Annotated in this window: 228 protein-coding genes and 4 tRNA genes (2 of these 232 only partly in view); 71 read left to right on the plus strand and 161 right to left on the minus strand. The window is 69.2% G+C overall.

Features of this window, described 5'->3' with window-relative positions; translation table 11 throughout:
• The 7 genes from AMYBE_RS0128120 to AMYBE_RS0128150 form a co-directional block, all read left to right on the plus strand.
• Positions 1-8 carry the 3' portion of a hypothetical protein gene (locus AMYBE_RS0128120; RefSeq protein WP_020662740.1) on the plus strand. The gene continues 505 nt to the left of window position 1, outside the view, so only the last 8 of its 513 coding nucleotides appear in the window; the start codon falls outside the window, past its left edge; its stop codon occupies positions 6-8.
• On the plus strand, positions 5-601 hold the full coding sequence (locus AMYBE_RS0128125) for a DUF3558 domain-containing protein (RefSeq protein ID WP_020662741.1): 597 nt from the start codon (positions 5-7) through the stop codon (positions 599-601). Before AMYBE_RS0128120 ends, AMYBE_RS0128125 begins: the two co-directional genes overlap by 4 nt.
• On the plus strand, positions 601-1902 hold the full coding sequence (locus AMYBE_RS0128130; RefSeq protein ID WP_020662742.1) for a hypothetical protein: 1302 nt from the start codon (positions 601-603) through the stop codon (positions 1900-1902). Before AMYBE_RS0128125 ends, AMYBE_RS0128130 begins: the two co-directional genes overlap by 1 nt.
• Positions 1903-1904: 2 nt before the next feature.
• A complete protein-coding gene (locus tag AMYBE_RS0128135; RefSeq protein WP_020662743.1) occupies positions 1905-2675 on the plus strand; it encodes an ESX secretion-associated protein EspG in 771 nt (256 codons plus the stop codon).
• Between the two features lie 62 nt (positions 2676-2737).
• Complete coding sequence (locus tag AMYBE_RS0128140; RefSeq protein WP_027928099.1) at positions 2738-4156, plus strand: acyl-CoA synthetase; 1419 nt, start codon at positions 2738-2740, stop codon at positions 4154-4156.
• Positions 4153-5469 carry a carboxyl transferase domain-containing protein gene (locus AMYBE_RS0128145; RefSeq protein ID WP_020662745.1) on the plus strand — a complete coding sequence of 439 codons (1317 nt, stop codon included), beginning with the start codon at positions 4153-4155 and terminating at the stop codon, positions 5467-5469. The genes AMYBE_RS0128140 and AMYBE_RS0128145 overlap by 4 nt, the downstream gene beginning before the upstream one ends.
• Before the next feature lie 284 nt (positions 5470-5753).
• Positions 5754-7154, plus strand: a complete 1401-nt coding sequence (locus AMYBE_RS0128150) for an MFS transporter (protein ID WP_020662746.1) — start codon at positions 5754-5756, stop codon at positions 7152-7154.
• A gap of 91 nt (positions 7155-7245) precedes the next feature.
• On the opposite strand, the gene tsaE is transcribed toward AMYBE_RS0128150, so the two are convergent.
• The 8 genes from tsaE to glmS all read right to left on the minus strand — a co-directional run bounded on the left by tsaE (position 7246) and on the right by glmS (position 16772).
• On the minus strand, positions 7246-7749 hold the full coding sequence (tsaE, locus tag AMYBE_RS0128155) for a tRNA (adenosine(37)-N6)-threonylcarbamoyltransferase complex ATPase subunit type 1 TsaE (RefSeq protein ID WP_020662747.1): 504 nt from the start codon (positions 7747-7749) through the stop codon (positions 7246-7248).
• Positions 7698-8786, minus strand: a complete 1089-nt coding sequence (locus tag AMYBE_RS0128160) for an alpha/beta fold hydrolase (RefSeq protein ID WP_020662748.1) — start codon at positions 8784-8786, stop codon at positions 7698-7700. Before AMYBE_RS0128160 ends, tsaE begins: the two co-directional genes overlap by 52 nt.
• Positions 8783-9901, minus strand: coding sequence for an alanine racemase (alr, locus tag AMYBE_RS0128165; protein ID WP_020662749.1), 1119 nt, complete (start codon positions 9899-9901; stop codon positions 8783-8785). The genes AMYBE_RS0128160 and alr overlap by 4 nt, the downstream gene beginning before the upstream one ends.
• 29 nt (positions 9902-9930) lie before the next feature.
• Positions 9931-11031, minus strand: coding sequence for an ABC transporter ATP-binding protein (locus AMYBE_RS0128170; RefSeq protein ID WP_020662750.1), 1101 nt, complete (start codon positions 11029-11031; stop codon positions 9931-9933).
• A gap of 3 nt (positions 11032-11034) precedes the next feature.
• Positions 11035-12465, minus strand: a complete 1431-nt coding sequence (gene xylB / locus AMYBE_RS0128175) for a xylulokinase (protein WP_020662751.1) — start codon at positions 12463-12465, stop codon at positions 11035-11037.
• On the minus strand, positions 12458-13279 hold the full coding sequence (locus AMYBE_RS0128180; RefSeq protein WP_020662752.1) for a DeoR/GlpR family DNA-binding transcription regulator: 822 nt from the start codon (positions 13277-13279) through the stop codon (positions 12458-12460). Before AMYBE_RS0128180 ends, xylB begins: the two co-directional genes overlap by 8 nt.
• A gap of 168 nt (positions 13280-13447) precedes the next feature.
• Complete coding sequence (locus tag AMYBE_RS0128185; RefSeq protein ID WP_020662753.1) at positions 13448-14893, minus strand: bifunctional ADP-dependent NAD(P)H-hydrate dehydratase/NAD(P)H-hydrate epimerase; 1446 nt, start codon at positions 14891-14893, stop codon at positions 13448-13450.
• A 16-nt stretch (positions 14894-14909) separates the two neighbouring features.
• Complete coding sequence (gene glmS, locus AMYBE_RS0128190) at positions 14910-16772, minus strand: glutamine--fructose-6-phosphate transaminase (isomerizing) (RefSeq protein ID WP_027928101.1); 1863 nt, start codon at positions 16770-16772, stop codon at positions 14910-14912.
• Between the two features lie 140 nt (positions 16773-16912).
• Here glmS and AMYBE_RS0128195 point away from each other — a divergent pair, with 140 nt between their 5' ends.
• Positions 16913-17749, plus strand: coding sequence for a poly(ethylene terephthalate) hydrolase family protein (locus tag AMYBE_RS0128195; RefSeq protein WP_020662755.1), 837 nt, complete (start codon positions 16913-16915; stop codon positions 17747-17749).
• 75 nt (positions 17750-17824) lie between these two features.
• Here the strand turns inward: AMYBE_RS0128195 and AMYBE_RS0128200 are convergent, their stop codons facing one another.
• From AMYBE_RS0128200 to rplM, 6 genes are all read right to left on the minus strand, one after another.
• Positions 17825-18277 carry a hypothetical protein gene (locus tag AMYBE_RS0128200; protein ID WP_027928102.1) on the minus strand — a complete coding sequence of 151 codons (453 nt, stop codon included), beginning with the start codon at positions 18275-18277 and terminating at the stop codon, positions 17825-17827.
• A 26-nt stretch (positions 18278-18303) separates the two neighbouring features.
• Entirely contained in the window at positions 18304-20994 is a 2691-nt protein-coding gene (locus AMYBE_RS0128205; protein ID WP_020662757.1) for a hypothetical protein, read from the minus strand.
• The gene (locus AMYBE_RS0128210; RefSeq protein ID WP_020662758.1) at positions 20991-21302 is read right to left on the minus strand and encodes a hypothetical protein; all 312 of its coding nucleotides are present in this window, start codon (positions 21300-21302) and stop codon (positions 20991-20993) included. Before AMYBE_RS0128210 ends, AMYBE_RS0128205 begins: the two co-directional genes overlap by 4 nt.
• A gap of 129 nt (positions 21303-21431) precedes the next feature.
• Positions 21432-22769, minus strand: coding sequence for a phosphoglucosamine mutase (gene glmM, locus AMYBE_RS0128215; protein WP_027928103.1), 1338 nt, complete (start codon positions 22767-22769; stop codon positions 21432-21434).
• 215 nt (positions 22770-22984) lie between these two features.
• The gene (rpsI, locus tag AMYBE_RS0128220; RefSeq protein ID WP_020662760.1) at positions 22985-23476 is read right to left on the minus strand and encodes a 30S ribosomal protein S9; all 492 of its coding nucleotides are present in this window, start codon (positions 23474-23476) and stop codon (positions 22985-22987) included.
• 11 nt (positions 23477-23487) lie between these two features.
• Entirely contained in the window at positions 23488-23940 is a 453-nt protein-coding gene (gene rplM / locus AMYBE_RS0128225; RefSeq protein WP_004560141.1) for a 50S ribosomal protein L13, read from the minus strand.
• A 309-nt stretch (positions 23941-24249) separates the two neighbouring features.
• Here rplM and AMYBE_RS0128230 point away from each other — a divergent pair, with 309 nt between their 5' ends.
• Positions 24250-25098, plus strand: a complete 849-nt coding sequence (locus tag AMYBE_RS0128230) for a hypothetical protein (RefSeq protein WP_020662761.1) — start codon at positions 24250-24252, stop codon at positions 25096-25098.
• A 52-nt stretch (positions 25099-25150) separates the two neighbouring features.
• Positions 25151-25954, plus strand: coding sequence for a DUF4333 domain-containing protein (locus AMYBE_RS0128235; protein ID WP_020662762.1), 804 nt, complete (start codon positions 25151-25153; stop codon positions 25952-25954).
• Positions 25955-26218: 264 nt separating this feature from the next.
• Here AMYBE_RS0128235 and AMYBE_RS0128240 read toward each other — a convergent pair whose 3' ends face one another.
• From AMYBE_RS0128240 to AMYBE_RS0128260, 5 genes are all read right to left on the minus strand, one after another.
• Positions 26219-26509 carry a WXG100 family type VII secretion target gene (locus tag AMYBE_RS0128240; protein ID WP_020662763.1) on the minus strand — a complete coding sequence of 97 codons (291 nt, stop codon included), beginning with the start codon at positions 26507-26509 and terminating at the stop codon, positions 26219-26221.
• Positions 26510-26569: 60 nt separating this feature from the next.
• Positions 26570-26896 carry a WXG100 family type VII secretion target gene (locus tag AMYBE_RS0128245; RefSeq protein WP_020662764.1) on the minus strand — a complete coding sequence of 109 codons (327 nt, stop codon included), beginning with the start codon at positions 26894-26896 and terminating at the stop codon, positions 26570-26572.
• 243 nt (positions 26897-27139) lie between these two features.
• Positions 27140-27499, minus strand: coding sequence for a hypothetical protein (locus AMYBE_RS0128250; protein WP_020662765.1), 360 nt, complete (start codon positions 27497-27499; stop codon positions 27140-27142).
• Positions 27500-27510: 11 nt separating this feature from the next.
• Entirely contained in the window at positions 27511-29526 is a 2016-nt protein-coding gene (locus AMYBE_RS0128255; protein WP_020662766.1) for a type VII secretion-associated protein, read from the minus strand.
• A 43-nt stretch (positions 29527-29569) separates the two neighbouring features.
• Entirely contained in the window at positions 29570-33589 is a 4020-nt protein-coding gene (locus AMYBE_RS0128260) for a type VII secretion protein EccC (protein ID WP_020662767.1), read from the minus strand.
• A 327-nt stretch (positions 33590-33916) separates the two neighbouring features.
• Here AMYBE_RS0128260 and eccD point away from each other — a divergent pair, with 327 nt between their 5' ends.
• Both eccD and AMYBE_RS0128270 read left to right on the plus strand, forming a co-directional pair.
• On the plus strand, positions 33917-35317 hold the full coding sequence (gene eccD / locus AMYBE_RS0128265) for a type VII secretion integral membrane protein EccD (protein WP_027928104.1): 1401 nt from the start codon (positions 33917-33919) through the stop codon (positions 35315-35317).
• Positions 35318-35325: 8 nt separating this feature from the next.
• Complete coding sequence (locus AMYBE_RS0128270) at positions 35326-36957, plus strand: type VII secretion-associated serine protease mycosin (protein ID WP_020662769.1); 1632 nt, start codon at positions 35326-35328, stop codon at positions 36955-36957.
• A gap of 118 nt (positions 36958-37075) precedes the next feature.
• Here AMYBE_RS0128270 and AMYBE_RS0128275 read toward each other — a convergent pair whose 3' ends face one another.
• The 3 genes from AMYBE_RS0128275 to eccB form a co-directional block, all read right to left on the minus strand.
• Positions 37076-38182 (minus strand): WXG100 family type VII secretion target, encoded by a 1107-nt coding sequence (locus AMYBE_RS0128275; RefSeq protein WP_020662770.1) that lies wholly within the window; start codon positions 38180-38182, stop codon positions 37076-37078.
• Complete coding sequence (locus AMYBE_RS0128280; RefSeq protein WP_020662771.1) at positions 38179-38481, minus strand: hypothetical protein; 303 nt, start codon at positions 38479-38481, stop codon at positions 38179-38181. The genes AMYBE_RS0128275 and AMYBE_RS0128280 overlap by 4 nt, the downstream gene beginning before the upstream one ends.
• A gap of 88 nt (positions 38482-38569) precedes the next feature.
• Positions 38570-40207 (minus strand): type VII secretion protein EccB, encoded by a 1638-nt coding sequence (eccB, locus tag AMYBE_RS0128285; protein ID WP_084470166.1) that lies wholly within the window; start codon positions 40205-40207, stop codon positions 38570-38572.
• 786 nt (positions 40208-40993) lie between these two features.
• Here eccB and eccE point away from each other — a divergent pair.
• Entirely contained in the window at positions 40994-42226 is a 1233-nt protein-coding gene (gene eccE / locus AMYBE_RS0128290; RefSeq protein ID WP_034289331.1) for a type VII secretion protein EccE, read from the plus strand.
• Positions 42223-42942 (plus strand): hypothetical protein, encoded by a 720-nt coding sequence (locus AMYBE_RS0128295; protein ID WP_020662774.1) that lies wholly within the window; start codon positions 42223-42225, stop codon positions 42940-42942. The genes eccE and AMYBE_RS0128295 overlap by 4 nt, the downstream gene beginning before the upstream one ends.
• A gap of 82 nt (positions 42943-43024) precedes the next feature.
• Here AMYBE_RS0128295 and AMYBE_RS0128300 read toward each other — a convergent pair whose 3' ends face one another.
• The 38 genes from AMYBE_RS0128300 to AMYBE_RS45500 form a co-directional block, all read right to left on the minus strand.
• Positions 43025-43861 (minus strand): tRNA pseudouridine synthase A, encoded by an 837-nt coding sequence (locus tag AMYBE_RS0128300; RefSeq protein ID WP_020662775.1) that lies wholly within the window; start codon positions 43859-43861, stop codon positions 43025-43027.
• Positions 43862-43933: 72 nt separating this feature from the next.
• Positions 43934-44485, minus strand: coding sequence for a 50S ribosomal protein L17 (gene rplQ, locus AMYBE_RS0128305; protein ID WP_020662776.1), 552 nt, complete (start codon positions 44483-44485; stop codon positions 43934-43936).
• Positions 44486-44527: 42 nt separating this feature from the next.
• Entirely contained in the window at positions 44528-45601 is a 1074-nt protein-coding gene (locus tag AMYBE_RS0128310) for a DNA-directed RNA polymerase subunit alpha (protein ID WP_020662777.1), read from the minus strand.
• Between the two features lie 99 nt (positions 45602-45700).
• Complete coding sequence (gene rpsD / locus AMYBE_RS0128315; RefSeq protein ID WP_020662778.1) at positions 45701-46306, minus strand: 30S ribosomal protein S4; 606 nt, start codon at positions 46304-46306, stop codon at positions 45701-45703.
• Between the two features lie 23 nt (positions 46307-46329).
• The gene (rpsK, locus tag AMYBE_RS0128320; protein ID WP_020662779.1) at positions 46330-46734 is read right to left on the minus strand and encodes a 30S ribosomal protein S11; all 405 of its coding nucleotides are present in this window, start codon (positions 46732-46734) and stop codon (positions 46330-46332) included.
• A gap of 18 nt (positions 46735-46752) precedes the next feature.
• Entirely contained in the window at positions 46753-46938 is a 186-nt protein-coding gene (locus AMYBE_RS0128325) for a hypothetical protein (protein WP_020662780.1), read from the minus strand.
• On the minus strand, positions 46935-47315 hold the full coding sequence (gene rpsM / locus AMYBE_RS0128330; RefSeq protein ID WP_009072337.1) for a 30S ribosomal protein S13: 381 nt from the start codon (positions 47313-47315) through the stop codon (positions 46935-46937). The genes AMYBE_RS0128325 and rpsM overlap by 4 nt, the downstream gene beginning before the upstream one ends.
• A 197-nt stretch (positions 47316-47512) precedes the next feature.
• A complete protein-coding gene (rpmJ, locus tag AMYBE_RS0128335) occupies positions 47513-47626 on the minus strand; it encodes a 50S ribosomal protein L36 (RefSeq protein ID WP_004558882.1) in 114 nt (37 codons plus the stop codon).
• A 37-nt stretch (positions 47627-47663) separates the two neighbouring features.
• Positions 47664-47885, minus strand: a complete 222-nt coding sequence (gene infA, locus AMYBE_RS0128340) for a translation initiation factor IF-1 (RefSeq protein WP_004558881.1) — start codon at positions 47883-47885, stop codon at positions 47664-47666.
• Positions 47886-48124: 239 nt separating this feature from the next.
• Positions 48125-48901 carry a type I methionyl aminopeptidase gene (gene map / locus AMYBE_RS0128345; RefSeq protein WP_020662781.1) on the minus strand — a complete coding sequence of 259 codons (777 nt, stop codon included), beginning with the start codon at positions 48899-48901 and terminating at the stop codon, positions 48125-48127.
• Positions 48902-48945: 44 nt separating this feature from the next.
• On the minus strand, positions 48946-49500 hold the full coding sequence (locus tag AMYBE_RS0128350) for an adenylate kinase (RefSeq protein ID WP_020662782.1): 555 nt from the start codon (positions 49498-49500) through the stop codon (positions 48946-48948).
• Positions 49497-50804: a preprotein translocase subunit SecY gene (secY, locus tag AMYBE_RS0128355; protein ID WP_020662783.1), complete on the minus strand. Its 1308-nt coding sequence runs from the start codon at positions 50802-50804 to the stop codon at positions 49497-49499. The genes AMYBE_RS0128350 and secY overlap by 4 nt, the downstream gene beginning before the upstream one ends.
• 603 nt (positions 50805-51407) lie before the next feature.
• The gene (gene rplO, locus AMYBE_RS0128360) at positions 51408-51854 is read right to left on the minus strand and encodes a 50S ribosomal protein L15 (protein WP_020662784.1); all 447 of its coding nucleotides are present in this window, start codon (positions 51852-51854) and stop codon (positions 51408-51410) included.
• The gene (gene rpmD / locus AMYBE_RS0128365; protein WP_020662785.1) at positions 51851-52036 is read right to left on the minus strand and encodes a 50S ribosomal protein L30; all 186 of its coding nucleotides are present in this window, start codon (positions 52034-52036) and stop codon (positions 51851-51853) included. The genes rplO and rpmD overlap by 4 nt, the downstream gene beginning before the upstream one ends.
• Position 52037: 1 nt before the next feature.
• A complete protein-coding gene (gene rpsE, locus AMYBE_RS0128370; RefSeq protein ID WP_020662786.1) occupies positions 52038-52679 on the minus strand; it encodes a 30S ribosomal protein S5 in 642 nt (213 codons plus the stop codon).
• A 31-nt stretch (positions 52680-52710) separates the two neighbouring features.
• A complete protein-coding gene (gene rplR / locus AMYBE_RS0128375; RefSeq protein WP_027928109.1) occupies positions 52711-53112 on the minus strand; it encodes a 50S ribosomal protein L18 in 402 nt (133 codons plus the stop codon).
• Positions 53112-53651 carry a 50S ribosomal protein L6 gene (gene rplF / locus AMYBE_RS0128380; protein WP_020662788.1) on the minus strand — a complete coding sequence of 180 codons (540 nt, stop codon included), beginning with the start codon at positions 53649-53651 and terminating at the stop codon, positions 53112-53114. The genes rplR and rplF overlap by 1 nt, the downstream gene beginning before the upstream one ends.
• A 16-nt stretch (positions 53652-53667) precedes the next feature.
• The gene (gene rpsH / locus AMYBE_RS0128385; protein WP_020662789.1) at positions 53668-54066 is read right to left on the minus strand and encodes a 30S ribosomal protein S8; all 399 of its coding nucleotides are present in this window, start codon (positions 54064-54066) and stop codon (positions 53668-53670) included.
• 106 nt (positions 54067-54172) lie between these two features.
• Positions 54173-54358 carry a type Z 30S ribosomal protein S14 gene (locus tag AMYBE_RS0128390; RefSeq protein WP_020662790.1) on the minus strand — a complete coding sequence of 62 codons (186 nt, stop codon included), beginning with the start codon at positions 54356-54358 and terminating at the stop codon, positions 54173-54175.
• Positions 54359-54362: 4 nt separating this feature from the next.
• Positions 54363-54926 (minus strand): 50S ribosomal protein L5, encoded by a 564-nt coding sequence (rplE, locus tag AMYBE_RS0128395; RefSeq protein ID WP_020662791.1) that lies wholly within the window; start codon positions 54924-54926, stop codon positions 54363-54365.
• Between the two features lies 1 nt (position 54927).
• Positions 54928-55242, minus strand: coding sequence for a 50S ribosomal protein L24 (gene rplX / locus AMYBE_RS0128400; protein WP_020662792.1), 315 nt, complete (start codon positions 55240-55242; stop codon positions 54928-54930).
• On the minus strand, positions 55242-55610 hold the full coding sequence (rplN, locus tag AMYBE_RS0128405; protein WP_004558867.1) for a 50S ribosomal protein L14: 369 nt from the start codon (positions 55608-55610) through the stop codon (positions 55242-55244). The genes rplX and rplN overlap by 1 nt, the downstream gene beginning before the upstream one ends.
• 75 nt (positions 55611-55685) lie before the next feature.
• Complete coding sequence (gene rpsQ / locus AMYBE_RS0128410) at positions 55686-55964, minus strand: 30S ribosomal protein S17 (protein ID WP_020662793.1); 279 nt, start codon at positions 55962-55964, stop codon at positions 55686-55688.
• Entirely contained in the window at positions 55961-56206 is a 246-nt protein-coding gene (rpmC, locus tag AMYBE_RS0128415; RefSeq protein ID WP_020662794.1) for a 50S ribosomal protein L29, read from the minus strand. Before rpmC ends, rpsQ begins: the two co-directional genes overlap by 4 nt.
• Positions 56206-56622, minus strand: a complete 417-nt coding sequence (rplP, locus tag AMYBE_RS0128420) for a 50S ribosomal protein L16 (RefSeq protein ID WP_020662795.1) — start codon at positions 56620-56622, stop codon at positions 56206-56208. Before rplP ends, rpmC begins: the two co-directional genes overlap by 1 nt.
• Before the next feature lie 3 nt (positions 56623-56625).
• Positions 56626-57477 (minus strand): 30S ribosomal protein S3, encoded by an 852-nt coding sequence (rpsC, locus tag AMYBE_RS0128425; protein WP_020662796.1) that lies wholly within the window; start codon positions 57475-57477, stop codon positions 56626-56628.
• Positions 57477-57890: a 50S ribosomal protein L22 gene (gene rplV, locus AMYBE_RS0128430; protein WP_020662797.1), complete on the minus strand. Its 414-nt coding sequence runs from the start codon at positions 57888-57890 to the stop codon at positions 57477-57479. The genes rpsC and rplV overlap by 1 nt, the downstream gene beginning before the upstream one ends.
• Positions 57891-57918: 28 nt before the next feature.
• Positions 57919-58200 (minus strand): 30S ribosomal protein S19, encoded by a 282-nt coding sequence (gene rpsS / locus AMYBE_RS0128435; RefSeq protein WP_003102083.1) that lies wholly within the window; start codon positions 58198-58200, stop codon positions 57919-57921.
• 18 nt (positions 58201-58218) lie between these two features.
• A complete protein-coding gene (gene rplB, locus AMYBE_RS0128440) occupies positions 58219-59052 on the minus strand; it encodes a 50S ribosomal protein L2 (protein ID WP_020662799.1) in 834 nt (277 codons plus the stop codon).
• A gap of 15 nt (positions 59053-59067) precedes the next feature.
• Positions 59068-59379 (minus strand): 50S ribosomal protein L23, encoded by a 312-nt coding sequence (rplW, locus tag AMYBE_RS0128445; protein ID WP_009072304.1) that lies wholly within the window; start codon positions 59377-59379, stop codon positions 59068-59070.
• Entirely contained in the window at positions 59376-60062 is a 687-nt protein-coding gene (gene rplD, locus AMYBE_RS0128450; protein WP_020662800.1) for a 50S ribosomal protein L4, read from the minus strand. The genes rplW and rplD overlap by 4 nt, the downstream gene beginning before the upstream one ends.
• Before the next feature lie 2 nt (positions 60063-60064).
• Entirely contained in the window at positions 60065-60715 is a 651-nt protein-coding gene (gene rplC / locus AMYBE_RS0128455; protein WP_020662801.1) for a 50S ribosomal protein L3, read from the minus strand.
• 30 nt (positions 60716-60745) lie between these two features.
• The gene (gene rpsJ / locus AMYBE_RS0128460) at positions 60746-61051 is read right to left on the minus strand and encodes a 30S ribosomal protein S10 (RefSeq protein ID WP_003102098.1); all 306 of its coding nucleotides are present in this window, start codon (positions 61049-61051) and stop codon (positions 60746-60748) included.
• Between the two features lie 393 nt (positions 61052-61444).
• On the minus strand, positions 61445-62638 hold the full coding sequence (gene tuf / locus AMYBE_RS0128465; protein ID WP_020662802.1) for an elongation factor Tu: 1194 nt from the start codon (positions 62636-62638) through the stop codon (positions 61445-61447).
• A gap of 126 nt (positions 62639-62764) precedes the next feature.
• Positions 62765-64864 carry an elongation factor G gene (gene fusA, locus AMYBE_RS0128470; protein ID WP_020662803.1) on the minus strand — a complete coding sequence of 700 codons (2100 nt, stop codon included), beginning with the start codon at positions 64862-64864 and terminating at the stop codon, positions 62765-62767.
• Between the two features lie 63 nt (positions 64865-64927).
• On the minus strand, positions 64928-65398 hold the full coding sequence (gene rpsG, locus AMYBE_RS0128475; protein WP_020662804.1) for a 30S ribosomal protein S7: 471 nt from the start codon (positions 65396-65398) through the stop codon (positions 64928-64930).
• A complete protein-coding gene (gene rpsL / locus AMYBE_RS0128480) occupies positions 65398-65772 on the minus strand; it encodes a 30S ribosomal protein S12 (RefSeq protein WP_003102113.1) in 375 nt (124 codons plus the stop codon). Before rpsL ends, rpsG begins: the two co-directional genes overlap by 1 nt.
• 1873 nt (positions 65773-67645) lie before the next feature.
• On the minus strand, positions 67646-67813 hold the full coding sequence (locus tag AMYBE_RS45500; protein ID WP_020662805.1) for a hypothetical protein: 168 nt from the start codon (positions 67811-67813) through the stop codon (positions 67646-67648).
• A gap of 82 nt (positions 67814-67895) precedes the next feature.
• On the opposite strand from AMYBE_RS45500, the gene AMYBE_RS0128490 reads away from it, so the two are divergent.
• The 5 genes from AMYBE_RS0128490 (at position 67896) to AMYBE_RS0128510 (ending at position 72084) form a co-directional block, all read left to right on the plus strand.
• Entirely contained in the window at positions 67896-68375 is a 480-nt protein-coding gene (locus AMYBE_RS0128490) for a GNAT family N-acetyltransferase (RefSeq protein ID WP_020662806.1), read from the plus strand.
• 196 nt (positions 68376-68571) lie between these two features.
• Complete coding sequence (locus AMYBE_RS0128495) at positions 68572-69141, plus strand: YbaB/EbfC family nucleoid-associated protein (RefSeq protein ID WP_020662807.1); 570 nt, start codon at positions 68572-68574, stop codon at positions 69139-69141.
• On the plus strand, positions 69138-69476 hold the full coding sequence (locus AMYBE_RS42460) for a type VII secretion target (protein WP_020662808.1): 339 nt from the start codon (positions 69138-69140) through the stop codon (positions 69474-69476). The genes AMYBE_RS0128495 and AMYBE_RS42460 overlap by 4 nt, the downstream gene beginning before the upstream one ends.
• The gene (locus tag AMYBE_RS0128505) at positions 69469-70629 is read left to right on the plus strand and encodes a hypothetical protein (RefSeq protein WP_020662809.1); all 1161 of its coding nucleotides are present in this window, start codon (positions 69469-69471) and stop codon (positions 70627-70629) included. Before AMYBE_RS42460 ends, AMYBE_RS0128505 begins: the two co-directional genes overlap by 8 nt.
• A gap of 3 nt (positions 70630-70632) precedes the next feature.
• Positions 70633-72084: a hypothetical protein gene (locus AMYBE_RS0128510; RefSeq protein ID WP_020662810.1), complete on the plus strand. Its 1452-nt coding sequence runs from the start codon at positions 70633-70635 to the stop codon at positions 72082-72084.
• Between the two features lie 32 nt (positions 72085-72116).
• Here the strand turns inward: AMYBE_RS0128510 and AMYBE_RS0128515 are convergent, their stop codons facing one another.
• Positions 72117-72755 carry a zinc ribbon domain-containing protein gene (locus AMYBE_RS0128515; protein WP_245573261.1) on the minus strand — a complete coding sequence of 213 codons (639 nt, stop codon included), beginning with the start codon at positions 72753-72755 and terminating at the stop codon, positions 72117-72119.
• Between the two features lie 154 nt (positions 72756-72909).
• Here AMYBE_RS0128515 and AMYBE_RS0128520 point away from each other — a divergent pair, with 154 nt between their 5' ends.
• Genes AMYBE_RS0128520 through AMYBE_RS0128535 form a run of 4 tightly spaced genes read left to right on the plus strand, consistent with a single transcriptional unit; the run spans position 72910 to position 75691 of the window.
• Positions 72910-73485 (plus strand): YbaB/EbfC family nucleoid-associated protein, encoded by a 576-nt coding sequence (locus AMYBE_RS0128520; protein ID WP_020662812.1) that lies wholly within the window; start codon positions 72910-72912, stop codon positions 73483-73485.
• On the plus strand, positions 73485-73835 hold the full coding sequence (locus tag AMYBE_RS0128525; protein WP_020662813.1) for a hypothetical protein: 351 nt from the start codon (positions 73485-73487) through the stop codon (positions 73833-73835). Before AMYBE_RS0128520 ends, AMYBE_RS0128525 begins: the two co-directional genes overlap by 1 nt.
• Positions 73832-74884: a hypothetical protein gene (locus AMYBE_RS0128530; RefSeq protein WP_020662814.1), complete on the plus strand. Its 1053-nt coding sequence runs from the start codon at positions 73832-73834 to the stop codon at positions 74882-74884. The genes AMYBE_RS0128525 and AMYBE_RS0128530 overlap by 4 nt, the downstream gene beginning before the upstream one ends.
• Positions 74885-74890: 6 nt before the next feature.
• Positions 74891-75691, plus strand: coding sequence for a hypothetical protein (locus AMYBE_RS0128535; RefSeq protein WP_020662815.1), 801 nt, complete (start codon positions 74891-74893; stop codon positions 75689-75691).
• Positions 75692-75762: 71 nt separating this feature from the next.
• Here the strand turns inward: AMYBE_RS0128535 and AMYBE_RS0128540 are convergent, their stop codons facing one another.
• The 3 genes from AMYBE_RS0128540 to AMYBE_RS0128550 all read right to left on the minus strand — a co-directional run bounded on the left by AMYBE_RS0128540 (position 75763) and on the right by AMYBE_RS0128550 (position 84884).
• Positions 75763-79674, minus strand: coding sequence for a DNA-directed RNA polymerase subunit beta' (locus tag AMYBE_RS0128540; protein ID WP_020662816.1), 3912 nt, complete (start codon positions 79672-79674; stop codon positions 75763-75765).
• Between the two features lie 89 nt (positions 79675-79763).
• Complete coding sequence (rpoB, locus tag AMYBE_RS0128545; RefSeq protein ID WP_020662817.1) at positions 79764-83267, minus strand: DNA-directed RNA polymerase subunit beta; 3504 nt, start codon at positions 83265-83267, stop codon at positions 79764-79766.
• A 747-nt stretch (positions 83268-84014) separates the two neighbouring features.
• The gene (locus AMYBE_RS0128550) at positions 84015-84884 is read right to left on the minus strand and encodes an ADP-ribosylglycohydrolase family protein (RefSeq protein WP_020662818.1); all 870 of its coding nucleotides are present in this window, start codon (positions 84882-84884) and stop codon (positions 84015-84017) included.
• A gap of 72 nt (positions 84885-84956) precedes the next feature.
• On the opposite strand from AMYBE_RS0128550, the gene aroQ reads away from it, so the two are divergent.
• Positions 84957-85346 (plus strand): gamma subclass chorismate mutase AroQ, encoded by a 390-nt coding sequence (gene aroQ, locus AMYBE_RS0128555; protein WP_020662819.1) that lies wholly within the window; start codon positions 84957-84959, stop codon positions 85344-85346.
• Between the two features lie 8 nt (positions 85347-85354).
• On the opposite strand, the gene AMYBE_RS0128560 is transcribed toward aroQ, so the two are convergent.
• From AMYBE_RS0128560 to rplJ, 13 genes are all read right to left on the minus strand, one after another.
• Complete coding sequence (locus AMYBE_RS0128560; protein ID WP_245573262.1) at positions 85355-86440, minus strand: hypothetical protein; 1086 nt, start codon at positions 86438-86440, stop codon at positions 85355-85357.
• Between the two features lie 25 nt (positions 86441-86465).
• Complete coding sequence (locus AMYBE_RS0128565) at positions 86466-87074, minus strand: hypothetical protein (protein WP_020662821.1); 609 nt, start codon at positions 87072-87074, stop codon at positions 86466-86468.
• Positions 87075-87110: 36 nt separating this feature from the next.
• On the minus strand, positions 87111-88376 hold the full coding sequence (locus AMYBE_RS0128570; RefSeq protein WP_020662822.1) for an MCE family protein: 1266 nt from the start codon (positions 88374-88376) through the stop codon (positions 87111-87113).
• Positions 88376-89590, minus strand: coding sequence for an MCE family protein (locus AMYBE_RS0128575; protein ID WP_020662823.1), 1215 nt, complete (start codon positions 89588-89590; stop codon positions 88376-88378). Before AMYBE_RS0128575 ends, AMYBE_RS0128570 begins: the two co-directional genes overlap by 1 nt.
• A 1-nt stretch (position 89591) precedes the next feature.
• The gene (locus AMYBE_RS0128580) at positions 89592-90773 is read right to left on the minus strand and encodes an MCE family protein (protein ID WP_020662824.1); all 1182 of its coding nucleotides are present in this window, start codon (positions 90771-90773) and stop codon (positions 89592-89594) included.
• Entirely contained in the window at positions 90770-91756 is a 987-nt protein-coding gene (locus AMYBE_RS0128585; protein WP_020662825.1) for an MCE family protein, read from the minus strand. The genes AMYBE_RS0128580 and AMYBE_RS0128585 overlap by 4 nt, the downstream gene beginning before the upstream one ends.
• The gene (locus AMYBE_RS0128590) at positions 91753-92781 is read right to left on the minus strand and encodes an MCE family protein (protein WP_020662826.1); all 1029 of its coding nucleotides are present in this window, start codon (positions 92779-92781) and stop codon (positions 91753-91755) included. The genes AMYBE_RS0128585 and AMYBE_RS0128590 overlap by 4 nt, the downstream gene beginning before the upstream one ends.
• Positions 92778-94109 (minus strand): MCE family protein, encoded by a 1332-nt coding sequence (locus AMYBE_RS0128595; RefSeq protein ID WP_020662827.1) that lies wholly within the window; start codon positions 94107-94109, stop codon positions 92778-92780. Before AMYBE_RS0128595 ends, AMYBE_RS0128590 begins: the two co-directional genes overlap by 4 nt.
• Positions 94106-94942, minus strand: a complete 837-nt coding sequence (locus AMYBE_RS0128600) for an MlaE family ABC transporter permease (protein ID WP_009072224.1) — start codon at positions 94940-94942, stop codon at positions 94106-94108. Before AMYBE_RS0128600 ends, AMYBE_RS0128595 begins: the two co-directional genes overlap by 4 nt.
• Positions 94943-94944: 2 nt before the next feature.
• Positions 94945-95697 (minus strand): MlaE family ABC transporter permease, encoded by a 753-nt coding sequence (locus AMYBE_RS0128605; protein WP_051125009.1) that lies wholly within the window; start codon positions 95695-95697, stop codon positions 94945-94947.
• 32 nt (positions 95698-95729) lie between these two features.
• Positions 95730-96908 (minus strand): ABC transporter ATP-binding protein, encoded by a 1179-nt coding sequence (locus tag AMYBE_RS0128610; protein WP_020662829.1) that lies wholly within the window; start codon positions 96906-96908, stop codon positions 95730-95732.
• Between the two features lie 482 nt (positions 96909-97390).
• On the minus strand, positions 97391-97777 hold the full coding sequence (gene rplL / locus AMYBE_RS0128615) for a 50S ribosomal protein L7/L12 (RefSeq protein ID WP_020662830.1): 387 nt from the start codon (positions 97775-97777) through the stop codon (positions 97391-97393).
• Positions 97778-97825: 48 nt separating this feature from the next.
• On the minus strand, positions 97826-98380 hold the full coding sequence (gene rplJ, locus AMYBE_RS0128620; protein WP_020662831.1) for a 50S ribosomal protein L10: 555 nt from the start codon (positions 98378-98380) through the stop codon (positions 97826-97828).
• Positions 98381-98697: 317 nt separating this feature from the next.
• On the opposite strand from rplJ, the gene AMYBE_RS0128625 reads away from it, so the two are divergent.
• Positions 98698-99729, plus strand: a complete 1032-nt coding sequence (locus AMYBE_RS0128625; protein WP_034287337.1) for a hypothetical protein — start codon at positions 98698-98700, stop codon at positions 99727-99729.
• Between the two features lie 2 nt (positions 99730-99731).
• Here the strand turns inward: AMYBE_RS0128625 and AMYBE_RS0128630 are convergent, their stop codons facing one another.
• The 6 genes from AMYBE_RS0128630 to AMYBE_RS0128655 form a co-directional block, all read right to left on the minus strand.
• Positions 99732-100541: an alpha/beta fold hydrolase gene (locus tag AMYBE_RS0128630; protein WP_020662834.1), complete on the minus strand. Its 810-nt coding sequence runs from the start codon at positions 100539-100541 to the stop codon at positions 99732-99734.
• A 75-nt stretch (positions 100542-100616) separates the two neighbouring features.
• Positions 100617-101336 (minus strand): 50S ribosomal protein L1, encoded by a 720-nt coding sequence (gene rplA / locus AMYBE_RS0128635; RefSeq protein ID WP_020662835.1) that lies wholly within the window; start codon positions 101334-101336, stop codon positions 100617-100619.
• 122 nt (positions 101337-101458) lie between these two features.
• Positions 101459-101890, minus strand: coding sequence for a 50S ribosomal protein L11 (gene rplK, locus AMYBE_RS0128640; protein WP_020662836.1), 432 nt, complete (start codon positions 101888-101890; stop codon positions 101459-101461).
• A gap of 81 nt (positions 101891-101971) precedes the next feature.
• Complete coding sequence (gene nusG / locus AMYBE_RS0128645) at positions 101972-102859, minus strand: transcription termination/antitermination protein NusG (RefSeq protein WP_020662837.1); 888 nt, start codon at positions 102857-102859, stop codon at positions 101972-101974.
• 74 nt (positions 102860-102933) lie between these two features.
• Positions 102934-103368: a preprotein translocase subunit SecE gene (gene secE / locus AMYBE_RS0128650; RefSeq protein ID WP_020662838.1), complete on the minus strand. Its 435-nt coding sequence runs from the start codon at positions 103366-103368 to the stop codon at positions 102934-102936.
• Between the two features lie 32 nt (positions 103369-103400).
• A tRNA-Trp gene (locus AMYBE_RS0128655) sits at positions 103401-103473 on the minus strand.
• A gap of 422 nt (positions 103474-103895) precedes the next feature.
• On the opposite strand from AMYBE_RS0128655, the gene AMYBE_RS0128660 reads away from it, so the two are divergent.
• Entirely contained in the window at positions 103896-104792 is an 897-nt protein-coding gene (locus tag AMYBE_RS0128660) for a TIGR03619 family F420-dependent LLM class oxidoreductase (RefSeq protein WP_020662839.1), read from the plus strand.
• A gap of 142 nt (positions 104793-104934) precedes the next feature.
• On the opposite strand, the gene AMYBE_RS0128665 is transcribed toward AMYBE_RS0128660, so the two are convergent.
• From AMYBE_RS0128665 to AMYBE_RS0128690, 6 genes are all read right to left on the minus strand, one after another.
• Positions 104935-105333, minus strand: a complete 399-nt coding sequence (locus AMYBE_RS0128665) for a MaoC family dehydratase (RefSeq protein WP_020662840.1) — start codon at positions 105331-105333, stop codon at positions 104935-104937.
• Entirely contained in the window at positions 105330-105779 is a 450-nt protein-coding gene (locus AMYBE_RS0128670) for a MaoC family dehydratase N-terminal domain-containing protein (RefSeq protein WP_027928116.1), read from the minus strand. Before AMYBE_RS0128670 ends, AMYBE_RS0128665 begins: the two co-directional genes overlap by 4 nt.
• A gap of 129 nt (positions 105780-105908) precedes the next feature.
• On the minus strand, positions 105909-106073 hold the full coding sequence (gene rpmG, locus AMYBE_RS0128675; protein ID WP_005152047.1) for a 50S ribosomal protein L33: 165 nt from the start codon (positions 106071-106073) through the stop codon (positions 105909-105911).
• Positions 106074-106122: 49 nt separating this feature from the next.
• Positions 106123-106195 (minus strand) — tRNA-Met (locus AMYBE_RS0128680).
• A gap of 153 nt (positions 106196-106348) precedes the next feature.
• Positions 106349-106421 (minus strand) — tRNA-Thr (locus AMYBE_RS0128685).
• An 80-nt stretch (positions 106422-106501) separates the two neighbouring features.
• Positions 106502-109123, minus strand: coding sequence for a putative bifunctional diguanylate cyclase/phosphodiesterase (locus AMYBE_RS0128690; protein WP_020662842.1), 2622 nt, complete (start codon positions 109121-109123; stop codon positions 106502-106504).
• A 238-nt stretch (positions 109124-109361) separates the two neighbouring features.
• Here AMYBE_RS0128690 and AMYBE_RS0128695 point away from each other — a divergent pair, with 238 nt between their 5' ends.
• The 4 genes from AMYBE_RS0128695 (at position 109362) to lon (ending at position 114544) form a co-directional block, all read left to right on the plus strand.
• Positions 109362-110303 carry a GNAT family N-acetyltransferase gene (locus AMYBE_RS0128695; protein WP_027928117.1) on the plus strand — a complete coding sequence of 314 codons (942 nt, stop codon included), beginning with the start codon at positions 109362-109364 and terminating at the stop codon, positions 110301-110303.
• 36 nt (positions 110304-110339) lie between these two features.
• Positions 110340-111188: an SAM-dependent methyltransferase gene (locus AMYBE_RS0128700; protein WP_020662844.1), complete on the plus strand. Its 849-nt coding sequence runs from the start codon at positions 110340-110342 to the stop codon at positions 111186-111188.
• Positions 111185-112012, plus strand: a complete 828-nt coding sequence (locus AMYBE_RS0128705) for an SAM-dependent methyltransferase (protein WP_027928118.1) — start codon at positions 111185-111187, stop codon at positions 112010-112012. Before AMYBE_RS0128700 ends, AMYBE_RS0128705 begins: the two co-directional genes overlap by 4 nt.
• A gap of 120 nt (positions 112013-112132) precedes the next feature.
• A complete protein-coding gene (gene lon, locus AMYBE_RS0128710) occupies positions 112133-114544 on the plus strand; it encodes an endopeptidase La (RefSeq protein ID WP_020662846.1) in 2412 nt (803 codons plus the stop codon).
• 68 nt (positions 114545-114612) lie between these two features.
• Here lon and rfbA read toward each other — a convergent pair whose 3' ends face one another.
• Positions 114613-115494, minus strand: a complete 882-nt coding sequence (gene rfbA, locus AMYBE_RS0128715; RefSeq protein ID WP_020662847.1) for a glucose-1-phosphate thymidylyltransferase RfbA — start codon at positions 115492-115494, stop codon at positions 114613-114615.
• Positions 115495-115568: 74 nt separating this feature from the next.
• Positions 115569-116717, minus strand: coding sequence for a sialidase family protein (locus AMYBE_RS0128720; RefSeq protein WP_027928119.1), 1149 nt, complete (start codon positions 116715-116717; stop codon positions 115569-115571).
• A 202-nt stretch (positions 116718-116919) separates the two neighbouring features.
• On the opposite strand from AMYBE_RS0128720, the gene AMYBE_RS0128725 reads away from it, so the two are divergent.
• The gene (locus AMYBE_RS0128725; protein WP_020662849.1) at positions 116920-117618 is read left to right on the plus strand and encodes a hypothetical protein; all 699 of its coding nucleotides are present in this window, start codon (positions 116920-116922) and stop codon (positions 117616-117618) included.
• Between the two features lie 66 nt (positions 117619-117684).
• Here AMYBE_RS0128725 and AMYBE_RS0128730 read toward each other — a convergent pair whose 3' ends face one another.
• A complete protein-coding gene (locus AMYBE_RS0128730) occupies positions 117685-118176 on the minus strand; it encodes a YajQ family cyclic di-GMP-binding protein (RefSeq protein ID WP_009072171.1) in 492 nt (163 codons plus the stop codon).
• A gap of 118 nt (positions 118177-118294) precedes the next feature.
• On the opposite strand from AMYBE_RS0128730, the gene AMYBE_RS0128735 reads away from it, so the two are divergent.
• From AMYBE_RS0128735 to AMYBE_RS0128745, 3 genes are all read left to right on the plus strand, one after another.
• A tRNA-Tyr gene (locus AMYBE_RS0128735) sits at positions 118295-118376 on the plus strand.
• A gap of 254 nt (positions 118377-118630) precedes the next feature.
• Entirely contained in the window at positions 118631-119161 is a 531-nt protein-coding gene (locus AMYBE_RS0128740; protein WP_020662850.1) for a hypothetical protein, read from the plus strand.
• A gap of 17 nt (positions 119162-119178) precedes the next feature.
• Complete coding sequence (locus AMYBE_RS0128745) at positions 119179-119970, plus strand: MerR family transcriptional regulator (protein WP_211226867.1); 792 nt, start codon at positions 119179-119181, stop codon at positions 119968-119970.
• An 80-nt stretch (positions 119971-120050) separates the two neighbouring features.
• On the opposite strand, the gene htpX is transcribed toward AMYBE_RS0128745, so the two are convergent.
• Entirely contained in the window at positions 120051-120902 is an 852-nt protein-coding gene (gene htpX / locus AMYBE_RS0128750) for a zinc metalloprotease HtpX (protein ID WP_020662852.1), read from the minus strand.
• A 228-nt stretch (positions 120903-121130) separates the two neighbouring features.
• Here htpX and AMYBE_RS0128755 point away from each other — a divergent pair, with 228 nt between their 5' ends.
• From AMYBE_RS0128755 to AMYBE_RS0128785, 7 genes are all read left to right on the plus strand, one after another.
• On the plus strand, positions 121131-121997 hold the full coding sequence (locus AMYBE_RS0128755) for a YncE family protein (protein WP_020662853.1): 867 nt from the start codon (positions 121131-121133) through the stop codon (positions 121995-121997).
• Between the two features lie 39 nt (positions 121998-122036).
• Positions 122037-122912 carry an LLM class F420-dependent oxidoreductase gene (locus AMYBE_RS0128760; RefSeq protein WP_020662854.1) on the plus strand — a complete coding sequence of 292 codons (876 nt, stop codon included), beginning with the start codon at positions 122037-122039 and terminating at the stop codon, positions 122910-122912.
• Positions 122909-123781, plus strand: a complete 873-nt coding sequence (locus AMYBE_RS0128765) for an LLM class F420-dependent oxidoreductase (RefSeq protein ID WP_020662855.1) — start codon at positions 122909-122911, stop codon at positions 123779-123781. The genes AMYBE_RS0128760 and AMYBE_RS0128765 overlap by 4 nt, the downstream gene beginning before the upstream one ends.
• Positions 123782-123972: 191 nt before the next feature.
• Positions 123973-125205 carry a class I SAM-dependent methyltransferase gene (locus AMYBE_RS0128770; protein WP_027928121.1) on the plus strand — a complete coding sequence of 411 codons (1233 nt, stop codon included), beginning with the start codon at positions 123973-123975 and terminating at the stop codon, positions 125203-125205.
• A gap of 1 nt (position 125206) precedes the next feature.
• Positions 125207-125995 (plus strand): glycosyltransferase family protein, encoded by a 789-nt coding sequence (locus AMYBE_RS0128775; protein ID WP_020662857.1) that lies wholly within the window; start codon positions 125207-125209, stop codon positions 125993-125995.
• Complete coding sequence (locus AMYBE_RS0128780; RefSeq protein ID WP_020662858.1) at positions 125995-126663, plus strand: PIG-L deacetylase family protein; 669 nt, start codon at positions 125995-125997, stop codon at positions 126661-126663. The genes AMYBE_RS0128775 and AMYBE_RS0128780 overlap by 1 nt, the downstream gene beginning before the upstream one ends.
• Before the next feature lie 9 nt (positions 126664-126672).
• Positions 126673-127701, plus strand: a complete 1029-nt coding sequence (locus AMYBE_RS0128785) for an NAD-dependent epimerase/dehydratase family protein (protein WP_020662859.1) — start codon at positions 126673-126675, stop codon at positions 127699-127701.
• A 2-nt stretch (positions 127702-127703) separates the two neighbouring features.
• Here the strand turns inward: AMYBE_RS0128785 and AMYBE_RS0128790 are convergent, their stop codons facing one another.
• Complete coding sequence (locus AMYBE_RS0128790; protein WP_020662860.1) at positions 127704-128252, minus strand: dTDP-4-dehydrorhamnose 3,5-epimerase family protein; 549 nt, start codon at positions 128250-128252, stop codon at positions 127704-127706.
• A gap of 32 nt (positions 128253-128284) precedes the next feature.
• Here AMYBE_RS0128790 and AMYBE_RS0128795 point away from each other — a divergent pair, with 32 nt between their 5' ends.
• Positions 128285-129379 (plus strand): class I SAM-dependent methyltransferase, encoded by a 1095-nt coding sequence (locus AMYBE_RS0128795; protein ID WP_020662861.1) that lies wholly within the window; start codon positions 128285-128287, stop codon positions 129377-129379.
• On the opposite strand, the gene AMYBE_RS0128800 is transcribed toward AMYBE_RS0128795, so the two are convergent.
• Positions 129376-130488, minus strand: a complete 1113-nt coding sequence (locus AMYBE_RS0128800) for a glycosyltransferase family 4 protein (RefSeq protein ID WP_211226868.1) — start codon at positions 130486-130488, stop codon at positions 129376-129378. The two genes, AMYBE_RS0128795 and AMYBE_RS0128800, sit on opposite strands and share 4 nt — an antisense overlap.
• A gap of 140 nt (positions 130489-130628) precedes the next feature.
• Here AMYBE_RS0128800 and AMYBE_RS0128805 point away from each other — a divergent pair, with 140 nt between their 5' ends.
• The 9 genes from AMYBE_RS0128805 (at position 130629) to AMYBE_RS0128845 (ending at position 139180) form a co-directional block, all read left to right on the plus strand.
• A complete protein-coding gene (locus AMYBE_RS0128805) occupies positions 130629-131468 on the plus strand; it encodes a YveK family protein (protein WP_020662863.1) in 840 nt (279 codons plus the stop codon).
• Positions 131465-132949: an O-antigen ligase family protein gene (locus tag AMYBE_RS0128810; RefSeq protein ID WP_020662864.1), complete on the plus strand. Its 1485-nt coding sequence runs from the start codon at positions 131465-131467 to the stop codon at positions 132947-132949. The genes AMYBE_RS0128805 and AMYBE_RS0128810 overlap by 4 nt, the downstream gene beginning before the upstream one ends.
• The gene (locus tag AMYBE_RS0128815) at positions 132946-133764 is read left to right on the plus strand and encodes a right-handed parallel beta-helix repeat-containing protein (protein ID WP_020662865.1); all 819 of its coding nucleotides are present in this window, start codon (positions 132946-132948) and stop codon (positions 133762-133764) included. Before AMYBE_RS0128810 ends, AMYBE_RS0128815 begins: the two co-directional genes overlap by 4 nt.
• Positions 133765-133801: 37 nt before the next feature.
• The gene (locus AMYBE_RS42465; RefSeq protein WP_051124779.1) at positions 133802-134701 is read left to right on the plus strand and encodes a glycosyltransferase family 2 protein; all 900 of its coding nucleotides are present in this window, start codon (positions 133802-133804) and stop codon (positions 134699-134701) included.
• Positions 134702-134713: 12 nt separating this feature from the next.
• Complete coding sequence (locus tag AMYBE_RS43485; protein WP_020662866.1) at positions 134714-135364, plus strand: phosphatase PAP2 family protein; 651 nt, start codon at positions 134714-134716, stop codon at positions 135362-135364.
• Positions 135365-135434: 70 nt separating this feature from the next.
• Positions 135435-136973 (plus strand): lipopolysaccharide biosynthesis protein, encoded by a 1539-nt coding sequence (locus AMYBE_RS0128830; protein WP_020662867.1) that lies wholly within the window; start codon positions 135435-135437, stop codon positions 136971-136973.
• A gap of 3 nt (positions 136974-136976) precedes the next feature.
• On the plus strand, positions 136977-137846 hold the full coding sequence (locus AMYBE_RS0128835) for a glycosyltransferase (protein ID WP_027928123.1): 870 nt from the start codon (positions 136977-136979) through the stop codon (positions 137844-137846).
• A gap of 39 nt (positions 137847-137885) precedes the next feature.
• The gene (locus tag AMYBE_RS42475; RefSeq protein WP_020662869.1) at positions 137886-138695 is read left to right on the plus strand and encodes a 2OG-Fe(II) oxygenase; all 810 of its coding nucleotides are present in this window, start codon (positions 137886-137888) and stop codon (positions 138693-138695) included.
• A 32-nt stretch (positions 138696-138727) separates the two neighbouring features.
• Positions 138728-139180, plus strand: coding sequence for a DUF2784 domain-containing protein (locus AMYBE_RS0128845; RefSeq protein WP_020662870.1), 453 nt, complete (start codon positions 138728-138730; stop codon positions 139178-139180).
• Between the two features lie 18 nt (positions 139181-139198).
• Here the strand turns inward: AMYBE_RS0128845 and AMYBE_RS0128850 are convergent, their stop codons facing one another.
• Positions 139199-140326: a hypothetical protein gene (locus AMYBE_RS0128850; RefSeq protein ID WP_154676317.1), complete on the minus strand. Its 1128-nt coding sequence runs from the start codon at positions 140324-140326 to the stop codon at positions 139199-139201.
• On the opposite strand from AMYBE_RS0128850, the gene AMYBE_RS0128855 reads away from it, so the two are divergent.
• Positions 140301-141509, plus strand: coding sequence for a glycosyltransferase family 4 protein (locus AMYBE_RS0128855; RefSeq protein ID WP_020662872.1), 1209 nt, complete (start codon positions 140301-140303; stop codon positions 141507-141509). The genes AMYBE_RS0128850 and AMYBE_RS0128855 overlap by 26 nt on opposite strands.
• A gap of 1 nt (position 141510) precedes the next feature.
• Complete coding sequence (locus AMYBE_RS0128860; RefSeq protein ID WP_020662873.1) at positions 141511-142821, plus strand: UDP-glucose dehydrogenase family protein; 1311 nt, start codon at positions 141511-141513, stop codon at positions 142819-142821.
• A gap of 16 nt (positions 142822-142837) precedes the next feature.
• Here the strand turns inward: AMYBE_RS0128860 and AMYBE_RS0128865 are convergent, their stop codons facing one another.
• From AMYBE_RS0128865 to ddaH, 6 genes are all read right to left on the minus strand, one after another.
• Positions 142838-143875, minus strand: a complete 1038-nt coding sequence (locus AMYBE_RS0128865; RefSeq protein WP_020662874.1) for a GNAT family N-acetyltransferase — start codon at positions 143873-143875, stop codon at positions 142838-142840.
• 6 nt (positions 143876-143881) lie between these two features.
• Positions 143882-144805: a glycosyltransferase family 2 protein gene (locus AMYBE_RS0128870; protein WP_027928125.1), complete on the minus strand. Its 924-nt coding sequence runs from the start codon at positions 144803-144805 to the stop codon at positions 143882-143884.
• Positions 144806-144874: 69 nt separating this feature from the next.
• Positions 144875-145543 carry a polysaccharide deacetylase family protein gene (locus AMYBE_RS0128875; protein WP_020662876.1) on the minus strand — a complete coding sequence of 223 codons (669 nt, stop codon included), beginning with the start codon at positions 145541-145543 and terminating at the stop codon, positions 144875-144877.
• A gap of 116 nt (positions 145544-145659) precedes the next feature.
• Positions 145660-146361: a glycoside hydrolase family 75 protein gene (locus tag AMYBE_RS0128880; RefSeq protein WP_020662877.1), complete on the minus strand. Its 702-nt coding sequence runs from the start codon at positions 146359-146361 to the stop codon at positions 145660-145662.
• 425 nt (positions 146362-146786) lie between these two features.
• Positions 146787-147425: a polysaccharide deacetylase family protein gene (locus AMYBE_RS0128885; protein WP_020662878.1), complete on the minus strand. Its 639-nt coding sequence runs from the start codon at positions 147423-147425 to the stop codon at positions 146787-146789.
• A gap of 700 nt (positions 147426-148125) precedes the next feature.
• Positions 148126-148968 carry a dimethylargininase gene (gene ddaH, locus AMYBE_RS0128890; protein WP_154676318.1) on the minus strand — a complete coding sequence of 281 codons (843 nt, stop codon included), beginning with the start codon at positions 148966-148968 and terminating at the stop codon, positions 148126-148128.
• A gap of 74 nt (positions 148969-149042) precedes the next feature.
• Between ddaH and AMYBE_RS0128895 the strand changes: the two genes are divergently transcribed.
• The 4 genes from AMYBE_RS0128895 (at position 149043) to AMYBE_RS0128910 (ending at position 153617) form a co-directional block, all read left to right on the plus strand.
• On the plus strand, positions 149043-149486 hold the full coding sequence (locus tag AMYBE_RS0128895; protein WP_020662880.1) for an Lrp/AsnC family transcriptional regulator: 444 nt from the start codon (positions 149043-149045) through the stop codon (positions 149484-149486).
• Between the two features lie 108 nt (positions 149487-149594).
• Positions 149595-150356 carry an enoyl-CoA hydratase gene (locus AMYBE_RS0128900; protein ID WP_027928126.1) on the plus strand — a complete coding sequence of 254 codons (762 nt, stop codon included), beginning with the start codon at positions 149595-149597 and terminating at the stop codon, positions 150354-150356.
• A gap of 277 nt (positions 150357-150633) precedes the next feature.
• A complete protein-coding gene (locus AMYBE_RS0128905) occupies positions 150634-152556 on the plus strand; it encodes a 2-oxoacid:acceptor oxidoreductase subunit alpha (RefSeq protein ID WP_020662882.1) in 1923 nt (640 codons plus the stop codon).
• The gene (locus AMYBE_RS0128910; RefSeq protein WP_020662883.1) at positions 152553-153617 is read left to right on the plus strand and encodes a 2-oxoacid:ferredoxin oxidoreductase subunit beta; all 1065 of its coding nucleotides are present in this window, start codon (positions 152553-152555) and stop codon (positions 153615-153617) included. The genes AMYBE_RS0128905 and AMYBE_RS0128910 overlap by 4 nt, the downstream gene beginning before the upstream one ends.
• Before the next feature lie 72 nt (positions 153618-153689).
• Here AMYBE_RS0128910 and AMYBE_RS0128915 read toward each other — a convergent pair whose 3' ends face one another.
• Entirely contained in the window at positions 153690-155300 is a 1611-nt protein-coding gene (locus AMYBE_RS0128915) for a sunset domain-containing protein (RefSeq protein WP_020662884.1), read from the minus strand.
• A 22-nt stretch (positions 155301-155322) separates the two neighbouring features.
• Positions 155323-156360 carry a polyprenyl synthetase family protein gene (locus AMYBE_RS0128920; RefSeq protein WP_020662885.1) on the minus strand — a complete coding sequence of 346 codons (1038 nt, stop codon included), beginning with the start codon at positions 156358-156360 and terminating at the stop codon, positions 155323-155325.
• Between the two features lie 251 nt (positions 156361-156611).
• On the opposite strand from AMYBE_RS0128920, the gene AMYBE_RS0128925 reads away from it, so the two are divergent.
• Positions 156612-157256, plus strand: coding sequence for a hypothetical protein (locus AMYBE_RS0128925; protein WP_020662886.1), 645 nt, complete (start codon positions 156612-156614; stop codon positions 157254-157256).
• A gap of 64 nt (positions 157257-157320) precedes the next feature.
• On the opposite strand, the gene nuoN is transcribed toward AMYBE_RS0128925, so the two are convergent.
• From nuoN to AMYBE_RS0129010, 17 genes are all read right to left on the minus strand, one after another.
• Complete coding sequence (gene nuoN, locus AMYBE_RS0128930) at positions 157321-158886, minus strand: NADH-quinone oxidoreductase subunit NuoN (protein WP_425386959.1); 1566 nt, start codon at positions 158884-158886, stop codon at positions 157321-157323.
• 12 nt (positions 158887-158898) lie between these two features.
• Positions 158899-160479 carry a complex I subunit 4 family protein gene (locus AMYBE_RS0128935; RefSeq protein WP_020662888.1) on the minus strand — a complete coding sequence of 527 codons (1581 nt, stop codon included), beginning with the start codon at positions 160477-160479 and terminating at the stop codon, positions 158899-158901.
• A 1-nt stretch (position 160480) separates the two neighbouring features.
• Positions 160481-162388 (minus strand): NADH-quinone oxidoreductase subunit L, encoded by a 1908-nt coding sequence (gene nuoL / locus AMYBE_RS0128940; RefSeq protein WP_020662889.1) that lies wholly within the window; start codon positions 162386-162388, stop codon positions 160481-160483.
• 13 nt (positions 162389-162401) lie between these two features.
• Positions 162402-162701 carry an NADH-quinone oxidoreductase subunit NuoK gene (gene nuoK, locus AMYBE_RS0128945; protein WP_020662890.1) on the minus strand — a complete coding sequence of 100 codons (300 nt, stop codon included), beginning with the start codon at positions 162699-162701 and terminating at the stop codon, positions 162402-162404.
• The gene (locus AMYBE_RS0128950; protein ID WP_020662891.1) at positions 162698-163576 is read right to left on the minus strand and encodes an NADH-quinone oxidoreductase subunit J; all 879 of its coding nucleotides are present in this window, start codon (positions 163574-163576) and stop codon (positions 162698-162700) included. Before AMYBE_RS0128950 ends, nuoK begins: the two co-directional genes overlap by 4 nt.
• Positions 163573-164109: an NADH-quinone oxidoreductase subunit NuoI gene (gene nuoI / locus AMYBE_RS0128955; RefSeq protein WP_020662892.1), complete on the minus strand. Its 537-nt coding sequence runs from the start codon at positions 164107-164109 to the stop codon at positions 163573-163575. The genes AMYBE_RS0128950 and nuoI overlap by 4 nt, the downstream gene beginning before the upstream one ends.
• Positions 164096-165442, minus strand: a complete 1347-nt coding sequence (gene nuoH / locus AMYBE_RS0128960) for an NADH-quinone oxidoreductase subunit NuoH (RefSeq protein WP_020662893.1) — start codon at positions 165440-165442, stop codon at positions 164096-164098. The genes nuoI and nuoH overlap by 14 nt, the downstream gene beginning before the upstream one ends.
• Entirely contained in the window at positions 165439-167943 is a 2505-nt protein-coding gene (locus AMYBE_RS0128965; protein WP_020662894.1) for an NADH-quinone oxidoreductase subunit G, read from the minus strand. Before AMYBE_RS0128965 ends, nuoH begins: the two co-directional genes overlap by 4 nt.
• Positions 167940-169220, minus strand: a complete 1281-nt coding sequence (gene nuoF, locus AMYBE_RS0128970) for an NADH-quinone oxidoreductase subunit NuoF (protein ID WP_020662895.1) — start codon at positions 169218-169220, stop codon at positions 167940-167942. Before nuoF ends, AMYBE_RS0128965 begins: the two co-directional genes overlap by 4 nt.
• A complete protein-coding gene (gene nuoE, locus AMYBE_RS0128975) occupies positions 169220-170098 on the minus strand; it encodes an NADH-quinone oxidoreductase subunit NuoE (RefSeq protein ID WP_020662896.1) in 879 nt (292 codons plus the stop codon). Before nuoE ends, nuoF begins: the two co-directional genes overlap by 1 nt.
• On the minus strand, positions 170095-171429 hold the full coding sequence (locus AMYBE_RS0128980; RefSeq protein WP_020662897.1) for an NADH-quinone oxidoreductase subunit D: 1335 nt from the start codon (positions 171427-171429) through the stop codon (positions 170095-170097). The genes nuoE and AMYBE_RS0128980 overlap by 4 nt, the downstream gene beginning before the upstream one ends.
• Positions 171426-172196, minus strand: a complete 771-nt coding sequence (locus AMYBE_RS0128985; protein ID WP_027928127.1) for an NADH-quinone oxidoreductase subunit C — start codon at positions 172194-172196, stop codon at positions 171426-171428. Before AMYBE_RS0128985 ends, AMYBE_RS0128980 begins: the two co-directional genes overlap by 4 nt.
• 5 nt (positions 172197-172201) lie before the next feature.
• Positions 172202-172750: a NuoB/complex I 20 kDa subunit family protein gene (locus AMYBE_RS0128990; protein WP_020662899.1), complete on the minus strand. Its 549-nt coding sequence runs from the start codon at positions 172748-172750 to the stop codon at positions 172202-172204.
• A gap of 4 nt (positions 172751-172754) precedes the next feature.
• On the minus strand, positions 172755-173165 hold the full coding sequence (locus AMYBE_RS0128995; protein ID WP_034289350.1) for an NADH-quinone oxidoreductase subunit A: 411 nt from the start codon (positions 173163-173165) through the stop codon (positions 172755-172757).
• A 635-nt stretch (positions 173166-173800) separates the two neighbouring features.
• Positions 173801-175093: a geranylgeranyl reductase family protein gene (locus AMYBE_RS0129000; RefSeq protein ID WP_020662901.1), complete on the minus strand. Its 1293-nt coding sequence runs from the start codon at positions 175091-175093 to the stop codon at positions 173801-173803.
• A 10-nt stretch (positions 175094-175103) separates the two neighbouring features.
• Entirely contained in the window at positions 175104-175793 is a 690-nt protein-coding gene (locus AMYBE_RS0129005; RefSeq protein WP_020662902.1) for a demethylmenaquinone methyltransferase, read from the minus strand.
• A 10-nt stretch (positions 175794-175803) separates the two neighbouring features.
• Positions 175804-176463 (minus strand): DUF4386 family protein, encoded by a 660-nt coding sequence (locus AMYBE_RS0129010; protein ID WP_020662903.1) that lies wholly within the window; start codon positions 176461-176463, stop codon positions 175804-175806.
• A gap of 81 nt (positions 176464-176544) precedes the next feature.
• Between AMYBE_RS0129010 and AMYBE_RS0129015 the strand changes: the two genes are divergently transcribed.
• Complete coding sequence (locus AMYBE_RS0129015) at positions 176545-177003, plus strand: MarR family winged helix-turn-helix transcriptional regulator (RefSeq protein ID WP_020662904.1); 459 nt, start codon at positions 176545-176547, stop codon at positions 177001-177003.
• A 51-nt stretch (positions 177004-177054) separates the two neighbouring features.
• Here the strand turns inward: AMYBE_RS0129015 and AMYBE_RS0129020 are convergent, their stop codons facing one another.
• Positions 177055-178158 (minus strand): glycosyltransferase family 4 protein, encoded by a 1104-nt coding sequence (locus tag AMYBE_RS0129020; RefSeq protein WP_020662905.1) that lies wholly within the window; start codon positions 178156-178158, stop codon positions 177055-177057.
• 3 nt (positions 178159-178161) lie between these two features.
• Positions 178162-179232 carry a glycosyltransferase family 4 protein gene (locus AMYBE_RS0129025; protein ID WP_281172113.1) on the minus strand — a complete coding sequence of 357 codons (1071 nt, stop codon included), beginning with the start codon at positions 179230-179232 and terminating at the stop codon, positions 178162-178164.
• 225 nt (positions 179233-179457) lie between these two features.
• On the opposite strand from AMYBE_RS0129025, the gene AMYBE_RS0129030 reads away from it, so the two are divergent.
• Complete coding sequence (locus tag AMYBE_RS0129030; protein WP_020662907.1) at positions 179458-180297, plus strand: inositol monophosphatase family protein; 840 nt, start codon at positions 179458-179460, stop codon at positions 180295-180297.
• A gap of 125 nt (positions 180298-180422) precedes the next feature.
• On the opposite strand, the gene AMYBE_RS0129035 is transcribed toward AMYBE_RS0129030, so the two are convergent.
• From AMYBE_RS0129035 to menD, 4 genes are all read right to left on the minus strand, one after another.
• The gene (locus tag AMYBE_RS0129035; protein WP_020662908.1) at positions 180423-180872 is read right to left on the minus strand and encodes a DUF3592 domain-containing protein; all 450 of its coding nucleotides are present in this window, start codon (positions 180870-180872) and stop codon (positions 180423-180425) included.
• 228 nt (positions 180873-181100) lie between these two features.
• Positions 181101-182615 carry a M1 family metallopeptidase gene (locus tag AMYBE_RS0129040; RefSeq protein ID WP_020662909.1) on the minus strand — a complete coding sequence of 505 codons (1515 nt, stop codon included), beginning with the start codon at positions 182613-182615 and terminating at the stop codon, positions 181101-181103.
• Positions 182616-182706: 91 nt separating this feature from the next.
• The gene (locus AMYBE_RS0129045; protein WP_020662910.1) at positions 182707-183051 is read right to left on the minus strand and encodes a hypothetical protein; all 345 of its coding nucleotides are present in this window, start codon (positions 183049-183051) and stop codon (positions 182707-182709) included.
• Between the two features lie 41 nt (positions 183052-183092).
• The gene (gene menD, locus AMYBE_RS0129050; RefSeq protein ID WP_020662911.1) at positions 183093-184769 is read right to left on the minus strand and encodes a 2-succinyl-5-enolpyruvyl-6-hydroxy-3-cyclohexene-1-carboxylic-acid synthase; all 1677 of its coding nucleotides are present in this window, start codon (positions 184767-184769) and stop codon (positions 183093-183095) included.
• Positions 184770-184853: 84 nt separating this feature from the next.
• Between menD and AMYBE_RS0129055 the strand changes: the two genes are divergently transcribed.
• The 4 genes from AMYBE_RS0129055 (at position 184854) to AMYBE_RS0129070 (ending at position 188251) form a co-directional block, all read left to right on the plus strand.
• Positions 184854-185777, plus strand: coding sequence for a 1,4-dihydroxy-2-naphthoyl-CoA synthase (locus AMYBE_RS0129055; protein WP_020662912.1), 924 nt, complete (start codon positions 184854-184856; stop codon positions 185775-185777).
• Positions 185778-185828: 51 nt separating this feature from the next.
• Positions 185829-186968, plus strand: a complete 1140-nt coding sequence (gene menE / locus AMYBE_RS0129060; RefSeq protein ID WP_020662913.1) for an o-succinylbenzoate--CoA ligase — start codon at positions 185829-185831, stop codon at positions 186966-186968.
• Between the two features lie 97 nt (positions 186969-187065).
• The gene (locus AMYBE_RS0129065) at positions 187066-187935 is read left to right on the plus strand and encodes a 1,4-dihydroxy-2-naphthoate polyprenyltransferase (RefSeq protein ID WP_020662914.1); all 870 of its coding nucleotides are present in this window, start codon (positions 187066-187068) and stop codon (positions 187933-187935) included.
• A 40-nt stretch (positions 187936-187975) separates the two neighbouring features.
• Positions 187976-188251 (plus strand): hypothetical protein, encoded by a 276-nt coding sequence (locus AMYBE_RS0129070; RefSeq protein WP_020662915.1) that lies wholly within the window; start codon positions 187976-187978, stop codon positions 188249-188251.
• On the opposite strand, the gene cds1 is transcribed toward AMYBE_RS0129070, so the two are convergent.
• From cds1 to AMYBE_RS0129085, 3 genes are read right to left on the minus strand one after another with little or no spacing between them, the layout of a single operon-like run.
• Positions 188229-189305, minus strand: a complete 1077-nt coding sequence (gene cds1 / locus AMYBE_RS0129075) for an L-cysteine desulfhydrase Cds1 (protein WP_020662916.1) — start codon at positions 189303-189305, stop codon at positions 188229-188231. The genes AMYBE_RS0129070 and cds1 overlap by 23 nt on opposite strands.
• Entirely contained in the window at positions 189302-189592 is a 291-nt protein-coding gene (locus tag AMYBE_RS0129080; protein ID WP_020662917.1) for a DUF4229 domain-containing protein, read from the minus strand. Before AMYBE_RS0129080 ends, cds1 begins: the two co-directional genes overlap by 4 nt.
• A gap of 11 nt (positions 189593-189603) precedes the next feature.
• Complete coding sequence (locus tag AMYBE_RS0129085) at positions 189604-190077, minus strand: Lrp/AsnC family transcriptional regulator (protein ID WP_020662918.1); 474 nt, start codon at positions 190075-190077, stop codon at positions 189604-189606.
• 362 nt (positions 190078-190439) lie between these two features.
• On the opposite strand from AMYBE_RS0129085, the gene AMYBE_RS0129090 reads away from it, so the two are divergent.
• Entirely contained in the window at positions 190440-190652 is a 213-nt protein-coding gene (locus AMYBE_RS0129090; protein ID WP_020662919.1) for a BldC family transcriptional regulator, read from the plus strand.
• Between the two features lie 183 nt (positions 190653-190835).
• The gene (locus AMYBE_RS0129095; RefSeq protein WP_020662920.1) at positions 190836-191021 is read left to right on the plus strand and encodes a hypothetical protein; all 186 of its coding nucleotides are present in this window, start codon (positions 190836-190838) and stop codon (positions 191019-191021) included.
• 89 nt (positions 191022-191110) lie between these two features.
• Here AMYBE_RS0129095 and AMYBE_RS0129100 read toward each other — a convergent pair whose 3' ends face one another.
• The 7 genes from AMYBE_RS0129100 to hemL all read right to left on the minus strand — a co-directional run bounded on the left by AMYBE_RS0129100 (position 191111) and on the right by hemL (position 198610).
• A complete protein-coding gene (locus tag AMYBE_RS0129100) occupies positions 191111-192427 on the minus strand; it encodes a MinD/ParA family ATP-binding protein (protein ID WP_027928131.1) in 1317 nt (438 codons plus the stop codon).
• Positions 192428-192511: 84 nt separating this feature from the next.
• A complete protein-coding gene (gene ccsB, locus AMYBE_RS0129105) occupies positions 192512-193504 on the minus strand; it encodes a c-type cytochrome biogenesis protein CcsB (protein ID WP_020662922.1) in 993 nt (330 codons plus the stop codon).
• A gap of 3 nt (positions 193505-193507) precedes the next feature.
• Positions 193508-195115 (minus strand): cytochrome c biogenesis protein ResB, encoded by a 1608-nt coding sequence (gene resB, locus AMYBE_RS0129110; RefSeq protein ID WP_020662923.1) that lies wholly within the window; start codon positions 195113-195115, stop codon positions 193508-193510.
• Positions 195112-195885 (minus strand): cytochrome c biogenesis CcdA family protein, encoded by a 774-nt coding sequence (locus AMYBE_RS0129115; protein ID WP_020662924.1) that lies wholly within the window; start codon positions 195883-195885, stop codon positions 195112-195114. Before AMYBE_RS0129115 ends, resB begins: the two co-directional genes overlap by 4 nt.
• A gap of 222 nt (positions 195886-196107) precedes the next feature.
• Positions 196108-196686 carry a TlpA family protein disulfide reductase gene (locus tag AMYBE_RS0129120; protein WP_020662925.1) on the minus strand — a complete coding sequence of 193 codons (579 nt, stop codon included), beginning with the start codon at positions 196684-196686 and terminating at the stop codon, positions 196108-196110.
• Positions 196683-197309, minus strand: coding sequence for a histidine phosphatase family protein (locus tag AMYBE_RS0129125; protein WP_020662926.1), 627 nt, complete (start codon positions 197307-197309; stop codon positions 196683-196685). Before AMYBE_RS0129125 ends, AMYBE_RS0129120 begins: the two co-directional genes overlap by 4 nt.
• Positions 197306-198610, minus strand: a complete 1305-nt coding sequence (gene hemL, locus AMYBE_RS0129130) for a glutamate-1-semialdehyde 2,1-aminomutase (protein WP_020662927.1) — start codon at positions 198608-198610, stop codon at positions 197306-197308. The genes AMYBE_RS0129125 and hemL overlap by 4 nt, the downstream gene beginning before the upstream one ends.
• Before the next feature lie 105 nt (positions 198611-198715).
• Here hemL and AMYBE_RS0129135 point away from each other — a divergent pair, with 105 nt between their 5' ends.
• On the plus strand, positions 198716-199201 hold the full coding sequence (locus AMYBE_RS0129135; protein ID WP_020662928.1) for a TspO/MBR family protein: 486 nt from the start codon (positions 198716-198718) through the stop codon (positions 199199-199201).
• A 46-nt stretch (positions 199202-199247) separates the two neighbouring features.
• Here the strand turns inward: AMYBE_RS0129135 and AMYBE_RS0129140 are convergent, their stop codons facing one another.
• The 12 genes from AMYBE_RS0129140 to AMYBE_RS0129195 all read right to left on the minus strand — a co-directional run bounded on the left by AMYBE_RS0129140 (position 199248) and on the right by AMYBE_RS0129195 (position 210263).
• Positions 199248-199820, minus strand: coding sequence for a DUF5666 domain-containing protein (locus AMYBE_RS0129140; RefSeq protein WP_020662929.1), 573 nt, complete (start codon positions 199818-199820; stop codon positions 199248-199250).
• A 7-nt stretch (positions 199821-199827) separates the two neighbouring features.
• Entirely contained in the window at positions 199828-201027 is a 1200-nt protein-coding gene (locus AMYBE_RS0129145) for an ABC transporter permease (RefSeq protein ID WP_020662930.1), read from the minus strand.
• Positions 201024-201728, minus strand: coding sequence for an ABC transporter ATP-binding protein (locus AMYBE_RS0129150; RefSeq protein WP_020662931.1), 705 nt, complete (start codon positions 201726-201728; stop codon positions 201024-201026). The genes AMYBE_RS0129145 and AMYBE_RS0129150 overlap by 4 nt, the downstream gene beginning before the upstream one ends.
• Positions 201725-202990 carry an efflux RND transporter periplasmic adaptor subunit gene (locus AMYBE_RS0129155; protein ID WP_027928132.1) on the minus strand — a complete coding sequence of 422 codons (1266 nt, stop codon included), beginning with the start codon at positions 202988-202990 and terminating at the stop codon, positions 201725-201727. The genes AMYBE_RS0129150 and AMYBE_RS0129155 overlap by 4 nt, the downstream gene beginning before the upstream one ends.
• A gap of 67 nt (positions 202991-203057) precedes the next feature.
• On the minus strand, positions 203058-203396 hold the full coding sequence (locus AMYBE_RS0129160; RefSeq protein WP_020662933.1) for a hypothetical protein: 339 nt from the start codon (positions 203394-203396) through the stop codon (positions 203058-203060).
• A 49-nt stretch (positions 203397-203445) separates the two neighbouring features.
• Positions 203446-203940: a hypothetical protein gene (locus tag AMYBE_RS0129165; protein WP_020662934.1), complete on the minus strand. Its 495-nt coding sequence runs from the start codon at positions 203938-203940 to the stop codon at positions 203446-203448.
• Positions 203940-204503, minus strand: coding sequence for a hypothetical protein (locus AMYBE_RS0129170; protein WP_020662935.1), 564 nt, complete (start codon positions 204501-204503; stop codon positions 203940-203942). The genes AMYBE_RS0129165 and AMYBE_RS0129170 overlap by 1 nt, the downstream gene beginning before the upstream one ends.
• 20 nt (positions 204504-204523) lie before the next feature.
• On the minus strand, positions 204524-205495 hold the full coding sequence (gene hemB, locus AMYBE_RS0129175) for a porphobilinogen synthase (protein WP_084470172.1): 972 nt from the start codon (positions 205493-205495) through the stop codon (positions 204524-204526).
• Between the two features lie 94 nt (positions 205496-205589).
• Positions 205590-207122, minus strand: a complete 1533-nt coding sequence (locus AMYBE_RS0129180) for a bifunctional uroporphyrinogen-III C-methyltransferase/uroporphyrinogen-III synthase (protein WP_020662937.1) — start codon at positions 207120-207122, stop codon at positions 205590-205592.
• Positions 207123-207204: 82 nt separating this feature from the next.
• Positions 207205-208152, minus strand: coding sequence for a hydroxymethylbilane synthase (hemC, locus tag AMYBE_RS0129185; protein WP_020662938.1), 948 nt, complete (start codon positions 208150-208152; stop codon positions 207205-207207).
• A complete protein-coding gene (locus tag AMYBE_RS0129190) occupies positions 208152-209465 on the minus strand; it encodes a glutamyl-tRNA reductase (protein ID WP_020662939.1) in 1314 nt (437 codons plus the stop codon). The genes hemC and AMYBE_RS0129190 overlap by 1 nt, the downstream gene beginning before the upstream one ends.
• A complete protein-coding gene (locus AMYBE_RS0129195) occupies positions 209466-210263 on the minus strand; it encodes a redox-sensing transcriptional repressor Rex (protein WP_154676642.1) in 798 nt (265 codons plus the stop codon).
• Positions 210264-211022: 759 nt separating this feature from the next.
• Between AMYBE_RS0129195 and AMYBE_RS0129200 the strand changes: the two genes are divergently transcribed.
• Positions 211023-211652, plus strand: a complete 630-nt coding sequence (locus tag AMYBE_RS0129200; protein WP_020662941.1) for a hypothetical protein — start codon at positions 211023-211025, stop codon at positions 211650-211652.
• Here AMYBE_RS0129200 and AMYBE_RS0129205 read toward each other — a convergent pair.
• From AMYBE_RS0129205 to AMYBE_RS0129215, 3 genes are read right to left on the minus strand one after another with little or no spacing between them, the layout of a single operon-like run.
• Complete coding sequence (locus tag AMYBE_RS0129205) at positions 211645-213201, minus strand: molybdopterin-dependent oxidoreductase (protein ID WP_020662942.1); 1557 nt, start codon at positions 213199-213201, stop codon at positions 211645-211647. The genes AMYBE_RS0129200 and AMYBE_RS0129205 overlap by 8 nt on opposite strands.
• Positions 213202-213258: 57 nt before the next feature.
• Positions 213259-213474, minus strand: coding sequence for a glutaredoxin family protein (locus AMYBE_RS0129210; RefSeq protein WP_034289354.1), 216 nt, complete (start codon positions 213472-213474; stop codon positions 213259-213261).
• A 22-nt stretch (positions 213475-213496) separates the two neighbouring features.
• The gene (locus AMYBE_RS0129215) at positions 213497-215002 is read right to left on the minus strand and encodes an AMP-binding protein (protein WP_020662944.1); all 1506 of its coding nucleotides are present in this window, start codon (positions 215000-215002) and stop codon (positions 213497-213499) included.
• Between the two features lie 290 nt (positions 215003-215292).
• Between AMYBE_RS0129215 and AMYBE_RS0129220 the strand changes: the two genes are divergently transcribed.
• The 3 genes from AMYBE_RS0129220 (at position 215293) to AMYBE_RS0129230 (ending at position 218258) form a co-directional block, all read left to right on the plus strand.
• On the plus strand, positions 215293-215979 hold the full coding sequence (locus AMYBE_RS0129220) for a sigma-70 family RNA polymerase sigma factor (RefSeq protein ID WP_020662945.1): 687 nt from the start codon (positions 215293-215295) through the stop codon (positions 215977-215979).
• Between the two features lie 102 nt (positions 215980-216081).
• Entirely contained in the window at positions 216082-217167 is a 1086-nt protein-coding gene (locus AMYBE_RS0129225) for a DUF5667 domain-containing protein (RefSeq protein WP_020662946.1), read from the plus strand.
• Between the two features lie 176 nt (positions 217168-217343).
• Positions 217344-218258 carry an HAD family hydrolase gene (locus AMYBE_RS0129230; RefSeq protein WP_051124784.1) on the plus strand — a complete coding sequence of 305 codons (915 nt, stop codon included), beginning with the start codon at positions 217344-217346 and terminating at the stop codon, positions 218256-218258.
• Between the two features lie 45 nt (positions 218259-218303).
• Here AMYBE_RS0129230 and AMYBE_RS42480 read toward each other — a convergent pair whose 3' ends face one another.
• The 9 genes from AMYBE_RS42480 to AMYBE_RS0129275 all read right to left on the minus strand — a co-directional run.
• Positions 218304-218477 carry an endoribonuclease L-PSP gene (locus tag AMYBE_RS42480; RefSeq protein ID WP_245573263.1) on the minus strand — a complete coding sequence of 58 codons (174 nt, stop codon included), beginning with the start codon at positions 218475-218477 and terminating at the stop codon, positions 218304-218306.
• Between the two features lie 181 nt (positions 218478-218658).
• On the minus strand, positions 218659-219675 hold the full coding sequence (locus AMYBE_RS0129240) for a lysophospholipid acyltransferase family protein (RefSeq protein ID WP_027928136.1): 1017 nt from the start codon (positions 219673-219675) through the stop codon (positions 218659-218661).
• A complete protein-coding gene (locus AMYBE_RS0129245) occupies positions 219672-220718 on the minus strand; it encodes an NAD-dependent epimerase/dehydratase family protein (protein ID WP_020662950.1) in 1047 nt (348 codons plus the stop codon). Before AMYBE_RS0129245 ends, AMYBE_RS0129240 begins: the two co-directional genes overlap by 4 nt.
• 253 nt (positions 220719-220971) lie before the next feature.
• Positions 220972-221073 (minus strand): 30S ribosomal protein bS22, encoded by a 102-nt coding sequence (locus tag AMYBE_RS44265; protein ID WP_007030867.1) that lies wholly within the window; start codon positions 221071-221073, stop codon positions 220972-220974.
• Positions 221074-221273: 200 nt separating this feature from the next.
• Positions 221274-221489: a helix-turn-helix domain-containing protein gene (locus tag AMYBE_RS0129255; RefSeq protein ID WP_020662951.1), complete on the minus strand. Its 216-nt coding sequence runs from the start codon at positions 221487-221489 to the stop codon at positions 221274-221276.
• A 344-nt stretch (positions 221490-221833) separates the two neighbouring features.
• The gene (gene proC, locus AMYBE_RS0129260) at positions 221834-222646 is read right to left on the minus strand and encodes a pyrroline-5-carboxylate reductase (protein WP_020662952.1); all 813 of its coding nucleotides are present in this window, start codon (positions 222644-222646) and stop codon (positions 221834-221836) included.
• A 23-nt stretch (positions 222647-222669) separates the two neighbouring features.
• Positions 222670-223500: a thioesterase family protein gene (locus tag AMYBE_RS0129265; RefSeq protein ID WP_020662953.1), complete on the minus strand. Its 831-nt coding sequence runs from the start codon at positions 223498-223500 to the stop codon at positions 222670-222672.
• A 358-nt stretch (positions 223501-223858) separates the two neighbouring features.
• Entirely contained in the window at positions 223859-225535 is a 1677-nt protein-coding gene (locus tag AMYBE_RS0129270; protein ID WP_027928137.1) for a DUF3558 family protein, read from the minus strand.
• A 160-nt stretch (positions 225536-225695) separates the two neighbouring features.
• Positions 225696-226219 carry the 3' portion of a sugar phosphate isomerase/epimerase family protein gene (locus tag AMYBE_RS0129275; protein WP_020662955.1) on the minus strand. It continues 280 nt past the right edge of the window, so the window shows 524 of its 804 coding nt (coding positions 281-804); the start codon falls outside the window, past its right edge; its stop codon occupies positions 225696-225698.

Raw genomic sequence — 226219 nt, forward strand, 5'->3', positions numbered from 1 at the left:
AGGGATGACCCGAGTGAAGACACGCATCGCGGCCGGCCCGGCCGTCGGCCTCCTGCTGCTTGCCACGGCTGCTTGTTCCTCGACGCCGGGCACCCCGGCACCGGCCGCGTCCGCCGCGCCGTCCAGCTCGTCGCCCAGCGTGCCGAAGGTGAACGCCCCGCTGGATGCCGCCAAGTACGAGCAGAACCCGTGCGCACTGCTCAGCTCGGCCCAGGCGACCGAGGTGATCAAGTCGGTCCGCAACCGGCAGGGCAAAGGCCTGGTCGGACCCATTTGCACCTGGAACGATGCCGACAGCAACAGCGTCGCCGTCGGGTTGGTCCCCGGACAGGGCGGACTCGCTAGTTCCTACGCGTACCGCGACAGTGCCGCCGGCTACTTCCAGGTCGCACCGGACGTGAACGGCTACCCCGCGGTGTACACCTCGCCGTCGGACGACCGGAAAAACGGCGGCTGCCAGGCCGTGGTCGGCATCAAAGACGACGAGACCCTCACCTCTTCGGTCTTGCTCGACAAAACGTCGCCGGATTACCGCGACCCGTGCTCGCTGGCCGCGAAGGCCGCCGCCGCGGCGGTCGCCACTATCAAGGCAGGTGCGTGATGGCCAACCTCAGTCCGCAGGAAATCGTTCGCCTGGTCAAGTCCGGCAAGGGCTCGGTCGGCCTGTACCAGGGCTCCGACCAGTCCGCCCAGCTGTCCGCGCAGCACGAGCAGATCGCCGGCGAGATGCGCCGGCTGCAGAGCTCGATGAGCGAGTTCTGGCAGGGCGACTCGGCCGGCCAGGCCTACGCCGGCGCCGGACCGCTGGTTCAGGCATCCCAGACAAGCGGGCAGCACCTCGCGCAGGCCCAGGACCTGTACCAGGGCCAGGGCGGTTCCTTCAACTCTCTGCAGAGCAAGATCCAGGGCGTTGGAGACCTCGGCGACAAGCCGGCCAACGACTGGGTCTCCGACACCCCGCTTTCCTTCATGTCCAATCGAGCCGACGAGATCGACGCATGGAACAAGAAGGCCCAGATCGTCACTGACAGTTACAGTACTTATCACTCCCAGTCCTCGGACAACTCGGCCCAATGGACGAACCCCTCGCAGTACGGCGAGCTCGCTCTGCCCTCGGCCGGCGGCGACTTCACCGTCACCCAGCCGAGCAGCACCGGCACCGGGCATCTGCCCACGCGTTACCTGCCGGGCGGCGGGTCGATGCCCAACGACGGTTACGCCGGCGGCGGCAACAGCACCACCAGCAGCACCGGCAGCACTAGCACCGGTTCCGCCACCGACCACACCAACGACCGCACCGGTCCGCCGGGAGCCCTGCCGCCGTCGGACACGCATCCGTGGGGCCCGAAGGACGTTCCGCCGGCTCACCCGCCGGTCGACCCGCCGGTCCGGCATTCGGGCGGGACGGAGGAGACCACCACGTCCGGCTACGTTCCGCCGGACGTCACCACGACCAACCCGGTCAACCCCTGGTCGCCGAACGGCACCGGGCCGAACCCGACCAGCGGGGGCGGCGGGAACAGCAACAGCCTCTACGCGCCCGGGGTCACCGGTCCGTTCGGCGGAGCCGGCGGCAGCGACTTCAGCGGCGGGCGCGGCGGCTCCACCGGCGGTCCGGGCGGCAGCGGCGGCGCGGGCAACAGCCTCGGCCGCGGCGCGGGTGCGGGCACCGGCGCCGGGTCGGTCGGCAATGCCGAGGCCGTCGGCGGCAAGGGCGGCGTGGCCGGTGCGGCCGGTCGTCCAGGGGCGTCGGGCATGGGCGGCGCGATGGGGCACGGCAAGAAGGGCGAAGGCGAGGACGACCTGGTCCACGAGACCGCCGACTACCTCGTCGAACAGGACCCGGACGCCGCGCTGATCGGCGAGCTGCCCAAGGCGGTCCCGCCGGTGATCGGTCTCTGACGATGCTCGTGCTTTCGCGCGAGGTGGTGCTTCCGGCCGACTCGTTGCCGCTCGCGGCAGAGCTGGCCGGGGTCTCGCTCCCCTCCTCGCTGTCTCCTGACGTGCTCTGGCGCGACCCGGAAGAGGACCGCGCGTACCGCGACGCGGCGGTCGACGCCATGGCCAGCCAAGGCGTGTGGGGTCGTGGCGGTCCGGACGAGGCATTCGTCCGGACCATGACCGTGCTGTGCCGCGGCACCACGGAGCTGTCCGCGACCGTCGAAAGCGGCCGCGACCGGCATTACCGGCTGCTCGTCGCCGCTTCCGGCAAGGACGCCGTGCTCGCCTGTCACATGCCCTCCACCAGCACCGTTGTGATCCGGCCCGCCCGGCCGGACGCGATCGCGGACAGCCTGGTCCGGGAACTGCCCCGGGTCCCGCCCGCGGACGGGCCGGCAGTGTCAGTTCCCGAATCCGCGGTGCAGCTCGCGATCGACGGCGGACCGGCCCGCCACGACGCGCGGCTCGTGCTCGACATCGCCGCGCTGCCCCGGCACGGCGGCGGCCAGATCACCGCCGCCACCCGGGACGGCCTCGGCGGGCGGCGGACCAGCGGGCCGGACGTCTGCACGTACTACGACACCGACCACGGCCGGTACCTGTTTTCCTTCTCCACCACCGACGGCGGCGAGCGCTACGTGAACGTGGCCCCGGCCCGGTACGAAACCATGGTCACCCGGATGCACGCGCTGCTCGACCACCTCACCGGACAAAGCCCAGCGCCGTTGCTGTGAATCGGGCCCGGGCACGAGGTACGGTGCGATTCCAGGTGCCGGCGACGCAGGAGGTCCGCGAAGTGCCCGATCCGCTTTTCCCCGCAGTCGCCGCCGGATCCGCGAAGGAAGCGCTGCGCTTCGGCGACCGGAAGCTGACCTACGCCGAACTGGGCTCGGTCGCCGGCGCGCTGGCCGCGGAGCTTCCCGCCGGGCGGGTGGCGGTGTGGGCGACGCCGACAGTGCACACCAGCGTCGCGGTGGTCGCCGCGCTGCTCGCGGGGGTCGCGGTCGTGCCGCTGAACCCGAAGATCGGCGAGCGCGAACTCGCGCACATCCTCGCCGACAGCAAGCCGGAGCTGGTCCTCGCCGAGCCAGGCGTCGAACTGCCCGCCGCGCTTACCCTGCCGAGGCGCGACATTCCGCTGACCGGCGAAGGCGCGCCGCCGAGTGAAGAACCGGACGCGGAAGCGCCCGCGTTCATCGTCTACACCTCTGGCACGACCGGCCCGCCCAAAGGCGTCGTACTGCCGCGCCGCGCGATCTCGACCACGCTCGACGCGCTCGAGGACGCCTGGCAGTGGACCGCGGACGACGTGCTCGTCCACGGGCTGCCGCTGTTCCACGTGCACGGCCTGATCCTCGGCATCCTCGGCCCGCTGCGCCGCGGTGGTTCGGTGCGCCACCTCGGCCGGTTCTCTCTCGAAGGCGTCACCCGGGAACTAGCGAACGGCGCGACCATGCTGTTCGGCGTTCCCACGATGTACCACCGGATCGCCGAGACGGTCGCCGACGACGAAGCGCTCGCCGGCGCGCTCAAGTCCGCCCGGCTGCTCGTGTCCGGCTCGGCCGCGTTGCCGGTGCACGACCACCAGCGGATCACCGCCGCGACCGGCCAGCAGGTCGTGGAGCGCTACGGGATGACCGAGACGCTGATGAACACCAGCGTCCGCGCGGACGGCGAGCGCAAACCGGGTTCGGTCGGCGTCCCGCTCGCCGGGGTCGAACTGCGGCTGATCGACGAGTCCGGAGCCGAAATCAGCGAGCCGGACACGGTCGGCGAGATCCAGGTCCGCGGGCCGAACCTGTTCACCGAATACCTCAACCGGCCGGACGCGACGGCCGCCGCGCTCGACGGCGGCTGGTTCCGCACCGGCGACATGGCCACCCGCGACCCGGACGGGTACGTGCGGATCGTCGGCCGCAAGGCCACTGACCTGATCAAGAGCGGCGGCTACAAGATCGGCGCCGGCGAGATCGAGAACGCGCTGCTGGAACACCCGGACGTCGCCGAGGTCGCGGTGACCGGCGAACCGGACGACGACCTCGGCGAGCGGATCGTCGCCTGGGTGGTGCCAGCCGGCGAGCGGCCGACCGTCGAGCAGCTCGCCGACCATGTCGCGAGACTTCTCGCCCCGCACAAGCGGCCGCGGGTCGTGCGGTACCTGGACGCGTTGCCGCGCAACGACATGGGCAAGGTCATGAAGCGAGCGCTGGGATGACCGGCTCCGCACGCGAGCTGCTGGGCGAGCTCGCCGCCGAGTTCACCGAGCTGTCGACGGTGCACCCGGTGGCCGACAATCCGATCGAATGGCCGGGCTACCCGGAAGCCCACGCCAAGGCGGCCGTGCGCACCGGCGAGACCGAATCGGCGATCGTCGGCGAGGCTCGGATCGACGGCCTGCCTGCCGTGCTGATCGCGTGGGAGTTCGGGTTCCTCGGCGGTTCGATCGGCCAGCAGACCGGCGACCGCATCGAAGCCGCCTTCGCGCACGCCAAGGAGCGCGGACTGCCCGTCGTGTCGCTGGTCGCGACCGGCGGCAGCCGGATGCAGCACGGGATGCGCGCCCTCTCTCAGCTGCAGCGGATCGCACGCGCCTCCGCCGAAGCCCGCGCGGCGGGCATCGCACAGCTCTCGGTGCTGCGCGACCCGTCGACCGGTGGCGGCTGGGCGACGCTCGGCGCGGGTTCCGACGTCGTGCTCGGTCTGCCGTACGCGCAGGTGGGCTTCGCGGGCTCTCGAGTACGGCCGGCATCGTCGCCTTCGGAGGCGTACAGCGTCGAAGCGAAGCTGGAGTGGGGTCAGGTCGACCGTCTCGTGGAGCCTGAGGAGCTTCGCGACGTACTCGTGCGATGGTTACAGCTGCTGTCCTCACGATCGACAGAGCCCGCTCCCCCGCCTGCGGCCCGTCGCGCCGTCGCGCTACCCGAGACCGGGTGGGACGCCGTACGGAGGGCGCGCGCTTCTTCGCGAGCGCGCGCCCCGGAGTACCTCGACACCTACTTCGACTGGCGAGAGAACATCCAAGGCGACCGTGTCGGCCATGTCGACGAAGGCGTGCAGTGCGGCTTCGGCTGGCGAGAAGGACGCGCAATCGCGTACGCAGCGCAGTGCGGCACTGCGACCCGTCCGGCGGGCTTCCGCACCGCTGCCAGGCTGGTCCGGCTGGCGTCGCGGCTAGGAATCCCGGTGTTGACGCTGGTGGACACACCCGGCGCAGCCAACGACGCCGACGCGGAAGGGAACGGCATCGGACCGGCGATCGCGGAGCTGTTCGAAGCGATCGCGACCGCCGCGGTGCCGGTCACCACGCTCGTGATCGGCGAAGGCGGATCCGGCGGCGCGCTGGCGTTCGCCGCCTCGGGCACGACCTGGATCGCGCCCGACGCGTACTTCTCGGTCACTTCCCCGGAGGCCGCGGCAGCGATCCTGAAACGGCCGATGACCGAGATCCCGGCCGTAGCCGACCAGCTGCGGTTGCGCCCGCAAGACCTGGTCGGCCTCGGCCTGGCCGTCGGGATCGTCGAGCCTTAGGCGCGGCTGCGCCAGTTGCGCTGCGCGTAGGACGCAAGGGAAGCCGCGACCGCGACTCCCGCCGTCGCACATGTTGCGATGGCCACGAATACTGCCGTCATTTCGGCTCCTCCTCACGGGTGATTTTCCAGGTTCTCCCTGTTCAAGCGCATGGTCCCGGACGCGTGTTACCGCCGCCAACCCCCTGCGAGGGTGAGACGCGTCACGTTAGGCTTCCTCTCGATCGCGGTACGTGCTGATCGGTGGGTTCCGGATCAAGGAGCCTGAGAAGCGAAGGGAGCGATGTGACAGAGGCAGCGGACGGGAGGGGGCCGTCGGGCGGCGTCACCGTCACAGACAGCGCCACGATGCGCCGGGCCGTCGGGGCGGCAGCGGTCGGCAACATCACCGAGTGGTTCGATTTCGGGGTCTACGGATACCTCTCCACCACCATCGAGGCGCAGTTCTTCCCGCCTGGCAATCCCGCGCTAGCCCAGCTCGCGACGTTCGCGACGTTCGCGGTGGCGTTCCTGGTGCGTCCGCTCGGCGGCCTGTTCTTCGGCCCGCTCGGCGACCGGATCGGCCGGACCAAGGTGCTCGCGGTGACGGTGATCCTGATGGCCACCGGCACCTTCCTGATCGGCCTGATCCCGTCGTACGCCTCGATCGGGCTGGCCGCGCCGATCCTGCTGGTCTGCGCACGGATCCTGCAGGGTTTCTCCACCGGCGGCGAGTACGCCGGCGCGATGACGTTCATCGCCGAGTACAGCCCGGACCGCAAACGCGGCTACTTCGGCAGTTTCCTGGAGTTCGGCACCTTCATCGGATACGCGCTGGGCGCGACCGTGTCCTCGGTGCTGCCGCTGGTCTCGACGCCTGCCTTCATGGACACCTGGGGCTGGCGGATCCCGTTCATGGTGGCGCTGCCGCTCGGCATCGTCGGGGTCTACCTGCGAACGAAGCTCGAAGAGACGCCGGCGTTCCAGCAACTGCTCGACGAGTCCGGCAAGCGCGAGGACGCCGAGGCCAAGCACGTAGTGCGGACGATCTTCGCGAAGTACTGGCCGACAATGGTGCTGGCCGGCGGCCTCGTGGTGACCTGGAACGTCACCAATTACATGCTCACCAGCTACCTGCCGACGTATCTCAAGGACGAACGCACCATGTCCGCGCACGGCGGCCAGGCGATCTCGGCCACCGCGGCGGAATGGCTGCAGATCTGCGTGCTGTGGCTGGGCGTGCTGCTGATCCCGTTGCTGGGCAAGCTCAGCGACAAGATCGGCCGCAAGCCGATCCTCTGGGTCGGCGCGGGCGGGCTGATCGTGCTCGGCCTCCCTATGGTGCTGCTGCTCAAGAGCGGTTCGCTGACCGCGGTGCTGCTCGGACTGGTCCTGATGGGACTGCTGCTGATCTGCTTCTCCTCGACCTGCCCGTCGACGCTGCCCGCGCTGTTCCCGACCGAGGTCCGCTACGGCGGGCTGTCGATCTCGTTCAACATCTTCGTGTCGGCGTTCGCCGGGACGGTGTCGCTGGTGATGAGCGCGCTGGTGCTGGCGACCGGCGACCTGAAATGGCCGGGGTACTACCTGATGATCGCCGGGGTCGTCGGCGTGCTGACGTTGACGAAGCTGAAGGAGACCTCGCGCAAGCCGTTGCCCGGCTCGGCACCCGCACTGTCCACAGAGGAACAGGCACAGTCGGTCTGATCTTTCCGTCAGCCGACCGGCCGTGAAGGATCCCTTCCGGGAATCCAAGTCTCAAAGGGGCCCTTCACGGCTTTTGGCGCGTGAGTGCCGCTCAGGCGGCCTGCAGCTCGTCCACCCGGTCCGTCCACGAACCGTGCGGTTCCAGCACGACGGTCCGGGTGTCGTCGTCGCGGCGGGTCAGCCGGACCACCAAGTGGTCCTCGGAGAGCCGTTCCGCGCTGCCCTCGCCCCACTCGACGACCACCGCCGACGATTCCAGGTCGGTGTCCAGGTCGAGGTCGTCCAGCTGGGTCAGGTCGCCGCCGAGCCGGTAAGCGTCCACGTGGATCAGCGGCACCCCGGCCGCGCCCGCGGCGTGCACCCGGGCCAGCACGAAGGTCGGCGAGCTGACCCGGCCGCCGACTCCGAGGCCGTCCGCGATGCCGCGGGTCAGTGTGGTCTTGCCTGCCCCGAGAGGACCGTCGAGCAGCACCAGGTCGCCCGCGCGCAGCACCGCGCCCAGCGCCCGCCCGAAAGCCATCGTGTCCTCGGGGGTTTCCAGAATCACCTTGTCCACCACCAGTTCCGCCGGTTCGGTGCGGCGCTGCCGCCGCACCGCTGCACCAAATCGATGAGATGGCTGTTCACCAGCTCGGGTTGTTCGAGCTGCACCATGTGCCCGGCCCCGCGCACGCGCACCAGCTCGGCGTCGGGCAGTTCCGCGGCGATCCGCTCCGCGTGCGCGAACGGGGTGAACCGGTCCGAGTCGCCGCCGATCACCAGCACGTGCGCGTGTTTGAGCCCGGCCAGCGCAGCGTAGCGGTTGTGGCTGCCGAGAGTGCCGACGAAGTTCGTCAACCCGCGGACCGGCGTGACCGCCAGCATTTCCAGCATGAAGTCGACCAGCCGCGGTGAAACGTCCCGACTGCCGAAGGCCAGCCGTCGCACGGCTTGCCGGGTGAGCTGACCGCCGGCCGCGCGGACGAATTCCACCAGCCCTGGTTGCCAGCCAGCAAGTCCGCCGACGCCGCGCGTCAGCGGGTTGTACTTGGACAGCAACGGTCGCGGCAACCCGCGCGCACCGACTTCGCCGGCCGCGGTCGCGATGAACGCGACACCGCATACGCGTTCTTCGAAAAGGTCCGGCCGTTGCGCAGCCAGTTCCATGATCACCATGCCGCCCATGGAATGTCCCATGAGGACAATCGGTCCTTCGGGCACCATCGCGCGCAACACGCTGTCGAGGTCGTGCGCGAGCTGCTCGATGGTCGACGTGTGTTCCGACGCTTCTCCGGAGAGACCGTGGCCGCGATGGTCGTAGTAGACCTGGCGTACGCGCGGCAACCGCAGCGAAGCGACGTCGCGCCGTTGGAAGTGCCACGAGCGCCGCGAAAGCGCGAAGCCGTGTACGCCGACGAGTGTCAGCTCAGCGGGTTCGCCGTCCTCCGGATCGATCTCCTCTACCGACAGCGGCGTACCGTCCTCTGCGGCGACCGTCGACATCCGGTCCGGCTTCAGCTCGCCTAACGGCTCGTCCGCGAGCGGGTCTTCAGCCGGCTTGCGTTGTTGCGTCGCGACCACCGCCGCGGCAGCGCCGGTCACCACCGCCCCGACGCCACCCGCGATCGCCCACAGCCGCGCCGACGGATTCACGCCCGCTCCCCCAGGTACCGGCGCACGACTCGCGGCCGGTACATCGAGGTGACGATCTCGTAGTCGATGGTGCCGAGCTTGTCAGCCCATTCGCGCGCGGTCGGCTCGCCGGAGCGGCCGGCGCCGAACAGGACGACCTCGTCGCCCGCCTTGGGCGCGTCGTCGCCGCAGTCCACCACCAGCTGGTCCATGCAGACCCGGCCGGCCACCGGACACCGCCGTCCGCCGAGCCAGACCTCCATCCGGCCGGACAGCGAACGCGGCACGCCGTCGGCGTACCCGGTGGGCACGAGCGCGAGCGTGGTGTCCTGCTGCGCGGTCCAGGTGTGCCCGTAGGACACCGAACTGCCGGCCGCCACCCGCTTCGTGAGCACGACCTCGGAGCGGAAGGTCATCGCCGGGCGCAGGTCGTCGTCGGTCGGCACCGGGTTGAGGCCGTACATCGCGATGCCCGGGCGGACCAGGTCGAAGTGCAGATCGGGCCGGGTGAGCACGGCCGCGGAGTTCGCCAGGTGCCGGATCGGGTCGAGCCCGGCGGCGCGGGCCGCGTCGTACGCCTCGGCGAACACCTTCGCCTGTGCGTCGATAGACGCGTGGCCGATGTCGTCGGCGCACGCCAAGTGCGACCACACGGCCACCACCTCGACGCCGCGCGCCTGCGCCGCCGCGTCCACCAGCGCGGGCCAGTCGGCGGGCGGGCAGCCGTTGCGCGACAGCCCGGTGTCGATCTTGAGGTGCACGCGAGCGCGCTTTCCGGTGCGCTCGGCCGCGGCAGCGACCCGGGCCAGCTCGCCGAGCGAGCTGACGCCGAGGTCGACATCCGCTTCGAGGCCGGGCGCGAAATCCGCCTCCGGCACGTCCAGCCAACTGAACAGCCGGGTGGACAGCCCGGCAGCGCGCAACGCGAGCGCTTCCTGCAGCGAGCAGGCACCGAGCCAGGTCGCCCCGGCCTCGACCGCGGCACGGGCCACCGGCACCGCGCCGTGCCCGTACGCGTCGGCCTTGACCACGGCCATCACAGCGGAACCGGCCGCGCGGGCGGCCAGCAGGGAAAGGTTGTGCCGCACTGCGCCGAGATCGATGACGGTCTCGGAATGCGGGAAACTGGCAGTCATAACGACTGCCAGTTTCCCACGTCATGGCTTCAGGAGAGCCGCTGCCCGGAGGTGCCGGAGAACACATGCAGCTCGTCCGGGCGGATCCGCAGGTGCAGGGTGTCGCCCATGGCCGGCGGGGTGCGCGGGTCGACGCGCGCGACTACGTTGCGCGACGAACCCTCGGCGGTCTCTTCGACCGCCGAGCCGAGCTTGCCGTAGACGTACGCGTCCGAGCCCAGTTCCTCGACCAGCTCGACCTTGATCGGCACACTGCCGGCGGTGTCGGTGGTGACCTCGAGCGACTCCGGGCGGAAGCCGAGGGTGACGGTGTCGCCGTCAGCCGCGGCGCGAACCGCGGGGGTGAGCGGCACCTGCACGCCAGCGACCTCGGCCCCGTCCGCAGTGAGCTTCGCGGCGACCAGGTTCATCGCCGGGGAACCGATGAAGCCCGCGACGAAAACGTTTGCCGGCCGGTCGTACAGAGCGCGCGGAGTGTCGCACTGCTGCAGCAGACCGTCCGACAGCACCGCGACGCGGTCGCCCATCGTCATGGCCTCGACCTGGTCGTGCGTGACGTACACGGTGGTGACGCCGAGGCGGCGCTGCAGCGCGGCGATCTGCGTACGGGTCGACACGCGCAGCTTCGCGTCGAGGTTCGACAGCGGCTCGTCCATGAGGAACACCTGCGGTTCCCGCACGATCGCGCGGCCCATCGCGACCCGCTGACGCTGGCCGCCGGACAGCGCCTTCGGCTTGCGGTCCAGGTACTGCTCGATGTCCAGCAGCTTCGCCGCGTCGAGCACCTTCTGCTTGATCTCCGAGGCCGGCCGGCCGGCGATCTTCAGCGCGAAGCCCATGTTCTGCGCGACCGTCATGTGCGGGTACAGCGCGTAGTTCTGGAACACCATCGCGATGTCGCGCGAACGCGGCGGCAGCTGGGTGACGTCGCGGTCGCCGATCCAGACCGCGCCCTCGTCGATGTCCTCCAGGCCGGCCAGCATCCGCAGCGCGGTGGACTTGCCCGAGCCAGACGGCCCGACGAGCACCAGGAACTCGCCGTCGGCGATTTCCAGGTCCAGCGCGTCGACGGCGGGACGCTCGGTCCCCGAGTAGCGCCGGGTCGCCTTGTCGTAGGTGATAGTGGCCATCGGTCAGTCCTCTCCGAATTTCGCGGGAACCCCGTGCACGGCTTCGCGCGCCTCGAGGTGGCGGTGCTGGATCTCGATGCCCGCAGCGCGCAGCGCCCCGGCCGGCTCGTCCAGCACGAGCCGGGTTTCAGTTCCTTGCCACAGCGGCGGTTCAGTGGTGCCGGCGAGCGCCCAGGCAGCCTGGCGGGCGGCCCCGAGCGCGACGTACTCGCCGACCTCGGGAATCACCACCGGGACGCCGAACACGACCGGGGCGATGGCACGTACCGCGGCGGACTGCGCGCCGCCGCCGATGAGCAGCACTCGCTTGACCGTCAGACCCTGGGCGCGCACCGCGTCCAGGCCGGCGGCGAGACCGCACAACATGCCTTCGACGGTGGCTCGCGCGAGGTTCTCCGGCGTCATGTTCGCCCTGGTCAGCCCATGCAGCGAACCGCTCGCGCCAGGCAGGTTGGGAGTGCGCTCGCCGTCGAGGTAGGGAAGCAGGGTGAGCCCGTCCGCACCCGGCTCGGCGGCCAGCGCGAGCCGATCGAACTCCGGCAGGTCGACGCCGAGCATCCCGGCGCCCGCGGTGAGCACGCGGGCCGCGTTGAGCGCGGCGGTGAGCGGGAGAAACCGGCCGGTCGCGTCGGCGAACCCGGCGACCAGCCCGCTGGCGTCCGCCGCGCCTGCCTCGGCGACGCCGAAGACGGTACCGCTGGTGCCGATCGAGATCACCGCATCGCCCGGCGCCAGTTCGAGCGCGAGCGCGGCGGCCATGTTGTCGCCGGTGCCCGCGGACACGAGCAGGCCGTCGCTGGTGTGCCCGGCGACGTCGGACGGCCCGAGCACGGTCGGCAGTTCCGGCGTACGGCCGCCGAACGCGTGCGCCAGGATCTCCGGACGGTAGGCGTTGTCCGTCGGCGAGAAGTAACCGGTGCCGGAGGCGTCGCCGCGGTCGGTCACCGCGGTTTCGGGCTGGCCGAGCAGCCGCCAGGTCAGCCAGTCGTGCGGCAACAGGACGCGCGCCACCCGGTCCGCGTTCTCCGGCTCGTGCTCGGCGAGCCAGCGGAGCTTCGTGACGGTGAAGCTGGCGACCGGAACGAGCCCGACCTGCTTGGCCCAGACGCCCGGGCCGCCGAGTTCCTCGGTGAGGTCTTTGGCCGCCTGCGCGGAGCGGGTGTCGTTCCACAGCAAAGCCGGGCGGACCACCTCGCCGGCTTCGTCCAGCGTGACCATGCCGTGCTGCTGACCGCCGATGCCGATCGCCCGCACGCCGTCGAGTACGTCGCGGGTGGCCTCCGCAAACGCTTGCGCCCAGGCTGCCGGGTCGACTTCAGTTCCGTCCGGATGAGGCGCGCGACCGGTGCGCACGACTTCCCCCGTGCGCGCGTCGCAGACGACGATCTTGGTCGACTGGGTCGACGAATCGACTCCTGCCACCAGCTCAGTCATAAAGCTGACCCTCCTCGACGTACTCCGCCGTCGCGACGGCCGTGCCGGCGTTCAGCGCGGCCTCGATCTCCTCGGTCGGAGTGGCTTCGCTAGTGATCAACAGGTCGTAGTCGCCGACCGTGCCGTGCGCATAGGTGGCGGTGCGGCCGAACTTGGAGTGGTCGAGCACCAGCACGTTGCGGTTCGCGGAGCGCAGCACGGCCTTCTTCAGCTCGGCGTAGTCGCGGACCGGGTGGAACAGCCGGCCCACCGCGACCGCGCTGACCGAGACGAAGGCGACGTCCGCGCGGGTGCGTTCGAGCAACGCGAGCACGTCCGGACCGGAGCAAGAGTCGTACTCAGGGTCGTAATGGCCGCCGGCGATCACTACGTCGACCCCGCTGCCCAACAGCCGCGCGGCTTGCAGCGAGTTGGTGATCACGGTGAGGCCCTCGACCCGCGCAAGCCGCTCGACCAGCGGGAACAGCGTGGTGGAGTCGTCCACGAAGACGGTCTGGCCGGGCTCGACCTGCTGGATCGCCAGCTCGGCCAATGCGTCCTTCTCGGCCGAGTGCAGCGTGAACCGGCTGGCGGACTCCATGGTGAGCGCCGGGTACGCCTCGACCTTGCCGCGCAGCTTCCGCAGCAGCCGCCGCTCGGCCAGCTCGTCGAGGTCGCGGTGCATCGTCATCAGGCTGACGCCGAACCGTGCGGTGAGGTCGTCGATCCGGACTTCGCCCTGGTCAATGACGTAGTCGAGGATCTCCTGCCGCCGCTGCCCGACGGCGGCGTCGGAGGGGCGCGTCTTCGGCCGCCCTGACGTGTCTCGACTCACACGCCTTTCTTACCAGATATCACCGCCAGAGTTAACACATAACTAGATAACTTCTCGCCCACCGCCCCGCCACACCGCACCCCAATGCCACATTCGGTGCATGCGACGCACCCAATGTGGCATTCGGTGCATCTGACGCACCCAATGCCACATTGGGGCGCGTTCTGGTCAGCGGGAAGCAGCGCGGACCAGCCGGAGCGCGGCAGGGATCGCCTCCACCAAGCCGGACGCCGAGGTCGGCGCGTCCTCGGCGGCGATCGCACCGGCCAGCGAATGCACCTGGGCGGCCGCCGCGGCGGCGAGCCATGGGTCGAGCCCCGCCGCGAGCAGCGAGCCGACCAACCCGGTCAGCACGTCCCCAGACCCAGCGGTCGCGAGCCACGACCCACGCGGAGTATTCACCGCGGCGCGGCCGTCCGGGGCCGCGACGACTGTGCAATGACCCTTCAACAGGACCACGGCGTCGTACTTTTTCGCCGCCTCGCGCGCCGCCGCCACCCGGTCCGCGCCCGGACGCCGCCCCATCAGCCGTTCGTACTCGCCGGCATGCGGAGTGAGGACGAGCGGCGTGTCCGGATCGCGGGCGTCCAGCACCTCCGGCGTGCGCGCGATGATCGTGGTGGCATCCGCGTCCGCGCACACCGGAACGCCCTGGCCGAGGATGTGCCGCAGCACCTCGCGCCCGTCCCCGCCGGTACCGATGCCGGGACCGACCACCCACGCCTGCACCTGTCCGGCATCGGCAACTGAGCCGGTCGCGACGATCTCCGGCCATCGCGCGCGGACCACATCCGCGGCGGGCCCGGCGTAGCGGACCATCCCGGCGGTGGCGCGCACCGCGGACCCGGACGCGAGCACCGCCGCCCCGGGGTACGTCGCCGACCCGGCCGCGATCCCGGCCACGCCTTGGCTGTACTTGTCGTCGAACGGCCCGGGAATCGGCCACGCCGCTGCGACGTCGGCCAACTCCAGCCGGTGCAGATCCGGCTCGCCCAGCCACGGCCGCAGTCCGATGTCCACCAGCACTACCTCGCCGCACTCCTGCGGAGCGAGAGCGTGCACCGGTTTCAGCGCGCCGAAGGTGACCGTGCGCGCGGCAGTGACATGCGGACCGTCGACCGCGCCGGTGTCCGGATCCACCCCGCTGGGCAGATCCACCGCCACCACCGGAGCCTCGACCCGCGCGACCACCTCAGCCGCGTCCGGCCGCAACGGACCCCGCGCCGAGATGCCGACGATCCCGTCCACCACCACGTCCGCTTGCGCGATCCACTGTGGACTGTCCACAATCGACACCACGCGGCCGCCATGGCGGCGCAACGCGGTCAACCCCGCCGCATGCGCCTTCTCCGGATTGAGCAGTACCGCGGTCACGAAGACGCCTCGCCGGCGCAGGAAAGCGCCCGCCCACAGCGCGTCGCCGCCGTTGTTGCCGGAACCGACCAGCAGCACCGCCCGCCGGCCGGACACTCCACCGGTGTCCTCGGCCAGCAGACCGGCTACCTGCGTCGCGAGCCCGAACGCCGCACGCCGCATCAGCTCGCCGTCCGCCGTGCGCGCGAGCAGCAGGTTCTCCGCCGCGCGAATCCGTTCGGTAGTCCAGATTCCCTGCACGGCGGCGGCCTCCCGATTACTCGACCGTGACGGACTTCGCCAGGTTACGCGGCTTGTCGATGTCGTAACCGCGCGAACTGGCGATCTCCGCGGCCAGCACCTGCAGCGGCACGGTGGACACCAGCGGCTGCAGCAGCGTCGGCACCGCGGGCACCTCGATCAGCTCGTCCGCGAACGGGCGCACGGTCTCGTCGCCCTCCTCGGCGATGACGATCGTGCGCGCACCGCGCGCCTGGATCTCGCTGATGTTCGACACCAGCTTCGAGTGCAGCACCGCGCGGCCCTTCGGCGACGGCATCACGACGACGACCGGCAGGCCCTCTTCGATCAGCGCGATCGGACCGTGCTTCAGCTCGCCGGCCGCGAAGCCCTCCGCGTGCATGTACGCGAGTTCCTTCAGCTTCAGCGCGCCTTCCAGCGCCACCGGGAACCCGACGTGCCGCCCGAGGAACAGCACCGCGCGCGAGTCGGCGATGCGCCGTGCGATCTCACGGGTCTGGCCGACCGTCGAGAGCACCTTCTGCACGGCGGCCGGCGCGGCTTCCAGTTCAGCGAACTCGCGGGCGACCTCGTCCGGGTACTTGGTGCCGCGCGCCTGCGCGAGCGCCAGGCCGACCATGTAGTTCGCGGCGATCTGGGCGAGGAACGCCTTCGTCGACGCGACGCCGATCTCCGGTCCGGCGTGCGTGTACAGCACCGCGTCGGACTCGCGCGGGATCTGCGCGCCGTTCGTGTTGCAGACCGCCAGCACCCGGGCCTTCTGCTCCCGCGCGTGCCGGACGGCTTCGAGGGTGTCCGCGGTCTCGCCGGACTGCGAAACGGCGACCACCAGGGTGTCCCGGTCCAGCACCGGGTCGCGGTAGCGGAACTCCGAGGCCAGCTCGACCTCGACCGGCAGGCGGCACCAGTGCTCGATGGCGTACTTGGCGACCAGGCCGGAGTGGTACGCGGAACCACAGGCGATCACGAAGACCTTGTCCACGTCGCGCAGGTCCTGGTCGGAGATGCGCTGCTCGTCGAGGATGATCCGGCCGGACTCGAAGTGCCCGCGCAGGGTGTTCGCCAGCGCTTCCGGCTGCTCCTCGATCTCCTTGAGCATGAAGTATTCGTGGCCGCCCTTTTCGGCGGCCGACAGGTCCCAGTCGACGGTGAACGGCTTGGCCTGCGCGGCGTCGCCGTGGAAGTCGGTGACCTGGTAGCCGTCGCGGGTGATGACGACCAGCTGGTCCTGGCCGAGTTCGACCGCCTCGCGGGTGTGCTCGATGAACGCCGCGACGTCCGAGGCGACGAAGTGCTCGCCCTCGCCGACCCCGACCACCAGCGGCGACGACCGGCGCGCCGCGACGATCGTGTCCGGCTCGTCGGCGTGCGTCACGACCAGCGTGAACGCGCCCTCCAGGCGGCGGCAGACGGCGGCGACGCTGGCCGGCAGGTCGCCCTTGGTCTCGCCACCGAAGTACGCGCGGGCGACCAGGTGGGCCGCGGTCTCGGTGTCGGTGTCGCTGGCCATCTCGATGCCCTCGGCCTCGAGCTCGGCGCGCAACGCGGCGAAGTTCTCGATGATGCCGTTGTGCACCACCGCGACCCGCCCGGACGTGTCCCGGTGCGGGTGCGAGTTGCGGTCCACCGGCGCGCCGTGCGTGGCCCACCGGGTGTGCCCCATGCCCGCGGTGCCGGCGAACGAGTCGCGACCGACCTCGTCGAGCCGGGCTTCCAGGTTGGCCAAGCGGCCGGCCTTCCGCTCGACGTTCAGGGCGCCGGCGCCGTCGAGCACCGCCACCCCCGCCGAGTCGTAGCCCCGGTATTCCATGCGGCGGAGCCCACCGAGCACGACGTCCAGGGCCGGGCGGTGTCCGACGTATCCCACGATTCCACACACGAGAACTAGCGTAACGAGGCAATACCAGTGCCCTGCCCCGGTCCCGTCCGAACCCGCTGAACAGCGGAAACAACGTTCTCCGCGATACCGGCGGTGCGGCGCGCGGGCCGGGCGCGGGCCTGGGCAGTAAGGTCACGCGCATGGCCAGCAAGCCCAAGCAGCTGCTCACGGAGCTGTCCCACCCGGGTCCGCACGAGGTTTTGCGCGGCAATCTCGCCCTGGTCGGCCTCCCCGGCGTCGTGTTCACCCCGCGTCAAGGCCTGGGCCTGCCCGCGATCGCCTTCGGCCACGGCTGGCTGCAGCCCGCGACGCGCTACCGCCAGCTGCTGCACCACCTCGCGAGCTGGGGCGTGGTCGCGGCAGCCCCGGCGACTCAGCTCAGCCCGCTCCCGTCGCACCGCCTGCTGGCCGGCGACCTGCTGACCACCCTCGATGTCATCACGACGGTCCGCCTTGGCCCGGACGGAATCAGCATCGACCCGGACAAACTGGGCTTGGCCGGCCACTCCACCGGCGGCGGAGCGGCAGTACTGGCCGCGGCGCAGTCGGCGAGTGCCGGCGACGACGCGCGGCCTCGCGTGCGCGCCGTGGCGACGGTGGCCGCCGCCCAGACGTTCCCATCAGCGACCGAAGCCGCGAAGCTGGTCAGCGTTCCTGGCATGCACCTGGCGGTGGACGGCGACCTGGTCGCACCAGCGGTCGGCCACGCCGAAGCCATCGCGCACGCCTGGGCCGGGCCGGTACAGCTGCGGACGCTGTCGAAGTCTTCCCACCTCGCGGTGACGGAGGGGCGGCACTGGAGCCAGCTGCTGCTGCAGGGGAAGCCGCAGCGGGCGACTCAGCAGCTGACGAAGGCGCTGTTCACGGCGTTTTTCCTGACCCAGTTGACCGGGACCGAGAAGTACCTGCCGCTGCTGGACGCGGACGTGAAGCACGCGGCGATCGAGGTGCTGGAGGACGAGGAAACGGCCGCCTGAGGCGACGCCCGCGAAGGCAAGCTTTGACGGAGCAAGGGCTAGGCACCTCGCGAGGCGCCTAGCCCTTGCTCCTGCTCAGGTAGCCAGCCAATCCGTGTTCGTGTAGTCCTCGTCCTCGTCGTGGTGCATCCCGCGACGATGCCTCCCAGACGGAGCAGCAGCAGGCGTCGGAGCGGTCGTCGGCGGAGTGTTGGACCGCGGCAGGATCGGCTCCTCGGCCGGGACGTAGCCAGCGCGGCGCTCGTTCTCCGCCTCGTCGTCCTCGAACCCGAAACTGACTTGGTCCGGGTCCTTCTCGCCGGTCGTGGCCTCGGTAGCCCACCCGCCCGCAGCTTTCGCCCGGCGGTTCCGTTCCTGCAGCCGGACGAAGACCTCGCCCTGGATGCGACCCTGCTTGTCGAGCTTTTCCTTGCTCTCGGCAACGGCCTCCGAACGATTGCGGTCGAGCAGCGCCGCGCGCGCCCCGTTCTCCGCCTCCAGCGAGTCGAGCTTGGCCCGCATCGCGGCGAGCGCATCCCCTGAACTCATCAGGAACCCCCTTTCGACCCGCTGGATTAGCGGCCGGTGGAATCGTCGTCCAAGGACCCGCTGATCCGCTGTCCCGACACGCTTTTCTCGAACAACCCGCCTGTGACCCGGTAGGCGCTGCTCCGTTCCTGATCCTGGCCGCCGGGTGCGCTGCCGAGGCTTCCGCCGCCCATCATTCCGCCGCCCATCATGCCCTGCTGCTGCGGCTGTTGGTCGCTGTGCGTCGGCGCCGTGCCCAGCTCGGCGGTCGAAGGCTGCGGGCCGTCGCTGCCGATCGACGCGTGCAGGACCTGGTTGTTCGGATCGTCGTGCCCTGTTCCGAGGCCGCCGGAGCTGTCCATCGGATTGGCGATCGACTGCGCCGTAGTCGAGTCGTCGACCTCTGGAACGCTCGCTCCGCCAGCTCCGGCGTCAGCCGCCAGCGGAGCTCCAGCGGTGGGATGCGCGGCCGAGGCGGCAGGGGCGTCGTGCTGGACCTCCTGCGCGACCGGTTGGCCCGAGTGGCCGCCTGGCGCGGATACCGGTTCCGACTGGCCGCTGTGCGCCGCGGGCGCGGCTCCGGCATCCGGCTGCCCATGTGTGCCGATCCCTGGGTGCTCGGCCGCCTGCTGAGCCGTAAGGCCATCGACCGGTCGCGCGCCGGCATTGGGCGGCGTACCACCGTCGCCCACAGCCTGCTGTGCACCGTCGTGGCCCGGAGAGACACCGTCCGGCTTCGTTTCCCCGCCAAGCGTGTACTTCACCGGCTCGCCGCTGCCGTCGTCCACCGTGACAACGGTGGGCCCGCCCGGGCCCTGCGGACGCTCGGCCGTGATCTTGAGGTTGCCGTCTTCGACGTGGATCTTGCCGTCGGCGCCCGGTTCGTACTTGTGCGCGGCAGCAGCGTCGCCAGGCTGGCCTGGCGCACCGGCCCCGCCGCCGGGATGTCCTGGGGTCCCTGGTCCCGGCGTAGTGCCCTGCTCTGGAGTCCCGTGGCCGCTCGCGGGCTGCCCCGCGCCGCCGTGGTCTCCAGAAGCATCGCCCGGGACTGGAGTGTGCGCGCCCGGCACACCAGGCTGGGTGAATCCTTGCCCCGGCGTGGCGGGCAGACCGTCCTTGTCGAAGTCGAGCTGATAGCTCTTCGGGTGGCCGGTGCCGTCGTCGACGGTGATTGCCATCTCGCCGGTCGCGGCCGGCTCGGTCATGGAGATCTTGTGCTTGCCCTGCTCGACCGTCATCGACTCGGGTTCGTGCGGCTTCACCGCTTGACCGGTCGTCGGATCGATCGGGAACGGCTTGCCAGTCGCGGGGTCGACTTCCAGCGGCTGGTGCGTGACCGGGTTCGTCTCTGCGCCGGACGGAGTGGCCGGCTGGGTTTCCGACGGCGTGGTCGGCACCTTCGGCATCTCGACGGAGGCGGGCGTGACCGATCCGCCCCCACCGCCGGTGCCCGGTCCGCTCCCACCCGTGCCGGGACCCGTTCCGCCAGTGCTGCCGGGGCCGGACTGCTTCCCTCCACCGCTGTCAGACTTGCCCGTCCCGCTGTCCGGCGCGGTCTGGTCCACGTTGCTGTACGGATCCTGCGGAAGCTGCCCGAAGAAATCAGTGAGCGCTTTCCATGCCCCGTCGACCGTGGTGTGCGTATTCGTGCACATCGCCTTGAAGTCGCGGATGTAGCCCTCGTAGAACTTGCCGAAGTTGTTGCGCAGGTATTCCGTGCACTGGTCGACGATGTGGTTGACCGTGTCGTCGTTCAGGTTGCAGTCATCGTCGTTGATCATCTTCTGAGACTCCGCGTCGAGGAACTTCGCGCAGTGCTTGAAGTCGTCCTGACTCGCATTGCTGCGCAGTTCGACGATCCGGATGATTCGGTCGAGGTCCTGCGCGGTGACCTGACCGATGGAATCGACGCGGTACTTGATGACCCAATCCGCTTTGTCTCGGCAGGCTTTGCCAATCGAGCCGCACGCAGCCTTCATCGCGTCGGAAGCATGCGTATTCGCGTCCGCGACGACCTTCGTGTCCGCGGTGTAGTTCTTCTCGAAGTTGTTCGCCTGGTCGGCGGCCGCACCGTGCCAATCGGCAAGATGGACGGACAACTGCCCGGCCACGTCGGTGGACGCATCGGTGACCGCACCGGCCAGCTTGGCAAATTCGTCCGCACCCGCCATGAACTTGGTGAACGGGATCTTCCGCTGCTCGTCGTAGAGCTTGTAGATGTCGTCCTTGTTCACCGGCTGGAACCCGACGGCCTGCGCCGCGCGGTTGTACAGCGGGATGAAGACGTCGAACGTGGACCGCATCCCTGGCAGGCCGAGATCGAGGATCTCGTCGGACGTGCCCGCTCCCGCGTCCGTTTTCGACGCCTTGGCTGCCTGCTCGTCAAGCTTGGCCTTAGCGTCCTCGGCGTCTTTCTTGCCCTTGGCGCGGCCGTCCGTCTGGCTCTTGTCGTAAATGTCTTTGGCTTGCGAATACGCCTTTTTGACGGCGCTCTCGCCGAGCGGAATATCCGTCGGCCTCTCGCCGCTCATCGCCATGTCGCGCTTGACGTTGTCGCGCCATTGTTCGAACTCGTGCTGATCCCGGAACCCGTACTGGGTGGGGTCATGGTCGTCGATGTACTCCAGATACTTCCACGCCAGATCCGTGCCGGCCTGTGTCTTCGCCAGGCTCGGGTCTGCAAGCATCTGTTCGATCTCTTGCTTCGTCGGGACGTCGTCCCTGGCGCTCGCGCTCACTTGCCCGCCCCCTTGATGTCGCTCGAGGACTGGCTCTCGTTCGCCTGATAGTGCCCGCCCGCGGCGTTCAGCTTCTGCGCGAACGCGTCCGAGGCTTTGAGGTAGGCGTCGACCATTCCGGCGATCTTCTGCACGCCGGTCTGATAAGGCTGGAAGTTCTGAGCGTGCGCCTCACCGAAATCGGCCGCGATGATCTGCACGTCCTTGACCGCGGCCAGCGGCTGCTGGACCGTGTTGCGCGGCATCTCGCTCAGCGCTCGCGCCGCCCGTGTCAGCGCATCCGTATCGACCTTGTGGCCGCCCGCCATCTCCGCCCCTCCCTTAACGCACCTGCGTTCGCCACCTTATGACGCACTGAACGCGCCGTTGGTGCCGAACACGCGCCTACGGAATGTACCCGGAGAGTGACGAGAGCCGCAGCGATTCGGGCAGATCGGTCAGCAGACCGCGGACACGACTCCGGCCAGCCGATCCGCCGCCGCCTGTGCCGTGGCGTGGGCCGGAGCCTCGACCATCACCCGCACCAGCTGCTCGGTTCCCGAAGGCCGCAGCAGAACCCGGCCTTCCTCGCCCAGCTCCGCTTCGACCTCGCCGACCGCGTCCCGGACCTCGGCGGAGCCGGCCACCGCGGCCTTGTCCACCACCGGGACGTTCACCAGGACCTGCGGCAGGCGCTGCATCACGCTCGACAGCTCCGCCAGCGGCTTCCCCGTCGCAGCCATCCGGGCCATCAGCCGCATGGCGGTCAGCAGGCCGTCACCGGTCGTTGCGTGAGCGGGAAGCACTACGTGGCCGGACTGTTCGCCGCCCAGGGCCAGGCCGGATGCGCGCAGTTCCTCGAGCACGTAGCGGTCTCCGACGGCGGTCGTCACGACCGTGATGCCGTGCGCCTTCATCGCCAGGTGCAGGCCCAGGTTGCTCATCACGGTCGCGACCAGGGTGTCCTTCACCAGCGCGCCCTCTTCGGCCAGCGCCAGCGCCAGGACCGCCATGATCTGGTCGCCGTCCACCAACTCGCCGGAGGCGTCGACGGCTACGCAGCGATCGGCGTCGCCGTCGTGGCCGATGCCCAGGTCGGCCCCGTGTTCGACCACGGCCGCGCGGAGCAGGTCCGGGTGGTTCGAGCCACAGTTCTCGTTGATGTTGATGCCATCGGGGTTCGCGTGCAGGGCCACGACCTCGGCGCCGGCCCGGCGGTACGCCTCCGGGGCGGCGACGGACGACGCGCCGTTCGCGCAGTCGACCACGACCTTCAGCCCGGCCAGCGGGTGCGGCGTGGCGGCGACCAGGTGCTCGAGGTACTGGTCGAGCGCCTCCGGGACCTCGGTCACCCGGCCGACGCCGGAACCGGTCGGGCGGGTGACTCCGGCGGCGTCCAGGCCGGCTTCGATCTCGTCCTCGATGCTGTCCGGCAGTTTGTGGCCGCCGGCGGCGAAGAGCTTGATGCCGTTGTCCGGCATGGGGTTGTGCGAGGCGGAGATCATCACGCCGAGGTCCGCGTCGAGCTTGCCCACGAGGTAGGCGACCGCGGGCGTGGGCAGCACGCCGAGCCGCAAGACGTCCGCGCCGGCCGAGGCGAGGCCGGCCACCACGGCCGCCTCCAGCATCTCGCCGCTCGCGCGGGGGTCTCGGCCCACGACGGCCACCGGACGGTGCGAACGGTCGTGCGCGGCCAGTACGCGCGCGGCGCTCGCCGCGACCGCCAGTGCCAGCTCAGGGGTCAGGTCGGCGTTGGCCAGACCGCGTACCCCGTCAGTGCCGAACAGTCGAGCCATCTCGACCTCCTTGTCCACCTAGTTCACCGAGCCTCGGGCGAAAGCGCCCGACCAACCTAGCTGTGGCCCGGACGAGCGTGCGCCCTACCCCTGGACAGTCGCGGCGACCGCCGCAAACGCATCAACTGGGCACGCATCAAGTCCGGAAAACGCCGGAAGCGCCCATCCGATGGACGGATGGGCGCTCCCGGGGTTGCGCCAGAAACGCTGAAAAATCAGCGCTTGCTGTACTGCGGAGCCTTGCGGGCCTTCTTGAGGCCGTACTTCTTCCGCTCCGTGGCGCGCGCGTCACGGGTCAGGAAGCCGGCCTTCTTGAGTGCCGGGCGGTCGTCGGCGTCGACCTCGACCAGCGCACGGGCGATGGCGAGACGCAGCGCGCCCGCCTGGCCCGAGATCCCGCCGCCCTTGAGGTTGGCGAAGATGTCGAAGGAGTCCGGCTTCTCGACGGTCACCAGCGGCTCCTTGATGAGCTGCTGGTGCACCTTGTTCGGGAAGTACTCCTCGAGCGTGCGGCCGTTGAGCTTGAACTCACCGGTACCCGGCACGACGCGAACGCGGACCACGGCCTCCTTGCGGCGGCCGACCGTCTGCGCCTTGCCACCGGCGGCGCGCGACGGGCGCGGGGCGGCGGGCGACTCGCTGGTCGCGACAGCCTCGGGGGTCTCGGTCGAGGCGACGACCTCGGCCTCGGTCTCGGTGCTGGTCAACTGTTCCTCACTCACTGCGCGACCTGCGCGATCTTGGTGATCTCGCGCGCCTGCGGCTGCTGCGCGGCGTGCGGGTGCTGCGGGCCGGCGTATACCTTCAGCTTCTTGGCCTGGGCGCGGCCGAGCTTGTTCTTCGGCAGCATGCCCTTGACGACCTTCTCCACAAGGTGCTCGGGCTTGGTGTCGAGCAACTCGCCGAAGGAGCGCTTCCGCAGACCGCCGGGGTAACCGCTGTGCCGGTACGCGAACTTCTGTTCGCGCTTGTTACCGGTCAGCGCAACCTTCTCGGCGTTGACGATGATGACGAAGTCACCGGTGTCCACGTGCGGGGCATAGGTCGGCTTGTGCTTGCCGCGCAGCAGCGTGGCGACCTCGGTCGCGAGCCGGCCGAGCACGACATCCTCGGCGTCGATCACGTGCCAGGCACGAGTGACGTCGCCGGGCTTGGGGCTGTACGTGGGCAAGGGTCTACCTCGTCGTCATTGCGTGTGGGTAATGTGCGGGCCGAGCGCTGACGCGCCGCATCGCACAACGACATATGAAGATACCCCTGTGGTCCCCGATGCTGTGCAGCGGGGGTGCGAAGACGCCTCACCGGCCGGTCGGAGCATACCGGGCAGCCCGCCGGACGCACCACGCCGCCGCGCGCGACACGCCAAGATGAGACGATTCCGGCGCGCACCCGCGCGAGCAGGACGAACACCTGGGGACGGCAGTTGAAAACACGAGCGAGGAAGACCCGAGCACTCCGCACCGCCTGCGCTGTCGGCGCCGTGCTGGCACTCGCGACCGCCTGCGGGCAGGCCCGCGCCGGCACCGCGCTGCCCGACGGGGACCAGGCGGCCGCGTACGTCGGCGCGAAGTTCGAAAAGGCCATGTCGAAGCTGGGCGACATCATCGTCGACCCGCGCAATGTGACCACTTCCACTGACCGGTACTTCCGGCTCGACGACAAGTACCTGCACAACATCGTCACCGCGGCGCGCACCGGCAGCCCGGAGAGCCGGATCGTGCACAACCGGTCGCAGAAGGACCCGAACGAGTTCCTCGACTCGTTCACCCCCGCCGACGGCGCGGTCGAGTACCTGCTGCTCGGACCGGCCTACAAGTCGCTCGAGCCGACGCCGTGGGTGTCGATGCCCAAGCCGGAGGCCGGGCTCGTGCAGGCGTGCTCCTGGGGCGGCGTGCAGATCGGCTGCCGGATGGGCGACGCGGTGGACTCCGCCTACCAGGCGGACAAGAAGGCGCTGCGCGGCGCGAAGAGCTCAGCGGACGGCAGCGAGCAGCTGACCGTCAACGTCCCGTTCTCGATCTTCCTCGACAAGCGGATCGAGATCCTGCCGGACAAGGTGCTCAACTCGATCGGGCCGGAGCTGCGCAAGCAGGTGGTGCCCGCGGTGATCACGCTCAAGCCGGACGGCTCGCTCGCCGAGTTCACGATGAACGCCAAGTTCGAGGGCGGCGGCCACAAGGTCGAGCTGCGCTACGACTTCAAGTTCACCGGCGTCGCCTCCGCCGCGGACCTGCCGACGGTGCCGGACCCGACGCAGGTCACCGCACTGCCGGACGCCGCAGCCAAGAGCGACTTCTACCGTCGGCTCGGCGAGCTGCAGGGGCAGTGATGCGCTTCCTTCCGCCGGTTCCCGCGCTGCCCGACTCCCGAGGTGACCTCCGATGACCCAGCCGCCCGACCAGTACCCACAAGGCCAGCCGCAGTGGTGGCAGCCGGGAGCGAACGCGCCGCAGCAGCCCGGCTATCCATCCGAAGTGGACGGTTCGGGACACCAGGGCCAGCCGTCCTCCGGCGGGCAGTGGGCGCAGCAGCCGCAGTATCCGGCGCAGCAGTACCCGCCGCAGGGCTATCCCGCCCAGCCGTACGGCCAACCCCAAGGGCAGCCCTACGCGCAGCCGCAGGGCCAGCCGGCTCCGGCGCAGCAGTACGGGCAGCCGCAAGGCCAGCCTGCTCCCGGGCAGCCCTACTCTCAGCCGCAGAGTCAGCCGATGCCTGGCCAGCAGTACGCGCAGCCCTACGGCGATCCGGCGCAGCCGCAGAGCCAGCCCACGCCGGCGCAGCCGCAAGACCAGCCCGGGGCCACGTACGGCGGCGGGTTCCAGCCGTCCGAGTACGGCGGCCTCGGCGCGTTCTCCGCGGCGGACAAGAAACCGCGATCGAAGAAGCCACTGCTGATCGCCGGCGCGGTCGTCGTGGTGCTGGCCGCGGCCGGCGGGATCTCCTGGGCGACCGGAGTGTTCTCCGGGGACACGCTCGAGCAGAAGTCTTTGCAGGACGGCGTTTCCCGGGTGCTCAACGAGAGCTACGGCGAGCCGGACGTGAAGAACGTCTCGTGCCCGTCCGGGCAGAAGGTGGGCAACGGCGTCACCTTCGACTGCACAGTGCAGGTCGGCGGGCAGCCGAAGAAGGTGACCGTGCGAGTGCTCAACGACAAACCGGAGTACTCGGTCGGCGCACCGCATTGATCCGCCCTAACCAGTAACGGGCCGTTGCTCGATTGCACGACAGCCCGTTCCGTGGCAGGCACAACCACGACGGCCTGTTACGCGTTTGGGCACAACCACGACGGCCCGTTGCGTGCCAAGGTGCGACTCAGTGCCGTGCCAGCGGTCCGCGCCCGCCGAAACCCGATCCGCGGTCCGCATCCCCGGCGAATTCCTTGCCAGCGCACGAAAACGGCGGGCCGGCACCCGAAGGTGCCTGGCCCGCCGTGGTTTTCCGAGCGTGGCTCAGAACAGGTTCTGCACCGAGCGGTCGGTCGCCTGGTAACCGTCGGCGATCTGCGGCAGGACGGCGGCGATCTGCGCCAGGAGCTGGGTCAGCTCCTCGAACTTCTGGTCCCACTCGCGCTGGGCGCCGTCGTACTGCTGCTTCGCTTCACCGGTCCAGCTGTTGGTCAGCGGGGCGAGGTCGCTCTTCAGGTTGTCGAAGAGGCCCTTCAGCTCGCCACCGGTGGAGGTGCAGTCCTCCGCGGCGCGGTGAATGGTGCCCGGATCAACAACAATGCGGCCGTCAGGCATGTCTAACTCCTGTCAGAAGAATGAAGAAAGAATGAGGAAGAACTGAACGGAAAAGCTGGGTCAGCCGAGGATGTCGCCGAAGCCCTTGTTGAGCGACTGGATGTGCTCGTGCTGCGCCGCTTCGCTCTTGGAGTAGGTCGAGCCCGCTTCCTGCAGCAGCTCGCCGATGCGGTGCAGCGCATCGTTCAGGCCGCGGCCGGCGTCGTCGAAGCGGCGCATGACGGCGTCGAAGGCACGCTGCGCGTCGCCTTCCCAGCCCGCGCGGGTCGCCTCGATGTTCGAGCGCAGGTCGCCCAGGTTCTTGTTCATCCGGCTGGTCGCGTCGGTAACGCGCCCCTCGGCCGCGGTGAATTCCTTCGGATCCCCAGTGAAACCGCCAGAAGCCATTGGGAGCTACCCCCTTCGTGAGTGGTTGTGCGCGCCAGCTGGTGTTCCCGGCACTGCACCTACGACGAAGACATTGCCAGTTCGGTTCTCGGTTGTCGCGACTTCTTCGCAAGTAGTTGCTTGCGGGAACGCCGGATCAGGGAACCGATTGACGAGCACCCGCTGACCGCACCACGGATGATCGCGGAAAAACCATGTCCACCAGCGTGGTTAGCACACGCACAGGGCAGTTCCGAGAACATTTCAGAGCGGTCGGCGCATGATTCGCAACTGCGAAAAGTCCTCGTCCTCATCACTCGTCCGTGTCGGTTCGGGCGAAACTTGCGGACGGACGGGAACCGGATCGGCATCCTGCGGCGCCGACGGCATCGGCAATCCGCGCGCGGCACGAAACCGGCGGGCGGCACCGCCCAGTGCGGACGGCGGCACCGGCGCCGCGCCGGAAAGCCGGCGGCGGCCGAACTCCTTCAGCAGTTCCCGGTTTTCCTTGCGCCTGCGTTCGCTGCGAGCCAGCGCGGTGCTCGCGACGCGCCGGGAAAACGTGACTGCGTCCTGCCCAGCGCGGGTGAAAGCCGCCGGCGCGGATTCCGGTTCGGACGGCAACGGGAACTCCTTCAGCTGAGGATCTTCAAGGTGCGCACCACTTGGTCACAGGCGGCGTCGATGCGCGGTTTCAGCTCGGGCTTCTGGTACTGGCAGCCGACCGCGACCCGGAACTGTCCCTGCACGATCACGTACCAGTTGACGATGATCTGCTCGTCCTTGGCTTCCTGATAGCTGATGACTGCCCGGCCACCATAGGTGCCATTCGGGTTGAACGCACTGATCCGGTTGCTGCTGTCGGCGACCGACTGCATGCTGTCGACGAGCTTCTTGCGATCCGCGGTCGCGTCGAAGCCGTTGAGGAATTCCTGCGCGAGCACGAGGTCGTTGCCGCCGAGCGCGTCCTGCGGGCGCAGGATCACCTGCCGCTCGGCGACCTGGTCGGTGGTCTGGACCCAGTTTTCCGGAGCGACCAGGCTGTAGTCGTACTGCGTGAGCGTGCGGCCCTGCGGGGTGCTGTCGCCGCGAGTGGCGAAGTAGACGGCCGCGCCGCCGCCGAGCGCGACTACGAGCACCGCCGCCACGATCAGCCACAGCCGACGACGGCTCTTCGCCTTGCCCGCGGAATCCCCCGAGCTGCCGGCTCCGGGCGCACCGAACGCCGCGTTGCCGGAACCGTTCGGCAATGGACTGTTCGCCAGCGGACCGTTTGCGCCCGGAACCGGAACGCTGAACGGACCGCTCTGCGGCCCGCGGACTGGGTCGCCCGGCGGGAACCCGCGCGGCGGCACGGCTGAGCCGCCGCGCATCGGCTGCGGTACCGGCGGACCCGGCACCGGCGGCATGCCGCGCCGGGTCGGCACTCCCCCGCGGACGACCTCAGTGCGTTGCTCGACCGACCCCGGAATCGCCGTTCCGGGCAGCGCACCTGTGCGGTCGGGCTCCAGCAGGACCGCGCGGAGCGCGCCGCGAGCGACGACCGTCTCCGGCTGGTCCAGGCTGGTCGGCACGACGCCGGTGCGCTCGTGCACCAGCCGGGAGATCATCGGGATCCGGCTGGACCCGCCGACCAGGAAGATCGCGGCGAGCTGTTTCGGGCGCAGCCCGGAATCGCCGATCGCACCGCTGGTGAGTTCGACCACCCGGCCGAGCGGAGCCGCGATCAGCCGTTCCAGGTCTTCCCGGGTGACGTGCGCGTCCGCGAACGGCGGCGGCAACGGCACGTCGGTGTACGCGTGCCGGGACAGCGTCTCCTTCGCACCGCGCACATCCTGGCGCAGCACCCGGCGGCGGCGCCGCTCGGAAAGATCGTGGCCCGACACCAGTTGCTGCCACGCTTCCGGATCGGTGCCGGACACCAGCGACCCGACGTGGTCCAGCAGCGCCTGGTCGATGTCCGCCCCGCCGAAACTCGGGTCACCGCGAGTGGCCAGCACCTGGAACCCGCCGCGCTGCGGTGCCCCGCCCGGCGCTCGCGCGGCCCGGGCGGCTTCCGGCGACCGCTGCACGACGCTGACGTCCACCGTGCCACCGCCGAGGTCGAGCACGGCCAGTGCTTCGCCGGGACGGCCGGAGAACTCGACCGTCCGCCCGCCCGGCGCGGCCGCCGGAGCGAATGTGGCCGCGTGGTACACCGCCGCGGCCACCGGTTCCGGCACCAGCGCGACCTCGCGCGCCAGCCGGCCGGCGGCTTGGCGCAGCAGCCGGGTGCGGATCGCGCCCCAATCCGCCGGATGCGTCAGCACCAGCAGATCGACCGGGGCGTCGCCGGCGACGCGCCGCGCTTCCGCGACGGCGCGCTCCAGCACCGCGTGCACGACGTCGGTGACCCGAAGCACCGAATCGCCGAGGAGCAGGTCGCCCTCGTCGATCCGGCGCTTCGGGTTCGGCTCGTAGCGCGACGGGTCGACCGCCGCCTGCCGTTCCGCCTCCTGCCCGACGAACAGCGTGCCATCGGACGCCGCGTACACCGCCGAGGACATCAGCGGCTGCCCGTCGATCACCACGACCTGCGGTTCGCGGCCGTTGACCGAAACGACGACGCAGGTGCTCGAGGTGCCGAAGTCGACCGCGACCCGCACCGTCACCGGGAACCCCTTCCTTCGCCCGCGCGGGCTCGTCCCCGGTCGATCAGTCCGGCTGGATCCACGACACCTGGATCAGCTGCTTGCCGTTCTTGCGGCTGAGCATGTTGCCCCGGCCAGGCGGCATGGCGCTGGGCCGGATGTTGCCGATCAGGACACCTTCGTCGCGGGAGCCGTTCATCACCATGCCGGTGGCCGCGAGTTCCTTCAGCTTGCCCAGGATCGGGTCGTAGGCCGCGCGCGACGCACCACCGGTGCGCCGGACCACGATCAGGTGCAGGCCGACGTCCTTGGCCTGGGCCAGGAACTCCGCCAGCGGCTTGAGCGGGTTGGTGGACTGGGTCGCGACCAGGTCGTAGTCGTCGACCAGCACGAACAGTTCCGGGCCGCTCCACCAGGACCGGCTCTTGAGCTGTTCCTGGGTGACGTCCGGGCCGGGCAGCCGCCGGGTCATCGACCCGTTGACGTCCGCGACCATGCCCTCCAGCTGCTGCGCCGACACCGCGTAGCCCAGCAGGGACGGCCCCTCCAGGAACCCGAGCATCGTGCGCCGGTAGTCGACCAGCAGGATCACCGCTTCCTGCGGCGTGTACCGCTCGGTGATGCCCCGCGCGATCTGCCGCAGCAGGTTCGTCTTGCCCGACTCGCCGTCGGCGAAGGCGAAGAAGTGCGAGTCCGACTCGAAGTCCAGGTAGATCGGCTGGAGGTCTTCCTCGTTGACGCCGATCGGGACCATCTTGTGGTCGCGGCGGGTCTCCAGCGCGAGGACCTCTTCGTAGGTGATCATCTCCGGCAGCAGGCGGACCTGCGGAGCGACCCGGCCGCGCCAGGCGCCGCGGATCTTGGCCACCGCGTCGGCCACGCCCGCCGCGATCGTCTCCGGGTCGCTCGACCCGTCGATCCGGGGCAGGCCGCCCAGCAGGTGCAGCTTCTCCCGGGTGAGCCCGCGTCCGGGCCGTCCGGCCGGGACGTTGACCGCGATCCGCCGGTCCATCTCCGACTCGGTCGGGTCGCCAAGGCGCAGCTCGAGCCGGGTGCCGATCATGTCCTTGATCGCCGGGCGCAGGTCCGCCCACCGGTTCGCGGAAATGATCACGTGCACGCCGTAGGCAAGGCCCTGGGTGGCCAGCCGGGTAATCGAGGTTTCCAGCTCCTCGAAGTCGTCTCGCAGCGCCCGCCAGTTGTCCACGATCAGGAAGGCGTCGCCGAACGGATCCTGCTCGGCGGAGATCTCGCCGCGGCGCTTGCGGTTGCGGAACTCCGTCATGGAGTCCACGCCCATCTCGCCGAACCGGCCTTCGCGCTCGGTCATCAGCGTGGTCAGCTCGGCCACGATCCGTCGCGCCTTGTCCGGCTCGCGCCGGGCCACCGCGACGCCGCCGACGTGCGGCAGGTCGGCGAGACCGGCGAGGGTACCGCCACCGAGGTCGAGGCAGTAGAACTGCGCTTCCTCGGGGGTGTGCGTCAACGCCATCGACATGATCAGCGTCCGCAGCATCGTCGACTTGCCCGACTGCGGACCGCCGGCGATCACGCCGTGGCCCTGCGCACCGGAGAAGTCCGCCCACAGCAGGTCGCGCCGCTGCTCATACGGCCGGTCCACGATGCCCATCGGCACCTGCAGCCGCCCGTTGCCAAAGAACCCGACCGGGGAGAGACCGCGGTCCTCGGTGGGGTTGAGGTTCGGCAGCATCGTGTCGAGCGAGTTCGGCTCGTTGAGCGGCGGCAGCCACACCTCGTGCGCCGGCGGCCCCTGCCCGACCAGCCTCCCGACGATCACGTCCAGCTCGCTGGGCTCGACCGCCTCTTCGGACTCCTGCTTCTTCGGGGCTTCTTGTTCCTCGGCGACCGGTTCCGGCTCGGGTTCCTTCGGCAGTTCCACGAAGTCCGGCACGAACAACTGCGGGCGCTTGTCCGCGCGCACCACGGTCGCGGCCGGGCCGGCCGCCTTGATCCCGGCGGGCCGGTACGGCCCGGACACATACGACGCCTTGAACCGCACCAGGGTCGAGGTGTCGTACTTCAGGTAACCGCCACCGGGGACCGACGGCAGCTCGAACGCGTCCGGCACGCCGATCGCCGCGCGGGATTCCGCCGCGGAGAAGGTCTTCAGGCCGATCCGGTAGGACAGGTGCGAGTCCAGACCGCGCAGCTTGCCCTCTTCCAGCCGCTGCGACGCGAGCAGCATGTGCATCTGCAGCGACCGGCCCAGCCGGCCGATGGCGACGAACAGGTCGATGAAGTCCGGCTTCGCGGCCAGCAGTTCGGAGAACTCGTCACAGACGATGAACAGCGCGGGCAGCGGGTCGAGGTCGGCGCCGTTCTCGCGGGCCTTCTCATACTCCCAGACGTTCTTGAAGTTGCCGCCGTTCTTCAGCGCTTCCTGGCGGCGGTTCATCTCGCCGGCCAGTGCGTCCTTCATCCGGTCGACCAGCGTGACCTCGTCCGCGAGGTTGGTGATCACCGCGGACACGTGCGGGGCCTTGTCCAGCCCGAGGAACGTCGCACCGCCCTTGAAGTCGACGAGGACGAAGTTCAGCGTGCTCGACGAATGCGTCGCCAGCATCCCCAGTACCAGCGTCCGCAGGAACTCGGACTTACCGGAACCGGTCGCGCCGATGCACAGCCCGTGCGGGCCCATGCCCTCGGCCGCGGCTTCCTTGATGTCCAGCTCCACCGGCTGCCCGTACTCGCCGACGCCGAACGGGACGCGGTAGCGGTCGCGGATCGGCCGGGGCCGCCACGCCTGCTGCACGTCGAACGTCATCGGGTCGCCCGGAATGCTCAGCAGCTCCAGCAGCGAAGGGTTGGACAGCAGCGGCTCTTCCTCGCTGGTGTCGTTCCCGCCGCCGCCACCGCCGACCCGGTAGGGCGCGATCAACCGCGCCAACGCCTCCACCTCGACCACGCTCAGCCAGTCCGGGCGGCCGAACCACTCCACGCCGCCCGCGCTGCGCGCGCCGAGCCGCTCCTCCTCGACCACGAGCCGCAGACCGCGCCGGGCGGCCAGGTTGCCGATCGAGTCCGACAAGTCGATCAAGGTGACGCCGACCAGTCCCTCTTCGAGGATGATCTGCTCCTCGCGGGTCACTTCGGCGTCGTCGACGATGATCACGATGTGCGGCTGGTCCGGCGCGGGCGTCGCGTTGCGGGAGAACCGCTGCCGATCCCGCAGCTCCTCGTCCAGCCAGTCTTCGATCTGCTTGAGCGAGCCGGCCATCATCCGCAGCTGCCCGATGCCGTCCGACAGGTCCGGGTGCTGGACGTGCGGGAGCCACTTGGCCCACTCCCACTCCTCCTTCGCCCGGCCCGCGGTCGCCACCGCGATCATCACGTCGTCCGGGCTGTGGAAAGCCACCAGCTGGGCCAGCATCGCGCGGGTCAGCGCGCGGGTGCGGCTGCGCTCGCCCTGCATGCTCACCGCGGCGAACCCGCGCAGCGTGATCTGCGTCGGCAGGTCCGGCACGATCGAGTGCGCGCGCACGAACCGGCGCAGCGCGAGGGTGGCGATCGGCTCCAGCTCGTCGACCGGCCCCGTCTGAGGCGGCACCAGCCGCGTCGCCAGCCGGTGCGAACTGCGACCCACCCGCAGGTGCAGGAAATCCGCGTCGTTCTGGCGGCGCTCCCACATCCGGCGGCTGGCCGCGAGCGACCACAGCGACTGCGGGTCCGGGTGCACCCATTCGAGCGCGGCGCGCTGGTCGACCATCGCCTCGCGGGCGCGGTCGCGCATCTGGCCGAGATACCGCAGGTAATCCTTGCGGTCCTCGTCCATCTCGGCCTTCTTCTGGCCGCCGCCCTTGCCGCCGCCGCCCGCGAGCATGCCGACGGTGCCCATCAGCATCATGCCGCTCATCATGATCGTCGTCGGGCTCTTGCCGCCCGAGATGAACATGAACGCCATCATGCCGAGCGACGCGAAGATCATCACCCCCGGAATCGCCTTGGCGACAATGTTTCCCGGGATCGTGCGGGGCACCTCGGGCGGCGGCTCGAGGTGCACCTCGCCGCCGGGTGGGCGCGGCGCGGCCAGCCGCGGCGACTTCTTGAACTGCAGCGTGCTCATCGAAGGACCCCTCTATTCCTGCTCGACGCCTGCACCCGGGTGCGCGGGACAACCTATCGAACGTCGTCCCGGAAATCCGGCCAACTCCCGGATCGGCATCGTGCACTCCCCTCAAAGGGTCCCCGCGGGACCCGTCCTCCTGTGCGCCCGAGTGTAGGGACCGGCACCGACAGTAAACGGCCCAGGAGGACGCATCCGCTGGTCGGACTGGCCCGCCACAGCCTGGACGGGTATTTTCCCGGGCTATTTCCGGAGACGCGCTGAAACCTGTCACCAGGTTCGGTATAAGTTCCCCCGGGAGCTGACTCATCAGAGCGGGGGCATCTAGTGGCAACGGGCACGACGGTATTCAGCAGGGTCACAGTGGTCGCACCGACCACACGCATCGACGTGGCCCTCCCGGCCGACGTCGCGGTGGCCGACCTGCTGCCGATGCTGCTGGAGATGGCGAAGGAGGTCACTCCGGACGGCGGCGCCCGCCACGGCGGATGGGCACTGGCGAAGCTCGGCGACGCGCCGCTGGACCCCAGCCGCACGCTGGCGTCGCTGGGCGTGGTCGACGGCGAACTGCTGCAGCTGCGGAAACGCAACGAGAACCCGCCGCCGCCGCTGTACGACGACGTGGTCGACGCGATCGCCGAGTCCGACCCGGACACCTTCCGTCCGTGGACGAAGGAGACCGCGCGCCGGTTCGGTCACGCAGCGGGCGGGCTGGCCCTGTTCTTCTCGGCGCTGGCTCTGTTCTTCAGCGGTTCGCTCTACGGCGGCTCCTCGCTCGGCCCGGCCATCGCCGGCGGCCTCGGCGCGATCGCCTGCGTCGCGGTCGGCGCCACCCTGGTCAAGGGCTACCAGGCCGAAGCGACCGGCGTGCTGATCGCTTCGGCGGGCGGCCTCCCGCTGGCGTTCGTCAGCGGCTTCTACATCGTGCCCGGCCTGTCCGTCCGGGCGAACCTGCTGCTCGGCGCGGTCCTGGTGCTGATCGTCTCGGCGGTCTGCATCCTGGTCGTGGGCGCGGGCATCCGGGTCTTCATCGCGACCGCCACCGCCGGCGTGTTCGGAGCGCTCGCCTTCCTCGTCGCGACGCTGGTGACCAGCACGAACACGGCCTCGGTCGCGGCCGGCACGGTCGCCGTCGCGCTCGCCTGCATCTCGTTCCTGCCGCGCGCCACCATCTGGCTGGCCAAACTGCCGCTGCCGTACGTGCCGAGCACCGCCGAAGAACTCAAGGAAGACTCCGGCTTCCCGGACTACGAAGCGATCGAGCAGCGCACCGCGGTCGCGCACGACTACATGACCGGTCTGATGATCGGCTGCGGCGCGACCACCGCGCTCGCCGCGATTCTCGCGACCACCGCGCCGAATGTCTTCGGCATCATCCTCGGCATCATCGCCACCCTGGTCCTGCTGCTGCGCGCCCGCGCGTACGCGAACGGCGCGCAGGCCATCGCGCTGCTCACCACCGGCATGATCGCTGGAGCGGGCATCCTGCTCGGCTGGCTGTTCTTCTCGGCCACCGCGGACCAGCGGCTGCTGTACGTGTTCGGCGCGCTGATCCTGATCGCCGCCGCCTCGCTGGTGGTCGGCGTGGTCTTCCCGGACCAGCGCTTCTCCCCGCCGCTGCGCCGCGCGGTCGAGATCATCGAGGCGATCTGCATCGCCGTGGTGCTGCCGCTCGCGCTGGGCGTCATGGACCTCTACTCGACGCTGCGCCACCTGAACCTCAAATGAGCCGCGCCATGGGCTCCCGTCGTTCGGTCCCGCGCAAACTCGGCTTGCCGGGCCGGGCCGGGGTCGCGCTGTTCGCGGCCGGGCTCGGGATGTTGTCCCCGTTCGCCGCCGCGCCGGCTTCCGCGCAGACCGCGGCCACGCCGGCGGGCAGCTGGGCCACGCCGCCGCCGCTGCCGCCCGGTTACGGACCGCCGGCCGACGAGGGCGGGCCGGACAAGAAGTACAAGAAGAAGAACGAGTGCGTGCAGCGCAGCCTCGGGCAGAACGTCGTCATCAACGCCCGGCCGTGGGGCCAGGACTACCTGCAGCTGGACAAGGCCCAGCAGATCGTCCGGGCGAAGACGGGCTCGGTCGGCGGCGGCCAGAAGGTCGCCGTGATCGACACCGGTGTCACGAAGCACCCGTGGTTCCAGGACCGGCTGGAGAGCGGCGGGGACTACGTCGCGCCGCCGGACAACGGGATCGCCCCCGGCCTGCAGGACTGCGACGGGCACGGCACCGAGGTCGCCGGGATCATCGCGGGCAACCCCCGCGACCCGAACGTCGGGTTCATCGGGGTGGCTCCGGACGCGCACATCGTGTCCTACCGCCAGCTCAGCGAGAACTACACCAAGGACGACAGCCCGCAGCAGCCGCCGGCGAGCAGCGGGAACAGCCAGCCCCCGCCCGCGTCCAGCGGCAACAGCCAGCTGCCGCCGTCGTCCGGCGGCGGCACCGGCAGCGGCCAGCCCGGCGGCACCGCGCCGCAGCAGGACAACAAGGGCGACAACCGGCAGCTGGCCAAGGAAGGCACCGCGGGCACGCTCAAGACGCTCGCGGAGATCATCCGCAACATCGCCGACGGACAGCGCGCCGGCGTGATCAACATGTCCGTCGACCACTGTCGCGCCGGCACCGCCCCGGGTGACATCCAAGACGGCGAGCGGCAGGTCCAGGCCGCCGTGAAGTACGCGACCGACCGCAACATCGTCGTCGTCGCGGCGGCGGGCAACGTCTCGGAGGGCTGCCCGCAGAACGACCAGGCGGACCCCAACAAGCCGAAGTCCATCGTCACGCCGCCGTGGTTCGCCGACGACGTGCTGTCCGTCGGCGCGATCGACGATGACGGCAGCGTCGCGCAGTTCAGCGTGCACGGCCCATGGGTCGGCGTGGCCGCGCCGGGCACCAAGATCGTTTCGCTCGACCCGGCGCAGGACTCGCAGGGCCTGGCGAACCTGACCATTTCGAACGGCCAGGCGTCGCAGATCCAGGGCACCAGCTTCGCCGCGCCGTACGTGGCCGGCCTCGCCGCGCTGGTCCGTCAGATGTACCCGCGCCTCAATGCGAAAGAGGTCATCAAGCGGATCGAAGCGACCGCGCAGCACCCGGCCGCGCCAGGCGGGCGGGACAACTTCGTTGGCTACGGCGTGGTCGACCCGGTGGCCGCGCTCACCGCGAACCTGCCGGGCGACACCGGCGACCTGACACCGCCGAAGCCGGTCGTGCAGGAGGCGGTCCTGCCGCCGTCCGGCGCGGGCAGCTCGACGCCGATGATCGTCGCGCTGGCCGGGACCGGCGGCGGAGTCGCGGCGCTGCTGATCACTCTGTTCGTGATGCACACGATCCGGCGCAACCGGCCTTCGTCACCGAAGCCTCGCTGATCCCAGCGAGCTGGTGCGGTCCGTGAAGGGCCCCTTGAGGGAGTCTAAGTCCTTCAAGGGGCCCTTCACGGACGTTCGAGGCCGCTCGCCGCGTTGTCCGCGACGGCGGCCCCCTTGATCACTTTCCGGGTTTCGGCGTCTTCCCGCCCTTCTCAGGGCGTTTCGCGGGCGGGTCCTCACCGATCACCGGCGGGGTGACCTGCGCGGGCTCGCCGAAGATCTCGGACGCTTTGCCCGCGGCGCGCTGTTTCGGCTTGTGCGTCGCACCGCCGCCACCGCCACCGCCGCCGCCCATCATCGGCATCATCGGCATCATCGACATGCCGCCGCCTTGATTCGCCGCCGCGGCCGGCTGGGGAGCCGGCGCGATCGGCTCGGGCGGCGGGACGACCGCTTGGCCCTGCTCCAGGTTCGGGTCCGCGGCGGTTTCCTTGCCCGGGTGAGGATTCTCCGCTGCCGACGGGCTCACCGCATCGGCTGCCGACGAGGCCACAGCGGACTCTCCAGCCGAAGCGGCGGACGACTCGGCCGCGGAAACCGGTTCCTGCGCGACGGCTTGCGACCCCGGCTTCGACGACTCGGCGGCCGGCGCTGCCGAAGCATTCGGCGCAGGAGCGCCCGCCGGTCCGTCCGCGTCGTGCAGTCGGAACTGTTGCGCCGGATAGTGGTGCCGCAGCTCGATGCTCGACGGGCTGCCGGGCGGCGCGTCCACGCCGCTGCACAGCCGGCCGAACTCCTGCAGGACGTCTTCCGCCGAGTCGCAGAGCGATTTCAGCGATTCCCCGGTCTCCCGCATCTGCGACCGGGCCCGGGACGCGCCGCCGCTGGGCAGCATCGCCGACTCGGACAGCAGGTCGGCCGCGTCGACCAGGATCTCTTCGGCGGCGGCCGCGATCTTGCGCATCGATTCGGTGAGCTGGTCGAGCGATCCGGCGAGTGCGTCGAGCGCATCCTCCGCGCCTTCGCTGGCCGCCCGGATTTCGCCCATGTAGGCAACGAACGCGTCCGCGTCCGGGCCAGACCAGGACGCGTCGATCCGGCCCAGATCGTCCGCGAGATCGGTCGAGATACGGGCCGCGGTGCGGGCCGCGGCGCGCAGCCGCTCGGCCTCCGCGTCCAGCTCCTCCCAGCGCCCGGTCAGCGGCCGGTAATACGCGGCGACCGGATCGGTCACCCCGAGCTCGCGCGCGAGCTCGGTCACGTACGCCAGGGACGGCTCGGTCATCCGACCCTCCCCGCACGCTTGATCCGCTCGGCCGCGTCGGAGTCGCGCTCGGCGTGCCCCGCGGTCAGCTGCTCCAGCGCCGCACTGACCGACCGCAATGCGGCAGCCCCGGCGGCGAGCTGGCCACGCAAGGCGTGTGCTGCCTGTGTGTAGGACTCAGGCACGCCCAGCTGCGCGGCCAGCCCCCCGTATGCCTCGGCAGTGGTCGTTCCCACCTCGCCCGCGGCGGTTTCGAGCTCGTCAGCCGCTCCCGCGACCTTCGCCGCATAGCCGCCGACGACCGCCCCCTCGATCCGCACGGCGTTTGTACCCGGACTGCTTCCCGGCGCTGTCACGAACATCCTCCGCTCACCCGACTGTGTCGAGTGTGACGGACGGGACTCGCGGTCAGTTCCCGGCAGGCGCCTGTCCGGCCGCCGCGGCTGGCTGCTTGTACGAGCCGGCGTTCGGGTCGATCGGCACCGAGTCGAACTGCTTCATCACGTTCTGCACGTTCAGCGACGCGCCGGTGGGCAGCAGCCCGATGATCGACTCCGGCGCGGGCAGCCGGTTGTTCAGCCCGAGTCCTTCCGCGGTCGCCACGTCCGGCACGCCGTAGCGGATGCCGCGGTCGGAGATCAGCTGGATCGGGCCCTTGTTGAAGGTCTCCTTGGCATCGGTGGCCGACTGCACCACCGCGCCGTACCCGGTCGGCATGTAGAAGCCGGTGATCGGAAGGCCGTTCGGACCGGGAGTGCTGACGCTCAGGATCTTCGAGCTGCCGTCGGCGTTGGCCGGCACCGGGACCTTGTTGTTGATGTACACCGAGGTGTGCGCCTGGGAGTGGTCGGCGTTCAACGCCCAGCCGAGGCAAGCCACCTGCGAGTTCTGAGTGGCGTCGAGGACCGTCGGCACGACCTTCGGGTAGGTGTCGACGTCCACGTAGCCGGCGTCGCCGGGCTGCAGCACCTTGACGTTGTTGAGCCGGTCCAGGCCGAGCTGCACCGTGGTGGCCGTGCCGCCGCTCTTCGCCGTGCGAACGATGTCCGCGACCGCCGGCGACACCTTCTGGATGCCGGTCTTGGCGATCAGCCAGAACTCCTGCACATCTCCGGCCGGCTGGGTCGAGAAGACGCTGCCGACGGTCAGGCCGTCGAAGTTGCCCGGAGCGGTTGTGCCGTCGCCGTCCACCGCGGGCGGGTTCAGCGGAGTGACCTCGCGAATCGCGTTCAGGAACGCCTGCGACACCTTTCGTGCCTTCGACGGCAGCCGCAGCGCCGCGCGCACCGGGTCGTTCACGTCGCTCGGCAGCGCCGCGCGCACCGTGTTCGAGTCCGGGTGAGCCTGCGTGGCCGGCTGCCGGTAGATGAGGTAGGTCTTCCCGTTGCCCGTGTCGCCGAGCAGGGCCTGCTTGTCCTGCAACTCGGTGCCGAGGTTAGGGACGCCGGCCACCACGTCGGTGTCGGTCTGGTTGATCGAGTCCGGCTGCGGCAGCTTCGGGTTCAGCTTGACCTCGTCGCAGACCGCCCAATTGGGTGAAATGCGTTGGTCGGCCGAGGGCAGCAGCTGCGGGCCGTCCGGGATGCCGGTGAGCTTGTCGCGCGGCATGCCCTTGAGCTGCTCGTCCGAGACGACCGTGGGGTTCTTCACGTCGGCCGCCTGCGGCTGGGCCGGCGCACCCCCCTGGCCTTGTCCCTGACTCGCCTGCTGCTTCTGCGCCATGAGAATCAGCCGCGCGGACGCCAGGTTGAACGTCGGGATGAGCCGCGCCGGGTTGCCGGTGACGACATACACGGTGCCGGACTGCTCGCCGATCACGATGTTGTCCGTCGCCGGGACCGACGGCGCGGGGCTCAGCAGCCCCCACAGCACGAAGACCACCGCGCCGAGAACGCCGAGGATGACGCCGACCGCGGTAGCCCGCCCGTGCGAGCGCATCGGGTCGTGCAGCATCACCGCGTCGCGGCGGACCAGCGCGGACTGCATCCTGCGCAGGACGAACTTATATGCCTGAACCTGAGACTTAGTCGTGGGTGTTGATGGCATTCTCGACCTACAGTCCTCCCCGTCGCGGTACGGTTCCGCAGGATAGCCGTACGGGGACCGTCTGGTGTGGGGTTTCTACCAACTCCGGTTAGGGTCAGGCATCCCGGGACCGGCTTTCCGGGTACGCAGCACTCACGAGGGGAAGAGAACGCGCGGATGTCCGTCAGCACGCCTCCACGTCCGCCTGGTCCGCAGGGACCGCCACCGCCTCCCGGGGGACGCCCTCCGGGTCCGCCGCAGCGGCCCGGCAGAACCGGCGGACCGGGTGCGGCGCCCGGCGGTCCCGGCCTGCCTCCTCGCGGCCCGGGCGGCCCGGGCGGCCCCGGTGGACCGGCAGGTCCCGGCGGGCCCGGACGGCCCGGCGGCCCGGCGACTCCCGGTCCCGGTGTTCCCGCTCCCGGCGCCCCCGGCGGTCCCGGCCCCAAGCCTGGTCCGGGCGGCCCCGGCGGTCCTCGGCCAGGCGGCCCGGGCGGGCCTGCTGGTCCCGGCGGCCCGGCAGTGCCGGGCGGTCCCGGCGGACCGGGCGGCCCGCGCACCGGACGTCCCGGCGGCAACGGCCCCGGCGTTCCCCGTCCCGGCGGTCCCGGCGGACCTGGCGGCGGCGGTCCTGGCGGACCTGGCGGACCTGGCGGCGGCGGTCCTGGCGGACCGGGCGGACCCGGCGGACCTGGCGGCGGCGGTCCTGGCGGACCCGGTGGACCGGGCGGCCCCGGCGGATCCGACGGCGGCATGCCGGACGGCAGCGGCGAACCCGCCCCGACCGGCGGCGTCGCGACCGCGGTCCGGATGGCCCCGCCCTCGCGGCGGCGTTCCGGCGGCATCTCGCTCGGCCCGCTGCCGGTGGCGAACCTCGTCGTGCTGGAAGTCGGCGTCGCGATCGGCCTGGTGCTGCTCGCGATCAACATGCAGCTCAAGTACGTCGCGATCGGCGTCGCGGCGCTCGGCCTGATCCTCGCTTTCCTGCGCGTGGGCGGGCACTGGTTCACCCAGTGGCTCGGACTGACACTGCGCTACCGGTTCCGCTCGCACGGCCGGATCGCGACCCCGCCTCCGCCGACCCCGATCGAAGAACTCGCCGAAGAGAGCGCGATCACCGGCCCGGAGGACGCGCGGGTCAGCCTGCTGCGCCTCGCCGTGCCGGACCTCGTGGTGGCGCACGCCGTCGACCACGAACGGCAGGAAGTCGGCATCGCCTGGAACGACGGCACCTGGACCGCGGTCCTGCTCGTCGAGCCGATGCCGGCGATGATCTCCCAGGCAGGCGGCGCGCCCAGCCTCCCGCTGTCCGCGCTCGCGCCGTGCCTGGAAGACCGCGGCGTGGTGCTCGACTCCATCCAGATGATCTGGCACAGCTACCCCGGTTCGGCCGCGATGCCCGCGGACGCGCCCGCGCTCAGCTCGTATCTGGAGGTGCTCGGCCCGCTGCCCGCGGCGGCCCGGAGGACCACCTGGATCGCGGTCCGGCTGGACCCGCGGCGCTGCCCGGAGGCGATCCGGGAGCGCGGCGGCGGCGTCGTCGGCGCCCACCGCGCGATGATCGGCGCCCTGTCCCGGGTGCGCAACGCCCTCGAATCCCAGGGCGTGCCGACCCGGCCGCTCGACCCGGACGAGCTGCTGCGCGCCAGCATCTCGGCCGCCGAGCTCACCGCGGTCGCCGGCTCGAACGAGAAGGTCAGCCTGCAGGAAAGCTGGACCGGCGTCACCGCGGCCGGCATCGGGCACTCCTGCTACGCGATCAGCAGCTGGCCCAAGGGCAAGATCAGCGGCAGCCTGAACGCGCTCACCAGCGTGCGCGCGCTGTCCGCGACGGTGGCCATGTCGATTTCGCCGTCCGCCGACGAGGGCCGCATCGGCTTGCGCGGCGTGGTGCGGCTCAGCGCCCGCAACCCGCGTGAGCTGGACTCGGCCGCCCAGCGGCTGCAGAACATCGCCGAGCGACTGGACGTCGATCTGACCCCGCTGAAGGGCCTGCAAGTCTCGGCGTTCTCCGCGACGCTGCCGATCGGAGGTACGGCATGAGCGCCCGTGTCCGCGACGCCGGGCGAAACGCCGGCATCGCCCCCGAGTTCACTGTCGACCCGGCCATGCTCGACGCGATCAGTCCGTCCGGAGACCGCGGCGGCGTCGTTCTCGGTTCCGGTCTCAAGGGCGAGCCGCTGACGGTGTCCGCGCTGCGTTCGCAGCCGACTCGCATCGTGCTGGTCGGCGGTCTCTACCTGGCCCGCCAGGTAGCCATGCGCGCCTTGGCGACCGGTGCCTGGGTGGTCGTCGCGACCGGGCGGCCCGCGGCGTGGCAGGTGCTGCAGCAGGCCGCGGGCAACCGGGATGGACGGCCGTCCCCGCTGGTGCAGATCCGCCGGCTCTCGCCGGTCGAACTGCCGCGTCCGTCCGAGGACGCGCCGCTGCTCGTCGTCACCGACGGCGGGCCGACGCCGCAGGACCTGTTCCCGCCCCGTTCGCCGTGGCAGACCACCGTGTACGTGCTGCCCTACCTGCACCCGCAGGCGTCCACCACCGCGAACGCCGCGGACTTGGTGCTGATGCAGCGGCTGCCGCCGGGACAGGCTGAGCTTGCCGCGCGCATCTGGCGGCTTCCGCCGCAGATGATGCGGCAGCTGACCACGCTGAAGGACGACCAGGTGGTCGCGCTGGGCACCAACCTGTGGCGTCCGCTGCGGCTGGTCACCACGCAGAAGGAACAGCAGCTGCTCGGCCCGGTCCGCCGCGGCGACTGAGCTGCCCTGACCGCACGTCCGTGAAGGGCCCGTTGCCGGAATCCAATTCCGGCAACGGGCCCTTCACGGCTTTCCGGACGTCCTAAAGGTCGGTGGACAACCGGACGTTGCGAGTCTGCTCCGCCCTCGCGGCCAGCAGCTCGTCCGGCGGATAGTCGACCGCGGTCAAGGTCAGGCCGTGCGCCGGAGCCACCGCACTGTCCCGGGTTCCGCTCGCCAGGACGTCGCCGGGCCAGCCGGTTCCTCGCCGGCCGTCCCCGACCAGCAGCAGCACGCCGACCAGGCTGCGCACCATCGAATGGCAGAACGCGTCCGCGCTGACCCGCATCTCGAGCAGATGCTCGTCGATCCGCACCCATTCCAGGCGCTGCAGTTCGCGGATCGTCGTACCGCCGTCGCGCTGTTTGCAGTACGCGGCGAAGTCCTGCAATCCCAGCAAGGACTGCGCGGCGGCGTTCATCCGGTCTGTCCACAGTGGACGGCCCCACGCGAGGGTGTCGTTGCGGCGCAGCGGATCGACGCCCCAAGGAGCGTCGGACACGCGATAGCGGTAGTGCCGGCGGATGGCGGAGAACCGGGCGTCGAAGCCGTCCGGAGCGACACGGGCGGCCAGCACCCGAGCGTCCGCGGGCAGCAGCTTGTTCCAGCGCCCGCGCATCCGGGTCAGGTCCGGGATGCCGTGCTCATCGACCGGGATCCGGCCGGGCGCGCCAGGTTCGAGCGGGACGACGTCGACGTGCACGACCTGTCCGGTCGCGTGCACTCCGGCGTCCGTGCGACCGGCGACGACCACTGACTTCGGCACCGATTCCCCCGGTGGCTGCCGCCGCAGCGCCTGTTCCAGCTCGGCCTGCACGGTGCGCCGGCCGGGCTGGCGCGCCCAGCCGGAGAAGTCGGTGCCGTCGTAGCTGACGTCCAAACGCAGACGAACGAGCCCGCCCTCCCCGAGGGGAGCGGCGGGCTCGTCCGGTGTAGACAGTGCCGGCAGGACTCAGTCCTTCTTGGCGTCGGCGTCGTCCGAGGCAGCGGCCTCGTCGGCGGCCGGGGCTTCTTCGGCGGCCGGGGCGACCTCAGCGGTCTCCTCGGCAGCAGCCTCGACGGTCTCCTCCACGGGCGCGGCGGCCGGAGCCTCTGCGTCCTTGGCGAACTTGGTCTTGCGGGCCCGCTCGGCCTCGGAGGTCACGGTCTTCTCCGCGACCAGTTCGATGACGGCCATGGCGGCGTTGTCGCCCTTGCGCGGCACCGTCTTGGTGATGCGGGTGTAGCCGCCGGCGCGCTCCGCGAAGTGCGGGCCGATCTCAGCGAACAGCTTGTGCACGACGTCCTTGTCCCGGACAACCTTCTGCACCAGGCGACGGTTGTGCAGGTCGCCCCGCTTCGCCTTGGTGATCAGCTTCTCAGCCAGCGGGCGGACCCGCTTGGCCTTCGCCTCGGTCGTCGTGATCTTGCCGTGCTCGAACAGCTGCGTGGCCAAGTTGGCCAGGATCAGCCGCTCGTGCGCGGCAGACCCGCCGAGCCGGGCTCCCTTGGTAGGGGTGGGCATGACTTTCTCCTAGTTCAGCTCACAGCGTCCGGGCACGAAGCCTCAGAGCTGCTCAGTCTCTGCGTAGTCCTGGCCATCGTCGTGGCCGTCGTCCGAAATGCCGCCGCCGATGCCGCCGACCCCTTCCGACCAGCCTTCGCCGTCGTAGCTGGTGGCAGCCGCGGACGGGTCGAACCCGGGCGGGCTGTCCTTCAGCGCGAGGCCGAGGCCGACGAGCTTCAGCTTGACCTCGTCGATCGACTTGGCGCCGAAGTTGCGGATGTCGAGCAGGTCCGCCTCGGAGCGCGAGACGAGCTCGCCCACCGTGTGGATGCCTTCGCGCTTCAGGCAGTTGTACGACCGGACGGTGAGGTCCAGGTCCTCGATCGGCATCGCGTAGGCGGCGATGGTGTCTGCCTCCTGCGGCGACGGGCCGATCTCGATGCCCTCCGCGTCGACGTTCAGCTCGCGGGCGAGACCGAACAGCTCCACCAGCGTCTTGCCGGCCGAGGCCACCGCGTCGCGCGCGGTGATCGACGGCTTGGTCTCGACGTCCAGGATCAGCTTGTCGAAGTCGGTGCGCTGCTCGACACGGGTGGCCTCGACCTTGTAGGTCACCTTCAGCACCGGCGAGTAGATCGAGTCGACCGGGATCCGGCCGATCTCCGCGCCCGCCTGCTTGTTCTGCAGGGCCGGAACGTAACCGCGGCCGCGCTCGACGACGAGCTCGATCTCGAGCTTGCCCTTGCCGTTCAGCGACGCGATGTGCAGATCCGGGTTGTGCACGGTGACGCCCGCGGGCGGCACGATGTCGGCAGCCGTGACCTCACCCGGGCCCTGCTTGCGCAGGTACATGGTGACCGGCTCGTCCTCTTCCGAGGACACGACCAGTTCCTTCAGGTTCAGGATGATGTCGGTGACGTCTTCCTTCACCCCCGGAACGGTGGTGAATTCGTGCAGCACGCCGTCGATGCGGATGCTCGTCACGGCCGCGCCCGGGATGGACGACAGCAGCGTGCGCCGCAGCGAGTTGCCGAGCGTGTAGCCGAAGCCGGGCTCCAGCGGTTCGATGGTGAACCGGGAGCGGGTCTCGTTGACCGTCTCTTCGCCGAGAGCCGGCCGCTGGGAAATCAGCATTTCTTTCGTTCCTTTCCAGACGGCGCCCGCCATATGACGCCGAAGGGATGGCGAGGCGGCGGCGCACTTCGGGCGCCGCCGCCCGTAACCCCAGAAGGGCTACTTCGAGTAAAGCTCGACGATCAGCTGTTCCTGAACCGGAACGTCGATCTGCGCGCGCTCCGGCAGCTGGTGGACCAGCACGCGGAGGTTCGACTGGACGACCTGCAGCCACGCCGGGACCGGACGGTCGCCGAAGGACTCCTTGGCGGCCACGAACGGCAGCATGCCCATCGACTTCGGGCGGACGTCGATGATGTCCCACTTGGTGACCTGGTAGGACGGCACGTTGACCTTGACGCCGTTGACCACGAAGTGGCCGTGGCTCACCAGCTGGCGGGCCTGGCGACGGGTGCGGGCGATGCCGGCGCGGTAGATCACGTTGTCCAGACGGGACTCGAGGATCTGCAGCAGGTTCTCACCGGTCTTGCCCGGACGCCGCACGGCTTCCTTGTAGTACCGGACGAACTGGCGCTCGAGAACGCCGTAGGTGTAGCGAGCCTTCTGCTTCTCCTGCGACTGCAGGAGGTACTCAGACTCCTTGATGCGCCCGCGGCCGTGCTGGCCCGGCGGGTAGGGGCGACGTTCGAACGCCTGGTCGCCGCCGATGAGGTCAACCTTGAGGCGACGCGAAATACGCGTCGCGGGGCCGGTGTAACGAGCCATTTCTTAGTACTCCTCCCCGTTCCTCAGACCCGGCGCCGCTTGGGCGGGCGGCAGCCGTTGTGAGGCTGCGGGGTCACGTCCTGGATGGTGCCGACCTCGAGGCCGGCCGCCTGCAGCGAGCGGATCGCCGTCTCGCGGCCCGAGCCCGGGCCCTTCACGAAGACGTCGACCTTCTTCATGCCGTGCTCGGCCGCCTTGCGGGCGGCGTTCTCGGCGGCCATCTGCGCGGCGAACGGAGTCGACTTGCGCGAGCCCTTGAAGCCCACGTGGCCGCTCGACGCCCACGCGATCACGGCACCGGTCGGGTCCGTGATCGAGACGATGGTGTTGTTGAAGGTGCTCTTGATGTGCGCGTGACCGTGCGCGACATTCTTCTTTTCCTTGCGGCGGACCTTCTTGGCCCCCGCAGTGCGGGTCTTGGGTGGCATGTTCTGAGGGTTCTCCTGTTAACGCGCGTTCTCTTGGTGAGCGGCGACCGCTTCCTGCTGCCCGCGCCGGATGATGGATCCGGCGTCGGTGTAGAGGTTCCGCAGCGCCATCGGGCGGGCGTAGAGCGCCTTGGGCGAGACACAAGCCGTGGAACGCCGGACGGAACCGCCCATGCGCACGACCTTCTTGCCCTGGAGGCTCACTTCTTGCCAGCCTTCTTCTTGCCGGCGACCGTCTTCTTCGGGCCCTTGCGGGTGCGGGCGTTGGTCTTGGTCCGCTGACCGCGGACCGGCAGGCCCCGACGCCAGCGCAGACCCTGGTAGGTCCCGATCTCGATCTTGCGCCGGATGTCGGCGTTCACCTCACGGCGAAGGTCACCCTCGACCTTGAAGTTTTCGTCGATGTAGTCCTTCAGCTTGACGAGGTCTTCGTCGCTGAGGTCCTTGACGCGGGTGTCGGCGTTCAGCTCGGCAGCAGCGATCATCTGCTTCGAGCGGGTACGGCCGATCCCGTAGATGTAAGTCAGCGCGATCTCCAACCGCTTCTCGCGGGGGAGGTCGACGCCAGCGAGTCGTGCCACTGGTGCTCCTTCTTCGGGTTCGTCTTCAGGTCTGCTCCCCGTCCGGTTCCGGAACCGACTCGCCTGTCGTGCCCGTGGCTTGCGCCGCGGGTGTCCCGGCCCCGGCCTGAAGTCCGGGGGTGTACCGGACCGCTCGCGCGGCCCGGCAGGTGCGGGGAGGGTGGGTAGCCGTCAAGCGGCCTGCTGCAGTGCGGTGGTCAGCCCTGACGCTGCTTGTGACGCAGGTTCTCGCAGATCACCATGATCCGGCCGTGACGGCGGATCACCTTGCACTTGTCGCAGATCTTCTTGACGCTCGGCTGGACCTTCACGTCTTCCTGCTTCCTGCTCTGCTCGGCTCTGGCGTGATCACTTGTAGCGGTAGACGATGCGACCACGGGAGAGGTCGTAGGGCGAAAGCTCCACGACAACCCTGTCTTCGGGCAGGATGCGGATGTAGTGCTGCCGCATCTTGCCGCTGATGTGTGCCAGGACCTTGTGGCCGTTCTCCAACTCGACGCGGAACATCGCGTTGGGGAGCGGCTCGACCACGCGGCCTTCGACCTCGATGGCCCCGTCTTTCTTAGCCATGTCCTCCGCAATCCCTGATGCACGCTTGATGTGCTCAGCGTGATCGGTTTTGAGCTCGAGTCCTTGCTTACTGGGTGGTGCTCAGACACACTCAGGCCCGGGTCCATGTGGTTCGCGAGAATTCACGAGCAGGCCGGAACCGCGCATGAGCGCGCCGACTTGACAGTGTACGCAACCCGTGTAGTGCCCCGGCGGCCGGGGTGCAGGTAGACCTGTGTGAGTGGCCGAAACCGGCCGAATCAGGATTCTTCGGGCGCGGTGAGCACCCAGGGTCCGTCCGCGGTAATCGCGACGGTGTGCTCCCAGTGCGCGGCGCGCGAACCGTCGGCGGTCACCACGGTCCAGCCGTCGTCCAGTTCGAGGGTCTCGCCGCTGCCGCCGGTCAGCATGGGCTCGACCGCGAGCGCCATGCCGACCTTGAGCCGCGGGCCCTTGCCCGGCTTGCCGACGTTCGGCAGGAACGGCTCCATGTGCATTTCGCGGCCGATGCCGTGGCCGCCGTACTCGAGGATCTCGCCGTACTCGCGGCCGTCGTCGTCGCCGGCCTGGCGGGCGGCGGTCTGCACCGCGAACGAGATGTCGGTGAGCTTGGCACCGGCGCGGACCGCTTCGATGCCCGCCCACATGGCGCGCTCGGTGGCAGCCGACAGCTGCCGGTCCTTTTCGCTGACCTCGCCGATCAGCAGGGTCACCGCGGAGTCGCCGTGCCAGCCTTCGAGGATCGCGCCGCAGTCCACCGAGATCAGGTCGCCCTCGCCGAGCACCTGCTTCTTCGACGGGATGCCGTGCACGATCTGCTCATTCACCGAAGCGCAGATCGACGCCGGGAAGCCGTGGTAGCCCTTGAACGAGGGCACCGCGCCGGCGTCGCGAATCGTCTGCTCGGCCAGTTCGTCGAGCTCGGCCGTGCTGACCCCGGCCCGTGCGAGATCTCGCACGGCGGCCAGGGTGCGGGCGACGACCAGGCCAGCCGCCCGCATCGCCTCCAGCTCGCCCCGGGTCTTGATCTCGATCATGCGCCCGCGGCGGAGCACTTGCAGAACACGCAATCCTCCGAGGTTCACGTGCGGTCGCGCAACGCTTCCAGCACGCGGTCCGAAATCTCCTGCACCTCGCCGACGCCGTCGACCTTCACCAGGATTTCGGCGTAGTACTCGAGCAGCGGGGCGGTCTCCGACACGTACACCTGCTGGCGACGGCGAATGACCTCTTCGGTGTCGTCCGAGCGGCCGCGCGACATGAGCCGGCCGACGACGACGTCCTCCGCCACGTCGAGCTGGATGACCGCGTCGAGCTTGGTGTCCGCGGCGGCCAGCATCTCGCCGAGCACCTCGGCCTGCTTGGTGTTGCGCGGGAACCCGTCCAGCAGGAAGCCGGCCTTCGCGTCCGGTTCGGCCAGTCGCTCGCGAACCATCTCGTTGGTCACCGAGTCGGGGACCAGCTCGCCGGAGTCCAGGTACCGCTTGGCCTCCTGGCCCAGCGGGGTCTCCTGGCCGACGTGCGCCCGGAACAGGTCGCCGGTCGAGATGTGCGGAATCCGCAGCTGCTCGGACAGGGCGGCCGCCTGCGTGCCTTTGCCCGCGCCGGGCGGGCCGACGAGAACCAGTCGCGTCACTTCAAGAACCCTTCGTAGTTGCGCTGCATCAGCTGGCTTTCGATCTGCTTCACGGTGTCGAGACCGACACCGACCATGATCAGCACAGCCGTGCCACCGAACGGGAAGTTCTGATTGTTCCCGCTGCCGGTGAGGGACAGGAAGAAGTTCGGGAGGATCGCGATGATGCCCAGGTACAGCGAGCCGGGAAGAGTGATCCGGCCCAGCACGAAGTTCAGGTACTCGGCGGTCGGCCTGCCGGGACGGATGCCCGGGATGAAGCCGCCGAACTTCTTCATCTCATCCGCACGCTCGTCCACGTTGAACGTGATCGTGATGTAGAAGTAGGTGAAGAAGATGATCAACAGGAAGTAGAGCAGGATGTGCACCCAGCTGCTCTGGTTGACCAGGTAGTTCTGAATGAACGACTGCCAGCCCGAGTTGCTGTTCGGGTTGCCGATCAGCTGGCTGATCAGCTGCGGCACGTACAGCAGCGACGAGGCGAAGATGACCGGGATGACACCGGCCTGGTTCACCTTGATCGGCAGGTAGGTCGAGGTGCCGCCGTACATCCGGCGGCCGATCATGCGCTTGGCGTACTGCACCGGAATCCGGCGCTGGCCCTGCTCGACGAAGATGACGCTGGCGATGATCACCAGGCCGAACGCGAGGACGACGGTCAGCGCGACGCCGCCGCCGTTGCTCAGGATGTTGGCGCCCTCGGACGGGATGCGAGCCGCGATGTTCAGGAAGATCAGGACCGACATGCCGTTGCCGACACCGCGCTCGGTGATGAGCTCGCCCAGCCACATCATCACCGCGGTGCCCGCGGTCATGGTGACCACGATCAGCGTCAGCGAGTAGATGCTGTTGTCCGGGATGATCGGCTGCGAGCAGCCCTGGAACAGGGTGCCGCGGTCGGCCAGCGCGACCACGCCGGTGGCCTGCAGGATCGCCAGCGCGATCGTCAGGTACCGGGTGTACTGGGTCAGCTTGTTCTGACCCGACTGGCCTTCCTTCTTCAGCTCCTCGAACTTCGGGATGACCACGGTGAGCAGCTGGATGATGATGCTCGCGGTGATGTAGGGCATGATGCCCGTCGCGAACAGCGAGAGCTGCAGCAGCGCGCCGCCGCTGAAGAGGTTGAGCAGCTGGTACACGCCCTGCTGGTCGGCCTGTGCGGTACAGGCTTGCACGGCAGAGAACGAGACCCCCGGAGCCGGGATGGCGGCACCGATCCGGTAGACCGCGATGATGGCCAGCGTGAACAGGATCTTCTTGCGTAGATCCGGCGTCGCGAGAGCCGAGCGGAATGCGCTGAGCACGCGGGGGACCTCCTCGGCGTCGTCGGTCTTCCCAACCGACGATCGGCTTGGCCGGCACAAGACCGGCAGGGCATAAAGCTCACTGGCAGGCAAGCCAGGAACGCTTCTGGGCATACAGGCCCGGAAGCGTGTCGCCGACTCTAACAGCTTCGCCGTGCGCACCCGCAGCGCGTGTGCGTTTACCGTCTCATCCAAAGGGACGGCGGCAGGATCGCGCCGCAGGTAGGGCCGCTCGGCGCAGTGATGATCACCTGTTCGGCCCGCGCCGTTCGGCGGGTTTTCCCGCGCCGGCAAAGAAAAAACGGCCACTCGGCGGCCCGTAAGGGCCATCTTCACGGACTCGGAGCCCCTTCGGGGTTCCCCTCCACGACCCGCCCACCCAGCGCCCGCCAGGGATGCGCCCAATGCCACATTGGGTGCATCGCCCGCACCCAATGTGGCATTGGGTGCATCTGATGCACCCAATGCCACATTGGGGCGACCGTCAGCATGGGGGCGACCGGCGGCACAATCAAGCTTCGGGGTGTTCCTCCGCGCCCGCCGCAACTACGAGTCGGGCCCGCCCGGCTGGTGTGCCGGGCGGGCCCGAGTAACGCTCGCAGATCAGTTGACGGTGGCCGAGCCGCCGGCCGCCTCGATCTTCTCCTTGGCGGAGCCGGAGAAGGCGTCGGCGGTGATGTCCAGCTTGACCCCGTTCAGGTCCCCGTTGCCGAGAACCTTGACGAGCTTGCCCTTGCGAACGAGACCGTTCGCGGCCAGCTCTTCCGGTCCGACCTTGCCGCCGTCGGCGAAGACGCGGGCGATGTCGCCCACGTTCACCGGCTGGTACTCGGTGCGGAACCGGTTCTTGAATCCACGCAGCTTCGGCAGCCGCATGTGGATGGGCATCTGCCCACCCTCGAACCCGGCGGGCACGTTCTTCCGGGCCTTGGTGCCCTTCGTACCGCGACCGGCCGTCTTGCCCTTCGAACCTTCACCACGGCCCACGCGGATCTTGTCGCGCTTGGCGCCCGGAGCCGGACGCAGGTGGTGGATCTTGATGGCCGTCATGCCTTGACCTCCTCGACCTCCACCAGGTGGCGGACGGTGTGGATGAGGCCGCGCACCTGGGGGCTGTCTTCACGCACGACGCTCTGGCGGATCTTGCGCAGCCCGAGGGTGCGCAGCGACTCGCGGTGAGCGTGCTTCGTGCCGATCTTGCTCTTGACCTGGGTAACCTTCAGCTGAGCCATGTCAGACCCCCTGGCCCGCGCGCTGGCGCAGCATCCGGGCCGGAGCGACGTCCTCGAGCGGGAGACCGCGGCGGGCCGCGACCTCTTCGGGACGCTGCAGGCCCTTCAGGGCTGCCACGGTCGCGTGCACGATGTTGATCGCGTTGTCGGAGCCGAGCGACTTCGACAGCACGTCGTGGACACCCGCGCACTCCAGCACCGCGCGCACCGGGCCACCGGCGATGACGCCGGTACCGGCGGACGCCGGACGGAGCAGCACGACACCGGCGGCCTCCTCACCCTGGATCGGGTGCGGGATGGTGCCGCCGACGCGGGGAACGCGGAAGAAGTTCTTCTTCGCTTCCTCGACGCCCTTGGCGATGGCCGCGGGAACTTCCTTGGCCTTGCCGTAGCCGACGCCGACCTGACCGTCGCCGTCACCGACGACCACCAGGGCGGTGAAGCTGAAGCGACGACCGCCCTTGACGACCTTGGCGACGCGGTTGATCGTCACGACCTTCTCAAGGTGCGGGGTCTTGTCCTGGGCCGCCCCGCCACGGCCGCCGTCGCGCCGGTCGCGACGGTCCCGACGGTCACCGCGGTCGTTGCCGCCCTGACCCGGTCCGCCCTGGCCGCCGCCGAATTGCCGTGTACGTCCCGGCATCAGGCTTTCCTTCCATTCACGAGCATGTGCATCAGAACTTCAACCCCGCCTCGCGAGCGGCGTCGGCAAGCGCGGCGATGCGGCCGTGATAGGCGTTGCCGCCACGGTCGAACACCACGGCTTCGATGCCGGCGTCCTTGGCACGCGCGGCGACGAGCTCGCCCACCTTCGCGGCCTTGGCCTTCTTGTCGCCCTCGAAGGTCCGCAGGTCGGACTCGAGGGTGGACGCCGACGCCAGCGTGTGACCGGCGAGGTCGTCGATCACCTGCACGGTGATGTGCCGCGAGGACCGCTTGACGACCATGCGCGGACGCACCGGCGTGCCGCTGATCTTCTTGCGGAGACGGAAGTGCCGACGGGTCTTCGCGACGCGGCGGCGGGTCGAGATGTCCTTGCCGACCGGCTTGCGCTTCGTGGTAGTCGTGTCGCTCATCACTTACCCGTCTTTCCGACCTTGCGGCGGATCTTCTCACCCTCGTAGCGCAGGCCCTTGCCCTTGTACGGGTCCGGGCGGCGCAGCTTGCGGATGACCGCAGAGATCTGGCCGACCTTCTGCTTGTCGATACCGGAAACCGAGAACCGGGTCGGCGACTCCACCTTGAAGGTGATGCCTTCCGGGGCCTCGATCTTGACCGGGTGGCTGTAGCCCAGCGCGAACTCGAGGTCCGAGCCCTTCGCCTGCACGCGGTAACCGACGCCGTGGATCTCGAGCTTCTTCTCGTAGCCCTCGGTCACGCCCACCACGAGGTTGTTCACCAGCGTGCGGGTCAGACCGTGCAGTGCGCGGCTGGTGCGCTCGTCGTCCGGGCGCTTCACCAGGAGCGCGCCGTCCTCGCCGCGCTCGACGATGATCGGCTCGGCGACAGTGTGTTCCAGGGTGCCCTTCGGCCCCTTGACCTTGACGTTCTGGCCGTCGATGGTCACCTCGACCCCGGAGGGGACGGCGACCGGCAGCTTTCCGATGCGTGACATGTCTGTGCCCCCTTCCTTACCAGACGTAGGCGAGGACTTCGCCGCCCACGTTGTTGCGCTTGGCCTGCCGGTCGGTCTGCAGGCCGCCGGACGTCGAGATGATCGCGACGCCGAGACCGCCGAGAACCGAAGGCAGTTCGGTCGATTTTGCGTAGACCCGCAGACCCGGCTTGGAGACGCGGCGCAGGCCGGCGATGCTCCGCTCGCGGTTGGGGCCGTACTTCAGCTCGACGACCAGGTTCTTGTGCTTCTCGCCCGGCTCGTCGCGGTAGCTCGCGATGTAGCCCTCACGCTTGAGGATCTCGGCGATGTTCGCCTTGATCTTCGAGTGCGGAAGCACGACCTCGTCGTGGTACGCCGAGTTCGCGTTGCGCAGACGCGTCAAGAAGTCTGCGATGGGGTCGGTCATCGTCATGGTGACCTGTCAACCTTTCTCGCCTGGTTCCCCGCCCAGCCCGGCCCGGTGAGTTCCGGGCCGGGGCGGCGGGGCCTGTGGCGAACTGGGAATAGAGTTTCGAGCCTTACCAGCTGGACTTGTGGACGCCGGGCAGTTCGCCCGCGTGCGCCATCTCCCGGAGGCAGATCCGGCACAGGCCGAACTTGCGGTACACCGAGTGCGGACGCCCGCACCGGTTGCAACGGGTGTAGGCGCGCACCGCGAACTTCGGCTTCTTCGAAGCCTTGCTGACTAGCGCTTTCTTGGCCATCGGCTCAGTTCTCCTTGAACGGGAAACCGAGCTTGCGCAGCAGCGCCCGGCCCTCGTCGTCGGTGGTGGCGGTCGTGACGACGGTGACGTCCATGCCACGGGGGCGGTCGATGTCGTCCGGGTTGATCTCGTGGAACATCGACTGCTCGTTGAGACCGAACGTGTAGTTGCCGTTGCCGTCGAACTGCTTCGGCGAAAGCCCGCGGAAGTCGCGGATACGCGGCAGCGCGATGGTCAGCAGCCGGTCGAGGAATTCCCACATCCGGTCGCCGCGCAGCGTGACGCGCGCACCGATCGGCTGGCCCTCGCGCAGCTTGAACTGCGCGATCGACTTGCGGGCCTTGCGGACTTCCGGCTTCTGCCCGGTGATCAGGGCGAGGTCGCGGACCGCGCCGTCGATCAGCTTGCTGTCGCGGGCAGCGTCCCCGACACCCATGTTCACGACGATCTTCACGACGCCGGGAATCTGGTGCACGTTGGGGATGGAGAACTCCTGCTGGAGCTCGCCCTTGATCTCTTCGCGGTACCGGGTCTTCAGACGCGGCACGATCTTCTCTGCGGTGGTCATGTCAGATGTCCTTGCCGTTCCGGCGCGAGACCCGGACCTTCTTGCCGTCCTCGCCGATGCGGTAGCCCACCCGGGCCGGCTTGCCGTCCGAGTCCACGACCATCACGTTCGACACGTGGATGGGCGCTTCCTGGGTGACGATGCCGCCCGACTGCGCACCACGCTGGGTCTGGGTGATCCGGGTGTGCTTCTTGATCCGGTTGACACCCTCGACCAGGACGCGCTCGCGCTCCGGGTAGGCCTGGATGACCTTGCCCTTGGCACCCTTGTCCTTGCCGGCGATGACGACGACCGTGTCGCCCTTCTTCACCTTCATCACAGCACCTCCGGCGCGAGCGAAATGATCTTCATGAACTTTCGGTCGCGCAGCTCGCGGCCCACCGGGCCGAAGATGCGGGTGCCCCGGGGCTCGTTGTCGTTCTTGATGAGCACGGCGGCGTTCTCGTCGAACCGGATGTAGGAACCGTCCGGACGACGGCGCTCCTTCACCGTGCGGACGATGACGGCCTTGACGACATCGCCCTTCTTCACCCCGGCAGCCGGGATGGCGTCCTTCACGGTGGCGACGATGATGTCGCCGATGCCGGCGTAGCGCCGCCCGGACCCGCCGAGAACGCGGATGCAAAGGATTTCCTTCGCGCCCGTGTTGTCGGCAACCCGAAGCCGCGACTCCTGCTGGATCACGTCAACTCCTGTATGTCGCGCTGGTTCTCGCCGGTCGGCGAGCCTTGCGGAACCAAGGACTCCGAGGAGCCCTGCTTACTTGGCCTTCTCCACGACCTGCACCAGACGCCAGCGCTTGGTCGCCGACAGCGGCCGGGTCTCCATGAGGGTGACCCGGTCGCCCACGCCCGCCTCGTTGTTCTCGTCGTGCACCTTCACCTTGGTGGTGCTGCGGAGAACCTTGGAGTAGCGCGGGTGCTTCTTGCGGTCCTCGAGCTCGACCACGATCGTCTTGTCCATCTTGTCCGAGACGACGTAACCCTCGCGGATCTTGCGGTCGTTCCGGGCGGTCTTCTCGGTGGCAGCCTCGCTCATGCGGCACCTTCACTCTCGGTGTCGGGCGCCACGGACAAGCCGAGCTCGCGCTCGCGCATGACCGTGTAGATCCGCGCGATGTCCGTGCGGACGGTGCGCAGCCGACGGTTGTTGTCCAGCTGCCCGGTCGCCATCTGGAAGCGGAGGTTGAACAGCTCCTCCTTGTATTCCTTCAGACGCAGCACGAGCTCTTCGGCGGTGAGCTCACGCAGCTCGGATGCCTGTGCGGCTCCGTTAGCCATCAGAACTCACCTTCCCGGGTCACGATGCGGCACTTCATGGGGAGCTTGTGGATCGCGCGGCGGAGCGCCTCGCGGGCAGTCTCCTCGTTCGGGAAGCTGATCTCGAACATCACGCGACCCGGCTTCACGTTGGCGATCCACCACTCGGGCGAACCCTTACCGGAACCCATCCGGGTTTCGGCCGGCTTCTTGGTCAGCGGGCGGTCCGGGTAGATGGTCGTCCACACCTTGCCGCCACGCTTGATGTGACGGGTCATGGCGATACGAGCGGACTCGATCTGCCGGTTCGTCACGTAGCTGTGCTCAAGCGCCTGGATGCCGTACTCGCCGAAGCTGACCTTCGTGCCGCCCTTCGCGGCGCCGTGGCGCTTCGGGGAGTGCTGCTTCCGGTGCTTGACCCTGCGCGGGATGAGCACGTCTCAGCCCTCCGTCTTGTCAGCGGCCTCGGCAGCCGGAGCCGCTTCGGTCGCGTTCTCGCTCTTCGCGGCGGCAGCAGCGCGGCCGGCCTCGGTCGACGTCGCGGTCGTGCCCGACGCGCCGGAACGGCGCGGGCGGGACGGCCGGTCACCGCGGTCGCGGTCACGACGCTGACCCCGGTCGGCGGCCGCGGCGGCCAGGTCGCGCGCAGCGCGGGCCTTCAGGCCACCGACGAGTTCGCCCTTGTAGATCCACACCTTGACGCCGATGCGGCCGAACGTCGTCTTGGCCTCGAAGAAGCCGTAGTCGATGTCCGCGCGCAGCGTGTGCAGCGGCACCCGGCCGTCGCGGTAGTGCTCGGAGCGGGACATCTCGGCACCGCCGAGACGACCGCCGCACTGCACGCGAATGCCCTTGACCTGCGGCGAGCGCATGGAGGTCTGGATCGCCTTGCGCATCGCGCGGCGGAACGCCACGCGGTTGCTCAGCTGCTCCGCGACACCCTGCGCCACCAGCTGAGCATCCGCTTCGGGGTTCTTGACCTCTTTGATGTTCAGCTGGATCTGCTTCTTGGTCAGCTTCTCCAGTTCGCGGCGGATGCGCTCGGCCTCCGCACCGCGGCGGCCGATGACGATGCCCGGCCGGGCGGTGTGGATGTCGATCTCGACGCGGTCCCGGGTGCGCTCGATGACGACACTCGAGATGCCGGCGCGCTCCATGCCGGTGGAGAGCAGCTTGCGGATCTTGACATCCTCGGCCACGTACTCCGCGTACTGCTTGTCGGCGTACCAGCGCGACTTCCAGTCGGTGGTGATACCCAGGCGGAAGCCGTGCGGGTTGATCTTCTGGCCCACTACCGGCCACCTGCCTTCTTGTTGCTCTTCGTCGACGCGGGCCGCGACTCCACCACCACGGTGATGTGGCTGGTGCGCTTGCGGATCCGGTACGCGCGGCCCTGGGCCCGCGGACGGATGCGCTTGAGGGTCGGGCCCTCGTCAGCGGTCGCGGACTTGATCCAGAGCGTCTCCGGGTCCAGCTGGAGGTTGTTCTCGGCGTTGGCCGCCGCGCTGGCGATGACCTTCGCGAGCGGCGTGCTGGCCGCCTGCGGCGCGAACCGGAGGACGGCCAAGGCCTCGCTGACGCTACGACCCTTGACGAGCTCGATCACCCGGCGCACCTTCATCGGCGAGTCCCGGACGAAACGAGCCCGCGCGACGGCCGAGGGCAGTTCTTCTGCCGTGGCCGTGGCGTTTGACTGGGCGTTCATCTGCTTCCCTTAACTTTCTCTGGCCCGCTCAGCGGCGGCGCGACTTGCGGTCGTCCTTGATGTGGCCCTTGAAGGTCCGCGTCGGGGCGAACTCGCCCAGCTTGTGACCCACCATCGCCTCGGTGACGAACACCGGGACGTGCTTGCGGCCGTCGTGCACCGCGATCGTGTGACCCAGGAAGTCCGGGATGATCGTGGAGCGCCGCGACCAAGTCTTGATCACGGTCTTCTTGCCCGATTCGTTCAGCGCGTCCACCTTCTTGAGCAGGTGGTCGTCCACGAACGGGCCCTTCTTAAGGCTGCGTGGCATATGCGTCTACCTCCCTGCTCAGCGCTTCTTGCCGGTACGCCGGCGGCGGACGATCAATTTGTCGGACGGCTTGCTCTTGCGGGTGCGGCCTTCGGGCTTGCCGTTCGGGTTCACCGGGTGGCGACCACCGGAGGTCTTGCCCTCACCACCGCCGTGCGGGTGGTCGACCGGGTTCATCACGACACCACGGACAGTCGGACGCTTGCCGCGCCAGCGGTTACGACCCGCCTTGCCCCAGTTGATGTTCGCGTGCTCGGAGTTGCCGACCTCGCCGATGGTGGCGCGGTTGCGCACGTCCACGTTGCGGATCTCGCCCGAAGGGAGACGCAGCTGGGCGTACGGACCGTCCTTGGCGACCAGCTGCACGCGGGCGCCGGCGGACCGGGCCATCTTCGCGCCGCCGCCGGGGCGGAGCTCGATCGCGTGGATCACGGTGCCGACCGGGATGTTGCGCAGCGGCAGGTTGTTGCCCGGCTTGATGTCGGCGCGCGGGCCGTTCTCGACCGTGTCGCCCTGCTTCAGCTTCTCCGGCGCGATGATGTAGCGCTTCTCGCCGTCGGCGTAGTGCAGCAGCGCGATGCGCGCGGTGCGGTTCGGGTCGTACTCGATGTGCGCGACCTTGGCCGGCACGCCGTCCTTGTCGTGGCGACGGAAGTCGATGACGCGGTACGCACGCTTGTGACCGCCACCCTTGTGCCGGGTGGTGATCTTGCCCGACGCGTTGCGGCCGCCGGTCTTGCTCAGCGGACGCAGCAGCGACTTCTCCGGCGTGGACCGGGTGATCTCGGCGAAGTCCGAGACGCTCGAACCGCGACGACCCGGGGTCGTCGGCTTGTACTTGCGGATGCCCATACTCAGCTCAGTCCTTTACGCGGTGGGTCCGCCGAAGATCTCGATCGCCTTGCTTTCCGGCGAAAGAGTCACGATGGCGCGCTTGGTGTCCTTGCGCTTGCCGAAGCCGGTACGAGTCCGCTTCCGCTTGCCCTGGCGGTTGGCCGTGTTGACGCTGACGACCTTCACGCCGAACACCTTCTCGACCGCGATCTTGATCTGGGTCTTGTTGGCGTCCGGTCGGACGATGAACGTGTACTTGTGGTCCTCGAGCAGCCCGTAGGACTTCTCGGAGATCACCGGCGCGAGCAGGATGTCGCGGGGGTCCGGAATGGCGACCGAGCTCACTTCTCGTCACTCCCTTCCGAAACCTCGCCCGAACGCGCGGTGGCCTTGGCCTTGCCGCGGACGGGGCCTGCCACGAACACGTCGTAAGCAGCCTTGGTGAACACGACGTCGTCGTTGACCAGGACGTCGTAGGTGTTGAGCTGGTCGGCCCAGATCAGGTGCACGTGCGGCAGGTTCCGCGCGGACACCCAGGCGAGCTCCTCGTCGCGGTGCAGCACCACGAGAACGCGCTTGGCCTGGGTCGCGGCCGCGATCGCCGTCTTGGCGGTCTTGGTCGACGGCTTCTCGCCGGTGACCAGTTCCGTCACCACGTGCAGCTGGCCGGCGCGCGCCCGGTCGGAGAGGGCGCCACGCAGAGCGGCGGCCTTCATCTTCTTCGGGGTGCGCTGGGCGTAGTCGCGCGGCGTGGGGCCGTGCACGACGCCACCGCCAACGAACTGCGGCGCGCGGGTCGAACCCTGGCGGGCGCGACCGGTGCCCTTCTGGCGGTACGGCTTCTTGCCGCCGCCGGAAACCTCGCCGCGGGTCTTCGTGTCGTGCGTGCCCTGGCGCGCGGCGGCCTGCTGGGCCACCACGACCTGGTGCATCAGCGCGACGTTGGCCTGCACGTCGAAGATCTCCCCAGGGAGCTCGACGGTGCCGTCGGCTTTACCGGCCGGGGTCTTCAGCTCGACGCTCGTCATCGTCAGTTACCACCCTTCGCGGCGCTGCGCACGAACAGCAGGCCGCCCTTGGGACCGGGCACCGCGCCCTTGATCAGCAGCAGGCCGTCTTCGGCACGCACGGCGTGCACGGTCAGGCCCTGCGTGGTGACCCGGTCGCTACCCATCCGGCCCGCCATCCGCAGGCCCTTGAACACGCGGCCAGGCGTGGCGCAGCCGCCGATCGAACCCGGCTTGCGGTGCACGGCCTGCGCACCGTGGCTCGCGCCCTGGCCCTTGAAGCCGTGGCGCTTCATGACACCGGCGTAGCCCTTGCCCTTGCTGGTACCGGTCACGTCGACCGTCGTGCCGGCCTCGAACACCTCGGCGGTGATCTCCTGGCCGACCTCGTAGGTCTCGGCGTCGGTGGTGCGCAGCTCGGCGAGGTGCCGGCGCGGCGTCACGCCCGCCTTGTCGAAGTGGCCGGTGCGCGGCTTGTTCACCTTGCGCGGGTCGACCGCGCCGAACGCCAGCTGCACGGCCGCGTAGCCGTCATTGTCAGTGGTCCGAACCTGGGTCACCACGTTCGGGCCGGCCTTGACGACAGTGACCGGGATGACCCGGTTCTGCTCGTCGAAGACCTGGGTCATGCCGAGCTTGGTGCCCAGGATGCCCTTCATTTGCCTGTCAGACATGAGTTCTTATCTCCGCCGCTCGCCCAACGCTTACTGGATGTTGACGTCGACGCTCGCCGGGAGGTCGATGCGCATGAGCGCGTCGACCGTCTTCGGCGTCGGGTCGAGGATGTCGATCAGACGCTTGTGCGTGCGCATCTCGAAGTGCTCGCGCGAGTCCTTGTACTTGTGCGGCGAGCGGATGACGCAGTAAACGTTCTTCTCGGTAGGCAGCGGCACCGGCCCGACAACACGGGCGCCGGTGCGCGTAACCGTTTCCACGATCTTGCGCGCCGAGGTGTCGATCGCCTCGTGGTCGTAGGCCTTGAGCCGGATGCGGATCTTCTGTCCCGCCATGGTGGCTGCGTTCCTTGTCGTCTCGTGCCGCTTTGTCTCGTCAACCTGGGCCGGAGCCCGGGTTTCAGCAGTTCAACGGCCCTGTCCCCGGTCCACGCGGTCGGGCGTGTCGCGCCCGCCGCACAGACGGATCCCTAAGGATCGTCGTCTTGCCTGGTCTTCCTCTACGTGAGGAGGCCACGGGCCGGCGTGCTGCTCAAAGCCGTCCCTGCTGGCCTTTGCCCGCTAGCCTCACCCGAAGGAAGAGCTCCACGGACCGTGGCCGCTCGTGCCGAGGCGGCCGGAACCCTTGCGGGTTCGGCCGCCCCAGGACGAGCAACCTGAATAGTGTCGCACACGTGAGTTGACGCCCTGAACCCGGGGGTGTATTGGCCCGGATTCAGGGCGCCGACATCACTTGATGATCTTGGTAACCTGGCCCGCACCGACGGTACGGCCACCCTCACGGATGGCGAACCGCAGGTTCTCGTCCATCGCGACCGGCTGGATCAGCTGGACGGAGATGTCCGTGTTGTCGCCCGGCATGACCATCTCGGTGCCCTCGGGGAGGGTCACGACGCCGGTCACGTCGGTGGTGCGGAAGTAGAACTGCGGGCGGTAGTTGTTGAAGAACGGGGTGTGGCGACCGCCCTCGTCCTTCGACAGGATGTAGACCCGGCCCTCGAAGTCGGTGTGCGGGGTGGTGGTGCCCGGCTTCACGACGACCTGGCCGCGCTCGACGTCCTCGCGCTTGATGCCGCGCAGCAGGAGGCCGACGTTGTCGCCCGCCTGGCCCGAGTCGAGCAGCTTGCGGAACATCTCGACACCGGTGACGGTGGTCTTGGTCGACTTCTCGCGGATACCCACGATCTCGACCTCTTCGTTGACGTTCACGACGCCACGCTCGACACGACCGGTCACCACGGTGCCGCGACCGGTGATCGTGAAGACGTCCTCGATCGGCATCAGGAACGGCTTGTCCAGCTCGCGGACCGGGTCCGGCACGTTGTCGTCGACGGCGTGCATGAGCTCGAGGACCGCCTGGCCCCACTTCTCGTCGCCCTCGAGGGCCTTGAGGCCGGAGACGCGCACGACCGGCGCGTCGTCGCCCGGGAACTCCTGCGAGGACAGCAGCTCGCGGACCTCCAGCTCGACGAGCTCGAGGATCTCCTCGTCGTCGACCATGTCGGCCTTGTTCAGCGCGACCACGATGTAGGGCACGCCGACCTGGCGGGCGAGCAGCACGTGCTCGCGGGTCTGCGGCATCGGGCCGTCGGTCGCCGCGACCACGAGGATCGCGCCGTCCATCTGGGCCGCACCGGTGATCATGTTCTTGATGTAGTCAGCGTGACCCGGGGCGTCCACGTGGGCGTAGTGACGCTTCTCGGTCTGGTACTCGACGTGCGAGATGTTGATCGTAATACCGCGCTGACGCTCTTCCGGCGCGTTGTCGATCTGGTCGAACGCACGGGCCTCGTTCAGCTCCGGGTACGCGTCGTGCAGAACCTTGGTGATCGCCGCGGTCAGCGTGGTCTTGCCGTGGTCGACGTGACCGATGGTGCCGATGTTGACGTGCGGCTTGCTCCGCTCGAACTTCGCCTTCGCCACTGGAATGTCCTCCTGGACTGGATTTCGCTTTGTGCCCGGGGGCCGACGTGGCTGCCGGCCCCCGATTCGTTCTTCGTCGTGCTGCGGACGTTCAGGAGAGTTCCTTAAGCCCGCGAGCGGAGGGGATTACTCCCCCGTCGCCTTCGCGATGATTTCCTTCGCGACGTTCGCGGGAACCTCGGCGTAGGAGTCGAACACCATGGAGTAGTTCGCCCGGCCCTGGGTACGGGACCGCAGGTCGCCGACGTAGCCGAACATCTCCGACAGCGGGACCAGTGCCTTGACGACACGGGTACCGGCGCGCTCCTCCATGGCCTGGATCTGGCCACGGCGGGAGTTGAGGTCGCCGATCACGTCACCCATGTAGTCCTCGGGAGTCGTGACCTCGACGGCCATCATCGGCTCGAGGATGACCGGGCCGGCCTTCCGGGCGGCTTCCTTCATCGCCATGGAGCCGGCGATCTTGAAGGCCATTTCGGAAGAGTCGACCTCGTGGTACGCGCCATCCAACAAGGTGAACTTCAACCCGACGAGCGGGTAGCCGGCCAGCACGCCGTACTGCATGGCGTCCTGGGCGCCCGCGTCGACCGACGGGATGTACTCCCGCGGCACGCGGCCACCGGTGACCTTGTTGTCGAACTCGTAGAGAGCACCGTCGGTGCGCTCGAGCGGCTCCAGCTTCACGATGACCTTCGCGAACTGGCCGGAACCACCGGTCTGCTTCTTGTGGACGTAGTCGAGCTTGTCCACCGTCTTCTTGATGGTCTCGCGGTAGGCGACCTGCGGCTTGCCGATGTTCGCCTCGACCTTGTAGTCGGACTTCATCCGGTTGACGAGCACCTCGAGGTGGAGCTCGCCCATGCCGGCGATGATCGTCTGACCGGTCTCCTCGTCGAGCTGGACCTGGAAAGTCGGGTCCTCCTCGGCGAGCTTCTGGATCGCCAGGGACAGCTTCTCCTGGTCGGCCTTGGTCTTCGGCTCGATCGCCACCCGGATAACCGGGTCCGGGAAGGTCATCGACTCGAGCACGACCGGGTTCTGCGCGTCGGCGAGGGTGTCACCAGTGGTGGTGTCCTTCAGGCCGATGACCGCGTAGATGTGGCCGGCCAGAGCCTCGTCGACCGGGTTCTCCTTGTTGGAGTGCATCTGGAAGATCTTCCCGATGCGCTCCTTGCGCTCCTTGGTCGCGTTGACGACCTGGGCGCCGGCGGAGACCTTGCCCGAGTAGACCCGGATGTAGGTCAGCTTGCCGAAGAACGGGTGCGCGGCGATCTTGAACGCGAGCGCGGAGAACGGCTCCTCGGTCGTCGCGTGCCGGGTGACCGGGGTCTCGCCGTCCGGCAGCAGACCCTCGACCGGCGGCACGTCCAGCGGCGACGGCAGGTAGTCGATGACCGCGTCCAGCATCGGCTGCACGCCCTTGTTCTTGAACGCGGAGCCGGCGAGCACCGGGAACGCCTCGCGGGTGACGACCAGCTTGCGGATGCCGCCCTTGATCTCGTCCTGGGTCAGCTCCTCGCCCTCGAGGAACTTCTCCATCAGCGCGTCGTCGGTCTCGGCGACGGCCTCGATCAGCTTCTCGCGGTACTCCGCGGCGCGGTCGGCCAGCTCGGCCGGGATGTCCTCGACGGAGTAGTCGTCGCCCTTCTGCACCTCGCCACGCCAGACCAGGGCCTTCATCCGGACCAGGTCGATGACGCCCTCGAAGTCGTTCTCCGCGCCGATCGGCAGCTGGATGGCCAGCGGCCGGACGCCAAGACGGTCCGAGATGGTCTGCAGGGTGTAGTAGAAGTCCGCACCCAGCTTGTCCATCTTGTTGACGAAGCAGATGCGCGGGACGTCGTACTTGTCCGCCTGCCGCCAGACCTGCTCGGACTGCGGCTCGACGCCTTCCTTGCCGTCGAAGACGGCGACCGCGCCGTCGAGCACCCGCAGGTTGCGCTCCACCTCGACGGTGAAGTCGACGTGCCCGGGGGTGTCGATCAGGTTGATCTGGTAGTCGTTCCAGAAGGTGGTGGTGGCAGCCGAGGTGATGGTGATACCCCGCTTCTGCTCCTCCTCCATCCAGTCCATCGTGGCGGCGCCGTCGTGGACTTCGCCGAGCTTGTAGTTGATCCCGGTGTAGAACAGAATCCGCTCGGTGGTGGTGGTCTTACCGGCGTCGATGTGCGCCATGATGCCGATGTTGCGGACCTTGTTGAGGTCGGTCAGCACTTCACGTGCCACGAGAATGTTCCCCTGTCTCGAACGTGGGGCCCGGCATGGCGTTCCTCGGCAGCCGGGCGGTCATCACCAGCGGTAGTGCGCGAAGGCCTTGTTCGACTCGGCCATCTTGTGCGTGTCTTCGCGGCGCTTGACGCTGGCGCCAAGGCCGTTGCTCGCGTCCAGCAGCTCGTTCTGCAGCCGCTCGATCATCGTCTTCTCGCGACGGGCCTGCGAGAAGGAGACCAGCCAGCGCAGCGCCAGCGTGGTGGAGCGGCCCGGCTTGACCTCGATCGGCACCTGGTAGGTGGCGCCACCGACGCGGCGGCTCTTCACCTCGATGCTCGGCTTCACGTTGTCGAGCGCGCGCTTGAGCGTCACGACCGGGTCGGTGCCGGTCTTCTCACGGGCGCCTTCGAGCGCGCCGTAGACGATGCGCTCGGCGAGGGACCGCTTGCCGTCCTTCAGCACCTTGTTCACCAGCTGGGTGACCAGCGGGGAGGCGTAGACGGGGTCGGAGATCAGCGGCCGCTTCGGCGCCGGACCCTTGCGAGGCATTAGCTCTTCTCCTTCTTCGCGCCGTAACGGCTGCGCGCCTGCTTCCGGTTCTTCACACCCTGGGTGTCGAGCGAACCGCGGATGATCTTGTACCGAACACCCGGCAGGTCCTTCACACGACCGCCGCGCACGAGCACCATCGAGTGCTCCTGGAGGTTGTGACCCTCACCGGGGATGTATGCGGTGACCTCGATGCCGCTGGTCAGCTTCACACGAGCAACCTTGCGCAGGGCCGAGTTCGGCTTCTTCGGGGTCGTGGTGTACACGCGGGTGCACACGCCACGACGCTGCGGGCTCCCCTTGAGGGCCGCGGTCTTCTGCTTGGCAGCCTTGTCCTGGCGGCCCTTGCGGACCAGCTGCTGGATCGTGGGCAATGGACCAGCTTCCTGTCGTGATCTTGCTTCTTCGTGTCTTCACCGGCCCCCGCGGTCGGGCGTGTCGGCCCGCGTCACGGTCTCGCGACCAGTAACTTCCCGGAGGGGATTTCCGTCGGAACCCCACGTGATCGAGGCCGGTGAACCGGGTGCGCAAGCACCCCGCTCATGCTCAATGGCACGCGGAGCGGCCCGACGCCTGCCGGGCACGGTCTCCAAAGATACCCGTCCACTCGCGGAGCGGTCCGGGCGGGGGGTCGCTACGGGCGCCGACCAGTCAGCGTAACCCCAGATCGGGGCGCTGGGACGGTGCCGCGCGGGACTTCCCGACAAGCAGAACGCCGTCAGCCCGGCGAGTGTTCCCGAGCCGCCTCCTCCCGGTTCGCGCGCGAGCTTCCCGCGGTCAGGCCGCAGATCGATTCGCATTCCGGGACGGCGCGACCAGTCCGTGGACGGATCGTCCCCCTAGGCCGGCGGCCGCGCGGATCGGGTTCCGCGGTCAGTCCCGCCGAGAGGACGAACAGGCCGCGACGGCGAGAGCGGCCCGCCCGGGGCGGCGAAAGCGCATGTCAGCAGAATTTGCTCTGCCGACGACTTCGCCGGACGGCGGTGTGACAGTAGTCGCACACCAGGCCGGTGCGGCCGCGACTGGCGAGGAGCGGGAAGCCACGGCCGTTGCCCCGCCGCCGCGACTGCTTCCAGTGCACCCGGCGCAGGACGCGATTGCCTCCGCGCACCCAGGCTCACGCGATCCGCCTCGCCGGCGGCGATCTTTTCGCGCTGAGCACCTGAGCGAAGACTTCACCTCAGATCCCCACCGGACTCGACGGGGCTCGACCGGCTGGCGAAGAACTTCGCCGACCCGGCGTCTCGACCCGCACGGAACCGAAAGGGCGACGCAGCGATCACGGTGGACACGAACTGCACGGAACGCAGACGGCACAGACGGCGCAGACGGCACGGTCGGCAAACGGATCGGCGAAGCTGGTTCCACCGACTCGGTACGACGAATTCCGGGCTGCCCGGATACCGGCCCAAGGCGTCCACGAAGGAGTGCGTCGAGGCGGCAGCAGGACACCATTGGCCACGTCCCGATGTCGTCTCCGACGAACCTGGCCCGGACCCCAAGGAAATGGCCGGGCGGTGGCGCGATCATGCCAAGAACGCGAAGAAGACCGCGCCCGCCGAGAGCGTTCTCGATACTGCGCCCGTCACCGCGACGGTCGGACCATGCTTCCGAATCCTTCGGCGCGCCACGAAGATCCTGCGCCCAGAACCATCGATTCAGCACTTTGGCCCGAGCGCGGTCGTACCCGCCAGACAGGCGACCGCCTGCATTCACCACGTCGTCGTTCAAATTCCGATATTAGCCCGGACAACTTCTCATCGGATGCTCCACAGTCGCGCAGAAATGCACCTCGACGGGTCTCAGTCACGCATCGAAAGACCGGGTAAATGGGCTATTCCGCTAACGACAGTCCGGCCAAGAATTCGACGCGAAACCCGAAGTCTGCCCCTGCTCCCCTGGCGCGGCGATTCACCGCTCCGGACGACCACTGCCGGTTTCCGTATCCAGCTCGCCGACGGACGGCCGGACTTTTCCGGCTACGCGTTTGGCCAGACTGCCGGAAGTTCCACAATGGACACCGGGCCGCCGGAGCGGGATGCGCTCCGGCGCGGAGAACCCGGTCCGCGCACACCGACAGACCTCAGCGACACCCTCCGGCGGAACCGCAACCGTCCTGCCAGGAGCAACAATTGACGAACCGTCAGCTACGCCGCGCGTACTGCGCCGCGCAAGGAACCGCGAGTTCGGCGAACACCAGCCACGGCAGGCCCGGCGCGAGCACGCACGCCGGGCCGGCCGCGAGGATCAGTCCTCGCCCGGCGTCGAGTGGTCCGGCTTCGCGTGGTCCGGCTTGCCCGGGTTCGGGTCCCGCGAAAGATCGATGAGCGGGTGCACTCCCGCGCCCTCCGGCGCGCCGTGCCGGCCGCCGGTCTTCCGCTCCCGCTGCTGGTCGACGTTCTCGCTGCCGTCCATGCTGCCTCCCTCGTTCGATTCCCCTGCCGATTGCACGGTACCTGCCCCGGAATTCGGTGGACGGGCTCCCCAGGATGAATACGTGGAATGGACGATGGCCGTTACGCCGCCCCAACATCCGGAAGCCGCCGCGATCCTGCGGGAATACATCGACGAATTGGCGTCGCGCTACCATGACCGGCCGGCTACTCCGGACGAAGTGGACATCGCGCTCGCGCACGAACCGGCCGACGACCTGGTCCCGCCGTCCGGGGCGTTCCTCCTGGCCCGGCGCGACGGACAACTGGCCGGATGCGTGGGCGTGCGGCTGGTCCAGCCCGGACTGAGCGCGCTGACCAAGGTGTACGTGCGCCCACACCACCGCGGACAAGGCGGCGGCAGGCTGCTGGTCGCGGCCGCCGAGAAAGCCGCGAAGGGCCTCGGCGCGGTCCGGATGCAGCTGGACACACGCGACGACCTGGTCGAAGCCCGCGCCCTGTATGCCGCGATGGGATACGCGCAGGTCGAGGCATTCAACGACGACCAGTACGCCGAGCACTGGTTCTCAAAAGACCTCAGCTGAGCCTTCCAGCGCACCCGGCGACTTCGCCGTCCGGGCTGATCTTGTCCGCACGCCCTTCCAGGCCTCGGCTCGTGACCCTTTCGTAACCAGCGTGGTCCCCCGTTCGGAGGTTCACGCTCAGCGATTGTTCGGTTCGGCTCCGGCATACCGACACAACGGGCATACTCGTCCTCCGAGTGCAGAGGGGAGAATTGTCATGTCCACAGAGATGGATCGGCTGCTTGCCGAGTTCTCGAAGTTCCAAACCAAGATCGAGAAGGCGCAGGCGCAGTTCGCCAAGGTCGCCGACATGCAGGAGGAGGTGGCCGCGCTCGAAGCGTCGGCGACTTCCGCCGACGGCACGGTGACCGTGGTCGCCGGGCCGAGCGGGTCGGTCCGGAACATCCGGCTGGCCGCGGACGCCTACCGAGTGCCGCCGGACGCGCTGGCCGCGACCATCCTGACCACGCTGCGGCAGGCCGTCGCCGCGGCGACCGTCGAGCAGGCCGAAGTGGTCGACGCGGCGGTCGGCAACGCCTTCGGGCTGAACACGACCGAGCGCGTGCTGGCCGCGCAGGCCGAAGCCCGCGGCACCACGCCCGAGGCCGTCCAGGCGCAGCTGCCCGAACCGGAACCGGAGCCGCCGGCCTTCGACCCCGAGGACGTTCTCCGCGACGACGCGCAGCCGGCTCCCCCGCCCCCGCCGGTGCGCCGCCGCCCGGATCCGGACGAGCGGGACGACGACTACTTCGACAACGACATCCTCGGCCGGGACGACCGCCGATGAGCTTCAAGACGAACGTCGCCACCCTGCGCACCTACGGAACCGACCTCGGCCATTACAAGGAAGAGGCCGGGAAGTTCGGGAACCTGATCAACACCGCGGACGTCGGCGACAAGTCCTGGGGCCTGATCGGCTTGGTCGCGAAGCAGATGTACACCGGCAAGCTGGACGAGCTCCGCCAGTTGCTGGAGGCGATGAAGGCCGGTACCGACGCGCTCACCGACAAGATGGGCAAGGCCGCGGAGATCTACGAAACGCAGGAAAAGGAAGTCGCTGACGCCCTGGACAAGATCGGCACGGCGATCGAGAGCGAGAACTGGGCAGGCAACGGTGGCTGAGAAAAGCGTCGCGGACGGCATCGAGCTGCACAAAGAGGACTCCTACGGGCGCAAGGTCGCCGAGTCCATCCCCATCGCGGGCGGCGGCATCAAGACGATCCTGAACGCCAAGGAGAACTTCGGCGAGGCGGAAGGCGTCGGCGGCATCGTCAGTGCGGGGAAGGAACTCGTCTCGGACGGCGCGTCGTTCGTGACCGAGGCAGGCAGCGATGTGGTCAGCTTCGCCCTCGACCCGGTCGGCACCCTGGTCAGCAACGGCCTGGACATGCTGCTCGAGGTGATCCAGCCGCTGCAGGACGCGCTGCACTTCGTGACCGGCGACGGCCCGGCGCTCGGCGACGCGTCCGGCGACTTCGACAAGATCGGCGAGGGGTTCGTCTCGCTGGCCGAGGAATTCGTGCAGTCCGGCGACGAAACGCTGAAGGATTGGGAGGGTGAGGCAGGCGACGCGGCTCGCGCGGCGCTCGCCAAGTTCTCTCAGGGCATCGAGGGCATCGGCTCCGCCGCGAACGCGGTCGCCGAGACGCTCAAGATGTGGTCGATGGTCATGGAGGTCATCGAGGAGGTCGTCAAGGCGATCATCTCGGACCTGATCAGCACGCTCATCTACATCTGGCTGCCCGCACTGGCCTCCGCGCTGATCACCGCGGGCTCGAGCGTCGCCGCGGCCACGACCGCGACCATCGCGAAGGTGGCCGCCGCGTTCGCGAAGGTCACCAAGCGGCTCGGAAAACTGGGCAAGCTGCTCGAGAAGTTCATGGCTTTCCTGGGCAAGTGGGCCGCGAAAATGTGGGACGAGGAAGGCAAGTTCCGGGCGCTGGCCAAGGGCGGGCGAGCAGCGCACCCGAAGCTCGGCAACGCGGTGGGCGGCGCGCTCGCGAACGACTTCGGCGTCAAGGGCGCGGTGTTCCGCAGCGAAGCGGGCGACATCTTGAAGGGCGCACCCAAGAAATTCGGCGAGAAGCTCGGAGAGAAAGCCATCGAGGAGTACACCGGCGTCTCCCAAGACGACTGGAAAGACTTCGGCGAGGCGGGCAAAGTCAAGAAGGGCACGACCATCTTCAAGGCGGGCAAGAAGGTGTACGACGAGGCCGACAAAGCGAGCCACCATCACAGCACCGAGGAGACCCGCGACAACCTCGACATGAGCTGATCGATGAACAACGTCAACCTGCCGTGGATCATCGTGATCGGCTACGCAGCGGGCGGGACCGCGCTCTGGGCCCGCGGCAAGATGAGCGAAGCCGGCGCGCCCGGAGTACGGGCGATGACCGCGCTGGCAGTGTTCTTCTTCGCCATCACCACCGTTTTCTGGTTCAGCCTCGGTTTCACCCGCTGGGGCTTGGTCTACGGGGCGGCCGCGGCGGCCGCGCTCGGCACGGCGATCGTGCTCCTGCGAAAACGGCGGCTGGGCATGCCGTTGCGGATGTCGGCCAAACGGCACGCCTCGGCCGAGCCGACATTCGGTGTTTTCCCGGCGGCACGGCGAACCTGGCCGCTCCATGGCCCAGGCCCGCAGCGGCCGCCGCGGTTCGCCGAGTTCGAGCACCAAAGCCACCGGCTGCTGGGCTACGAATACGCCGTAGCCGACGGCACGTTCACCATGACCGAGTTGCGCATCCCGCCGGGCCCGACGCTGCTGATCTCCCCGCGATCCTTCATGAACGGCGCGATCATGCACGGCTCGCCGACGCGGGACACCCGCATCGGCCGTACCGCGTTCGGCACCCCTAAACCGGCCGACGTGCAGCCGATCCCGGTGGATCCGGAGTTCGACAAATGGTATGAGGTCAGCACGAACGAGCCAGGCTTCGCGGCAGCCGTGCTCACCCCGGAGATCCGCACTCTGCTGCGGACCGAACCGGCCCTCGTGGACAGGGCGTTCGGGTTCGACCAGGACGCGCTGTGGACCGTCGATTCCGGCCGGATGTCCCCTGCCCGGATCATCGGCAGCGGTCGCTCCCTCGCGCTCTTCGCCGCGGCGGTGACGCCGGCAGTATGGCGGGGAACCGCCTTCGGCGCGATGGCGACGGGCACTCAGACCGCCGTCGAAGCATGGCGCGGAACGGGCGGCGGCTCCGTACTGTCCAGCGTCAACACTCGGCGGGAACTCGCGAGCCGGAAGCCGATCACCGGCGGGTCGCTGGTCTTCCGTTCGGTGGTCGCACTGGCCCTGCTGGTGGGCTGCGGGATGCCGGCGATCAACCTGGCGGCGGCGCTGACCGGCCAGACCGACACCGTCCCGTTGACGGTGACCAAAGCCCGGACCTACGTCAAAAGCTGCGCCAGGACCGACCTGCTCTGCAGCCGAACCGAGTACCGGAAACTCACCGGGACCTACCAGGCCGGAGGCGCCCAGCGCCAGTTGGAACTGGTCAACCCGCCCGGCAACCCGGAGGTCGGCGACACCATCCCGCTCAACGTCGGACCGATGTGGTGGCATCCGGTGTTCAGCCACGATATCGAGGGATGGGTCACGACCAGTTTCGCCGCACCTGGTTTGCTCCTCGGCGCTTGGCTGGCCCAAGCGACCTACTTGCCCCGCCGGCCGCGCCGGGCGCGGAAGGACCAAGCCGAGCAAATTCAGGTAGCACCGCCGCTGCACTGACGCTGGTCCCGGTCAGCGCCGACCGGGACGGGTCAGAGCCGATGCCCGCAGTCGGCGCAGAACACCGCACCGGCCTTCGACTCCTTGCCGCACTCTCCACAGTGGACGATCGGGGAGAGGGAACTTCCACAGGCGGTGCAGAATTTGCCGCCATTGATCTTCGTGCCGCAGTCCGGGCAGGTCAGCTTCGCCCGAGTGTCGAGGTCCAGGTCCTTGGTCCAGTTCTTCTCCCGGGCCTGGTCCCAGATCTGGTCGCGCTGCGCGGCGGCCTGCGCCCGCGACACTTCCTCGGCCACGCTCGGCGAGCAGTGCAGGCACTGGCCTGCTTCCTCGTTCCAGCATTGGTCCGCGCACATCCAGTCGCTGCAGCCTCGGCACTGCCGGAAGCGCGGGGTGATCTCCTGGACAGCCGAGGTCAGCGCGCGATCTTTCGCCGACGAATTCGTTGCGCGGTCGTACTTCCACTGGTCGGCGGAGCTGCTCAACTGCTGCAGCGTCCCGCCGAAGAAGGAGCCGACGGCGCGCAGCATGCTGCGCCCGGTTTCCATCGCGTCACGCTGGAACGCCGACCGGTACCCGTTCCCGCAGCGTTCGCAGCGGAATTCGAACTGGTAGCCCTGCGCGTTGGAGAGGTCCTGGAAGTTGTCCGTGAACGGCACGACATCAGCCACGTGCGCGACGGTAAGCGATCCGCGGTCAGCCGGCGACGATACAAGTACCGTCTCCGGACCCGTCACACAGCGCAACGCATTCGGCTGTTTCTCCTCCGGAAACGCCCGGTTAGTCCATTATGTTAGGTACGGCCGGATCATCAGGAGGGGAAGCATGTCAGCGGAGTTCGATCGGCTGGTCGCGGAGTTCGACAAGTTCCAATCGAAGTTGCAGCGGGTGGACGACCAGTTCGCCGGTATCGCGCAGATGCAGGAGGAGCTGGGCGCGCTCGAAGCGAAGGCGACCTCGCCGGATCAGTCGATCACCGTGATCGCCGGCCCGGGCGGGACGATCAAGGACATCCGGGTCACCGATGCCGCGTTGAGCCAAGGCGGAGCGGCACTGTCCGGGACGTTGATGACGACCCTGCAGCAAGCGGTCGCCGCGTCCGCGCGGCAGCAGGCCGTGCTGGTGGATCAGCACCTGGGCAACTCGTTGCAGCTCACCGAGCAGGTGCTGGCGACGCAGGCCGAACTGCTCGGGACCGACGTGGAGGAGTTGCGCGCCGCCGTCGAGCAGCGCGAGGCGTCGACCCGGCAGCGCGCCGAAGAGGAACAGCACGAGGACTACTCCGAACGCGAACTGCTGGCCGATCCGGAGGACAAGGCCCCGCCGCCGCCCCCGTCCACAGCGCGTTCGGCCGGGGACGACTTCCTGAAGAACCTGTTCGACGACGAGGAGTACCGCTGATGTCCGGCTACCAGGTGCAGACGGCGAAGCTGTACGAGTACTCCCACCAGCTCGCCGGCAACAAGACTGCGGTCGCCGGGGTCAAGGGGAAGGTGGACCAGGCCGACGTCGGCAACCAGTCCTGGGGCGTGGTCGGCATCTTCGTCAAGCACATGTACACCGACCTGCTCGGCGAGATGAAAGACCTGCTGACCGACATGGAGAACGGCCTGCAGTCCGCGTCGGACAAGATCAAGCGGGCCGGCGAATTCTACGACCAGACCGAAGACGACCACTGCCGCAGCTGGAAAGACGTCATGGGGCAGCTCGACAGCATCGGCACCGGCACGAAGCCGGGGGTGGCGAAATGACGGACCCGCTCGGCAAGATCGAGATCAAGCCGGAGGACGGCCGGGGCAAGAAGATCGCCAACGCACTGCCGGTCGTGGGCAACGCGGTGAAGCTCTACGACGCCGGCACCAGCGACGCGATCAAGGCGGGCGACACCGCCACCGGGCTGAGCGGGGTGATCTCCGAATCGACCGGCCTGATCCAGTCGTGCGCGGAGACCGCGATGGGCATCGCCCAGGACCCGGTCGGCTGGCTGGTCGGCCAGGGGCTCAACTTCCTGCTGGCGGTCTGCGACCCGCTGCAGGACGCGATCCACTTCGTCAGCGGCGACGGCCCGGCGCTGTCCAAAGCGGCGGAGAACTTCACGGCCATCGGACGTGGGCTCGAGCAGTTCGCCCAGCAATTCAGCGAGCAGGCGAAAACCTCACTCTCTCAGTGGGAAGGCGGCGCGGCCGACACCGCGGCGGCGAAGCTGGCCAAGTTCTCCACCGGGATCATCGGTACCGCCGACCAGGCCGGCGACATCGCGACGCTACTGCAGATCAGCAGCATGATCATGACCGTCATCGAGGACTTCATCAAGGTGCTGCTGACCGAGCTGATCACCTGGCTGATCATGATCTGGATCCCGGCACTCGCCGCGGCGGTCCCGTCGTTCGGCGCGTCCACCGCGGCGGCCGGAGCGGCTACCGGCGTGCGCGCGGCCACCACCGCGGGCAAGGCGACGAAGCAGGTGAGCCGGCTGCAGAAGCTGCTCGACCTGATCAAGGACCTGATCGCACGCTTCAAGACCTTCTTCACGGCGGCGAAGGATGCGGTGAAGAAGGTCGGCGCCGAAGGCGGCGAGTCGGTGGCAACGCGGGTCGAGAACAAGGTGGGGAAGGCCGTGTGGACCAAGGTGAAGGAGGAAGCAAGGTCGCAGGTCGGGTTGGGAACTGGCGAGGAGGACCTGCCCGTCAAACCTGGGAAGCCGTTGGGGCACCTGGAGAACACCCGCAAGGCGGTCGAGTACGCAGCGACCGGAGACGGATCGTCGCCGGACGAGACCAGCAAGAAGCTGGATTTCTGAGGCGCGATGCAAACCATCACGCAAGCGCTCTTGTCCCTCGCGGGTGGCACGACCGTGATCTTCGGGGTTCCCGCCTACTTCATCCATCGCTGGACGCAGAAGGAGAAACGAGCGGAGCAAGCTCGGCTCGACGCGTCGCGGTCGGCGGTTGAGCAGATCGGCGGATCCGCCCTCACCGAGCTGGAAAATGGCCGACCTCGCTCAGCCCAGCGCCGGAAGCCGCTTGGCGAACTGTACAAGCCGAAGACCATTCGGGAGGGCATGACCTTTCCTGGCAAGCCGCCCACGGTCGACCTCGCGATGGATGTACTGCGCGGAAGGAGGCAATTCCGTGTCAGTGAGTACTACGCCTCGGTCCGCGCCGGAAGCAACAGTCCTCGGCGGGTGTTCGAATACACCATCGAGACGAGGACCGGGCCAGTGTCCGGAATGAAGATCGCCAAGGCCTATCCGCCCGATCTGGTGCGGATCTTCGGCCGAACCAGGGACCTCAGAGACCATCGGCACAGGGTGTTCGGCGCGGAAGCTCGAAGCTCGCCATCGGTTGGCCGCTGGGAGCAGTTCCCGTTGCCCGACAACGAGTTCACAGGCTACACCAGCGACCCGGCATTCGCCGCCCAGGCGATCACCCCGGACATCGTGGACTGGCTGCGCGGCAACCGCGACCAGCTGCCGGACCTCGTCGGGCTCGACCACGGTTGGTGCTACGCCGTGTACCGGAGAGAGCTCGACCCGGAAACCCTGGTCGCCGAAATCGACCTGATCGCCGAATTCCTGGACCGTCTCGGCGTGCCCGTCGCGGGCTGATCACCCCGCACGGCACAGCGAAACGCCCCCGGCCGAAGCCGGGGGCGTTTCGTCGTTCAGCTACGCGTGGTTCAGCGGAAGTCGCGACCGAAGTCGTAGTCGTCCAGCGGAACCGCGGCACCGGTGCCCGAACCGAACACGTCCGGGGTGTAGTAGCCGTCGTCGTAGGACGGGATCGCGTACGCCGCGACCCGCGCCTCTTCGGTCGGCTGCACCTGGATGTTCCGGTACTTGTTGATACCGGTACCGGCCGGGATGAGCTTACCGATGATGACGTTCTCCTTGAGGCCCACGAGCTTGTCCGAACGGCCGTTGATGGCCGCGTCGGTCAGAACGCGCGTGGTCTCCTGGAACGAAGCCGCCGACAGCCACGAGTCCGTGGTCAGCGACGCCTTGGTGATGCCCATCAGCACCGGGCGACCCGAAGCCGGCTCGCCGCCCTCGGCGACCGCGGCCCGGTTCGTGGCCTCGAACTTCGTCCGCTCGGGCAGTTCGCCCGGCAGGAAGTCGGTGGCCCCGGAGTCGATGATCGTCACGCGGCGCAGCATCTGCCGCACGATGACCTCGATGTGCTTGTCGTGGATCGACACACCCTGCGCCCGGTACACCTTCTGGACCTCGTCGGTGAGGTGCATCTGCGCCTCGCGCGGGCCCATGACACGCAGGACCTCGTGCGGGTCCGGCGTGCCTTCGAGCAGCTGCTGGCCAACCGCGACGTGGTCGCCGTCGCCCAGCGGGCCGTTCGGGGTGTTGGCGAGCCGCTGCCGCTTGGACAGCTTGTCGAAGACGATCTCCTCCGACCCGTCGTCCGGGATCAGGGTGATCTTCCAGAACCGCTCGCTCTCCTCGATCCGCACCCGGCCGTCGACGTCCGCGATCGGCGCCTTGCCCTTCGGCACGCGAGCCTCGAAAAGCTCGGTGACACGGGGCAGACCGGTCGTGATGTCGTCACCGGCGACACCACCCTGGTGGAAGGTACGCATCGTCAGCTGCGTGCCCGGCTCACCGATCGACTGGGCGGCGACGATGCCGACGGCCTCGCCGACGTCGACCAGCTGGCCGGTCGCCATCGAGCGGCCGTAGCAGGTCGCGCACACGCCGACCGCCGACTCGCAGGTCAGCACCGAGCGGACCTTGACCTTGGTGATGCCGCTGGAGATGAGCTTGTCCAGCGCCGGGTCGCCGATGTCGTCGCCCGCGTTCAGCACGACGTTGCCCTTGGCGTCCACCGCGTCCGTCGCGAGGTTCCGCGCGTACACGCTGGTCTCGACGTGCTGGTCGCGCACGACCTTGCCGTCGCCGAGGTCCTCGCCGATCGGCATGTTGATGCCGCGCATGGTGCCGCAGTCGACCTCGCGGACGATGACGTCCTGCGAGACGTCCACCAGACGCCGGGTCAGGTAACCCGAGTCGGCGGTACGCAGCGCCGTGTCCGCCAGACCCTTCCGGGCACCGTGGGTGGCGATGAAGTACTCCGCCACCGACAGGCCCTCACGGAAGTTCGCCTTGATCGGACGCGGGATGTACTCGCCCTTCGGGTTCGACACCAGGCCACGCATGCCGGCCAGCGACCGGACCTGCGTCATGTTGCCCGCCGCGCCCGACTTCACGATCATCGCGATCGGGTTGTCGTCCGGCAGCGCCGTCTCCATGATCTTGTGGACCTCTTCGGTCGCCTGCGTCCACACCTTGACGAGCTCGTTGTTGCGCTCGGCGTGCGACAGCTGACCGCGCTGGTACCGCTTCTCGACCTGGTCGGCCTTGCCCTCGTACTCGTCGAGGATGGCCTTCTTGCCGACCGGGGTCAGCACGTCCGAGATCGCGACCGTGACGCCCGAGCGGGTCGCCCAGTAGAAGCCGGCGTCCTTGAGCTTGTCCAGCGTCTGCGCGACCTGCGTCATCGAGTACCGCTCGGCGAGGTCGTTCACGATGGCCGCCTGCCGCTTCTTCGGCATCGGCTCGTTGATGAACGGGTAGTCCGCCGGCAGCAGGTCGTTGAACAGGACCCGGCCCAGGGTGGTTTCCGCCAGCCAGGTCTTGCCCGGTTCCCAGCCCGCCTCGGCCAGCCGCGCCTCGTCGGCCTTGGCAGGCTGCCGGTCCCGCACGCGGATCTTGATCGGGGCGTGCAGGCTCAGCGCCTTGCGGTCGAAGGCCATGATCGCCTCGGCCGGCGACGAGTACGCGTTGCCCGCGCCCTCGGCGTTCTCGTTCAGGCGGGTCAGGTGGAACAGACCGGTGACCATGTCCAGACGCGGCATGGCGAGCGGACGGCCCGACGCCGGCGACAGGATGTTGTTCGCCGACAGCATCAGGATCCGGGCCTCGGCCTGCGCCTCGGCCGACAGCGGCAGGTGCACCGCCATCTGGTCGCCGTCGAAGTCCGCGTTGAACGCTTCACAGACCAGCGGGTGCAGCTGGATGGCCTTGCCTTCGACCAGCTGCGGCTCGAAGGCCTGGATGCCCAGCCGGTGCAGGGTCGGCGCCCGGTTCAGCATCACCGGGTGGCCGGTGATGACCTCTTCCAGCACGTCCCACACCTGCGGCCGCGAGCGCTCCACCATCCGCTTGGCGGACTTGATGTTCTGCGCGTGGTTCAGGTCGACCAGCCGCTTCATGACGAACGGCTTGAACAGCTCGAGCGCCATGTCCTTCGGCAGACCGCACTGGTGCAGCTTCAGCTGCGGGCCGACGATGATGACCGAACGGCCGGAGTAGTCGACGCGCTTGCCGAGCAGGTTCTGGCGGAACCGGCCCTGCTTGCCCTTGAGCAGGTCGGACAGCGACTTCAGCGGCCGGTTGCCCGGGCCGGTGACCGGACGGCCGCGGCGGCCGTTGTCGAACAGCGCGTCGACGGCCTCCTGCAGCATCCGCTTCTCGTTGTTGACGATGATCTCGGGCGCACCGAGGTCGATCAGCCGCTTGAGCCGGTTGTTCCGGTTGATCACGCGGCGGTACAGGTCGTTCAGGTCCGACGTGGCGAAGCGGCCACCGTCCAGCTGCACCATCGGGCGCAGGTCCGGCGGGATGACCGGGACGGCGTCGAGCACCATGCCGCGCGGGTCGTTGCCGGTCGCCTGGAACGCGGCGACGACCTTGAGCCGCTTCAGCGCGCGGAGCTTCTTCTGCCCCTTGCCGTTGCGGATGGTGTCGCGCAGGTTGTCCGCCTCCGCGGCGACGTCGAACTCGGCGGCCAGCTTCTGGATGGCCTCCGCGCCCATGCCGCCGGTGAAGTACTCGCCGTAGCGGTCGACCAGCTCGCGGTAGAGCAGCTCGTCGGCGATCAGCTGACGGGTGTCGAGCTTCGTGAAGGTCGTCCAGACCTCCTCGAGACGGTCCAGCTCGCGGCCGGCGCGGTCGCGCAGCTGGCGCATCTCGCGCTCGCCGCCTTCCTTGACCTTGCGCCGGACGTCGGACTTGGCGCCCTCCGCCTCCAGCTCGGCCAGGTCGGCTTCCAGCTTCTGCGCACGGGCCTCGATGTCCGCGTCGCGCTTGGTCTCGAGGTTCTTGCGCTCGACGCCGATCTCGTTCTCCAGCGTCGGCAGGTCGGTGTGCCGCAGCTCGGTGTTCACGCCGGTGATCACGTAGGCCGCGAAGTAGATGATCTTCTCGAGGTCCTTGGGCGCCAGGTCCAGCAGGTAGCCCAGGCGCGACGGAACGCCCTTGAAGTACCAGATGTGAGTGACCGGCGCGGCCAGCTCGATGTGGCCCATCCGCTCACGACGCACCTTGGCGCGAGTGACCTCGACGCCGCAGCGCTCGCAGATGATGCCCTTGAACCGGACGCGCTTGTACTTGCCGCAGTAGCACTCCCAGTCCCGGGTCGGACCGAAGATCTTCTCGCAGAAGAGCCCGTCCTTCTCCGGCTTCAGGGTCCGGTAGTTGATGGTCTCCGGCTTCTTGACCTCGCCGAAGGACCACTGACGGATGTCGTCGGCGGTGGCGAGACCAATCCGGAGCTCATCGAAGAAGTTGACGTCCAGCACGTCTAAGTCCCCTTGGGGTTGTTTCGGCTAGAGAGGGGTCGGCGGTGGAGCCGGGATCCGCGGGAGGCAGATCCCGGCTCGACACCGAATCAGTGCACGACGTCGTCCACCGAGGGCGACTCGTTGCGGGACAGGTTGATGCCGAGGTTCGCCGCGGCGCGCTCGAGGTCCTCGTCGTCGGAGTCGCGCATCTCGATCGCCGCACCGTCGCTGGAGAGCACCTCGACGTTGAGGCACAGCGACTGGAGCTCCTTGAGGAGCACCTTGAACGACTCCGGGATGCCCGGCTCGGGGATGTTCTCCCCCTTGACGATCGCCTCGTACACCTTGACGCGGCCGACCACGTCGTCCGACTTGATCGTCAGCAGTTCCTGCAGCGTGTAGGCCGCGCCGTAGGCCTGCATCGCCCAGCACTCCATCTCGCCGAAGCGCTGGCCGCCGAACTGCGCCTTACCGCCCAGCGGCTGCTGGGTGATCATCGAGTACGGGCCGGTGGAGCGGGCGTGGATCTTGTCGTCGACCAGGTGGTGCAGTTTCAGGATGTACATGTAGCCGACCGACACCGGGTACGGGTACGGCTCGCCGGAGCGGCCGTCGAACAGCGTGGCCTTGCCGTTCTCCTTGACCATCCGCTCGCCGTCGCGGTTCGGCTTGGTCGCGCCCAGCAGCCCGGTGAGCTCCTCTTCCTTCGCGCCGTCGAACACCGGGGTGGCGGTGTTCGTGTTCGGCGCGACGTCGTAGAGCTCCTCGGACAGGTTCTTCGCCCAGTCCGGGTTGCCCTCGATCGTCCAGCCCTGCGAGGCCAGCCAGCCGAGGTGCAGCTCGAGGATCTGACCGATGTTCATCCGTCGCGGCACACCGTGGGTGTTCAGGATGATGTCGACCGGGGTGCCGTCCTCCATGAACGGCATGTCCTCGACCGGCAGGATCTTGCCGATGACACCCTTGTTGCCGTGCCGGCCGGCGAGCTTGTCGCCCGGCTGGATCTTGCGCTTCTGGGCCACGTAGACGCGGACCAGCTCGTTGACGCCCGGGGGCAGCTCGTCGTCGTCCTCGCGGGAGAACACCCGGATGCCGATGACCTTGCCGGTCTCGCCGTGCGGCACCTTCAGCGAGGTGTCGCGGACCTCGCGCGCCTTCTCGCCGAAGATCGCGCGGAGCAGCCGCTCCTCCGGGGTCAGCTCGGTCTCGCCCTTCGGCGTGACCTTGCCGACCAGGATGTCGCCGTCGCGAACCTCGGCACCGATCCGGATGATGCCGCGTTCGTCGAGGTCGGCCAGGACCTCCTCGGAGACGTTCGGGATGTCCCGGGTGATCTCCTCGGCGCCCAGCTTGGTGTCGCGGGCGTCGATCTCGTGCTCCTCGATGTGGATCGACGTCAGCACGTCGTCCTGCACCAGGCGCTCGGAGAGGATGATCGCGTCCTCGTAGTTGTGGCCCTCCCACGGCATGACCGCGACGAGGAGGTTCTTGCCGAGCGCCATCTCACCGTTCTCGGTGGACGGGCCGTCGGCGATGACCTGGCCCTGCTCGACCCGGTCGCCCTCGTTCACGATCGGCCGGTGGTTGAAGCACGTGCCGTGGTTGGAGCGGCGGAACTTGTACAGTCCGTAGCTCTTCCGCGTGCCGTCGTCGTGCATGATCGTGATGATGTCCGCGGACAGCTCCTCGACCACGCCGGCCTGCTCGGCGACCAGGACGTCCCCGGCGTCGACCGCGGCGCGCAGCTCCACGCCGGTGCCCACGTACGGCGCCTGGTTGCGCAGCAGCGGAACAGCCTGGCGCTGCATGTTCGCGCCCATCAGCGCGCGGTTCGCGTCGTCGTGCTCGAGGAACGGGATCATCGCGGTGGCGACGGAGACCATCTGCCGCGGCGACACGTCCATGTAGTCGATCTCGAGCGGGTCGATCAGCTCGACCTCGCCGCCCTTGCGCCGGCCGAGGACCTTGCCCTCGACGAAGTGGCCGTCGTCGGTGAGCGGCGCGTTGGCCTGCGCCTTGACGTAACGGTCTTCCTCGTCCGCGGTCAGGTAGTCGACCTGGTCGGTGACCTGACCCTCGACGACCTTGCGGTAGGGCGTCTCGATGAAGCCGAACGGGTTGACCCGCGCGTAGGAGCAGAGCGAGCCGATCAGGCCGATGTTCGGGCCTTCCGGCGTCTCGATCGGGCACATCCGGCCGTAGTGCGACGGGTGGACGTCGCGGACCTCCATGCCGGCGCGCTCACGGGACAGACCGCCCGGGCCGAGAGCCGAAAGACGACGCTTGTGCGTCAGGCCCGACAGCGGGTTGTTCTGGTCCATGAACTGCGACAGCTGCGAGGTGCCGAAGAACTCCTTGATCGCCGCGCCGATCGGGCGGATGTTGATCAGGGTCTGCGGCGTGATCGCCTCGACGTCCTGCGTGGTCATGCGCTCGCGCACGACGCGCTCGGTGCGGGAGAGGCCGACCCGGATCTGGTTCTGGATCAGCTCGCCGACGGTGCGCAGGCGACGGTTGCCGAAGTGGTCGATGTCGTCGGTCTCGACCGGCACCTCGACGCCTGCCGAGCTGGTCATCTTGTCCTCGCCGGCGTGCAGCCGGACCAGGTACTCGATGGCCGAGACGATGTCCTCTTCGGTCAGCGTGCCGGTCTCGTACGGGGTGTCGAGGCCCAGCTTCTTGTTCGTCTTGTACCGGCCGACCTTGGCCAGGTCGTAGCGCTTCGGCTTGAAGAACAGGTTCTCCAGCAGCGTCTGCGCGCTCTCCTTCGTGGGCGGTTCGCCCGGACGGAGCTTGCGGTAGATGTCGAGCAGCGCCTCGTCGGTGCCGGCGGTGTGGTCCTTCTCGAGGGTGGCCAGCAGCGTCTCGGAGAAGGAGAAGCGCTCGCGGATCGCCTCGGTGGTCCAGCCGAGCGCCTTCAGCAGCACGGTGACCGGCTGGCGGCGCTTGCGGTCGATGCGCACGCCGACGGTGTCGCGCTTGTCGACGTCGAACTCGAGCCACGCGCCGCGGCTCGGGATGACGCGCACGCTGAAGACGTCCTTGTCGGTCGTCTTGTCGACACTGCTGTCGAAGTACACGCCCGGAGAACGCACCAGCTGGGACACGACGACCCGCTCGGTGCCGTTGATGATGAAGGTGCCCTTGTCGGTCATGACCGGGAAGTCGCCCAGGAAGACCGTCTGGCTCTTGATCTCGCCAGTGTTGTTGTTGACGAACTCGGCGGTGACGAACAGCGGGGCCGCGTACGTCATGTCCTTGTCCTTGCACTCCTCGATCGAGGCCTTGACCTCGTCGAAGCGCGGAGCGGAGAAGGACAGGGACATCGAGCCGGAGAAGTCTTCGATCGGCGAGATCTCGTTGAGGACCTCTTCCAGGCCGCCGACCGGGCTCTCTTCGCCTTCGTTGACGCGGCGCTCGAACCACGCCTCGTCGCCGGTGAACCACTGGAACGACTGGATCTGCACGTCCAGCAGGTTCGGGGTGGAAAGAGGTTCGCGGATCTTTGCGAAGGAGACCCGCTTGGGCGCTCCGGGGATTCCCGTGGCCTGCGCGCGGGATTCTACCGAGGTGGTCGCAGCAGTGGCCTGGTTCGCGGGAGAGACTGCCAAGATGCGTCCTTCCGGGGACAATGAGCGGTGAGCAGCCGCGATGGCAACAGCTGTCGCGGACTGTCAGGGGTGCCGTGTGCCCACTATCCTAACTACCGGCTCGGGGCAGACTGAAAGAGGGCAGCGCAAAGAGGGAGTCTAGCCCGAACGACGCAGTCTGTCCAGGGGGCGCTCCCGACGGGGCCCAGCCTGCATTGCGTCGCCTTCGGACAGCTCGGTCTCCCTGACTTCACTGCGCCTTCCGGCTCCCGATTCGGATCGGTTTTCGCGCCCCTCCCGCAAGGTTCGCGTCCCCGGCCCGTGACCGTTGGCAGTAAGCGTGAACCCACGGCGCTGCGGAGTCAAGATGCCGCGCGGCGGTCCGACCGGTTGGCGCAGCGTCGGAACAAGACAGCGCAGGGTGACCACCGGGACGATCATCCCGGTTACCACCCGGTACCAGGACGAGCCGACGCAGGTCGGCCCTGCAGCGCCGCAGGTCGCAGCGCCGCAGCCGGGACCGGACGCCGGACCCGGCGAAATTTCGGACCGGCCCGGCCGAGCGGGATGGATCACATCCCGCGAGCGATCGCGAGCCCGCGCTCCGTGCCCAGCGCTCCGTGCCCAGCGCTCCGTGAAGGGCCCCTTTGAGGGAATCTAAGTCCGGTAAGGGGCCCTTCACGGACCACAAACTCCCGGGGCCATGCAGGCGGCGGGAGCATCCCGGTGCAAGGGGCCCGTCCCGGCACAGCGCGATCGGCGACCCGGTCACCCGAGAACCCACCCGGGCAACGGCTCCGCCCGCCGCCCCCACTCCGCTGGCACCTCGTGCTCCCCCGCCGCCAGCACTCCGCCCACCATCGCCCCTACCGTGTCCACGTCGTCGGCTACCCGCACGACCGTCCACAACGCGTCTTCGAAGCTCCCGGAGAACGAAGCAGCCACCCACAACGCCAACGGCACTGTGTCCTGCGCCGACATCCGCTGCCCCGCCCCCAGCTCGCTCGCGGCGACCTCCGCCGGCTCCCCCATCACCCGCGCCGCCTTCGCCAGCCCGTCCCGCACCAACCCTGGCGGCACGAACGGCAGCACCCCCTCCAGCAGCTCCGCCCCGCCCAGCCGGGGCCGCACCGCCCGCAGCGACGCGGCCACCGCGACCGCCACCGCCCCGGCCACGCCCTCCAGATGCGCATGCGTCACCACCGCCGAGCGCTCGGCTTCCAGCAGGACCCGAGGCAGATCCGCCCCGAAGAACGCCCCCAGCGGCGCCACCCGCATCGCCCCGCCGTTGCCCCACGACCCGCCTCGTCCGTCCCGGTCCGCCAACTCCCGCCACGACGACCCGCGCCTCAGCTGGACCAGCAACCGCTCGGTCCCCGGTCCGTACCCCCGGTCGATTCCCGTGTCGTAGCGCTCCGCGAACGACGCCGCCAGCGCCTCCTGGTCGACGTACCCGTGCCGGCGCAGCACCGCGTAGACAGAACAGGCCATCTCCGTGTCGTCGGTCCACAACCACGGCCCGTCCGGCAGCGTCCGCGCAGTCAGGTCCGGATGGTCCCCGGGCCGCGACAACCGCTCGCCGAACCCGTCGCCGATCGCCAGGCCGCGCAGGCTCGCCAGTGCGAGTTCCGAATTCACCGCCGGAGAATAGCCAGTTTTCCCCGTCGTCACTGGATAAGCTGAAAACGGCCGACAGCGAAGGGAGCGCCCATGCCCGGCATCGACCTGGCCGCCCTCCTCCGCCGGCGGCTCGCCCTCAGCGAGCAGGTCGCGGCCACCAAGTTCCGTACCGGACAGCCGGTCGAGGATCCGGTCCGCGAACAGCGCGAGCTGGCCAGGGTGCGGGTACTGGCCGCCGGGATCGGCCTGGACCCGGACCGCGCGGCCGACTTCCTCGCCGAGCAGATCACGGCCAGCAAACAAGTCCAGCACCGGCTCTTCGCGCGCTGGACCGACCACCCCGACGAACTCCCCACGGCCGGCCCGGACCTGTCCGTCCTGCGCGCCGAACTGGACGCCCTGACCAGCGCGCTGCTGGAACGCCTGGCCCTACGACAGCGGCCCGTCCCCGAGGTCTCCGGGGACGGGCCGGCTGGCTAGCGCGGGTCCTACTTCGACGGCGGCGCGGACGACGCCGGCGGCTGGGCCGGAGCGGGCGACGCCGGGGCCGCTGGCGGCTTGTAGGTGTCCATGTCGGTGATCTTCCAAGTGTCGCCCTGCAACTGCGCGTCCACGTGCATCTGCGCGCTCCCGGCCGCGGTCTGCTTGGTGTCCGTGCGGGTCGAGGTCTGGTCGATGAACAGCATCACCCGAGCCAGGTCGCCGTTCAGCCGGATCACCGCGCTGCGGGTGACCTTGCAGGTCACCACGACCTTCTGCTCCGGCGCGAACTTCTTCACCTGGCCCATCAGCAGGTTGTAACTGTTGCGGACCTGGTCGGTGGCGAGCAGCTTGTTCGCCGCGTCTTCAGTCTTCTTGATGTTGTTGTAGTCGTAGGAGAACAGCGATTCGATCGCCTTCGAGACCTGGTCCTTGACCTGCGCGGTCTTCGCCACGTCGAGCAGTGCGCGGTTGCTCGTCGAGTCGCTGGCCTCGCTGCCCTTGACCTGGAAAATCACCGCGGCCGCGGTCAGCGCCAGGCCGATCACCACCAGCAGGGACACCAGCACCGTGGTGCGGTTGACGGTAGTCGGCGCCTTGGCCCGGCCGGAGTCCGTTTCGGCGCGCGTCTTCGACTCGGCTTCCTCGACGTCCGCGGGCTTCGCCGTGCCGCTGTCGCGCTGCTTCCGGCGTGGGCTCGGCCGAGCCGCCTTCTTCTCTGCGGCAACGTCGTCAGCGTCGTCAGAGTAGTCCGATTCGACCTCTTCCACGGCCTCGCCGGTGATCGCATCGACCTCGGCTGCGTCGGCTGCAGCGGCCTCCGGCTCAGCGAGATCGACGACGGCCTTCGGCGTGTCTTCGCCGGCCGGGGCAGGCGGCTCCGGCTCGGCCGGGCGAACCAGCCCGCCGCGCGGAATCCGCAGCTCCTGGGTCACCTCGGCCGGATCCGCGTCGGGAAGCGGCCGAGGACGGGGACGGGGCTTGGGCGAAGCGGCCGGCGCCTCGTCCGACGGCTTGCGCAGCCCGGCGACCTTCGGCCGGCGGGCCGGGGGCGTGCTGCTGCTGCGCGGTGGCTGGCGACGGGAGGGGGGCACTGCTGGACTCCGATCTGCGGTGAAGCTACTGGCCGGCGGCGACGAGCGGCACCGAGTCGATGCCGGACAGCTTCCAGTCGCTGCCCACCCGGGTCATCTGGACCTCGAGCCGCAGCACCTTGGTGCCGGTCTTGCCGCCTGCCGTGCTGTTCGTGGTGATCGCGGCCAGGAAGCTGGCTTTGCCGTCGTGCTCGTTGAGCTCCTCGACCGCGATGTCCTGGACGGTCGTGGTGACCTTGGTCTGCTGATCGGTCAGCGCCTTCTTGTAGGTCGGCTCCGCGTTGGTGATCTGCTTGGCCATGTCGTCGTTGGACACCTCCTTCACCCGGGTGAAGTAGTCGTCCACGTGCTGGTAGTCGACCTCGGTGTAGGCCAGCACCGCGGCGGTGCCCTGCTTGACCACGTCGTCGCGCGCGGACGCCAGGTCGCGGTCGCCGTTCATTTCCGCGACCAGCCACAGGATCCCGAAGACGATCGCCACCACCAGCGCGGCGAGGGCGAACGCCCCGGCGCCGAACCGCCAGACGCGCGGCGAACCGGGAAGCGTCCACTTCTCGCGCGGCGACTCGTCCGTTGCCGGATCGGCGTGGTCGGCGGTCACCTCTTCCTCGGCGACCGCGTGCTCGGCACTCATAACACTCCAGAGTAGGTAACGGTCATCAAATCCCGGTCAGCCGGCCAGTCCCAGCAGTGCGCCCATGCTGTTGAGCGACGTGCCGGGGCTGCCGACGATGCCGGGCACCTGCGCGTCCCGCTGCTCCTGCAGCTGCTGCGCGGGCCGGTTCTGGTTCGCCGCGATGTCCTGCTGCGACGGCTGCACCGGCACGCCGTTGTACGGCGCGTTCTGCGAACCCCGGACGTTGATCGGGCTGCCCTTGGGCTCGGCGCAGTATGCCTTGTCGTCTGCCGGGCGCGGCGAGGTGTCCGAGCCGGTCCGGTACTGGCTGTAGGGCAGGTAGCCCTTGGTGCACGACGGCGGGTTGAACAGGTTGAGCACCAGGCCCAGGTGCGCGGTGCCGTCGCCGGGCGCGACCGACGGACCGGCCGCGGCCAGCGCCGGATAGGTCACCAGGCCCTGTTCGAGGCCGTCAAGCCGGGTCACCGTGAGGTTGGCGGTGGTCAGCAGGTTCGCGGTCAGCGCGCCGAGGCCGGGTCCGGTCTCGTTGAGCACCTGGTTGATCTGGTCCGCGACCTGCGGGGTGACCCCGATCAGCTTGCGCAGGTCAGGATCGGACTTCTTCAGCGTCCCGCTGAGCTGGTTGAGGCTCTTCGAGAAGGACGCGAAGTTCGACGCCTCGGCGTTCTGCGTGTCCAGCACCTGGCCGCCGGCCTGCAGCAGCTGCACGGTCTGCGGCAGGTACTGCTGCGCGGTGGCGGTGAAGCTGCGCGCGGTGTCGAGCAGCTGCTGCAAGTCGCCGCCGGTACCGCGGAACGCGTTGTAGGACTCGTCGACGACCTTGCGCAGCGAATCGGTCGGCACCGACGCGGACAGCGAGTCGAGGTCGCCGAGCAGCCGGTCGGTGGAGACCGGGGTGCTGGTCCGCGCGGCCGGGATCACCGAGCTGCTGGTCAGGTACGGGCCCTGGTCCTTCTTCGGCCGCAGGTCCACATACTGCTCGCCGACCGCGGACCGGTTGGCGACGACCGCGTCCAGGTCGGCGGGCACCCGCGGGGCCGACGGGTCGATGTTCAGATCGGCTTCGAGTCCGCTCTGGGTCAGCCGCAGCTGCCCGACCCGGCCGATGTTGAACCCGCGGTAGGTGACCTCGGCGTTGGTGAAGATCCCGCCCGACTCGTTGAGCTGCAGCTTCACCGTGTACCCGCTGCTGCCGAAGACCTGGCCGAGACCGGCGAACCGGATCAGCGCGTACACGATCGCCGCGATCGAGATGATCGCGAACACGACCAGCTGGATTTTCGTCCTGCGCAGCAACATCAGCCAGCACCTCCGGAAAGCACGCCGAACAGGCCGGCCAGTCCGCCCTGCGACGGCTGCCCGCCGGTCGAGGCGGGCCCTTGCTGCTGCCCCTGCCCGGCGCCTGGGATGGGCAACGGAGGCGGCTGGTTGGACGGGGTACCCGGGACGCCGCCGGTCAGGCCGGGCAGCGGAACCACGCCGTTCAACGGGTTGTTCCGGCTGCGGCCCAGGTTGTCGGTGATGTCCTTCAGATTCAGGTCCACCTTGGCGAACAGGTTGAAGTAGTCGCCCTTGACGTCGTTGTACGCCTGGTCGGTGAACGGGTAGGTGAGCAGGATTTCCAGCGCCTTCGGCAGGTCGCTGCCCGCCTCGCCGAGCTTCTGCAGCGTCGGCGTGAGCGACTTCAGATCCGCCACCAGGTCCGCCTTGCTCCGGTTCACCGTGTCGGTCGCGACGCCGGACAGGTTGTTCAACGCGTTCAGCATGGTCACCAGCTGGCCGCGCTGCTGTTCCAGCACGCCGAGCCCGGGCCCGAGGTTGTCGACCGCGCCGACCAGCTTGTCCTTCTGGTCGCGCAGCGTCATGGACAACCGGTCAAGCCCGTCCAGCGCGCGGGTGATGTTCGCGGACTGCTGGTCCAGGTTGGTCACCAGCTCGTTCGCGTTGTTGAGCAGCGCCTTGATGTCCGGCTCCCGGCCGGAGGTGGCGTTGTTCAGCTCCTTGGTGATGGTGTTCAGCTGGTCCACGCCGCCGCCGTTGAGCAGCAGCGACAGCGCACCGAGCACTTCCTCCACCTGCACGTCCCGGCCGGTGCGGGCGAGCGGGATGGTGGCCCCGCTCTGCAGCTGGCCGGTGGCCTCGTTCCCGCCCGGCGAGGCCAGGTCCACGTACTTCTCGCCGAGCAGGCTCGACTGCTTCACGTTGGCCAGCGCGTTGGCGGGCAGCTTGACGTCGCCGTTGACCTCCACGGTCACCTCGGCGTGCCAGCCGTCCGGGGTCAGCCCGACCGACGTGACCCGCCCGACCGGGACCTCGTTGACCTTCACGCCGGACTGCGGGACCAGGTCGAGCACGTCCTTGAACTGGATCTTCACCGTGTACGGGTGGCTGCCCAGATCGGCCCCGCCAGGCAGCGGGAGGTCGTAGACGCCGGAGAACCCGCAGCCGCTGAGCACCAGCGCGGACGCGGTGACCAGGGCGCCGGCCGCGGCGAACCTCGTAAGTCGCTTCACGTCAGCTCCCACTCGTCCCGTAGACCTGGCCCTGCAGCGGAAGCGGCAGCGGCGGCAGCTGGCCGTTCTGCATGGACTGGATCACCTGCGCGGTCGAGGGCAGCGGCACCACGCCGTCGACCACCTTCGCGATGCCGTCGCAGGCGTTGCCGAGCAGCTGCTTGGTCACCGAGGTCTGCTTGAGCAGATTGCAGACCATCACCAGCGGCGGGGCGGTCAGCTCGTTGAGGTTCGGCCGCGTGTCGAGCGTGCCGGACGAGCCGTTGTAGACCCCGACGATGTTGGACAGCGCGACCGGCGCGACGTCCAGGATCTCGGCGAGCGAACTGCGCTGGTCCACCAGCACCTTGGTGACACTCGCCAGCTTGTCCACATTGGACTTCAACCGGCCGCGGTTGCGCTCGATGAAGCCCTGCACCGACTGCAGCGTGGTGCTCAGCTGCTGCACGGTGGCGGCGAGGTTGTCCCGCTCCCCGGCCAGGAACCCGCTCACATCGGCGAGCTGGCTCTCGAACTGGCGCACCTGCCCGTCGCTGTCGGCCAGCGTCTGGGAGAACTTGCCGAGGTTCTGCACGGTCTGGAACAGGTCGTCCTTGTTGCCGGCCAGCGTCCCGGACGCCTGGCCGAGCTTGGTGATCGTGTCGTGCAGCGCCTGGCCGTTGCCGTCCAGGTTGTTCGCCGCGGTGTTCAGCAGGTCCGACAGCGAACCGTTCTTGTTGGCCCCGTTCGGGCCGAGCGTCTCGCTGACCCTCGCCAGGCTGGCGGCGAGCTGGTCGACCTCCAGCGGCACCTCGGTGCGGTCCAGTCCGATGGTCGCGCCGTCGGAGATCCGCGGACCGCCGGTGTAGGCCGGAGCGAGCTGGATGTAGCGGTCGCTGACCAGCGACGGCGCCACGATGACCGCCTTGGCGTCGGCGGGTACCGGCACCGAACGGTCGTATTCGAAGTCGACCCGGACCTGGTTGCCCATCGGCTGGATCTTGGTCACGGTGCCCATGTCCACGCCGAGCATCCGGACGCTGTTGCCCTCGTAGAGGCCGACCGCGCCGGTGAAGTACGCGGTCAGGTGATTGCGCCCGGCGTCCTTGAGCGTCCACCACAGCCCGCCCGCGACCACCAGCGCGAGAACGATCGCGATGGTGGCGCCGCGGGCGAGCGACTGGCCGAAGCGGGTGTTCGTCATTTGGAGTTGCACCCCTCCGGGTTGAGCGGGCCGACCGAGGGGAGCACCAGGCCGCAGATGTAGTTGTCGAACCAGTGCCCGGTGCCGATCGTGTTGTTGAAGACCCGGATGAACGGGGCGAACTTCTGGATGCCCTGGGCCAGCGAGTCCTGGTTGCGCTGCAGCATCGAGGTCAGCTGGTCGAGCTGGGTGAGCACCGGGGTCAGCTGCTTGTCGTTGTCGTCGACCAGGCCCTGCAGCTGCGTCGACAGCTGCTTGGAGCCGTCGAGCAGGGTGCGGATCGCGGTCTCCCGCTTGCCGATCTCGTCCAGCAGCTGGTTGCCGTCGGTGAGCAGCTTCTGCACCTCGGCGTCGCGATCGACCAGCGTCTGCGACACCGAACGGGTGTTGGCCAGCAGGTTCGACAGCTGCGAATCGCGCTTGGCGATCGTCTCGGACAGCTTCGACAGCCCGGACAGCGCGCCCTTCACGTCCTGCGGAGTGTTCGAGAACGTCTGGGTGATCGTCTCGAAACTCTTCGACAGCTGGTTCGTGTCGATCTGGTCGACCGTCTGGGACAGCCCGCGGAACGCGTCGAGCACGTCGTAGGGCGACATCGTCCGGTCCCGCGGGATCGGGTTGCCCGGGTCGAGATTGCCGTTGCCCTGCGGGTCCAGCGACAGGTACTTCTGCCCCAGCAGCGTCTTGATCTTGATCGCGGCCGAGGTCTTGTCGCCCATCCAGGCGTCCTTGACCTTGAACGACACCTTGACCGACGCGCCGTCGAGCTTGATGTCGGACACCTTGCCGACCTTCACGCCGGCGATCCGCACGTCGTTGTCCTTCTGCAGCCCGGCCGCTTCGGAGAACTCCGCGCTGTAGGTGGTGCCGCCGCCGATCACCGGCAGGTCCTCGGAGTTCATCGCGGCGACGAGACCGAGCACGATCACCGCGATGCCGACGAGCGCGATCGGGACCGGGTTCCGTTTCTGGAAGGACTTCATGGCTTGCACCTGTCCCGGTTCGTCGGCTGCAGCGTGAACGGGATGTTCGGCAGCAGCGGCGGCGCGCCGATGACACCGGTCGTCTCGCACGCGTAGAAGTTGAACCACGAGCCGTAGTCGGCGGTGCGGGTGAGCGCACTGACCTTCTTCGGCAGGAACTGCAAGAAGTGCTCCACGATCGGCTCGTTCTGGTTCAGGTTCGTGGTGAGCTTGCCCAGCGCGGCGATGTCGTCCTTCAGCGGGGCCCGCGCGTCGGTCAGCAGACCGGCGGTGGTGGTGGCGAGGTTGCCGAGGCCCTCGATCGCGTCGCCGATCGGCTTGCGGTCCGCGGACAGGCCGGACACCAGCTGCTGCAGCTTGACGATGAGGTCGTTCAGCTGCGGCGTGTGCTGGTTCACGGTGTCCAGCACCGAGTTGAGGTTGTCGATGACCTCGCCGATCACCTTGTCCTTGTTGGCGATCGTGGTGGTCAGCGACGCGGTGTGGGACAGCAGGCTTTCCACCGTGCCGCCCTCGCCCTGCAGGACCTGGATGACCTCGTAGGACAGCTTGTTCACGTCACTCGGGTTGAGCGCGGTGAACAGCGGCTTGAAGCCGTTGAACAGCTCGGTCAGGTCCAGCGCGGGCGTGGTGCGCTCAAGCGGGATGGTGCCGCCGGCCGGCAGCGTCGCGCCGCTGGTGTCGGCGCCCTCGCCGAGCGAGACGTAGCGCTGGCCGACCAGGTTGCGGAACTTGATCTGCGCGGTGACACCCGCGGGCAGCTTGCGCCCGGCGTCCACCTCGAAGTCCACCTGCGCCTGGCGCTTGTCGACGATCTTCACATCCTTGACCTGGCCGACCCGGACGCCGGCGATGCGCACGTCGTCGTTCGGCAGCAGCAGCGTCGCGTCCGTGAACCGCGCCGAGTAACTGCTCGTGCTGGTGGTGTTGATGTTCGCGATGCTGATCCCGAGCACCGTGGTGAACAGCACGGTGACCACCACGAAGATCATCAGCTTGATCAGCGGTGCGGCGAGTCCCCTCATTTGACGGTCACCTCCGCACCTCGGTAGAGCGGGCCGACGAGCAGCGAGCCCCAGCCCGGGAACTGGTTCTGGTCGATGCCCAGCTGCGGGCTGACCAGCTCGGCCAGGAAGTCGTTCTCGGCGGGCGTGTTCACCGGGTTGCCGCCGGAGGCGCCGCCGCCGTTGAAGCCGCCCGCGTCCGCGGTGAAGTTGGCCGGGTTCAGGCCCTGGCCGGACGACTTCGGCGGGTTCGAGTGGTTGGCGCCGTCCTTGTACGGGCCGTCCGGCGGGTCCTGCGGGAACGGATCCGGCAACTGCTTGAGGTCATAGCAGCGCGGACCGCGCTTGTCCTCGAACCGCGGCTCCTCGCCCGGCTTGTACGGCCCGCGGTTGACCACCACCTCGATGGTGGCGTTCAGGCCGGGCTTGCCGTTGTACTTGCCCAGCGCGGTGTCCACGACCGGCACCAGCTTCGCCATCTGCCCGATCACGCACGGGTACTCCGGCGCGTATTTGGCGAGCAGTTCGGCGGTCGGCCGCGCGGTCTTGGCGAGGCTGATGATGTTCTGCGAGTTCGCTTCCAGGAACGACTGCAGGTTCTGCGACGCCCCGGTCAAGCTGGTGTAGAGGTTCGACAGGTTCTTCTGCTGGTCCACCACCGTGCGGGTGGTCGTGCTCAGGTTGTCCAGGCTCTGCACCAGATCCGGGGCCGAGTTGCTGAGGTGGTCGGAGAACTCCGCGAGCGCCTGCAGGTTGTGCTGCAGTTCCGGCTCGTGCGGGTTCAGCTCGCCGATGTACTGGCCCAGCTGCGACAGGGTCTCGCCGAGCGGCTTGCCGCGGCCCTGCAGCGCGGTGGAGATCGCGGTGAGCGTGCTGGACAGCTTCTGCGGCTGCACTGCCTGCAGCACCGGCATCAGGTGCTCCAGCGCCTGCTCCAGCTCGACCGCGCTCGAAGTGCGGTCCTGCGGGATCACGTCGCCCTGGGAAAGCGTCTTCGACGACGGGTCCGACGGAATCTGCAGCGACACATAGCGTTCCCCGAACAACGTCTTCGGCAGGAATCGCGCGGAGACGTTCTCCGGAATCATCTTCACCGACTCCGGGTCCATCGAAAGGGTCAGCTCGGCGCCGTTCTCCGTCGCCTTGATGTCCTGGACCGACCCGACGATGAGCCCGCGCACTTTCACGTCGGACTGCTTCAGCAACTGGTTTCCGATCGTGCTCGCGTCGAGCTTCACGGTGACGTACTTGCTGAACGACTTGTTGTACATGGCGATGCTGAGCGCGATTCCGCCGACGAGCACCGCCACCAGCAGCAGGCCAAGCAACCTGCGCCGCAGTGTGGTCATCCCGCAATCCTCACCGTGACGTCGGTTCCCCAGATGGCGAAACCGATGAAGAAGTTCACGACCGAAACCGTGACGATGGAAAGCCGTACCGCGCGGCCGACGGCCACGCCCACCCCGGCCGGCCCACCCGAGGCCCGGTAGCCGAAGTAGCAGTGCGAAAGAATGATCAGGACGCTGAATATCAGCACCTTGATGAACGAATAGAGCACGTCTTGCGGTGGTAGGAACAGGTCGAAGTAATGGTCGTAGGTACCCGCGGACTGTCCGTAGATATAGATAACGACCAGTCGCGACGCGAGGTACGAGCTGAGCAGGCCGATCACGTACAGCGGGATGACGGCCACGAAGCCGGCGATGATCCGGGTCGTCACCAGGTACGGCAGGCTGGGCACGCCCATCACTTCGAGCGCGTCGATCTCCTCGGAGATCCGCATCGCGCCGAGCTGCGCGGTGAAACCGGCGCCGACCGTCGCGGACAGCGCCAGCCCGGCCACCAGCGGCGCGATCTCGCGAGTGTTGAAGAACGCGGTCAGGAATCCGGTGAACGCCGAGGTGCCGATGGAGTTCAGAGCGGAGTAGCCCTGCAGGCCGACCAGCACACCGGTGAACAGCGTCAGGCCGACCATCACGCCGACCGTGCCGCCGATGACCGCGAGCGAGCCGGAGCCGAAGCTCACCTCGGCCAGCAGTCGCAGCACTTCTTTCGTGTAGCGGCGCAGCGTGCGCGGCGTCCACAGCAATGCCCGGCCGTAGAACGACATCTGGTCGCCGAGCGTGTCCAGGGTCTCCAGCGGCCGGTTGGCGATCCGCTTCGCCCCCGCGAGGAACGTCATGGTCAGTCCAGCTTTCCGGGCACGATCTGCAGGTAGATCAGCGTGATCACGAAGTTCACCACGAACAGCAGCAGGAACGTGATGACCACCGACTGGTTCACCGCGTCGCCCACGCCCTTCGGGCCGCCGCTCGGGTGCAGGCCCCGGTAGGCCGCCACGACCGCGGCGATGAAGCCGAAGATCAGCGCCTTGATCTCGCCGACCCACAGGTCGGGCAGCTGGGCCAGCGCCGAGAAGCTGGAGAGGTACGCACCGGGGGTGCCGCCCTGGAGCACGACGTTGAAGAAGTAGCCGCCGAGCACGCCGATGACGCTGACCATGCCGTTGAGCAGGAGCGCGACGAGCATCATGGCGAGCGTGCGGGGCACGATCAGGCGCTGGACCGCGGAGACGCCCAGCACCTCCATCGCGTCGATCTCCTCGCGGATGGTCCGCGCACCGATGTCAGCACAGACCGCGCTGCCACCGGCACCGGCCACCAGCAGCGCGGTGACCAGCGGGCTGGCCTGCTGCACGGTCGCCAGCACCGAACCGGCACCGGTGTAGGACTGTGCGCCGAGCTGGCGGGCCAGCGCGCCGAACTGGAGCGAGATGACCGCGCCGAACGGAATGGCGACCAGCGCGGTCGGCAGGATCGTCACGCTCGCGACGAACCACGCCTGCTGGATGAACTCGCGGAACTGGAACGGACGCTGGAAGACCCCGCGGACGATGTCGAGGCCGAGCGCGAACAGGTTCCCGGTCTCCCGCAGCATTCCGTAGCCGGGGATCTTGGCCGAGGTAGTGCTCACGCGCCACCCTGCCCGTGCCGTGGCGGTCGGTTCTCCGCGCCGGGGATGCGCGCGACCTGGTCGGCGGGCAGCTGTCCCTGGTGCTGGGTCGGCACCGGGCCGGGCGCGCTGACCGGCGGCAGCTGCTGGGTGTCCTCCGGGCCGGTCCGGTGGTGGAACGCGCCGGGGTTGGGCCGCACGTTGTAGTAGTGCTGCTGCTCGGGCGTCAGGGACTCGATGATCCCTTCCTGCGCGTTCGGCGGCAGCGTGTGCAGGATCCGCATGACCCGGTCCATCCGCCGCTTCGCGCCTGCCCGCTCCGGAACGCCCGGGCTGACCTGCATCTGCGGCACGACGCCGCGCACGTCCTCGTTGAGCACGTCGCCGTAGCCGGCTTCGGCCTCGGCCTGCTCGCGGGCCATCTGGGCGCTGTCCTTCTCCTCGGACATGCCGATCGGGCCGAGCTTGCGGCCGTTGAGGAACTGCTCGACCACCGGTTCTTCGCTGGTCAACAGCACCTCGCGGGGGCCGAACATGACGAGTTCCTTGCGGAACAGCATGCCGAGGTTGTCCGGCACCGTGCGGGCGAGGTTGATGTTGTGCGACACGATCAGGAAGGTCGCGTCGATCTGGGCGTTGACGTCCAGGAAGAGCTGCGAGATGTAGGTGGTGCGGACCGGGTCGAGACCCGAGTCCGGCTCGTCGACCAGGATGATCTCCGGGTCCAGCACCAGTGCGCGGGCGAGGCCGGCGCGCTTGCGCATACCGCCGGAGATCTCGCCGGGCAGCTTCTTGTCCGCGCCGGCCAGACCGGTGATCTCGAGCTTCTCGAGCACGATCCGGCGGATCTCGGTCTCCGACTTCTTCGTGTGCTCCCGCAGCGGGAAAGCCACGTTGTCGAAGAGGTTCATCGAGCCGAACAGCGCGCCGTCCTGGAACAGCACGCCGAACAGCTTCCGGATCTCGTACAGCTTGTGCTCGGAGCAGGTCACGATGTCCACGCCGTTGATGACGCAGCGACCACGGTCCGGCTTGAGCAGGCCGATCATCGACTTCAGGAACACGGACTTGCCGGTTCCGGACGGTCCGAGCATCGCCGAGACCTCGCCCGGAGGCAAGGTCAGCGTCACGTCCCGCCAGATGGTCTGCTTGCCGAAGGACTTCGTGAGACCTTCGATGACCACCTCGGCACCCATCGCACCTCCAGGAGCTGTTCCGCGTCGTCGCGCACCGCCGCCTCGCGCAGCCGGGCAGCGGCGGAGCTCGCGCGGCGAACTCCGCTTCAACCAGGTGCAACGAGCTGAGCGCGAACAGGTTACTCACCAGTTTTGTTTCCTGGCCAGTCCCTCGTCCGCGCCGCCAGCGGGGCGAATCCGCCCGCGGCGACCGCTGGCAGCACGGTAGTGCACGTCACTTGCGCCCGCAGAGCCAGCCGGTCTCGGTACCGTCACACGGACGGGTTAACCGGCGGAAACCGTCCGAAATCGGATGCCGCCGAGGTCTTCGCGGACAGCCAGGCCGTTCGCCCGAACGATGAGTTCACCCGACCAGGTGGCCGACAGAGCGTTGCCAGAACGTTGTCCGGGACCGTGCCGGGGGACAAAGAAAGGGGCGGGCATCCGGATCCGGATGCCCGCCCCTCCCGAGGTGGTACAGCAAGGCGCTTGCGCGCCCGAGATCACTTGATGGCGATCTTGGCGCCCGCGGCCTCGAGCTTCTCCTTGGCGGCCTCGGCGGCCTCCTTGTCGACCTTCTCCAGGAGAGCCTTGGGAGCGGCCTCGACCAGCTCCTTGGCCTCCTTCAGGCCCAGACCGGAGACGACCTCGCGGACGACCTTGATGACCTGGATCTTCTTGTCGCCAGCCGACTCGAGAACGACGTCGAACTCGTCCTGCTCCGCAGCGGCCTCGGCGGGCGCGGCGCCCGGGGCAGCGGCGACGACCGCGGCCGGGGCGGCGGCGGTGACGTCGAAGACCTCTTCGAACTCCTTCACGAACTCGGACAGCTCGAGGAGGGTGAGCTCCTTGAAGGCGTCGATCAGCTCGGCGGTGCTCAGCTTCGCCATGATGGCTTCCTCTCAGAAAAACGAACTAGACGTTCGGGGTGGGGTGGTTCAGCTCTCGGCGGGTGCTTCGGCTGCTTCGGTACCGGTGGCGTTGCGCTGCTTCTCCTCCAGCGCGGCAGCCAGGCGGGCAACCTGGGACGCCGGCGCCTGGAACAGCGCAGCGGCCTGGGAAAGCTTCGCCTTGAACGCGCCCGCTGCCTTGGCGAGCAGCACCTCGCGGCTGTCGAGATCGGCGATCTTGGTGATCTCGTCCACGGACAGCGTCTTGCCGTCCATGTAGCCGCCCTTGATGACGAGCGCGTTGTTTTCCTTCGCGAAGTCGCGAAGCGCCTTCGCGGCGTCGACCGGCTCACCCTCGACGAAGGCGATCGCGGTCGGGCCGACGAACAGGTCCTCGACGCCTTCGAAACCGGCGTCCGCGGCGGCGCGCTTGACGAGGGTGTTCTTCGCGACCCGGTACTTGGCACTGGTGCCGAGAGCGCGGCGCAGCTGGGACAGCTGAGTCACGGAGAGGCCGGTGTACTGGGTAACGACTGTGGCCGAGCTGTTGCGGAAGCTCTCCGCGATCTCGGCGACGGCCGCCACCTTGTCGGGCTTCGCCATGGTCGCCTCCTCTCTTGGCTAGTGTCACCACTGGCTTCTGCGGAGGCGCCCCGAAACGACAAAACGCCCACGCGCAGCAAGACGCGGGGCGTTGACCAGCCAATACAGGCTGGGTAGGGCCTCGTTCCTCCTGCGCGGGCCGTCCGCCGTGATGCGGACCTTCGCTCCCCGGTGTATCGGAGAGAACCAGCGGTCTTTGGTAGAACCGTCGACCACTATACGGGGCGCCTGTCGACGGCTCGGCGGGCGCCCCCCGCTGAGCTGGGATTACCGGGGGGCGCTCGGGAAAACCGGGGGGAACGGGCATCATTGGTGACGTGGCGGAACAGCGCGATCACGGTCAGCCGGAAGAGAACCCCGCTCCCGGTTCGGGGGCGAACCTGCCGGGGCCACCGCAGTTGCCGCAGCCGGGCAGCACTGCTGCGCCGGCTCCGCTTCCGCGGCAGGGAGGTGCCGAGCCGCTGCCTCAGCCGTCCGCCCCGAATCTTCCGCAGCCCGCCGGGAACGGCTCCGCCGAACCGGCACCGCAGCTAGACCCCGATCAGCTGCGGCAGTTCCAGGAGTTCCAGCGGTTCCAGGAATACCTCCGGTTTTCCCAAGCCCAGCAAGGCATGGAACCAGCTCCGCAGCCGGACGCCGGCCTGGTCCCGGCAGGCAATCGGCAGCCCGCACCCCTTGCTGGCGGCGCGCAACCGCCCGCACCGCCGAATCAGCCGGGTGCGCTCGCGCCGTACGAGGAGCCGCCGCGAAACCGTCGGCCGGTGCCGCAGTGGGTCAAGCGGCTGGGCGGGAAGATCCTGGGCTGGGTGGTCGTCCTGATCATTCTCGGCATCGCGATCAACTGGGGCTATCACCAGATCTTTCCCAGCGACGACGGAAAAACCACCCAGCAGGTCGCGGCCGAAGGCGGCGGGACCTACCACACCAACTCGCTGCTGACCACGGCCTCGCCGTTCGAATCGGTCCGCTCCGTCTACGACGGCATCGCGCAGAACGGCCAGGGCAAGACCAGCATGGTCCAGTACGTGTGCGGCCTGTTCGACCAGGCCACGCAGCAGAAATTCGCGACCGACGTCGGTGCGCGCGACTGTGCCGCGGCGGTCGACGAGCTACACCGGAAGGTCGAGCCGGGCGGGGTGAACTCCTACGCGGAGTCGATCTCGAAGCGGTCCGGGTGGGGACCGGGCGATTCGGTGGTCATCCGGTCGTGCGACTTCGCGATCAGTGGCGGCCCCGCACTCGGCGACTTCACGGTCAGCCAGGTCAGCAAGGGCCAGTGGCTGATCACCGGGCACACCCCCGGGCCGGAGAAGTGCGGCCCGCCCACCGCGACCTCCACCCCAGGCTGATCTCAGGCCGGCGAGCTGAGCCTAAACCGGCTTTCCCCGGTGTCCGAGTAGGCGAAGAAGCTCACCAGCGCCGCCGCGAAGGCGGAATGGGCGACTGCTTCCATGTGGTTTCCGGGCACCCGCACCAGCCGCGCGCCCGCGATTCCGGCGGCGAGCCGTTCCGGCTGGGTCGCCAGTTCGTCCGATTCTCCGGCCAGGATCAGCGTGGCCGCGGTCAGGTTGCTCAGCTTCATCGGGCCGTGCGGCGTCGCGCGCAGGACCGCGGCCAGCGCCTCGACGTCCGCGCCGGCCCGGCGGGCCAGGCGGCGGAACGGGCGGGCTGCCGGAGGGACGTCGGCTCGATTCTCGGCCAGCAGGCCCTCGGCGATCTGGCTGCGGTCTACCACCCGGGTGTCCACGCCGCCGAAGTCGACGATGCCGGAGCCGACTCCGCCGACGGCCAGGCAGCGCACTCGACGGTCGGTGGTGGCCACCAGCAGCGACACGATCGCGCCCATCGAGTAGCCGGCCAGGCAGATCTCGTCCAGGTCCAGCTCGTCGAACAGCGCGACGAGGTCGGCGGCCATCACGTCTTCGCCGTACGCGGACGGATCGTGCGGCTTCTCCGACGCGCCGTGTCCGCGGGCGTCCAGGGCGATCACCGTGAAACCAGCGTCCACCAGTGCGTCCACCACGCCCGGGTTCACCCAGTTCACCAGCGTGTCCGCGGCGAGGCCATGGTGCAGGACGACCGGGCGCCGGTGCCGTCCGTCGCCCTCCCACACCGTGTAGCTCAGCTGGAGCCCGTCGGGGGCGGTGAACGTCGTTGGCATGCCTCCATCAGACACGAGAAAAGGGTGGCCACGCGCGTTGCGTGACCACCCTTTCGCGTGATGTGCGACTCAGCGTCAGACCGCGCTGTCCTCGGCGAGGAGGTTGCGGGTGCGCGCCGGGTCGACCGGGATGCCCGGGCCCATCGTGGTGGTGAAGGTGATCTTCTTGACGTAGCGGCCCTTGGCCGACGACGGCTTGGCGCGCAGGATCTCGTCCAGCGCGGCCGCGTAGTTCTCCACCAGCTTCTCGGTGTCGAACGACGCCTTGCCGATCACCAGGTGCAGGTTGGCCTGCTTGTCGACGCGGAAGTTGATCTTGCCGCCCTTGATGTCCTTCACGGCCTTCTCGACCGCGGGGGTCACCGTGCCGGTCTTCGGGTTCGGCATGAGGCCGCGCGGGCCGAGGATGCGGGCGATACGGCCCACCTTGGCCATCTGGTCCGGCGTCGCGATCGCGGCGTCGAAGTCGAGCCAGCCACCCTGGATGCGCTCGATCAGTTCGTCGGTGCCGACCGCGTCCGCGCCGGCGGCTTCGGCCTCGGCGGCCTTGTCGCCGACGGCGAAGACGATGACGCGAGCGGTCTTACCGGTGCCGTGCGGCAGGTTCACGGTGCCGCGGACCATCTGGTCGGCCTTGCGCGGGTCCACCCCGAGACGCATCGCGACCTCGACGGTCGCGTCCATCTTCGTCTTCGAGGTTTCCTTCGCCAGCTTCGCGGCCTCGAGCGGCGCGTAGAGCCGCGCCTTGTCGATCAGCTCGCTGGCCTGGCGGTAGGCCTTGCTGTGCTTGGTCATGCTTCTGTCCTTAAGTCAAATGGATCAGTAGTGGTGCGAGCCAGCACGGGCTCTCCCACTCGTGCTTGAGTGCCGAGACTTCGTCGCGGCGACGAGATCGCGGTGAAGCGAGCTCGCGCGTTTCACTCGACCGTGATGCCCATGCTGCGAGCCGTGCCGGCGATGATCTTCGCGGCCTGGTCGATGTCGTGCGCGTTGAGGTCGGTCTCCTTGGTCTTCGCGATCTCGCGGACCTGGTCCCAGGTGACCTTGGCGACCTTGGTCTTGTGCGGCTCGCCGGAGCCCTTCTCCACGCCCGCGGCCTTGAGCAGCAGCCTGGCGGCCGGCGGCGTCTTCAGCTTGAAGTCGAACGACCGGTCTTCGTAGACGGAGATCTCGACCGGGACGACGTCCCCGCGCTGCGACTCGGTCGCGGCGTTGTAGGCCTTGCAGAACTCCATGATGTTGACGCCGTGCTGACCCAGCGCCGGGCCGACCGGCGGCGCGGGGTTGGCCGCACCCGCCTTGATCTGCAGCTTGATGATCGCCGCAAGCTTCTTCTTCTTGGGTGGCATTACCTTGTGTCCTTCTAACTGACGTGAGTCCCCCGCACACCTGCCAGTACGCGGGGACTGCCGACCGGGATGGCCCGGCCGTCAGATCTTGGAGACCTGGCTGAACGAGAGCTCGACCGGGGTTTCCCGGCCGAAGATCGACACCAGGACCTTCAGCTTCTGCCCGTCGACGTTGACCTCGGAGATCGTGGCGGGCAGCGTGGCGAACGGGCCGTCCATGACGGTGACCGACTCGCCGACCTCGAAATCGACCTCGACCGCGGGCGCGCCGGACCTGGTGGCCGCTGCGGACTCGCCGCCCTTCGCGGTCTTGGCCGGGGCTTCCTTCTCGACCTGCGGGGCGAGGAACTTCAGCACCTCGTCCACGGTCAGCGGCGACGGCCGCGAGGTGGCTCCGACGAACCCGGTGACGCCCGGGGTGTTGCGGACCGCGCTCCACGACTGGTCGTTGAGGTCCATCCGGACCAGGATGTAGCCGGGCAGCACCTTGCGCTGCACCTGCTTGCGCTGGCCGTTCTTGATCTCGGTGACCTCTTCGGTCGGGACCTCGATCTGGAAGATGTAGTCCTCGACGTCCAGAGTCTGGGTACGGGTTTCGAGGTTGGTCTTGACCTTGTTCTCGTACCCGGCGTAGGAGTGCACGACGTACCACTCGCCCGGCGCGGCCATGAGCTCGGCGCGCAGTGCGGCGACCGGGTCGTCGGCTTCGGCGGCGGGCTCGGTCGCGTCGGCTTCGGCGTCGGTCGCCTCGGCTTCGGCGGCGGGCTCGTCCGAGCCGTCCTCGTCCGAAGCGGCGTCCTCGTCGGCGGAGCCGGTGTCCGAAGCTTCCTCGGCGGCGTCGACCTCGTCCTCGGCGACGGGCACCTCGACGGTCTCGGCGGTTTCCTCGTCGCCGAGTGCCGCCTGCACCTGCTCGTCGGAAAGCTCGGTCAGGTCGCGACCGGCTTCGGTGCCGTTGTCGGAGGTCACGTTCCGTCCTCTCAGTTGATCGCTTGCCGGGCCGGACCGGGGCCCGGCCAGCGCGGTGGCGCGCCCGTCGGGCGTCAGCCGAAGACCAGCCCGATCAGCTCTTTGAAGCCGAGGTCGAGGCCGCTCACGAGGGCCACCATGAACACCACGAACACCATCACGACCGCGGTGTAGGTGACCATCTGCTTGCGGTTGGGCCAGATGACCTTGCGCAGTTCGGCCCAGACCTCGCGGATGAACCGCGTGAACCGGGCGAAGAGCGAAGCCTTCTTCGCCTTCCGGTCTCGCTTGGGGGTCGGCGCGCCCTTGGCGTCGGCGGGCTTCGCGACCTTGTCGCCCGCCTTGCCGGACGGACGGGTCGAACCCGGCCGTGCTTCGGACTTGCCTGCCGGCCGGGCGGAAGCGCGGCGTTCGCGCCGAGCCGCGGCGGACACCGGGCGGGACTCGACTCCGGGCTGCTTGCCCGAATCGCCCTGCTCGTGCTCGCCGCTGGCGTCGCTGTCGCTCACGACCACTCCTCCGCTCCACCAGTTCCCGTACGCAGGGGTGACAGGACTTGAACCTGCAACCTGCGGTTTTGGAGACCGCTGCTCTGCCAATTGAGCTACACCCCTGTGGAACCTGGTCTCCCAGGCTCCGGCGGACGCATTCCATCGTCCCCACCATCCGGCGGGGATGACCGTAGTGCGTTCCGAGTTCCGAAGTCTACGGCAAGCCGGATCGAGGCCCGCAACCGCGCCCCCTTGATAGCCCCGCGCGGCCGTCGGGACAGCTGTCCCGTTCGCCGCCGCACCGGTCGGCCGGTCCGGCGGCGAAGATCACCCGATCGTGCCAATATGGGCACCGTGCTCCGCAATCCGATTAATCGTAAACGGCTGGGCTGCTCGAGTCGCAGCCACCCCGGGTCGAACGGGATGCGTTGTGCGCCAAGAGGAACGCGCCCAAGCGCCGCCGTTTTCCCCGATACGGCACCGAGCCGGCCGCGCCCGCTGATGATCTTCGTTGCCCGGCAAGCGAAATTGATCAAGGAGACCTGGTGACCGCATTCCGCCTCGGACTCGCACTGCCGCAGTACGGCCCGCTCGCCGACCCCACCGCCATCGCCGGGTTCGCGGCCGCCGCGGAGGGCATCGGCTTCGCCTCGCTGTGGGTCGGCGACCGGGTGCTGACCCCGGTCGACCCGCAGACCCGCTATCCCTCGGGAACACCCGAACGGCCGTATCCGCCGGAGTTCGTCCGCTTCGTCGATCCGTTCGTCGCGCTCGCCCTCGCGGCCGGTGCGACCGAGACCGCGCGGCTCGGGTCGAGCACGCTCAGCGGCCCGGTCTACTCGCCGGTGCTGCTGGCCCGCTCGCTCACGTCGCTGGACCTGCTCTCCGGCGGCCGGCTGGATGTCGGGCTCGGGCTCAGCTGGCTGCGCGACGAGTACACCGCGCTCGGCGTGCCCTGGGAGGGCCGCGGCGGCCGGCTGACCGAGCTGGTCGAGGTCCTGCGGACGCTGTGGGCCGAGGACCCGGCGGGACATCGCAGCGACCGCTGGGACATCCCGGACCTGCTGGTCGGCCTCCGTCCGGCGCAGCGGCCCGGTCCCCCGGTGCTGCTCGGCGGATTCTCCGACGCGGCGCTGCGCCGGGTCGGCCGGATCGGCGACGGCTGGCTGCCGGCCGGGCTCCCGGCCCCGATGCTGCGTGCGAAGTGGGCGGTGGCGGTCGAGGCCGCGGAGAAGGCCGGACGCGACCCGGGCACCCTGCGCCGCGCTCTGCGGATCAACCCGCAGCCCGGCACGGCGACCGTCGAACAGGTCGCCGCCCAGCTCAAGGCCGCCGAAGCGGACGGGATCACCGAGGCGTTCGTCGACCTGCACTACGTGGCCGAAACCGTGCCGCACGCACTGGATCTGGCCAGCGAACTGCACGCCGCAGTATTCGGCTAACCCGGGACGCGAACGGCGGCCCAGTCTCGTGTCCGCGGTCCGTGAAGGGCCCCTTGAGGGAAGCTAAGTCCCTCAAGGGGCCCTTCACGGACGAACGGGGCGGGGTTGGCGGCCGAGGGGCGCGCGCCGCTGGGTCAGTGCGTCAGGGGCGGACGAGTGCCTGCGGCTTGCCCAGCACCGTCTTGCCTTCGAACTTCACGGTCAGGTCGATCCGGGCGAGACCGTCGTCGGTCCGCGCGCCGACCTTGCCGGTCACCTCGATCAGGGCGCCCTCGTCGGTGTCCGGCACGGTGACCGGCCGGGTGAACCGGGCGCTGAAGTCGACGAGCCGGCCCGGGTCGCCGAGCCAGTCGGTGACGATCCGGCCGGACAGCGCCATGGTGAGCATCCCGTGCGCGATCACGTCCGGCAGGCCGACCTCGGTCGCGAACCGCTCGTTCCAGTGGATCGGGTTGAAGTCGAGCGAGGCGCCCGCGTAGCGGACCAGCTGCGCGCGGGTGATGCGAAGCTCCAGCGGGGGCAGTTCGTCGCCGATGTTCACGCGTCCTCCCCCCGCACCACGAGCTGCGCCCGGGTGCTGCACACGAGATTGCCGTCGGCGTCGGTGATCTCCGCCTGCAGATCGATGAAATCGTTGCCGGCCCTGGCCATGATCGAGTCGATCCGGGCGGAGATCTCCAGCTCGTCCCCCGCGTGTACCGGGCGTTCGTAGCGGAAGCCCTGGCTGCCGTGGACCATCCGGGAGTAGTCGAGCCCCAGGGCGGGGTCGGCGACGATGCCGTTGATCTTCGGCAGGTTGATCAGGGTCACGAAGGTGGGCGGCGCGAGCACGTCCGGGTGGCCGGCCGCACGGGCCGCCGCCGGGTCCCGGTAGATCGGATTCGGGTCGTCGATCGCGTCGGCGAACTCGCGGATCTTCTCCCGGCTCACGTAGTACTTGCTGTCCGACGGGTATTCCCGCCCGGTGAACGACTGGTCCAAAGGCACTTGCCGAGGCTAGCCGAACGCGACCGTCTCGCCGCGTCCCGGCCGAGCCGAGAGTGACCTGGCTCAAACAGCGAAAAGCCGCCCCGGCGAAGGCCGGGACGGCTTTTGGCGAAGCTGGAAGACCGCGGGTCAGCGGGTCTCTTTGTGAGTCCGGTGCGTACCGCAGTTCGGGCAGAACTTCTTCATCTCCAGGCGATCCGGGTTGTTGCGCCGGTTCTTCTTGGTGATGTAGTTGCGGTGCTTGCACTCTTCGCACGCCAGCGTGATCTTGGGTCGCACGTCGGTGGCAGCCACAGCGTTTCCTTCTCTCTCAGATCCGGGGGCCAGCCCCGTCGTTACCGCGTAGCGGTGGCCGGACTTGAACCGGCGACACAGCGATTATGAGCCGCTTGCTCTGCCAACTGAGCTACACCGCCCTTGCCAACGTCCAACCCCAACCCGCCAAGAACATCCGGTGGTCCAGGGGAGCGAAGCCCCTCCTGGCGGGGGTCTGGGGGTCCGACCCCCAGATGGACGCCGCGAAGCGAGCCAGGCCTGCGAATTTCGCAGGCATAGCTCGCGGACTCGCGAGCCCCTTTACGGAATCGAACCGTAGACCTTCTCCTTACCATGGAGACGCTCTGCCGACTGAGCTAAAGGGGCCTTGCCTCTCGCGAGGACTTGGAAAGATTAGCAACCCGGTCGGAGTACCCGTGCAACCGGGGTGGGTTAACGGCAAAACCTCAGGTCAGCAGGGTCAGCACGGTCTCTGAGTGCCGTCCTGGCGAGCGGGCTGTGCGGGCCTGCAGCCACGCCTCCAGCCGGTCCTCCGGCAGCGGACGGGAGATCAGATAGCCCTGCGCCACGTCACAGCCCATCGCTTCGAGCTGATCGCGGGCCACGTCTTCCTCGACGCCTTCAGCGACAACGGTGAGGCCTAGCGAATGCCCCAGCTCGACGATCGAGCGGACCACCGCGAGGTCGCCGAGATCGGTGCCCATGCCGAGAACGAAGCTCTTGTCAATCTTGACCTGGTCCACCGGCAGCTGGCGCAGGTAGGCCAGCGACGAGTAGCCGGTGCCGAAGTCGTCCACCGCCAGCACGATGCCCAGCGAATGCAGCTCGCGCAGGATCGGCAGGGCCTTCTGCGGATCGGACATCACGCCGGACTCGGTGAGCTCGAAGGTGAGCAGCTCCGGCGGTACGCCGAAGCGCTCCAGTTCGCGCTGGACCTTCGCCGGGAAGTCCTCGTCGGCCAGGTTCCGCACGGACAGGTTCACCGCCGCGGAGATGCGCAGGCCCTCGTCCAGCCACTTGCGGACTCGTTTGAGGGACTCTTCCAGCACGAACGACGTCAGGACGCCGATCAGGCCGGCCGCCTCGATCGCGGGCACGAACTCGTCCGGGCCGAGCCGGCCGAACTCCGGGTGCACCCAGCGCACCAGCGCCTCGACGCCCTGCACCTGCCGGTTCGGCAGGGTCACCTTCGGCTGGTAGTGCACCGAGACGTGGCCGTCCTCCAGCGACTGCCGGAACTGGGTGACCATCTGGAACCGGCGCAGGAAGATCTGGCCCATGCTCGGCACGTAGCCGCGTACTTCCTCGCCGCCGCGGGTGGCGCGGACGGCGACGTCGGCGCGCTGCAGGAGGCCGTCGACGTCGACCTCGCCGGAGTCGTCCACGGAGCTGGCGTAGCCGATCATCGCGTTGGCTTCGACCGAAAGCCGGTCCACCGGGTACGGCTCGGACAGCTGCACCCGCAGCCGCTCGGCGACCTGGTGCGCGTTTTCGACGGTGCAGTCCATCAGCAGGGCGGCGAAGGACGCGCCTTCAAGCCGGGCCAGCGGGACGTCCGAGCCGAGCGCGTCGCGGATGCGGCTGCCGGCCGCGATCACCATCCGGTCCGCCCACGAGTAGCCGAGCGCGTCGCTGACCGTGGAGAAGACGTCGAGGTCGATCCGCAGCACCACGACTTCCGCCGGTTCGCGCAGCGGATCCCGCGCGACCTGCTGGAAGCCCGGCCGGTTCAGGTGCCCGGTGAGCGGGTCGTGGTAGGCGTCGTGGCGAAGGGTGGCGAGCAGCCGCCGGTTGTCCAGCGACGTCGCGAGGTGACTGGCCATCGTGCCGAGCAGTTGCACGTCGTACTTGCCGAAGCCGCGCCAGCGGGACAGCCGGTCGTGCGCCTCGACGACGCCGAGCAGCTGGTTAGCACTGCGCAGTGGCACCACGAGAGCTTCCTGCGCGGCGCGTTCCAGCAGCGCCGCGCGGACATCCGGGTTGGCTTCGGTGATCCGGAAATGCCGGACGTGCGCGCCGGGCAGGCGCAGCAGCGGGTCGTCGTTGGCCGGGTCCGGGGCAGGCAGCGGGTCACCGGCGACCACGACGCGCATCGGGTCGTCCGCTTCGAGCCGCAGCCGCAGCACGACGCGACCGGCCGCGAGCTGGTCCTTGATCCGTTCCGCGATGGTGGCCCATTCGCGCACGTCGACGCCGTCGACCAGCTCCTCGGCGCGGCTCGCCGGGCGGGCAGCGGCCTGCTGGCCGGAGCGCGCCACCATCAGGCTGACGTCGGACAGCGCCTCCATGTCCCGCTGCTCGCGCAGCAGGTCGGAGTACGCCCAGTACAGCGCGGTCAGCCCGAGGAACACCGCCAGCACCAGCGGCCATGCCTCCGGGGTGCTGGAGATGACCAGGTAGCCGGTGAGGCCGACCGAAGCGTTGACGAAGCCGACGACGAGGATGCGGCCAGTGAGGCGGATCGCGGTGCTCACGCGCATCCGGCGGCGCAGCACGCGTACGGCGGCCAGCGCCAGCAGCGTGCTGACCAGCGGCGCGGTGAGCGTGCCGGCGAGCGCGGCGACCCAGGGCAGCTCCGGCCCGCTGCCGAGCGCTTTCTGCACCAGTCCGGCGACCGCGAACGCGCCGGTGATCTCGAGCAGGAACGCACCCGCGTTGTAAAGGACGCGACCAGCCACTTTGCGGGCCAGCAGCGTGCCGATCCCGGCCACCAGATGGGCGGCCAGCACCACTTCGAACGGGGCGACGAAGAAACCGATTACCAGCGGAATCTCGGTGAACGAGATGGTCCAGGAGATCCCGCTGCGCACGTCGACGTTGATGCCGAGCTGCTCGGCGAGCAGGAAGGCGACGGCGAGCACCAGGCCGATCCACCAGAGCTTCACCGAGCCGTGGAACGGCAGCCAGGCACCGACCGCGAAGGCGGCGAGGAGGCCGAGACCCAGCACGAAGAAGGTGTAGACGCGGAAGCGGCTTTCGTCCGTGCGGCCTTCGGCCGGGGCGGCGACAGCGCTCCCCGAGCCCATCGCTTCCGGTGCGGCACCGGCGTGGGCGTTGCTGTCCGGCATCCGACCTTCCTTCCCGGCTGCCCGGTCGCGCTCGTCCGTGACGTCAGGTGCGGGCGAGGGCGCCACCTTACCCCGTAGGGCGTACCAACGTCCCTTTCGAGACAGTAGGAGATCACCCCAGGGTTAACAATGGGCGTTCGACGCTGACCTGCGCGGACCAAGGAGTGAAACTCCTGGCTCGCCGGTCCGCCGGGTGTTCCGCGAGCTTCCCGAGTCCGCCTGGGACGACAATGGGGACATGCACAACGACGTGACAGCCACCGGCCATGCGGCGCGCATCGCCACCGTGGACGCTCTGCTACCCGCGCCCCTCCCCTTCCAGGTAGAAGGGGATTCCGTACTGCTGACCGCCGAGGTCGGCGACACCGCCGCCGCCGGGCTGGCCACCTGCACCGGCCTCGGCCCGGACAGCCCCCGCTCGATGTGGCGGGCACTGGTCGAGCACCGGCTGGAGGTGCAGCTGGCCGGACCCGATCCCGCCGCTGGCCTGGACGCTTTGCTCACTCGATGGGATGAACACCTGCGGTCCCTCGCCCAAGTGGGGGATACCGAGTGCTCCGCGGTGCTGTCGCGGCCCAGCCGGGACACCGCCGGGGCCACCGAACTGCTCCGGCACGGCTTCGCCCCGGTCGGCGTCATCGCGGTCCGCCCGGCGCAGCGGATGGCCGCCGGGCCGGACGCGACGCCCGGCGTCTGCATCCGGCACGCGACGCCCGAGGACCTGCACACCGCGGTCGCGCTGCAGCTGGAACTGCAGCGGTACGACGCGCAGTTCGGCCGGGTCACGCTCCGGCCGGGCGCCGAGGAACTGATCGCCAAGGAATTGCTGCACCATCTCGAACGGCCCGAGCCGCAGGTGTGGATCGCGGAGCTGTACGGGCAGCCGCTCGGCATGGTGGTGCTGCAGATGCCGGACGAGACGGGCTGGATCCGGCACCGGGTCGCCGCGTCGCGGGTCGGCTATCTGTCGTCGCTGGCGGTGTCCGAGGCGGCTCGTTCGGCCGGCGTCGGAACCGCGCTGGCCGCTCACGCGCACCAGGTTTTCGACGAGGCGGGCGCGGATGTCGTACTGCTGCACCACGCGATGGCGAACCCGCGATCGACGCCGTTCTGGTACGCGCAGGGCTACCGGCCGCTGTGGACCGGCTGGCAGCGTCGGCCCGCTGTGCGTTCTCGCTAGTCTGACGGCGTACGACCGCGCGAGGGGAGACTGATCGTGACCGAACAGCCGGATGCCGCGCCGAAAGCGCCGGAAGGCGTCGATGTCGAGAAGCCCTCGGCCGCGCGGGTCTACGACTGGTACCTGGGCGGCAAGCAGAACTGGGCGGTCGACCGGGAGTTCGGCAAGCGGGTCGAACAGCAGTGGTCGTTGGTGCGCCCGGGCGCGAAGCAGAACCGAGAGTTCATGAACCGCGTGGTGAAGGCCGCCCTGGCGGCCGGGATCCGGCAGTTCATCGACCTCGGTTCCGGCGTGCCGACCGCGGGCAACGTGCACGAGGTCATCGACGCCGAACTGGGCGCCGACCACAACGCCAAGGTGGTGTACGTCGACTACGAGCCGGTGGCGGTGGCGCACGCGACGCTGATCCTCGAAGACGAGGCGGCCACCGACTGGGCCGGCATCGTGCAGGCCGACATGCGCACCCCGAAGGCCGTGCTGAACGACCCGCGCACCCGCGAGCTGATCGACTTCGACCAGCCGGTGTGCCTGATGATGATGGCGGTGCTGCACTTCGTCGGGCCGGACGACGATCCGGACGGCATCGTCCGCGCCTACCGGGACAAGCTCGCGCCGGGCAGCTGGCTGGCCATCTCGCAGATGAGCGAGGGCGACGGCAGCGGGCCCGCGCTGGAGGGGCTGCGCTGGTTCGTCGAGCAGTACCGCAAGACCAGCAACCCGGTCTGGATGCGCGATCGCGACGAGATCGCGCCGTTCTTCGCCGACTGGCCGCTGCTGGAGCCGGGGATCACGCATCTGCCGGACTGGCGGCCGGAGCACGAGCTGAACGCGGTCGAGGCGGAGGCCCGGCCGTTCGCCTGGTGCGGGGTGGCGCGCAAACCGTGACCGCGCCCGACGCGCCGGACGGCGTGGACGTCGAGAAGCCGTCCGCCGCCCGGATCTACGACTGGTACCTCGGCGGCAGCCAGAACTGGGCGGTCGACCGGGAGTTCGGCAAGCGCGTCGAGAAGGTGTGGCCGCTGATCCGGCCGATCTCGCGGCAGAACCGGGCGTTCATGAACCGGGTGGTGCGCGCCGCGCTGGACGCGGGCATCCGGCAGTTCGTCGACCTCGGTTCGGGCGTGCCGACCGCGGGCAACGTGCACGAGCTCGTCCGTGACCGGCTGCCCGCGTCCGTGGTGTACGTGGACTACGAGCCGGTGGCGGCGGCGCATTCGCGGGTGATCCTCGACCGGGAGGACGCAGGCGAGTGGGCCGGCATCGTGGAGCGCGACATCCGCGATCCGGAGGCGATCTTCGCCGACGAGATCACCGAGCGGCTGATCGACTGGGCGCAGCCGGTCTGCCTGCTGATGATCACCGTGCTGCACTTCCTCGGTCCCGGCGACCGGCCGGACGAGCTGGTCGCGACCTACCGCGATCGGCTCGCGCCCGGGTCCTGGCTGGCCGTGACGCACGGCACGGTCCGCGACGACGCGCCGCCGGAGCGGGCCGCGGAGGTGCGCGCGTTCGTGGACGCGTACCGGGACACCTCGAACCCGGCGTACCTGCGCTCGGCCGAGGAGATCCGGCCGTGGTTCGGCGGCTGGCCGCTGCTGGAGCCGGGAATGAGCACATTGCCGGACTGGCGTCCGGAAGCTCCGGTGTCCGAGGAAGACGGCGAGGTCCGGCCGTTCGCCTGGGGCGCGGTCGGCGTCAAACCGTCCTGAGCGGCTGAGCCGGGAGAACCCTCCCGGGCCCGGACTTCTCTCCCAGCGAACACTCCCTGGGAAACAAACCCGCCCTTCGGAGAGTTGAGCACTGTTGACTCAACTATTCGAGGAGTGCACATGTCCGACCCCCGCCTCCTGCCCGTCCTCCCGCTCGATGACGACGTCGTGCTGCCGGGCATGGTGGTCCCGCTCGACCTCGGCGACGCGGAGACCAGGGCCGCAGTGGAGTCCGCTCAAGCCAAGACCCCCGCCACCGCCTCGTTCCCCGGCATCCGCTCCGGTGCGGCGAGCAAGGCCGAGGTCCTGATCGTTCCCCGGGTCCACGGCGAGTACGCCGAGGTGGGCACCGTCGCGACCGTGGAGCGGATCGGCCGCGTCCCCGGCGGCAAGGCCGCCGTCCTGCTCCGCGGTACCGCGCGTGCCTCGGTCGGCCGGATCGCCGACGGCCCCGGCGCAGCCCGCTGGGTGCACGCCGAGACCGCCGAGGACGTCACCGACGACCGTTCGGCCCAGCTCGCGTCCGACTACAAGGCCGTCGTGATTTCCCTGCTGCAGCAACGCGGCGGCTGGCAGATGATCGACGCCGTCCAGCAACTCGAAGAGCCGTCCGCGATCGCCGACCTGTCCGGCAACGCGCCGTACCTGAACACCGACCAGAAGCTGGAACTGCTGACCGCGCTCGACGTGAGCGCCCGGCTGGAGAAAGCGCTCGAGTGGAGCCGGGAGTACCTGGCCGAACTGGAGGTCACCGACACCATCCGCAAGGACGTCGCGGACGGGATGGAAAAGCAGCAGAAGGAATTCATGCTGCGCCGCCAGCTCGAAGCGATTCGCAAGGAACTCGGCGAGCTGGACGGCACCGCGGCCGACGACGACTACCGCGCCCGGGTGGAAGCCGCGGATCTGCCGGAAGCGGTCCGCAAGGCCGCGCTGGCCGAGGTGGACAAGCTGGAACGCACGTCCGAACAGTCGCCGGAAGGCGGCTGGATCCGGACCTGGCTCGACACGGTGCTGGAGCTGCCGTGGAATGAGCGGACCGAGGACGTCTACGACATCGCCGCCGCCCGTGCCGTGCTCGACGCGGACCACGCCGGACTGGACGATGTGAAGGAACGGATCATCGAGTACTTGGCGGTGCGCAAGCGCCGCGCGGAGTCGGGCCTCGGCCCGGTCGGCGGCCGCCGCTCCGGCGCGGTCCTGGCGCTCGCCGGTCCTCCCGGGGTCGGCAAGACCTCGCTGGGCGAATCGGTCGCGAAGGCGATGGGACGCAAGTTCGTCCGCGTCGCGCTGGGCGGCATCAGGGACGAGGCGGAGATCCGCGGCCACCGGCGCACCTACGTCGGCGCGCTGCCCGGCCGGATCGTCCGCGCGATCAAGGAAGCCGGTTCGATGAACCCGGTCGTGCTGCTGGACGAGATCGACAAGGTCGGCGCGGACTACCGCGGCGACCCGACGGCCGCGCTGCTGGAAGTGCTGGACCCGGAACAGAACCACACGTTCCGCGACCACTACCTGGAAGTGGAGCTGGATCTGTCCGACGTGGTCTTCCTGGCCACCGCGAACGCACTGGAGACCATCCCCGGCCCGCTGCTGGACCGGATGGAACTGGTGACGCTGGACGGCTACACCGAGCACGAGAAGGTCACCATCGCGCGGGATCACCTGCTGCCGCGCGAACTGGATCGGGCCGGTCTGACGGCCGGCGACGTGACGTTGACCGATGACGCCTTCAGCCGGATCGCCTCGGAGTACACCCGGGAAGCGGGCGTGCGCGACGCGAACCGGACGATCGCGAAGGTGCTGCGGAAGATCGCGACGAAGGTGGCGCTGGAAACGGTTTCGCTGCCGTTGACGGTGGCCGCCGCCGATCTGGAGACCTACCTGGGCCGACCGCGGCACGTCCCGGAATCCTCGCTGCCGACCGCTACCCAGCGGACGTCTTTGCCAGGCGTGGCAACGGGTCTGGCGGTGACCGGGGCGGGCGGCGACGTGCTGTACATCGAAGCGTCGCTGGCGGACCCGGAAAGCGGGTCGACCGGCCTGCAGCTGACCGGGCAGCTGGGCGACGTGATGAAGGAGTCGGTGCAGATCGCGCTGTCGTACCTGCGTTCGCACGGCGCGGAGCTGGAACTGCCGGTGGGCGACCTTCGAGAGCGGGGAATCCACGTGCACGTCCCGGCGGGCGCGGTGCCGAAGGACGGTCCGTCGGCGGGCATCACGATGACGACGGCGCTGGCCTCGCTGCTGTCGGGCCGGGTGGTCCGGGCGGACGTGGCGATGACCGGTGAGGTCTCGCTGACCGGGCGGGTCCTGCCGATCGGCGGCGTGAAGCAGAAGCTGCTGGCAGCGCACCGGGCGGGAATGAAGACGGTGATCATCCCGCAGCGGAACGAGCCGGATCTGGACGATGTGCCGGCCGAGGTGCTTTCGCAGCTGACGGTGCACGCGGTGGCGAATGTGCGGGAGGTGCTGGAGCTGGCGCTGGCACCGGCGTCGTCGTCGTCTTCGGCGGTTCCGCAGGCGGCTTGATCCGCGGTTGAGGCAGGGCCCCGCTCACCCCGGGCTACCGGGTGGGCGGGGCCTTGCCTCATCAGAGGTCAGCTCTGCGCCCCAGCGAGCAACGCCACATTCATCACGTATTCGCCGTACCCGGACTTCGCCAGTTTCGTCCCGAGCCGGTAGCACTCGTCGGCACTGATGAACCCCATCTTCAGCGCCACCTCTTCGAGACAAGCGATCCGCACGCCGGTCCGGTGTTCCAGCACCTGGACGAACTGGCCGGCTTCCAGCAGCGAATCGTGCGTGCCGGTGTCGAGCCACGCGAAGCCGCGGCTCAGCTCGATCAGTTTGGCGCGGTCCCGGCGCAGGTAGGTGAGGTTTACGTCGGTGATTTCCAGCTCGCCGCGCGCGGAGGGCTTCAGGTTGCGGGAGATGTCGACCACTTCGTTGTCGTAGAAATACAGGCCGGTGATCGCGTTGTTCGACCGCGGCTTGGCCGGCTTCTCCTCGATCGACAGCAGGTTGCCGTCCGTGTCGATCTCGCCGACGCCGTAGCGTTCGGGGTCTTTCACCTGGTAGCCGAACAGCACACAGCCGTCGAGGTCGGTCGCCGCGGTGCGCAGGGTGGTGGAGAAGCCCTGGCCGTAGAAGATGTTGTCGCCGAGGACCAGTGCGACCGGGTCGTCGCCGACGAAGTCCGCGCCGATCACGAAGGCTTCGGCGAGTCCGTTCGGGCTCGGCTGCTCGGCGAACGAGAAGGACAGCCCGTACTGGCTGCCGTCGCCGAGGAGCCGGCGGAAGTTCGGCAGGTCGGACGGCGTCGAGATGATCAGGATCTCCCGGATCCCGGCCAGCATGAGCACCGAGATCGGGTAGTAGATCATCGGCTTGTCGTAGACCGGCAGCAGCTGTTTCGACACAGCCTGAGTGATCGGGTGCAACCGGGTTCCGCTGCCCCCCGCGAGCACGATGCCCTTCACGGCCCCTCCTGATGTCTGGTGGTGCCGTTCACCGTACCGAGTGGTCCTGGCGGCCATGCTCGAGTTTCCCCGGATCAGAAGGCCGGCCCCTTGCCGAAATACGCTCGGCAGCCGTCCGCGTACTCGGTGGCGATCTCCAGCACGTTCTTCCCGTCGTCGACCGGCAGCAGCGTGGACGAGTAGTTCGGGCAGTAGTTGTTGTAGATGCCGTCGATGTGGATCGGCGCGGGGCGCTCGTACCAGTCGCCGGCTCCGAAGTTGTCGTTGGCCAGCAGTGTCTCGCCGTTCCCGGCCTGCGGCACGCCCATGGCGTTCGTGTAGATCTGGCCGACCATCAGCAGCCGCACGCCGTTCGGCCCGCCGGGGAACAGCGCGGTGGTCTGGGCGTGCTGGAAGTAGTTGCCGTTCGCGGTCAGCACCCGGTTGCCCGGGTCGCCGGGATCGCCCCAGTTGGCGCCGTCGGCGGAGATTTTGTAATACGGATCGCAGTAGCGGTCGCGGTAGTTGCAGATCTCGTAGCCGAACCAGTACCGGCCGTCGGGCAGCCGGCGGATGATCGGCATCCCCGGGCGCACCCGGTCCGGCGGGATGGCGAGGGTCAGCTGCTTGGTCCCCCAGTGAATCCCGTCCGTCGACGCGACCCGGTTGAGCACCTGCGCGTACTGCGGCGCCTGTGTCTCGTCGGCGAAGTGCATCCAGAGCGTGCCGCCGGCGTCCACGGTGAGCTCGGGCTCCCAGACGCCGTCGTGGTTGTGCGAAAGCGCCGCGGTGGAGAGGTAAGTCCAGTTGTGGCCGCCGTCACGGCTGGCCCACAGCTTGATCGCCGTCCGCCGTGCCGGGCCGGCGTCCTGCCCGTAGGTGGCCGCCCACAGCAACGTGCCCGCGCGCAGCCGCCCGACCTTCCGCGGCAGCTCGTAAAGAGTTCCGCAGCATTGGCCCGCCGTGGCGTCCGGGTCGCGGATCTCGCCGATCTGCCGGAAGCTTTCGCCCTCGTCGGTGCTTTCCAGAATCGGCGTGAAGCCGCCGTTCCCGTCGGAGCTGCTGACCGACGCGATGATGTGCCCGCGCCCGAAGGCGGAATGTTCGAGCCGCACCAGCCGCGGGTACAGCCCGTACCCGGACAGCAGCGGCTTCTTGTCGACGACCGCGGACGCCGGGCTGATCCCGGTGGCCAGGACCGTCAGCGAGACGAGGAACGCCAGCACAGGAGTCCAACGACGCATTCCGAAACCCCTTCTCAAGACCAGCCCGGCGATTACACCACGTGTTCGCGCGCCTACCCCCGGCGCAGCCCTGGTCACCCGCGTGAGTCCACTCGTTCGAGGACCGCGCTGGGCTGTTACGGGGACGACGCCTCGTAACGACCAGGCGGAGCGTGACGAAAGATCATCCGAGGGCCCCGTCGGGGCACGCGAGGGGGAACTCATGATCCGCGCCCGCTGGCGCTTGGCCGCCGCCTGCGCCGCCGCGGCGCTGACGGCGTCGTGCTCGGTGCAGGCATCCGGAATCGGCAGGATCGTCCCGCAGTTGCCCGAACGCTCAGAGTCACCGGGCCTGCCTCCGGCGCCGACGACGCCGCCGGAGAAGCCCCGCCTGGTCGAAGCCCCGACCGAAACGCACGAGGGCACCGGCAACGCGACCGTCCCGGTGTCCTGGCCGGCCGACGTCGCCGGCTTCATGAAGTTCGACTGCCCGAAGTGCAGCAGCAACGTCGCCGTGCACACCGACGGTTCCGAGGGCCTGCCGGTCAACGCGATCGGCTCGTACCACGGAACGTCCTGGCTCAACGTCTCCCCGATCGACGAACCAGTGCACACACTGGAAATCGAGACAAACGCCGCCTGGACCGTGACGATCACCGATTACCGCGGCGTGCCCACCGTGGAAACCGGAAAACCGTACTCCGCGCACGGCGATGGAGTGGTGCGAATCCCGGCAGGCGTCACCCACGCGAAATTCGCCACGAAAACGCGCGGGAACAGTGCACTGTGGACGTTGTCGAAAGGACACCAGGAACTGCCCGTCAACAAGATCGGCAACTACGAGGGCGACGTCCCGATCAACGGCGAGACCTACGTAAAAGTGGACGCCTACGACGCCAACTGGACCCTGACCACTTCGTAGAATCCGCCCCAGACAGCGAAAACCGGCGGGCACCCAACAGCACCCGCCGGTTCCGGACTTATCGTCTCACCGATAGTTGGTGAACTGCAACGCGATCTCGAAGTCCTTGCCCTTGAGCAATGAGATCACCTCCTGCAACTGGTCTTTCTTCTTCCCGGAAACCCGAAGCTGGTCCCCCTGGATCTGAGCCTGCACTCCCTTAGGCCCTTCGTCCCGGATGAACTTCGCGATCTGCTTGGCCTTGTCCGAAGCGATCCCCTGCAGAATCTTCCCGCTGATCTTGTAGATCTTGCCCGAGATCGCCGGCTCCCCGGCCTCGAACGCCTTCAGCGAGATGTTCCGCTTGATCAGCTTCTCCTTGAAGACCTCCACCGCCGCCAGCGCGCGCTCCTCGGTCTCCGACTCGATCGCGATGGCTTCCTCGCCGGACCAGCTGATGCCGGTGCCGGTGCCGCGGAAGTCGAACCGCGTGCCCAGCTCCTTGCTCGCCTGGTTCAGCGCGTTGTCCACCTCCTGGCGGTCGACCTTGCTCACCACGTCGAAAGAGGGGTCCGCCACGTATCCTCACACCTTGTCTTCGCTCGTCAGGGGCCACCAGCCTAGCGCCGGGGCATCCCGGTTGACGCCCCGTCCAGACGGTTGGGTATCCTTCTTCCCGGCCGGTTCGCCCGGCCTTGGCAGGTTACCCAAGCGGCCAAAGGGATCTGACTGTAAATCAGACGGCTCAGCCTTCGGGGGTTCGAATCCCTCACCTGCCACTCGCCGAATCACCCCCGTGACCAGCTCGAACAGGTCACGGGGGTGATTTTGCCCGGTCGCCGTCCACTTCGCGGCACGCGTCGGCTCCTCTCCGCCGACAAGCCCTGCGCGCAGTGCGGCGCGACCTGTCCGGGAAGGGCCCCTTGCCGGACTTGGATTCCCTCAAGGGGCCCTTCACGGACGGACCGGCCGCGTGAAGTTCTCCGGAAAGAAGCTTGACCCTCCTGCGGCAGGAGGGTCAACGCTCTCCAGCATGAACGAATTCCACGGATCAGTCCCGATGCCCGCGGTGGACGCCGTTTCGCCGGGCAACTACCTCGGGTTCTACGGAATGCCGATGTTCCTCATCGTGCCGACCGCGGACCTCGAAGCCTCCACCGACTTCTGGCTGCGCGGACTCGGCTTCGACAACCTCTTCTCCATCCCCGGACAGGTCGTGCACCTGCGGCGGTGGGCGTTCCAGGACGTGCTGCTCCGGCCGGCAACTCCGGGCACGGTCGGCGCGGCAGGTGCGTCCGGTGCGGCGGGCATCTCGGGGGCCAGCATCAGCTTCTCGTGCGTACGCGGCGAACTGGACGAGATCCGGCAGCGGTGCGAGGAGATCACCCCGGGGTGCACGACCGAACCGGAGTTGATGCCGTGGAACTCGATCGAGGCGACGGTCGTGACGCCGGACGGCACGAACGTCGTGCTCACCGCGGCGCTGCCGATCGACCCCGACGGCGGGGTCGCGGACCGGCTGGCCGCGGCCGGGATCGCCATTCCGGGGCGAACCGGGAAATGAGCTGCGACACTGAGGTCGTGACTGAGCAGGGCCTCACTGTCGGGCGTGCGGCGGCGCTGGTCGGCGTGAGCGTCAAGACGCTGCATCACTGGGACGCGGTGGGGCTGGTGCGGCCGAGCGGCCGCACCAGCTCCGGATACCGGGTTTACTCCGATGAGGACGTCGCGCGGATCCACCGGGTGCTGGTCTACCGGGAGCTGGGGTTTTCGCTGGCCGACATCGGCCCGTTGATCGACGACCCTTCGGTGGACTCGCATGCCCATTTGACCCGGCAGCGGCGCGAGTTGCGGGAACGCGTCGCGCGGTTGCGGGACATGGAGACCGCGGTGGAGCGGATGATGGCCGCCACTCGCGGCGGAATGCAGCTGACCGCGCAGGAGCAGGTTTCGATCTTCGGTTCCGAGTGGAACCCGGACTGGGTGGACCAGGCCGCTGCGCGGTGGGGAGATACGAAGCAGTGGGCGCAATACCGGGAGCGGGCTACCGACCGGACCGCGGAGGATTGGCGCGGGGTCGCCGGGGAACACACGTCGATCAATGAGGACTTCGCGGCGGCGAAGCGCGCGGGCGTGGCGGCCGGGTCGCCGGAGGCCAACGCGCTGGCGGAGCGACACCGAGGAGTACTGGGGAATTACTTCGACTGTACCCACGCCATGCATGCGTGCATTGGGCGGCAGTTCGTCGCGGAGGCTGGATATGCGGAGTTCTACGACGGGATCGAGCCCGGGTTGACCGGGTGGATCCGGGACGTGATTTTCGCTAACGCGGTGGAGCACGGAGTGGATCCGGAGAACGCGGTGTGGGAATGACCGTTCCCGGCTGGGCCTGAGCAGCTTTGGCACCCGGCGGCGAGGGGACGAAGTAGCCGGGAGACGGACCGCGCTCGGCGCTAGCGACCCCGGCGGGCCATCTCTTCCAACCGGCGGATCCGGTCCTCGATCGGCGGATGCGTCGAGAACATCTTGCTCAGGCCGGCCCCGGGACGGAACGGGTTCGCGATCATCAGGTGCGACTGCGAGACCACCGCCGGCTCGGGAGCCAGCGGGGCGGCGCGGGTGCCGCGTTCCAGCTTGCGCAGGGCGGAGGCCAGGCCGAGCGGATCGCCGGTCAGCTCCGCACCGGAGGCGTCCGCCTGGTACTCCCGGGAGCGGCTCACGGCCATCTTGATCACGCCCGCGGCGATCGGGCCGACCAGCACCAGCAGCAGCGACATGAGCGGGTTGCCTTCCCGGTCGTCGCCGCCGAAGAAGAAGGCGAGGTTGGCCAGCACGCTCACCACGCTGGCCAGCGCGCCGGCTACGCACGAAATCAGGATGTCCCGGTTGTACACATGAGACAGCTCGTGGCCGAGCACCGCGCGCAGTTCGCGCTCGTCGAGGATCTCCAGGATTCCGGTGGTGCAGCACACCGCCGCGTGTTGCGGATTGCGGCCGGTGGCGAAGGCGTTCGGCGCGACGGTCGGGCTGAGATACAGCGAGGGCATCGGCTGCCGTGCGGACGTGGCCAGCTCTCGCACGATCCGGTACATCACCGGCTGTTCCACCTCGGACACCGGGCGCGCGCGCATCGCGCGCAGGGCCATCTTCTCCGAGTTGAAGTAGGCGTAGGCGTTGATCCCGAGCGCCAGAAGCAGGCCGATGACCAGTGCTCCGCGGCCGAACAAGCCGCTGATCCCGATGATGATCGCGGACAGCAGACCCAGCAGCATCGCCGTCTTCAGACCGTTGTGGTGCTTGTGCACGTGCGCCGCCTCCGTCCGCTTCGCAAGATTGGTTACTCACCGGAAACAACGCGATCGGGCGACCCGAAGTTCCTTCGCATGATCCTTGCCCGGGTTAGGGTCGGCGAGCAACCCAACTGAGGGGGCAGGTGAGCGATGACGGCCGCACAGTGGTCCCGACGAGGCCTGTTTACGCTGGTCACAGCGGGTGCCGCCGCCTTACTGCCGCAGGCCGCAGCCGCGGAGCGGGTGGCGATCGTGCAGGTCGGCGGGAACCTGTCCGCACTGGCGGTGAGTCCGGTCACCGGGCTTGTCTACGCGGCGGATCCGCAGTCGGGGTCGGTCGTGGTCCTCGATCCGGATCAGGCGCGAGTCGTCTCCGTGCTGGCCGCGGGCGGCGAACCCAGCGACGTCGCGGTGGACGCGAGCCGGATCTACGTCGCGAATCCGCCGGGCGGGACGGTGGCGGTCTTCGACAGCCAGACTCACCAGCTGCTCAGCGTGGTCAGCGCGGGAGCGGGCGCCTCAGCTCTCGCACTGGACGGCCCCGCCAACCTCGTCTACGCGGTGAGCAGCCAGACCGGGACGTTCGCGGTCATCGACAGCATCAGCCTCACCCTGCAGAAACTGCTGCCGGCACCGAAACCCGGACTCGCCGGAATCGCGCTCGATCGCGGGCGGCGGCGCGCGTACTGCACCAGCCCGGGCACGAACACCGTCGAGATCTGCGATCTCGACGCGAAGAAGTTCTCCGGCAGCGTCGACGTCGGGGCCTCCCCCACCGGGATCGGCGTGCACGAGCCGAGCGGCGCGGTGTTCGTGGCGAACTCCGCGATCCACCATCTGTCTATTGTGGACGGATCGACGCGCACCCAGACCAAGACCATCCTGCTCCGCAGCGAGGCGTCGTCGCTCGCCGTACACCAGGGCACCGACACGGTGTACACCAACGGGGGACAGAATGGACTGTCCCGGGTGGACGGACGGGCCGAACTCCTCACCGGAGAGCTCAGCCTCGGGATCAATCCCGGCGACGTGGCGGTGGATCAGCGCACTCGCACCGTGTACGTGAGCGATCCGCTGCACGGCACGATCTCCATCGTGCGCGATTTCTGACCGTGCCAGTGAAGTAACTCCAGGTATACCGTGAAGGCCATGGAACTTGGACTCCAAATCCCTGACTTCACCTGGGCTGGCGGACCGGCCCGGCTCGGCGCCGACCTGGCCGCGGTGGCCCGGGCGGCGGACGAGGCCGGGTTCGCCTATCTCGCCGTGATGGACCACTTCTTCCAGATCCGCAGCGTCGGCCCGAGCGACCACGACATGCTCGAGGCGTACACCACGCTCGGCTACCTCGCCGCGCACACCGAGCGGGTCAAGCTGTTCACGCTGGTCACCGGCGTCCTCTACCGGCACCCCGGCCTGCTCGCGAAGGCGATCACCACGCTCGACGTGCTCTCCGGCGGCCGCGCGATCCTCGGCATCGGGGCAGGCTGGAACGAAGAAGAGTCGCGCGGGCTCGGCTTCCCGTTCCCGCCCACGAAGGAACGCTTCGAACTGCTCGAAGAGAACCTGCGTTACGTCCAGCAGATGTGGGAGGAGGGCGACGAACCGTTCACCAGCAAACATTTCGCCGCCGAACGGCTGCTGAACGTGCCGCAGTCGCTGCAGCGGCCGCACCCGCCGATCATGGTCGGCGGCGGCGGCGAGAAGAAGACGCTGCGGTTCGTCGCGCAGTACGGCGACATGTGCAACCTCTTCAACGGGCCGGACCTCGAACACAAGCTGGACGTGCTCAAGCAGCACTGCGAGAACGAGGGCCGCGACTACGCCGAGATCACCAAGACCGTCTACCAGCCACTCGACATCGGCCCGGACGGCGAGAAGGCCGACGAGTTGAAGGCCGAACTGGAACGGCTGCGCGGGCTCGGCGTGGACGCCGCGATCGGGTTCCTGCCCGGCGTGCCCGATCTCCGGCTCATCGAGAAGTTCGCGAACGACATCATCCCCGCCGCGAAGGAACTGGCATGAAACTCGGCTTGCACCTGTCCCAGCAGACCTGGCCGAACGGCCCGGCCGCACTCGGCTCGGACCTCGCCTACGTCGGCCGGACCGCCGAGGCGGCCGGCTTCGAGTACGTCTCGGTGATGGACCACTTCTTCCAGATCTCCGGTTACGGCCCGCCGGAGCACGAGATGCTGGAGGCGTACACCACGCTCGGCTACCTCGCCGCGCACACCGAGCGCGTCAAGCTGCTCACCCTGGTCACCGGCGTCCTCTACCGGCACCCCGGCCTGCTCGCGAAGGCCGTCACGACCCTCGACGTGCTCTCCGGCGGCCGCGCGATCCTCGGCATCGGGGCAGGCTGGAACGAGGAAGAGGCACGCGGCCTCGGCTTCCGGTTCCCGCCGATGAAGGAGCGGTTCGAGCAACTGGAGGACGCGCTGCGCTACGTCCGCCAGATGTGGGCCGAGGGCGACGAGCCGTTCACCGGAACGCACGTCAGCGCCGAGCGGTTGCTGAACAGTCCGCAGTCGCTGCAGCGTCCGCACCCGCCGATCCTGATCGGCGGCAGCGGGGAGAAGAAGACGCTGCGGTTCGTCGCGCAGTACGGCGACATGTGCAACCTGTTGCCCGGTCCGGACCTCGGCCGCAAGCTGGACGTACTGAAGCAGCACTGCGAGGACGTCGGCCGCGACTCTTCGGAAATCACGAAAACCGCCGCGATTCGCTTGGATCTCGGCGAAAACGGCGAGAAAACCGGGCAGCTGCTGGACGAGCTGGGCCAACTGGCGGAGCTTGGTCTCGACGCCGCGATGGGCTGGGCCGAAGGTGTTCCGAACCCGGCGGTCTTCGAGCGGTTCGCGACGGAAGTGATCCCGGCGGCGGAGAAATTGTGAACGGACGGCACCGGATGGCCATCGCGCCGTCCGGTGCCGTTCGCGGCAGCCAAAAGATCGTTTGCCGGCACCAAAACATGGTCTCGGTTCCGAATCGGTCCCGCTGAGCTTCCCGGTGCGGTGTAACGACCGCCGGGTGCGGATCGACCTGCCCTACGCAGATCGCGCACCCGATGCGAGGAGCCAGGTACATGGCCACATGCCGTCTCTGCGGTTCGGAAGGAACCGCCAGCGTGGTGGACCTGGGCGCAACCCCGCCCTGCGAACGGTTTCTCACCGCCGCACAGCTCGCCGAGCCCGAGCCCACCTTCCCGCTGCATCTCGAGGTCTGCACGGAATGCTGGCTCGCGCAGATCCCGCCGTTGCTCGACCCCGCAGACACCTTCACCGACTACGCGTATTTCTCGTCTTTTTCCACCTCCTGGGTCGAACACGCGAAGCGGTTCACCGAAAACGCGGTCTCCCGGCTCGGGCTCACCGACCAGTCGTTCGTCGTCGAGGTCGCGAGCAACGACGGGTACCTGCTCAAGCACGTCGTGGACCGCGGGATCCGTTGCCTGGGCGTGGAACCTTCGGTCAACGTGGGCCAAGCCGCGCGTGCAGCGGGAGTTCCCACGCTCACCGCCTTCCTCTCCGCGGAAACCGGGCAACAGGTGCGCGCCGCACACGGCCCGGCCGATCTGGTCGTCGCCAACAATGTCTACGCGCACATTCCGGACATCCTCGGCTTCACCCGGGGTCTGCGCGCGCTGGTCGCCGACGACGGCTGGGTGTCCATCGAAGTGCAGCACCTGCTGACGCTGATCGAGAAGAACCAGTACGACACCATTTATCACGAGCACTTCCAGTACTACACCGTCGAATCCGCCCGGCGCGCGCTGGCCACCGGCGGGCTGAGCGTCCTCGACGTGGAGCTCCTGCCCACCCACGGCGGTTCGATCCGGCTGTGGGCCCGGCCCGCCGAAGCCGCGGGTGAGCCGAGCGCGCGGATGGCCGAGGTGCTGGACCGGGAGAAGGCGGCCGGGCTGCACGAACTGTCCGGCTACACCGAGTTTTCCGAACGCGTCACCCGGGTCCGGCTCGAATTGCTCGAATTTCTCCTCGCCGCCCGGAAAGCCGGCAAGACCACCGTCGGCTACGGCGCCCCGGGCAAGGGCAACACGCTGCTCAACCACTGCGGGATCCGGACCGACCTGCTGCCCTACACCGTCGACCGCAACCCCTACAAGCACGGCCGGTTCACACCGGGTACCCGGATCCCGGTGCTGGCTCCGGACCGGCTCGAAGCCGACCGGCCGGACTACGTGCTCGTCCTGCCCTGGAACCTCCGGGACGAGCTGACCGCACAGCTTTCCTATGTCGGCGCGTGGGGCGGCAAGCTCGTCTTCCCGATTCCGCGCCTGGAAATCGTCGAGGTGACGTGAAGTGAAGGTCGTTCTCTTCTGCGGCGGCTACGGGATGCGGATGCGCAGCGGCGCCGACGACGATCTCCCGAAGCCGATGGCCGCGGTCGGCCCCCGGCCGCTGCTGTGGCACGTGATGCGGTACTACGCGCACTATGGGCACACCGAGTTCATCCTGTGCCTCGGCTACGGCGCGCACCACATCAAGAACTTCTTCCTCGATTACCGCGAGACCGAGTCCAACGACTTCGTGCTCAGCGAGGGCCGGGTCGAACTGTTGTCGACCGACATCAGCGACTGGTCGATCTCGCTCGTGCAGACCGGTATCGAATCGCCGATCGGCGAGCGGCTGCGCCGGGTCCGCCCTTACCTCGGCGACGACGAGATGTTCCTCGCCAACTACGCCGACGTGCTGACCGACGCCCCGCTCGACGAGATGATCGAGCGTTTCGCGGCGAGCGGCGCGGGCGCCTCGATGATGGTCGTCCCGCCGGAATCGACCTTCCACTGCGTGGACCTCGCCCCGGACGGACGCGTCGGCGGGATCACCCCGGTCAGCGAGATGCCGTTGTGGTCCAACGGCGGCTATTTCGTTCTCCGCCAAGAGGTCTTCGACCATATCCCGGAGAACGGCGACCTCGTGGCGGACGGGTGTGTCGGCCTGGCGAAGGAGGGCAAGCTGCTCGGCTACCCGTACCGCGGCTTCTGGAAACCCACCGACACCGTCAAGGAACGGCTTTCCCTCAACACCGCCTACGCGCACGGCGACCGGCCGTGGATGGTCTGGGAAACCGCGCGGGCGGGACGCTGATGCGGGCCCTGTTTCCGGAGGTCTGTGCGGAGATCACGGTACTCGGCGCGCACTGCGACGACATCGCGATCGGTGCCGGCGGCAGTCTGCTCGAACTGTGCCGCGCCAATCCGGGCATGCGGGTGACCGCGCTGGTGCTGTCGGGTGCCGGCACTCCCCGAGAGGCTGAGGAACGGGCCGCGCTGGCGGCGTTCTGCCCGAAAGCGGACCTGGCGGTGACCGTTCTCGATCTCCGCGACGGCCGGCTTCCCGCGCAATGGGACCTGGCCAAGGACGCGCTCGAAGCGCTGCGCCGTCAATGCGAGCCTGATCTGGTTTTCGCACCCGCCGCCCACGACGCGCACCAGGACCACCGCGGGCTGGCGAAGCTGGTGCCGACCGCGTTCCGCGACCACGTGATCCTCGGCTACGAGATCCTCAAGTGGGAGTCCGACCTCGCCCAGCCCACCGTGTTCTTCCCGCTGGCCGAGGAAACGATCCGGGAGAAGAGCGATCTGCTCGCCACGCACTACCGGTCGCAGCACGGGCGGGGCTGGTTCGACCACGAAGCGTTCGCCGGTCTGGCCCGGGTACGCGGGGTGCAGTGCCAGCACCGGTACGCGGAGGCATTCAATGCGCCGAAACTGACGATCGCGGCGGCGCGCAGCTCCGCGGCGAAAAGGAAATGAGGAAGATCTGTGCGCGTACTCCTGACCGGACACCTCGGCTACCTCGGCACCGTCATGGCACCCGTCCTCACCGCGGCGGGCCACGACGTCGTCGGCCTCGATTCGGGCCTGTACTCGACCTGCGTGCTCGGCCCCGCGGTGCACGACCCGAAGGCGGTCGCCCTCGACCTGCGAGACGTCCAGCCGGAGCACGTCGCCGGTTTCGACGCGGTGATCCACCTCGCGGCGTTGTCCAACGACCCGCTCGGCTCGCTGGACCCGGAAATCACCTACGCGATCAACCACCGCGCCTCCACCCGGCTGGCGCAGCTGGCCAAAGACGCCGGTGTGCGCCGGTTCCTCTACGCCTCGACGTGTTCGGTCTACGGCGCCAGCGGCGGCGACCTGCTGGTGAACGAAGACGCGCCGCTGCGGCCAGTCACGCCTTATGCCGAATCGAAAGTCCGGGTGGAGGACGATCTGCTCCGCCTCGCAGACGACGATTTCAGCCCGGTATTCCTGCGCAACGCCACCGCGTTCGGCTTCTCGCCCCGGCTGCGCGCGGACATCGTGCTGAACAATCTGGTCGGCCACGCGATCCTGACCAACACGGTGAAGGTGCTTTCCGACGGAACTCCATGGCGTCCGCTGGTACACGCTCGCGATATCGCGGCCGCCTTCTCCGAGGCACTGAACGCACCTCGGGACGCGGTGCACGGCAAGGCGTTCAACGTCGGGACCGAGGCGAACAACCTGCGGGTCTCGGAGATCGCCCAGGCCGTCGTGGACGCCGTTCCCGGCGCGGACCTGCTGATCACCGGCGAAGCCGGGGCGGACCCGCGGTCCTACCGGGTCGACTTCAGCCGGATCCGGGCCGCCCTGCCGGGGTTCGCCTGCGCCTGGTCAGTGCCGGCGGGCGCGCGCGAGCTCGCCGACGCCTACCGGCGCCACCACTTGACCGAGGCCGATTTCGAGCAGCGGTTCACCCGGCTCGCCCGCCTCGCCGCGCGACGCGCGGACGGCACGCTGGGCCCGGACCTGCGCCCGATCGCTCCATGACCTCAGGCGCCGAGGCTGCGGACCAGGTCGGCCCAGGTTCCGGCGGCGGCGTCGCGGTCGCTGAGCACCGAGACCGGCAACGGCCACTCGATCGCGAGCTCCGGGTCGTCGTAGCGCACCGCGAGGTCCTCGGCCGGGTCGTGCGGACGGTCGATCCGGTAGCAGACGTCGGCGTATTCGCTGAGGACCTGGAACCCGTGCAGGAAGCCCGGCGGGATGTACAGGTGCGCGAACTCGACGTCGTCGAGGCGGAATGCCTGCTGCTCGCCGAAGGTCGCGGAGCCGGGCCGGATGTCCACGAGAACGTCGTGCACCGCACCGCGCGCGCACCGCACCAGCTTCGCCTCGCCGCGGCCGGAGCGCCCGTGCATCCCGCGCAGCACGCCCAGCCGCGACCGCGATTGCGAGTCCTGTTGGAAGGTTTCGGCGGCCAGGCCGTGCTCAGCGGCGATCGCCGTGTCGAACGTCCGGGTGAACAGACCACGCTCGTCGTGGTGCGGTTCGGGGACGAACAGCAGGACTCCGGCCAGCGCACCAGGTTCGACTCTCATCGGTCCATTTTCGCTCGGAAAGGACTTTCGCGGTGACCTCGCCACGCTGCCGCTGGTGCCGATCGGCGAACGGCGCCCTGGTGCTCGACCTCGGCGAGCAGCCGCCCGCCGACCATTTCCCGGCCCGCCTCGACCCCGGCCCGGACGCCGTCTTCGCGCTCCGGATGTGGTTGTGCGCCGAGTGCGGGCTGGCCCAGCTCGCCGAGGACGAAACCAAACCGGACGAACCACGCGGCGTAGAGCCGGCCGCGCTGGTCGAGCAGGCGGCGGACGCGGTCCGTCGCGCTGCTCCCCTGCTGCCTGCCGGCGGCACTGTTCGCGAGTACGGCAGCCCGCACGGTGGCTCGTGGCTTTCGTTGCTCGAAGCACGCGGCCTCGTCCCCGCGGCGAACGGCGCCGCCGACGTGCTCGTCGACTGTTTCGGGCTCATGCACGAGGCCGACCAGAAAGCCGCCCTGCTCGAACGTGTTTCCGGGCTGGCCGACGACGGCGTGTTCCTGCTGCAGTTTCACTCCCTCGCCTCGATCCTGCGCGAAGGACAATGGAGTGCGTTGCGGCACGGCCATTACGCGTACTACTCGACGCCGGTGCTGGTCGAAATGCTCCGCGCGGCCGGGCTCGTCGCTCGGTCCGCGTTCCGGTTCGAACTCTACGGCGGGACGGTTTTGCTGGCCGCCGCGCGCGGCGGAGCGCCGGACGACTCGGTGCGGGCACTCGTCGAGCAGGAGACCGATGCCGGGGTTGCCCGGCCGGAAGTCGTTGCCGGACTGCAGGAAGCGGCCGTTCGGCACGCGGACTCCCTCCGTCGCTGGCTGGAAGAGCAATCGTCTGCCGGGCACCGGGTGCTCGGCTACGGAGCGGCTTCCCGCGCGGTCGCCCAGCTGTGCCGGGCGGGCATCACCACCGAACTGCTGCCTGCCATCGCCGACGCCTCGGACGCCAAGCAGGGCAGACGGATGCCCGGCAGCGGGATTCCGATCGTCCCGCCCGCCGAACTGGCCGCCTTCCGCCCCGACGCGGTGGTGCTCTTCCTGCCCGACCTCCTGGCCGAGGTCCGGCGGAGCATCCCGGAAGTGGAAGCGGCCGGCGGTCGGTGGGTGCCGGCCGACGTGCTGGAGAACCGCTAACCGAGCGACTCCGCGACCCGCAGCACGTCGTCGGCGACCCGGCCCCAGGAATGCTGCGCGACGACTCGGGGAACGGCGGCTCGTACCCGGTCGTAGACGCCCTCGTCGGCCAGCAGGCCGGCGATCACCGCAGCCAGCGCGGCGGGGTCGTCCGAGTCGATCAGATCGCCGTTCTCGCCCGGGCGGACGATCTCCGGCATCGCGCAGTCGCGCCGCGCGACACACGGCAACCCGTGCGCGAGCGCCTCCACCAAAGCGATCCCGTACCCCTCGAACCGGCTGGGCATCACGAACAGGTCGTGCGTCCGGTAAAGCTCCCGCACCCGCTCGACGGGGATCCGGCCGAGAAATTCGACGCCGTCTGGCACCGGTCCCGGCAACGGCCATTCCTTGGGGCCGGCGACAGTGAGGGTAAGAGCCGGCCCGATTTCCTCGCGCAGCACCGCGAACGCCTTCACCACCACGTCGCCCGCCTTGGTGGAAAAATCCTTGCCGACGAACAGCAATCGCCGCCGCGGCCCGGCCCGGCGCGGCGGCGGGCCTGCTGGCAACCCGTTGGCCGCTGGCGGGACCACGTGCACCTTGCCCGGCTCGACGCCGGAAACCCGCACCACGTGGTCCGCCAGCCACTGGCTCATCGTGAGCAGTCCCGCGGCCTCGCGGTAGATCCGGTGCTGCCGGTCGCGCAGCCGGTACAGCGCGGCCCGGTCCAGGCCGGGGAAATGCAGTGCCCGGCCGCTCTCGGTGTCCAGGCGTTCGAGGAGGATGTCGAAGCTCGAGTCCTGGTAGAGCAGGAACGGGGTGTCGGTGCGGGCCAGGTCGCCGATCTGCACCACGACGTCCGGGCGGAGCCGGCGTTCGGCGGCCCGGAGTTTGGTTCCGGCCAGTGCCATGGTCAGCGGAAGGTGTTTCCAGTGGCTGCCCCAGCGGCCCTCGTGGCGGTGCGCGCCGAGGCCGCGCAACACCGAACGAACCGGCAGCGACCACTCCAGCCCGAGGTCGGCGACCTCGGTCCGCTCGCGCAGCGCCGCGCGCAGGTTCCACGGAGTGTGCGACCAGGTCGCCTGCGGAGGCCGGTCCCAAGCACACGCGAACCCGATCTTCGGCACGGTCACAATTCGATGCCTTTCCGATGGGCGAAAGGTTTCGTTGTCACATCCAGGCGCCTGGCTGCGACAACCAGATGACGCCGGACGGCTGATCGGCTCCCTCAGCATCATAAGAACCGCAGGAGGTGAGGGGAACTCCGATGGACTTGCTCGCTATCTTCCAGGTCGCTCTGCGGCGCTGGGTCATCCTCGTACCCGCGCTCGTCGGCTCGGCGATCGTCTGCTGGATCCTCGCGAGCACCGTTTCGCCCACCTACGAGGTGGACGGTGCGCTCAAGGTCAGCTATCCCTTCGCCGCCACTGCCGACCAGGCGGCCCGGCTTCAGAGCAATCCGTACTACGACATCGCCGCGACCGCGCTGGTGCTCGGCCAGCTGGCGAAATCGCCTGACGTTTCCGCCGCGATCACCTCGTCGGGCGGCACCGCCAAGTATCAGATCGACGACACCGGCAAAGCGGTGCTCGCCGTGACGGTGACCGACCCGAATCGGCGCAACACGCTCACCACTTACCGGGCGATCGCCTCCGAACTCGCGAAGCGGCTCGACGAGCTGCAGGCTCAGAAAGACATTCCCGGCCCGTTCCGGGTGACCGTCGACGACGTCGTGCAGCCGCAGGACGCCTCGGTATCGCACAGCAGCCAGCTCAAGACCGCGCTCGCCGTCGGCGCGCTCGGACTCATCCTCTCGCTCACCGCTTGCGTGGTGGTGGAACTGCGTTCCCGCAAGCGTTCGGCGAATCGCGGCGACAAAAGCGCGGCCGACCACTCGCCAGACAGCCACCGCGACGAACCACCGGTCGGCCCGCTTCCGGAGGAATCCGACCGGGTGGACTCTCCGGACCGCGATTTCGGCACCGCGGAACCCAGACCAGGCGAGGAAACCGCTCGTTTGCTGCCAGTCACCGCGCCGCCGAAGCAGGAACACGACGACCGGGACAAGACTGACCTCGGCGGTGTGCTCGGGCGGCTCCGGCGATGAACCGGCGTCCGGTCGACTCGCTCACCGGCAGCGGTATCGCGCGTTTCGGCACCACCCTCGCCGGGCGGCCGATCCTGCGCGCGGTGTGCGCCGTCGGCGCGCTCGTTCTTCTCGCCGTCCCGGTCCTCGCGCCGACGACGACCCCGCTGGTGGTCGCGGTCATCGTGGTCGGCGCGCTCTGGCTGAACTCCCGCCGGGACGAGCACACCGCGCTCAGCATCCTGTTCGCACTCGCCTTTCTGATCCCAGCGTCGCTGATCATCAATCCGCTCGGGCAAATCGGGGTGCCCGGACTGATCGTGGCGGCTCTGCTGCTGGCACTGTGGTGCTACGGGCGGATCGACAGCTCGCTAGGCACAGACCGGGGCAGGCAGCCGATGCGGATCGTCTGCCTGGTCTTCGTCGGCGTCGTGCTCGCCAGCTACGTCGCGGGCCAGCTGCGCGGACTGTCCCCGCTCGAAGCGTCGGCGTCCGACGCCTCGCTGTTCGGCCAAGCCTGCGCGATGGGCCTGCTGCTCTTCGTTACCGACACGCTGCGCGACATCGACGGGGTCACTCGCCTCCTGCGGCTGATCGTGGCCGCCTGCGGAGTGCTGGCGGTCAGCGCGCTGCTCCAGTTCCTCGGCGTCGTCGACCTCTACCAGCAGCTGCGCCTGCCCGGGTTGACGTTCCACTTCACCGAAGACGTCGACGCGCTCGCCCGGTCCGGCTTCCACCGGGTGCAAGGGCTGGCCGGCCACCCGATCGAGTACGCCGTGGTGCTCAGCCTGGCGATGCCGATCGCCTTGCACCTGGCGCTCACCGCGCCGAAGGGCCGCCGGTTGCGCTGGTGGGCGATGTTCGCGCTCGTCGCCGGATGCATGCCGTTGTCGGTCTCCCGGTCCGGGGTGCTGACCGCGGCCGTGGCGCTGGCCGTTTACCTGGTCAGTGTGCGGTTGCGGATGGTGTTCAACCTGATTCCGTTCGTGGCGGCCGGATTGGCCGCCATGAGCGCGATGGTGCCTGGCCTGCTGGGCAGCCTGCGCAGCATCCTGTTGCCGAGCACCCTCTCGACCGACCCGAGCGTCCAGGGCCGCACCGACGACTACGCGGCCGTTTTCACCGTCTGGCACGACCATCCGCTGCTCGGGCTCGGGGTCGGCACCTACATCCCCAAGCTGTACCGGATCTTGGACAACGAGTACCTGTTCACGCTCGCCACCATGGGCGCGCTCGGGGTAGCCGCCGAGCTCGCACTGCTCGCCACCGGCTATTCGCTGGCCCGGCGAGTGCACCGGACCGTCGCCGACCCAGTGGTGCGCAGCCTCGCTCAGGCCATCGCCGCCTCGATCGCCGGTGCCGCGGTCGCCGCGTTCACCTTCGACGCGTTCGGCTACAAGCTCATGTTCGTGGTGACGTTCAGTCTGCTCGGCGCCGCGGCCGCGCTTTGGCGGATCGCCGTCCGAGACCGTGCGGCCGAGCCGCTGGCGAGTGTCCGATGAGGCGGCTGGCGACGGCGGCTTGCGCGGGGGCGGTCGCGCTGGCGGCGGCGGGGTGCGCCGCGACCGCCACCCCCGCCGGCCCACCCCCGGCAGCACCGACCGTCGGCGCGCCGTCCGAGTCGTTGCGTCCGTCCGGATCGCTCACCGCGGACCAGCCCGGGCAGGTGCTCGACGGGCTCGACGTCCGGGGCTCGGTGACGGTTTCCGCGCCGAACGTCGTGATCGAGCGCAGCCGGTTCACCGGAACCGGAGCGGACTACTTCGCGATCACCACCATCGGCGCGGGATCGGTGACCATTCGCAATGTGTCGATCCGCGGCGACTACCTCAGCGCGGCGATCGCGTTCCACAACTGGACCGCGGAACGGGTCGACATTTCCGGCATGACGCACGACGGAGTGAAGCTGGGCAACAACGTCCGCCTCACCGACTCGTGGATCCACGACTTCGCTCCGGCACCGGGAGCCCACGCCGACGGCGCCCAGTCCGACCATCTCGCGGGTTCGATCCTGGTCGCGGGCAATGTGATCGATCCGGGAAAGGCCGAGGAGATCACCTCCGCGATCATCCTTTCCTCGTCGCCGGACCCGACCCCGGCGGTAGCCGGTCCGGTGGTGATCCGCGACAACGAGCTGGGCGGCGGGGCGAACACGCTCTATCACAACCCGGACTACCCGGACGTGGAAATCACCGGCAACACATTCCGGCGCGACTACCGGTACCAGCCGATCTACCCCGGACCGCGGCCGAAAGTCTTTTCCGGCAACCACTTTCCCGACGGAACGGCGGTTCCCTGGCCGCCCGCCGATTCCTGACCCGTAACGACCGCCCGACCCGCGACGACCTCATGGTGTGCCGAACTCCGCACCGCCTCTGTCGATCGGCCTGCCGGTCAAAAACGGCGCCGGTTTCCTCGCCGGCGCGCTGGACAGTCTGCTGTCCCAGACCTACGGCGACTTCGACCTGCTGGTCGCGGACAACGACTCCGACGACTCGACCGGGGAAATCGTCCGCGACTACGCCCGGCGAGATCCGCGCGTCCGCTATCACCGGCATGCGCAGGACATCGGGGCCGCGGCGAACTTCAACTACGTTTTCCGCGCCACGTCGGGCCCGCTGTTCAAGTGGGCGGCCGCCGACGACCTCCAGCACGAAACCTTCGTACAGCGCTGCGTAGCCGCACTGGACGAGTCTCCGGCAGCGGCTGCGGCCTGCACCGCGATCGAGCACATCGACGAGGACGGCGCCTCCCTCGGCGTCACGCACGACCTCCGCGCTTCGGACGCGGCCGAGCCGGCTGACCGCTTCGCCGACCTCATCCGCTACGACTACTCGTGCGCGGTCGCGTTCGGCGTGCAACGGCGCGCGCTCGCCGAACGCACTCGGCTGCTTCTTCCGTTCTGGGGAAGCGATCGGGTTTTCCTCGCCGAACTCGCCTTGGCCGGGCCGCTCGTCCTGGTCGGCGAGCCGCTGTTTCAGGAACGGGAGCACGGCGCGAAACTGACCACCCAGGTCGCGCAACGCCGAGTGAGCGCTTTCAACCGGAAAACCGGCTACGGCTCGCGCTTTCTCACCTGGCGGCACGCCGCGGAACTTGTCCGCGCGGTCAGCCGGGCCGACCTCACCCCGGCGCAACGGCAACGCGTCTTCTCCGTCCTCGCCAAATGGGCGGCCGCCAACCGCGTCAAGTTCGCCTGCAGCCTCGCCCGGGGGGTCGCCGAAACCGCGATCGCTCCGCTGACCCGGGCGTAAGACGTCCGGCCCATGCTGTCTCTCCGCGATGCCCGGCGCTGGCTCGTCCCGGTGCTGGCCTTCGCCGGATTCGTCCTGTCCACCCAGCAGGTGCTGAGCGCCGGGCTGCTGACTCATGCCGACGAACCGGTGCACGAACTGCTGACCACCCACCATGATGCGACGCTGGACGCGGCGATGACCGTGGTGGGCGCGGTCGCACAGTTCCCGGTGTCCGCACCGATCTTGGCAGCCTGCGCGGCATATCTGGCCATCCGGCGCGCTTCGTGGACGCCGGTGCTCGCCTGTGGCATTCCCTTGCTGCTGCTTTCCGCGACCACGGTGGCCGCCAAGGCGCTGATCGGGCGCGCCGGGCCGGACAAAACCCCGGGCACCCTCCACGACGGCGGCACCGCGTTCCCGTCCGGGCACGCGGCGACCGCCGCCGTCGTTTCCCTGCTGCTCGTCGCCCTGTTCGTCCCGGCGCGGCGGAAAACCACCTGGCTCGGCCTGACGGCCGCGTTCTGCTGGTCGCTGCTCACCGGATTCTCCCGCGTCTACACCGATGACCACTGGCTCAGCGACGTCGTCGGCGGCCTCCTGCTCGGGCTGGCCATCGGCGGAGCTGTCTTCGCGGTGCTGCGCCGGACGACCGAGTCGGATTCGATATCTCCGCGGCTGTAACCCGCCGCCGCGACCGCACGACTTCACGAATGTCCCACTGTCCCAGCGAGATCGGGCGGAAGACGACATCGTGACAGTTCACCGTCCCGGCTCCGGACAGCCGCCCGCGCCCGATTCCGCGCTGCCCGCGGATACCGCGGCCGCCACCGCCGCGCACGGCGCCCGGTGGACGGTCATCGCGATGATCGCGCGCCAGTTCGGCCGCCTCGGTTTCGCGCTGGTGCTCGCGCGGCTGCTGGGTCCGGCGGATTTCGGCGTCGCGAGCGCGGCGACCATCTACGTGTCGCTCACCGCGGTTCTCCTGGAGACCGGACTCGCCACCGGCATTGTGCAGAAAGCTCATCTGCGCAGGGAGGACGAGGGGGCGGCGTTTTGGACGGTGACCGCGCTCGGCACCCTCGTCGCAGTGCTCACCGTGGCCTTCTCCGGTGCGATCGCCGATTTCCTGGCTATTCCCCAGCTGCGGCCGGTGTTGATGATTTTGGCGACCGGGCCGGTGCTCAAGGGCCTGGCGATCGTCTCGGCCGCTCGCCTGCAGCGGGACCTGCGTTTCCGCGCGCTGTCCCTCGGCGAAGTAGCGGCCACCCTGCTGGGCGGCGCGATCGGCATCGTCGCCGCGGAATTCGGCATGCACTACTGGGCGCTCGTCGTCCAGCAGGTCTGCACCGACCTGCTGGTCCTGCTCATCTGGCTCGGCGCGGCCGGGCTGCCCGCCTTCGTGCTGGACCGCACCGCGCTGCGCTACGTCCGAAGGTTCGGGGTGCCGCTGCTGGGCTCGCAGGCCCTCGGCTACGTCGGCCGCAATGCCGACAACGTGGTGGTCAGCCATTTCCTCGGGGCCGCCGCGTTGTCGTACTACATGGTGCCCTACCGCATCATGCTGGTTCCGGTGAGTTTGCTGGGCAACGTGGCGAATCGCGTCGCCTTCCCGATCTTCGCCCGCACCCAGGACGATCCGCAGCGGGTGCGCAGTCTCTTCCTCCGGGTCACCCAGGTCATCGCGGTCCCGGTGGTGCCGGGAATGCTCGCGGTGGCCGCGCTGGCCCCGGATGTGGTGCGCACGGTGTTCGGGGCCGAATGGGGTCCGGCAGTCCCGGTAGTGATCGCGTTGGCGACCACCGGAATCCTGGAATCGCTGACCACTCCGGGCGGTTCGGTGTTCATGGGTCTCGGCCGCGCCGACCTTGCCCTGCGTTGGTCCTGGATTCCATTGCTGGTCTGCGTTCCGGCTTTCTTCGCCGGACTGCCCTGGGGGGTCACCGGGGTGGCGGCGGCCTATTCGCTCGCTACGCTGGCGCTCACGCCGTTCCAGGTCGCGGCCATCGGCCGGGTCGCCGCGTTCCGCCTCGGGGATTGGCTGCGCGCGGTCTGGCCCGCGGTCGCCGCCGGCGTGCCGGCCACCGCGGCCGGCTGGCTGGCGAATGAGGTGCTCGAAACGGGTGTCGGCATCCCGGTGCCGGCCGCCCTGTGCGCGAGCCTCGCGACGGTCGCGGTCCTCTACCTCGCCCTGCTGCGCTTGATCGATCGTCAGCTCTTCCGGGAATCGCTGGAGGTCGCGAAGTTGCTTATGAAGGGCAAGCTCGGCGGCGTCTCGGCGAAGGCGGGGTGACCGGTGAACCCCCGTGCCCATGTGGTCATTCCCGCGCATAACGAAGAGCGGACGCTGCCCCGGTTGCTGCGTGCGCTTGCCGCCGGTGCTTCGCCAGGCGAGCTGGAGATTGTCGTCGTGGCCAGCGCGTGCACCGACCGTACCGCTGCGGTAGCCGAGGCGGCCGGGGTCACCGTGTTCGAGACTGCCGACCCGGGCAAAGTCACCGCGCTCCGGCTCGGCGACGAGGTCCTGACCGGCTTCCCTCGGCTGTACGTCGACGCCGACGTGGTGCTGTCGGTCAACGCAGTGCGCGCCCTCGTCGCGGCGCTGGACACGCCGGACATCGTCATGGCGACGCCGCTTCCGCAGCTCGAACTCGACGGCGTCGGGCCGATCGCCGCACGCGCACACCGCGCCTGGGCACACCTGCCGTCGGTGCGGCGATCAGGCGTCGGCTCCGGTGTTTACGCACTCGACCGGCGCGGGCACGCCCTGGCGTTTCCGCTCCCGGACGTCCTGGCCGACGACGCCTGGGTCCATCGGGTGATTCCCGCCGCGCAGAAAACGGTGGTGGCCGAAGCCCGCGCCGCGGTGTGGCCGGCCGCCACGGTGCGCGCGCTGGTACGCCGCCGAGCCCGGGTCCGCCTCGGGAATCGGCAACTGGACCGGCTGGGACGCCCGGCAGCGGCCGGCGACAGCACCGGGCCGCGCACGCTGGCACGCCTGGTTCGAGGCGGCACCGTTTCCGCTGCCGACGCCGCGTGTTTCACCGTCGTCGTACTCGCCGATCGCGCGATCGCATGGTTTCGCCGCATTCGCGGGAACGAATCGGAATGGTCCACCGATAACACCACCAGACCTTCTACGGAACCCGAACTCCGCGCCCAGTGAAGGCAGGGTCGAGCCCTCAGGGAAAGGACGGCAAACACCATGCAGGAAGTCCGGACATTCACCTTCCGTCGCGATGACCTGTTGCCGCTGGCCGACAAGCTGCACGAGCAGTTCGTGACCGCGCAACCGTTCCGGCACGTCGTGATCGACGACTTTTTGCCACCCGAGGTCCTGGAACCCGTCCTCGCCGAGTTCCCCGAGCCCCGCGACGCGCAATGGCAAAGCTTCGACACTTCGCAGGAGGTGAAACTCGCGCTCGCGGACACCGAACGCATGGGCCCGGCGACCCGGGAACTGCTCGCCGAGTTCAACGGGCAGGTGTTCGTCGATTTCCTCGAACGGATCAGCGGCATCGAACATCTCGTTCCCGACCCGCATTTCGACGGCGGCGGCCTGCACCAGATCCGCCCCGGCGGGTTCCTGAAGGTGCACGTCGACTTCAACCGGCACCGCAGGCTCGGCCTCGACCGGCGGCTCAACGGCTTGCTTTACCTGAACAAGGACTGGGAGGAGTCCTACGGCGGGCACCTGCAGCTGTGGAACCAGGACATGTCCGAGTGCGCGCACAAGATCCTTCCGGTGTTCAACCGGTTCGTGCTCTTCGCCACGACCGACGACGCCAACCACGGCCACCCGGATCCGTTGACCTGCCCGGACGACCGGGCCCGCCGGTCCATGGCGCTCTACTACTACACCAATGGCCGCCCCGCCGAAGAGGTGCACGACGAGCACACCACGGTCTTCAAGCAGCGGCCGGGAGAGACGTGGCAGAGCAATCTGCGCCAAATCGCGAAGCGGTGGACACCGCCTGCTCTCGTCGACCTCGCGGGCCGGATCGGTAACAAGTAGCAGCGGCATCCGACAAGGAAAGGCGGAGCGCCGTGTACGCGCTGCTTGCCACATCGATGGTAGTGCTGCATTTCGCTCTGCTTTTCTACCTGCTTCTCGGCGGGCTGCTCGCCGGGCGCTGGTGGTGGACGGCGATCCCGCACGCGCTCTACGTCGGCTGGGCGGTCACGACTCTTTACGTCGCGGTCGGCTGCCCGGTCACGGCGGTCGAGAACTGGGCTCGCCGCCGCGGCGGGCAGGTGGTCGACGACCGTCCGTTCCTGTACCGGTACGTCGAGGGAGTGCTGTACCCGGAACACCACATCAACTATCTGCGTGCGGTGTTCGTGGTGGTGATCCTGCTCAGCTGGATCTACAGCGCGCGGGAGCAGTGGCTCCGGCGGCACGCGCGTCTCGCGCGCCAGAACAGCACGGCAGCGCCGTTGCCGGTACATCTGCTCCCGGACCACCCGGCCGCCTTCGCTGATGGCTCAGACAGCGCGTGAAGGCAGCTGCGGTCTCTCTCAGCCTTCGACCCGGCGCAGCCAAGCTTCCCGCCAATAGGGATAGATCGCCCGCGGACAGAACCGGTGATAAAGCGAACGGCAGAAGACGTCTTCCAGCACGACGCAATCACGCAGGCGCAGCATCCGGCCGGTCTTCTCGTCGATGATCCGCTCTACCCGGTGCGAAACTCGGGCCCGCTGCCCGCAGTACGGCAGCATCTCGACGTCGAAGAGCATGCCGCGGTTCTTGTTCGCCGGCGACAGCGTGCGCAGGATCTCCTCCTTGCTCCGCACCTCGACCAGGTCCCCCGGCTTCAGCCGCAACGGATCCGGCTGCGCGGCCGACGCCCCGCGGCCCCGCAGGAAGGGGTAGGTCTCGCCGTCGCGGATGCGCAGCCAGGCCGGCCATCGCCGGCTCAACCGCTGGAACTTGTTGAAAAACACGATGAGCAGTCCGCGCAGCACCACCGGTAGTTTTTCGTTCCCGTACCGCACATCGTCCACGTACTGCCTTGGCGAGTAGGCGCTCATCGGCGCGGACGCGTTGAGCAACTCCGTTGCCTGGCAACGGTACTGTTCCGCGTCGTCGCTGTCCGCGAACTCCACCGCGTCGGCTTCGAGCGCCTCGACCGTCGCGCCTTCGCCCTCGGCGGGCGACGCGCTCGACTCGAGCCATTCCTCGCGAAAGAAAAGAAGGCACGCTGCTTGGCATCCGCCGTGCGCGCTTCCGTCACAGCGCGCACCAGCCAGATGCACAGTGCGTTCCAATTTCCGGTGATCGGTGCTCGGCGTGACCGTGTCGCAGGTTTTGTCCGCCCGCTTGTAGACCCGCATCTCCTGCCCGGCGAACCGAAGCATCTCCGGCATGAAGGGCAGGCCGGCCAGGCGACCCTGTTTGTCGAGCGTCGCAAGGATCTCTTCGGTTCCGCGAACGCGCACCTGGTCACCGGCTCGCAGCTTCGATCGGGCCTCGCCCTCTGCCATCTGAGTACCCCTCTCGGAACAGCCTGCAGTTAGGTCGCCACAGCGCAGCTTTCCGTTACCGAGAGGTGCGTAATAAAAGGCCGCGCGCCAGCGAATAAGTAGCGTCGGCTCCCCACCCCACGAGATGAGGTCGCCGGTGCTGCGACGCCACGTACTGATCATCGTGCAGAATCTGCCCGTCCCGCTCGACCGCCGGGTATGGCTGGAATGCCGTGCGCTCAGCGAAGCCGGGTACCAGGTCTCCGTCATCTGTCCAAAAGGGACAGGCGAACCGGCATACCAGGTGCTGGACGGAGTGCACCTCTACAAATACGCCCCGCCGCCGGACAGCACCGGCGTGCTGAGCTACCTGGTCGAGTTCGGCTACTGCTGGCTGCGCACGGCGTTGCTGTCGCTGAAAGTGTGGAAGCGCCGCCGGTTCGACGCCGTCCAGGCATGCAACCCGCCGGACACCTACTGGGCGCTCGCCCGTCTCTGGCGGCTTCGGGGAGTGCGGTTCGTCTTCGACCACCACGACCTCAACCCGGAAGTCTTCCGTTCCCGGTTCGGCGAACCGGCCGGCCTGGCCGCGCGGATCCAGCTCGCCGGCCTGTATTGGCTGGAGCGCATGACCTTCCGGACGGCGGACCGGGTTGTTTCCACCAACGCCTCGTACCGGAGAATCGCCGTCGAGCGCGGACACGTGCCGGTCGAGCACACGACGATCGTCCGGTCGGGACCGGACACCTCGGTGATGCGGCCGCGCCGGCCCCGCCCGGAGTTGCGCCGCGGCAAGGACTACCTCGCGGTATGGCTGGGAATCATGGGACCGCAAGACGGGGTGGACGAGGTGCTGGAGGTCGCCGCCCGGGTCGTGCGCGAGCACCACCGCACCGACGTCCAGTTCGCGATACTCGGCTTCGGCGATTGCCTCGAAGATCTGCGCGCGCAATGCACCGAAATGGGCCTCGACGACTACGTGCATTTCACCGGCATGGTCGGACCGGACGAGATCGCCGACTACTTCTCCACCGCGGACGTCGGGCTCTCGCCGGACCCCTACAGTCCGCTCAACGACGTTTCGACCATGAACAAGACGATGGAGTACCTCGCGTTCGCGTTGCCGGTGGTCGCCTCCCGGCTGACCGAGAACTCGCTGTCCGCGGGCGACTGCGCGGTCTACGTGAAGCCGGGCGCCACCGCGGAATTCGCCGCCGAACTGGTCGCGCTGCTCGACGATCCGCAACGCCGGGCCGAACTGGGCAAGGCCGGCCGGGTCCGCGCGGAGACGGAACTCGACTGGGCGCCGCAGGCCCGCGCCTATCTCTCGGTCTACCGGGATCTCTTCGACGAGGAGAAGGACTGACATGTTCGCCAGACGGATCGCGGTCATCGGCACCGGCTATGTCGGGCTCACCACCGGCGCGTGTCTCGCGTCGCTCGGGCACCGCGTGGTGTGCGCCGACGTCGACCCGGACAAGATCGACCGGCTCGCACTGGGCCAGGTCGACATCCTCGAGCCACGCCTCGCCGAACTCGTCGCCGAAGGGCTGGCGGCGGGCAGGCTCGAGTTCGTGCACGGCGCGGCGGCCGCGATCGACGCCGACCTCGAAGTGGTTTTCCTGTGCGTCCCGACGCCGATGGGAGTCGGCGGAATCGCGGACCTGTCCAGTGTCGAAGCCGTGCTCGACGAGATCCGGGAGAAGCTGCCGCCCGGGACCGTGGTGGTGAACAAGTCCACCGTCCCGGTCGGCACCGCGGAGCGCACGAAAGAACTCCTGCGCCGCGAGGACGTCGCGGTCGTGAGCAACCCCGAGTTCCTTCGCGAGGGAACCGCGGTGCACGACTTCCTCAATCCGGACCGGATCGTGGTCGGCAGCGACGCGCAGGATTCCGCCGAACGCATCGCCGGGCTTTACGCCCGGCTCGGCGCGCCGACGGTGCTGACCGACGCGGCCAGCGCGGAACTGCTGAAGTACGCGGCGAACTGCTTCCTGGCGATGAAACTGTCGTATGTCAACGCGATGGCCGAACTGTGCGAACGGCTGGGCGCCAACCTCGCCGACATCACCGAAGGCATGGGGTACGACCGCCGGATCGGTCAGGCGTTCCTCCGGCCCGGTCCCGGCTGGGGCGGCTCATGCCTGCCCAAGGACACCCGGGCGATGCTGCAGATCTCCGATTCCGCGGACTTCGAGTTCCGTCTGCTGCGCGCGGCGATCGACACCAACGAACGGCAGCGGCAGCGCATCGTCGACAAAGTCCGGATCGCCGTCACCGGCAACCGCGGCGGTTCCCTCGCGCACCTCCGGCTCGGCCTGCTCGGCCTGACTTTCAAGGCCAACACCGACGACGTGCGAGATTCGCCCGCGCTCGCGATCGCCGCACTGCTGCGACAGGCGGGCGCGGAACTCGTCGGCTACGACCCGGCGCTGCGGGCCGACACGATGCGGCCGGAACTCGGCGACGTCAGCCTGGTCGAAGATCCGGTGCTGCTGGCGAAGGACGTGGACGCGCTCATCCTGCTGACCGAGTGGCCGGAATTTCGGACCTTGGACTGGTCCCGGCTCGCCGACGTGGTCCGGCGGCCGATCGTCGTCGACACCCGCAACCTGCTCGATTCGGACGTGCTGCGCCGCTCGGGGTTCACCTGGACCGGGCTCGGCTCGGCGGCCTAGCGCCGCCTCGGCCGAGTCACCGGAAGCGCCGCCGCAGCGCACGCAGCTGCGGCGCGACCGGCGACGTCTTCGCCGCCGTGACCGCCTGCCGGCTTACCCGGCGGACGAGCCGGTGCAGCCCGCCGGTGCTCACCTCGCCCTGGCAGACCAGCACCTGGCCGGTCATCGCGCGCCGCTTGTACTCGTCCTCGCCCCGGCCGAGGTCCACGCGCCGCACTCCCAGGTCCGCCGCGGCCTGAACGATCTCCCGCAACAGGATCCAGCCCGGCGCCAACCGGGAGAACCGCGGTTCGTAGACCGGGAACCACCAGTGCAGCACGGGACCGTCGCGGAGGCCGAAGTGCGCCGCGAGCAACTGTCCTCCGATGTGGACAGTCGAGAGCACCCCGCCGAAGGAATCTTCCCGGGTGCGGAGCAGCCGGTGCAGGAGCGCGACGCGCGCCGGGTCGGCGAAATAGTCTCGCGCGCCGGTCGCCCGATACTGGTCGCGCTTGAGCCGGATCACTTCGTCGAGCAGGACCGGATCCGAGCAGTCCGCGGTGAACACCAGTGAACCGTGCTCCCGGACAGCTTTCGCCGACCGCCGCCGAGCCTGGCCCATATTGTCCTTGCCGCTGCGCGACGCACGGCCCAGGTACCCGTCGAGGCCGCCGGTCACGTCGAGGTACGGCGACGGCCGCTGGGTCTCGATCCACGGTTCGAACTCGGCCCGGCCGAGCAGGTGATCGAAGCTGAACGTCCGGGCGCGCAGGGCCGGGAGAAGCCGCTCGACCGGGAACCTGGAGTCCGCCGTCTGCACCGGAGCCTGGAAGTCCGCGGCCGGCCAGCCGACCGGGCGTACCCCGGACCCGTTGACGTGCACCGGCAGCAGCCCGGTGACGACGCCCGGGACGTCCTCGGCGATCGCGACCCGAACCGCCGGGCCCTCCGCGTGCACCGCCGCGGTGAACGCCGGATGGAAGTATGGACTGTCCAGCCGCGGGTTGCCTGCGCGCAGGACGTGCCAAGACTCCAGTTCCCGCGCCGTGAGGCGATCGAACTCGACGACGCGCATCGCGGCTCAGCCCGGAAGCGCGGTCAGGCGCCGGGACGGGCGCAGCAGCGCGACGAGCGCGGCTCTCGCGGTAGGCCGGCCGCCGAGCGTACGGAGCAGTTCGCCGAGCGCCACCGCGACGAAGTACGCCGTCGAAGCCGCTTTTCCGCTGCGGCGGCGAAAAAGCTCCACCCGGTTGACGGTGAGCAGTGCCCACAGCATCGGGTTGGTACCGCACTCGCCGCCGATGTGCTCGACGACCGCCGCCGGCTCGTACCACGGTTGCCAGCCGAAGTCCTTGGCCCGCAGGCTGAACTCCGTCTCCTCGCCGTAGAGCAGGAACGACTCGTCCCACGGTCCGGTCTCCCGCAGCACCTCGGCCCCGATCAGCATCGCCGCACCGGTTCCCCACGCGACCGGACGGCCGTAGTCGTATTGCCCCGGGTCCGTGATGAGCTCGCCCAGCGTGCCCCACTTGCCCGCCCGGCGGCCGCCCGCGACCGATTCGGTCAACGCGCGAAGCACCGTGGGATCGCGGCGGATCGACGGCTGAAGCGAACCGTCCTGGTTGAGCAGCCGCGGATAGACGATGCCCCGGTGCGGATAATCCAGTGCCTTCGCCAGCACCGCCAACGCGCCGGGATGCGGCCGGGCATCCGGATTCAACACGAAAACCCCGTCCACGCCCACGTTTTGCAGTTCTTTGACCCCGACGTTGACGGCAGCCGCGTATCCGCCGTTGTGCCCAGTGCGCAGGAAAGTGACCGGAACGTTCCAGTCGCCGGTCGCGATTTCCGCGGTGCCGTCGCGGGACATGTTGTCCGCCACGACGACATCCACCAATTTCGTGCCCTCGACCGCCGCGGCCAGCGACGCGAGGCATCCGGGCAACACCTCGGCGCTGTCGTAGGTCACGATGACGATCCCGACCCGGAACTGCTGCGCACTCACGTTCAAGATGTCGCGGCGGCAGACGAGCCTGTTACGGCGGATTCCGTTGGACGGCAACGAAGAATCCGGTCAACCCCGGAATCGCTTCACGAGTTTCGCAGCGGCCCGCCTGGTTTTCCGGCGCACGCCAGGCGAGCCGCCGAGCACGTCCGAGATCCAGACCGCATCGAGATCGTGCGAAAGGCTCGTCCGCGCCTGCAACCAGTCCTGCTCGCGCGCGAGCCCTCCGTCGCTCGTGTAGACCCGCTGCACGCCGGTGCCGCGCAACCGGCGCAGGACCGTGCGATCGTAGGAGCCGAACGGGATCGCGACGCGCCGGACCGGTTCACCGGTCTGCCGCGCGAGCGCTTCCGGAGCACGAGTCAGCTCCTCGCCGACCTCGCCCTCGCTGAGCCGTCGCCAATCGCGATGCGCCCAGCCGTGCGAACCGATGCTCATGCCGGCCGCCAGCAGCTTCTCGATCCCGGCCTCGTCCACTGATCCCGGGCTGCCGATCCTCCCGGCCAGCAGGAAGAATTCGGCCCGCAGCCCGCGCTCGACCAGCCGGGGCAACGCGATTTCGACGTCCGAGGAGTTCCCGTCGTCGAACGTCAGCCGGACGTCCGGTCGATCCGCCACCGCGTCCAGCACTCGATCGAACTGGTCGACCCGCACCCAGGTCGCCTCTTCTCCCGGGGCCAGCGGACGCTCCGGAGCGCCGATGCCGTGCACCGTGAGATTCACCAGCATGGCTGTCATCGCCCGCCTTTCTCGCGCTATCGGACCAATCGCGCAAAACGCGTCGAGAGTTACGCGGCGAGGAAGAGCGGAGCTCCCCGGCGCGGCGCACGGGGAGCTCCTGTCGATTCGGAGGTTCAGCCGACGAACGCGGCCGCCAGCTTCTCTCCGGTGCTGGTGGCGTTGGCGTGGTTCTCGATCGGGCTCACCGTCGAGTTCTTGAAGCAGACGTAGGTGACCCCGGATTCAACGCCGCCGTTCTTCGGGTCCGGGTTGATGCCCAGGTCCTTGGCGGTGGCATAGGACGCTTCACCGATGATCTTGTTGGGACCGGTGTCGCCGATGACGGTGTACTCGACCTTGCCGTTGTAGATCACCGCGCAGGATCCGCCGCCCTTGAGGCCGGACTTTTCGTAGTTCCAGATGCCACTCGCGCTCGGCACGACGATGTACGGCAGCTTCGCGGCGTCCAGGGCCTTGCCATCGGATTGCGGGAAGGCAGTGTTGTCCTGGTAGCAGCAGTCGGTCTTCTCGTTGCACTGCGCGCTGCGCTGGCCGTCGCAGTCGATGTCCATGTCGGCTTTCCAGAAGACCGCTTTGCCCGCGTCGCAAACCGGGACGGTAGCGGTTTTGGAGTCTTCGTCGGTTTTGTATTTGCCATTGGAGATCTGCTTGCAGGACGCCAGCTTGGCGAGAATCTGGTCCGCGGTGGGCCCGCCGGCTCGGGCGGTCGCCTGCACCGCCGGCTGAACTGGAGCCGTCGCGGCGGCAGCCGTAGCGGCGGTGGGCAGGATCGCCGCAGCGGCTGCCGCGATCGCGAGGAGGACGAGTTTCCGCATGATGCTCCCTGTTGATTAGGAAACTTTCCTTACGGCGGCGTGCGCTCAGGATGCCGCCGGGCGGAGGCGGTCACAACCCACCGAAGGTGGGGTTTTTCCCCACTGAACGGAGGATTGCGGGGTTGCCGCCAGATCTCGCGTCGGGCAGATTTGCGCTGGCCGGCGCGTCGGCGCGGGTGCGGAACCCGGCGAAGGAGGCGTTCTCGGACCGGGCGGCGACCACGGCCACCGCCGCGCCGCCCGACACCCCCGGAGACCCCTCGCCCCGGCCTCCGGCACAAAGGCCTGACACGGTTTGAGGCGACCCGCCAAGGCATTTTTCCGCCCTGGCAGGCCGCCTCGGCCGACAGTCCCGATCAGGTTTCGGGCACCCGCGCAAGGGTCGTCCCCGGCGGCGAAACCAGCCCCCGCCTAAGCCCGAGAAATCACCAGCTGGAGCGGGGAGTCCATCGTCCGGCCCACCGCCGGGGCCGCCGGCTCACCGCCTCCGCCCAGCGGGTGTTCACATCCCACCGAATCTCCGTCCGCGGCCGCACCAACGTCGCCGCGCGTACTCCCCGCGCGCCCCCGACATTGGCGTACACCCGGGTGGCCCCGGCATCCCGCAAATGCCTCAGCACCCGACGATCAAATCGGCCTTCCGGCAGCGAATACCGTCGCACCGGCGTCCCGCTCAGCTGTTCCAGCAATCGCGGTGCCTCGTCCAGGTCGCGGCGCACCGCGAAGGGACTGTCCAGCCGCCAATCGTGGCGATCCCAGCCATGCGAACCGACGTGCATTCCGGCTTCCACCAGCTGCCGCAGCCCGTCCTGGTCAACGTAGCCGCGTTCGCCGACCCGGCCGGCCAGCGGGAAGAACTCCGCGTACAGGCCGCGGTCGACCAGGCGAGGCAGGGCGATCTCGACATCCGACGAGTTGCCGTCGTCGAAAGTCAGCTGGGCACCGCCGCGGGCGACGACGTCCAGGAGCGCGTCGAACTGCTCGACGGTGATCCACCGTTCGTCCTCGCCCGGGTCGAGGGCCCGTCGAGGTCTACCGATGCCGTGCACTGCGAAGGTGGTCATCCCGTGCCTCCCATCGGCTCACCCTACCCGATTAATCGGATTAGCAAACGGAGTAGTTACCGCCCAAGATCCCGAGGTCAGTCCAGGTCCAGCAGCTCTGCGAAAACAGGCGTGCCGAACAATCGGAATACCACGAATCACCCGATCGGATTACCTGCACGGAGTTGATCAAGAAGATTTTCCCGGTCGCGGACGCAATGTCGGCCGCGCGCCGGGGTTCTCCTCCTGGCCGATGAGCCCGGTACGCGATCCCGAAGCCCGGGAAGGGCCCCTTGCCGGAATCTAATTCCCGCAAGGGGCCCTTCACGGACTTGAGCGGGGCGGAGAGGCTACGCGGACTGCCTCGTCCCGGCCGACGTCCTGGCGGGTATCGGGGCAGCTAACCGGCACGCACCGCTCCCCAGCCGACACCCGGGCAAGGACCGCCCCCAGCCACCGCCCTGGCATGCACCGCCCCCAGCCACCACCGCCGCCCAGGCAAGCACCGCCTCCCCAGTCACCGCACCGCTCCCCAGCCGACACCCGGGCAAGCACCGCCCCCACCGCCAGCCGGGCAGGCGGCGTCTCGACTGTCCACTTCAGACCACGACCGCCGGGAGCTGGCGCACACCGTCCAGCGCTTGGCTCCGCTGGACCCGAAGCAGCGCCGGACCGAGTCGTCGCCGAAGACGCTCGAACCCGGAAAACTGCCCGCACCGACCTACTTGCGGATCTCCAGCGTGCAGCATTTCGGCCCGCCGCCGGCCTTCCGCAGTTCGGAGATGTCCAGGTACACCGGCTCGTACCCGCGTTCGGCCAGTTCGGTGCCGAGCCCAGTGGCTTCCACCGGCAGCACGACGTTGCGCCCGTCGGACACGCCGTTCAGCCCGAAACACTCGGCGTCGGCGGCGGTCGCGACCACCGCGTCCGGGAACATCCGGCGCAGCACCCGCTGCGAACCGGCGGAGAACGCGTCCGGGTAGTAGGCGACGTTGGCCCCGGCCGATCCGCTGTCCTCGGCGAGCACGAACAGTGCGGTGTCGAGGTGGTAGTAGCGCGGATCCACCAGCTGCAGCGAAACCACCGGCACGCCCAGAGCTTCCTGCGCCTCGGCATGGGCGGCCGGGTCGGTGCGGAAGCCGGTGCCCGCCAGCAGCAGCCGCCCGGTCCAGGCGAAATCGCCCTCGGCCTCGTTGATCTTCTCCGGCATGGTCAGATCGCGGTAGCCGTGCTCCAGGAACCACCGGCGGAAGTGCTCCGCCTCCGCGGCCCGCTGCGGAGCCCGGAACCGGGAGCCCAGCACCCGCCCGTCGACGACGGTGCCGGAGTTGGCGGCGAACACCATGTCCGGCAGGCCCGGCTGCGGCTCGATTTCATCGACGGTGTGGCCGAGACGACGGTAGGTGTCGCGCAGCGCGGCCCACTGCGCGACGGCGGCGTCCGCGCTGACCGGCTTGGTCGGGTCCATCCAGGGGTTGATCGCGTAGTCGACGGCGAAATAACGCGGCGAGCACATCAGGTAACGGCGGGGCGTCGGCACCCGCGGCACAACCTCTCCCTGCATGCAACCAGGCTAAACGGCATCCGATATCGCAATCAATCGCTGTTCAATGCGCATCGACATGCTAAACATTGCGTGTGAACACCATCGACCAGCGAATCGTTTCCTGCCTGGTAGCCAATGCCCGATCCAGCTACGCGGAGATCGGCAAGGTGGTCGGCTTGTCCGCGCCCGCGGTGAAGCGACGGGTGGACCGCCTCCTGGAAACGGGCGTGCTGCGCGGGTTCACCGCGGTGGTCGACCCCGAAGCACTGGGCTGGGGCACCGAAGCGTTCGTGGAAGTGCACTGCCAGGGCAACGTCACCCCGGCCCGGATCCGAGCCCGGCTGGAACCCCTGCCCGAGGTGGTAGCCGCCTACACGGTGTCCGGCGCGGCCGACGCGATCGTCCACCTGCGCGCGGCGGACATCCACCACCTGGAGACCGCGTTGGAACGCCTGCGCGGGCTGGAAATCGTCGATCGGACCGTGTCGACCGTCGTGCTTTCGCGCCTGCTGGAACGCCCGCCGACGCCGTCCTGACGTCCTGACGTCCGGGAAGGGCCCCTCGACGGAATCCAAGTCCGTCAAGGGGCCCTTCCCGGACAGCCACCCAGCGAGCACCGAGGCCTTTCCTGCATGCTCACCGGCATGACCGACCGCATCCGCAGCGAGCACGACCAGGGCGTCGCCCTGCTCACCGTCGACGCCCCGAACAGCCGCAACGCCCTGACTCTCGACCTGTCCGCCGAATTGGCCGCGGCGGTCGGACGCGCCGAGGCCGACGAGGCGGTCAACGCCGTGATCGTCACCGGCGCCCCGCCGGCCTTTTGCGCCGGAGCCGACCTCACCGCCCTCGGCAACGCCACCCCGGACGGTCTCCGAGCCATCTACGCCGGCTTCCTGGCGGTAGCCGGTTGCGCCCTCCCCACCATCGCGGCCGTCGGCGGCGCGGCGGTCGGGGCTGGTCTGAACCTGGCCCTCGCCGCCGACCTCCGCCTGGTCGGCCCCCGCGCGAAGTTCATCCCCCGGTTCCTCGACCTGGGCCTGCACCCCGGCGGCGGGATGACCTGGATGTCCCAGCGCGTCCTCGGTCCCCAGCAAGCCGCCGCGCTGGCCCTCTTCGGCGAATCCCTCACCGCCGAAGAGGCGGTGCGAGCAGGTCTGGCCCACCGCCTGGTCGACGGCGATCACGAGGCACTGGTCCAGGCCGCCCGCGACCTGGCCGCCCCGACCGCCGCAGCCCCGCGGGAAGTGGTCCTGTCCACCAAGCGGACCATGCGCCACACCAGCACGCTGCGCAGCCACCCGGAAGCAGTGGACGCCGAGATCGTCCCCCAGCTCGAATCCCTGTCGTCCCCGGCTTTCGCGGAACGGCTGGCCGCGATGAAGGCCCGGATCAGCACCCGCTGACCTCGGCCGCCTGGCTTTCCCACCTGCTGAGAACCCTCAACCTGGAGCGAGCTGCTGGTCAGCGGTATTGGCGCGGCACGAGACATGCGTCACGCCGTCACCTGCCCGTGTTCCCCCTACCATCGGGAAACGCCCATGTGGGAGACCGGTCGGGAGAACCCCAGACTTCGACCGGCGCACCAGGCCCGGCGAGTAACCTCGGACACAGGCCCCGGCGGGCTCCCCGGGGCGCCGACCCGGGCTCGCAGCATGCCGGGAGAGAGGGATTCCCTGACCCATGAGCACCAGTGCGAACGGCCGCCCGACCGGGAGCGGCGCGCTGACCGCGACTCGCGCCACCGAGGTGAACAAACTGGACCGGGTGGTCATCCGGTTCGCCGGCGACTCCGGCGACGGGATGCAGCTGACCGGTGACCGGTTCACCTCGGAAGCGGCGGCGTTCGGCAACGACCTCTCCACGATGCCGAACTTCCCGGCCGAGATCCGGGCGCCACAGGGCACCATCCCGGGCGTCTCGTCGTTCCAGGTGCACTTCGCCGACTACGACATCCTGACCCCGGGCGACCGGCCGGACGTGCTGGTGGCGATGAACCCGGCCGCGCTCAAGGCGAACCTGCGCGACGTCCCGCAGGGCGGCACGATCATCGTCAACACCGACGAGTTCTCCAAGCGGAACCTGGTGAAGGTCGGCTACGAGACCGACCCGCTGGAAGACGACACGCTGTCCGCGTTCCAGGTGCACCGGGTCGCCATGTCGACCTTGACCCAGGGCGCGCTCGCCGACACCGGCCTCGGCAAGAAGGACGCCGAGCGCTGCAAGAACATGTTCGCGCTGGGCCTGCTGTCCTGGATGTACCACCGGCCGACCGAGGGCACCGAGACCTTCCTGCGGGAGAAGTTCGCGAAGAAGCCGGACATCGCCGAGGCGAACATCCTGGCCTTCCACGCGGGCTGGAACTACGGCGAGACCACCGAATCGTTCGCGACCACCTTCGAGGTCGCGCCCGCGAAGCTGGACAAGGGCACCTACCGGCAGATCACCGGGAACACCGCGCTCGCCTACGGCATCGTCGCCGCCGGCCAGCAGTCCGGACTGCAGATCCTGCTCGGCACCTACCCGATCACCCCCGCTTCGGACGTGCTGCACGAGCTGTCCAAGCACAAGCACTTCGGCATCATCACCTTCCAGGCCGAGGACGAGATCGCCGGTATCGGCGCCGCGCTCGGCGCCTCCTACGGCGGCGCGCTGGGCATCACCTCGACGTCCGGACCGGGTGTCGCGCTGAAGTCCGAGACCATCGGCCTCGGCGTGATGACCGAACTGCCGCTGGTGATCGTCGACGTGCAGCGCGGCGGGCCGTCCACCGGCCTGCCGACCAAAACCGAGCAGGCCGACCTGCTGCAGGCGATGTTCGGCCGCAATGGCGAATCGCCGGTGCCGATCGTCGCGCCGCTCTCGCCCGCGGACTGCTTCGACGCGGCGATCGAGGCCACCCGGATCGCGCTGAAGTACCGTACGCCGGTGCTGCTGCTGTCCGACGGCGCGATCGCCAACGGTTCCGAGCCGTGGCTGATCCCGGACGTCGCGAACCTGCCCGACCTTCGGGTGGAGTTCGCCAGCGAGCCGAACGCGACCGACGGCTCCGGCGAGTTCTGGCCCTACGTCCGCGATCCGGAGACGCTGGCGCGCGCGTGGGCGGTGCCCGGCACGGCCGGTCTGCAGCACCGCATCGGCGGACTGGAGAAGCAGGACGGCAAGGGCAGCATCTCCTACGACCCGGACAACCACGACCGGATGGTGCGGCTGCGCCAGGCCAAGATCGACGGCATCGACGTGCCGGACCTGGAGGTCGAGGACCCGTCCGGCGAGGCGAAGGTGCTGGCGCTGGGCTGGGGTTCGTCCTACGGCCCGATCGGCGCGGCCTGCCGCCGCGTGCGCAAGCTCGGGATGCCGATCGCGCAGGCGCACCTGCGGCACCTGAACCCGTTGCCGCACAACCTCGGCGAGGTGCTCGCGCGCTACGACAAGGTCGTGGTCCCGGAGATGAACCTGGGCCAGCTCGCCTGGGTGCTGCGGGCGAAGTACCTGGTGGACGTGCACTCCTACACCAAGGTCGCCGGCCTCCCGTTCAAGGCCGAGGAACTGCAGAACGTGTTCTCCGACATCATCGCCAACCTCGTTCCGGAGGGCGTCAAGTGACCGCCATCGATCTCGGGCTGCCGCAGCTTGGCGGCATCGACCTGGTGCCGACCGCCGACGAACCGCAGAAGGCCAAGGACTACAAGTCCGATCAGGAAGTCCGCTGGTGTCCCGGCTGCGGCGACTACGTGGTGCTCAACGCCGTGCAGTCGTTCCTGCCGACGCTCGGTCTCAAACGCGAGAACATCGTCTTCATCTCCGGCATCGGCTGCTCGTCGCGGTTCCCGTACTACCTCGACACCTACGGGATGCACTCGATCCACGGCCGTGCACCGTCGATCGCGACCGGGCTGGCCACCACCCGTCCCGACCTGTCGGTGTGGGTCGTCACCGGTGACGGCGACGCGCTCTCCATCGGCGGCAACCACCTGATCCACGCGCTGCGGCGCAACGTGAACATCAAGATCCTGCTGTTCAACAACCGGATCTACGGGCTCACCAAGGGCCAGTACTCGCCCACCTCCGGGCAGGGCATGGTCACCAAGTCGACGCCGATGGGTTCGCTGGACACCCCGTTCAACCCGCTGTCGCTGGCGATCGGCGCGGAAGCGTCGTTCGTCGGCCGCGCCCTGGACTCCGACCGCAAGGGCCTCACCGAGGTGCTGGAAGCGGCGGCCCGCCACCGCGGTTCGGCGCTGGTGGAGATCTACCAGAACTGCCCGATCTTCAACGACGGCGCGTTCGACGTGCTCAAGGACAAGGACGAGGCCGCGTCCCGGCTCATCCCGCTGCGGGCCGGCGAGCCGATCCGGTTCGGCGCAGAAGGCGAGTACGGCGTCCGCCGCGGCGACTGGGGCGGGCTGGACGTCGGCAAGGTCGCCGATATCGGCGAGGACAACCTGGTGGTCCACGACCCGACGATCGCGGACACGTCGTATGCGTTCGCGCTGACCCGGCTCGGCGACCAGAACCTCAACCATGTGCCCACCGGGATCCTGCGCCAGGTGGAACGGCCCACCTACGACGACGCTGCCCGCGCGCAGGTCGAACAGGCCCGTGCGGCGCGGACGCCGGACCTGCAGGGCTTGTTGCGCGGCAAGGACACCTGGACGGTGGACTGAACACCGTCCGAATAGGACAAACGGCCGCCCTCCCCGTTACCAGGGGAGGGCGGCCGTTTCGTTTCTCCGGTCTCAGTGCAGCGGACGGAACCCGACCCGCTCCGCGTCCGCGGCGGTGCGGAACCACACCTCGGCCACCATCTTCGGGAACTGCGCCGAATCCTCGACGCAGTACCGCAATGCCGTCACGCTCGCCTTCACGGTGAATCCGTCGGCTGGCCGGCCACCGCCCGGGCGAGGCATCGCCGAGCCGGGGCCGAACGGTCCCGGCGGCACCGCGTCCGCCGCGGTCTGTCGCGCCGGCGGCGGTTCCGGCGCGGCCATCGCCGCCTGGTTCGGCTGCACCGACGGCTCGAACAGCGAACCGCTGTGCCCGCCCGCCACGTCCGGTTCGCGCCGCTCCACCGAACGCATCGACGGCTGGATCGGCCGAGGCGGGTCGAACCCGCCGAGCGGGGATTCCCGGCGCTGACGCTTCGGCAGTCCGCTGTCTTCAGTGGACTCCACCGGCGCGCTGGGCGTCAGGTGGTCGGTCGCCGGCGCCTCTTCCAGGTGCCCGACCGGGTTTTCGGCGGCCTGCTGCGGTTCTTCGAACGCCGACCGCGGCGCCCCGCCCGGCTGGCTGAACCAATCCGGTTCCGATTCCGGTTCCGGCGTGCGCGAGCTTGGCCGGAACAGCGAAGCCGCCTCGTCGGATTCCGGAGTGGACGGTGCGGGGTCCAGTGCCGCCGGGTCAAGCCGGCGCTCCAAAGAGGACAGTCCGTCGGCCGGCTCCGGCACCCGCCGCCGGCCGCCGTCCGGTTCTTCCTCCGGGACAACGGATCCGGCCGGTTCGTGCCAGTTCTCACTGGCCGGTTCCGCCGGCTCGAACGCGCCGCGGCTGGCGGACTCCTCGACCGGTTCGAGCGAACCGTGGGATTCGCCGGCTGGTTCGAACAACCCGTGCGACCCGCCGTCCGGCTCCGCCGCCGGCCGGAACGAGCCGCGGTGCTCGCCGTCCGCGATCGGCTCCTGGAGCTGGTGGTACCCGCTGTCGTACTCGTCCGCCGAAGCCGGGGTTTCCAGCGGCTCGGCGATCCGGTGGTAGCCGCTGTCGTGGTCCGGCTCGGCGAGGTGATGCGAGCCCAGGTCACGGTCTACCGGCTGCAGGTAGTCGGTGGCCGAGGCCCGGTAGGTGTCGCCGGAGTCCCGGGTCTCCGCGGCCCGACCGCCCTCGACCGGAGCGACCACCTCGGTCGCCGGCGAGCTGTGCACCGGACCAGCCGGGTCCTCTTGCGCTTCCGCTCGAGCGAACGCCTCGTCGACGTCGTCGTCCTCGGCCGGTTCCGGCGCGGTGCGGTACTCGGCGTCGTACTCGGACTCCGGGGAGAACGCCGCGACCGGAGCGGCCGCCTGGAACACCTCGGTCGGAGCGTGTTCGCGCTGGTCACGCGTCCAGTCCTCGGCTGGCGGCAGCGCCGCGGTACGGGTCTGCGTGCTGGCCGCGGCACGGTCCGGCGCGCTGGCGGCACGGGCCGGGGTGCTGGCCGCGGCGCGCGCCGAATCGGCGTGCGCGGCGGACAGCTCCGCCTCCAGCTCCTGCACCCGCTTGCGGGCCGGCCGCGCCAGCACCAGCCAGGCGATGAGCGCCCCGACGAAGAAGGCCAGCAGGCTCCAGAGCCACACCTGCCCGAATATGGACATTTTTCGCCCCTTTGAGAACGTCTCAGAACGTCCGCGCGACCAGGTAGTCGGCGACCGACTCGCAAGCGTCGCGCGCAGGGGACGCGGGCAGCGCGGCGAGCTCGGCACGTGCTCGGGAAGCGTAGTCGGAAAGGGTGACGCGCGCGCGTTCGAGTCCGCTCGAACGACGCAGCAGCTCCAGCGCCTCGGCCACCAGCGCGTCGTCGGTGATCGGGCCGGCGAGCAACTCGACCAGCCGCGGGTCGGTGCCCGGATCGGCCAGCGCGTACAGCATCGGCAGCGTACGGACGCCTTCGCGCAGGTCAGTGCCCTGTGCCTTGCCCAGCTCATCGGACGGCGACGCGATGTCGATGACGTCGTCGGAGATCTGGAACGCGGCTCCGATGATCTCGCCGAACCGGCGCAGCGCCTGGATGTGCTCCTCGGCCGCGCCGGACATCATCCCGCCGAACCGCCCGGACGTCGCGATCAGCGACCCGGTCTTCTGCGCGATGACGGTCAGGTAGTGCTCGACCGGGTCGTCGCCGGGGCCGGGGCCCACGGTTTCCCGCATCTGTCCGCTGACGAGCTCGCCGAACGTCTCGGCGATGATCCGTGCGGCGTCCGTGCCCAGGTCGGCGACCAGCCGGGAGGCGTGCGCGAACAGGTAGTCGCCGGTCAGGATGGCGACGGTGTTGTCCCAGCGCGAGTTGACGCTCTCGGCGCCGCGTCGCATGGTCGCCTCGTCCATGACGTCGTCGTGGTAGAGCGTCGCCAGGTGCACCAGCTCGACCGCGGCGGCCGCGATCAGCACCTGCTCGCCCTGCTTCGGCCCGAACTGCGCGGACAGCAGCGTGAACAGCGGACGAAAACGTTTGCCCCCCGCCTCGACCAGGTGCAGCGCCGCGTCGTGGACTGCCGGGACGTCGCTCTTCACGACGTCGCGCAGCATCGTCTCGACGTCCGCCAGTCCTCCAGCGATGGCGCGCAGCAAGGCCTCGTCCTGGATCTGCAGCCCGACGGTTGCGCGCAGGTCCTCGACAGCGCCATCCCGGGCCGCCCCCGGAGGTGGTGAAGACACAGACACGTCGGCTCCGCTCTCTCGTGGCGCTCGTTCGCCAGTCGGGATTACCCCCTTCAGGGTAGTGGTTCCCCGACAACCTTCGTTTACCCGCTGTCCTGCGGAAACGGTGACGAACGCGACACTGCCCCGGCCGGCCACGAACGGGTTGATCAACGCCCTCGGACGAGTGATCACGCGCGCGCGACCGCAACGGACGATTCGGGCCTGCGGATAGTCGAGGGGAGAAACCACAAGGAGGAGATCCCGACATGATCGTCAAGCGCATCGCCGTGGCCGGGTTGGCAGTGGGCGGACTGCTCGCCGGAACCGGGGTCGCGGCGGCGGACACCCCCGCCGGAGTCGCCGACATCGGCGGAGCCAGCTTCACGAAGGGCGGTACGGCGGTTTCGGTGCCGTCCCTCGCGTCGTGCTCAGTGGACGGCCCGACGAGCGGGTCGTCCGGCCTGGTGTCGAAGCCCGGGATCACCTTCGGCGGCGGCACGTCGACCTGCACAACGAAGGTGACGGATCCGGCCAACGACCTCACCACCACCACCTCGACGGCGACCGGAAAGAACTTCGAGCTTTCGGCGCTGGTAAGCGCGGGAGGGAAGCGCATCCGCATCCTGCAGTACACGGTCACCTGCGACGCGACGAACCGGCAGACCAATTCCACCTGGTCGCTGAGCGGCCTGTCCGGAATTCCCAATCTGCCGCCGCAGATCCCGCCGAACTACTCGATGCCGCTGACGAAGTCGGACGGAACCGTGCTGGCGACGGCGGTCTTCAACGGACAGACGCTGCCCGGCGACGGCAGCATGGAGCTGACCGCGCTGAAGATCACCTTCGCGCCCGCGTCCGGAGTCTCCGGCTCGGTGACCCTCGGGCACACCGCCTGCTCCCCGACCCCCTGAAAGCCGTGAAGGGAACATTGAGGGACTCTGAGTCCCTCAATGTTCCCTTCACGGAACGCTAACGCTACGAGGCGAAACCGCCCGCGCCAGCCCAGTTCAACGCGAACGCCGGGAGCACGCCCAGCACCAGCGTCACGATCACGCCCAGCGTGATCGCCGCCGTCGTGAACCCGCCCGGCACGGTCACCGTGGGGCCGTCCGCGGCCGGCTCCGAGAAGTACATCAGCACGACCACCCGCAGGTAGAAGAACGCCGCCACCGCGCTGAACACCAGCGCGACGACCACCAGCGGCGCCATTCCATCCGAAAGCGCCGCCGAGAACACCACGAACTTCCCGACGAAGCCGCTCGTCAGCGGAATCCCCGCCAGTGCCAGCAACAGGAACGTGAACACCCCGGCCAGCAACGGCGAACGCTTGGCCAGTCCGGCCCACGCCGACAGATGCGTTGCCTCGCCGCTGGAATCGCGGACCAGGCTCACCACGCCGAACGCCGCCAGCGTCGTGAAGCCGTACGCCAGCAAGTAGAACAGCGTGCTGGACAGGCCGTTCTCGGTCACCGCGATCGCACCGACGAGCAAGAACCCGGCGTGCGCCACCGACGAGTAAGCGATCATCCGCTTCACGTCCGTCTGGGTCAGGCCGAGGATCGCGCCGAGCGCCATCGAAATGATCGCCACGGCCCACATCACGCCGCGCCATTCCCAGCTGGTCGAGGAGAACCCGACGCTCAGCACCCGCAGGATCGCGCCGAACGCGGCGACCTTCGTGCAGGCGGCCATGAAGGCGGTGACCGGAGTCGGCGCGCCCTGGTAGACATCCGGCGTCCAGGTGTGGAACGGACCGACCGAACCCTTGAACAGCAGACCCACCACCAGCAGGCCGAGGCCCGCGAACAGCAGCGTGTCCGACCGGTCCGAACCGGCCGCGGCGTGCGCGATGTCGGCCAGCTTCACCGAGCCCGCGTAGCCGTACAGCAGCGCGAGCCCGTACAGGAAGAACGCCGACGAGAACGCACCCAGCAGGAAGTACTTGACGGCCGCCTCCTGCGAGATCAGCCGGCGCCGCCGGGCCAGGCCGCACATCAGGTACAGCGGCAGGGAAAGGACTTCCAGCGCGATGAACATCGTCAGCAGGTCATTGGCCGCGCAGAAGGTCATCATCCCGCCGAGCGCGAACAGCGTCAGCGGAAAAATCTCGGTCTGCGAAGCCGTCGCCGCCTGCGCCCGGTCCTGCTTGGTGCCCGGCGGAAGCGCCGCTTGGGCGACGAACGCGCCGCCCGGCTCCACCTTCCGGTCCGCGATCAGGAACACCGCGCCCAGCCCGAGCAGCAGCAGCGTGCCCCACAGGAACAGCGACGGGCGGTCCACCGAAATCGCCCCGGAGAACGTCGTCGTGCCGGCTTTGGTCGAGGACGAGCCGGTCGCGTACAGGATCAGCGAGACCCCGGAAGCGATGATCGCGATGAGGGAGATGGAAACCTGGATCCCCCACCGCGTCGCCTTCGGCGCAAACGCTTCCACCAGCACGCCGATGCACGCGACGCCGAAGACGATCAACATCGGCAGCACGGCCGCGTAATCGACCGAAGGCACCTCGATCGGCGCGGCCGGCGCCTGCGCCAGGAACATGTCGAGCACGGTTTACTTGCCTCCCTGCACGGCAGACAGCGTCGCCTGCACCGACGGGGTGATCGTGTCGAGCATCGGCTTGGGGTAGAAGCCCAACCCGATGACCAGCACGACCAGCGGGGCGAGAATCGCGATCTCCCGCTTGCTCAAATCCTTGATGGCCGTCTTCACGGCCGGTTCGGTCGCGACCGCGGTGGCGACCCCGCCGCCGACCGCGCCGCCGTCCTCCACCGGGGCAGCCGGTCCGGTCAGCGCGCTGCCGCGCACCGGGCCCTGCATGATCCGCTGGTACAGCCACAGCACGTAGGCCGCGGCGAGGACCATGCCCACCGTCGCCAGGATCGTGTACACCGGCTGGTTCACGAAGGACCCCAGCAGCACCAGCAGTTCGCTGACGAACGAGTTGGTGCCCGGCAGCGACAGTGCGGAAAGCCCGGCCAGCAAAAGCATTCCGGCCAGCAGCGGGGTCAGCTTCGCCATCCCGCCGTAGTCGGAGATCCGGCTCGACCCGCCGCGCATCACGATCAGGCCGATCACCACGATCAGCATCCCGGTCGAGAGGCTGTGGTTCAGCATGTACGACACCGAGCCGACCATCGCCTGCTCGTTGAAGGTGAAGATGCCCAGCGCGATGAACCCGAAGTGGGCGATCGACACGTACGCGATGAAGCGCTTCATGTCCCGCTGCCCGGCGGCGAGGACGGAGCCGTACAGCACGCCGATCACCGACAGGATGAGCACCAGCGGCGCGAGCGTCTTGCTCGCCGCCGGGAACATCGGCAGGCAGTACCGCAGGAAACCGAACGTGCCGACCTTGTCCAGCACGCCGACCAGCAGCACCGCGACGCCGATCGGGGCCTGGCCGGCGGCATCCGGCAGCCAGGTGTGGAACGGGACCAGCGGCGCCTTGATCGCGAACGCGAGGAAGAAGCCGAGGAACAGCCAGACCTGGGTGCCGGTCGGCGCGTCACGCACCACGGTCACCAGCGTGGCCCAGTCGAACGTGCCCTTGCCGAGCTTGTCCGAGGCCAGCGAGTACGCCCCGATCGCCGAGGCCAGCATGATCAGGCCGCCGAGGAACGAGTACAGGAAGAACTTCACCGCCGCGTACTGCCGGTTCGCGCCGCCGTAGCCGCCGATCAGGAAATACATCGGGATCAGCATGATCTCGAACAGCACGTAGAAGAGGAACACGTCGGTCGCCGCGAAGACGCCGATCGTGAGCGCTTCCTGCAGCAGGATCAGCGACAGGAACCCGCCGGCGCTGCGGCCCGCGGGCAGCTTGTCGGTGAGCCCGAGACCGCCGACGACGATCGGCACCAGGAGCGCGATGACCGCGATCATGATGAGCGAGATGCCGTCGGTGCCGAACGAGATGTGGATGCCGAAGTTCGGGATCCAGTCCATCGAGGTGGCCTGCTGGATGCGCGCTCCCGAGGGCGAGTAGCTCGCCCAGACCGGGATGATCAGCAGGAACTCCACAATGGACACGGCGAGCGCGGTGGCGACCGCGGCCCGGTCGTTCCCCTTGAGGAACGCCAGCACCAGCGAGCCGGCCAGCGGCAGCAGGATGAGTGCCAGAAGCCAAGTCATGTCAGGAGAACCTCACCAGCAGAAGGGCCGCCAGAAGCAGGAACGTGCCGCCGAGCATGGACAGGGCGTAGGACCGCACGAACCCGGTCTGCGTCTTGCGCAGCCGTCCGGAGCCGCCGCCGAGTGCCGCGGCGAGGCCGTTCACCGCGCCGTCGACGCCGCGGTTGTCCACGTACACCAGCGCCCGCGCCAGCCAGGTGCCCGGACGGGCGACCAGCGTTTCGTTGAGCGCGTTGCCGTACAGGTCCTTGCGCGCCGCGCGGACCGGCCAAGACACCCGTTCCGGCTTCTCCAGCGGGACGTCGCGCGACGGCCGGAACAGCCAGACCGCGAGCAGCACGCCGAGTGCGGCCAGCACCAGCGTGAGCGCCGGGACCGTCCAGGACGGGATCGGGGTGTGCCCGGCTTCCTCGAAGTTGCCGACCACCGGGGAAAGCCAGTCCACGAACCGGTTGCCGATCGCGAAGAAGGCACCGGCGCCGACCGAGCCGACCGCCAGGATCGCCATCGGGATCCACAGGACCGGCTTGGACTCGTGCGGGTGGAAGTCGCGGCCGTCGCTGCTCTTGATGTCCTTCCAGCGTTCCTTGCCGAAGAAGGTCATCATCATCAGCCGCGTCATGTAGAACGCGGTGAGCCCGGCGCCGACCACGGTGGCGAGGCCGAATGCCCAGCCGCGCCAGCCCTCCTGGCCGAACGCGGCCTCGATGATCGCGTCCTTGGTGTAGTACCCGGTGAGGAACGGGAAGCCGATGATCGCCAGGTAGCCGAGGCCGAAGGTGACGAAGGTGATCGGCATCTTCCTGGCCAGGCCGCCGAACTTGCGCATGTCGACCTCGTCGTTCATGCCGTGCATGACCGAACCGGCCCCGAGGAACAGCCCGGCCTTGAAGAAGCCGTGCGCCACCAGGTGCATGATGCCCAGCGCGTAAATGCCCGGCCCGAGGCCGACCGCCAGCATCATGTAGCCGATCTGGCTGACCGTCGAGTACGCGAGCACCTTCTTGATGTCGTCGTAGGCACAGCCGACGATCGACCCGAGCAGCAGCGTGACCGCGCCGACCAGGGTGACCACCAGCCGGCCGTCCGGCGTCGCGGTGAAGATGACGTTCGAGCGGGCCACCAGGTAGACGCCCGCGGTGACCATCGTCGCCGCGTGGATGAGCGCCGACACCGGGGTCGGGCCTTCCATCGCGTCCGGCAGCCAGGCCTGCAGCGGGAACTGGCCGGACTTACCGCATGCGCCCAGCAGCAGCAGGATGGCGATCGCGGTGACCGCGCCGGACGGGATCTTGCCCTGCGCGACGCCCTCGAAGACCTGCGCGTAGCCGGTCGATCCGACGTACTTGAACATCAGGAAGATCGCCAGCGCCAGCCCGACGTCGCCGACGCGGTTCATCAGGAACGCCTTCTTCGCCGCGGTCGCCGCGGACGGGCGGCCCTGATACCAGCCGATCAGCAGGTACGAGGCGAGACCCACGCCCTCCCAGCCGAGGTACAGCGTCACGAAGCTGTTGCCCAGCACCAGGACCAGCATCGACGCGACGAAGAGGTTCAGGTACGCGAAGAACCGGTACCGGCCGTCGTCGTCGGCCATGTAGCCGATCGAGTAGAAGTGGATCAGCATGCCGACGCCGGTGATCAGCAGGACGAAGGTCAGCGACAGCGCGTCGATGCGCAGTCCGAAGTCCACCTGCAACTGGCCGACCGGGATCCAGGAATAGACCTTGGTGTCGGTGACCGAGTGGCTGTCGGTGGAGAAGAACAGGATCACGGCGTACACGAAGGCGAGCGTGACGGTGGCACAGCCGAGCAGGTGCCCCCACGCCTTCGCGCGTTTGCCGGATAGCAGCAGAACCAGGGCGCCGAGGGCGGGAAGGGCCACCAGCAGCCACGATGATGCGGTCACTCGGTCGTCTCCCTCAGTACTTCAGCAGGTTCGTGTCGTCGACCGAGGCCGAGCGGCGGGTCCGGAAGATCGCCATGATGATCGCCAGTCCCACCACGACTTCGGCGGCCGCGACCACCATCACGAAGAACGCCATCACCTGGCCGTGCAGCCCGCCGTTGACGCGGGCGAAGGTGACCAGGGTCAGGTTCACCGCGTTCAGCATCAGCTCGATGCACATGAACACGACGATCGCGTTGCGGCGGACCAGCACGCCCACCGCGCCGATGCTGAACAGCAGCGCGGACAGCAGCAGGTAGTAGCTCGGGGTCACTTTCCGTCCCCTTCTTCCTCGTCCGGCGCGGACTTCTCGGACCCGCCGACCAGTGCGTGCGCGTCGGGCTTGGGGCCTTCGTCCGTGATGAGCTTGCGCTCGCGCATGAGCCGGATCGCCGAGGTGGACTCGATGATCTCGGACAGCGACTCCGGTGCGACCGAACCGTCCGGCAGCAGCGCGGGCGTGGAGACCGAGCTGGCGGTGGCGAACACGCCCGGGCCGGGCAGCGGCGAGGGCCGGTCGTGCTGGCCGCGGAACCGCATCCGGACCAGTTCGCGCTGGGAAACCTTGCCGCCCTTGGCGGTGCGGCCGGTGAAGGCCAGCACCATCGCGCCGAGCGCGGCGGTGATCAGCAGCGCCGAGGTGAGCTCGAACGGGAACAGGTACTGGGTGAAGATCAGCCGGCCGAGGCCGACCGGGCCGCCGCCGGTCGGCTGGTACGGGTCGAGCGACGGAGCCGGGGTCACGTTCTCCATCGCGCGGAAAACGCCCGCGGCGATCAGCGCCGCGAGCCCGATGCCGAGCACCGACGCGGCGAGCCGTTGCCCGCGCAGGACTTCCACCACCGAGTCCGAGCTGTCCCGGCCGACCAGCATCAGCACGAACAGGAACAGCATCATGATCGCGCCGGTGTAGACGATGATCTGGGTGAACCCGAGGAACGGCGCGGACTGCGTCATGTAGAGCGCGCCCAGCGTCAGCATCGTGAGCACCAGCCACAGCGCCGAGTGCACGGCGTTGCGGGAGAAGATCATCCCCAGTGCGCCCAGCAGCGAAAGCGGGCCGAGGATCCAGAACGCGATGGCCTCGCCGGTGGTCACCGACGCGTTGACGCCGGACGCCGGGGCCTGCGCGAGGAGGGCGGCGATCATTTCTTCGCCTCCTGCGTCTTGGCCAGCTCGGGGCCGTTCACGTAGTAGTCCTGCTCGTCGTCGCCCAGGCGCATCGGGTGCGGCGGCTGCTCCATGCCGGGCAGCAGCGGGGCGAGCAGGTCTTCCTTGGTGTAGATGAGCCGCTGCCGGTCGTCGTCGGCCATCTCGTAGAAGTTCGTCATGGTGAGCGACCGGGTCGGGCACGCCTCGATGCACAGGCCGCAGCCGATGCAGCGCAGGTAGTTGATCTGGTAGTCCGCGCCGTAGCGTTCGCCTGGCGAGTACCGCTCTTCGTCGGTGTTGTTGCCGCCCTCGACGAAGATCGCGTCCGCCGGGCAGGCCCACGCGCACAGCTCGCAGCCGACGCACTTCTCCAGCCCGTCCGGATGCCGGTTGAGCTGGTGGCGGCCGTGGTAACGGGGCGCGGCGGGAGCGCCCGCCTCGGGGTACTCCTCGGTCGCGACCTTCTTGAACATCATCCCGAAGGTGACGCCGAACCCCTTGATGGGATTGAGGAAGTCAGTTGCCGCCATCTTCTGTCCCTTCCTGTGCGGCCGCGGCGGTGACGCTGGCCGGCTTGCGCCGCGCGGCCTTCGCTTCCGCCTTGGCCAGCGCCTTCTGCCGCGGGGTGGCGTCCGGGACCTGCAGGTCCAGCGGCGGCAGCGGGTAGCCGCTGCCGACCAGGTCCACGTACTCCGATTCGGGCACCTTCTTGTCCGGCAGCGCCAGGCTCAGCAGCACCAGCACGACGAGGACCACTCCGACGCCGACGAGGATCTGCGGCCAGCTCCACTGGATGGTCTTGATCGCGACCACGACCACGATCCACACCAGGTTGACCGGCACCAGGACCTTCCAGCCCAGCCGCATGAACTGGTCGTAGCGCAGCCGCGGCAGGGTGCCGCGCAGCCAGATGAAGCCGAACAGCAGCAGGAACGTCTTGGCGAAGAACCAGAGGATCGGCCACCAGTTCTGGTTCAGCGGCGAATCGTCGCCGACGAACGGGAACCGCCAGCCGCCGAGGAACAGCGTGGTGCAGAACGCCGAGACGATCACCATGTTGACGTACTCGGCGAGGAAGAACATCGCGAACTTCATCGAGTTGTACTCGGTGTGGAAACCGCCGACCAGCTCGGATTCCGCCTCCGGCAGGTCGAACGGGGCGCGGTTCGTCTCGCCGACCATCGAGATCACGTAGATCACGAAGCTCGGGATCAGCATGTAGAAGTACCAGCCGTGCGACTGCGCCTGCACGATCTCCGAGGTCTGCAGCGAACCGGAGTACAGGATCACCGCGACGATCGAGAGGCCCATCGCGATCTCGTAGGAGATCACCTGCGCCGCCGAGCGCATGCCGCCGAAGAGAGGGTAGGGCGAACCGGACGCCCAGCCGGCCAGCACGATGCCGTAAACGCCGACCGACGAGCAGGCCAGGATCACCAGCACGCCGACCGGCAGGTCCATCAGCTGCAGCACCGTCTGGTGCCCGAAGATCGAGACCACCGGGCCGAACGGGATGGCCGACAGCGCGATCAGCGCGGGCACCGCGGACAGCACCGGGGCCAGGAAGTACACCTTGCGGTCGGCGCTGTCCGGGATGATCTGCTCCTTGAACGGGAGCTTGATCGCGTCGGCGAGCGACTGCAGGTAGCCGCCGGGGCCGACCCGGTTCGGGCCGGGCCGGTTCTGCATCCGGCCGATCGCCTTGCGCTCCCAGACGATCAGGAAGATCGTCAGGACCGGCCCGATCAGCAGGACCACGACCGACTTGATCAGGACCAGCCACCACGGGTCGTCGGCGAGCAGCCGAGCACGCTCGGCCGCGTCCGGGTACGCGGCGAGGAACTGCGTGAGCTGCGGGCTCACTGGTCACCTCCGGAGATCTGCACGAGTGCGCCGTGTCCGGCGGCCAGTGCGGCGCGGACGGCCGAGCCGTCGGAGTTGCCGGGCAGCCACACCACGCCGTCCGGCAGGTCGGCCACCTCGACCGGCAGGGTGATCGAGCCGCGTTCGTTCGACACCCGGACCGTGGCCCCGAGTCCCTCGGCGGTCTTCGCCGAAAGCCGGGCGACCGGCGGCCGCTGAGTGCCCTTGAGGTGCGGTTCGTCGTCCTGCAGCGAGCCGTTGTCGATCAGCTGCCGCCAGGTGGCGAGCACCGCCTGTCCCGGCCCCGGCTCAGAGCGCCCCAATGCCACATTGGGTGCGTCAGCTGCACCCAATGTGGCATTGGTTGCGTGAGATGCACCCAATGCCACATTGGGGTGGTTGCCGAGGCGAGCGAAATCGGCGGCCGCGGCGGCGGGGGTTTGGGTGAACAGATCGACGTCCATCTCGACGGCGAGGGTGTCGAGCACCCGGCCGTCGGAAAGGGATCCGGTGCCCGCGAGCGTGATGTCGAACTCGCGGCGGCGGCCCTCCCAGTTGAGGTAGCTGCCCGCCTTCTCGACCGACGGCGCGATCGGCAGGACCACGTCGGCCCGCTCGGTGACTTCGCCGGCCCGCAGTTCCAGGCTGACCACGAAGCCCGCGCTGTCCAGTGCGCGCCGGGCCAGGTCTGGGTCCGGCAGGTCGTTCGGGTCGACCCCGCCGACCACCAGCGCGTCCAGTTCGCCGTTGGCCGCGGCTTCGAGGATGCCGGTGGTGTCCCGGCCCGGCTCGGCCGGCAGCTCGGCGCCCCAAAGCTTTTCGACCTCGGCGCGAGCCGCCGCGTCGGCGACCGCGCGGCCGCCGGGCAGCAGCGTCGGAACGCAGCCGGTCTCCAGCGCGCCCCGGTCGCCTGCCCGGCGCGGAATCCACGCGAGGCGAGCGCCGGTGCGAGCGGTGAGCCGCAGCAGCGCGGAGAACAGGCCAGGGATCTCGGCTGCCCGCTCGCCGACCAGGATCACCGCGCCTTCTCCGCTGAGCGCCGTGTCGACGTCCGCCGCGTGCTGCGCGATGCCGTCCACCGCGGCCGCTTCGCCGCCCGGGACGCAGGCGAGCAACTCGCCGAAGGTCTTGCGCACCGAGGAAGTCGTCCACTGTCCCAAGTGGACAACGCGGGTGCGGTTCTTGCGAGCCGCCTTGCGCAGCCGCAGGAACACGATGGGCGCTTCGTCCTCCGGCTCGAAGGCCACGCACAGCACGGTGCGGGCCTTCTCGATCTCGCCGAACGTCACCCCGGACTCCGGCGTGGTGCCGACGACCGAAGAGCCGAGGAAGTCCAGCTCCTCCGCCGAGTGCGCCCGGGCACGGAAGTCGATGTCGTTGCTGCGCAGGGCAAGACGGGCGAACTTCGAGTACGCATAGGCGTCCTCGACGGTCAGCCGGCCGCCGGTGAGCACCGCGCCGCCCTTGCCCTCACGCGCCTTCAGCAGGCCCGCCGCGGCGACCCGGAGCGCGTCGGTCCAGGACGCTTCTTCCAGTTCGCCGTTCTCGTTGCGGACCAGCGGACGGCGGATCCGATCGCCGGCCTGCACGTACCGGAAGCCGAACCGGCCCTTGTCGCACAGCCATTCCTCGTTGACGTCCGGGTCGTCGCCGGCCAGCTTGCGCTGGACCTTGCCGCGCCGGAAGTCGGTGCGCTCGGCGCAGCCGGTCGAGCAGTGCTCGCACACGCTCGGCGCGGACACCAGGTCGAACGGCCGCGACCGGAACCGGTAGGCCGCGCTGGTGAGCGCGCCGACCGGGCAGATCTGGATCACGTTGCCGGAGAAGTACGACTGGAACGGCTCGCCGGAGGTGGTGCGCGAGGCCAGGTCCAGCACGTCGGCGGTCTCCGCGGTGCCGATCTGCTGGTGTGCGCCGCGTTCCAGCAGCGCGATGAACGGGTCGCCGGCGATCTGGTCGGAGAACCGGGTGCAGCGCTGGCAGAGCACGCAGCGTTCCCGGTCCAGCAGCACCTGCGACGAGATCGGCAGCGGCTTGGCGAAGGTGCGCTTGGTGTCCACGAACCGGGAGTCGGCGCGGCCGTGCGCGAGCGCCTGGTTCTGCAGCGGGCACTCGCCGCCCTTGTCGCAGATCGGGCAGTCCAGCGGGTGGTTGATGAGCAGCAGCTCCATCACGCCCTGCTGCGCCTTGTCCGCGACCGGCGAGGTCAGCTGGGTCTTGACCACCATGCCGTCGGCGACCGTCATCGTGCACGAGGCCTGCGGCTTCGGCATCGGACGGCCGCCCATTTCGACCTCGACCAGGCACTGGCGGCAGGCGCCCGCCGGATCGAGCAGCGGGTGGTCGCAGAACCGCGGGATGCTGGTGCCGAGCCGCTCGGCGGTGCGGATCAGCAGCTCGCCCTTGGGCGCGATGACCTCTTCGCCGTCGATGGTCAGCTTCACGTAGCCCTCAGGGACCGGCGTTTCAGCCGTTTCGGGCTTGTCGGGCGCGATCGTCATGCCTGCGCTCCCACCAACTCGCGCTTGTTGCTCTCACACAAGGCCAGGAACTCGTCCCGGAAGTACTTGATGCCGCTCTGGATCGGCGACACCGCGCCGTCCGCGAGCGCGCAGAACGAGCGGCCGAAGATGTTGTCGCACACGTCCAGGAGGGTGTCGATGTCCTCCTCGGTGCCGTGGCCCTCGACCATCCGCTCCAGGATCTGCGCCAGCCAGTACGTGCCTTCGCGGCACGGCGTGCACTTGCCGCAGGACTCGTGCTCGTAGAACTTCGTCCACTTCATGACCGCCCACGGCACCGAAACGGTCTCGTTGAAGACCTGCACCGCGGTCGTGCCGAGCATCGAACCGGCTTCGGCCGCGCCCTCGAAGTCCAGCGGGACGTCGATGTGCTCGGCGGTGAACATCGGCGTGGACGACCCGCCCGGGGTCCAGAACTTGAGCGGGATGCCGTCCTTCATGCCACCGGCGAGCTCCAGCAGCTCGCGCAGCGTGGTGCCGAGCGGGCATTCGTACTGGCCGGGCTTCTCGACATGGCCGGAGATCGAGTAGATCTTCGGGCCGGGCGACTTTTCCCGGCCCATCTCCCGGAACCAGGACGAACCAGCGTTGACGATGTACGAAGCGGACGCGATGGTCTCGACGTTGTTCACCGTGGTCGGCGCCGCGTACAGACCCGCGGCGGCCGGGAACGGCGGCTTGAGCCGGGGCTGGCCGCGACGGCCTTCCAGCGAGTCCAGCAGCGCCGTTTCCTCACCGCAGATGTACGCGCCGGCCCCGGCGTGCACTGTCAGCTCCAGGTCCCAGCCGGAGCCGAAGATGTTCTTGCCCAGGTAGCCCTTCGCGTATGCCTCGCGCGCGGCCGCGTTGAGCCGGCGGATGCAGTGCAGCGCCTCGCCCCGGACGTAGATGAAGCAGTGATGCGAACGCATCGCGTACGAGGCGATGATGCAGCCCTCGAGCAGCGAGTGCGGGTCCGCCATCATCAGCGGAATGTCTTTGCAGGTACCGGGTTCGCCCTCGTCGGCGTTGATCACCAGGTAGTGCGGCTTGTCCTCGTTCGGCGGCATGAACGACCACTTGACGCCCGCCGGGAAGCCCGCGCCGCCACGGCCGCGCAGACCGGAGTCCTTGACCACCTGCACGAGCTGCTCCGGCGCGGCGGCCAGTGCCTTGCGTGCCGCGGTGTAGCCCTCAAGCGCCTCGTAGGTCTCGATCCGCCAGGATTCCGGGGACAGCCAGCGCTTCGTGAGGACCGGAGTGATCGGATCGGCCATTACTTCTTCTCCCCCTCTTTATTGGGCAGAGTTGGAAGCGGAACGTCGTGCATGCCCGGCGCGGACCAGCCGCGGTCGGTCGCGAGCTGCGCGCCACGCAGGGTCTCGACCGCTTGCGACGGGCCGTCCACGTCAGCGCGGTAGACGGCCTCGTCCTCCGGCCAGAACCCGGCGAGCTGCCGCTCCACACCCTTGAAGTCCGACAGCGGCGCGCCGCGCGTCGGAGCGGGCTTTTTGCCAGCCCGCAACGCGTCGACGAGCGCGACCGCCTTGTCCGGCGTCTGGTTGTCGAAGTACTCGTAGTCCACCTGAATGACCGGGCCGAGGTCGCAGGCAGCGAGACATTCCGCGTGCTCCAGCGTGATCGAGCCCGGCTCACCCGGCGTACCCGCGGTTTCCTCGTGCCCCAGCGGATTTTCCGCCGAACCGAGGTGTGTCTGCAGCTTCTGGTAGATCGCGTCACCGCCCAGCGCCGCGCACAGCGTGTTGGTGCACACGCTCACCAGGTGCTCACCGCACGGGCGGCGCTTGTACATGGTGTAGAACGTCGCGACCGCGCTGACTTCGGCGTCGGTGAGGTCCAAGTGCTTGGCGCAGAAGGTGATGCCTTCCTGGCTCACGTAGCCCTGCACGGACTGGACCAGGTGCAGCATCGGCAGCAGCGCCGACCGCGACACCGGGTAGCGGGCGATGATTTCCTCGGCCTCGCGGTGCGTGACGGCGTCGAAGATGTCCTCGGCCGGCGCGTTGGCGAGGATTTCCTCGGCCACCGCCGGGTCGGGCGCGATCGCGACGACGTCGGTGTCCGCACCGGCCGCCATGTGCGTCGTCACCGCGTCACGCGGTCCCGGCTCCGGGACAGCAGTCGGGTTCGTCATCGGTCAACTCCCCCCAGGACCGGGTCGATCGAAGCGATCACCACGACCAGGTCGGCCACCAGGCCGCCTTCGGCCATCGCCGGCATCGCTTGCATGTTCACGAAACTGGGCTCGCGCAGGTGTACGCGCAGCGGCCGGGTGCCGCCGTCGGACACCAGGTGCGCGGCGATCTCGCCACGCGGCGACTCGATCGCGGTGTAGACCTGGCCGGGCGGGACGTGGAAGCCCTCGGTGACCAGCTTGAAGTGATGGATCAGCGATTCCATCGACTGGCCCATGATCTTCTTGACGTGGCCGAGCGAGTTGCCCATCCCGTCGCTGCCGATGGACAGCTGCGCGGGCCAGGCGATCTTCTTGTCCTCCACCATGACCGGGCCGGGCTCGGCCATCTTCACGACCTGCTTCATGATCCGCAGGCTCTGGTGGATTTCTTCCAGCCGCAGCAGGTACCGGGCCCAGCTGTCCGCGTCGGTCGAGGTCGGCACATCGAACTCGAACTCGTCGTAGCGCGAGTACGGCTCGGTCTTGCGCAGGTCCCAGGGCAGGCCCGCGGCGCGCAGCACCGGGCCGGTGATGCCGAGTTCGAGGCACGCGTCCAGGGGCAGCACGCCGACGTCCTTGAGCCGGTTGCGCCAGATCGGCTGGCCGGTGAACATCTTGTCGTACAGCGGAAGCCGCTTGTCCATGATCTTGCAGAACTCGAGGACCTTCTCTTTCCAGTCCTCGGGCATGTCCTGGGCGAGCCCGCCGGGCCGGATGAACGCGTGGTTCATCCGCAGTCCGGTCAGGTACTCCAGCAGGTGCATGGCCTCTTCGCGCTCGCGGAAGCCGAGCGTCATCGCGGTGGTGGCGCCGAGGTCCATCCCGCCGGTCGCGATGAACACCAGGTGCGAGGTGATCCGGTTGAGCTCCAGCAGCAGCACCCGCAGGATCTCCGCGCGCGGCGGGGCCTGGATGCCGAGCAGCTTCTCGACGCCGAGGCAGTAGCACATTTCGTTGGACAGCGGCGCGAGATAGTCCGCCCGGGTCACGAAGGTGACGCCCTGGGTCCAAGTGCGGAACTCGGTGCTCTTCTCGATGCCGGTGTGCAAGTAGCCGACGACCGCGCGCAGCTGCGTGACGGTCTCGCCTTCCAGTTCCAGTACCAGCCGGAGCACGCCGTGCGTGGACGGGTGCTGCGGGCCCATGTTGATGACCATCCGGTCGTCGTGCTGGGCGTCGCCGAGAACTTCTTCCCAGTCCCCGCCGGAGACGTGGTAGACGGGACCTTCAGTGGTTTCCCGGACTGCGGCGTACTCGGGCGCTTCCGTCGTTTCTTCGTTGATAGTCACGAGTACGACCTCCGCTGGTCCGGCGGCGGGATTTCCGCGCCCTTGTATTCGACCGGGATCCCGCCGAGCGGGTAGTCCTTGCGCTGGGGGTGGCCGTCCCAGTCGTCCGGCATGAAGATGCGGGTGAGGCCGGGGTGGCCGTCGAAGACGATGCCGAACATGTCGTACGCCTCGCGCTCGTGCCAGTCGGCGGTCGCGTAGACCGGGACGAGCGACGGGACGTGCAGGTCGTCCATGTCCATGGCGACTTCGAGCCGGATCCGGCGGCGGTAGGTCATCGACAGGAAGTCGTAGACCGCGTGCATCCGCTGCGGGACGTCCACGCCGTAGTCGACGCCGGTCACCGCCATCAGCATCTCGAATCGCAGGCCGGTGTCGTTGCGCAGCACCTTGGCGATGTCGAGCAGGTGCGCGCGGTCGACGTAAAACGTGATCTCGCCGCGGTCCACCGTGGTCTGCAGGATCGCCGAGACGGGAATCTTGTTGTCCGCCAAGGCGGCCAGGAACTCGTCGGCGAACTCGTCGAACCAGCCGCCGTACGGGCGTTCCGCGGGCGGCGGGCTGTAGGCGGGCAGCCGCAGGCCGCCGTAACCGGAGGTGTCACCGCTGCCGCGGACGCCGAACATGCCCTTGCGCTCGCGACCGGCGACCATCGGCTCGGCGGGCGCGGCGCCCTGGGGTTCGAGACCGGATTCCGGCCGCTCCGCGCTGGAGTACGGGCCGCCGGTTTCTGGGTTTTCCGGGGTTTCTTCGGGGTTTTCGGGCACCGTGCTCACTTCTTCGCGTACTTGATCGAGGACGGGATCAATTCGGTGCGCTTCCCGCTGGCGGCGCGGATGGCGGCGCGGCGAGCGTTGATCGGCTCGTCCTGGATCTTGGCGTGCAGCTTGAGGATCGCGTCGAGCAGCATTTCCGGCCGCGGCGGGCAGCCGGGCAGGTACATGTCGACCGGCACGATGTGGTCGACGCCCTGGACCACGGCGTAGTTGTTGAACATGCCGCCGGACGAGGCGCAGACGCCCATCGCCAGCACCCACTTGGGCTCGGCCATCTGGTCGTAGATCTGGCGCAGCACCGGGGCCATCTTCTGGGTGACCCGGCCGGCCACGATCATCAGGTCGGCTTGGCGCGGCGTCGCGGAGAACCGCTCCATGCCGAACCGGGCGATGTCGTAGCGGGAACCGCCGACCGACATCATTTCGAACGCGCAGCAGGCGAGGCCGAAGGTGGCCGGCCACAGCGAGTTCTTGCGTGCCCAGTTGACCAGTCCCTCGAGGCTGGCCAGCAGGATGCCGTTGGGGAGTTTCTCTTCCAGGCCCATGGGTTCAGTTCCAATCCAGGCCGCCGCGCCGCCAGACATAGGCGTACGCGAACCCGACCGTCACGATGAACAACACGATCTCCACCAGCCCGAATACCCCGAGAGCGTTGGCGTTTACCGCGAACGGGTAGAGGAACACCATCTCGATGTCGAACAGGATGAAGAGCATTGCCGTGATGTAGTAGGCGACCGGCATCCGGCCGCCGCCCACCAGCGGCTGCGGCGACGGTTCGATGCCGCATTCGTAAGCCTCGTACTTCGCGCGGTTGTACCGCTTCGGCCCGACCAGCGGGCCGAGCAGCACGGAGGCCACGGCGAACGCGGCCGCGAGCACGAAGAGCAGGACGAGCGGCAGATACACGTTCAGTCCGGGCGCTGCCGGTCCGGGATCGGCCTGCGCCAGCACGGGCACCATCAGCACGGGGTCTTCGCCATCCTTTCCGCGCCGCTGCGGGTTGTCTCGGGTAGTGGTCCGAGTCCTCGGTGCGGACCCTAAGGGAGCTGGGTCACACCGCCGAGGGTCAGGGCGCCCTTACGGCCCGTGGCCGAACCACACCCTGCTTGTGAAATAGTTCACAAGCGACTCGTCGCAGCTGTGAAGCGATTCACAAAGCATGGGGGGAGTGTAGGACGTGAGTCACACCCTTGTCCCTAGGGGTTGCCGTCTAAGGCTGCCCTAACTCGAAGGTCGCCTCTCCCGGACGACCCGCGGGCGCAATCGCGAGACCAGCGGTAAAGGCCCCTTGAAGAACCGCGCCGCTCCGGTGCCCCGGCGCGATCTTGTGACGTATCACACTGACCGGCCGGGCAACCACTGCTCCAGCCGGGTAAACGATCAACCCCCCAGGCCGCTCCCGGCCGGCCCGAACCCGCCGCGCAACCCACGCCGCCCCGCGGCAACGCGACCCCACGCCCGAACGTCCGTGAAGGGACCCTCGAGGGAATCTAAGTCCCTCAAGGTGCCCTTCACGGACACTCTCCGCGCACCCACGCAGCTTCCGGGCCCACCCAGCCTCGGGCCACCCCGCCCAACCCCCGGGCAGAGACGAATCAGCGAGGGCTGGGGGTAACCCGCGCCAACGCGGCGATCAGCCGATCCACCCCGTCCCCGCCGCGGGCGTCGTAACACCCGGAAAGCCCCTTGTACACCAACGGAAGGATCTTGTTCACCCGCAACCCGTACTTGGTCGCCGCGTGCATGATCTTCGGCTTCCCGATCAGCTTCGCGAACACGTTCCCCAGCCGGTAGTACCCGCCCATCAGATCGGCGACCGCTCGCGGGTAGCCCTCCAGCGCGCGCTCCCGCGACGGCCCTTCGGGCCGGGCCAGCGCCTGCACGACCGCCTCCGCGGCGAGCTGCGCCGACTCCATCGCCGCCGAAATGCCCTCGCCGTTGAACGGGCTGACCATGCCGCCGGCGTCGCCGAGCAGCAGCAGCCCGTCGCGGTAGTGCGGGGTGCGGTTGAACCCCATCGGCAGCCCGGCGCCGCCGACCTTGCCGATCGCGTTTTCCTCGCGGTAGCCCCATTCCTCCGGGGTGCCGTCGAGCCACTGGCGCAGCAGCGCGCGGTAGTCGGTGTTGCGGAAGGACGCCGAGGTGGACAGCATTCCGAGGCCGACGTTCACCGTCCCGTCGCCGAGCGGGAAGGCCCAGCCGTAGCCGGGCAGCAGCTTCGGGTCGCGCGGGTCGGAGCGGTCCCAGAGTTCGAGGTGGCCCTCGATGAACGGGTCGTCGTGCTTCGGGCTTTTGTAGTAGCGCCGCACCGCGACGCCCATCGGGCGCTTCTCGTTCTTGTCGATGCCGACGCTCAGCGCGAGCCGCGCGGACACACCGTCGCAGGCCAGCACCAGCGGGGCCCGATAGCTGACTGGCGTCTTGTCCGGCCCGACCTTCGCCTCGACGCCGACCACGCGGCCTGAGGCGTTGGTGATCGCGCTCGTCACCGTGGTGCGCTCGTACAGCCGCGCGCCCGCCTTGACGGCGGTCTTCGCGAGCAGGTCGTCGAAGTCCTGCCGGGTGCGGGAGACGCCGTAAGGCGGGTAGTCGGTGAGGTCCGGCCAGTCGAACTCGAGTGTGAGGTCGCCGGTGAGGATCCGCAGGCCGCGGCTGCGCACCCAGCCGGCGTCGGCGCTGGTGTCGATGCCGAGGTCGATCAGCTGTTTCACGCCGCGCGGCGTGAGCCCGTCGCCGCACACCTTCTCGCGAGGGAAGGCGGTCTTCTCCAGCAGCAGGACGTCCACGCCCGCCCGGGCGAGGTAGGTGGCCACGGTGGAACCGGCCGGTCCCGCCCCGACCACGATCACTTCGGCGTCGTGGTCCGGGTTGCGGCGCGAGATCGTCATGCCGCCGATTTTAGGCAGGCTTGCGGCCGCGGTGGATCGCGACGACGCCGAATGTGAGGTTCAGCCATTCGACCTCGGTCCAGCCGGCGCTCGCGATGATCTCGCCGAGGCCGCGCTGATCGGGCCAGGCGAGCATGGATTCGGCCAGGTAGGAGTAGGCCTCCGGGTTGGTGGAGGACCGGCTGCCGACCCAGGTGAGCAGCTTGAGGATGAAGCGCCGGTAGACGAACCGGATCGGCGGGAACGTGGGCGTCGACACCTCGCAGACGACCAGCCGGCCGCCCGGTTTGACCACCCGGAGGATTTCGGCGAGCGCGCCCTTGGTGTCCACGAAGTTCCGCAGCGCGAGCGAGATGGTGACCGCGTCGAAGCTCTCGTCGGCGAACGGCAGGTTCAGCGCGTCCGCGGCGACCATCGGCACCTTCCGGTGCAGGCCGGCTTTGAGCATCCCGACCGAGAAGTCGGCGGCCAGGCACCAGGCCCCGCCGCGCGCGTACTCGACGGTGGACACGCCGGTGCCGGCCGCCAGGTCGAGCACCTTCTCGCCGGGTTTGGCGTCCAGCACGCGCGCTGTGGTGGTGCGCCAGCGCCGGTCGAACCCGAACGTCATGAACGAGTTCGCCCGGTCGTAACCGGACGCGACGCCGTCGAACATCGCGGCGACATCGCGGGGATCCTTGTCCAGACTGGCGCGGGGCATGGGACCGAGATTAGTCCGTCCGCGCCGCGCGGCGATCGCGCGGGAGCAGGACGCTCGCCACTATCAGCCAGACGAGCCCGCCGAACCGGCCGACCGGGATCAGCGGGTAAAGCGCCGGGGACAGCAGCGAGAAGCTGGCCAGGACCGCCGCCGCCGCGATCGCCAATCCGGCGATGCAGAGCCAGCGAGGCAGGAGTTTCCGGAAGAGGGCGGGTACCGCGAGCCCGGCGATCAGCAACGCCAACGGCACGACGAAGCCGGGCCCGCCGGAGGCGAAGGCGAGGCTGGTCAACGCGCGCGCGAGCCCCGGCGTGTCGGAGCTCTGGACGGACACCCAGGTGACCAGCCCGCTCGTCGCCAGCGCCGCGGCGGACAGGACGCCGCCAGCCAGCCCGATCATCGCGCCTGGCGCGTGCACACCGAGCCGCCGCTGCCTGCGGTAGACGGTCGCCGCCCAGACGACCAGCGGAACTGACGCCCCGAAGACGGCGAAGGACAGCAGCCGCACGACCCCCTGATGCGCCGCGAGGTAGGCGGCGGTATCGGTCGCGCTGGTATCCGGTCTGGTGCCGGTCGCGCCGAGTGCGGCGGACGCGATGGTCAGGACCGCGAACGCCAGCGCCGGGGCCAGCAGCGGCGGGCCGGCCTGAGCACGGTTTAGCGTTGTCATGGCGAACTCCCTGGTCAAATAGTTTCACTGATGGAACGATTACACTGGCGTAATCAATTGTCAAGGGATACGGTTTCGACCATGAACGGATCCCCGCCGATCGGCAGCGCGTTCCTGCTGGCCCAGTTGGGCGCCCACGCGACCCGGCGGTTCGCCGAACGGGTCGAGGAACTCGGCTTGTCTCCGGCGCAAACCGGCTTGCTGCGGGTGATCGCCCGCCGGCCAGGGGAAAGCCAGCAGGCACTGGCAGCGGAGCTGGGCACGCCGGCGACGCGCCTGGTCGCGCTGGTAGACGGACTTGAGCGACGTGGCCTGATCGAACGGCGCCGGAACCCGCAGGACCGCCGGTTGTACGCGGTCTTCCTCAGCGACCAGGGCGAGGAGATGATGCGCACGCTGGCGAAAATCGGCGCAGCACATGAGGACGAGCTGATGGCAGCCCTGTCCGCGGAGGAACGGACGGTCCTGCGCGGGTTGCTGGCCAGGATCGCCGCCGAGCACGGGCTCGCGCCGGGAATTCATCCCGGTTACCGCGGCTGATTCACTCCGGCCGAGGCACCGGGCCTCACCGGTGCCGCCCCGCCGAATCCCTCACCCCAACGCAGCCAACATCCCCCGAACGGACGCCGGCCAAGCGAACTCCTCCGCCCGAGCCCGGGCCGCCGCCCTCCGCGCCCCTTCCGGGCGCTCCAGCAAACCGCTCACCGCTCGCGCGAACTCCGCCGCCTGGTCCCGCACCGCCTCCCCGCACCCCGGCCGCACGATCTCCCGCAGCGCCGACGACGCCGAAACCACCACCGGCGTCCCCGAAGCCAGCGCCTCCAACGCCGCCAGCCCGAACGTCTCATGCGGCCCGGGAGCCAGCGAAACATCCGCCGACGCCAACAATCGCGCCACCTCGGCCCGTCCGGACAAGAATCCCAAAAACGTCACCGGCAATCCCCGCGCCCGCCGTTCCAGAGCCCTCCGCCGGGGCCCGTCTCCGGCGATCACCAACCGCACCCGGATTCCCGACTCGGTCAGCTCGGCGACGGTATCCACACTCCGCTCAACGTGTTTCTCCGGCGACAACCGCCCACAATGGACGATCAGCACCTCCGCCCCGCCGGCCAGATCGGACCGCCATCCGGAATCCCGCATCGACGGCGCGAAGGTGGCCAAATCGACGCCCAGCGGCACTCGCCGGACATTTTCCGCGGCGATCCGCTCGAATTCCGCGTGCGCGAAAGCCGTCGTGCACACCACCGTGTCGTAAGAAGCGGCCATCCGCCGATTCGCGGCATCCGCTACGTGCCGGGCCACCGCCCCGGGCAGCAAGAACTGCTCCAGCAACCGGTCCAGCCGCTCGTGCGAGATCACCATGCTCGGCACCCCGTGCCGCCGCGCCCACGCCCCCATTCCGCGCAGCGTCAACCGATCGGAGACCTCCAGCCGGTCCGGTTCCAGCCGCCGCAGGACCGCGCGGACCCGCTGCGGGTCCACCGCCCGATAGCCCCCGGTGCCGGGAATCTGCGGCGCGGGCAACGAATACCGCCGAACCCCGGAAGGCAAGGTCTCCGCCGCGTACCGCCGACCGGGCACGACCAGTGTCACCCGGTGCCCGCTGGCGACATAGCCGGCGCCGAGGTGATTCAACGCGGTCCGCAGACCGCCGGATCGAGGCCCGTAGAAGTTCGCCAGCTGGACAATGTGCATGGCTCAAGCCGCGCGGGCGACTCGGCCCTGTACCGCCTCGTAGTGCCCGACCAGTTCTCGGCACACTGCGGGCCACGTCCGGCCCAGCACCACTTTCCGCGCCTTCTCCCCCAGCCGGGCCCGCAGAGCCGCGTCGCGCAGCGCGTCGATCTTCGCCACCAGCGCCGGGCCGAACTGCTCCCGGTCAGCAGGCAGCAGGTACCCGGTCCGGCCTGGCACGACCAGGTCCTTAGGCCCGCCCGCGTCCGGCGCGAGCACCGGCAGCCCGGACGCCATCGCCTCCTGGACGGCCTGGCAGAACGTCTCATGCGGACCGGTGTGGACGAAGACGTCGAGACTCGCGTACGCGACCGACAGCTCCTCCCCGTACTTCGCGCCCAGGAACGCCGCTTCTGGCAAGCGTTCCCGCAACGTCGCCAGCTCCGGGCCGTCGCCGACCACGACCACTCGCACGCCCGGCATCCCGGCCAGCGCGGCCAGCCGGTCGACTTCCTTCTCCGGCGCGAGCCTGCCGACGAACCCGACCAGTAGTTCACCGTTCGGCGCAAGTTCCGCGCGCAACGCCGGGTCGGCATGCGCCGGCGAGAACCGGCTGACGTCCACCCCGCGTGCCCAGCGATGCACCCGGGGGACGCCGTGCAGTTTCAGCTGCTCGATCGAGTCCGACGACGGCGCGAGTGTCCGGTCGGCCCGTGAGTGCAGCCGGCGCACCCAGCGCCAGGCCGCACGCGCCCCGATGCCGAAGCCGTACGACGTCGCGAACCCGGCGATGTCGGTCTGATAGACCGCGATCGACGGCACGCGCAGCCGGCGCGCCGCGGCGAGCCCGCGCGCGCCGACGACGAACGGCGACGCCAGGTGCACGACATCCGGCCCGAAATCGGCCAGAGCGGTCAGCACGGTCCGCGTCGGCAGGCCGATCGGCAGGGAATGCACGCCGGGGAAGTCCAGCGCGGGAATGCGGACGACCGGGGCGCCGCGGTAGCTGTCCGGACCCGGTCCGGGCGCGACGACCAGCACGTCGTGCGCGGTGTCGACCAGGTGCTCGACGACCCGCAGCACGGAATTCGTCACGCCGTTCACCTGGGGCAGGAAACTTTCGGTGACTATGGCGACTCGCACCGCGCCACTGTCGCAAAACCGCAGGCAGGGCGGGCCAATCCCGCGTGACGGACCGGCCAACGACAGCGAAACACTGCGCAGCGTCCGCCGCCGGACACGGACCGTCGACCAAGTTCCCCACCACATGTCATCTGCCGGTCGTGTCCCGGACACCAGAACCGCGCAGACTAAGCAGGCATGACCCTCTTGTCCTCCAGGCCGTCTCGGCCCGTCGAGCCCGGGCTGCTTTCCCGGGCCCTCGAGGTCGCCGGCCGGCTGGCGAACGACGCCACCGACGTGATCACCGCGACCGCGGGCCGCGGCGCTCACCCGGCGACGCTGGATTCGCCGTTCGACTGGGTCACCGACACCGATCGGATCCTGGAACGGCACACCCGGCGGGTGCTGACCGCCGAGTTCCCCGGGATCCCGGTGGTCGGGCACGAGTTCGGTGCCGATCACGGGGCGGATGTCGCGGAGTACCGGTGGGTGGTCGACTCGGTCGACGGGACCGCCAACTACGTGGCCGGGGTGCCGTGGTGCGCCTACAGCCTGGCGTTGGTCGACGCCAGCGGGCCAGTGGTCGGAGTGGTGGCGGATCCGTATCGGGCGCAGATCTACGCGGCGGCTCGGGGACGCGGAGCCCGGGCCAACGGGAAGCCAGTGAGGCTGGTGGACCGGCGAGGGACGGCCGGCGCGATTGTGTGCACCGAGCTCGCCCGGAAGGGGCCGTGGCCGGGGATGGGCTCGTTCATCGAGCGGGCCGCGGCGGCGCACGCTGGGGTGCGGGTGCTGGGCTCAGCCGCGCTGTCGATCGCGCAGGTCGCGCTGGGCCATGCGGCCGCGGCGGTACTGCACAGCTATCACGAGTGGGATGTGGCCGGATCGGTGGCGATGGCGATCGAGGCCGGGGCGGTGGTGCTCGACAAGCACGGGGAGGGGGCGGCCTTGCCGACGGACGGACTGCTGGTGGCGGCGCCCGGGGTCGCGGACGAGGTGCTGGGCTGGTGGCAGGAATCGGCCGCCGTCCGAAACTGAGCACCCCCGATAGGGTTTGAAGTCCGTGAAGGGCCCCTTCACGGAACCCAAGTCCCCCAAGGGCCCCTTCACGGAACCCAAGTCCCTCAAGGGGCCCTTCACGGACTTGCGTCAGCAGGGCGCGCTCAGACCTTGGCCGGGATTGGGTTCTCGTCTCGCGCGGGCTGGTCCCGCTTCATCGCACGGCGCAGCCACCACAGGGTGGGAGCGGCGATCAGCCAGGTGATCAGCAGGGTCGTGCCCAGCGGCAGCAGGGTCAGCGTGGCGGTTCGGCCGGCGACTCGCGCCACGTCGGGGTTCGTCGCGTCGTACTCGATCGCCACCAGCTGGCCAGCGGACAGGCCGGACGGGTACAGCACGCCGGTCGCGGGGCTGTGCACGATGCCGTCCGGCGTCTGGTACTGGATGATCGTGCGGTCGAAGGCCACCGACTGGACGGTCGCGGTGGCGGTGCCCAGGTGCGATTCGATGGCGTTGTCGTTGCGGATCGCCGCGAACACCAGGCCCACGCACATCACCGTCAGCAGCGACGCGACCCCCAGCACGGCGAACCACGCGACTCGCCGTCCGTGCATTTTCCTGGCCACCACGTCGGCGAGTTTAGTCCCGTGCGCCGCTTCCGCCCTGGCCGGGCGGCGACGTTCGCGATGGTGGCGCCTGCGGTGTCGTTCGCGAGCCGGGCACAGCACCCGCCATGCTCGGATGGACGGCCGAGCATGGCGGAGCTGCGTCCGCAGCTACCGAATCCGCTCTCCGGACGACGGAACTCTCCCGAATTCCACCTCAGGCAACCGAATTTACCGTCAGCTCGCTCCGGCGGCGGCCAGCGCGCGGTGGTTGTCCTGGATCTGGTCCCACGACTTCGGCTTGGCCGGTGCCGCCGCGAACGCCTTCGCCGCGACCGTCCCGTTAGGACCGACAGCCGGCTTGCCCTTGGTGAACAGCCAGGTCTGGAAGAACTCCTGCAGCGGCTTGCCGGACACCTTCTCCGCCAGCGCCGCGAACTCCGGGATCACCGCCGATTTCCCGGCCTTCGCGACCTGCCACTGCTTGAGAATCGAGAAGAACGCGTCATCGCCGACCGTGGTGCGCAGGGCCTGCAGCGCCACCGCTCCGCGGTCGTACACGGCGGCGTCGAACTGGTTCGGCTCGCCCGGGTCGCCCGGCAGCACCTGCCAGAACTTGTCGTCGGCCGGGTGCGAGTCATAGGTGTACTGGGCGAGTTCCGCGGTCGTGCCCTCGCCCTCGTGCTCGGACCACAGGTACTCGGCGTAGGACGCGAAGCCTTCGTTCAGCCAAATGTCGCTCCACTTGCCCAGCGAAACGTTGTCGCCGAACCACTGGTGGGCGTTTTCGTGCGCGATCAGCGTGGTGTTGGCGCCGGCCGCGAAATTGCGCGCGCCGTAGACCGGGCGGGTCTGGTTCTCCAGCGAGAAGGTGATCCCGCTGGTCACCACCCCGCCTTCGGCCTCGAACGGGTACGGGCCGAACTGCCAGGCCAGGAACTCGTTCACCTCCGGCGTCCGCTCCACGCTCGCCTTCGCCGCGTCGAGCGACGGGCCGAGGTCGGCGCCGTAGGCGTTGACGAACGGCTTGCCGTCCGGCGTGGTGGACTGGACCACGTCGTACTTGCCGACGACGAACGACGTCAGGTAGGTCGCCTGCGGCTGGGTGCTGCGCCAGTTCCAGCGCGTCCAGCCGGCCCGCTGCTTGGTTTTCTTGACCAGCGTGCCGTTCGTGATGGCGGCCAGGCCGTCCGGCGCTTCGATCGACACGTCGTATGTCGCTTTGTCGGTCGGGTGGTCGTTGGAGGGGAACCACCACTGCGCGCTCTGCGGTTCGTCGACGCCGAGCGCGCCGAACGAGCCCTTCTTCCAGGCGTTGAGACCGCCGACCTTCGCCGTCGACGGGGTGTCGGCGTAGCTCACCACGACGGTCGCGGTCTCGCCCTTGGCCAGCGGCTTCGCCGGCGTGATCACCAGCTCGCCGTCGCCGTTCTGGTTCTTGAACTGGGCCGGACGGTTGTTCACCAGGACCTTCGACGCCTTGAGCGCGAAGTCGAGGTCGAACTGCGACAGGTCCTGGGTCGCGGTGAGCAGCAGGGTGGTGCTGCCGGACAGCAGGTCGGTCTCGGGCTGGTAGGTCAGCCGGATGTTGTAGTGCTGGACATCGGTGCCGCCGTTGCCGGCGTTCGGGTAGTACGGGTCGCCGACGCCCGGTGCGCCCGGCGAAGGGGCGGCCGAAGCGGTACCGGTGAGCAGGACCGCCGCGACACCCGCCGCGACCGCACCGATCCCGGCCCTCGTTCTGAGAAGCATTCTTCCTCCAAAGTGGGCAACGCGACCGAACGTATTCAGGCGAAGACTCCACCGGAACGTCCGAAGGACGGGTTCTTACCCACTGGGAAGATCAACCGGATTCGGCGATCCACCACGCGATCGCGATCGGAATGCCGTACAGCACCGGCCCCGCGTACAGCCCGGGCCACGGTCCCCAGCCGCGCCGCACCGCCAGCAGCGCGGCCCCGAACGAACCGGCGATCGCGGCCAGCCAGCCCACCCAGGGCAGCGTCGTGACCGCTTGCTGGCCGGCCGCGCTGCAGATCACCCGGCTGTCGCCGGGGAAGCAGCTGTCGCCGGCCATCACCAGGAAGGACGAGAAGTACGAGCACACCAGCCCGACCAGTGCCAATGCCGCGACGGCCGCGCTGAACCAGGTCCACCGCGTCCGCGGCCGCACGTCGATCTCGCTCACGCATTCCCCCCAACTCCGGGACGCCCCCGCGTCCCGGCCCCTCAGGCCGTCCCCACCGCTTCCGCGACGGCGGCGCGCAGCCGCGCGTGCAGGGCGCGGTGCTGCCCGCGGTCCGCCCGGACCTCGACGACCCGCAACCCCGGCACCGGTTTCAACGCGGCCCGGAAGTCTTCGATGGTCTCAGCCACGACGTGCGGTACCCGGTAGCCGGCACACAACGCGCCGAGATCCGCGCCGTGCGGCGTGCCGAATACGCGTTCGAAGCTGGCCGAGTGTTCCGGCGCGCCTTGCTCCAGCAGCGAGAAAATACCGCCTCCGTCGTCGTTCAGCACGACGATGGTGAGATCCGGCCGCTGCTCGGTCGGCCCGGTCAGCAGGCCGGACGCGTCGTGCAGGAAGGTCAGGTCGCCGAGCAGCGCGTACGACGGCGCGCGGTGCACGGTGGCCGCGCCGATCGCGGTGGACACCGTCCCGTCGATCCCGGCGACGCCGCGGTTGCGGTGCACCAGGACGTCTGGCCGCAGCCGTCCGGCCAGCGCGACATCGCGGGTCGGGTTGGACGAACCGACGACCAGCAGCGCACCCTCCGGCAGCGCGTCGACCAGCTCGGCCGCGACCCGGACGCCGGTCGGCCACGGCTCGGCGGCCAGCGCGGTCGCGACGGCCTGGCTGGCCGCGGCGTCCGCGCGCTGCCAGCTCGCCAGCCATTCCGGGTCGGCCGGCTTGGTCGGCTCGGCGAACCACTGCCCGACCTGGCGGACGTTGTGCGCGGGCGCCGGCCAGTCCGAGTCCGGGCGCACCAGCAGCACCTCGACCTCGGGGTCCGACAGCACCTGCTGCACCTGCCGGAACACCGTCGGCCGGCCGAGGCAGAGGACCTGCTCCGGCCGGTGCCGGGAGATGAATTCCTCGACGCCGAGCAGCCACGCACCCGACGACATCGCCGTCGCGCCGGTCAGGCCGAGCCCGCCGGTCTCCGAAACCACCGGCCAGCCGTGTTGTTCAGCCCATTCGCTGGCCGCCTGCGCGCCGGTGTCGCACGCGATGACCAGGCCATGCCGCGCCGAGGGCACCACGAACGACGGCAGCGCGCCGAAGTCCGGCAGTTCGGTCCAGCGTTCGCCGCCGGACCGGCCCTCGAGCGATTCGTACCACTCGCCGTCGTCGTTGAGATCGGGCACCAGCGGCTCGCGGAACGGGATGTTCAGGTGCACCGGGCCGCAGCGCCACTCGCCGTAGGCGGCGTTCCAGGCCCGGCAGATCTGGCTCCGCCAGTAGGAGTTCTGGCCGGCCCGGCGCTCCGCCACGGCCAGCTCGTCGAAGTAGCGCACCGCGTCGCCGTACAGCTCGTACTGGTTGATCACCTGGCTCGCGCCTGCCGAGCGCAGCTCCGGCGGCCGGTCCGCGGTGAGCACGATCAACGGCACGCCGGCCCGGTCGGCTTCGAGCACCGCCGGGTGGAAGTTCGCCGCCGCGGTGCCGGAGGTGCAGACCACTGCCGCCGGACGGCCGGTGCGCGCCGCGATGCCGAGCGCGAGGAACGCCGCGCCGCGCTCGTCGATGCGCACGTGCAGCTGCAGGCGGCCGGAGGCGGCCGCGTCGTAGAGCGCGATGGAGAGCGGCGCGTTGCGTGAGCCCGGGCACAGCACCACGTGCGAAACGGTGTTGCGGACGAGTTCGTCGACAAGGACCCTGGCCTGCGCGGTGGACGGGTTCACCGGCAGACCCCGGGTACGAGGGGCTCCGACGCGCAGGCGGCATCAGGCACAGCGATCATGTCCACACGTCCTATTCTCCCAAACGTGGATGACGCCCGAGTTTCCGAGCTGTTCGACCCCTCCGCCTGGTCCGAGGTCGAAGGTTTCTCCTTCACCGACATCACCTACCACCGTTCGCGCGAGAGCCGCTCCGGCAAACGGGTGGTCCGGATCGCTTTCGACCGTCCGGAGGTCCGCAACGCCTTCCGTCCGCACACCGTCGACGAGCTGTACCGGGCGCTCGACCACGCCCGGATGAGCTCGGACGTCGGGTGCGTCCTGCTCACCGGCAACGGCCCGTCGGCCAAGGACGGCGGCTGGGCGTTTTGCTCCGGCGGTGACCAGCGTATTCGCGGACGGTCCGGGTATCAGTACGCGAGCGGGGAGACCTCGGACACGGTCGACCCGGCCCGCGCGGGCCGGCTGCACATCCTCGAGGTCCAGCGTTTGATCCGGTTCATGCCGAAACCGGTGGTCGCGGTGGTGCCCGGCTGGGCAGCCGGCGGCGGGCACTCGCTGCACGTGGTGTGCGATCTCACCCTCGCCTCGGCCGAGCACGCGCGGTTCAAGCAGACCGACGCGGACGTCGGCTCGTTCGACGCCGGCTACGGCTCGGCCGGTCTCGCCCGCCAGGTCGGGCAGAAGTTCGCCCGGGAGATCTTCTTCCTCGGCCGCGACTACACCGCGGAGCAGATGCACCGGATGGGCGCGGTCAACGAGGTGGTCCCGCACGCCGACCTGGAGAAGGTCGCGCTGGAATGGGGCTGGACGATCGTGGGCAAGTCGCCGACCGCGCAGCGGATGCTCAAGTACGCGTTCAACGCGATCGACGACGGACTGGTCGGCCAGCAGCTGTTCGCCGGTGAGACCACCCGGTTGGCGTACATGCAGGACGAGGCGGTCGAAGGCCGCGACGCCTTCCTGGAGAAGCGCGACCCGGACTGGACCGACTACCCGTACTACTACTGACCTGGTGAGTGGCTGGTCTCTAGCCACTCACCAGGCCGCGGAGGCCCCACCTTGCACGTTTCCTGGCTGGACGGCAGCTCCGACGCGCTGGCCGCACTGGACACGGCCCTGGCCGCGGCCCTGGACGGCGGCCCGGCGGTGCTGCCGCTGAACGCGGCGGACCCGTCCGCCCCCGCGTTGCACGACGCGATGGCCCCGGACCAACCACTGGAGCCGGACACCGCGGTGGTGATCGCCACCTCCGGCTCCACCGGCGCGCCGAAGGGCGTGCTGTTGTCGCCGCGCGCGCTCATCGCGTCCGCGACCGCCACGCACGCCCGGCTCGGCGGCCCCGGCCACTGGCTGCTCGCCACGCCCGCGCACTACATCGGCGGCCTGCAGGTCCTGATTCGCGCCCGGCTGGCAGGCACGAAACCGGCGTACCTGACCGGCACCGGCTTCCGTCCGGACGAGTTCGCCGCCGCGGCCGCTCCGATCCTGGCCGAGAACGGCCCGCGCTACACCGCGCTCGTCCCGACCCAGCTCGTCCGGCTGCTCGACGACGGCGGCGCGGGCCTGGCCGCGGCCAAGGCGTTCGACGGCATCATCCTCGGCGCCGCCGCGACCTCGCCCAAGCTGCGCGCCCGGGCGGCCGAGGAAGGCGTGCGGATCGTCCCCTCGTACGGCATGAGCGAGACCGCCAGCGGCTGCGTGTACGACGGGGTGCCGCTGGACGGCGTCCGCGTCGAGCCCGACGCCGACGAACGGATCCGGATCTCCGGTCCAGTCCTGTCGCACGGCTACCGCCTCGCGCCGGAGCTGACCGCCGAGTCCTTCCAGAACGGCTGGTTCCGCACCTCCGACCGGGGCCGGGTGCTGCCGGACGGGCGGATCGAAATCCTCGGCCGCGCGGACGACGTCATCAACACCGGCGGGGTGAAGGTTTCCGCGGCCGGCGTCGAGCGGGTGCTCGGCGCGCAGCCGGGGGTCCAGGACGCTTGCGTAGTCGGGATCCCGGACCCGCAGTGGGGCGAGGCGGTCGTCGCGATGGTGGTCGCGGACAGCGCCGACGAGGCTTCGCTGCGCGCGGCGGTCCGCGCCGAGCTGGGTGGCGCGGCGACGCCGAAGCGCATCGAGTTCACGGCGGCGCTGCCGTTGCGCGGGCCGGGGAAGATCGATCGCCAAGCGGTGAAGGCCAAGCTCGTTCCGTGAAGGGAACCTTGCGGAACTCTGAGTCCCTCAAGGTTCCCTTCACGGCTTTGGACCGGGCCCCGAAAGGGTGAAGATCCCATGGCGTTGAATGGACCCCATGGCGACAGTCAGTGAGTGGATCGAAGGCGCCCGGCCGCGGACGCTGCCGAACGCGATCGCCCCGGTGGTGGCCGGGATCGGCGCGACGATCGCGCTCGACGCGTTCTCCTGGGGCCGCTCTCTGCTGGCCCTGCTGGTCTCGCTGTCGCTGATCATCGGCGTCAACTTCGCCAACGATTACTCCGACGGCATCCGCGGCACCGACGAGAACCGGGTCGGCCCGCTCCGCCTGGTCGGCTCCGGCGCGGCGAACCCGAAGTCCGTGCTGCGCGCCGCGCTGATCTCGCTCGGCTTGGCCGGCGTGCTCGGACTGACGCTGGTGGCGCTGAGCGGCTTCTGGTGGCTGCTGGCCATGGGCGCGCTGTGCATCCTCGGTGCCTGGTTCTACACCGGCGGCAAAAAGCCTTACGGTTACTACGGTTTGGGCGAGATCGCGGTCTTCGTGTTCTTCGGGTTGGCCGGAGTCCTCGGCACGGTCTACGTGCAGGCCGGCCGGGTCAGCTGGGACGCGCTGGGCTGCGCGGTCGCGGTCGGCTCGTTCTCGATGGCGGTCCTGGTGGCCAACAACCTCCGCGACATCCCGACCGACATCGAGTCCGGCAAGCACACCCTCGCCACCCGCATGGGAGACGCCGGCACCCGCCGGATGTACCTGACGCTGCTGGCCGTCCCCTACCTGCTCACCGTCGTCATGGGCCTCTGGCACCCGCTGGTGTTCATCAGCTTCCTCACCGCGCCACTGCTGGCGAAGCCGGTCAAGGCGGTCGGCGGAGGCGGCAAGGGCCGCGAGCTGATCCCGGCGCTGCGCGACACCGGCCTGGCGATGCTGACCTGGGCAATTCTGACCGCGGTGGCACTGGCAATTTGACCGTGTCCGGACGGACACGGACCGTGTCACTCTGGTATCCGTGCCGAACCCACGGACGCGAACGACCCTCCGGATCGCCGCCGTCGCACTAGGTTCCCTGGCCCTCGCCGCCGCCGGGGTGCTGGTCATCGTCATCGGCGTCGGACTGCACAAGGTCGACGGCTCTTACGTGGTCGCCTTCACCCATCGCGAGCACGGCTCCCCCGCAGGCGCGGCCGGCGCTTTCGTCGCGATGATCGGCGGCTTCCTGCTGATCGGCGGAGTCGGCTGGTTCTGGTCGTTCTGCCGGAAACTCAGGCGTCGAAGCGGCCGGTGAGCAGGAATTCGTCGAACCGCGCCCGGTACGGGGCCAGGTCGATGTCCTGCTCGCGCAGCCACTCGTCGGAGTAGTAGGTGTTCGCGTAGCGTTCGCCGCCGTCGCACAGCAGCGTGACTACCGAGCCGGCCTGGCCGTCCGCCAGCATCCGCGAGATCAGCTGGAACGCGCCGTACAGGTTGGTGCCGGTCGAACCGCCCGCCCAGTGTCCGGTGCGCTCGCGCAGCAGCCGGATCGCCGCGAGCGAGCCCGCGTCCGGGACCTGGAACATCTCGTCGATCACCCCGGGCACGAACGACGGTTCGCAGCGCGGCCGCCCGATGCCCTCGATCCGCGACGGCATCCCGGTCGCGTAGTCCATCGCGCCGGTTTCCCAGGCCCCGTAGAACGAACTGTTTTCCGGGTCCGCGACGCAGATCTTCGTGGTGTGCCGCTTGTACCGGACGTACCGGCCGAAGGTCGCGCTCGTCCCGCCGGTGCCCGCGCCGACGACGATCCACGCCGGTACCGGGTGGCGTTCGGCGCGCATCTGCGCGAACACCGATTCGGCGATGTTGTTGTTGCCGCGCCAGTCGGTCGCGCGCTCGGCGTAGGTGAACTGGTCGAGGTAATGCCCGTTGCACTCGGCGGCGAGCCGTTCGGCCTCCGGGTACATCGCCGGTGCGGTGTCCACGAAGTGGCACTCGCCGCCGTAGAACTCGATCAGCGCTACCTTTTCCTTGCTGGTCCGCCGCGGCACCACGGTCACGAACCGCAGGCCGAGCATCCGCGCGAAGTACGCCTCGGACACCGCGGTCGAGCCGCTGGACGCCTCGACCAGCACGGTGTCCGGTCCGATGTGCCCGTTGACCAGGCCGTACAGGATCAGCGACCGGGCCAGCCGGTGTTTGAGCGAGCCGGTCGGATGCACCGACTCGTCTTTCAGGTAAAGGTCGATGCCCCATTCCGGCGGCAGCGGGAAGACGTGCAGGTGCGTGTCGGCGCTGCGGTTGGCGTCGGCCTCGATGATGCGGACGGCCTCGCGGACCCAGGCTCGGTTGTGCAGCTTGCTCATGCGGCGGAATCGTCCGCCGGGCCGTCCCCGCGCAGCTGAGCGCGCAGGTTCGCGCGGGCGCGCGCACGGTTTTCGTTGCGCTTGGCCAGACCAGCGGTCACTCGCTGGTTCAGGCCGCGCAGGAGCAGCAGGCCGAGCGGCAGGCCGACGACCAGACCGATCAGCACGGCGATCAGCAGCGGCACCCCGACCAGCGACAAAACGAGCGCGACCACCGCCACGAGGGCGAACCGCGCGATCAGGTAGATCGTCAGGTCACGGGGCAGATGGTCCGGTGTGTCGCTCACACCGAAACAGGCTACGCCCCGCCTGGGCCGTCGTCGTCCAGGCCCGCGTTGTTGGGCCGCCCCTCGAACCGGGTGGAGAGCACGACAGTGGTATTCGTGCGCCCGACTCCGGGGATGCGGCGCAGCCGGCCAAGGCTGATTTCGAGCTCGTCGACGGTCGAGACGCGGACCTTGACCACGAACGCCTCGTCGCCGGCCACCGCGTAGCAGCTCTCCACCTCGGGCAACTCGCCGAGCGCGGCGGCGACGTCCTCGTCGGTGGCGGTGTCGGTGGGATGGATGCCGACCAGCGCGGTGACGCCGAGGCCGACCGTGTTCGGGTCGACCATCGCGTGATAGCCGGTGATCACGCCCGCCGCTTCCAGCTTGCCGACGCGTTCGTGCACCGAGGAGGCGGAAAGCCCCACCGTCCGGCCGAGGTCGGCGTAGGTGGCCCGGCCATTGGCCCGCAGCTCGGCGATGATCTTCCGGTCCAGCTGATCCACTAGGCCATTATGCGGCGCGAACCTCCGCCGGGCGCACCCCGGCGCCCGGTGAAATGTCTGCTGCGTCACAGCAACCTCGGCACTGCTCGCCGCCCAGCAAGAGTCTTTGCCTGGCCTTTACCCGATTCACCGGGCAGCTCAGGGAAGAATGCCTGGTCAGCGGCCCACAAGTGGCTCCGGAGCGTTCCTGAGAATCCGCTGAGTTATGTCCCTTTTGCACTTTAAGGGCTCTTTACTCAAGGACAACCGTTCGAGTACCCGACGGGTGAAGTGCCACGATTGCCGCGTTGGCTACTCCGGCGAGACGGGCGAAACCGCCCGAGGCCCCCGGTATAGCAAGTCAGGTGTTAAGGAGGCGGAAAATGACCGCGACCATGGGCGGACGGTTGCTCACCCCGGGTGAAGTGGCCGCCCTGTTCCGAGTGGACCCCAAGACCGTGACCCGCTGGGCCACCGCGGGCCGGATCGGTTCGATCCGCACCCCCGGCGGACACCGCCGGTTCCGTGAGTCCGAGGTGAACGACCTGCTGGCCGAGCTCACCACGGACGCGAGCGAGCCCGCCCGCAAGATCTGACCCGTTTCACCGCTCGCGACGAAGGGTCGTGGCTGACAAGGGATGTCCCCCTGCTCGCGGGACATCGCTTGCCGGTCACGACCCTTCGCCGCGTTCCGGCGGCGCCTTTACCGATACCGGCTGCACGCGATCGCGCCGAAGAACGGCTAACCTGGGTGGCTGGCACGTCGGAAGGACCCGGGCATGATTCTTTTGCTCGCAGCGGTGGGCGCGATCACCATCGCCGTTCTGTTGTGGCGGGCACTGGGCGCGCAGCGGATCAGCGTCCCGCAGCGCCGCCCGGCCATCGCACCGGACGACGACCCGGAGTTCCTGCGCAAGCTCTCCGAACAGCAGCGCAAACGCCCGACCGACGAAACCGACGGCTGACCAGCCGAAGGTAAAGCCGCCGTCCTTCTGCCGTGAAGGGAACTTCGAGAGACTCTGAGTCCCTCAAAGTTCCCTTCACGACCACAAAGTCAGCGGTACTGCTGTCCGCCGAACCCGTCCGCGACGGTCGCCGCGAGCTCCAGCAACGCCAGCCGGGTATCCCCGCCCAGCCGCTCCAGCTCGATCTCGGCACCTTCTTCCAGGTGCGCGTCGAACGGAATCCGGCACACCGCCCGCACCTTCGCCCCGAAATGCGCGGCCAGCTTGTCCAGGTCGACCGAGCTTCCCTTCGGCCGCACCGAGTTGATCACCACCACCGACCGCTTCACCAGGTCGCCGTACCCGTGCGCGTCCAGCCAGTCCAACGTGGCCGAAGCACTGCGCGCCCCGTCCACCGACCCGGACGACACCACGACCAGCGAATCCGCGACGTCCAGCACGCCCTTCATCGCCGAGTGCATCAAACCGGTTCCGCAGTCGGTGAGCACGATGTTGTAGAAGTGCTCCAGCAGGTTCACCGTCCGCCGGTAGTCGTTCTCGGAGAACGCCTCCGACACCGCCGGGTCCTGCTCGCTGGCCAGGATCTCCAGCCGGCTGGAGCCCTGCGACGTGTACGACCGGACGTCGCTGTACCGCGTGATCTTGTCCGCGTCCCGCAGCAGATGGCGCACCGTCGCGGTCGTCTCGATGGCGATCTTCTGCGACAGCGTCCCCCGGTCCGGGTTCGCGTCCACCGCCACCACCCGGTCCCCGCGCAGGGACGCGAACGTCGCCCCCAGGGTGGTCGTGGTCGTGGTCTTGCCGACCCCGCCCTTGAGGCTCAGCATGGCGATCTTGTAGCACCCGCGCAGCGGCTGGTTGACGCGCGCGATCAACTCCCGTCGACGCGTGTCCGCCGGGCTCTCCCCCGGGTTGATCAGCTTGCCGCTGCCCCGGTAAAGCGCCTTCCGCCAGCCGGACTGCGGTGCCCGTTTCTGCTGCTTCACCAGGTGCGCCGTCGCCAGCTCGTCCGCACCGGAGGTCGGCTGCGGCAACCCCGCACCGCCCGGCTGACCGGGTTGCCCCGGGTGTCCAGGCTGTCCGGGAGCCGCCTGTGGCGGGTACCCGGCCGGAGCTTGCTGCTGCGGATGCGGCTGATGCGGCGGCACGGCCTGCCCCGGATCGCCCGGCGGCTGCAAGGGCGGCAGGTTGTGGTCGTACTGCGCTTGATACCCGCCCGGCTGCGGCAGCGGCTGATACGCGGCCTGCGGCGGCGGGTCGACGGCCTGCGTCGGCTGCGCGTCGTACGGCCCGGCGACCGCCGGATGCGGCGTGGAATCGGTGCGTTCCTCGGAGAACATGGCAGCCGGTTCCTGGGCCTGCTCGGGCTGCTGCTCTCCGGCAGCCCCTTCACTGGGTCCGGTCACCGCTGCTTACCTCCCGGGTACGTCGAAGAGCCCCCTCTGACGAAGGTAGTCGTTGGAAGCGCGATCCGGCTGGCGGACCCCCGCTCAGCTCACCCCGGCGTAGGAATGCAACCCAGCCGTCACCAGGTTGACGAAGAACAAGTTGAAGATGGTCACCGCGAACCCGACGATGTTGATCACCGCCGCACGCGTGCCACGCCAGCCCGCGGTAGCACGGGAGTGCAAGTACGCCGCGTAAACCACCCAGGCGATGAAGGCGACCGTCTCCTTCGGGTCCCAGCCCCAGAACCGGCCCCACGCCGCTTCGGCCCACACCGCGCCGCACAGCACGCCGAAGGTGAAGACCGGGAACGCGACGATGGTGGCGCGGTAGGCGATCCGGTCGAGCACGTCCGCGGCGGGCAGCTTCGGCCCGAAGCCGGCGAACTTCGCCGGGTTGCGGTCGTGCGCGGTGCGGAACAGGTACAGCACGCTCGCCACGCCCGGCACCAGGAACACGCCGGACCCGACGATCGCCGCCGAAACGTGGATGACCAGCCAGTACGACTGCAGCGCGGGCACCACCGGCGCGGCCACCGTGTAGAGCATCGTGCCGTTGATGAACATCAGGATCACGACCGGCAGCAGCAGGAAGCCGGTGAGGTGGCGGACCGGGAACTTCTTCATCACGACAAGCCAGGCGACGACGGTGATGAAGGTGACCGCCATGCCGTACTCGTACATGTTGCCCCACGGCGCGCGGTGCACCGCGAGTCCGCGCAGCACGATCGCGGACAGCTGCAGCAGCGCGCCCAGCACGAGCAGCGCCGCGCCCATCCGGCCGATCCGCTCGGCACGGCCGACCGAACGCGGTGCTTCCGGCGCGGCCGGCGCGTCGCCGTCCTCGAGCGCGGAGTCGTCGGACTCCGGCCCACCGGCGCCGACCAGCACGCGCTGCTTGCTGCGCTCGGCGGCAATCCGGCCCTTCGCTCCGAACGCCTGCTCGAAGAGGGTGAACAGCAGCGCCAGCACGTAAATCGCCACTGTCGTCGTGTACAGCAGGTCGCTGTACTGCGAGAGAGTCTCGTTGATCTCCATGCTTCAGCTGCCCTTTCGGCCCGTGACCAGCCGTTCGCTGATCCGCTGGAACTCCTCGCCGTAACCGGCTTGATCAGTGCGCGCGAGCCCCGCGACCTCGATCACGGTACTCGTCTCGTCGTCCTTGCCCGGCCGCACCCGCACCCACACCCGACGCCGCTTGACCAGCAACGACGCTCCCAGCCCAGCCAGCATGACGATGGCGAAGCCGAGCACGTAGCCCTGTGTCGGGTCGTGCGAGACCTGCAGGTTGACCCACTTGTTGACGCCGTCGAAGCGGACCTTGGTGCCGTCGTCGAGCGTCAGCTCCTGGCCGACCGCGAGGTTCTTGCGCGCGACCCGTTTGAGCCGGCCGTCCTGCACCCGGGACTGGTCCACCGAGAAGACCGACTGGCCGCGGCCCGCGTCGAGCCCGAGGTCGCCGCGCAGCACGTCGATCGCGACCATCGGGTCCTTCAGCTCCGGCCCGGTCGAGGTGAGCACGCCGCCGTGGATGAACGACGACGGCGCGAACAGACCGGTGATCGCGAGCTGCTTGGTGCGCCGCTGCGCCTCGTCGGTGATGCCCGGCTGGTCGAACTTCGTCGCGCCCTCGGACAGCATGGTGGCCTGGTCGCTGAACATCCACTGGGTGTTCTGGGTGCGCTTCTCGCCGTTCGGGAAGGTCACCGTGAACTGCGGCGAGTAGCCGTTGCCGAGCAGGTAGACCCGGTCGCCGACGGTCCGCAGCGGCTCGTTGACCTCGAGGTCGTAGGGCTGCCAGGTACCGGTCTGCAGGTTCTCGCCGGACTGGAACTGGATGTGCGAGTGGTAGTAGTCCGCCTGGCCGGAGGGGGTGTAGCGGGCGGTGAAGTCGTTGACCTTCACGCAGAACGGGTCGAGGTCGGTGCCGTCGACGCGCAGGCCGGCCTGGAACGAGTCGTAGTTGTAGATGCCCGAGTTGCAGAACTGGCCGCCGTTGGCCTGCACGATGACCTGGCCCTCGTAGCTGTACAGCTTGCCGAGGGCGAAGAAGACGATCAGGCCGAGCATCCCGAAGTGGAAGAGCAGGTTGCCGGTCTCGCGCAGGTAGCCGCGTTCGGCCGAGACGCTGAACCCGCCGCCGTCTTCCTCGCGCTCGATCCGCCGCCAGCCGGACAGCTGCTTGCGCACGTCGTCGCGGATGGTTTCCGGGGTGCGCGCGGTGCGTGCGATCCGGTGGTGCGGCATCCGCGAGAGGTTGCGCGGCGTCAGCACCGGCTTGGCCCGCATCTGCTTGAAGTACTCGAAGCTGCGCGGCGTGAGGCAGCCGATCAGCGAGATCATCAGCAGGAGGTAGATCGCCGAGAACCAGACGCTGGAGTAGACGTCGTAGAACTCCAGCTTGTCGAGCAGGGTGCCCCACCAGCCGTGCGCGCTGATGTAGGCGTCGACCTTCGGCGCGTTCAGCCGGCGCTGCGGGAGAAGAGCGCCGGGCAGCGCGGCGAGCGCCAGCAGGAACAACAGCACCAGCGCGGTGCGCATGGACGTGAGGCCGCGCCAGGTGTTGCGCAGGAAGGCAACGACTTGCTGGACGGCCGACGGCCGGTAGGGCTGCTTCGGGTTCTTGGGCGGCGCTTCGGTGGTGGTCACAACGGCAGCTCGAGATCAGAGGCGACGGAGTTGCGAAGCCAGCCCATGACGTCTCCCCACAGCCCGGTGACCAGCAGAATCCCGACCACCATCAACAACGCTCCGCCGAAGATCTGCACCCGGCGGCCGTTGCGGCGCAGCCAGTCGGTGGCCCGGACCGCCCAGCGCGCGCCGAGCGCGATCAGCAGGAACGGCAGACCGAGCCCGAGGCAGTAGACGGCCACCAGCAGGTACCCGCGCGCCGCCGCCCCGCCGGTAGCGCTGGCCAGGCTCGTGACGGCGGAGAGCGTCGGGCCGATGCAAGGAGTCCAGCCGAGGCCGAACACCGCCCCGAGCACCGGCGCACCCCAGAGACCGCCGCCCGGCACGCGGTGCGACCGGACCTCGCGCTGCAGGCCCGGGATCCAGCCGAGGAAGACCAGCGCCATCAGGATGGTGAGAACGCCGCCGATGCGCTGCAGGAGGTCTTGGTTGATCAGGAGGGTGTTCGCAAGCCAGACGAGCGTGCCCATGGTCGCGACGAAAACGACGGTGAACCCGAGCACGAAGAGACCGGCCGCGCCGACGACGGCGTAGCGGCCCTTTTTTCGCTCCTCGCCGTCGCGAACGGCTGGAGCGTCGGCACCGACGAGCGCCGCGAGGTACGCGAGGTAGCCCGGGACGAGCGGCACCACGCACGGCGAAGCGAACGAGATGGCCCCGGCCACCAGCGCAACCCCCGCGGCGAGCAGCAGCGGTCCGGAGATCGCCAGCTCGGACACGGAGTTCACGCACTTGAGAGTAGGCAGTGAGCTTCGGGTAAGGCGGGCGGGGCCTGCTCACAGGACCTACGCCACAGCGGGGCTGGGACCTAGGTCCCGCTCGGGCCGCACTCCCCCGGCGGTGTCCGTGAAGGGCCCCTTGAGGGACTTGGATTCCCGGAAGGGCCCCTTGACGGACTTAGATTCCGAGACACTGCCGAACCGGGCGACCACGACCGTCGGCGATGCCGGTCACTTCTCCGCGGCAAGACCCCGCACTACCGGCACCAGGTCCGCCGCCAGCACCTGCCGCAAAAACACCGCCGCCACCCGATGTTCCTTGTCCAGGACGATCGTCGACGGAATGATGTTCCGCGGGTACCCGGACAACTGCAGCAACACCCGTCCGGAGGGGTCCCAGATCGACGGATACGTCAGCCCGCGGTCCCGCACGAAATCCTGCGCCACGTCCCGGGCCGGATCCCGCACGTCCAGCCCCAGCACCTGCGCCCCCAGCGGCGCGATCTCCTTGCTGGCCTTCTCCAGCTCCGGCGCCTCCGCGCGGCACGGTCCGCACCACTGCCCCCACAGATTGATCACCAGCGCCTTGCCGGGGAAATCCGCCAGGGAAAGCTGCTTTCCTTCCTGCATCAGATCGTCACCGGCCAGCACGGGCGCCTTCTGCCGTTGCGCCACCGGGTACGAGATATCCACCTTGCCGCCCGGCGAAACGAACGAGAACGTCCCGCCGGAGACCACCGCGTCCTTGCCGGTCGAGCAGCCGGCCACCCCGAGCGCGGCGGCTAACAACACGAAAAGCAGTCGCTTCATGCCCCGGTCACCTTGGGGTCCGTGGTGCCGGCCGGCTCGCTGTAGACGATCCCCAGCAGCTCCTCGCCGTCGAACACCAGGCTGGTCAGCGAGGCCAGCGAGCACTGCCGCTGCCGCGGGTCGTGCCACAGCCGCTTCGCCTCCAGGAACCGGCGGAGCGTCCAGATCGGCAGCTGATGCGAGACGCACAACGCCTCGCGTCCCTCCGCCTTCACCCGTGCCCGATGCACCGCTCCGAGCATCCGGTGCGCGATCTCCACGTAGGGCTCGCCCCACGACGGCTTGAACGGGTTCACCAGGTGCGGCCAGGCGCGAGGCTGCCGCAGCGCCCCGTCGCCGACCGCCACTCGCTGGCCCTCGAAGACGTTCGCCGCCTCGATCAGGCCGTTGTCGGTGGCGATGTCGAGCCGGTGCGCGCCAGCGATCGGCGCAGCCGTCTCCTGCGCCCGCTGCAACGGCGACGCGACGACGTAAGCCAGGTCATGCCCGGCCACTGCTTCCGCGACGGTGAGCGCCTGTCGCTGTCCTCGCTCGGACAAGTGGAAGTTCGGCAACCGCCCGTAGAGAATCTTCTCCGGGTTGTGCACCTCGCCATGCCGGAGCATGTGCACCACAGTCGTCACGGCTTGACCGCCTCAGCGGCCGCGCGCGCCGCAGCCGGCAACGCTGCTTCGATGATCCCGAACGCTTCTTCGTCCATCGCCGCGTTCACGAACCACGCCTCGTACGCGCTCGGCGGCGGGTACACGCCCGCTTCGAGCAGTGCGTGGAAAAAGGCCGGGAAGCGCCAGGTCTCAGTGGCCTGCGCGTCGGCGTAGTTGCGTACCGGCTTGTCGGTGAAGAAGACGCTCACCAGGTTGCCCGCGAACTGCACAGTGTGCGTGACACCGGCCTCCGTGAGTGCCTTGTCGAACAGCGCACCGAGCCGCTTCGCGTTGGCGTCGAGCTTCGCGTACACAGCGTCGTCGGCTTCACGCAGCGCGGTGAGGCCCGCGGCGACCGCGACTGGGTTGCCGGACAGCGTGCCCGCCTGGTAGACCGGGCCGCCGGGCGCGAGCTTCGCCATGATGTCCGCGCGACCCCCGAACGCCGCGGCGGGCAGCCCGCCGGACATCACCTTGCCGAACGTGTAGAGGTCTCCCGCGACGCCTTCGAGGCCGAACCAGCCGGCCCGCGAAACGCGGAAGCCGGTCATCACTTCGTCCATGATGAGCAGCGCGCCGTTTTCGTGCGCGATGTCACGTAGCCCGGCGTTGAAACCGGGGTCCGGCGGCACCGCGCCCATGTTTCCGGCGGCCGCTTCGGTGATCACCGCGGCGATGGTGTCTTTGTTCTCCGCGAACGACTTCCGGACCGCGTCCAGGTCGTTGTACGGCAGCACAATCGTGTCCGCCGCCTGCGCGCCGGTGACGCCCGGCGAGGTCGGCAGGCCGAGCGTCGCGACGCCGGAGCCGGCTTCGGCCAGCAGTGCGTCGACGTGGCCGTGGTAGCAACCGGCGAACTTCACGATCTTGGCCCGGCCGGTGAACCCGCGAGCCAGCCGGATGGCGCTCATCGTGGCTTCGGTGCCCGAGTTGACCAGCCGGACCTGCTCGACCGGGCCGACCCGGCCGATCAGCTCCTCGGCCAGCTCGACCTCGCCGATCGTCGGCGTGCCGAAGGAGAGCCCGTTCTCCGCGGCCGCACGGGCGGCGGCCACCACCTTCGGGTGCGCGTGCCCGAGGATCATCGGACCCCACGAGGAGACGAGGTCGACGTAGCGGTTGCCGTCGGCGTCCCAGAGGTACGGGCCCTCGCCGCGGACCATGAACCGCGGCGTTCCGCCGACCGAGTTGAAGGCGCGCACCGGCGAGTTCACCCCGCCCGGAACGGCCGCCTTGGCGCGTGCGAACCATGCTTTGGACTGCTCGGTGCCAGTGTTCACCAGCCCAGTCTTGCAAATCCTCCGTTTGCCCGCCGTTGCCACCCGGCACCGACGCTCGGGCGCTTCTAGGATGGACCGCGCATGGACGCGCTATCTGGAGGAGAAGTGACGGCGCCCACACACCGCCGCAACCCGTGGCTGATGCTCGCGGTGTTCTTTGGGCTGGTCGGCACGATCGCCGTGCTCGGCACGCTGGCGACGATGACCGCGCCGAACGCCTACGGCCGGTACCTCCTGCCGTCCTGGGCGCCGGCGCCCGAGGCGTTTGGTCCAGTGTGGATCGTGCTCTACGTCGTGCTCGCGTTCGCCGGCTGGACCTACTGGCGCACCGACGGCGAGAACCAGGGCTTCGCCGCGTACGGCATCGGCCTGCTGTTCCATCTGATGTGGGCCTCGGCGTTCTTCGCTGGCGGCTCGGCCAAGATCGCCTGCGTGGCCATCGTGCTGCTCGATTTCACCATCGTGGTCGCGATCGGCCTGTTCTACCGTCGCTCCCGCGTCGCCGCGCTGCTGCTCGTGCCGTACCTGCTCTGGATGCTCTACACGACCGCGCTGAACGTCGCGATCCTCGCGCTCAACGACGTCACTTAGCAGCCGTTCCACGGCGTCAAGCCGCGCGCTGGTACGACGCGGCGTTTCATTTGCCGGGCTGCGCGACGATCGCCTGCGCGGCCACCGAGCCATCCGAACCGGTCCGCCCTTGCACGGTAACCGTCTGGCCCGGCTTCAGGTCGCTGAGCTTGCCCGGCTGAGTCACGCCGACCGTGGTGCTGTCTGAAGTGGACACTGTGACTTCACTGCCCTGCAAGGTTTTCAGCGTCACCGTGTTGCCATCGACCTTCTCCACGGTGCCGATCGTGCCGCGGCCGCCGCCGGCGGTGCGCCCGCCGAACCCGCCCTGCTGCCCGTTTCCGGCACCCGCCCCGGTGCCGGCCGTCCGCGCCGCGGAAGAACCCGTACCGCTCGACGACGGCCCGAACGCGGCGTGCGTCCACGCGCCGCCGGCGAACGCCAAGGCCAGCACCAGAACCCCGGCCAGGATCAGGGTCGGCTTGCCGAACGGGCGGGAGACCTGCTTCAACTCCTCGGTGAGATCGCCCGCGACGGCGGGCTCGGCGACAACGTCCTCCGGCAGCCGCTCGATGCGCTGAGTGGACGCCGCCGGTTCCTCCGGCGGCGTCGGGATGGGTTGGGTGGTCGACGCGGACATGACGCTCCTACTCGTGCCGGAGGGCGTCGATCGGCCGCAGCCGCGAAGCCCGGTTCGCCGGGAAACTGCCGAAGAAAAGCCCGATCAGGGCGGAAACCGCGAAGGCGAGCGCGATCGACGACGGCACCACGACCGGCTGGATGCCTGCCACGCTGAACCGGCTGCCGACCACGCCGATCACCACTCCGAGCAGCCCGCCGAACAGGCTCAGCATGGTCGCCTCGGCGAGGAACTGGCCGAGGATCGCCGAGCGCGGCGCCCCGATCGCCTTGCGGATGCCGATCTCTCGGATTCGCTCGGTGACGGTGACCAGCATGATGTTCGTGACCCCGATCCCGCCGACCAGCAGCGAGATCGCCGCCACCGCGCCGAGCAGCACGGTGAACGTCTGGATCGCCGAGGTGCGGGTCTGCAGCAGCTGCGCGGAGTTCTGGATCTGGAAGTCCGGGTTGGCGCCGGCCTGGACGCCGTGCCGGGCGTCCAGGATCGCGGTGACCTCGGTCTGCGCCAGCCCGATCGAATCGGCCGACGTCGCCTGCACGGCGATCTGGTTCAGCGCGCCGTAGCCGGCGAGCGAGTTCTGCACCGCGCTGATCGGCGCGATCGCGACGTCGTCCGCGTTCTGCAGCCCGCTGCTGCCCTTCGTCTGCAGCACCCCGATCACGGTGAACTGGATGCTGTTGAGCAGCACGTTCTTGCCGACTGGTTCGGCGTCGCCGAAGATCGACTGCGCGGTCGTCGGGCCGAGCACCACGACCTTGCGCGCCTGCGTCACGTCTTCGGCGCTGAACAGCTGGCCGTCGGCGATCTGCCGGTTCGTGGTGGTGAAGTAGTCGGGTTCGGTGCCGACGACGCTCGACACGTCATAGGAGGTCTGGCCGTAGGTCGCAGTCGCCGTGGTGTTCACCACCGGAGAGGCCGCTTTGACGTCCGGTGCGCCGACCGGATCGACCAGCGCGTGCGCGTCCTGCACGGTGAGCGGCCGGGCAGTCGCGCTCTGTCCGCCCCGGACCGGCGACACGTTGACCACGTCGGTGCCGAGGCCCTGGATGCTCGCGGTGATCGCCGCCGACGCGCCGTTTCCGACTGCCACCAACAGGATCACCGACGCGACTCCGATGGTGATGCCGAGCGTGGTGAGCACCGAGCGCAGCTTGTTCGATGCCAGCCCGCGCACCGCGAACCGCATGATCTCGACGAAGTTCACGCGACCACCCCGGTCCGCCGGGTGACCTCGTCCGAGACGATCTGCCCGTCGCTGACCCGGATGACGCGGTGCGCGTGGTGAGCCACTTCGTCCTCGTGGGTGATCACCACGACGGTGCGGCCCAGCGCGTTGAGCCGGTCGAAGACCCCGAGCACGTCGACCGTGCTGGCGTGGTCCAGGTTTCCGGTCGGTTCGTCGGCGAGCAGCAAGGCCGGTCCCCCGACGAGCGCACGCGCCACCGCGACCCGTTGCTGCTGGCCGCCGGAAAGCTCGCTCGGCAAATGCTTCGCCCGATCGGAGAGCCCGACCATTTCCAGCGCCGCCAACGCCCGCTTCCGCCGCGCCGCTCGCTTGAGTCCGCTGTAGACCAGCGGCAGCTCCACATTGGACAGTGCACTGGTGCGCGGGACGAGGTTGAACGACTGGAAGATGAAGCCGATCTTTCGGTTGCGCAGCAGGGAGAGCTGCCGTTCGTTGAGGTCGGCCACCGGGAATCCGTCCAGGAAGTACCGGCCCGAGGTCGGCGTGTCCAGACAGCCGAGCATGTTCAGCAGCGTCGACTTGCCGGAACCGGAAGCGCCCATGATCGCCACGTACTCGCCGGGCCATACTTGAAGATCGACCCCGCGCAGAGCGTGTACCGCGGTTTCCCCGCTGCCGTAGGTCTTGCGCAGCCCGGAGACTGCGAGCACCGGCTTCATCCCCGGCCTCCGCCGGTGCCGACGCCGCCCTGGCGGCCGCCCCCGAAGCCGCCCTGCTGCCCGCCGAAGCCGCCGAGCCCGCCGGTGCCGCCGCGCTGCTGGCCGTTGGTACCGCTCGAAGTGGTCGGCGACGCGGCGGTCAACACCACGCTGTCGCCCTCCTGCAGGCCGGACTTGATCTCCACAGTGGACTCGCCGCGCACGCCGATCTGCACCTGCCGCGGCACCGCCTGGCCGTTCTGTTCCACGGTGACGACGTTCGTCGTACCGGAGGTCTTCACCGCGGCCGCCGGAACGCTCAGCACGTTGTCGGACTCCGCGACCGTGATCACGACGCTCGCCGACTGCCCGGGGCGCAGCCCCGAAGGTGCGTTCGTCAGCGCCAGTTTCGCTCCGTAGGTGACGACGTTGCTGCTCGTGGTCGGCGTGAGGTCGATGCTGGAAACGGTCGCCGGCAACGGCTGGTCCGGCGTCGCGTTCAGCGTGACGGTTGCCTTCTGCCCCGTTTTCACCTTGCTCACGTCGATTTCCGCCACCGAGGTGTTGACCACCAGGTTGCTCATGTCCGTGATGTCGATGAACCCGCTGCTGTTGCTGCCGGCGCTGTTGGCACCGCTGTTACCGCTGCCGGACGAGGACTGCCCGGAGCCGCCGTTGCCGCTGGAGGACGAAGCTCCGGAAGAGCCATTGCCGGAACCGCCGCTGCCGGTTTGCTGCCCGACCGTCCCATTGATCGCGGTGACGGTGCCGGCGCCCGGCGCGGTCAGCACGGTCGCATCGACGGTCGATTGCGCGTTGTCGACGTCCAGCCGCGCTTGATCCACTTTGGCCTGCAACGAAGTCAGGTTGCTCTGGACCTGCGTCGCGGTCTGGTTGGCGGGCGGGTTGTCCTGTGCCTGCGTCAGGTTGTCGTCGGCGACCGCGAGGTTGTCCTTGGCGACCTGAAGTTGTTTGCTCGCTTGCGTCGAGTCGATCGTCGCGAGCTTCTGCCCGGCGCTCACCACGTCGCCGACCTTCACGTCGATCGCGGTGACCTTGCCGGACGTCGTGAAGTTCGCCGCGCCGGTGTACGCGCTGGCGATGGTGCCGGCCGCGGACACGGTCTCGGTCACGTTCGCCCGGCGTACCGGAGTTGTCCTGGTTTGCGCGCTCGCAGTGGGACTGGCCGGCGTAAATGCCTGGTAGATCCCGAAAGCCGCGCCACCTAGCAGCACGACGAGCACTCCGTTGACCACCCAGGTACGGGTACGCAGCCGCTTCATGGCCGCAAGACTGCGGGGCTCGCTTAGGGGTCAGCTGTTGGTTTCCTGTGGGACAGCTGTGGATCGGCTAGTCCTTCTTCTTGCGGTGCCGCGCACGGACCGCGAGCAGCAGCTGCCGGATCGCGTCCACCACCAGCACCGCCGACAGCGTGCCCAGTCCGAGCGCCCCGGCGAGGTGCCCGCCGAAGTACCGGTGCGACACCAGTTCGGCACCGTCCAGCGCCTTCGTGACGACGGTGACCACACCCGCGTCCCACAGCACGAACGCCACCCAGAGCGCGAGCGCGGCCACCACCACTTCGCCGAGCGCGACGAACGCGCGCCAGGGCTGGTTGAGCTTCGTCCGCGGCAGCGTTTCCTCCGGCGGCCACAGGTCGGCACCGGTCGGCTGGGGTAGGTCGATCACGGGATCCAGCCTTTCAGGTTCGCGGTCGTTCCGCTTCCCTCTGCGGGGTTCAGTTCCGGTCATCGGCCTTGTTTTCGCCGGGTTCCTCGGTGCCGGTGCCGGCGGCCGGTTTCCCGGCGGCGATCCGGGCCAGTGCCGTCTGGAGCGCTTCGATGTCGCGAGCCCAGGCGAGCACCACCGTGCCGTCCGTCAATTCGACGGGCAGTTCGTCGTACTTGCGGGGCACCGACCAGCCGCCGCCGAGGACGCGGGCCCCGACCGGCGCGCCCACGTCGGTGACCGAAGCGATCTTCTCAGCGGGCACCGTTTCCCGCCCCTGCCGCAGCCCTTCGGTGGTGACCGCCAGTGACAGGAAACGGCGGCGCGCATACACCCACGGCATGGTGAGCACGCAGAGCGCGAATCCGATCATCAGCCACCCGACGACGTGCACCGGGCCGCCGGTGGCCAGCTCCGCGAACGCGCCGAGGACCGCGAACAGCGGGCCCCAGATCAGCGCGGTCCAGCCGACCCCGGGCTCGGCGTACAGCGTCCTGGCGGTCATTACAGCTTCTTGCCGACCTTCGGGAAATAGCCCGCGACCTTCGGCAGGTACAGCAGCACCAGCATGGCGATCAGCGCCGCCGAGCTGGTCAGCGCGAAGATGCTGCGGATCAGGCCGAGCTGGAAAACGATGCCGACGATCGCCAGCAAGGTGGCGATGCTGCGCGCGGACCGGGTGCCCTCGCGAGCTTTCCAGGCGAACAGCACGAGCAGCGCGGCGAAGCACAGCGCACCGACCAGCATCGCCCAGACCAGCGTGTTCGCGTTGGCGGTGATCTGCTCGCGGGTGAGGGTGTGCCCCGGCTGCTGCGGCTGCTTGAGCGCCTGCTCGATCAGCTGCGACTTGAGGAAGAGCGTGACGACCTGCCCGGCGATCGTGATCACCGACGCGATGATCGCGAGCACGAACGCGACGTGCACCTGCTTCGGCGGGGTCGCCTTCGGCGCGCTCTCCCCCGGCAGCACCGGATCCGGCGCGCGCCCGCGCTTGCGAAGCTCGTCGTCGGTGAGACCGGCGAGGTCGTCCGACTGCGCACCGGGGTTGGTCTTGTCCTTGTCCGCCACCCGAAAGACCCTACCCGGACTCAGTCCAGCCAGCCCGCGGCCTCGGCCGCCCAGTAGGTCAGGACCAGGTCCGCACCCGCGCGCCGGATCGACGTGAGCACCTCGAGGATGGTGCGTTCCCGCTCGAGCCAGCCGTTCGCGGCGGCCGCCTCGACCATCGCGTACTCGCCGGAAATGTTGTACGCCGCGACCGGAACCGGCGAAACGTCGGCGGCCGCCTTGATGACGTCCAAATAGGACAAGGCAGGCTTGACCATGATCATGTCCGCGCCCTCGGCGAGATCGAGTTCGATCTCCCGCAGCGCTTCCCGCGCGTTGCCCAGATCCTGCTGGTAAGTCTTGCGGTCGCCCTTGAGCTGCGAATCGACGGCCTCGCGGAACGGGCCGTAGAACGCGCTGGCGTACTTCACGGTGTAGGCGAGAATGGCGGTCTCGCGGTGCCCGACCTCGTCCAGCGCCCGCCGGATCACGCCGACCTGCCCGTCCATCATCCCGCTGGGCCCGAGCACGTGCGCACCCGCTTCGGCCTGCGCGACCGCCATGTCGGCATACAGCCGGAGCGTGGCGTCGTTGTCCACCTTGCCGTCCGCGTCGAGCACGCCGCAGTGGCCGTGGTCGGTGAACTCGTCCAGGCAGGTGTCGGCCATCAGCACGGTGGCGTCGCCGAGTTCGCTGCGCAGATCCCGGAGCGCGACGTTGAGGATGCCGTTCTCGTCGATCGCGCCGGACCCCTGCGGGTCCCGGTTCTCCGGAACACCGAACAGCATGAGCCCGCCGACCCCCGCGTTGACCGCGTCGACGGCGGCTTTGCGCAACGTGTCGCGAGTGTGCTGGACGACGCCCGGCATGCTGGCGATCGGCCGCGGCGCGTCGAGCCCTTCGCCGACGAACATCGGCAGGATCAGCTGCCGTGGGCGCAGAGTGGTCTCACTGACCATCCGGCGCATCGCCGGGGTGGTACGAAGCCTGCGAGGTCGCTGCTCAGGAAACACGCCAACCACGGTACTCCCGCGCTTACCCCGAAAGCCGTGAAGGGCCCCTTGAGGGAAGTAGATTCCCTCAAGGGGCCCTTCACGGACAGAGACCTCAGCTGCGCCGGGTCCGCTTGGCCTTCCGAGGCGGAGGCAGCGCGCCCTCCGCACGAAGCCGGGCGGCGTGCTCGGCGAGGGCGTCCACCAGGTGCGGCACGTCCGCCTTCTCCGGCTGGACGTCCACTCGCAGACCGAATTCCACGGCGGTCTCCGCGGTCTTCGGCCCGATGCACGCGACCAACGTGCGGGTGTGCGGCTTCCCGGCGATGCCCACCAGGTTGCGCACGGTCGACGACGAGGTGAAGCAGACCGCGTCGAACCCGCCGGTCTTGATCATCTCGCGGGTCTCGGCTGGCGGCGGGGCCGCCCGGACGGTCCGGTAGGCGGTGACGTCGTCCACTTCCCAGCCCCGCTCGATCAGGCCGGCCGACAGGATCTCGGTGGCGATGTCCGCCCGCGGCAGCAGCACCCGGTTGACCGGGTCCAGCACGTCGTCGTACGGCGGGAACTCGGCCAGCAGGCCCTCCGACGACTGCTCGCCGGTCGGCACCAGCTCCGGGATGATGCCGAACGAACGGACCTTCGCCGCGGTCGATTCGCCGACGCAGGCGATCTTCACGCCGGAGAACGCGCGTGCGTCCAGCCCGAACTCCTCGAACTTCTCCCACACCGCGCGCACCGCGTTGGTGGAGGTGAAGACGATCCACTGGTAACGGCCGTCGACCAGGCCCTTGACCGAGCGCTCCATCTGCGCCGGGCTGCGGGGCGGCTCGACGGAGATCGTCGGCACCTCGTGCGAGGTCGCGCCGTGGCCGCGCAGGCGCTCGGCCATTTCGCCGGCCTGCTCCTTGGTGCGCGGCACCAGGACCTTCCAGCCGTACAGCGCGCGCGACTCCCACCAGGACAGCTTCGAGCGGTGCCCGGCGGCCTGCCCGACCGTCACGACCAGCGGGCCGACGAGCTCGCCCGCGTCGTTGGCGACCGAGGCCAGCGTGGTGTCGAGGGTGCGCTGGGTGTTGATGGTGCCGTTCGCGGTGACCGCGACCGGCGTCGTGGACGGCAGCCCCTTCTCGGTGAGCCGGCTCGCCGCCTCGGCCAGGTGCGCCGAGGTCGCGTGCAGCACGATCGGGCCGGGGGAAGCGGCCAGCGCGCCCCAGTCGACCTCGCCGCGCACGTCCGCCTCGGTGTAGGTGCCGCCGAGCGCGACTCCCGCGTAGGCGGGCACCGCGGTGCCCGGCGGGACGCCCGGGATGACGTCGAAAACAGCCGACGTGCGGGCCACGGCCTGCACCTCGGCCACGACGGCCGGACTGGTCAGCGGGTCACCGGAGACCAGGCGCAGCGCGAGCCGGCCTGCTTTGGCCTCGGAGGTCAGGTCCTTCGCGACGTCGGACGGCTCACCGACGGCGGGCCGGACCTCGGCGCCCGGGGCGGCGAACGCGAGTACGCCGGCCGGCACGTCCGGGTCCGTCACCACGACCTCGGCCTTGGCCAAGAGTTCCTGGGCGCGGACGGTGAGCAGCCCGGCGTCCCCGGGGCCCGAGCCCACGAAGGCGACACGCCCGGCGGTCTTGCGAGCAGGGGTCATCGTTGGTGTTCTTCTCCTCTTGGGCGGCCGATGCTCCGGCCGCGGATGTCGGGCAGGTCGTGCGGGTCGGTGACGGCTGGCGTCACTGTGCGGGGCCGGACAGCGCACCGGCCCCCAGGTCGAGCAGTTCGGCTGCCAGCTCACGGCCGAGCTTCTCCGCCTCGCCGATCCCGGCGATCGCGGACGCCCGCACCATGTCGACGGCGCCGTTCTCGTCTTCGACGGCAGCGGTGCCGCGCAGCGAGATGCGTTCCACCACCGCGCCCTCGTCGTCGATGTCCTCGACGATTTCGGCGAGCGCGCCCACCGGCGCGCTGCACCCGGCTTCGAGCGCGGCGAGCAGAGCTCGTTCGGCCGTCACCGCGACCCGCGTGCTCTCGTCGTTCACCGCGGAGGCGAGCAGGTGCTCGACGTCCACGTCGGCCGCCCGGCACTCCAGCGCCAGCGCTCCCTGTGCGGGGGCGGGCAGCATCTGGATCGGGTCGAGGGTCTCGGTGATCTCCTCGGCCCTGCCGATCCGGGACAGGCCGGCACGCGCGAGCACCACGGCATCGAGCTCGCCGTCGGACACCTTGCGCATGCGGGTGTCGATATTGCCTCGGATCGGCACGATTTCCAAACCGAGTCCCAGCGCGCGCAACTGGGCGGTCCGCCGGGCCGCCCCGGTGCCGACCTTCGAACCCGGCGGCAGCTCGCCGAGAGTGAGGCCGTCGCGAGCGATCAGCGCGTCGCGCGGGTCCTCGCGCGGCGGCACCGCGGCGAGCACGAGGCCCGGCTCGGGCGCGGTGGGCAGGTCCTTGTACGAGTGCACGGCGACGTCGATCTCGTTGCGCAGCAACGCTTCCCGCAGCGCGGAGGTGAACACCCCGACGCCGATCTGGGAGATCGGCGCGCTGGAGAGGTCGCCCGGCGTGGTGACCGTGACGATCTCCACCTCGGTGCCGGTGGCGCGGATGGTTTCGGCGACGATGCCGGTCTGCGCGAGGGCGAGTTTGCTGCCCCGCGTGCCGATGCGAATGACTCTGGTCACTACCGCTTCTTCTCGATCTCCGGCGCTGTCGGGCTGGCCACGGCCGCAGGTGCCTGCGGATCGAGGCAGAACAGCTCCCGCAACGCGTTGGCGTAGTCGGTGTCGGCCGTCTCGGCGGCCAGCTGCTTGACCCGCACCGTCGGCGCGTGCAGCAGCTTGTCGACCACCCGGCGAACCGTGCGGCCGACCTCTTCGCGAATCTGGCTGTCGAGTTCCGGCAGCCGGTTGTCCAGGCGGAGCAGCTCCGCGTCCACTACCTCGGCCGCGCGCCGACGCAGCGCGGTGACCGTGGGCGTGACCTCGGCGCTGCGCTGTCCGGCGAGGTACTCGCGCACCTCGTCCAGCACGATGCCGTTGGCTTTGGCGGTCTGCCGGTCGGTGGTCGGGGCGCCCGCCTCCCGCATCCGGCGCTGGATCGTCTCCAGGTCGACCACGGCGACGTCGGCGAGTTCGGCGACCGCCACGTCAACGTCCTTGGGCAGCCCGAGGTCGCAGACGACCAGCGCGCGGCCGTTGCGGGCGGGCACGTGCTCGGCCCGGAACACCGCGTCCTGCGCACCGGTGCACGCCACCACCACGTCGGCCAGCTCGACCGCCTCGGCCAAGGCGGACAGCGGCACCGACCCGGCCGGGATGCCCTCGGCCGCGGTCTTCTCGGCCAGCCGGACCGCGTTGGCCTCGGTCCGGTTCGCGACCGTGACCCGGCCGATCCCGGCCTTGCGCAGCTGGGAGGCGGTGAGCGCGCCCATCGAACCGGCCCCGACGATCAGCGCGTGCTTGCCCGCGACATCGCCGGCGGCGGCCAGCGCCTCGGACACCACGGACGCGCCGAGCTGGTCCAGCCCGGTCTCGGCGTGCACCCGCTTGCCGACCCGCAGGGTGGTCTGGATCAGCTCGTGCAGCGTGCGGCCGACGGTGCCGGCCTCGCGCGCGGTCGCGTAGGCGGACCGGATCTGGCCGAGGATCTGCGTCTCGCCGACCACCATCGAGTCCAGGCCCGAGGTGACCGAGAACAGGTGCTCGACCGCCGCGCCCGCGTAGTGCACGTACAGGCTCTCGTACAGCTCGGCCGGCTCCATCCCGGCTTTGCGGGAGAGCACCTCCGAGACGTCGTTGACGCCGCCGTGGAACGTCTCGACTACGGCGTAGACCTCGATGCGGTTGCACGTCGAGACGAGCATCGCCTCGCTGATGTGCTCCGCCTGCTGCAGGTCGTGCAGGACCTTGGTGAGCTCCGCCGCGGGGATCGCGGCACGCTCGAGCGTGCCGAGGTCCGCACTGCGATGGGAGAGCCCGACCGCCAACACGCTCATTCAGCGCACCACCATTCCGAGACCGCCGTCCGTTCCGGCGCCGTTGCGTCCGTCGCCGGTACTGCCATTGTCAGGCGGCAGGCCCGTGCCGGGTAATCCGGTGTCGCCCTGATTTTCCAGCGCCGCGCCGGCCCGGTCCGCGCTGCGGGCCACGAGGAACGACAGGATCTGCAGTTCGACCGCCAAGTCGACCTTGCGGACCTCGACGTGCGCTGGAACCTGGAGCACGACCGGAGCGAAGTTGAGGATGCACTGGACGCCGCCTGCCACCAGCCTGTCGCACACCGACTGCGCGGCGGTAGGAGGTGTGGCGATGATCCCGACGGAAATCTCCCGTTCGGCGCAGACCCGCGGGATGTCGTCGAGGTGCGAAACGGGCAGACCGCCCACCGGGATCCCGATCAGGTCCGGGTCGAGGTCGAAGAGGGCTTCGACCGGGAAGCCCCGGCCGGGGAATCCGCCGTAGTTGGCCAGCGCGTGCCCCAGGTTCCCGATCCCGACGACGGCGACGCGGTGCTGCCGGGTGAGGCCGAGGATGCGTTCGATCTGACTGACCAGGACAGTCACCTCGTAGCCGACCCCGCGGGTGCCGTACGAGCCGAGGTAGGACAGGTCTTTGCGCAGCTTCGCGGAGTTCACGCCAGCCGCGGCGGAAAGCTCTTCGCTGGAGACGGTGGTCGCCCCCTGCTCGGCGAGGCCGGACAGGATGCGCAGGTAGACGGCCAGCCGCGCGACAGCGGCTTCCGGGATCTGCTTCGCGCGGACCGCGGTGTCTTCGGCTTCGGAGACGGCGGGCATCTCGGCGGTGGGCGCGTTGTCGGCGTCCGGTGCCGCCGCTGCCACCGCCCGGGCACGACGGGTGCGCTTGGGAGCGTCGGCAGGTTCGGCTGCCCGGCCAGCGGTACGCGAGTTTTGCCCGTTGCCGTTCGCGCTCGGCTCGGCGGAGCGGCCGTTTCCGGCGCCGGTGCCGTTGCCGTTCGCGGCCGCCCGTCCGGTTCCGTTCCCGGCGCTCGCGGCGCGCCCGTTTCCCTTGCCACGGCCGGTGTCCGCGGCGTGCTCGCCGCCGGTCACGACCTGCCCGTTCCCGTTGTGCGCCAAGCCGTTCTCGCTCACCACCGCCCGGCGACGACCGCCCGCGGCATGCCGCCCGCCAGCGCTCCGGCGCGGAGCGGCGGGGGCCTCTCCGGCAGCCGCGGAACCGTCCGGAGAAGGCGTGGCCGACGGTTCGGCATCGCTGCGCCCACCCCGCTGTGTCACCACGCTGACCTCTCCTAGTCCGGCTTCTCGCCCACGCCGGTCCCCACCTGCCGGACCGGCAATGGAAAAACCAGCTCTTGACCCCGCAGCTGCCATCCGGTTCGATACCGGCGCTCACGGGGACGAGTAACTACGGTAGTCCACTTGTGAACACATGCACAAAGTCACTGGTCACCCGCATGACCGGCGGCACATCGAGGACTCGATCGAGTGAGGCGGACGGCGTTCCGCCCTGCTACCGCCCGGCGCGGCCTATACCCGGTGCGTAACTGTTCCGGCTCGAAGGCTCCCGGAGGCGCTGTGCCGAACTGGCTCTACTACATCCCCGGCCCGGTCGTCCTGGGCGGTTACGGCTACTGGCGTTTCCGCGCCTACCGCGTCCGCCGCGACGGCTACCGCTCCGCCACGGCCGAGCGCGGCTGGACCTACCAGGAACGAGACCGCGACCTTCTCGGCCGCTGCCACGGCTATCCCTTCGGGAGCGGCCGCCGCCCCCGCGCTTGGCACGCTGTCACCGGCAACGACGGCGAGTTCACGTCCTTCGAGTACAGCGCCGTCTACGGCGATTCCGACAGCGAATCCAGCGACCGCGCCGAACGCCGCTTCATTCAGATCTTCGCCCTCCGAATGCCGGGCCAGCTCCCGAGCCTCGCCGTCTACCCGCGCGGCCTGCTCGGGCAGCTCGCCCGCGGCCTCCGGATCGCCGCTCCCGGCCAGTCCGACTTCGACCGGAGCTGGGTCATCGACGGTTCCCCCGCCGATGTCACCACTGCGGTCCGGGTCTGGATTTCCGCCCACCGCCGGCCTTTTCGGCTGCTCGCCGGGGAATTGTGGATCTGGGCGGACGGGCAGATGGACCTCGATCGCATCGAGCCCGCCCTGCACGACCTCCGCCAGCTGGCCGCCGCGTTGCGCCCGCAGGTCAGCTAGCCGTGAACGGCACCGCATGCCATCCGGTCGCCCCGTCCGGCACCGGGTCGGCCACGTGGTCGGTCTGGGTGTATCCGGACTGATCGGTCGCCCGGACCGTCACCGTGTGGCTGCCCGCGGGCACCGGCACCTCCGCCCACCACATCCGCCAGGTGTCCTTGTTCACCTCGGCCGACAGCGTCGCGGGCACCCATTCCCCGTGGTCCACCCGCACTTCCACCTTCGCGATCCCGACGTGCTGCGCCCACGCCGTGCCGGCCACCCGCACCCGGCCCGCGCGCACCGAAGCCCCGCTCGACGGCGTGTCGATCCGGGATTCGGTCTTGATCGGGCCCTGCTCCGCCCAGCCGCGTTCCAGCCAGTACGCCTGCCGCGCGTCCCAGGTGGTGAACTCCAGGTCGGTGACCCACTTGGTCGCCGACACGTATCCGTACAGCCCGGGAATCACGATCCGCGCCGGGAAACCGTGTTCGACCGGGAGCGGCTCGCCGTTCATCCCGATCGCCAGCATCGCCCCGCGCGCCGGGTCCAGCGCCACCGACGCCGGGGTGCCGCAGGTCCATCCGTCGACGCTGGTCGCGTACATCTGCTGCGCGCCGTGGCGCACGCCCGCCGCGTCGAGCAGGTCCACCAGGTCGACGCCGATGAAGTCCGCGGTGGAGATCAGGTTGCCGCCGACCTCGTTGGACACGCAGGTGAGCGTCACGGTCCGCTCGACGAGCGGGCGGTTCCGGATGTCCGCGTAGGAGAACCGCACCTCCCGGTCCACCATTCCGTGGATCTTCAACGACCAGTCCTCGGCCCGGACCTGCGGCACCACGAACGCGGTGTCGATCCGGTAGAAGTTCGCGTTCGGCGTGATGAACGGCGGCGTCCCGAGCTTCTGGAAGTCCGCGTCCGCCGGCAGCGGCGGGGCCTTGCGCGCGGCGACCAGCGGCCCGACCGCGGCGCGCGATCCGGCCGCGCTGCCGGTGCGGGACACGACCTCGCCGACGATCGCAGCGACTCCGGCGCCCGCGGCGAGACCCGCGCCGCGCTGCAGCACCTGACGTCGGCTGAGCCCGGACCGCGGTTCGGCTTCCAGCGGCAACGCGCGGCGGTGCAGCCAGCTGAAGACCAGCAGGGCCGCCCCCAGCGACACCACCGGGGCCAGCAACGCGAGTTCGCCGACGTCCGTGCGCTCGAACACCGCGTAGATCCCGAACGCGCCGACCACGATCACAAGAATCTGCCCCGGCAGCCGGCGGCCGCGCGAAAGCTGTCCGGCCAGCACCGCGAAACCCAGCAGTACCACCGCCAGGCCGATCTTCAGCACGGTCTTGTCGGCCGTCCCGATGGTCTGTTCCGCCCACACCACGACGGGATGCGGGCTGTGCGCGATGACGAAGTCCGCGACCGCGACGAACGGCGACGCGTTGTATCCGACGAACGCGGCCACCAGATGCCCGACGCCCAGCGCGACCGCGAGCGCGACCAGACCGATGGACGTCGCGACTCCCAGCGACAGCCGCGGCTGGACCGGCGGCGGAGCTTCCTTCAACGCACTCACCCCACCATCTTCGGCGGGCCCGGCCCCGCTGAACCGGAAACAGCGCTTACGGGTTGCTTACCGAAGGGCCGCGCGCAGCCGGTCTTCCTCGACCCGCCAGTACCCGTGCTCGGCCCCGTCGACCAGGATCACCGGAACCTGGTCGCCGTAGTCGGCCCGCCATTCCGGGTCGCTGTCGACATCCGCGCGCTCCCACGGCACGCCCAGCTCGCCGCAAATCCGCTCGACGTCCGCCTCCGCCACCTCGCAGAGATGGCACCCTTCGCGGCTCATCACGGTCACTTTGTGCACCGGATCAGCGTAGCTTGAGCCGGCGCAGCTTCCCGGTCGCCGAATGCGGCAGCGACTCCGCGAACTCGACCGTGTGCGGCACCTTGTACCCCGCGAGCTGCGCGGCGCACTGGTCCACCACCTGCTGTTCCGACAGCGCCGCGCCTTCGACCGGCACCACCACCGCTTTGACCGCCTCGCCGCTGCGGTCGTCGACCACGCCGACCACCGCCGCCTCGGCCACGCCCGGCAGCTGCGAGATCACTTCCTCGACTTCGTGCGGGAAGACGTTGAAGCCGTTGACGATGATCAAATCGTTGGCCCGGTCCACCAGGTGCAGGTCGCCGTCGGAATCGAGGTAGCCGACGTCGCCGGTGCGGAACCAGCCCTCGGCGTCCGGGCCGTGCGCGCCGTCCGGCCAGTAGCCGGAGAACAGGTTCGCCCCGCGCACCGATACCAGGCCGGTGCTGCCGCCGGACTCGAACACGTCGTCCGGGTCCTCCGGGTCCAGCGGCAGTTCGCCCGCCGACCCGTCCGGCTCCACCAGCCGCAGTTCGATCCCGGGCAGCGGACGGCCCACCGAACCGGGCTTCGGATACCCGGTGACCAGCGTCGAGGTGACCACCGGCGCGCATTCGGTGAGCCCGTAGCCCTCGTACACGTCGAGCCCGGTGGCTTCCCGGATCGAGGCGAGCACCTTCGGGTGCAACGGCGCGGCACCGGACGTCATCCGCCGGACGGTCGCCAGCCCGCGCCTCAGCTCGTCCTGTCCGAGTGCGGCGAACCCGCCGTACATCGCGGGCACCCCGGTGATCACGGTGACGCCGTACTCGGCGATGTCGTCCAGCGTCCGCTGCGGCTCGAAGCGCTCGGACAGCACCAGCGTCGCGCCGACCGCGGTGGACATCAGCAGCCCCGGGCCGAGGCCGTAGACGTGGAACAGCGGGATCGAAACCAGCACCCGGTCGTTCTGTTCGAGCACCCCGTCCACTTCGGACAATTGAGTGAGGTTGGCGAGCAACGCCCGGTGCGACAGCAGCACTCCGCGCGGTGGACCGGTCGTGCCGGAGGTGTAGGAAATGACCGCGATGTCCTCGCCGGTCCGGCCGAGATCGACTGGTTCCCCGGCGACCGAGCCGCGTGGCGGCAGGCCGGCGACGCCTTCCGGCAGCTCAGCGTCGTCCCGCTGCACGACGAGCTTCGCGCCGCTGTGCGCCAGCAGCCGCTCCAGCTCGGGTGCGGGCGCCTGCGGCGACAGCGGCACCGCGATCCCGCCCGCTCGCAGCACCGCGAACAACGCGACCGCGAAGTCCGCCGACGTCGGCAACCGCAGGACGACCGGGTCGCCTGGTCCGACCCCGGCCGAGACCAGCTGCCGCGCCTGCGCGTGCGCCGCCTCGTCGAGCTCCCGCCAGGTCAGCTTGCCGCCGGTGCCGGTCTCGATGATCGCCGTGCGCTCCGGCCACCGGCCGGCCGCGTCGGCGAGGAGCCCGGCGACGCCGCGCGCGGTGCTGATCCGGTCCACCCCCACCCCTCTCGTTCCGTTGCCAATTCGTCATCTTCTCACCCGTAATGGGGATGCCGGGCGATCGTCGCACCTCTGCCTGACCGGGACACTACCTACTTCGCGGTAACAACACGTATGCTGCACTGCGTCGCCGGGTGGCGTTGATCACTGCCGGGTGACCCGAGAAAGGGAGTTGCCGTGCCGAAGCCGCCGGTCCACGACGCAGTGGAAGACGCGCCCCGGCCTGCGGCTGTGCCCGCTGCGCCCTCGGGGACCGGTCCGGCGACGTCTGGGAGAGCCGGAGGTGCCGAGCGATGACCCTTTCCGCTGAGTCCGCCGCGCCCGTTTCGATGTTCGCCGAGCGAGTCTTCGGAGCCGCTGTCCCGCTCACGCGGGCCGACGCGGAGCCGGACGCCGCCGAGGTGGCCAAGGCCGAAGCCTGGGAGCTGGTCCGCTGCGCCCAGGAAGGCGACTCGTCCGCCTTCGGCCGGCTCTACGACCGGTACGTCGACGTCGTCTACCGCTACGCGCTGTTCCGCCTGGGCGACCGCGACCTGGCCGAAGACGTCACCAGCGAGACCTTCCTGCGCGCCCTGCGCCGCATCACGTCGGTGAGCTACCAGGGCCGGGACGTCGGCGCGTGGTTCGTCACCATCGCCCGCAACCTGATCCTCGACCACGTGAAGTCGAGCCGTTTCCGCCTGGAGGTCGTCACCGACGAGGTGACCGAACCCGGCGGCATGCCCGGCGGCTCGGTCGGCCCGGTCGCCCAGGCCGGTCCGGAGCAGCAGGCGATCGCCGGCGCGACCCGTGCCGAACTGCTGCGCTGTGTCGCCGAACTGGGCGATGACCAGCGCGAATGCATTGTCCTGCGGTTCCTGCAGGGGCTGTCGGTCGCCGAGACCGCGCAGATCATGGATCGCAACGAGGGCGCGGTGAAGGCCCTCCAGCACCGGGCCGTGCGCCGCCTCGCCCAGCTGCTGCCGACCGGTTTGCGTTGATCGTTCAAGCAAAGACCGTAACTTCTTCGCCTTCTTAATCGTTTCTCCACGCAGACCGGTGTCAGGACCGGGCGGGTTTGTTTGTGGAGACGGAGCAGCACCGTGGGCGTGCCCGGGTGGTTTTCGCGGGGTCGGACCGAGAGCGATCGGTTCGACGACGCAGTCAACGCGTCTCCCGGCGCTCGTCCGGACGAGTTCGCCGAAGAACTGGCGCTGGTCGGCGCCCTGCGCGAACTGGGCCAAGCAGGCAGTCCCGACCTGGCGACCCGGACCCGGATCCGCACCGAAATCGAAAGCCGCATCGGCGAGCCGCTGCCCCGTCGTCACTGGCGCCCGCGGATGGCCGACCTGGTCGCCGCCGGCATCGCGCTGTTCCTCGGACTGACCGGCCTGACTCTGCTGCTGTCCCGCGACGCCGTCCCCGGCGATGCGCTGTACCAGGTGAAACGAGCCGGCGAGGTGACCTCGCTGGGGCTGACCTTCGGGGACGCCGCCAAGGCCGAACGCCACCTGGAGTTCGCCGCCAACCGCGTCGCCGACCTGGGCCGGATGGACGAGGCCAGTCCCGCCGCGTACCAGGTCGCGCTGACCGATTTCAGCAGCGACCTGCGAGCCGGCGTCGCCGGGCTCACCGAACTGGCGACGAAGAGCAGCGACCACGCCCGGCTGGCGGCCCTGCAGTCCTGGGCGCAAACCCAGTCGAGCGCGCTGCAGGCGGAAGAACCGGCTATCCCGGCCGAAGCCCGCGACGGCTTCCAGCGCGCCCAGTCGCTCCTGTCCCGGGTCCAGCAGCGCACCACCGCTCTCGGCTCCCGGCTGAACTGCTACCGCATCACCACTGGAACCACCGACGAGCTGGGCCTGCTGCCCGCCCACGGCGCCTGCACCCAGCAACCGGTCACGCCGCCCAGCCTGCCGACCCCGGACAGCCCAGCCCCCAGCGTCCCGGCAACCGGCTCGCCGCTGCCGCTGCACTCGGTGTCCTCGCCCAACCTCGGCACCCCCGGCACCTCCGCTCCCACCCGGCTGCCCACCTCGACGAGCGTGCCGCACCCCGCCGCCCCGCCCACCGTCCCCGCACCGATCCCCGCCCCCACCGCGCCGAGGATCCCGTCCCAGCCACCGCCGCCCCCGGTGATCTCGGTACCTCCAGTGCTGCCCGGCCTGCCCCCCATCGTCGTCGGCTAAGTCCGTGAATGGCCCCTTGAGAGACTGGGATTCCGTTAAGGGGCCCTTCACGGACCACCACCGGAACGCGACAGTTCCCCCAACACGGAGTCCCACGCCACACATCTCCAACGGGTGATTCCGGCAATCGCTACCCTGTCCCCCAGGACCCCCGGTCTCGTCCGTCGGGACCGAACCTGGAGGCGGTGTGCGTGTCAGCTTGGCGTGGCAAAGATAAAAGTCAGGAACTGGAAAGGCTCGCCACCCTGGCCGGCGAGGCGTCCGCCGAAGCGGCCGCGATCTCCGCCCAAGCGCAGGCGGACGCCCAGCTTCCCCCTGCTCCTCCGGACCTCACCGCCGCCGCCTTCTTCGACGTCGACAACACGATGATGATGGGCGCGTCGATCTTCTACTTCGCCCGCGGCCTGGCCGCCCGCAAGTTCTTCACCTCGTCGGATCTGGCCGGTTTCGTCTGGGACCAGCTCAAGTTCCGCATCGGCGGTCACGAGAACAAGGCCGACATCAAGACCCACCGGGAACGCGCTCTGTCCTTTGTGGCTGGTCGCACGGTCGAAGAGCTCACCACGATGAGCGAAGAGATCTACGACGAGCTGATGGCGGACAAGATCTGGTCCGGGACCCGCGCGCTGGCCCAGATGCACCTGGACGCGGGCCAGCGCGTCTGGCTGGTCACCGCGACCCCGATCGAGCTGGCCGCGATCATCTCCCGCCGGCTCGGCCTCACCGGGGCGCTGGGCACCGTCGCGGAAACCAAGGACGGCGTCTACACCGGCCGGCTGGTCGGCGACATGCTGCACGGCCGGGCGAAGGCGCACGCGGTCCGCGCGCTCGCGGCGCGGGAGGGCCTGAACCTCAAGCGCTGCACGGCTTATTCGGATTCGCAGAACGACGTGCCGATGCTTTCGGTGGTCGGCACCGCGGTCGCGGTCAACCCGGACAGCGGCCTGCGCGACGTCGCCCGGGCCCGCGGCTGGGAGATTCGCGATTTCCGGACCGGGCGCAAGGCCGCCCGGATCGGCGTGCCGTCCGTGCTTGGCGCCGGTGCGCTGGCCGGAGCCGTCGCCGCCGGAATGGCCTACCGGCGCCGCTGAATTCTCCTGCGGGGCCGGTCCTGAGCAGGACCGGCCCCGCACCTTTCAGTCCAGCACGGCGGTGGCTTCGACCTCCACCAGCAGGTCCGGCTCGGCCAGGAACGCGACGCCGATGCCGGTCAACGGAGCTTGCACGCGCACGCCCAGCGCCTTCTCCGCCCGCTGCACGCCCTCGACGAACTCGCCCATCTTCTCCGGCGACCACTCCACGAAGTACACCGTCGCCACTCAGAGCTGGGCGATCGCGCACGGGCTGGTCTCGCTGGTCGCCAACGGCCCCCTGCCGCGCGCCACCCTGGACCACGGCGCACCACTGCTCACCGCGCTTTTCGTGAGCGTCGGCGATGACCCGAAACGCTGCGAACGCTCAGTGCGCGCGGGCTGGAAAACGCACTGAGCCTCAGCCGCGGAAAATGCTCCGCCGCTGGGAAAGCCGCTGGTACAGCGACTGCTGGATGGACTCGCGCACCTGGTCGGTGAGCGTGAACACGAGCATCGGGTCGTCCACCGCGTCCGGACCCAGCTCGTCGGTGCGGATCAGCTGGCCGAACTCGATCGTCCACTTCGTCGGCAACGGCATCGCGCCGAGCGGACCGAACAGCGGGAAGAACGGGGTGACCGGGAAATAGGGCAGGCCGAACAGCCGGGCCAGCACCTTCAGATCGCCGATCTTCGGGTACGTCTCCTCGGCACCGACCACCGACACCGGGATGATCGGCACGCCCGCGCGCATCGCCGCGGACACGAATCCGCCGCGGCCGAAGCGCTGCAGCTTGTACCGCGCGGAGAACGGCTTGCCGACGCCCTTGAAGCCCTCCGGCCACACGCCGACCAGCTCACCGTTGGCGAGCAGCCGCTCGGCGTCGGCGTTGCAGGCCAGCGTCTGCCCGGACTTGCGCGCGAACGAACCCACCAGCGGCAGCTTGAACACCAGGTCCGCGCCAAGCCCGCGCAGATGCCGGCCGCCGGTCTCGTCGTGTACCGCGACGGCCGTCATCAGCGCGTCCAGCGGCAAGGTGCCGGAATGGTTGGACACCAGCAGCGCACCACCGGCCTTCGGCAGGTTCTCGACGCCGAACGTGTCGACCCGGAACCATTTCTCGTACAGCGCGCGCAGCGGCGGCAGGACGAGCGCCTCGGTCAGCTCGGCGTCGAAACCGAACTCGTCCACCTCGTAGTCGCCGGTGAGCCGGTGCCGCAGGAAGGTGAGCGCGTTGCGCACCGGCTCCGACAGCGGATCGGCTTCCGGCGCTTGGGGCGCAGGCACCGGGAATTCGACGACGGGCGCTTCCGCCCGCGTTTCCACCTGCTGCGGGATCTCGACCGGCTTCTCCCGGCCGGGCTTGTGCAGCGGAATGACCTGTGCCTCGGCACCGTTCACGGGGTGCACCTCACTTCCGGCCCTCGCGTGGTTCATCGGCGCGCCTGCCCGGTGGCGGCGGCCTCAAGCACCTTGCCGGCCAGACCGGCGAGCGCGGTGCCGTCGAGCACCGGACGCAGGCCGCGGCCGGCCACGTAGTCGTCGAACGCCTCGCGGGTGGTCCAGCGCGGCGTGTACCCGAATTCCTTCTTGAGCTTCGTGATGTCGATCGCGCGGCCGTAGTTCAGCAGCCGCACCTGATCGGCGGAGAAATCGACCAGCCGCGCGCCGCGCAGCAGCTTCCCGACCGACGGCACCACGCCGCGCGGCATCGGCAACCCGACCCGGCCCGCCCGGCGGATCGCCTGCGACAACGTGATCACGCCCTCGGACGCCACGTTGAACACTCCCGGCTTGTCCTCCAGCGTCGCCAGTTCGAGCACCGAGAGCGCGTCTGAGGCGTGCAGCAGCTGCAGACGGGCGTCGTAACCGAAGACGGTGGGTACGACCGGCAGCGAGAAGTAGCGCGCCAGCACGGTGTCGACCTCGGGGCCGATGATGTTCGCGAACCGGGCGAGCGTGATGGTCAGGTCCGGGCGGCGACGGGCCAATCCGCGTACGTAACCCTCCATCTCCACCGCGTCCTTCGCGTACCCGCTGGGAGCGGGCGGGATCAGCTCGGACTCCTCGGTGAAGACCGCCTGCGAACGCGCGCCCGCGCCGTACACGGCGGCACTGGACTTGACGACCAGTTTGCGCACCTTCGGTGCCCGCTGGCACGCCGCGAGCAGCCGCATGGTGCCGATGACGTTGACTTCCTTGACCGCCGCGCGCCGGCTCGGCCCGGCCGGATGCGCGGTGCACGAGGTGTGCACGACGGTGTCCACCTCAGCGCTGCTGATCACCTTCGCGATCAGCGGGTTGCGGATGTCCGCGCGGACGAACTCGGCCCGGCCCATCCGCTGCTGCACGGACTTGGCCGGCGGCGCGGTGTCGACGCCGATCACCCGCTCGAACTCCGGGTTGGCGCCGAGCCGGGCGAGAAGCTTCCCGCCAAGGTCGCCGGCGACCCCGGTGACGAGCACGATGTTCGAAGCCATGGATCTCCCTGTCGACGCCGATGCGGCAGTGATCACTCGAGGTGCGCGAGCCTGCACTCAGGGGAAGCATCGCGCGGACGCACCACCCATGTTACTGGCCGTTCGGGAGCACCTGACCAGCGCTAACCCGGTTTTAACAAGCGATGCTCAGAATGCGATCCGGGCCTCACTCGATCGGAGGAAACGGGTCCGAACATGAGTGTGGCCCGTCCAGAGACTGGACGGGCCACGAAACGCTAGCCGCGCGGACGGCTCACTTGCCGGCCTTGCGCCGCTGCACGCGCGTGCGGCGGAGCAACTTGCGGTGCTTCTTCTTGGACATGCGCTTGCGGCGCTTCTTGATTACGGAACCCATGGGCGCTCCTCAGTTGTCGTCGGTCACGCTGCCCGGCGCAGCGTCCAACGGGTGGAGCGCACAGGCACGAGCGGTTTACCAGGCTACTAGCGTCCCGACGCGGGCCGGTCGGCGGGCATGGTTTGACTCATGCCCGCGACCGATCGCCCCTTCGCCGCCCCGTTGCCGCGCAGTGCGGAACGGGGTCCGGCGAGGTGGCGCTACCCGACGTCGAAGTAGGCGCCCCGCAGGTACTCGTGCACCGCTTTTTCCGGCACCCGGAAGGACTTCCCGACTCTCACCGCGGGAAGCTCGCCGGAGTGCACGAGGCGGTACACGGTCATCTTGGAGACCCGCATGAGCGTGGCTACCTCAGCGACTGTCAAAAACTGGACCTGCCCAACCGCGGGCAAATCCTCCTTCTTGTTCGGCGACATGTTTACCGCGTCCTTCGACACGTGTCGCGCCACGAGGCTTCCCCACCTGTGGTATCGACACGCACGTGCTCTTCCGAGAGTAGCGGGACAGGTGGGACTCGTGCGACGCCTGTCACCAGGATGGGCCCTCACCTGCGGCTTCCACTAGCCCGGACGGCGCAACGGCACCCGGAATACCGGTTTCGGCGAATCAAGGGCGCGCGGGCAAGGGAGACCGGGACCACCCCGAATGCCGCCTTGACTCCCGGCTCCCGGCCGTGAAGGGAACCTTGAGGGACTCTGAGTACCTCAAGGTTCCCTTCACGGCCGACGACCCGAACCCTCGCGGGCAAACCTCCGAAGCATCAGCCCTCGTGTGCCCGCCCGAGCTCCTCCGAACGGTCCCGGGCCGCCTCGATCGCGTCCAGCAACGCCGCACGCACTCCGTGCTTCTCCAGCTCACGAATAGCGTTGATGGTCGTCCCGGCGGGCGACGTCACCGCCTCGCGCAGCAGCACCGGGTGGTCCTGGCCCTCGGCGAGCATCTTCGCCGCGCCGACCGCGGACTGGATGATCAGCTGACCGGCCAGCGCGCGCGGCAGCCCCAGCAGGATGCCCGCGTCGATCATGGCCTCGACCAGGTAGAAGAAGTACGCCGGACCGGACCCGGACAGCGCGGTCACCGCGTCCTGCTGCTTCTCCGGCACCTCCACGACCTGGCCGACATGCGACAGCAGTTCCTTGACGATCGCGACGTGCGCGGGCGTCGCGTGCTTGCCCGGCGACACCGCGCTCATCGCCTCGCCGACCAGCATCGGCGTGTTCGGCATCACTCGCACCACTGGGACGCCCTCGGCGAGACGCCGTTCGTACAGCGCCGTCGGCAGCCCCGCGCACAGCGACACGACCAGCGACGACGGACCGAGCAGCGGTGCCAGTTCGTCCAGCACCGGCTCGATGTCCTGCGGTTTCACCGCGACCACGAGCACGTCAGCCCGCCGGGCAGCGTCCGCGACGGTCACCGCGGTCATGCCCGGGTACCGGGTTTCCAGTTCGCGAGCTCGCTCCTCGTACCGCTCCGTGAAGAGCAGCTCGGCCGGCTTATGCCCGCCGCTGAGCAGGCCCGAAAGCAGGGCTTCGCCGATTTTTCCCGCACCCAGCACCGCGATGACACTCATGCCGCCAGCGTGCCAAACGCGGTTCAGCCGCCCGGTGCCGGGGCGAGCGCGAGCTGGCGGACCTGGGAGACGAGCCGCCCCTGCGCGTCGACCACGGTCGCGTCCGAGTCGAACCACGCCTCGTGCACCGACCGGGATTCGACGGTGATCCGCAGCCAGCCCGGGGCCGGACGGGTGCGCAGCAGCGACGTCATCTGGACCGTCGGCGCCCAGCCGTTGCGGCCGAGGTTCGCCACCACCGGCGGGTTCAGATCACCCGCCAGCAACGCGAAGTACGCGTCCGCCTGACCGGTGCGTGGCCGAGCCCACATCCGCAGCCGAGGCGGATCACCCGTCCTGCCCAGCAGAATTCCCGCGCTGGCCGAGTCCAGCCGGACATCGCAGCTGGCGGACAGGTGAAACGGGCCTTCCGGGGTCTCCGCACCGAGCTGCACCGCACTGGCCGGCGGCTCAGCGGGCATCTGCGGCAAGTCGGTCCACTCGGCCCGCCGCATCGGCAACCGGCCGATCGTGACGCGAGCCTCGACGCACGCCCTCCCCCGCTGTTCAAGCGACACCGCGACCACGGAAACGCGGCGGCCGACCTTCCGCACGTCCGCGCGCAGCAACACCGGCCCCAACGCCGGCGCGTGCAGGAACTCGGTGCTCACCGCGAGAGGTTCGACGCTCGCGTCGCCACGCTCGTGCATCGCCGCGACCGCGGTCTTGGCCAGCATCGCGACGAGAAACCCGCCGTGCGGATGCGTCCCGACCGCCCATTCCGCTCGAAGAGTGGCAGTGAACGTGCCATCCCCCAGCGACCGGACGGCGATAGCCGTGTCGAAGGCGGTCGCGGTGTCGTCCGCCGCGCTCACGGACGTCCGGCCACGGCGATACGGCGCGTGGAACCGGTTCCGGGGCAACAAGGACAACACGATCGCAACGGGGTCACGCCGGTGACTTTACGGTGCCGGGCGGCTTTTGCGGGCCGAGCTGGCAAGGGACCGCCCGGACAGCCGAGCAAGATCACCCGCCGGCCTGCCGCCGCACCGGCCGCCCAGGTGGCCGGGTAGCTCCGCAAAGGCCGGCGGCGGCAGCCGGATCAGCGGGAGTTCGACCAGTGACGCAACTTGTCCGGTGCGGTGCTTCGCGGATGCTCGACCCCGAGGGATGAGCTGCGCGACAGGTCCGGTCCACGACGGAGGCGGCGTTCGGCGGGTGCCCCGGCTGTGGTTACGGGAAGTACTTCTGGACCGTCTGCGTCATCGCCTTCTCCGCCTTGCCGAAGGCGTCCTGCGGCAGAATGTTGTACGCGTCGGGTGTGTCCTTGCCACGGCCGCCCTCACCCTTCACCTGGAAGTGCAGGTTGCCGCGCGCCCGCAGGTCGTTCGTCGGCGACAGGTAGATGTCGTACTGCGTCTTCTTTTCGTCGGTGTAGGTGAGTGCTGCCTTGCCCGCGATGGTCGTCTCACGCCTCTCCGGCGAGCCCTGGCCGTAGTCGCCGGGAACATTCACCGGATCCACGTTCACCTGGATCATCACATCGTGCTTGGGGTCCACGAAGAAGCAGTGCGAACCCCAGGTCACCGGCACGAATTCCTTGCCGTACAGGGCGACGACGGCGTCGTTGAACACCGCGCACTGCACGTTCCGGTTGTGCCCCGCGTCGGTCATGATCTGCTGCGGCGAGGATGCCAGCGTGACTTTCTGGTACGGCTCGCAGTCCGGCATTCCACCGGTCACCCCTAGGTCGGCGCACGCACCGCGGGCACCGGTGTCGTTGTCATTCGGGCCGTACAGCAGCTCGGTCGCCGGGGAGGTCTGGCCCGGTTTGCCGGTCGCGAGGCCCATCACGTGTTCGGCGAGCGTCGCGGCCGCGTCACAACTGCTGTTCTCCACCTGCACGGTCACGTCAGAGAACCACTTGTTCTGATTGCCGGAGGCGCCCGCGTCCCATTCGGCGCGGCAATGGTCGCCGAGGGTGGTCAGGCCGACCGTCTTGCCTGCGATCGACCGCGTCTGACCGGTCAGCTCGGCCGGGGTGTCGTAGAACAACTCGATCTTCGGGCCGACCTTCTCCGCCTCGGACGCGTAGGTCTCACAGCCGGCAAGCGGATCCTTGCTGCCGCTCGGCTGGTACCGGTACTTCTTCGCCTCGTCGCCCGGCAGCGCCGTGGCCAGCAGCGTGCAGCCGTCCCAAGCGGAGTAGGGCCTGCTCGCCGGCGCGATCGCAGCCGGGTTCCGGAGCTTCGCGACGGCTGCCTCCGCGTACTGGCGGACGATCGGGCAGACGTCGCCGTCGCCGCCGGTGAGCTCGTAGGAGAACTCGACCGTCAAGTCGAAGCTCACCGGGAACGCCAGCCGGCACGACGGGTGGTTAGTGGCAGTGGCGTACTGGTACGCCTTGGCGCCCGCCACGGTGACCGGGGCGCCGAAGTACCGCTGCAACTGATCGGAGTCGCTGCCGACCTTCACCTTTACCCCGGGGTCGCCCGGCGAGTAGTCCGACGACGCGACCAGAAAGCAGGCGTGCGGCCCTAGCGCGATCGTCGTCGCGTCGGGCTTGCCGCGCTGCCGTGCCACCGCCACATCGGTGAGCGCGCACGGATCGATGGCACGCAATGCGGCAGTGACCGCGGCCGCGGCGCGGCCCTTCGGCATCGGGGTGTGCGTTTCCGCCGGCATGCCGCCGTCCGACGCCGAGTCACCGTTCGACGAACTGCTGAGCAGCAATGGCACCGTGATCCCCGCCGCGACGACGATTACGAGCAGCGGGACCAGCCACAGCCACAGCTTCTTCTTCCGGGGCGGTGGTTGCGGCGGTCCCCACTGCTGTTGTCCCCATTGCGGTGGCGCGGACGGCTGCTGTTGTCCGAATGGCTGATGCGGCTGCTGCCCGTACTGAGGCATGCCGCCATACGGCGAAGCCACGTCGTTCCCCCCCGACATGTGCAACGGATCATCGTGTCCAGACTGGACGACAGCCTAGATGATCACCGCGCCGCCAGAGTGCCACTTTCGGGTGCTCGCCGGTTTCTGCGGCCGGAAAACGGTTTTCCAGCGAATTGGATCACTGCCCCAAATGCAACCGGGCGAACAACAGCGCCTCCGCCAGCGCCCGGACCCGCCCCGCCGTTCCGGCCGCCGACCGCGTGTTGACCTCCAGCACCACCTGCCCGGCGAACCCGTCCCGCACCAGCTTCTCCAGCAACTCCGCACAAGGCTGTCCCCCGTGCCCGGGGATCAAATGCTCGTCCTTGGGCACGCCGGTCCCGTCCGCCAGGTGCAGATGCGCCAGCCCCTCTCCCATCCGGTCGGCCAACGCGAGCGCGTCCATCCGCGCCGCCGCCGAATGCGACAGATCCAGCGTGTAATGCCGGAACCCCACGTCGGTGGGGTCGATCGACGGCCGGAACGCCGAAACCCGGGCGTCCCGGGAGCCGCCAGGCGGCCGCACCTTGAACATGTTCTCCACCGCGATCTGGATCCCGCTGGCGTCCTCCAGCTCGTCCACCAGATCGCCGAACGCGTCCCCGTACCGCCGCTGCCAGCGGAACGGCGGATGAACGACCACCGTCCGCGCGCCCAGCTCCA

The sequence above is a fragment of the Amycolatopsis benzoatilytica AK 16/65 genome, from assembly GCF_000383915.1.
GTDB lineage: Bacteria > Actinomycetota > Actinomycetes > Mycobacteriales > Pseudonocardiaceae > Amycolatopsis > Amycolatopsis benzoatilytica.

Excerpts from the sequence above, each read along its gene's own strand:
- AMYBE_RS0128690 (WP_020662842.1), bottom strand. The coding sequence starts at position 109,123 with ATGCCGGACAGCAACGCCCACGCCGGTGCCGCACCGGAAGCGATGGGC.
- AMYBE_RS0129030 (WP_020662907.1), top strand. The coding sequence starts at position 179,458 with ATGACCCTCTTGTCCTCCAGGCCGTCTCGGCCCGTCGAGCCCGGGCTG.
- AMYBE_RS0129165 (WP_020662934.1), bottom strand. The coding sequence starts at position 203,940 with ATGACCGCCAGGACGCTGTACGCCGAGCCCGGGGTCGGCTGGACCGCG.
- AMYBE_RS0128810 (WP_020662864.1), top strand. The coding sequence starts at position 131,465 with ATGAACCGGCGTCCGGTCGACTCGCTCACCGGCAGCGGTATCGCGCGT.
- AMYBE_RS0128275 (WP_020662770.1), bottom strand. The coding sequence starts at position 38,182 with ATGACCGAGCCGTCCCTGGCGTACGTGACCGAGCTCGCGCGCGAGCTC.
- AMYBE_RS0128525 (WP_020662813.1), top strand. The coding sequence starts at position 73,485 with ATGTCCGGCTACCAGGTGCAGACGGCGAAGCTGTACGAGTACTCCCAC.
- rpsK (WP_020662779.1), bottom strand. The coding sequence starts at position 46,734 with ATGCCACCCAAGACCCGCACTGCGGGGGCCAAGAAGGTCCGCCGCAAG.
- AMYBE_RS0128170 (WP_020662750.1), bottom strand. The coding sequence starts at position 11,031 with ATGGCCACTATCACCTACGACAAGGCGACCCGGCGCTACTCGGGGACC.
- AMYBE_RS0128995 (WP_034289350.1), bottom strand. The coding sequence starts at position 173,165 with ATGGTGCCCGTGCTGGCGCAGGCCGATCCCGGACCGGCAGCGCCCGGA.
- rpsD (WP_020662778.1), bottom strand. The coding sequence starts at position 46,306 with ATGGCTCGTTACACCGGCCCCGCGACGCGTATTTCGCGTCGCCTCAAG.
- AMYBE_RS0128235 (WP_020662762.1), top strand. The coding sequence starts at position 25,151 with ATGACCCAGCCGCCCGACCAGTACCCACAAGGCCAGCCGCAGTGGTGG.
- AMYBE_RS0128240 (WP_020662763.1), bottom strand. The coding sequence starts at position 26,509 with ATGCCTGACGGCCGCATTGTTGTTGATCCGGGCACCATTCACCGCGCC.
- AMYBE_RS42460 (WP_020662808.1), top strand. The coding sequence starts at position 69,138 with ATGAGCTTCAAGACGAACGTCGCCACCCTGCGCACCTACGGAACCGAC.
- nuoF (WP_020662895.1), bottom strand. The coding sequence starts at position 169,220 with ATGGCCGATCCGATCACTCCGGTCCTCACGAAGCGCTGGCTGTCCCCG.
- AMYBE_RS0128245 (WP_020662764.1), bottom strand. The coding sequence starts at position 26,896 with ATGGCTTCTGGCGGTTTCACTGGGGATCCGAAGGAATTCACCGCGGCC.
- alr (WP_020662749.1), bottom strand. The coding sequence starts at position 9,901 with ATGACTGCCAGTTTCCCGCATTCCGAGACCGTCATCGATCTCGGCGCA.
- rplQ (WP_020662776.1), bottom strand. The coding sequence starts at position 44,485 with ATGCCCACCCCTACCAAGGGAGCCCGGCTCGGCGGGTCTGCCGCGCAC.
- AMYBE_RS0128570 (WP_020662822.1), bottom strand. The coding sequence starts at position 88,376 with ATGTTGCTGCGCAGGACGAAAATCCAGCTGGTCGTGTTCGCGATCATC.
- AMYBE_RS44265 (WP_007030867.1), bottom strand. The coding sequence starts at position 221,073 with ATGGGTTCCGTAATCAAGAAGCGCCGCAAGCGCATGTCCAAGAAGAAG.
- rpsJ (WP_003102098.1), bottom strand. The coding sequence starts at position 61,051 with ATGGCGGGACAGAAGATCCGCATCCGGCTCAAGGCCTACGACCACGAG.
- AMYBE_RS0128200 (WP_027928102.1), bottom strand. The coding sequence starts at position 18,277 with ATGAGTTCAGGGGATGCGCTCGCCGCGATGCGGGCCAAGCTCGACTCG.
- rpsQ (WP_020662793.1), bottom strand. The coding sequence starts at position 55,964 with ATGAGCGAGGCTGCCACCGAGAAGACCGCCCGGAACGACCGCAAGATC.
- AMYBE_RS0128865 (WP_020662874.1), bottom strand. The coding sequence starts at position 143,875 with ATGCGCGTCGTCGAGTTCGATCGCCTCACGGCGCGGGAACTGGAGTCT.
- AMYBE_RS0129000 (WP_020662901.1), bottom strand. The coding sequence starts at position 175,093 with ATGACGATCTCGCGCCGCAACCCGGACCACGACGCCGAAGTGATCGTG.
- AMYBE_RS0129270 (WP_027928137.1), bottom strand. The coding sequence starts at position 225,535 with ATGCCTCAGTACGGGCAGCAGCCGCATCAGCCATTCGGACAACAGCAG.
- AMYBE_RS0128210 (WP_020662758.1), bottom strand. The coding sequence starts at position 21,302 with ATGGCGGGCGGCCACAAGGTCGATACGGATGCGCTGACACGGGCGGCG.
- nuoI (WP_020662892.1), bottom strand. The coding sequence starts at position 164,109 with ATGGCGGCAACTGACTTCCTCAATCCCATCAAGGGGTTCGGCGTCACC.
- AMYBE_RS0128495 (WP_020662807.1), top strand. The coding sequence starts at position 68,572 with ATGTCCACAGAGATGGATCGGCTGCTTGCCGAGTTCTCGAAGTTCCAA.
- rplD (WP_020662800.1), bottom strand. The coding sequence starts at position 60,062 with ATGACGAGCGTCGAGCTGAAGACCCCGGCCGGTAAAGCCGACGGCACC.
- AMYBE_RS0128130 (WP_020662742.1), top strand. The coding sequence starts at position 601 with ATGGCCAACCTCAGTCCGCAGGAAATCGTTCGCCTGGTCAAGTCCGGC.
- proC (WP_020662952.1), bottom strand. The coding sequence starts at position 222,646 with ATGAGTGTCATCGCGGTGCTGGGTGCGGGAAAAATCGGCGAAGCCCTG.
- AMYBE_RS0129180 (WP_020662937.1), bottom strand. The coding sequence starts at position 207,122 with ATGACCCCTGCTCGCAAGACCGCCGGGCGTGTCGCCTTCGTGGGCTCG.
- AMYBE_RS0128765 (WP_020662855.1), top strand. The coding sequence starts at position 122,909 with ATGAAACTCGGCTTGCACCTGTCCCAGCAGACCTGGCCGAACGGCCCG.
- AMYBE_RS0129140 (WP_020662929.1), bottom strand. The coding sequence starts at position 199,820 with ATGTCCGCGTCGACCACCCAACCCATCCCGACGCCGCCGGAGGAACCG.
- AMYBE_RS0128390 (WP_020662790.1), bottom strand. The coding sequence starts at position 54,358 with ATGGCCAAGAAAGCGCTAGTCAGCAAGGCTTCGAAGAAGCCGAAGTTC.
- AMYBE_RS0128815 (WP_020662865.1), top strand. The coding sequence starts at position 132,946 with ATGAGGCGGCTGGCGACGGCGGCTTGCGCGGGGGCGGTCGCGCTGGCG.
- AMYBE_RS0128720 (WP_027928119.1), bottom strand. The coding sequence starts at position 116,717 with ATGCGTCGTTGGACTCCTGTGCTGGCGTTCCTCGTCTCGCTGACGGTC.
- AMYBE_RS0129005 (WP_020662902.1), bottom strand. The coding sequence starts at position 175,793 with ATGCCCCGCGCCAGTCTGGACAAGGATCCCCGCGATGTCGCCGCGATG.
- AMYBE_RS0128270 (WP_020662769.1), top strand. The coding sequence starts at position 35,326 with ATGGGCTCCCGTCGTTCGGTCCCGCGCAAACTCGGCTTGCCGGGCCGG.
- AMYBE_RS0129090 (WP_020662919.1), top strand. The coding sequence starts at position 190,440 with ATGACCGCGACCATGGGCGGACGGTTGCTCACCCCGGGTGAAGTGGCC.
- AMYBE_RS0129010 (WP_020662903.1), bottom strand. The coding sequence starts at position 176,463 with ATGACAACGCTAAACCGTGCTCAGGCCGGCCCGCCGCTGCTGGCCCCG.
- AMYBE_RS0128125 (WP_020662741.1), top strand. The coding sequence starts at position 5 with ATGACCCGAGTGAAGACACGCATCGCGGCCGGCCCGGCCGTCGGCCTC.
- AMYBE_RS0128805 (WP_020662863.1), top strand. The coding sequence starts at position 130,629 with ATGGACTTGCTCGCTATCTTCCAGGTCGCTCTGCGGCGCTGGGTCATC.
- AMYBE_RS0128905 (WP_020662882.1), top strand. The coding sequence starts at position 150,634 with ATGAGCACCAGTGCGAACGGCCGCCCGACCGGGAGCGGCGCGCTGACC.
- rpmC (WP_020662794.1), bottom strand. The coding sequence starts at position 56,206 with ATGGCTAACGGAGCCGCACAGGCATCCGAGCTGCGTGAGCTCACCGCC.
- AMYBE_RS43485 (WP_020662866.1), top strand. The coding sequence starts at position 134,714 with ATGCTGTCTCTCCGCGATGCCCGGCGCTGGCTCGTCCCGGTGCTGGCC.
- AMYBE_RS0129240 (WP_027928136.1), bottom strand. The coding sequence starts at position 219,675 with ATGAACCACGCGAGGGCCGGAAGTGAGGTGCACCCCGTGAACGGTGCC.
- rplE (WP_020662791.1), bottom strand. The coding sequence starts at position 54,926 with ATGACCACCGCAGAGAAGATCGTGCCGCGTCTGAAGACCCGGTACCGC.
- AMYBE_RS0128875 (WP_020662876.1), bottom strand. The coding sequence starts at position 145,543 with ATGACAGCCATGCTGGTGAATCTCACGGTGCACGGCATCGGCGCTCCG.
- AMYBE_RS0128135 (WP_020662743.1), top strand. The coding sequence starts at position 1,905 with ATGCTCGTGCTTTCGCGCGAGGTGGTGCTTCCGGCCGACTCGTTGCCG.
- rpsG (WP_020662804.1), bottom strand. The coding sequence starts at position 65,398 with ATGCCTCGCAAGGGTCCGGCGCCGAAGCGGCCGCTGATCTCCGACCCC.
- AMYBE_RS0128565 (WP_020662821.1), bottom strand. The coding sequence starts at position 87,074 with ATGAGTGCCGAGCACGCGGTCGCCGAGGAAGAGGTGACCGCCGACCAC.
- AMYBE_RS0129035 (WP_020662908.1), bottom strand. The coding sequence starts at position 180,872 with ATGCACGGACGGCGAGTCGCGTGGTTCGCCGTGCTGGGGGTCGCGTCG.
- AMYBE_RS0128695 (WP_027928117.1), top strand. The coding sequence starts at position 109,362 with ATGCACAACGACGTGACAGCCACCGGCCATGCGGCGCGCATCGCCACC.
- rpsS (WP_003102083.1), bottom strand. The coding sequence starts at position 58,200 with ATGCCACGCAGCCTTAAGAAGGGCCCGTTCGTGGACGACCACCTGCTC.
- AMYBE_RS0128510 (WP_020662810.1), top strand. The coding sequence starts at position 70,633 with ATGAACAACGTCAACCTGCCGTGGATCATCGTGATCGGCTACGCAGCG.
- AMYBE_RS0128925 (WP_020662886.1), top strand. The coding sequence starts at position 156,612 with ATGATCGTCAAGCGCATCGCCGTGGCCGGGTTGGCAGTGGGCGGACTG.
- AMYBE_RS0128530 (WP_020662814.1), top strand. The coding sequence starts at position 73,832 with ATGACGGACCCGCTCGGCAAGATCGAGATCAAGCCGGAGGACGGCCGG.
- AMYBE_RS0128990 (WP_020662899.1), bottom strand. The coding sequence starts at position 172,750 with ATGGGCCTGGAAGAGAAACTCCCCAACGGCATCCTGCTGGCCAGCCTC.
- AMYBE_RS0128585 (WP_020662825.1), bottom strand. The coding sequence starts at position 91,756 with ATGAAGTCCTTCCAGAAACGGAACCCGGTCCCGATCGCGCTCGTCGGC.
- AMYBE_RS0129155 (WP_027928132.1), bottom strand. The coding sequence starts at position 202,990 with ATGAAGCGGCTGCGTACCCGTACCTGGGTGGTCAACGGAGTGCTCGTC.
- AMYBE_RS0128850 (WP_154676317.1), bottom strand. The coding sequence starts at position 140,326 with ATGATCAGTACGTGGCGTCGCAGCACCGGCGACCTCATCTCGTGGGGT.
- AMYBE_RS0129065 (WP_020662914.1), top strand. The coding sequence starts at position 187,066 with ATGGCGACAGTCAGTGAGTGGATCGAAGGCGCCCGGCCGCGGACGCTG.
- AMYBE_RS0129210 (WP_034289354.1), bottom strand. The coding sequence starts at position 213,474 with ATGAGCCGCGAAGGGTGCCATCTCTGCGAGGTGGCGGAGGCGGACGTC.
- AMYBE_RS0128590 (WP_020662826.1), bottom strand. The coding sequence starts at position 92,781 with ATGAGGGGACTCGCCGCACCGCTGATCAAGCTGATGATCTTCGTGGTG.
- AMYBE_RS0128965 (WP_020662894.1), bottom strand. The coding sequence starts at position 167,943 with ATGACGATCGCGCCCGACAAGCCCGAAACGGCTGAAACGCCGGTCCCT.
- lon (WP_020662846.1), top strand. The coding sequence starts at position 112,133 with ATGTCCGACCCCCGCCTCCTGCCCGTCCTCCCGCTCGATGACGACGTC.
- rplC (WP_020662801.1), bottom strand. The coding sequence starts at position 60,715 with ATGTCTGACAGGCAAATGAAGGGCATCCTGGGCACCAAGCTCGGCATG.
- AMYBE_RS0128900 (WP_027928126.1), top strand. The coding sequence starts at position 149,595 with ATGACCGACCGCATCCGCAGCGAGCACGACCAGGGCGTCGCCCTGCTC.
- AMYBE_RS0128580 (WP_020662824.1), bottom strand. The coding sequence starts at position 90,773 with ATGACGAACACCCGCTTCGGCCAGTCGCTCGCCCGCGGCGCCACCATC.
- AMYBE_RS0128195 (WP_020662755.1), top strand. The coding sequence starts at position 16,913 with ATGGCCAGCAAGCCCAAGCAGCTGCTCACGGAGCTGTCCCACCCGGGT.
- AMYBE_RS0128740 (WP_020662850.1), top strand. The coding sequence starts at position 118,631 with ATGAACGAATTCCACGGATCAGTCCCGATGCCCGCGGTGGACGCCGTT.
- AMYBE_RS0129195 (WP_154676642.1), bottom strand. The coding sequence starts at position 210,263 with ATGCCCGCCGTCTCCGAAGCCGAAGACACCGCGGTCCGCGCGAAGCAG.
- AMYBE_RS0128725 (WP_020662849.1), top strand. The coding sequence starts at position 116,920 with ATGATCCGCGCCCGCTGGCGCTTGGCCGCCGCCTGCGCCGCCGCGGCG.
- rplK (WP_020662836.1), bottom strand. The coding sequence starts at position 101,890 with ATGCCACCCAAGAAGAAGAAGCTTGCGGCGATCATCAAGCTGCAGATC.
- rplR (WP_027928109.1), bottom strand. The coding sequence starts at position 53,112 with ATGAGCGACACGACTACCACGAAGCGCAAGCCGGTCGGCAAGGACATC.
- xylB (WP_020662751.1), bottom strand. The coding sequence starts at position 12,465 with ATGACTGAGCTGGTGGCAGGAGTCGATTCGTCGACCCAGTCGACCAAG.
- AMYBE_RS45500 (WP_020662805.1), bottom strand. The coding sequence starts at position 67,813 with ATGGACGGCAGCGAGAACGTCGACCAGCAGCGGGAGCGGAAGACCGGC.
- AMYBE_RS0128610 (WP_020662829.1), bottom strand. The coding sequence starts at position 96,908 with ATGGGTGCCGAGGTGGTCATCGAAGGTCTCACGAAGTCCTTCGGCAAG.
- ccsB (WP_020662922.1), bottom strand. The coding sequence starts at position 193,504 with ATGGAGATCAACGAGACTCTCTCGCAGTACAGCGACCTGCTGTACACG.
- cds1 (WP_020662916.1), bottom strand. The coding sequence starts at position 189,305 with ATGAGCAAGCTGCACAACCGAGCCTGGGTCCGCGAGGCCGTCCGCATC.
- AMYBE_RS0128780 (WP_020662858.1), top strand. The coding sequence starts at position 125,995 with ATGCGGGCCCTGTTTCCGGAGGTCTGTGCGGAGATCACGGTACTCGGC.
- rplL (WP_020662830.1), bottom strand. The coding sequence starts at position 97,777 with ATGGCGAAGCTGAGCACCGCCGAGCTGATCGACGCCTTCAAGGAGCTC.
- rpsH (WP_020662789.1), bottom strand. The coding sequence starts at position 54,066 with ATGACGATGACCGACCCCATCGCAGACTTCTTGACGCGTCTGCGCAAC.
- nuoE (WP_020662896.1), bottom strand. The coding sequence starts at position 170,098 with ATGACGAACCCGACTGCTGTCCCGGAGCCGGGACCGCGTGACGCGGTG.
- AMYBE_RS0128935 (WP_020662888.1), bottom strand. The coding sequence starts at position 160,479 with ATGACTTGGCTTCTGGCACTCATCCTGCTGCCGCTGGCCGGCTCGCTG.
- AMYBE_RS0128600 (WP_009072224.1), bottom strand. The coding sequence starts at position 94,942 with ATGACGTTCCTCGCGGGGGCGAAGCGGATCGCCAACCGGCCGCTGGAG.
- AMYBE_RS0129020 (WP_020662905.1), bottom strand. The coding sequence starts at position 178,158 with ATGCACATTGTCCAGCTGGCGAACTTCTACGGGCCTCGATCCGGCGGT.
- AMYBE_RS0129040 (WP_020662909.1), bottom strand. The coding sequence starts at position 182,615 with ATGCTTCTCAGAACGAGGGCCGGGATCGGTGCGGTCGCGGCGGGTGTC.
- AMYBE_RS0128260 (WP_020662767.1), bottom strand. The coding sequence starts at position 33,589 with ATGAGCACGCTGCAGTTCAAGAAGTCGCCGCGGCTGGCCGCGCCGCGC.
- AMYBE_RS0128520 (WP_020662812.1), top strand. The coding sequence starts at position 72,910 with ATGTCAGCGGAGTTCGATCGGCTGGTCGCGGAGTTCGACAAGTTCCAA.
- rplX (WP_020662792.1), bottom strand. The coding sequence starts at position 55,242 with ATGAAGGTGAAGAAGGGCGACACGGTCGTCGTCATCGCCGGCAAGGAC.
- AMYBE_RS0129095 (WP_020662920.1), top strand. The coding sequence starts at position 190,836 with ATGATTCTTTTGCTCGCAGCGGTGGGCGCGATCACCATCGCCGTTCTG.
- AMYBE_RS0128605 (WP_051125009.1), bottom strand. The coding sequence starts at position 95,697 with ATGCTGCGGGAGACCGGGAACCTGTTCGCGCTCGGCCTCGACATCGTC.
- infA (WP_004558881.1), bottom strand. The coding sequence starts at position 47,885 with ATGGCTAAGAAAGACGGGGCCATCGAGGTCGAAGGCCGCGTGGTCGAG.
- AMYBE_RS0128950 (WP_020662891.1), bottom strand. The coding sequence starts at position 163,576 with ATGATCGCCGCCCTCCTCGCGCAGGCCCCGGCGTCCGGCGTCAACGCG.
- AMYBE_RS0128860 (WP_020662873.1), top strand. The coding sequence starts at position 141,511 with ATGTTCGCCAGACGGATCGCGGTCATCGGCACCGGCTATGTCGGGCTC.
- AMYBE_RS0128770 (WP_027928121.1), top strand. The coding sequence starts at position 123,973 with ATGGCCACATGCCGTCTCTGCGGTTCGGAAGGAACCGCCAGCGTGGTG.
- eccE (WP_034289331.1), top strand. The coding sequence starts at position 40,994 with ATGGCCCCGCCCTCGCGGCGGCGTTCCGGCGGCATCTCGCTCGGCCCG.
- AMYBE_RS0128885 (WP_020662878.1), bottom strand. The coding sequence starts at position 147,425 with ATGACCACCTTCGCAGTGCACGGCATCGGTAGACCTCGACGGGCCCTC.
- rplO (WP_020662784.1), bottom strand. The coding sequence starts at position 51,854 with ATGACGGCCATCAAGATCCACCACCTGCGTCCGGCTCCGGGCGCCAAG.
- rplJ (WP_020662831.1), bottom strand. The coding sequence starts at position 98,380 with ATGGCGAAGCCCGACAAGGTGGCGGCCGTCGCCGAGATCGCGGAGAGC.
- glmM (WP_027928103.1), bottom strand. The coding sequence starts at position 22,769 with ATGGCTCGACTGTTCGGCACTGACGGGGTACGCGGTCTGGCCAACGCC.
- AMYBE_RS42475 (WP_020662869.1), top strand. The coding sequence starts at position 137,886 with ATGCAGGAAGTCCGGACATTCACCTTCCGTCGCGATGACCTGTTGCCG.
- AMYBE_RS0128630 (WP_020662834.1), bottom strand. The coding sequence starts at position 100,541 with ATGCCAACGACGTTCACCGCCCCCGACGGGCTCCAGCTGAGCTACACG.
- nuoN (WP_425386959.1), bottom strand. The coding sequence starts at position 158,886 with ATGTTCCTGGCGCAGGCGCCGGCCGCGCCGATCGAGGTGCCTTCGGTC.
- rplB (WP_020662799.1), bottom strand. The coding sequence starts at position 59,052 with ATGGGCATCCGCAAGTACAAGCCGACGACCCCGGGTCGTCGCGGTTCG.
- AMYBE_RS0128790 (WP_020662860.1), bottom strand. The coding sequence starts at position 128,252 with ATGAGAGTCGAACCTGGTGCGCTGGCCGGAGTCCTGCTGTTCGTCCCC.
- AMYBE_RS0128310 (WP_020662777.1), bottom strand. The coding sequence starts at position 45,601 with ATGCTGATTTCCCAGCGGCCGGCTCTCGGCGAAGAGACGGTCAACGAG.
- AMYBE_RS0129245 (WP_020662950.1), bottom strand. The coding sequence starts at position 220,718 with ATGGCTTCGAACATCGTGCTCGTCACCGGGGTCGCCGGCGACCTTGGC.
- rpsE (WP_020662786.1), bottom strand. The coding sequence starts at position 52,679 with ATGCCGGGACGTACACGGCAATTCGGCGGCGGCCAGGGCGGACCGGGT.
- AMYBE_RS0129015 (WP_020662904.1), top strand. The coding sequence starts at position 176,545 with ATGAACGGATCCCCGCCGATCGGCAGCGCGTTCCTGCTGGCCCAGTTG.
- AMYBE_RS0128880 (WP_020662877.1), bottom strand. The coding sequence starts at position 146,361 with ATGCGGAAACTCGTCCTCCTCGCGATCGCGGCAGCCGCTGCGGCGATC.
- AMYBE_RS0129255 (WP_020662951.1), bottom strand. The coding sequence starts at position 221,489 with ATGTCGCCGAACAAGAAGGAGGATTTGCCCGCGGTTGGGCAGGTCCAG.
- AMYBE_RS0129220 (WP_020662945.1), top strand. The coding sequence starts at position 215,293 with ATGACCCTTTCCGCTGAGTCCGCCGCGCCCGTTTCGATGTTCGCCGAG.
- AMYBE_RS0128295 (WP_020662774.1), top strand. The coding sequence starts at position 42,223 with ATGAGCGCCCGTGTCCGCGACGCCGGGCGAAACGCCGGCATCGCCCCC.
- AMYBE_RS0128145 (WP_020662745.1), top strand. The coding sequence starts at position 4,153 with ATGACCGGCTCCGCACGCGAGCTGCTGGGCGAGCTCGCCGCCGAGTTC.
- rplF (WP_020662788.1), bottom strand. The coding sequence starts at position 53,651 with ATGTCACGCATCGGAAAGCTGCCGGTCGCCGTCCCCTCCGGGGTCGAG.
- AMYBE_RS0128535 (WP_020662815.1), top strand. The coding sequence starts at position 74,891 with ATGCAAACCATCACGCAAGCGCTCTTGTCCCTCGCGGGTGGCACGACC.
- AMYBE_RS0128915 (WP_020662884.1), bottom strand. The coding sequence starts at position 155,300 with ATGTCCATATTCGGGCAGGTGTGGCTCTGGAGCCTGCTGGCCTTCTTC.
- map (WP_020662781.1), bottom strand. The coding sequence starts at position 48,901 with ATGATCGAGATCAAGACCCGGGGCGAGCTGGAGGCGATGCGGGCGGCT.
- AMYBE_RS0129120 (WP_020662925.1), bottom strand. The coding sequence starts at position 196,686 with ATGAAGCGACTGCTTTTCGTGTTGTTAGCCGCCGCGCTCGGGGTGGCC.
- rplV (WP_020662797.1), bottom strand. The coding sequence starts at position 57,890 with ATGAACGCCCAGTCAAACGCCACGGCCACGGCAGAAGAACTGCCCTCG.
- AMYBE_RS0129190 (WP_020662939.1), bottom strand. The coding sequence starts at position 209,465 with ATGAGCGTGTTGGCGGTCGGGCTCTCCCATCGCAGTGCGGACCTCGGC.
- rplA (WP_020662835.1), bottom strand. The coding sequence starts at position 101,336 with ATGACCAAGCACAGCAAGGCCTACCGCCAGGCCAGCGAGCTGATCGAC.
- eccB (WP_084470166.1), bottom strand. The coding sequence starts at position 40,207 with ATGCCATCAACACCCACGACTAAGTCTCAGGTTCAGGCATATAAGTTC.
- AMYBE_RS0128760 (WP_020662854.1), top strand. The coding sequence starts at position 122,037 with ATGGAACTTGGACTCCAAATCCCTGACTTCACCTGGGCTGGCGGACCG.
- AMYBE_RS0129150 (WP_020662931.1), bottom strand. The coding sequence starts at position 201,728 with ATGAAGCCGGTGCTCGCAGTCTCCGGGCTGCGCAAGACCTACGGCAGC.
- aroQ (WP_020662819.1), top strand. The coding sequence starts at position 84,957 with ATGCCCGGCATCGACCTGGCCGCCCTCCTCCGCCGGCGGCTCGCCCTC.
- ddaH (WP_154676318.1), bottom strand. The coding sequence starts at position 148,968 with ATGCAGGGAGAGGTTGTGCCGCGGGTGCCGACGCCCCGCCGTTACCTG.
- AMYBE_RS0128595 (WP_020662827.1), bottom strand. The coding sequence starts at position 94,109 with ATGACCACACTGCGGCGCAGGTTGCTTGGCCTGCTGCTGGTGGCGGTG.
- rpmD (WP_020662785.1), bottom strand. The coding sequence starts at position 52,036 with ATGGCTCAGCTGAAGGTTACCCAGGTCAAGAGCAAGATCGGCACGAAG.